The 230,686-nt window shown below is 43.2% G+C and carries 229 protein-coding genes (2 of these 229 only partly in view); 175 read left to right on the top strand and 54 right to left on the bottom strand.

Annotated features, from left to right (window positions below; translation table 11 throughout):
* The 10 genes from sat to GLV98_RS04540 all read left to right on the top strand — a co-directional run.
* A protein-coding gene (sat, locus tag GLV98_RS04585; RefSeq protein WP_160912495.1) for a sulfate adenylyltransferase crosses the window boundary here: on the top strand, positions 1 to 583 show its 3' portion. 566 nt of this gene lie to the left of the window's left edge; only the last 583 of its 1,149 coding nucleotides appear in the window; the start codon falls outside the window, past its left edge; its stop codon occupies positions 581 to 583.
* A 5-nt stretch (positions 584 to 588) separates the two neighbouring features.
* On the top strand, positions 589 to 1,185 hold the full coding sequence (cysC, locus tag GLV98_RS04580) for an adenylyl-sulfate kinase (RefSeq protein WP_160912493.1): 597 nt from the start codon (positions 589 to 591) through the stop codon (positions 1,183 to 1,185).
* Between the two features lie 13 nt (positions 1,186 to 1,198).
* Positions 1,199 to 1,975 carry a uroporphyrinogen-III C-methyltransferase gene (gene cobA, locus GLV98_RS04575; RefSeq protein ID WP_160912491.1) on the top strand — a complete coding sequence of 259 codons (777 nt, stop codon included), beginning with the start codon at positions 1,199 to 1,201 and terminating at the stop codon, positions 1,973 to 1,975.
* Positions 1,976 to 1,988: 13 nt separating this feature from the next.
* Positions 1,989 to 2,747, top strand: a complete 759-nt coding sequence (locus tag GLV98_RS04570; RefSeq protein WP_160912489.1) for a sirohydrochlorin chelatase — start codon at positions 1,989 to 1,991, stop codon at positions 2,745 to 2,747.
* Positions 2,744 to 3,370: an NAD(P)-binding protein gene (locus tag GLV98_RS04565; RefSeq protein ID WP_160912486.1), complete on the top strand. Its 627-nt coding sequence runs from the start codon at positions 2,744 to 2,746 to the stop codon at positions 3,368 to 3,370. Before GLV98_RS04570 ends, GLV98_RS04565 begins: the two co-directional genes overlap by 4 nt.
* Positions 3,358 to 4,170 carry a uroporphyrinogen-III synthase gene (locus GLV98_RS04560; RefSeq protein ID WP_160912484.1) on the top strand — a complete coding sequence of 271 codons (813 nt, stop codon included), beginning with the start codon at positions 3,358 to 3,360 and terminating at the stop codon, positions 4,168 to 4,170. Before GLV98_RS04565 ends, GLV98_RS04560 begins: the two co-directional genes overlap by 13 nt.
* Before the next feature lie 23 nt (positions 4,171 to 4,193).
* Positions 4,194 to 5,990: an assimilatory sulfite reductase (NADPH) flavoprotein subunit gene (locus tag GLV98_RS04555; protein WP_160912969.1), complete on the top strand. Its 1,797-nt coding sequence runs from the start codon at positions 4,194 to 4,196 to the stop codon at positions 5,988 to 5,990.
* 28 nt (positions 5,991 to 6,018) lie between these two features.
* The gene (gene cysI / locus GLV98_RS04550; protein WP_160912482.1) at positions 6,019 to 7,731 is read left to right on the top strand and encodes an assimilatory sulfite reductase (NADPH) hemoprotein subunit; all 1,713 of its coding nucleotides are present in this window, start codon (positions 6,019 to 6,021) and stop codon (positions 7,729 to 7,731) included.
* Positions 7,732 to 7,804: 73 nt separating this feature from the next.
* Positions 7,805 to 8,254 (top strand): Hsp20/alpha crystallin family protein, encoded by a 450-nt coding sequence (locus GLV98_RS04545; protein WP_160912480.1) that lies wholly within the window; start codon positions 7,805 to 7,807, stop codon positions 8,252 to 8,254.
* Positions 8,255 to 8,966: 712 nt separating this feature from the next.
* On the top strand, positions 8,967 to 9,353 hold the full coding sequence (locus GLV98_RS04540) for a hypothetical protein (RefSeq protein WP_160912478.1): 387 nt from the start codon (positions 8,967 to 8,969) through the stop codon (positions 9,351 to 9,353).
* Between the two features lie 78 nt (positions 9,354 to 9,431).
* Here GLV98_RS04540 and GLV98_RS04535 read toward each other — a convergent pair whose 3' ends face one another.
* Positions 9,432 to 10,700, bottom strand: a complete 1,269-nt coding sequence (locus GLV98_RS04535; RefSeq protein ID WP_160912476.1) for an NCS2 family permease — start codon at positions 10,698 to 10,700, stop codon at positions 9,432 to 9,434.
* Between the two features lie 222 nt (positions 10,701 to 10,922).
* Between GLV98_RS04535 and sdaAB the strand changes: the two genes are divergently transcribed.
* The 9 genes from sdaAB to rnc all read left to right on the top strand — a co-directional run bounded on the left by sdaAB (position 10,923) and on the right by rnc (position 19,350).
* Complete coding sequence (gene sdaAB, locus GLV98_RS04530) at positions 10,923 to 11,585, top strand: L-serine ammonia-lyase, iron-sulfur-dependent subunit beta (protein ID WP_160912474.1); 663 nt, start codon at positions 10,923 to 10,925, stop codon at positions 11,583 to 11,585.
* Positions 11,586 to 11,605: 20 nt separating this feature from the next.
* Entirely contained in the window at positions 11,606 to 12,490 is an 885-nt protein-coding gene (sdaAA, locus tag GLV98_RS04525) for an L-serine ammonia-lyase, iron-sulfur-dependent, subunit alpha (RefSeq protein ID WP_089652453.1), read from the top strand.
* Between the two features lie 5 nt (positions 12,491 to 12,495).
* On the top strand, positions 12,496 to 14,532 hold the full coding sequence (gene recG, locus GLV98_RS04520) for an ATP-dependent DNA helicase RecG (protein ID WP_160912472.1): 2,037 nt from the start codon (positions 12,496 to 12,498) through the stop codon (positions 14,530 to 14,532).
* 298 nt (positions 14,533 to 14,830) lie between these two features.
* A complete protein-coding gene (fapR, locus tag GLV98_RS04515; RefSeq protein WP_160912470.1) occupies positions 14,831 to 15,412 on the top strand; it encodes a transcription factor FapR in 582 nt (193 codons plus the stop codon).
* Entirely contained in the window at positions 15,409 to 16,413 is a 1,005-nt protein-coding gene (plsX, locus tag GLV98_RS04510) for a phosphate acyltransferase PlsX (protein ID WP_160912468.1), read from the top strand. Before fapR ends, plsX begins: the two co-directional genes overlap by 4 nt.
* Entirely contained in the window at positions 16,410 to 17,351 is a 942-nt protein-coding gene (gene fabD, locus GLV98_RS04505; RefSeq protein WP_160912466.1) for an ACP S-malonyltransferase, read from the top strand. The genes plsX and fabD overlap by 4 nt, the downstream gene beginning before the upstream one ends.
* Positions 17,351 to 18,091 (top strand): 3-oxoacyl-[acyl-carrier-protein] reductase, encoded by a 741-nt coding sequence (gene fabG, locus GLV98_RS04500; RefSeq protein ID WP_160912464.1) that lies wholly within the window; start codon positions 17,351 to 17,353, stop codon positions 18,089 to 18,091. Before fabD ends, fabG begins: the two co-directional genes overlap by 1 nt.
* A gap of 256 nt (positions 18,092 to 18,347) precedes the next feature.
* Entirely contained in the window at positions 18,348 to 18,581 is a 234-nt protein-coding gene (gene acpP / locus GLV98_RS04495; protein WP_035505393.1) for an acyl carrier protein, read from the top strand.
* A gap of 76 nt (positions 18,582 to 18,657) precedes the next feature.
* The gene (gene rnc / locus GLV98_RS04490; RefSeq protein ID WP_160912462.1) at positions 18,658 to 19,350 is read left to right on the top strand and encodes a ribonuclease III; all 693 of its coding nucleotides are present in this window, start codon (positions 18,658 to 18,660) and stop codon (positions 19,348 to 19,350) included.
* A gap of 77 nt (positions 19,351 to 19,427) precedes the next feature.
* Here the strand turns inward: rnc and GLV98_RS04485 are convergent, their stop codons facing one another.
* Entirely contained in the window at positions 19,428 to 19,649 is a 222-nt protein-coding gene (locus tag GLV98_RS04485; RefSeq protein WP_160912460.1) for a DUF1128 domain-containing protein, read from the bottom strand.
* A gap of 650 nt (positions 19,650 to 20,299) precedes the next feature.
* Between GLV98_RS04485 and smc the strand changes: the two genes are divergently transcribed.
* The 112 genes from smc (at position 20,300) to mutL (ending at position 135,321) form a co-directional block, all read left to right on the top strand.
* The gene (smc, locus tag GLV98_RS04480; protein WP_160912458.1) at positions 20,300 to 23,860 is read left to right on the top strand and encodes a chromosome segregation protein SMC; all 3,561 of its coding nucleotides are present in this window, start codon (positions 20,300 to 20,302) and stop codon (positions 23,858 to 23,860) included.
* A 13-nt stretch (positions 23,861 to 23,873) separates the two neighbouring features.
* Positions 23,874 to 25,178, top strand: a complete 1,305-nt coding sequence (ftsY, locus tag GLV98_RS04475) for a signal recognition particle-docking protein FtsY (protein WP_160912456.1) — start codon at positions 23,874 to 23,876, stop codon at positions 25,176 to 25,178.
* A 75-nt stretch (positions 25,179 to 25,253) separates the two neighbouring features.
* Positions 25,254 to 25,583: a putative DNA-binding protein gene (locus tag GLV98_RS04470; RefSeq protein ID WP_115824939.1), complete on the top strand. Its 330-nt coding sequence runs from the start codon at positions 25,254 to 25,256 to the stop codon at positions 25,581 to 25,583.
* A 13-nt stretch (positions 25,584 to 25,596) separates the two neighbouring features.
* Positions 25,597 to 26,937, top strand: a complete 1,341-nt coding sequence (ffh, locus tag GLV98_RS04465) for a signal recognition particle protein (RefSeq protein ID WP_160912454.1) — start codon at positions 25,597 to 25,599, stop codon at positions 26,935 to 26,937.
* 85 nt (positions 26,938 to 27,022) lie between these two features.
* Positions 27,023 to 27,292, top strand: coding sequence for a 30S ribosomal protein S16 (rpsP, locus tag GLV98_RS04460; protein ID WP_089652441.1), 270 nt, complete (start codon positions 27,023 to 27,025; stop codon positions 27,290 to 27,292).
* A gap of 22 nt (positions 27,293 to 27,314) precedes the next feature.
* Positions 27,315 to 27,542, top strand: a complete 228-nt coding sequence (locus GLV98_RS04455; RefSeq protein WP_160912452.1) for a KH domain-containing protein — start codon at positions 27,315 to 27,317, stop codon at positions 27,540 to 27,542.
* A gap of 90 nt (positions 27,543 to 27,632) precedes the next feature.
* Positions 27,633 to 28,019, top strand: coding sequence for a YlqD family protein (locus GLV98_RS04450; RefSeq protein ID WP_160912450.1), 387 nt, complete (start codon positions 27,633 to 27,635; stop codon positions 28,017 to 28,019).
* An 8-nt stretch (positions 28,020 to 28,027) separates the two neighbouring features.
* Positions 28,028 to 28,543 (top strand): ribosome maturation factor RimM, encoded by a 516-nt coding sequence (rimM, locus tag GLV98_RS04445; RefSeq protein WP_160912448.1) that lies wholly within the window; start codon positions 28,028 to 28,030, stop codon positions 28,541 to 28,543.
* Positions 28,543 to 29,274, top strand: a complete 732-nt coding sequence (trmD, locus tag GLV98_RS04440) for a tRNA (guanosine(37)-N1)-methyltransferase TrmD (RefSeq protein WP_160912446.1) — start codon at positions 28,543 to 28,545, stop codon at positions 29,272 to 29,274. Before rimM ends, trmD begins: the two co-directional genes overlap by 1 nt.
* A gap of 127 nt (positions 29,275 to 29,401) precedes the next feature.
* A complete protein-coding gene (rplS, locus tag GLV98_RS04435) occupies positions 29,402 to 29,746 on the top strand; it encodes a 50S ribosomal protein L19 (RefSeq protein ID WP_160912444.1) in 345 nt (114 codons plus the stop codon).
* 274 nt (positions 29,747 to 30,020) lie between these two features.
* The gene (gene lepB, locus GLV98_RS04430; protein WP_160912967.1) at positions 30,021 to 30,569 is read left to right on the top strand and encodes a signal peptidase I; all 549 of its coding nucleotides are present in this window, start codon (positions 30,021 to 30,023) and stop codon (positions 30,567 to 30,569) included.
* Positions 30,570 to 30,579: 10 nt separating this feature from the next.
* Positions 30,580 to 31,425: a ribosome biogenesis GTPase YlqF gene (gene ylqF / locus GLV98_RS04425; protein WP_160912441.1), complete on the top strand. Its 846-nt coding sequence runs from the start codon at positions 30,580 to 30,582 to the stop codon at positions 31,423 to 31,425.
* Between the two features lie 231 nt (positions 31,426 to 31,656).
* Positions 31,657 to 32,421 carry a ribonuclease HII gene (locus GLV98_RS04420; protein WP_160912439.1) on the top strand — a complete coding sequence of 255 codons (765 nt, stop codon included), beginning with the start codon at positions 31,657 to 31,659 and terminating at the stop codon, positions 32,419 to 32,421.
* A gap of 18 nt (positions 32,422 to 32,439) precedes the next feature.
* Positions 32,440 to 34,296: a hypothetical protein gene (locus GLV98_RS04415; protein WP_160912437.1), complete on the top strand. Its 1,857-nt coding sequence runs from the start codon at positions 32,440 to 32,442 to the stop codon at positions 34,294 to 34,296.
* Positions 34,293 to 34,562, top strand: coding sequence for an EscU/YscU/HrcU family type III secretion system export apparatus switch protein (locus tag GLV98_RS04410; protein ID WP_160912435.1), 270 nt, complete (start codon positions 34,293 to 34,295; stop codon positions 34,560 to 34,562). Before GLV98_RS04415 ends, GLV98_RS04410 begins: the two co-directional genes overlap by 4 nt.
* A 732-nt stretch (positions 34,563 to 35,294) precedes the next feature.
* Positions 35,295 to 36,455 carry an ADP-forming succinate--CoA ligase subunit beta gene (gene sucC, locus GLV98_RS04405; RefSeq protein WP_160912433.1) on the top strand — a complete coding sequence of 387 codons (1,161 nt, stop codon included), beginning with the start codon at positions 35,295 to 35,297 and terminating at the stop codon, positions 36,453 to 36,455.
* A gap of 17 nt (positions 36,456 to 36,472) precedes the next feature.
* Positions 36,473 to 37,375: a succinate--CoA ligase subunit alpha gene (gene sucD, locus GLV98_RS04400; protein WP_160912430.1), complete on the top strand. Its 903-nt coding sequence runs from the start codon at positions 36,473 to 36,475 to the stop codon at positions 37,373 to 37,375.
* Positions 37,376 to 37,424: 49 nt separating this feature from the next.
* Positions 37,425 to 38,324 (top strand): DNA-processing protein DprA, encoded by a 900-nt coding sequence (gene dprA, locus GLV98_RS04395; protein ID WP_337193712.1) that lies wholly within the window; start codon positions 37,425 to 37,427, stop codon positions 38,322 to 38,324.
* Between the two features lie 303 nt (positions 38,325 to 38,627).
* Complete coding sequence (topA, locus tag GLV98_RS04390; RefSeq protein WP_160912426.1) at positions 38,628 to 40,703, top strand: type I DNA topoisomerase; 2,076 nt, start codon at positions 38,628 to 38,630, stop codon at positions 40,701 to 40,703.
* Positions 40,704 to 41,415: 712 nt separating this feature from the next.
* Entirely contained in the window at positions 41,416 to 42,315 is a 900-nt protein-coding gene (gene xerC / locus GLV98_RS04385) for a tyrosine recombinase XerC (protein ID WP_160912424.1), read from the top strand.
* Positions 42,316 to 42,320: 5 nt separating this feature from the next.
* Positions 42,321 to 42,866, top strand: coding sequence for an ATP-dependent protease subunit HslV (hslV, locus tag GLV98_RS04380; RefSeq protein ID WP_160912422.1), 546 nt, complete (start codon positions 42,321 to 42,323; stop codon positions 42,864 to 42,866).
* Positions 42,867 to 42,878: 12 nt separating this feature from the next.
* Positions 42,879 to 44,276 (top strand): HslU--HslV peptidase ATPase subunit, encoded by a 1,398-nt coding sequence (hslU, locus tag GLV98_RS04375; protein ID WP_160912420.1) that lies wholly within the window; start codon positions 42,879 to 42,881, stop codon positions 44,274 to 44,276.
* A 26-nt stretch (positions 44,277 to 44,302) separates the two neighbouring features.
* The gene (gene codY, locus GLV98_RS04370) at positions 44,303 to 45,082 is read left to right on the top strand and encodes a GTP-sensing pleiotropic transcriptional regulator CodY (protein ID WP_089652423.1); all 780 of its coding nucleotides are present in this window, start codon (positions 44,303 to 44,305) and stop codon (positions 45,080 to 45,082) included.
* Between the two features lie 851 nt (positions 45,083 to 45,933).
* Complete coding sequence (gene flgB / locus GLV98_RS04365) at positions 45,934 to 46,326, top strand: flagellar basal body rod protein FlgB (protein WP_160912418.1); 393 nt, start codon at positions 45,934 to 45,936, stop codon at positions 46,324 to 46,326.
* 3 nt (positions 46,327 to 46,329) lie between these two features.
* Positions 46,330 to 46,782 carry a flagellar basal body rod protein FlgC gene (flgC, locus tag GLV98_RS04360; RefSeq protein ID WP_160912415.1) on the top strand — a complete coding sequence of 151 codons (453 nt, stop codon included), beginning with the start codon at positions 46,330 to 46,332 and terminating at the stop codon, positions 46,780 to 46,782.
* A gap of 16 nt (positions 46,783 to 46,798) precedes the next feature.
* On the top strand, positions 46,799 to 47,104 hold the full coding sequence (gene fliE, locus GLV98_RS04355) for a flagellar hook-basal body complex protein FliE (protein WP_160912413.1): 306 nt from the start codon (positions 46,799 to 46,801) through the stop codon (positions 47,102 to 47,104).
* A gap of 62 nt (positions 47,105 to 47,166) precedes the next feature.
* Positions 47,167 to 48,771, top strand: coding sequence for a flagellar basal-body MS-ring/collar protein FliF (gene fliF / locus GLV98_RS04350; RefSeq protein WP_160912411.1), 1,605 nt, complete (start codon positions 47,167 to 47,169; stop codon positions 48,769 to 48,771).
* A gap of 12 nt (positions 48,772 to 48,783) precedes the next feature.
* Positions 48,784 to 49,797, top strand: coding sequence for a flagellar motor switch protein FliG (gene fliG, locus GLV98_RS04345; RefSeq protein ID WP_089652418.1), 1,014 nt, complete (start codon positions 48,784 to 48,786; stop codon positions 49,795 to 49,797).
* The gene (fliH, locus tag GLV98_RS04340) at positions 49,790 to 50,542 is read left to right on the top strand and encodes a flagellar assembly protein FliH (RefSeq protein ID WP_160912409.1); all 753 of its coding nucleotides are present in this window, start codon (positions 49,790 to 49,792) and stop codon (positions 50,540 to 50,542) included. The genes fliG and fliH overlap by 8 nt, the downstream gene beginning before the upstream one ends.
* Positions 50,535 to 51,839, top strand: a complete 1,305-nt coding sequence (gene fliI / locus GLV98_RS04335) for a flagellar protein export ATPase FliI (RefSeq protein WP_160912407.1) — start codon at positions 50,535 to 50,537, stop codon at positions 51,837 to 51,839. The genes fliH and fliI overlap by 8 nt, the downstream gene beginning before the upstream one ends.
* Before the next feature lie 13 nt (positions 51,840 to 51,852).
* On the top strand, positions 51,853 to 52,302 hold the full coding sequence (gene fliJ, locus GLV98_RS04330) for a flagellar export protein FliJ (protein ID WP_160912404.1): 450 nt from the start codon (positions 51,853 to 51,855) through the stop codon (positions 52,300 to 52,302).
* 4 nt (positions 52,303 to 52,306) lie between these two features.
* Positions 52,307 to 52,882, top strand: a complete 576-nt coding sequence (locus tag GLV98_RS04325; protein WP_160912402.1) for a MotE family protein — start codon at positions 52,307 to 52,309, stop codon at positions 52,880 to 52,882.
* Entirely contained in the window at positions 52,824 to 54,338 is a 1,515-nt protein-coding gene (locus GLV98_RS04320; protein WP_160912400.1) for a flagellar hook-length control protein FliK, read from the top strand. Before GLV98_RS04325 ends, GLV98_RS04320 begins: the two co-directional genes overlap by 59 nt.
* A gap of 8 nt (positions 54,339 to 54,346) precedes the next feature.
* Positions 54,347 to 54,814 (top strand): flagellar hook assembly protein FlgD, encoded by a 468-nt coding sequence (gene flgD / locus GLV98_RS04315; protein WP_160912398.1) that lies wholly within the window; start codon positions 54,347 to 54,349, stop codon positions 54,812 to 54,814.
* Between the two features lies 1 nt (position 54,815).
* Complete coding sequence (locus GLV98_RS04310) at positions 54,816 to 55,181, top strand: TIGR02530 family flagellar biosynthesis protein (protein WP_160912396.1); 366 nt, start codon at positions 54,816 to 54,818, stop codon at positions 55,179 to 55,181.
* 83 nt (positions 55,182 to 55,264) lie between these two features.
* The gene (gene flgG / locus GLV98_RS04305) at positions 55,265 to 56,173 is read left to right on the top strand and encodes a flagellar basal body rod protein FlgG (RefSeq protein ID WP_160912394.1); all 909 of its coding nucleotides are present in this window, start codon (positions 55,265 to 55,267) and stop codon (positions 56,171 to 56,173) included.
* A 20-nt stretch (positions 56,174 to 56,193) separates the two neighbouring features.
* On the top strand, positions 56,194 to 56,433 hold the full coding sequence (locus GLV98_RS04300) for a flagellar FlbD family protein (protein ID WP_337193711.1): 240 nt from the start codon (positions 56,194 to 56,196) through the stop codon (positions 56,431 to 56,433).
* On the top strand, positions 56,430 to 56,846 hold the full coding sequence (fliL, locus tag GLV98_RS04295) for a flagellar basal body-associated protein FliL (protein ID WP_160912392.1): 417 nt from the start codon (positions 56,430 to 56,432) through the stop codon (positions 56,844 to 56,846). The genes GLV98_RS04300 and fliL overlap by 4 nt, the downstream gene beginning before the upstream one ends.
* 27 nt (positions 56,847 to 56,873) lie before the next feature.
* Entirely contained in the window at positions 56,874 to 57,875 is a 1,002-nt protein-coding gene (fliM, locus tag GLV98_RS04290; protein WP_160912390.1) for a flagellar motor switch protein FliM, read from the top strand.
* On the top strand, positions 57,868 to 59,088 hold the full coding sequence (fliY, locus tag GLV98_RS04285; protein ID WP_160912388.1) for a flagellar motor switch phosphatase FliY: 1,221 nt from the start codon (positions 57,868 to 57,870) through the stop codon (positions 59,086 to 59,088). Before fliM ends, fliY begins: the two co-directional genes overlap by 8 nt.
* A gap of 27 nt (positions 59,089 to 59,115) precedes the next feature.
* Positions 59,116 to 59,478: a response regulator gene (locus GLV98_RS04280; RefSeq protein WP_089652406.1), complete on the top strand. Its 363-nt coding sequence runs from the start codon at positions 59,116 to 59,118 to the stop codon at positions 59,476 to 59,478.
* A gap of 12 nt (positions 59,479 to 59,490) precedes the next feature.
* Entirely contained in the window at positions 59,491 to 60,150 is a 660-nt protein-coding gene (locus GLV98_RS04275; RefSeq protein WP_160912386.1) for a flagellar biosynthetic protein FliO, read from the top strand.
* A complete protein-coding gene (gene fliP / locus GLV98_RS04270) occupies positions 60,143 to 60,808 on the top strand; it encodes a flagellar type III secretion system pore protein FliP (protein WP_160912384.1) in 666 nt (221 codons plus the stop codon). The genes GLV98_RS04275 and fliP overlap by 8 nt, the downstream gene beginning before the upstream one ends.
* Positions 60,809 to 60,825: 17 nt before the next feature.
* Positions 60,826 to 61,095: a flagellar biosynthesis protein FliQ gene (gene fliQ / locus GLV98_RS04265; RefSeq protein ID WP_089652403.1), complete on the top strand. Its 270-nt coding sequence runs from the start codon at positions 60,826 to 60,828 to the stop codon at positions 61,093 to 61,095.
* 1 nt (position 61,096) lies between these two features.
* Positions 61,097 to 61,873 (top strand): flagellar biosynthetic protein FliR, encoded by a 777-nt coding sequence (gene fliR, locus GLV98_RS04260; protein WP_160912381.1) that lies wholly within the window; start codon positions 61,097 to 61,099, stop codon positions 61,871 to 61,873.
* Positions 61,874 to 61,879: 6 nt separating this feature from the next.
* Positions 61,880 to 62,965 carry a flagellar biosynthesis protein FlhB gene (flhB, locus tag GLV98_RS04255; protein WP_160912379.1) on the top strand — a complete coding sequence of 362 codons (1,086 nt, stop codon included), beginning with the start codon at positions 61,880 to 61,882 and terminating at the stop codon, positions 62,963 to 62,965.
* A 17-nt stretch (positions 62,966 to 62,982) separates the two neighbouring features.
* The gene (flhA, locus tag GLV98_RS04250) at positions 62,983 to 65,013 is read left to right on the top strand and encodes a flagellar biosynthesis protein FlhA (protein WP_160912377.1); all 2,031 of its coding nucleotides are present in this window, start codon (positions 62,983 to 62,985) and stop codon (positions 65,011 to 65,013) included.
* Entirely contained in the window at positions 65,010 to 66,116 is a 1,107-nt protein-coding gene (flhF, locus tag GLV98_RS04245) for a flagellar biosynthesis protein FlhF (protein WP_160912375.1), read from the top strand. The genes flhA and flhF overlap by 4 nt, the downstream gene beginning before the upstream one ends.
* On the top strand, positions 66,100 to 66,957 hold the full coding sequence (locus GLV98_RS04240) for a MinD/ParA family protein (RefSeq protein ID WP_160912373.1): 858 nt from the start codon (positions 66,100 to 66,102) through the stop codon (positions 66,955 to 66,957). The genes flhF and GLV98_RS04240 overlap by 17 nt, the downstream gene beginning before the upstream one ends.
* 4 nt (positions 66,958 to 66,961) lie before the next feature.
* A complete protein-coding gene (locus GLV98_RS04235) occupies positions 66,962 to 68,002 on the top strand; it encodes a protein-glutamate methylesterase/protein-glutamine glutaminase (protein WP_160912371.1) in 1,041 nt (346 codons plus the stop codon).
* A 14-nt stretch (positions 68,003 to 68,016) separates the two neighbouring features.
* A complete protein-coding gene (locus tag GLV98_RS04230; protein ID WP_160912369.1) occupies positions 68,017 to 70,017 on the top strand; it encodes a chemotaxis protein CheA in 2,001 nt (666 codons plus the stop codon).
* Between the two features lie 18 nt (positions 70,018 to 70,035).
* Entirely contained in the window at positions 70,036 to 70,503 is a 468-nt protein-coding gene (locus GLV98_RS04225; protein ID WP_160912367.1) for a chemotaxis protein CheW, read from the top strand.
* Positions 70,496 to 71,140 carry a chemotaxis protein CheC gene (locus GLV98_RS04220; protein ID WP_160912365.1) on the top strand — a complete coding sequence of 215 codons (645 nt, stop codon included), beginning with the start codon at positions 70,496 to 70,498 and terminating at the stop codon, positions 71,138 to 71,140. Before GLV98_RS04225 ends, GLV98_RS04220 begins: the two co-directional genes overlap by 8 nt.
* Positions 71,133 to 71,630 (top strand): chemotaxis protein CheD, encoded by a 498-nt coding sequence (locus GLV98_RS04215; RefSeq protein ID WP_160912363.1) that lies wholly within the window; start codon positions 71,133 to 71,135, stop codon positions 71,628 to 71,630. The genes GLV98_RS04220 and GLV98_RS04215 overlap by 8 nt, the downstream gene beginning before the upstream one ends.
* The gene (locus GLV98_RS04210; RefSeq protein WP_160912361.1) at positions 71,627 to 71,920 is read left to right on the top strand and encodes a hypothetical protein; all 294 of its coding nucleotides are present in this window, start codon (positions 71,627 to 71,629) and stop codon (positions 71,918 to 71,920) included. Before GLV98_RS04215 ends, GLV98_RS04210 begins: the two co-directional genes overlap by 4 nt.
* Before the next feature lie 44 nt (positions 71,921 to 71,964).
* Positions 71,965 to 72,741 (top strand): FliA/WhiG family RNA polymerase sigma factor, encoded by a 777-nt coding sequence (locus GLV98_RS04205; protein ID WP_160912359.1) that lies wholly within the window; start codon positions 71,965 to 71,967, stop codon positions 72,739 to 72,741.
* Between the two features lie 12 nt (positions 72,742 to 72,753).
* A complete protein-coding gene (locus GLV98_RS04200) occupies positions 72,754 to 72,954 on the top strand; it encodes a hypothetical protein (protein ID WP_160912356.1) in 201 nt (66 codons plus the stop codon).
* Positions 72,955 to 72,991: 37 nt separating this feature from the next.
* The gene (locus GLV98_RS04195) at positions 72,992 to 73,480 is read left to right on the top strand and encodes a DUF2802 domain-containing protein (protein WP_160912354.1); all 489 of its coding nucleotides are present in this window, start codon (positions 72,992 to 72,994) and stop codon (positions 73,478 to 73,480) included.
* 145 nt (positions 73,481 to 73,625) lie between these two features.
* Entirely contained in the window at positions 73,626 to 74,363 is a 738-nt protein-coding gene (gene rpsB, locus GLV98_RS04190; protein ID WP_160912352.1) for a 30S ribosomal protein S2, read from the top strand.
* A gap of 121 nt (positions 74,364 to 74,484) precedes the next feature.
* Positions 74,485 to 75,369 carry a translation elongation factor Ts gene (gene tsf / locus GLV98_RS04185; protein WP_089652387.1) on the top strand — a complete coding sequence of 295 codons (885 nt, stop codon included), beginning with the start codon at positions 74,485 to 74,487 and terminating at the stop codon, positions 75,367 to 75,369.
* 116 nt (positions 75,370 to 75,485) lie between these two features.
* Positions 75,486 to 76,208: a UMP kinase gene (gene pyrH / locus GLV98_RS04180; protein WP_089652386.1), complete on the top strand. Its 723-nt coding sequence runs from the start codon at positions 75,486 to 75,488 to the stop codon at positions 76,206 to 76,208.
* Between the two features lie 2 nt (positions 76,209 to 76,210).
* On the top strand, positions 76,211 to 76,768 hold the full coding sequence (frr, locus tag GLV98_RS04175) for a ribosome recycling factor (protein WP_089652385.1): 558 nt from the start codon (positions 76,211 to 76,213) through the stop codon (positions 76,766 to 76,768).
* Between the two features lie 318 nt (positions 76,769 to 77,086).
* Positions 77,087 to 77,854, top strand: a complete 768-nt coding sequence (locus GLV98_RS04170) for an isoprenyl transferase (RefSeq protein ID WP_160912350.1) — start codon at positions 77,087 to 77,089, stop codon at positions 77,852 to 77,854.
* 16 nt (positions 77,855 to 77,870) lie between these two features.
* Positions 77,871 to 78,668 (top strand): phosphatidate cytidylyltransferase, encoded by a 798-nt coding sequence (locus GLV98_RS04165; RefSeq protein WP_160912348.1) that lies wholly within the window; start codon positions 77,871 to 77,873, stop codon positions 78,666 to 78,668.
* Positions 78,669 to 78,688: 20 nt separating this feature from the next.
* Positions 78,689 to 79,834 (top strand): 1-deoxy-D-xylulose-5-phosphate reductoisomerase, encoded by a 1,146-nt coding sequence (gene dxr / locus GLV98_RS04160; protein ID WP_160912346.1) that lies wholly within the window; start codon positions 78,689 to 78,691, stop codon positions 79,832 to 79,834.
* 105 nt (positions 79,835 to 79,939) lie between these two features.
* On the top strand, positions 79,940 to 81,196 hold the full coding sequence (gene rseP / locus GLV98_RS04155) for an RIP metalloprotease RseP (RefSeq protein ID WP_160912344.1): 1,257 nt from the start codon (positions 79,940 to 79,942) through the stop codon (positions 81,194 to 81,196).
* Positions 81,197 to 81,341: 145 nt separating this feature from the next.
* A complete protein-coding gene (locus GLV98_RS04150) occupies positions 81,342 to 83,045 on the top strand; it encodes a proline--tRNA ligase (RefSeq protein WP_160912342.1) in 1,704 nt (567 codons plus the stop codon).
* A 91-nt stretch (positions 83,046 to 83,136) separates the two neighbouring features.
* Positions 83,137 to 87,429, top strand: a complete 4,293-nt coding sequence (locus GLV98_RS04145) for a PolC-type DNA polymerase III (RefSeq protein WP_160912340.1) — start codon at positions 83,137 to 83,139, stop codon at positions 87,427 to 87,429.
* 341 nt (positions 87,430 to 87,770) lie between these two features.
* Positions 87,771 to 88,244: a ribosome maturation factor RimP gene (gene rimP, locus GLV98_RS04140; RefSeq protein WP_146816390.1), complete on the top strand. Its 474-nt coding sequence runs from the start codon at positions 87,771 to 87,773 to the stop codon at positions 88,242 to 88,244.
* A gap of 14 nt (positions 88,245 to 88,258) precedes the next feature.
* Positions 88,259 to 89,368 (top strand): transcription termination factor NusA, encoded by a 1,110-nt coding sequence (gene nusA / locus GLV98_RS04135; protein ID WP_160912337.1) that lies wholly within the window; start codon positions 88,259 to 88,261, stop codon positions 89,366 to 89,368.
* Between the two features lie 15 nt (positions 89,369 to 89,383).
* Entirely contained in the window at positions 89,384 to 89,659 is a 276-nt protein-coding gene (gene rnpM / locus GLV98_RS04130; RefSeq protein WP_146816386.1) for an RNase P modulator RnpM, read from the top strand.
* On the top strand, positions 89,656 to 89,970 hold the full coding sequence (locus tag GLV98_RS04125) for a YlxQ family RNA-binding protein (RefSeq protein WP_146816384.1): 315 nt from the start codon (positions 89,656 to 89,658) through the stop codon (positions 89,968 to 89,970). Before rnpM ends, GLV98_RS04125 begins: the two co-directional genes overlap by 4 nt.
* 7 nt (positions 89,971 to 89,977) lie before the next feature.
* Positions 89,978 to 92,038 carry a translation initiation factor IF-2 gene (gene infB / locus GLV98_RS04120; protein WP_160912335.1) on the top strand — a complete coding sequence of 687 codons (2,061 nt, stop codon included), beginning with the start codon at positions 89,978 to 89,980 and terminating at the stop codon, positions 92,036 to 92,038.
* A complete protein-coding gene (locus GLV98_RS04115; RefSeq protein WP_089652373.1) occupies positions 92,035 to 92,313 on the top strand; it encodes a DUF503 domain-containing protein in 279 nt (92 codons plus the stop codon). The genes infB and GLV98_RS04115 overlap by 4 nt, the downstream gene beginning before the upstream one ends.
* 26 nt (positions 92,314 to 92,339) lie before the next feature.
* Positions 92,340 to 92,690 (top strand): 30S ribosome-binding factor RbfA, encoded by a 351-nt coding sequence (gene rbfA, locus GLV98_RS04110; protein WP_160912333.1) that lies wholly within the window; start codon positions 92,340 to 92,342, stop codon positions 92,688 to 92,690.
* Positions 92,691 to 92,756: 66 nt separating this feature from the next.
* Positions 92,757 to 93,653 (top strand): tRNA pseudouridine(55) synthase TruB, encoded by an 897-nt coding sequence (gene truB, locus GLV98_RS04105; protein ID WP_160912331.1) that lies wholly within the window; start codon positions 92,757 to 92,759, stop codon positions 93,651 to 93,653.
* Between the two features lie 202 nt (positions 93,654 to 93,855).
* Positions 93,856 to 94,125 (top strand): 30S ribosomal protein S15, encoded by a 270-nt coding sequence (rpsO, locus tag GLV98_RS04100; protein ID WP_128522718.1) that lies wholly within the window; start codon positions 93,856 to 93,858, stop codon positions 94,123 to 94,125.
* 122 nt (positions 94,126 to 94,247) lie between these two features.
* The gene (gene pnp / locus GLV98_RS04095) at positions 94,248 to 96,371 is read left to right on the top strand and encodes a polyribonucleotide nucleotidyltransferase (RefSeq protein WP_160912328.1); all 2,124 of its coding nucleotides are present in this window, start codon (positions 94,248 to 94,250) and stop codon (positions 96,369 to 96,371) included.
* Between the two features lie 169 nt (positions 96,372 to 96,540).
* Positions 96,541 to 97,461, top strand: a complete 921-nt coding sequence (locus GLV98_RS04090; protein WP_160912326.1) for a polysaccharide deacetylase family protein — start codon at positions 96,541 to 96,543, stop codon at positions 97,459 to 97,461.
* 27 nt (positions 97,462 to 97,488) lie between these two features.
* Positions 97,489 to 97,716, top strand: coding sequence for a YlmC/YmxH family sporulation protein (locus tag GLV98_RS04085; protein ID WP_202409925.1), 228 nt, complete (start codon positions 97,489 to 97,491; stop codon positions 97,714 to 97,716).
* Positions 97,717 to 97,826: 110 nt separating this feature from the next.
* A complete protein-coding gene (gene dpaA, locus GLV98_RS04080; protein WP_160912322.1) occupies positions 97,827 to 98,720 on the top strand; it encodes a dipicolinic acid synthetase subunit A in 894 nt (297 codons plus the stop codon).
* On the top strand, positions 98,720 to 99,316 hold the full coding sequence (locus GLV98_RS04075) for a dipicolinate synthase subunit B (protein WP_160912319.1): 597 nt from the start codon (positions 98,720 to 98,722) through the stop codon (positions 99,314 to 99,316). Before dpaA ends, GLV98_RS04075 begins: the two co-directional genes overlap by 1 nt.
* Before the next feature lie 104 nt (positions 99,317 to 99,420).
* Positions 99,421 to 100,467 (top strand): aspartate-semialdehyde dehydrogenase, encoded by a 1,047-nt coding sequence (gene asd / locus GLV98_RS04070; protein ID WP_160912317.1) that lies wholly within the window; start codon positions 99,421 to 99,423, stop codon positions 100,465 to 100,467.
* Between the two features lie 25 nt (positions 100,468 to 100,492).
* Positions 100,493 to 101,734 (top strand): aspartate kinase, encoded by a 1,242-nt coding sequence (gene dapG / locus GLV98_RS04065; protein ID WP_160912315.1) that lies wholly within the window; start codon positions 100,493 to 100,495, stop codon positions 101,732 to 101,734.
* Entirely contained in the window at positions 101,731 to 102,603 is an 873-nt protein-coding gene (gene dapA, locus GLV98_RS04060) for a 4-hydroxy-tetrahydrodipicolinate synthase (RefSeq protein ID WP_160912313.1), read from the top strand. Before dapG ends, dapA begins: the two co-directional genes overlap by 4 nt.
* Positions 102,604 to 102,798: 195 nt before the next feature.
* Positions 102,799 to 103,518: a ClpP family protease gene (locus GLV98_RS04055; protein WP_160912311.1), complete on the top strand. Its 720-nt coding sequence runs from the start codon at positions 102,799 to 102,801 to the stop codon at positions 103,516 to 103,518.
* Positions 103,515 to 103,721 carry a YlzJ-like family protein gene (locus tag GLV98_RS04050; protein WP_089652360.1) on the top strand — a complete coding sequence of 69 codons (207 nt, stop codon included), beginning with the start codon at positions 103,515 to 103,517 and terminating at the stop codon, positions 103,719 to 103,721. Before GLV98_RS04055 ends, GLV98_RS04050 begins: the two co-directional genes overlap by 4 nt.
* Positions 103,722 to 103,850: 129 nt before the next feature.
* On the top strand, positions 103,851 to 106,151 hold the full coding sequence (locus tag GLV98_RS04045) for a DNA translocase FtsK (protein ID WP_160912309.1): 2,301 nt from the start codon (positions 103,851 to 103,853) through the stop codon (positions 106,149 to 106,151).
* A gap of 776 nt (positions 106,152 to 106,927) precedes the next feature.
* A complete protein-coding gene (locus GLV98_RS04040; RefSeq protein WP_089652357.1) occupies positions 106,928 to 107,653 on the top strand; it encodes a GntR family transcriptional regulator in 726 nt (241 codons plus the stop codon).
* A gap of 112 nt (positions 107,654 to 107,765) precedes the next feature.
* Complete coding sequence (locus GLV98_RS04035) at positions 107,766 to 108,887, top strand: BMP family lipoprotein (protein WP_272917273.1); 1,122 nt, start codon at positions 107,766 to 107,768, stop codon at positions 108,885 to 108,887.
* A gap of 129 nt (positions 108,888 to 109,016) precedes the next feature.
* Positions 109,017 to 110,543, top strand: coding sequence for an ABC transporter ATP-binding protein (locus GLV98_RS04030; protein WP_160912307.1), 1,527 nt, complete (start codon positions 109,017 to 109,019; stop codon positions 110,541 to 110,543).
* A complete protein-coding gene (locus tag GLV98_RS04025; RefSeq protein WP_160912304.1) occupies positions 110,543 to 111,589 on the top strand; it encodes an ABC transporter permease in 1,047 nt (348 codons plus the stop codon). The genes GLV98_RS04030 and GLV98_RS04025 overlap by 1 nt, the downstream gene beginning before the upstream one ends.
* A complete protein-coding gene (locus GLV98_RS04020) occupies positions 111,590 to 112,549 on the top strand; it encodes an ABC transporter permease (protein WP_202409887.1) in 960 nt (319 codons plus the stop codon).
* Between the two features lie 140 nt (positions 112,550 to 112,689).
* On the top strand, positions 112,690 to 113,976 hold the full coding sequence (yfmF, locus tag GLV98_RS04015; protein ID WP_160912302.1) for an EF-P 5-aminopentanol modification-associated protein YfmF: 1,287 nt from the start codon (positions 112,690 to 112,692) through the stop codon (positions 113,974 to 113,976).
* The gene (yfmH, locus tag GLV98_RS04010) at positions 113,976 to 115,268 is read left to right on the top strand and encodes an EF-P 5-aminopentanol modification-associated protein YfmH (protein ID WP_160912300.1); all 1,293 of its coding nucleotides are present in this window, start codon (positions 113,976 to 113,978) and stop codon (positions 115,266 to 115,268) included. The genes yfmF and yfmH overlap by 1 nt, the downstream gene beginning before the upstream one ends.
* 7 nt (positions 115,269 to 115,275) lie before the next feature.
* Positions 115,276 to 115,980: an elongation factor P 5-aminopentanone reductase gene (gene ymfI / locus GLV98_RS04005; protein WP_337193710.1), complete on the top strand. Its 705-nt coding sequence runs from the start codon at positions 115,276 to 115,278 to the stop codon at positions 115,978 to 115,980.
* Between the two features lie 67 nt (positions 115,981 to 116,047).
* Positions 116,048 to 116,308, top strand: a complete 261-nt coding sequence (locus tag GLV98_RS04000; protein ID WP_115893179.1) for a DUF3243 domain-containing protein — start codon at positions 116,048 to 116,050, stop codon at positions 116,306 to 116,308.
* A 193-nt stretch (positions 116,309 to 116,501) separates the two neighbouring features.
* A complete protein-coding gene (locus GLV98_RS03995) occupies positions 116,502 to 117,293 on the top strand; it encodes a DUF3388 domain-containing protein (protein WP_146816339.1) in 792 nt (263 codons plus the stop codon).
* 18 nt (positions 117,294 to 117,311) lie between these two features.
* Positions 117,312 to 118,232, top strand: a complete 921-nt coding sequence (locus GLV98_RS03990; protein ID WP_160912298.1) for a helix-turn-helix domain-containing protein — start codon at positions 117,312 to 117,314, stop codon at positions 118,230 to 118,232.
* A 117-nt stretch (positions 118,233 to 118,349) separates the two neighbouring features.
* Positions 118,350 to 118,928 carry a CDP-diacylglycerol--glycerol-3-phosphate 3-phosphatidyltransferase gene (gene pgsA, locus GLV98_RS03985; protein ID WP_160912295.1) on the top strand — a complete coding sequence of 193 codons (579 nt, stop codon included), beginning with the start codon at positions 118,350 to 118,352 and terminating at the stop codon, positions 118,926 to 118,928.
* Positions 118,925 to 120,163: a competence/damage-inducible protein A gene (locus tag GLV98_RS03980; RefSeq protein WP_160912293.1), complete on the top strand. Its 1,239-nt coding sequence runs from the start codon at positions 118,925 to 118,927 to the stop codon at positions 120,161 to 120,163. The genes pgsA and GLV98_RS03980 overlap by 4 nt, the downstream gene beginning before the upstream one ends.
* Positions 120,164 to 120,327: 164 nt before the next feature.
* Positions 120,328 to 121,371 carry a recombinase RecA gene (gene recA, locus GLV98_RS03975; protein WP_160912291.1) on the top strand — a complete coding sequence of 348 codons (1,044 nt, stop codon included), beginning with the start codon at positions 120,328 to 120,330 and terminating at the stop codon, positions 121,369 to 121,371.
* Between the two features lie 345 nt (positions 121,372 to 121,716).
* On the top strand, positions 121,717 to 123,279 hold the full coding sequence (gene rny / locus GLV98_RS03970) for a ribonuclease Y (protein ID WP_089652346.1): 1,563 nt from the start codon (positions 121,717 to 121,719) through the stop codon (positions 123,277 to 123,279).
* Between the two features lie 87 nt (positions 123,280 to 123,366).
* Positions 123,367 to 124,164 carry a TIGR00282 family metallophosphoesterase gene (locus GLV98_RS03965; RefSeq protein WP_160912289.1) on the top strand — a complete coding sequence of 266 codons (798 nt, stop codon included), beginning with the start codon at positions 123,367 to 123,369 and terminating at the stop codon, positions 124,162 to 124,164.
* A 108-nt stretch (positions 124,165 to 124,272) separates the two neighbouring features.
* Positions 124,273 to 124,533: a stage V sporulation protein S gene (locus GLV98_RS03960; RefSeq protein ID WP_008640081.1), complete on the top strand. Its 261-nt coding sequence runs from the start codon at positions 124,273 to 124,275 to the stop codon at positions 124,531 to 124,533.
* Between the two features lie 467 nt (positions 124,534 to 125,000).
* A complete protein-coding gene (tdh, locus tag GLV98_RS03955) occupies positions 125,001 to 126,041 on the top strand; it encodes an L-threonine 3-dehydrogenase (RefSeq protein ID WP_337193709.1) in 1,041 nt (346 codons plus the stop codon).
* 18 nt (positions 126,042 to 126,059) lie between these two features.
* Positions 126,060 to 127,235, top strand: a complete 1,176-nt coding sequence (locus tag GLV98_RS03950) for a glycine C-acetyltransferase (protein ID WP_160912287.1) — start codon at positions 126,060 to 126,062, stop codon at positions 127,233 to 127,235.
* Positions 127,236 to 127,669: 434 nt separating this feature from the next.
* Positions 127,670 to 129,241 carry a tRNA (N6-isopentenyl adenosine(37)-C2)-methylthiotransferase MiaB gene (gene miaB, locus GLV98_RS03945; protein WP_160912285.1) on the top strand — a complete coding sequence of 524 codons (1,572 nt, stop codon included), beginning with the start codon at positions 127,670 to 127,672 and terminating at the stop codon, positions 129,239 to 129,241.
* Positions 129,242 to 129,667 (top strand): RicAFT regulatory complex protein RicA family protein, encoded by a 426-nt coding sequence (locus tag GLV98_RS03940; RefSeq protein ID WP_089652342.1) that lies wholly within the window; start codon positions 129,242 to 129,244, stop codon positions 129,665 to 129,667.
* A 169-nt stretch (positions 129,668 to 129,836) separates the two neighbouring features.
* The gene (cotE, locus tag GLV98_RS03935) at positions 129,837 to 130,412 is read left to right on the top strand and encodes an outer spore coat protein CotE (protein ID WP_115823236.1); all 576 of its coding nucleotides are present in this window, start codon (positions 129,837 to 129,839) and stop codon (positions 130,410 to 130,412) included.
* 453 nt (positions 130,413 to 130,865) lie between these two features.
* The gene (gene mutS, locus GLV98_RS03930) at positions 130,866 to 133,448 is read left to right on the top strand and encodes a DNA mismatch repair protein MutS (RefSeq protein ID WP_160912283.1); all 2,583 of its coding nucleotides are present in this window, start codon (positions 130,866 to 130,868) and stop codon (positions 133,446 to 133,448) included.
* A 13-nt stretch (positions 133,449 to 133,461) separates the two neighbouring features.
* On the top strand, positions 133,462 to 135,321 hold the full coding sequence (gene mutL / locus GLV98_RS03925; RefSeq protein ID WP_160912281.1) for a DNA mismatch repair endonuclease MutL: 1,860 nt from the start codon (positions 133,462 to 133,464) through the stop codon (positions 135,319 to 135,321).
* Positions 135,322 to 135,428: 107 nt separating this feature from the next.
* Here the strand turns inward: mutL and GLV98_RS03920 are convergent, their stop codons facing one another.
* Entirely contained in the window at positions 135,429 to 135,788 is a 360-nt protein-coding gene (locus tag GLV98_RS03920; RefSeq protein WP_160912279.1) for a helix-turn-helix domain-containing protein, read from the bottom strand.
* A gap of 185 nt (positions 135,789 to 135,973) precedes the next feature.
* Between GLV98_RS03920 and miaA the strand changes: the two genes are divergently transcribed.
* The 8 genes from miaA to GLV98_RS03880 all read left to right on the top strand — a co-directional run bounded on the left by miaA (position 135,974) and on the right by GLV98_RS03880 (position 143,113).
* Entirely contained in the window at positions 135,974 to 136,903 is a 930-nt protein-coding gene (gene miaA / locus GLV98_RS03915) for a tRNA (adenosine(37)-N6)-dimethylallyltransferase MiaA (protein WP_160912276.1), read from the top strand.
* Between the two features lie 45 nt (positions 136,904 to 136,948).
* Positions 136,949 to 137,173, top strand: coding sequence for an RNA chaperone Hfq (hfq, locus tag GLV98_RS03910; RefSeq protein ID WP_089652336.1), 225 nt, complete (start codon positions 136,949 to 136,951; stop codon positions 137,171 to 137,173).
* Positions 137,174 to 137,332: 159 nt separating this feature from the next.
* Complete coding sequence (locus GLV98_RS03905) at positions 137,333 to 138,277, top strand: AAA family ATPase (RefSeq protein ID WP_160912274.1); 945 nt, start codon at positions 137,333 to 137,335, stop codon at positions 138,275 to 138,277.
* 81 nt (positions 138,278 to 138,358) lie between these two features.
* A complete protein-coding gene (hflX, locus tag GLV98_RS03900) occupies positions 138,359 to 139,591 on the top strand; it encodes a GTPase HflX (RefSeq protein WP_160912272.1) in 1,233 nt (410 codons plus the stop codon).
* A gap of 55 nt (positions 139,592 to 139,646) precedes the next feature.
* Positions 139,647 to 140,894 (top strand): aminotransferase class I/II-fold pyridoxal phosphate-dependent enzyme, encoded by a 1,248-nt coding sequence (locus GLV98_RS03895; RefSeq protein ID WP_160912270.1) that lies wholly within the window; start codon positions 139,647 to 139,649, stop codon positions 140,892 to 140,894.
* 126 nt (positions 140,895 to 141,020) lie between these two features.
* Positions 141,021 to 141,425, top strand: coding sequence for a MerR family transcriptional regulator (locus GLV98_RS03890; RefSeq protein ID WP_160912268.1), 405 nt, complete (start codon positions 141,021 to 141,023; stop codon positions 141,423 to 141,425).
* 25 nt (positions 141,426 to 141,450) lie between these two features.
* Positions 141,451 to 142,782 (top strand): type I glutamate--ammonia ligase, encoded by a 1,332-nt coding sequence (glnA, locus tag GLV98_RS03885; protein ID WP_089652331.1) that lies wholly within the window; start codon positions 141,451 to 141,453, stop codon positions 142,780 to 142,782.
* Between the two features lie 157 nt (positions 142,783 to 142,939).
* On the top strand, positions 142,940 to 143,113 hold the full coding sequence (locus tag GLV98_RS03880; RefSeq protein WP_160912266.1) for a hypothetical protein: 174 nt from the start codon (positions 142,940 to 142,942) through the stop codon (positions 143,111 to 143,113).
* A gap of 99 nt (positions 143,114 to 143,212) precedes the next feature.
* Here the strand turns inward: GLV98_RS03880 and lexA are convergent, their stop codons facing one another.
* Complete coding sequence (lexA, locus tag GLV98_RS03875) at positions 143,213 to 143,836, bottom strand: transcriptional repressor LexA (RefSeq protein WP_146816304.1); 624 nt, start codon at positions 143,834 to 143,836, stop codon at positions 143,213 to 143,215.
* A gap of 299 nt (positions 143,837 to 144,135) precedes the next feature.
* Between lexA and GLV98_RS03870 the strand changes: the two genes are divergently transcribed.
* The 7 genes from GLV98_RS03870 (at position 144,136) to GLV98_RS03840 (ending at position 149,871) form a co-directional block, all read left to right on the top strand.
* Positions 144,136 to 144,795, top strand: coding sequence for a YneB family resolvase-like protein (locus tag GLV98_RS03870; protein ID WP_160912264.1), 660 nt, complete (start codon positions 144,136 to 144,138; stop codon positions 144,793 to 144,795).
* A gap of 85 nt (positions 144,796 to 144,880) precedes the next feature.
* Entirely contained in the window at positions 144,881 to 145,114 is a 234-nt protein-coding gene (locus tag GLV98_RS03865; protein WP_160912262.1) for a DUF896 domain-containing protein, read from the top strand.
* 178 nt (positions 145,115 to 145,292) lie between these two features.
* Positions 145,293 to 147,296, top strand: a complete 2,004-nt coding sequence (gene tkt / locus GLV98_RS03860) for a transketolase (RefSeq protein WP_160912259.1) — start codon at positions 145,293 to 145,295, stop codon at positions 147,294 to 147,296.
* 332 nt (positions 147,297 to 147,628) lie between these two features.
* Positions 147,629 to 147,853, top strand: a complete 225-nt coding sequence (locus GLV98_RS03855) for a YneF family protein (protein WP_035505139.1) — start codon at positions 147,629 to 147,631, stop codon at positions 147,851 to 147,853.
* 139 nt (positions 147,854 to 147,992) lie between these two features.
* A complete protein-coding gene (locus tag GLV98_RS03850) occupies positions 147,993 to 148,694 on the top strand; it encodes a cytochrome c biogenesis CcdA family protein (protein ID WP_160912257.1) in 702 nt (233 codons plus the stop codon).
* A gap of 65 nt (positions 148,695 to 148,759) precedes the next feature.
* Positions 148,760 to 149,188 (top strand): Na(+)/H(+) antiporter subunit B, encoded by a 429-nt coding sequence (locus GLV98_RS03845; RefSeq protein WP_160912255.1) that lies wholly within the window; start codon positions 148,760 to 148,762, stop codon positions 149,186 to 149,188.
* Positions 149,189 to 149,388: 200 nt separating this feature from the next.
* On the top strand, positions 149,389 to 149,871 hold the full coding sequence (locus GLV98_RS03840; RefSeq protein WP_160912253.1) for a CcdC family protein: 483 nt from the start codon (positions 149,389 to 149,391) through the stop codon (positions 149,869 to 149,871).
* 14 nt (positions 149,872 to 149,885) lie between these two features.
* Here the strand turns inward: GLV98_RS03840 and GLV98_RS03835 are convergent, their stop codons facing one another.
* Positions 149,886 to 150,314 carry a DUF2621 family protein gene (locus GLV98_RS03835; protein WP_160912251.1) on the bottom strand — a complete coding sequence of 143 codons (429 nt, stop codon included), beginning with the start codon at positions 150,312 to 150,314 and terminating at the stop codon, positions 149,886 to 149,888.
* 277 nt (positions 150,315 to 150,591) lie between these two features.
* Here GLV98_RS03835 and acnA point away from each other — a divergent pair, with 277 nt between their 5' ends.
* From acnA to GLV98_RS03800, 7 genes are all read left to right on the top strand, one after another.
* Positions 150,592 to 153,297: an aconitate hydratase AcnA gene (gene acnA, locus GLV98_RS03830; protein ID WP_160912249.1), complete on the top strand. Its 2,706-nt coding sequence runs from the start codon at positions 150,592 to 150,594 to the stop codon at positions 153,295 to 153,297.
* A 292-nt stretch (positions 153,298 to 153,589) separates the two neighbouring features.
* Positions 153,590 to 154,162 carry a TlpA family protein disulfide reductase gene (locus GLV98_RS03825; RefSeq protein WP_160912246.1) on the top strand — a complete coding sequence of 191 codons (573 nt, stop codon included), beginning with the start codon at positions 153,590 to 153,592 and terminating at the stop codon, positions 154,160 to 154,162.
* A gap of 51 nt (positions 154,163 to 154,213) precedes the next feature.
* On the top strand, positions 154,214 to 154,357 hold the full coding sequence (locus tag GLV98_RS03820) for an FbpB family small basic protein (protein WP_160912244.1): 144 nt from the start codon (positions 154,214 to 154,216) through the stop codon (positions 154,355 to 154,357).
* A gap of 144 nt (positions 154,358 to 154,501) precedes the next feature.
* A complete protein-coding gene (tlp, locus tag GLV98_RS03815; protein WP_423784994.1) occupies positions 154,502 to 154,747 on the top strand; it encodes a small acid-soluble spore protein Tlp in 246 nt (81 codons plus the stop codon).
* Positions 154,748 to 154,878: 131 nt separating this feature from the next.
* Positions 154,879 to 157,143, top strand: a complete 2,265-nt coding sequence (locus GLV98_RS03810) for an AAA family ATPase (protein ID WP_160912241.1) — start codon at positions 154,879 to 154,881, stop codon at positions 157,141 to 157,143.
* Positions 157,143 to 157,568 (top strand): acyl-CoA thioesterase, encoded by a 426-nt coding sequence (locus GLV98_RS03805; RefSeq protein ID WP_160912239.1) that lies wholly within the window; start codon positions 157,143 to 157,145, stop codon positions 157,566 to 157,568. The genes GLV98_RS03810 and GLV98_RS03805 overlap by 1 nt, the downstream gene beginning before the upstream one ends.
* The gene (locus GLV98_RS03800) at positions 157,568 to 157,876 is read left to right on the top strand and encodes a hypothetical protein (RefSeq protein WP_160912237.1); all 309 of its coding nucleotides are present in this window, start codon (positions 157,568 to 157,570) and stop codon (positions 157,874 to 157,876) included. Before GLV98_RS03805 ends, GLV98_RS03800 begins: the two co-directional genes overlap by 1 nt.
* A 17-nt stretch (positions 157,877 to 157,893) precedes the next feature.
* Here the strand turns inward: GLV98_RS03800 and GLV98_RS03795 are convergent, their stop codons facing one another.
* The 4 genes from GLV98_RS03795 to plsY all read right to left on the bottom strand — a co-directional run bounded on the left by GLV98_RS03795 (position 157,894) and on the right by plsY (position 160,207).
* Positions 157,894 to 158,184, bottom strand: a complete 291-nt coding sequence (locus GLV98_RS03795) for a HesB/YadR/YfhF family protein (protein WP_160912235.1) — start codon at positions 158,182 to 158,184, stop codon at positions 157,894 to 157,896.
* 64 nt (positions 158,185 to 158,248) lie between these two features.
* Positions 158,249 to 158,503 (bottom strand): membrane protein insertion efficiency factor YidD, encoded by a 255-nt coding sequence (gene yidD, locus GLV98_RS03790; RefSeq protein ID WP_160912233.1) that lies wholly within the window; start codon positions 158,501 to 158,503, stop codon positions 158,249 to 158,251.
* 8 nt (positions 158,504 to 158,511) lie between these two features.
* The gene (gene folE2, locus GLV98_RS03785) at positions 158,512 to 159,441 is read right to left on the bottom strand and encodes a GTP cyclohydrolase FolE2 (RefSeq protein WP_160912231.1); all 930 of its coding nucleotides are present in this window, start codon (positions 159,439 to 159,441) and stop codon (positions 158,512 to 158,514) included.
* Between the two features lie 184 nt (positions 159,442 to 159,625).
* A complete protein-coding gene (gene plsY / locus GLV98_RS03780) occupies positions 159,626 to 160,207 on the bottom strand; it encodes a glycerol-3-phosphate 1-O-acyltransferase PlsY (RefSeq protein ID WP_160912229.1) in 582 nt (193 codons plus the stop codon).
* 250 nt (positions 160,208 to 160,457) lie between these two features.
* Here plsY and GLV98_RS03775 point away from each other — a divergent pair, with 250 nt between their 5' ends.
* The 13 genes from GLV98_RS03775 to GLV98_RS03715 all read left to right on the top strand — a co-directional run bounded on the left by GLV98_RS03775 (position 160,458) and on the right by GLV98_RS03715 (position 177,000).
* Positions 160,458 to 161,528 (top strand): ABC transporter ATP-binding protein, encoded by a 1,071-nt coding sequence (locus GLV98_RS03775; protein ID WP_160912227.1) that lies wholly within the window; start codon positions 160,458 to 160,460, stop codon positions 161,526 to 161,528.
* Positions 161,525 to 163,051 (top strand): ABC transporter permease/substrate-binding protein, encoded by a 1,527-nt coding sequence (locus GLV98_RS03770; protein ID WP_160912225.1) that lies wholly within the window; start codon positions 161,525 to 161,527, stop codon positions 163,049 to 163,051. Before GLV98_RS03775 ends, GLV98_RS03770 begins: the two co-directional genes overlap by 4 nt.
* Before the next feature lie 11 nt (positions 163,052 to 163,062).
* Positions 163,063 to 163,476 carry a CoA-binding protein gene (locus tag GLV98_RS03765; protein ID WP_160912223.1) on the top strand — a complete coding sequence of 138 codons (414 nt, stop codon included), beginning with the start codon at positions 163,063 to 163,065 and terminating at the stop codon, positions 163,474 to 163,476.
* 460 nt (positions 163,477 to 163,936) lie between these two features.
* The gene (gene parE, locus GLV98_RS03760; RefSeq protein ID WP_160912221.1) at positions 163,937 to 165,892 is read left to right on the top strand and encodes a DNA topoisomerase IV subunit B; all 1,956 of its coding nucleotides are present in this window, start codon (positions 163,937 to 163,939) and stop codon (positions 165,890 to 165,892) included.
* Positions 165,893 to 165,907: 15 nt separating this feature from the next.
* Entirely contained in the window at positions 165,908 to 168,364 is a 2,457-nt protein-coding gene (gene parC / locus GLV98_RS03755) for a DNA topoisomerase IV subunit A (protein ID WP_160912219.1), read from the top strand.
* A 275-nt stretch (positions 168,365 to 168,639) separates the two neighbouring features.
* Positions 168,640 to 169,272: a TetR/AcrR family transcriptional regulator gene (locus tag GLV98_RS03750; RefSeq protein WP_160912217.1), complete on the top strand. Its 633-nt coding sequence runs from the start codon at positions 168,640 to 168,642 to the stop codon at positions 169,270 to 169,272.
* 69 nt (positions 169,273 to 169,341) lie between these two features.
* Complete coding sequence (locus GLV98_RS03745; RefSeq protein WP_160912215.1) at positions 169,342 to 170,484, top strand: acyl-CoA dehydrogenase; 1,143 nt, start codon at positions 169,342 to 169,344, stop codon at positions 170,482 to 170,484.
* Positions 170,485 to 170,508: 24 nt separating this feature from the next.
* A complete protein-coding gene (locus tag GLV98_RS03740; protein ID WP_160912213.1) occupies positions 170,509 to 172,149 on the top strand; it encodes an AMP-binding protein in 1,641 nt (546 codons plus the stop codon).
* Positions 172,150 to 172,166: 17 nt separating this feature from the next.
* The gene (locus GLV98_RS03735; RefSeq protein ID WP_160912211.1) at positions 172,167 to 173,522 is read left to right on the top strand and encodes an acetyl-CoA carboxylase biotin carboxylase subunit; all 1,356 of its coding nucleotides are present in this window, start codon (positions 172,167 to 172,169) and stop codon (positions 173,520 to 173,522) included.
* Positions 173,523 to 173,534: 12 nt separating this feature from the next.
* Positions 173,535 to 173,747: an acetyl-CoA carboxylase biotin carboxyl carrier protein subunit gene (locus GLV98_RS03730; RefSeq protein ID WP_146816252.1), complete on the top strand. Its 213-nt coding sequence runs from the start codon at positions 173,535 to 173,537 to the stop codon at positions 173,745 to 173,747.
* Positions 173,748 to 173,760: 13 nt separating this feature from the next.
* On the top strand, positions 173,761 to 174,669 hold the full coding sequence (locus tag GLV98_RS03725; protein ID WP_160912209.1) for a hydroxymethylglutaryl-CoA lyase: 909 nt from the start codon (positions 173,761 to 173,763) through the stop codon (positions 174,667 to 174,669).
* A 3-nt stretch (positions 174,670 to 174,672) separates the two neighbouring features.
* On the top strand, positions 174,673 to 175,455 hold the full coding sequence (locus GLV98_RS03720) for an enoyl-CoA hydratase (RefSeq protein ID WP_160912207.1): 783 nt from the start codon (positions 174,673 to 174,675) through the stop codon (positions 175,453 to 175,455).
* A gap of 15 nt (positions 175,456 to 175,470) precedes the next feature.
* Entirely contained in the window at positions 175,471 to 177,000 is a 1,530-nt protein-coding gene (locus tag GLV98_RS03715) for an acyl-CoA carboxylase subunit beta (protein WP_160912952.1), read from the top strand.
* A gap of 117 nt (positions 177,001 to 177,117) precedes the next feature.
* Here the strand turns inward: GLV98_RS03715 and GLV98_RS03710 are convergent, their stop codons facing one another.
* Positions 177,118 to 179,076, bottom strand: coding sequence for an AMP-binding protein (locus GLV98_RS03710; protein WP_160912204.1), 1,959 nt, complete (start codon positions 179,074 to 179,076; stop codon positions 177,118 to 177,120).
* 199 nt (positions 179,077 to 179,275) lie between these two features.
* Here GLV98_RS03710 and GLV98_RS03705 point away from each other — a divergent pair, with 199 nt between their 5' ends.
* The 3 genes from GLV98_RS03705 (at position 179,276) to GLV98_RS03695 (ending at position 183,389) form a co-directional block, all read left to right on the top strand.
* Positions 179,276 to 180,769 carry a flotillin family protein gene (locus tag GLV98_RS03705; RefSeq protein WP_160912202.1) on the top strand — a complete coding sequence of 498 codons (1,494 nt, stop codon included), beginning with the start codon at positions 179,276 to 179,278 and terminating at the stop codon, positions 180,767 to 180,769.
* A gap of 294 nt (positions 180,770 to 181,063) precedes the next feature.
* On the top strand, positions 181,064 to 182,212 hold the full coding sequence (locus GLV98_RS03700) for an NAD-dependent epimerase/dehydratase family protein (RefSeq protein ID WP_160912200.1): 1,149 nt from the start codon (positions 181,064 to 181,066) through the stop codon (positions 182,210 to 182,212).
* Between the two features lie 13 nt (positions 182,213 to 182,225).
* Positions 182,226 to 183,389, top strand: a complete 1,164-nt coding sequence (locus GLV98_RS03695) for a glycosyltransferase family 4 protein (protein ID WP_160912198.1) — start codon at positions 182,226 to 182,228, stop codon at positions 183,387 to 183,389.
* Positions 183,390 to 184,270: 881 nt separating this feature from the next.
* Here GLV98_RS03695 and GLV98_RS03690 read toward each other — a convergent pair.
* Positions 184,271 to 185,041: an LAGLIDADG family homing endonuclease gene (locus GLV98_RS03690; RefSeq protein WP_160912196.1), complete on the bottom strand. Its 771-nt coding sequence runs from the start codon at positions 185,039 to 185,041 to the stop codon at positions 184,271 to 184,273.
* A gap of 138 nt (positions 185,042 to 185,179) precedes the next feature.
* Between GLV98_RS03690 and GLV98_RS03685 the strand changes: the two genes are divergently transcribed.
* Complete coding sequence (locus GLV98_RS03685) at positions 185,180 to 185,719, top strand: YiiX/YebB-like N1pC/P60 family cysteine hydrolase (protein WP_160912194.1); 540 nt, start codon at positions 185,180 to 185,182, stop codon at positions 185,717 to 185,719.
* Between the two features lie 14 nt (positions 185,720 to 185,733).
* Here GLV98_RS03685 and GLV98_RS03680 read toward each other — a convergent pair whose 3' ends face one another.
* The 4 genes from GLV98_RS03680 to msrB (GLV98_RS03665) form a co-directional block, all read right to left on the bottom strand.
* Positions 185,734 to 186,669 carry an exonuclease domain-containing protein gene (locus GLV98_RS03680; protein WP_160912192.1) on the bottom strand — a complete coding sequence of 312 codons (936 nt, stop codon included), beginning with the start codon at positions 186,667 to 186,669 and terminating at the stop codon, positions 185,734 to 185,736.
* A 373-nt stretch (positions 186,670 to 187,042) separates the two neighbouring features.
* Positions 187,043 to 187,597 (bottom strand): nitroreductase family protein, encoded by a 555-nt coding sequence (locus GLV98_RS03675; protein WP_160912190.1) that lies wholly within the window; start codon positions 187,595 to 187,597, stop codon positions 187,043 to 187,045.
* Between the two features lie 152 nt (positions 187,598 to 187,749).
* Positions 187,750 to 188,721: an ABC transporter substrate-binding protein gene (locus GLV98_RS03670; protein ID WP_160912188.1), complete on the bottom strand. Its 972-nt coding sequence runs from the start codon at positions 188,719 to 188,721 to the stop codon at positions 187,750 to 187,752.
* A 117-nt stretch (positions 188,722 to 188,838) separates the two neighbouring features.
* Positions 188,839 to 189,423 carry a peptide-methionine (R)-S-oxide reductase MsrB gene (msrB, locus tag GLV98_RS03665; protein ID WP_202409886.1) on the bottom strand — a complete coding sequence of 195 codons (585 nt, stop codon included), beginning with the start codon at positions 189,421 to 189,423 and terminating at the stop codon, positions 188,839 to 188,841.
* A 152-nt stretch (positions 189,424 to 189,575) separates the two neighbouring features.
* Between msrB (GLV98_RS03665) and GLV98_RS03660 the strand changes: the two genes are divergently transcribed.
* Positions 189,576 to 190,064 carry a YusW family protein gene (locus GLV98_RS03660; RefSeq protein ID WP_160912186.1) on the top strand — a complete coding sequence of 163 codons (489 nt, stop codon included), beginning with the start codon at positions 189,576 to 189,578 and terminating at the stop codon, positions 190,062 to 190,064.
* An 88-nt stretch (positions 190,065 to 190,152) separates the two neighbouring features.
* Here the strand turns inward: GLV98_RS03660 and GLV98_RS03655 are convergent, their stop codons facing one another.
* From GLV98_RS03655 to GLV98_RS03580, 16 genes are all read right to left on the bottom strand, one after another.
* A complete protein-coding gene (locus GLV98_RS03655) occupies positions 190,153 to 191,025 on the bottom strand; it encodes a CvfB family protein (protein WP_160912184.1) in 873 nt (290 codons plus the stop codon).
* A 116-nt stretch (positions 191,026 to 191,141) separates the two neighbouring features.
* Positions 191,142 to 191,228, bottom strand: a complete 87-nt coding sequence (locus GLV98_RS03650; RefSeq protein ID WP_008640034.1) for a YjcZ family sporulation protein — start codon at positions 191,226 to 191,228, stop codon at positions 191,142 to 191,144.
* Positions 191,229 to 191,351: 123 nt separating this feature from the next.
* Complete coding sequence (locus tag GLV98_RS03645; RefSeq protein ID WP_337193707.1) at positions 191,352 to 192,344, bottom strand: LLM class flavin-dependent oxidoreductase; 993 nt, start codon at positions 192,342 to 192,344, stop codon at positions 191,352 to 191,354.
* Between the two features lie 18 nt (positions 192,345 to 192,362).
* A complete protein-coding gene (locus GLV98_RS03640; RefSeq protein WP_237417024.1) occupies positions 192,363 to 192,749 on the bottom strand; it encodes a helix-turn-helix transcriptional regulator in 387 nt (128 codons plus the stop codon).
* 144 nt (positions 192,750 to 192,893) lie between these two features.
* Positions 192,894 to 193,889: a zinc-dependent alcohol dehydrogenase family protein gene (locus GLV98_RS03635; RefSeq protein WP_160912178.1), complete on the bottom strand. Its 996-nt coding sequence runs from the start codon at positions 193,887 to 193,889 to the stop codon at positions 192,894 to 192,896.
* Between the two features lie 123 nt (positions 193,890 to 194,012).
* On the bottom strand, positions 194,013 to 194,819 hold the full coding sequence (locus tag GLV98_RS03630; RefSeq protein WP_160912176.1) for a 3D domain-containing protein: 807 nt from the start codon (positions 194,817 to 194,819) through the stop codon (positions 194,013 to 194,015).
* Between the two features lie 329 nt (positions 194,820 to 195,148).
* On the bottom strand, positions 195,149 to 196,765 hold the full coding sequence (locus GLV98_RS03625) for an ABC-F family ATP-binding cassette domain-containing protein (protein ID WP_160912174.1): 1,617 nt from the start codon (positions 196,763 to 196,765) through the stop codon (positions 195,149 to 195,151).
* A gap of 81 nt (positions 196,766 to 196,846) precedes the next feature.
* Positions 196,847 to 198,187, bottom strand: coding sequence for a DUF2252 domain-containing protein (locus GLV98_RS03620; protein ID WP_160912172.1), 1,341 nt, complete (start codon positions 198,185 to 198,187; stop codon positions 196,847 to 196,849).
* A 60-nt stretch (positions 198,188 to 198,247) separates the two neighbouring features.
* On the bottom strand, positions 198,248 to 198,460 hold the full coding sequence (locus GLV98_RS03615) for a cold-shock protein (protein WP_160912170.1): 213 nt from the start codon (positions 198,458 to 198,460) through the stop codon (positions 198,248 to 198,250).
* Positions 198,461 to 198,536: 76 nt separating this feature from the next.
* A complete protein-coding gene (locus tag GLV98_RS03610) occupies positions 198,537 to 198,737 on the bottom strand; it encodes a cold-shock protein (protein WP_027954344.1) in 201 nt (66 codons plus the stop codon).
* 250 nt (positions 198,738 to 198,987) lie between these two features.
* Positions 198,988 to 199,485, bottom strand: a complete 498-nt coding sequence (locus GLV98_RS03605; protein ID WP_337193705.1) for a superoxide dismutase family protein — start codon at positions 199,483 to 199,485, stop codon at positions 198,988 to 198,990.
* A gap of 158 nt (positions 199,486 to 199,643) precedes the next feature.
* Complete coding sequence (locus GLV98_RS03600; RefSeq protein WP_160912165.1) at positions 199,644 to 203,231, bottom strand: dynamin family protein; 3,588 nt, start codon at positions 203,229 to 203,231, stop codon at positions 199,644 to 199,646.
* Positions 203,232 to 203,306: 75 nt separating this feature from the next.
* The gene (locus GLV98_RS03595; protein ID WP_160912163.1) at positions 203,307 to 204,356 is read right to left on the bottom strand and encodes a C45 family autoproteolytic acyltransferase/hydolase; all 1,050 of its coding nucleotides are present in this window, start codon (positions 204,354 to 204,356) and stop codon (positions 203,307 to 203,309) included.
* On the bottom strand, positions 204,353 to 205,180 hold the full coding sequence (locus tag GLV98_RS03590) for an alpha/beta hydrolase (RefSeq protein ID WP_160912161.1): 828 nt from the start codon (positions 205,178 to 205,180) through the stop codon (positions 204,353 to 204,355). The genes GLV98_RS03595 and GLV98_RS03590 overlap by 4 nt, the downstream gene beginning before the upstream one ends.
* Positions 205,177 to 206,058 carry a gamma-glutamylcyclotransferase gene (locus GLV98_RS03585; RefSeq protein ID WP_160912158.1) on the bottom strand — a complete coding sequence of 294 codons (882 nt, stop codon included), beginning with the start codon at positions 206,056 to 206,058 and terminating at the stop codon, positions 205,177 to 205,179. Before GLV98_RS03585 ends, GLV98_RS03590 begins: the two co-directional genes overlap by 4 nt.
* Before the next feature lie 14 nt (positions 206,059 to 206,072).
* Positions 206,073 to 207,035, bottom strand: a complete 963-nt coding sequence (locus GLV98_RS03580; RefSeq protein WP_160912156.1) for a P1 family peptidase — start codon at positions 207,033 to 207,035, stop codon at positions 206,073 to 206,075.
* Positions 207,036 to 207,109: 74 nt separating this feature from the next.
* Here GLV98_RS03580 and GLV98_RS03575 point away from each other — a divergent pair, with 74 nt between their 5' ends.
* On the top strand, positions 207,110 to 207,385 hold the full coding sequence (locus GLV98_RS03575; RefSeq protein ID WP_160912154.1) for an acylphosphatase: 276 nt from the start codon (positions 207,110 to 207,112) through the stop codon (positions 207,383 to 207,385).
* 35 nt (positions 207,386 to 207,420) lie between these two features.
* Here the strand turns inward: GLV98_RS03575 and GLV98_RS03570 are convergent, their stop codons facing one another.
* From GLV98_RS03570 to GLV98_RS03460, 23 genes are all read right to left on the bottom strand, one after another.
* Positions 207,421 to 208,161, bottom strand: a complete 741-nt coding sequence (locus GLV98_RS03570; RefSeq protein WP_160912152.1) for an SDR family oxidoreductase — start codon at positions 208,159 to 208,161, stop codon at positions 207,421 to 207,423.
* A gap of 521 nt (positions 208,162 to 208,682) precedes the next feature.
* Entirely contained in the window at positions 208,683 to 208,922 is a 240-nt protein-coding gene (locus GLV98_RS03565; RefSeq protein ID WP_089652514.1) for an indolepyruvate ferredoxin oxidoreductase subunit alpha, read from the bottom strand.
* A 171-nt stretch (positions 208,923 to 209,093) separates the two neighbouring features.
* A complete protein-coding gene (locus GLV98_RS03560; protein ID WP_160912149.1) occupies positions 209,094 to 209,642 on the bottom strand; it encodes a histidine phosphatase family protein in 549 nt (182 codons plus the stop codon).
* A gap of 82 nt (positions 209,643 to 209,724) precedes the next feature.
* Positions 209,725 to 211,320 (bottom strand): amidohydrolase, encoded by a 1,596-nt coding sequence (locus tag GLV98_RS03555; protein WP_160912147.1) that lies wholly within the window; start codon positions 211,318 to 211,320, stop codon positions 209,725 to 209,727.
* A 162-nt stretch (positions 211,321 to 211,482) separates the two neighbouring features.
* Positions 211,483 to 211,686, bottom strand: a complete 204-nt coding sequence (locus GLV98_RS03550) for a DUF6501 family protein (protein ID WP_089652517.1) — start codon at positions 211,684 to 211,686, stop codon at positions 211,483 to 211,485.
* Between the two features lie 70 nt (positions 211,687 to 211,756).
* Positions 211,757 to 212,356: an alpha/beta hydrolase gene (locus GLV98_RS03545; protein ID WP_160912948.1), complete on the bottom strand. Its 600-nt coding sequence runs from the start codon at positions 212,354 to 212,356 to the stop codon at positions 211,757 to 211,759.
* Between the two features lie 105 nt (positions 212,357 to 212,461).
* On the bottom strand, positions 212,462 to 213,490 hold the full coding sequence (locus GLV98_RS03540) for an AbrB family transcriptional regulator (RefSeq protein WP_160912145.1): 1,029 nt from the start codon (positions 213,488 to 213,490) through the stop codon (positions 212,462 to 212,464).
* Between the two features lie 89 nt (positions 213,491 to 213,579).
* Entirely contained in the window at positions 213,580 to 214,152 is a 573-nt protein-coding gene (locus tag GLV98_RS03535) for a TetR/AcrR family transcriptional regulator (protein ID WP_160912143.1), read from the bottom strand.
* Between the two features lie 66 nt (positions 214,153 to 214,218).
* Positions 214,219 to 215,178, bottom strand: coding sequence for a peptide-methionine (R)-S-oxide reductase MsrB (gene msrB, locus GLV98_RS03530; RefSeq protein WP_160912141.1), 960 nt, complete (start codon positions 215,176 to 215,178; stop codon positions 214,219 to 214,221).
* A 95-nt stretch (positions 215,179 to 215,273) separates the two neighbouring features.
* A complete protein-coding gene (gene vrrA / locus GLV98_RS03525; protein WP_160912138.1) occupies positions 215,274 to 215,810 on the bottom strand; it encodes a VrrA/YqfQ family protein in 537 nt (178 codons plus the stop codon).
* Between the two features lie 44 nt (positions 215,811 to 215,854).
* The gene (locus GLV98_RS03520; RefSeq protein WP_160912136.1) at positions 215,855 to 216,559 is read right to left on the bottom strand and encodes a uracil-DNA glycosylase; all 705 of its coding nucleotides are present in this window, start codon (positions 216,557 to 216,559) and stop codon (positions 215,855 to 215,857) included.
* A gap of 180 nt (positions 216,560 to 216,739) precedes the next feature.
* Positions 216,740 to 219,853 (bottom strand): AAA family ATPase, encoded by a 3,114-nt coding sequence (locus tag GLV98_RS03515; protein WP_160912134.1) that lies wholly within the window; start codon positions 219,851 to 219,853, stop codon positions 216,740 to 216,742.
* 1 nt (position 219,854) lies between these two features.
* Positions 219,855 to 221,009 (bottom strand): exonuclease SbcCD subunit D, encoded by a 1,155-nt coding sequence (locus tag GLV98_RS03510; RefSeq protein ID WP_160912132.1) that lies wholly within the window; start codon positions 221,007 to 221,009, stop codon positions 219,855 to 219,857.
* Between the two features lie 15 nt (positions 221,010 to 221,024).
* The gene (locus GLV98_RS03505) at positions 221,025 to 221,243 is read right to left on the bottom strand and encodes a YozE family protein (protein ID WP_160912130.1); all 219 of its coding nucleotides are present in this window, start codon (positions 221,241 to 221,243) and stop codon (positions 221,025 to 221,027) included.
* Positions 221,244 to 221,426: 183 nt separating this feature from the next.
* A complete protein-coding gene (gene tatC, locus GLV98_RS03500) occupies positions 221,427 to 222,149 on the bottom strand; it encodes a twin-arginine translocase subunit TatC (protein ID WP_160912946.1) in 723 nt (240 codons plus the stop codon).
* Between the two features lie 111 nt (positions 222,150 to 222,260).
* Positions 222,261 to 222,449, bottom strand: coding sequence for a twin-arginine translocase TatA/TatE family subunit (tatA, locus tag GLV98_RS03495; protein WP_089652525.1), 189 nt, complete (start codon positions 222,447 to 222,449; stop codon positions 222,261 to 222,263).
* A gap of 45 nt (positions 222,450 to 222,494) precedes the next feature.
* Complete coding sequence (locus GLV98_RS03490) at positions 222,495 to 222,671, bottom strand: twin-arginine translocase TatA/TatE family subunit (RefSeq protein WP_089652603.1); 177 nt, start codon at positions 222,669 to 222,671, stop codon at positions 222,495 to 222,497.
* A gap of 132 nt (positions 222,672 to 222,803) precedes the next feature.
* On the bottom strand, positions 222,804 to 223,403 hold the full coding sequence (gene mobA, locus GLV98_RS03485; RefSeq protein WP_272917272.1) for a molybdenum cofactor guanylyltransferase: 600 nt from the start codon (positions 223,401 to 223,403) through the stop codon (positions 222,804 to 222,806).
* Entirely contained in the window at positions 223,403 to 223,897 is a 495-nt protein-coding gene (locus GLV98_RS03480; protein WP_160912126.1) for a dihydrofolate reductase, read from the bottom strand. Before GLV98_RS03480 ends, mobA begins: the two co-directional genes overlap by 1 nt.
* A 483-nt stretch (positions 223,898 to 224,380) precedes the next feature.
* On the bottom strand, positions 224,381 to 225,340 hold the full coding sequence (locus GLV98_RS03475) for a thymidylate synthase (RefSeq protein ID WP_160912124.1): 960 nt from the start codon (positions 225,338 to 225,340) through the stop codon (positions 224,381 to 224,383).
* Positions 225,327 to 225,944, bottom strand: a complete 618-nt coding sequence (locus GLV98_RS03470; RefSeq protein ID WP_160912122.1) for an HD domain-containing protein — start codon at positions 225,942 to 225,944, stop codon at positions 225,327 to 225,329. Before GLV98_RS03470 ends, GLV98_RS03475 begins: the two co-directional genes overlap by 14 nt.
* A gap of 9 nt (positions 225,945 to 225,953) precedes the next feature.
* On the bottom strand, positions 225,954 to 226,808 hold the full coding sequence (locus GLV98_RS03465) for a DUF72 domain-containing protein (RefSeq protein ID WP_160912120.1): 855 nt from the start codon (positions 226,806 to 226,808) through the stop codon (positions 225,954 to 225,956).
* A 107-nt stretch (positions 226,809 to 226,915) separates the two neighbouring features.
* A complete protein-coding gene (locus GLV98_RS03460; protein ID WP_160912118.1) occupies positions 226,916 to 228,586 on the bottom strand; it encodes a formate--tetrahydrofolate ligase in 1,671 nt (556 codons plus the stop codon).
* A gap of 301 nt (positions 228,587 to 228,887) precedes the next feature.
* Here GLV98_RS03460 and cspD point away from each other — a divergent pair, with 301 nt between their 5' ends.
* The 3 genes from cspD to GLV98_RS03445 all read left to right on the top strand — a co-directional run.
* The gene (cspD, locus tag GLV98_RS03455; RefSeq protein ID WP_160912117.1) at positions 228,888 to 229,088 is read left to right on the top strand and encodes a cold-shock protein CspD; all 201 of its coding nucleotides are present in this window, start codon (positions 228,888 to 228,890) and stop codon (positions 229,086 to 229,088) included.
* A 699-nt stretch (positions 229,089 to 229,787) separates the two neighbouring features.
* Positions 229,788 to 230,465, top strand: coding sequence for a queuosine precursor transporter (locus tag GLV98_RS03450; protein WP_160912115.1), 678 nt, complete (start codon positions 229,788 to 229,790; stop codon positions 230,463 to 230,465).
* 14 nt (positions 230,466 to 230,479) lie between these two features.
* On the top strand, positions 230,480 to 230,686 hold the 5' portion of the coding sequence (locus tag GLV98_RS03445; protein WP_160912113.1) for a ribonuclease HI family protein. It continues 201 nt past the right edge of the window; the window shows 207 of its 408 coding nt (coding positions 1–207); the start codon lies at positions 230,480 to 230,482; its stop codon lies off the right edge, out of view.

Genomic DNA, 230,686 nt, shown 5'->3' with positions numbered 1-230,686 from the left:
TGTCCATAGGGCTCACGAATACATCCAGAAAGCTGCGCTGGAGACGGTGGATGGATTGTTTTTAAATCCGCTGGTCGGCGAAACGAAAAGTGATGATATTCCCAGTGATGTCCGGATGAAGAGTTATCAAGTTCTTCTTGATCACTATTATCCAAAAGAGAGAGTCACCTTGGCTGTCTTCAATGCGGCTATGCGGTATGCAGGTCCTAGGGAGGCGATCTTTCATGCAATCGTCAGAAAGAATTTCGGGTGCTCCCACTTCATTGTAGGGCGAGATCACGCGGGTGTCGGTGATTATTATGGTACGTATGATGCACAGAAAATCTTCAGCCACTATGAAAGTGGGGAACTTGGTATCACACCACTTTTCTTTGAACACAGTTTTTATTGCAACGCTTGCGAATCGATGGCTTCTCATAAAACCTGCCCTCACGACAAAGAGCATCACATGATCTTGTCAGGAACGAAAGTAAGGGAGTTGCTGCGTAAAGGAGAAAAACCTCCAAAAACGTTCAGTCGTCCTGAAGTGGTGGACGTCTTAATCGAAGGGCTGCAGAAAGAAACAGCAGAAGTGAAAGGGTGAGGTCCATGAACAAAAATTTGACCTGGCATGAGGCATCCATTGGGAAAGAAGAGTATCGCAGAAAAAATGGGCACCAAAGTGGAGTACTCTGGTTTACAGGTCTCTCGGGCTCAGGTAAATCAAGCATTGCCAACCAATTGAACAAAGTCCTGTTCGAAAAAGGCATCCAAAGCTATTTACTTGATGGTGACAATGTGAGACATGGACTGAACTCAGACCTCGGGTTTTCGGAAGTCGACAGAGAGGAGAACATTAGACGGATCGGTGAAGTAGCGAAACTCTTTGCGGATAGTGGAACCATCGTTTTGTCAGCGTTCATTTCTCCTTATCAAAAAGACCGGGACCTTGTAAGAGCCTCTATACCGGAAGGGGATTTTATTGAAATCCATGTCGACTGTCCTGTGGAAGAGTGTGAAATCCGTGATCCGAAAGGGCTTTATAAGAAAGCCAGAAACGGAGAAATCAAGGGATTTACAGGCATTGATGCGCCTTATGAAAAACCGCTTCAACCGGAACTTGTGCTTGATTCTAAAACGTATAGTGTGGAAAGTTGCACGGAACAAGTGTGGAAGCTTTTACAAGATAAAAAATGGGTGACATGAAAGGGGCCGGAAGATGACAAACGTTTATATTGTGGGAGCAGGTCCGGGGGATTACGACCTGATCACAGTGAAAGGGTTAAAAGCGATCCAAAAAGCAGACGTCATTCTGTATGATCGCTTGATCAATCAAGAGCTTCTGGATGAGGCGAAGGAAGGTGCAGAACTTGTGTTTTGTGGGAAACGTCCGGACCATCATGCCCTTAGTCAGACGACCATCAATCATCTCTTGTGTAAATATGCGCGGAAAGGAAAAGTGGTCACCCGTTTGAAAGGGGGAGACCCATTCGTATTCGGACGCGGAGGAGAAGAGGCGGAAGAACTCGCCAAAAGAAACATTCCTTATGAAATCGTACCGGGAATCACTTCGGGAATTGCAGCGCCTGCTTATGCAGGCATTCCTGTGACCCACCGAGACTACAGTTCTTCCGTCGCTTTCATTTCAGGTGTCAATAAGCAAGGCGGCGATGAAGAGGCTTATTGGGAGCGGGTCTCTAAAAGTATGGATACCTTGTGCATTTATATGGGAGTAAAGAAATTGCCGCTCATTTGTGAACGACTTCTGAAGTACGGAAGACCTCTTCATACACCTGTAGCCCTGGTGCAATGGGGGACAACAAAGGAGCAAAAAACGGTGACAGGCACGATTGAAGATATTGTCGAAAAATCAAAGCGTATTGAGAATCCTGCAATGATCGTCGTTGGAGACGTAGTCAGGTTACGAGAACGTCTCCAATGGTTTGAGTCATCTCTGGAAGAAGATCTTAAGGAAATAGCCACAGGTGTTGTATGAAAGTAGGGGTAACATGGAAGCCGTTTTGTATGTCAGTCATGGGAGTAGAAAAAAGCAAGCGAAAGAGGAAGCCATTCACTTTTTGAACCGTGTTCAGCGGCAGGTCAACTGCGAACTCTCTCATATTTGTTTTCTCGAGTTAGCAGATCCTGATGTGTTGGAAGGCATTCGTAAACTTGTCGAAAAAGGGGCAGATAGGATTGTCATTATCCCTGTACTGCTACTGAGTGCCGGTCACTATTTCAAGGATATTCCTCATGAGATTGAGAAAGCCGAAGCCATCTATCCAGACATTTCGATTACTTATGGTCAAACGCTTGGGGTGCAGGAACGAATCACGGATGTACTGGTGGACCGGCTGAAAGAACTGCCGACCGAAATGGATGAATCAGCCAATGTTTTACTTGTGGGAAGAGGGAGCAGGCATCCGGATACAAAAACATCCATCGAATGGATTGCTGGAGAATTGAAAGAGAAGGGCCGGATCCGACATATTCAAACCTGCTACCTGGCTGCACTTTCTCCTCGATTTCCAGACGAGTTTGAAGAATCGCTAAGCAACTATTCTAAGACAATTGTGGTCCCTTACTTATGGTTTACAGGCCTCCTCTATGATTCTTTGGAAAAAAGCGTGGTGAACGCAAAAGAGAAAGGACATCATGTCTACCTCGCTTCTTATTTAAATGATCATCCAAATATGGTTCAATCCTTGGTTGACCGAGTCAATCAAGCCTTAAGCAAAGGGGAGGAAGAGGAGAGAATTGTGAAATGATATCGCTATCCGTTGATGTAGAACAAAAGAAAGTCATCATCATTGGAGGAGGCAAAACAGCAGAAAAAAGGGCGAAGGTCTTCCTACGAGAAAAGGCAAGAATTACAGTTGTCAGTCCTGCAGTCACGGAAGACTTAAAAGAGATGATCAAGAAGAAGGAGATCCATTGGTTGAATCGTCATTTTGAAAATGGTGATGTTACGAGCGCATTTCTATTAGTTATTGCGACGGATGACTGCGAGACAAATGACAACATCGCACTGCAAGCAGGTAATGTGCCCCTTGTGAACAGAGTAGATGGGGGGAAGGGTGGAAACCTTCATCTTCCTGCACAATTTACCCGGGGGAAACTAAACGTATCTGTCACCACCCAGGGAGCTAGTCCTAAGCTCGCAGGACGCTTGCGTGAAGAATGGGAAAAGCAGTTCCCTCCTGCCTATAAGGATTATATGGATTTTTTATATGAATGCAGGCAAATGCTGAAGGCTTCTCCTTTATCTAAAGTGGAAAAAGAGATGTATCTGGAAAGAATGCTTGATCCCTCTTATTTAGAACGGGAAAAACAATGGATCATCAAGGAAGAAATACATACCAAAGGAGGAGGTAGCCTTTGTCGGGACTAAAAGGAAAAAAGGTTGGCATTGCGGCAGATCGCCGTTCGGAAGCGATTCAAAAATTAATAACGAACATGGGTGGAAAGCCTTTTGTTTTTCCATTGCAAGGAGAGCAGCTGCTGGATGAAAAAGCATCCCGCGCTCATGTGAAAGACTACCTTCATCAATCGTTTAACCGGGTCATATTGACGACAGGCATAGGCGCTCGGACGCTTGGAGATGCCGCAATAAAAGAAAGGGTAGACAGGAAATTTCTTCAGAAGCTCGAAAACGAGTCTCTTGCCATCCGGGGTGCGAAAACGATGGATTGGTTAAAAGCCAATGACCTATTACCTGATGTGATTGCTGCAGATGGAACGATGGAAAATCTATTGTGTCAAATCCCTGTTGTAGATCGAACAGAGAACCAAGGAATCTTTCTACAGACATACAATGAAGATGAAGAATTTTTAGTAAGAAAATTAGAGGAGAAAGGATACAGGGTTTACAGAGCTAACCCCTACAAGTTCTTACCACCTGATCCTGTTGTCGTAGAAGACTTAGCCCTCCATATCGCAGACGCTCAACTAGATGCGGTTGTTTTCACAAGTAAAACCCAGGTGAAAAATTTATTTCATCAAAGCAAAAGGTTGGAAAATGTTGTGGAAGCTTTCCAACATCATGTCCAGGCGGTAGCTGTTGGTAAAGTAACCGCTCAGGCTCTGCATGACCGAGGAATTTCTTCGGTCATTCAACCCGAGCGACCGAAGATGGGTGCGATGATTGTGAAGCTCGATCATTATTTTCAGGGGCAATGGTTGAATCAATAGCTATCAATATGGAGGTGTCAATGTTGAATCTTGATGTCAAGAACAGTCCATTTGATCAAGAACAAACGGAACAATTGAACCGTTTGCTTCTAACAATGGATGACCGACAGAAAATATGGCTGAGCGGTTATTTGGCCGCCTTTCAGAACTCTCCTTCCCTTGCTGTAAAGAATCACCAAGGAGAAGAAAAAGCAGTGTCTGCCCGGCAGGTAACCCTTTTGTATGGATCACATACCGGAAACTGTCAGGCCCTTGCGGAAGAATATGGGGCCAAGTTAAAAGAAAAGGGCATGGTAGCCAACGTTCTGGATATGGATGAATATAAACCGAAAAACTTAAAAAGTGAACAGGATCTATTGATTTTGACGAGCACCCACGGAGACGGAGATCCTCCAGATAATGCACTGTCCTTTTATGAATTTCTCTTCAGCAAACGAGCTCCAAAATTAGACGGAATGAAGTATTCTGTCCTTGCTCTTGGTGACAGCTCTTATGAGTTCTTTTGTCAGACGGGGAAGGAAATCGATGAACGCCTGAACGAACTTGGTGCTGAGCGTATCCATCCCCGTGTCGATTGCGACCTTGATTATGAAGAAGATGCTGAATCATGGTGGAAGGGAGTGCTTCATACATTAGGTGATACTCATGAACATGTCTCTCCAACGGTTGAAAAAGTCACGTCTGTTACCGATCGTCCGATTTACTCTAAGAAAAACCCTTTTCAAGCAGAAGTGCTGGAGAATATCAACTTGAGTGGACGGGGATCGAATAAAGAGACCCGCCATTTGGAGCTCGACCTGGAGGGAGCGAACCTTGCCTATGAACCTGGGGATAGTCTGGGGATTTATCCGAAAAATGAAGATACCCTTGTAGATGAGCTGATCGAAGAAATGGGATGGGACCCGGACTTATCGGTCATCGTGAACAAAGATGGGGAAGTCCGGGCATTACGGGAAGCTTTGACCTCCCATTATGAGATTACGGCCTTGACCATACCCTTACTGGAGAAATTAGCGACTCTGACTGATCATGAAGAGTTCAAACAACTAGTGGCATCCAGGGAAAAAATGAATGCTTATATATATGGAAGGGATCTGCTTGATGTCGTGAGAGATTATGGACCATGGAAAGCAGGGGCGGAAGCGTTTGTCAGCTCCTTAAGGAAGATCCCTGCGAGACTGTATTCTATTGCGAGCAGTTTAAAAGCAAATCCTGATGAAGTACATCTGACAATCGGGACAGTAAGATACGATTCAAATGGGCGGAAACGAACAGGGGTCTGCTCAGGGCAATGTGCAGAAAGGACAGAAGTGGGAGATCAACTGTCTGTTTTTGTACAGAAGAACAACAATTTCAAACTGCCAGATGATCCATCCATCCCCATCATCATGATCGGAGCGGGAACGGGCGTGGCCCCCTACCGATCCTTCCTTGAAGAACGAGAAGAAAGCGAGAGACAGGGCAGGTCCTGGCTTTTCTTCGGTGAGCAGCACTTTGTCACGGATTTTCTATATCAAGTGGAATGGCAGCGATGGTTAAAAGAAGGCGTCCTAACAAAAATGGATGTCGCTTTCTCCAGAGATACATCAGAAAAAGTGTACGTCCAGCACCGTTTGCTTGAGAACCAGAAAGAATTTTATCAATGGTTAGCATCCGGGGCTTATGTCTATGTATGTGGGGATGAAAAATATATGGCCAAAGATGTCCACAACACAATCCTTGAAATCATAAAAGAAGAAGGAAAATACACCGAAGAAGAAGCAGAGGAATATTTGAAAGAATTGAGGAAAGCGAAGCGTTACCAAAGAGACGTTTATTAAGGAGAAGAAGGAAGGGAGAGAAAGTATAGTGGCGGAAAACAAAACCATAAGGCCTGAAGGTCCCCCGGATGATATGGAAAGAATTAAAGAGGAAAGTCGTTTTTTAAGAGGGACGCTCGTAGATAGTTTTGAAGACCGGATCAGTGCGAGTATCCCTGAGGATGATACGAAACTACTGAAATTTCACGGAAGTTACATGCAGGATGATCGTGATCTGAGGAATGAGCGGAGAAAGCAGAAGTTGGAGCCCGCTTATCAATTCATGGTCCGTGTCCGCCTCCCAGGGGGTGTGGCGACACCGGATCAGTGGCTGATAATGGATACGTTGGCTGATGATTATGGAAATGGAACGATGAAACTTACGACAAGGCAGACCTTTCAGCTCCACGGGATACTGAAGTGGAATATGAAAAATAGTATACAGGCCATGAATGAATCGTTGTTAGATTCCATTGCTGCCTGTGGGGATGTCAATCGGAATGTCATGGCTAACGTGAATCCGGATCAATCCCCATATCACGCGGAAGTCTACCAGTTTGCTAAACAAATAAGTGAACACTTACTTCCGAAGACCAGGGCTTACCATGAGATCTGGCTTGATGAAGAGAAAGTCATAGATGGCAAAGAGGAAGAAGAGCCGATCTACGGTTCCCACTACCTGCCGCGGAAGTTCAAAATCGGTGTCGCTGTTCCACCTTCCAATGATGTGGATGTCTTTTCGCAGGATCTCGGTTTCATAGCCGTTGAAGAGGAAGGAAAGCTGATTGGTTTCAATGTCGTAGTTGGCGGTGGAATGGGCATGACCCATGGGGATAAGACGACCTACCCTCAATTAGGGCGTGTCATCGGTTTCTGTCCAAAAGAAAAAGGAAAAGAGGTGGCAGAAAAAATCCTGACCATCCAGCGTGATTACGGAAACCGATCGAACCGGAAAAATGCTCGTTTCAAATACACGGTGGATCGGCTTGGAGTGGAGTGGATCTGTGAGGAACTGAACCGGAGAACAGGTTGGGAGCTGGAAGAGGAGAAACCTTATCATTTTGATCATAATGGCGATCGGTATGGATGGTTGAAAGGGGAGGATGGGGATTGGCATCATACCTTTTTCATCCAAAATGGACGCATTAAAGATGAAGACACCTATTTACTAAAAGAAGGAATGCGCAAAATGGCCGAACTGGGACTTGGAGAGTTCAGGCTGACCCCTAATCAGAATGTTACGCTTTCGAAAATCAAGAATGAGAATAAACCAGAAATTGAAGCCGTTATTGAAGAATACGGATTATCAGACGGTAAACAGAATTCTGCATTGAGAAGGAACTCGATGGCCTGTGTGGCTATGCCTACATGCGGGCTGGCCATGGCTGAATCGGAAAGGTATTTGCCTTCGCTCATTGATCAAATAGAAGAAGTCCTGGATGAAGTGGGCTTGAGAAATGAAGAAATTATAATAAGAATGTCAGGTTGTCCAAATGGATGTTCACGCCCAGCCCTTGGGGAGATTGGTTTTATCGGTAAAGCCCCTGGGAAATACAACCTTTATTTAGGAGCTGGATTCGCAGGGGACAGGTTGAATAAATTGTACCGTGAAAATATCGGAGAAAGAGAAATAGTAGAAGAGTTAAAACCGTTACTTGTCCATTATGCGAAACAGCGGGAAGATCATGAAAGATTTGGTGATTTTGTCATACGCAAAGGGTACATTCGACCGGTTACTTCAGGTCAAGACTTCCACTCATAAATGAAATGGTCACCAAACCCAGCACCGTGCATAAAGTGTAGGGCAGACTTTATGCAAAAAGAGGTGCAAAGGTATGGATGATAAACATAAACAACTGCCGGATTTGTTTGACCAGAGTTTTCGTGACATCGTCAAGGCTTTTGATTCGTTTTTCGACGAATCCATCAAGCACGTCCATGATTTCTTTCAACAAACGACGATTCCTGTGGAAGTGTTCGAAACAGATCGAGACGTCACTGTCGAAGCTTATCTTCCTAATGTAACACGTGATCAAATACGCATTGATCGATCTGGGGATCAGCTTCGAATCCGTGTGGATGAAAGGCAACTTCGTGAAGTGAAAAATGAAGATGCTCATTATTACAACCGTTCGCATTCGTTAAGTCAGAAAGAACGCGTGATCACTCTTCCTTTTGCTGTAGCGGATACAGCAAGCAGTGCATCCTTTAAGGGTAGCGTTTTAACAATTGTATTTCCTAAGCATAACTCTACCATCAAGGTCATCGATGTGGATGGTCAATAACCCAGCTCAAAAAAACGTCCAGAATCTCCTGGACGTTTTTTTGTTATTAAGCTAAATGGCAGGATTCTGGAAGACTCAGTTTCGAGACTTTTTTTGAGTGGATGGGGGCTGCGGGGAATAGCTCGCTTTCCGCGGGAGCGCGGTGAGCCTCCTCGGACTGCGTCCTGCGGGGTCTCACCTAGCACTCTCTTCCCGCAGGAGTCTCGCCATTCCCCTCCGCCCTTTGCCATGTAAGTGTCTCGAAACTATTTCTGGAAAAGCTGCTGGTGGTACTCAAGCAAAATGGATAATATCATACTCTCTTCAGTAGTCATTCAAAGCTCAAAAGCCTGATATAGAGCCCTTTATGCCTACTTCTAAGTATGGTGTAAATACCCCTCATTTTGGTATAGGGGGTCGTTTCTGTTCCACATGGAATGGGGTGGTTGGGAAGCTGCGAGACTCCCGTGGGAGAAGGAGACAGACGAGATCCCACAGGGCGAAGCCCGAGGAAGCTCGGCGCTCCCCCACAGGAAAGCGAGTAGCTTCCCAACCACCCCTTACGCTCAAAAAAATCAAACGAACCCCGGGTATCTCGAAACTGAGTCTTCAAGTAAAGGGAGCATTACAGGAAGAAGGGGGGTTTTGGTGCTTCTGATTTTTTGTGGGGTACATATATTTAATAATGGTTAAAAAAGGAGGAAATGTTTTAAAGGACCCGGGGGGTTTTTGTATGTATGTCGTGTGGGTTCCGTGCTATGTCCCTGTCATGTACCCGAATGTTTATCATCATTACCCTCAACGCCGGTTTGTTCGCTTGTATCCAGAAGTCGATGAGGACATGTTTGTCCAGTCTGCCTCAGAGATGGAAAAGTTGATGGCTGATGCTAGAAAAGTAGTAGGAAAAATCAGTAACTCTCATGATTTTGCCAATGATGTGATGGGTGCTGCACAGGAATCGGATCAATCGAAAGTGAACACTTTAATCCGAAGTTCTGGTGTTGAGTCCCCCTTTCAAGCGGAATATAATCCTGACCGGCTAAAGATCCATTTATCTGCAAGCAATCAACAAGTGGAATGCTGTCAGTTAACCATTGTTTTACGATGGAGAATACAATAAATCCCGTACATCTAAGATGTACGGGATTTATTTCTTTTTGTATTCTTTTAGATACAGCATAGTTGCGCTGCAGCTAAATTAATGACCAAGCGAGCGCATGATAAATTCAATGAGAAAGACCATGGCAATGAGTACGACAGGCGTCGATAGTTCTCTTTGTTTTCCGATGGCAAACTTTACGATCGGGTATGCGATAAAGCCAAAAGCCATTCCATCAGCGATGGAGTAGGTGAATGGAATCATCACAATGATCAGGAAGGCTGGCATCGCTTCGGATAATTGATCCAGGGGAATTTCTTTAATGTTTTGTACCATCAGCGCTCCGACAATGATGAGAATTGGCGCAATAGCAGTGGATGGTACCATGGAAATCCATGGGATCAAAAAGATGGTGCCGATGAATAAGACAGCCATTGTAAGTGCTGCTCTTCCTGACTTCCCTCCGGATGCAATGACAGCTGCACTCTCAGCTGAAGAAACCGTGGGTGATGTCCCAAGGAATCCAGTACTTAATGCTGAAAAGGCAGAGGCTTGGTAGGACCTTTTGAATTTGCTTTGTTGATCAAGCATATCCAGTTGCCCATGAATGAGACCCATATTCTCGAAAATGAGAACGATCGCAAGGGGGAAAACGGTCATCCAGAACCCGAACTCGGTCACACTTGTGAAGTCCGGCATAAAGATCCATGATTGTTCGCTGAGTGCAAGAGAATCTCCTCTTTCTCCCAATACTCCTGTAAAATGTGCGATGATGGTACCTGCAATCATCGTCACTAAGAAGTTACCGGGAACATTTTTTGTGAAAAGGAAGATCCCGATGAACAATGTGAGGATGCTTGTGATGACGATTGCGGAAGAAGGGTTGCCGAGTGTGATCAAAGAGTGTTCCCCTCTGACAACAAGGCCGCCTTTCTCTAATCCGATCAACGTCAAAAACAGTCCAAGACCAACCGTAATCGCATGTTTCAAGGAAGCTGGAATCGCGTGTTTCAGCCAGTCTCCAAGTTTGGTGAAGGCCGTGATCAAAAAGATCAAGGAAGCGATGAATACAACCGCCAGCCCTTCTTGAAATGTTAACCCCGTACCTTCAACGATGGAGTAGGCGAACAGTGCGTTGACACCCATACCTGGAATGAGAACCATAGGCGCATTGGCGTATATGGCCATGATCAAACAGCCGAGTGCACTGGCAAGAATCGTGGCGATCATTCCGCTTTCAAGCGGCAGACCTGCACTGTGAAGGATTTGGCTGTTCACGGCTACAATATAGACAGTCGTGAAATAACCGATCAATCCAGCCAAACCTTCTTTCTTCCAGCTCACTTTTTGATGATGCTGATTGAGCATTTGAATCTCCTCTATGAAATTTATCCCTCTCCCGCCCGGTTACCGAGTAACCCACAAACGTTTATTTTACTCGTAAATGAACAATCTATCAACCTGATTTGTTCGCTTTTTGTAAAAAATGAGGTGTAGAACAACAGTTTGTGTTAAGATATAAAAGGATTATAATATAGTAGAAAGCGTTTTCTTTCTTTATATATAGATGAAAAAGGGAAGGTGATTTTCATGAAATATCGTTCAGTATTCGATATTATCGGTCCCGTCATGATTGGACCATCCAGTTCGCACACCGCAGGGGCGGCTAGAATCGGGCGTGCAGCCCGCCATTTATTTGGCAGGGAACCAAAATATGCCCATATCCATTTGTATGGATCATTTGCGAAAACCTATAAAGGTCACGGCACAGATGTAGCCATCATTGGTGGATTGCTCGACTACGATACGTATGATGAACGAATCAGTCAATCACTCGTTACAGCGCGGAAAAATGGGATGAAGATAAGATTTCATGAAGAGGATGCTCATACGGATCATCCCAACACGGCAAGAGTTAAAATCGGTGATGATGATGGGGAGCTAGAGTTAGTCGGAATCTCGATCGGGGGAGGAAAAGCGGAAATTACGGAATTGAATGGTTTTGAACTCCGCTTATCTGGAAGTCACCCGGCGATCCTTCTTATTCACAATGATCGTTACGGTGCGATTGCGTCGGCAACGGCCATTTTAGCGAGAAACGAAATCAATATCGGACGCATGGAAGTGTCCCGTAAAGCACAAGGAGAGCAAGCCTTGATGGTCATTGAGGTCGATCAGAACATAGATGATTCGATCCTGGATGAGCTTGAGCGAGCGGATCACATTACACAAGTAGCTAAAATATCAGATTAAATAAAGAAAGGAGAGCTTACATGTTTCGAAATGTAGCTGAACTCGTAGAATTAGCAGAAAGTGAAAATATCCAAATCTCTGAAGTTATGATTCGTCAGGAGATGGAAGTGAAACAACTGACGAGGGAGCAAGTGTTCTCTCAAATGGAGAGAAACCTCGATGTTATGGAAAAAGCGATAGAAGATGGTTTGAAAGGTGTTAAATCCCATAGTGGATTGACTGGGGGAGATGCGGTACTCATCCAGAACTATATGAAAAACCATACCCCGTTATCCGGAAACCTTCTTATGGATGCCGTCAGTAAAGCTGTTGCAACGAATGAAGTAAACGCAGCCATGGGGACCATCTGTGCGACTCCTACTGCAGGAAGTGCTGGTTGTGTGCCGGGAACCCTTTTTGCTGTGAAAAATCAGCTGAACCCTACACGCGAACAAATGGTTCGTTATTTGTTCACTTCAGGTGCTTTTGGATTTGTGGTTGCGAATAACGCTTCTATTTCCGGGGCCGCAGGAGGCTGTCAAGCAGAAGTGGGATCAGCTGCAGGGATGGCTGCTGCTGCGATCGTTGAAATGGCAGGAGGGACACCGTCCCAATCTGCCGAAGCCATGGCGATTACTTTGAAGAATATGCTCGGCCTCATTTGTGATCCGGTCGCGGGTCTAGTAGAAGTCCCTTGTGTGAAAAGAAATGCCATGGGTTCATCCAATGCCGTTGTTGCTGCGGATATGGCACTTGCAGGTGTGACGAGTCGAATTCCTTGTGATGAGGTTATTGATGCGATGTACAAAGTCGGACAGCGCATGCCTTCAGCCTTCAGGGAAACCGCTCAGGGTGGACTTGCTGCTACTCCAACAGGGCGTGAATTAGAAGCCAAAGTGTACGGAATATCGTTGAAGAAAGAGTGAATGACGTGTTACGCCAATCGATCAGTGAAGTTAAAGGAGTAGGAGACAAACTACAATCACAATTAAATGAGCTTGGACTCTTTACAGTGGAGGATCTATTATTCTATTTTCCACACCGGTATGATTCCTATGAAGTAAAGCCTCTTACCGAACTGACGCACAATGAGAAGGCGACCATCGAAGGTGAAATCGTCTCTGAACCTGCTTTAAGTTTTTATGGCAGGAAGAAATCACGGCTGACTTTTACCCTCCAAGTCGATCAGTTTGCGGTAAAAGCGGTCATGTTCAATCGTGCTTTTGCAAAGAAACAATTGAATCAAGGGGACACGGTCACGGTGACAGGGAAATGGGATCAACAGAGACTCCAAATAACGGTCAGTCAGTTTAAAAAAGGAGAGTCCAAAAGTCAGGAACCCATCCAGCCTGTGTACACGTTGAAAGAGGGGGTCAACCTCAATACATTGAGGAAAGTGATCAAAAACGCCCTTGATGATTACAGTGCGGATATCCCTGACATTCTTCCTGAAGATCTGGCTCTTGCGTATAAGCTTCCAGACCGTCCTCAAGCCTTGAATCAAATGCATTATCCGGAAACCAGGGTCATGCTGAAGCATGCTAAACGTCGCTTTATATATGAAGAGTTTCTTCTATTTCAATTGAAAATGCAGCTGTTAAGGAAACATAACCGTGAATCAACAACAGGAATAGTCCAACCGTATGACAACGATCAGTTGACGGCATTTGTTCAATCGCTGCCATTCGAATTGACATCTGCGCAGAAACGTTCCCTGGCAGAAATTTTGAACGACATGAAAAGTCCGCACAGAATGAACCGTCTCCTGCAAGGGGATGTTGGGTCTGGAAAGACAGCTGTTGCTGCGATCGCTCTTTATGCATCGATTACAGCAGGGCATCAGGGAGCTCTTATGGTTCCGACAGAAATTCTTGCGGAGCAACATTTCCATTCCTTGAAAGAAATGTTTGAAGGACGTGCAAAGGTTGCTTTACTGACAGGATCTATAAAAGGGAAGCGTAGACGAGAAATTCTTGAAGCCGTCGAGCAAGAAGAAATCGATATTTTAGTCGGCACCCATGCCCTCATTCAGGATGAAGTCGTTTTCAAAAACCTCGGATTTGTGATCGTTGATGAGCAGCACCGATTTGGAGTTGAGCAGCGCAGGTCACTACGGGATAAAGGTCTTTCCCCTGATGTCTTATTCATGACAGCAACACCTATACCAAGGACACTTGCAATAACGGCATTCGGAGATATGGATGTAAGTGTCATTGATGAGATGCCGGCCGGAAGAAAGCCTGTAGATACGTATTGGGTCAAAGGAGAAATGACCAACCGCGTACTGAGCTTCATCCAGAAAGAGATTGACCAAGGGCACCAGGCTTACGTTATTTGTCCATTGATCGAAGAATCAGACCAACTTGATATTCAAAATGCCATTGATCTCTACGATCAGCTCAGCTCTGTTTTTGAGCCTTCCACATCGGTCGGATTGATGCATGGTCGTCTCCATAACGAAGAAAAAGAGAGCGTTATGCAGCAATTTGCTGCGAACGAGCTGAAGATTCTCGTCTCCACAACGGTCGTAGAGGTAGGGGTAAACGTACCGAATGCAACCGTCATGGTCATCTATGATGCACAGAGGTTCGGTCTTTCCCAGCTTCACCAGCTGAGAGGAAGGGTAGGGCGTGGAGCCGATCAAAGTTACTGTATTCTTCTTGGTGATCCAAAGGGAGACGTAGGAAAAGAGCGTATGAGAATTATGACCGAAACGAATGATGGCTTCGAATTATCTGAACAAGATTTGAAGCTCCGTGGTCCTGGTGACTTTTTCGGAAAAAAACAAAGCGGTCTTCCTGAATTTAAAGTCGGAGACATGGTCCACGATTACCGCGCTCTCGAAACCGCAAGGAAAGATGCCGCTGAAATGATTATGGAAAACACGCTGGATCATGACGAACGGTACAAAACTCTAAAAGAGCACGTATATAGTGATCAACACCTTCTTGGTAATGTGTTGGACTAACGAACCAAACAAACACTCGGCTCCCGAAGGCCGAGTGTTTTTATTTACTAACGAAATCCTGGATTTTCTAATCCTGACATCCAATTCCCGGAGGTGTTTAACGCTCAAGGAAAGCAAGTGATTCTTTGTGCTCCAACTCACTCATACATCATGGGGGAAAGTTTCATTATAATTATTATGGAGAAGGAAATAGGGAATCATAAGCAAATCCTTGCGTAATTGAACTTGGTATTATATATTACTATTAGTACCTAGTCATAAGGTGAAATATTATGGCTAAATGAACGGTGGCATATGTATGAAGAAGTCTAAAAAAGTACGTCAAGAAGAATTGAAAACGAAAATAGACCATACCCCCTTCATTACAGACGAAGAACTAGCAAAGACATTCGGGGTCAGCATCCAGACGATCAGGTTGGATCGAATGGAGCTCGGAATTCCGGAATTACGGGAACGGATCAAGTCGGTGGCCACCCAGGAATGGAACGAAACGGTGAAAGCTTTGCCGGTGGAAGAAATCATTGGGGAAGTGGTCGACCTGGAATTGGACGACCGTGCCATTTCGATTTTGGATATTCGCCCGGAGCATGTCTTTTCGAGAAACCACATCGCTAGAGGCCACTACTTATTTGCACAGGCCAACTCCCTGGCCGTCGCCTTAATCAATGATGAACTCGCGCTTACTGCTCAGTCCGAGATTGCATTCACACGCCCAGTTAAGCTAGGGGAACGTGTGGTGGCTAAAGCGACTGTCAAAGGGGACGATGAAAAAGGACGAACACTTGTGAATGTGCATAGTTACGTAGGTAACGAAGAAGTATTTGCGGGTACGTTTGACATGTATCGTTCGAATCAACAGAAGGAGATGGATCGAGAATGAAGATAGCCATTGATGCTATGGGCGGTGACAACGCTCCTGAAGCGATCGTAAAAGGAGCGGTACAGGCCGCAGACACAATCGACGGCTTGGAAATCACTCTTGTAGGTGATGAAGCTCAAATCAAGCCTTTTTTAACTGGACAGTCGAATGTGTCCATATTACATACAACAGAAGTCATTACGGCTGATGATGAACCGGTAAGAGCTGTTAGGAGAAAAAAGCAATCCTCTATGGTTCTGACAGCCACTGAAGTAAAGGAAGGGCGAGCGGATGGTTGTATATCCGCAGGAAACACAGGAGCCTTGATGAGCGCGGGCTTGTTTGTCGTCGGTCGTATGAAAGGTGTGGACAGGCCGGCGCTTAGTCCGACCCTTCCAACCTCAGACGGCAAAGGTTTTCTTATGCTGGATGTCGGGGCGAATGTGGATGCGAAGCCCGATCACTTGTTGCAATATGCAGTGATTGGAAGTATCTATGCTGAAAACGTACGCAAAATCGAACAGCCGAGGGTCGGTCTTTTGAATGTCGGTACGGAAGATGGCAAAGGAAGTGACTTGACCAAAAAAGCGTTTGATCTGATGAAGGAAGCTCCGATCAATTTTGTCGGAAACGTTGAGGCACGTGATTTACTTGAAGGTGTAGCAGACGTAGTCGTGACTGATGGGTTCACAGGTAATGTAACCTTGAAGACCATTGAAGGAACGGCAATGACAATGTTTTCAATGATCAAAAAAACATTTATGAGTAACTTTAAAACAAAAATTGCGGCTGGCTTAGCAAAAAATGATTTGCGGAATTTAAAAGCCCAGCTCGATTATAGTGAATATGGCGGAGCGGGGTTGTTTGGTTTGGCAGCTCCTGTCATCAAAGCGCACGGTTCTTCCAATGATCGAGCTGTTTTGAATGCGATCCGTCAGGCTTGCCATATGGTTGAGCTTGATGTAACGAATACAATTTCAACAACACTTTCTAAAATGGACAAAGAGGAGGATAAATCATGAAGCGAATCGCATGTGTTTTTCCTGGACAGGGGTCCCAGGAAGTAGGAATGGGGAAGGCGATGTATGAGGCTTATCCTGCTGTGAAACAATTGTTTGATGAAGCGGATGAAGCTCTTGGTTATTCTTTGACTCGTTTAATGTTCGAAGGGCCTGCAGAAGAATTGACGAAAACAGAAAATGCTCAACCAGCCTTGCTTCTGAATAGTATAGCCATCCAGCGTGTACTACAGCAAGAAGGAGTGGCTCCTGCTATGACGGCAGGTCACAGCCTTGGCGAGTACAGTGCATTGGTCTCGGCTGGAGCACTGGACCCTATGGAAGCTGTTCAACTTGTCCATGTCCGTGGAAAGTTGATGGAAGAAGCTTACCCGACGGGAATGGGAACAATGGCGGCTGTACTTGGTTTATCACAAGAAGAAATAGAAGAAGTTTTGCGTGATTTCGATGGAGAGTTAGCTGTGGACCTTGCGAACATCAATTGTCCAGGGCAGATTGTCATTTCTGGTACAAAGGAAGGCGTGGACAAAGCTTCTGATCAATTGTCAGAAGCAGGTGCGAAGCGCGTACTTCCTCTTAACGTTAGTGGTCCATTCCACTCTCGTCTTATGAAGTCAGCGAGTGATGATTTTGCTGACCATTTATCTGAAACGAAGATCTATGATGCGAAGGTTCCGGTGTATGCCAACGTAACGGCCTCACCGGTAACAAGTGCCGAAGAAATTGAAAAGCTTCTCGTCGAACAACTCTACTCACCTGTAAGGTTTCAGCAGATTCTTGAAGCCTTCGTAGAAGAAGATGTCGATGCTATTGTAGAAGTGGGACAAGGGAAAGTATTGAGTGGCCTTGTCCGTAAAGTGAAACGTCGAATGAAAACGTTCAGTGTGCAGGACCCAGAGTCACTGCAAGCGTTCATCGATTGGTATAAGGAGGAATCGTAATGTTACAAGACCAAGTAGCTCTTGTCACAGGAGCTTCCCGCGGAATTGGGAAGGCGATTGCGCTTGAACTTGCTCGACAAGGAGCGAAAGTAGCCGTCAATTATGCAGGAAGCGAAGACAAAGCTGAGGCAGTTGTCCGGGAAATCCAAGAACAGGGCGGTGTGGCCATCAAAATTCAGGCCAACGTTTCTAATGATGAAGATGTTAAACGTATGGTGAAAACAGTCGTTGATGAATTCGGCCGTCTGGATATTCTTGTGAACAATGCAGGGATTACGAAGGATAACCTCTTGATGAGAATGAAAGAAGAAGAGTTTGATTCCGTGATCGATACGAACTTGAAAGGCGTTTTCCTCTGTACAAAAGGGGTGACACGTCAAATGATGAAGCAGAAGTATGGACGAATCATCAACGTTGCTTCAATCGTAGGTGTTTCCGGAAACCCTGGACAAGCAAATTATGTAGCTGCTAAAGCCGGTGTCATCGGAATGACCAAATCGAACGCCAAAGAATTGGCAGCTCGAAACATCCAAGTGAACGCCGTAGCTCCGGGCTACATCGCTACAGATATGACCGATGCCCTAACAGACGAGCAACGGGAGCAAATGCTTGCCTTGATTCCGCTGAAGCGCCTAGGTGAAGGGGAAGATGTGGCACGCGTTGTCCGTTTCCTGGCTTCAAAAGATGCGGCGTACATGACGGGTCAAACATTACATGTCGATGGCGGCATGGTCATGTAAAAACGCGCCTTTCAAAAGCGCTAAGCTTTTTTTGAAATAAAGAGCTTACGATTTCTTATGGAAGTCGGGGCAAAACAGCCTCTTGCGCTTTTGGACACATCCAGCTCCAGAGGTTAGCCCCTCGAGGTCTTAAGCAAGCCCTTTGCTGTGGCAAAATACGCCACTTCAAAGGTTTGCTTAAGCTGGTCGGGGCTAAACAACCTCTTGCGCTTTTGGACACACATTACTATAATTACTGAAGGGAGGTGAGGTTCCAATGGCAGAAACATTTGATCGTGTAAAACAAATCATCGTCGATCGTCTTGATGTTGATGAGTCTAAAGTGACTATGGAAGCTTCCTTCAAAGAAGATCTAGAAGCAGACTCTCTTGATGTCGTTGAGCTTGTAATGGAGCTTGAAGACGAGTTTGATATGGAAATTTCTGATGAAGAAGCTGAAAAAATCAATACAGTAGGCGACGCTGTGAATTACATAAGCAGCCAGTCGTAATAGGATCGCTGTCCGTTTTTACGGGCAGCCTTTCCTATATTTTTCAAGAAATTCATAGCAAAGGACAAGGTGATTTATGGATGATTTTTCCAGTTTCCAGAAAAAGATAAACTTAAAATTCAATGATATCTCGTTACTGGAACAGGCTTTTACACATTCATCATATGTGAATGAGCATCGGAAAACCGATCGAGAGGATAATGAACGGCTGGAATTCTTGGGAGATGCCGTTCTTGAACTAGGAGTCTCTCAGTATTTGTACCGGGAGTTCCCGAATATGGCTGAAGGAGAGCTTACTAAGTTCAGAGCCTCGATTGTGTGTGAAGTCTCATTAGTAGAATTTGCGAATGAGCTGAATTTCCAAGACCTGATTTTACTTGGTAAAGGGGAAGAGCTGACAGGAGGGCGCAATCGACCAGCATTGCTTGCTGATGTTTTCGAAGCGTTCATCGGAGCTCTTTATTTAGACCAGGGTTATGATGCAGTCATACAGTTCTTAAGAGCGTATGTGTATCCGAAAGTGAAAAAAGGTGCTTTTTCTCATGCGATGGATTTCAAAAGTCAGCTACAAGAATTTATTCAACGGGATAAAAACAGTAAAATTGAATATGAGATTGTTGAAGAGAGAGGCCCTGCACACAGCCGGGAGTTTATCGCTCATGTACTGATCCAGGATGACATCGGCGGGATTGGTGTAGGACGTACGAAAAAAGAAGCGGAACAAAAAGCGGCTCAACAAGCATTGGAAAATCAAGGAGCCCATTTATGATCTGCTCATGAGGGTGAATAAAAAAGACCGTTTTCCGGAGTTGAACTCCGGAAAACGGTCTTTTTTAGTAGTGGTGATTATTTTCTGTATTGGCCAAGTTCCTGAACAAATGCCTGGATTTCAGAAACACTCAATTGCCCTTTCATTTCAATAATATCGTGAAGGGATTTGATTTCTTCGTATTTATTCAGATCGTAATCCTCAGGGTCCATAAGGGAACGGTTCACGACCTGCAGTTTTTCTGCCATGTCATTGATGATGACTTCTAAGTTTTCTTGGTTCGCTTCTTGTAAACTCAAAAATGAATCCTCCTTCAAGGCTCGTTATATAGACTATTACATATGATAAAGGACTTTGCCGAATTTTGAAACCCTTCATTAATATTATGACTTATTTAAGTGATTGGCAGGATTGTGTAAGACTCGATTTCGAGACTTTTGTTGGAGTTTAGAGGCTCCGGGAAAAGGTTCGCTTTCCGTGGGCGAGTGATGAGCCTCCTCGAGCTAACGCTCTGCGGGGTCTCATCTACCACGCACTTCCCACAGGAGTCTCACCGTTTCCCTCCGCCCCTTTACCAAATGAGGTTTCGAAATCCCTCTTATAGTAACCTGCCTAGTTGTGTTGTGAAATCCTGCTTAATCTGCTTCGGTATAGGATTCTTAACCATAAAAGCTCTTATTACTGGAAGGTAGTTTCGAGAATCTCTTCCAGCAAGTGGGCGGAGGGGAATGGCGAGACTCCCGCGGAAAGCGAGCTATTCCCCGCAGCCCCCATCCACTCAACAAACATCTCGAAACTGAGTCTTCAAGAATAGGGAGATTATGTTGCACAATGAGATTTACAAGGGTGTTATAAAAGTAGCCTTCGGTTCCTACCGTAGGGGCGTTCTTTATGATAAAATATATAAGTTGAGTGAATGAAAGATTTGTGAAAATACAGGAGGATGAATATGTTCCTCAAACAATTAGATACGATAGGTTTTAAATCATTTGCCGAACGAGTGACCGTTGATTTTGTTTCTGGAGTCACATCAGTTGTCGGACCGAATGGTAGTGGGAAAAGTAATATAACGGATGCGATTCGATGGGTTTTGGGTGAACAATCAGCCCGGTCGCTCCGCGGTAGTAAAATGGAAGATATCATCTTTGCTGGTAGTGAGAGCAGAGCTCCATTGAATATGGCAGAAGTGACTTTGACTCTTGATAATACAGATCAGGCACTGCCATTGGATTATCAGGAAGTCAGTGTGACAAGACGCGTTTACCGCTCCGGTGAAAGTGAGTTCTATATAAATAATCAGACGTGCCGTTTGAAAGATATTGTAGATCTATTCATGGATTCCGGGCTTGGCAGGGAAGCTTTCTCTATCATCAGCCAAGGAAAAGTAGAAGAGATTCTCAGCTCGAAAGCGGAAGATCGCCGTTCCATCTTTGAAGAAGCGGCAGGAGTATTGAAATACAAGCAGCGAAAGAAAAAAGCGGAATATAAGTTATCTGAAACACAGGAAAACCTGAACCGTGTGGAAGATATCATATGGGAGATTGATGGTCAGCTTGAACCGTTAAAAGAACAAGCGGCCGTTGCAAAAGATTACTTAGAGAAAAAAGACGAACTGAAGAATGTTGAAATCTCTTTATTGATCACTCAAATACAGCAGGTCCACAGAGAGTGGGAAAGAATTCTCAAAGAACTGGAAGAAGTCAAAAGCCAGGAAAGCGAGTTGAGTGAGAAGATCGAGGCGGATGAAGCTTCACTGAAAGATCAAAGGGATCATGTAGAAAGACTGGATGCCTCAATAGAAAATATGCAGTCGAAGTTGCTTGAATTAACGAGAAACCTCGAAAATCTTGAGGGCAAAAAGGAACTAATGAAAGAGCGTCATAAGCACTTTGAAGAAAACAAATCCAAGTTGGAAGAGGCCTATGAGGACCTCTCTGACAAACTGGTGAACTTAAAGGCGATTGCCGAAGAAGAAGCACAAAAGTTAAAACAGATCAAAGAAAAAAGAGAAAATACGAAACAAGAGTTAGACCAAACGACCCAAGCATTAAAACAGGATCTTCATCTAATCGAAGATGAGATTGAGGATTTGAAGAGTGAATATATCGAATTGCTGAATAAACAGGCAGCCAAACGAAACGAGAAACAACTTTTGGAAAAACAACTGGACCAAATTCACTCTAAAAAAGGCAGTCAGATTGATAAATTCAAAGACCTCAGAAGTGAACGTGCTAAACTTGAAGAAAAGTTGACTTTCATGACAAGTGAATTGGAAAACCTGACAACACAGCGGGAAAAGCTGGAGTCACAAGTCCGAGAGTTGAACGAGAGATACGAAAAGAATAAACAGACGTATCAGGAATGGCAGGAGAAGCTTTATAAGGGCTATCAATATTTGGAAAACATGCGGTCAAAGAAGGAAATGCTTGAAGAGATGAAAGAAGACTTCTCAGGTTATTTTCACGGCGTCCGTGAAGTTTTAAAGGCTTCTCAAAAAGGCCAGCTTCAGGGAATTCATGGAGCTGTACTTGAATTGATCGATATTCCTTCTCACCTTTTAACAGCGATTGAGACAGCGCTTGGTGCACAGGCCCAACATATTGTCGTGGAGGACGAACAAACCGGAAGACAGGCGATTCATTGGTTGAAGACGAACAATAAAGGAAGAGCTACACTTCTTCCTCTTACCTCCATTCAGCCACGTTCTGTCCATGGGAGTGCATCCCTCTCCCAACAAGAAGGGTATGTAGGAGTTGCAGCCGATCTGATCCAATATGATCAGGCTCATTCCAAACCGATCCAGCATCTTCTTGGTCATATCGTCATTGCTGAAGGGTTAGAGCATGCAAACCAAATTGCCCGCGTACTGAATCGAAAGTATAGGGTTGTGACGCTTGATGGAGACGTCGTCAATCCTGGTGGTTCAATGTCAGGAGGGGCGAAAAAACAATCCAAACAATCCTTGTTCACAAGAGAAAAGGAATTGCAGGAACTAAGTGAGAAAATCGCTGCTTATGATGCAAAGGCGTTGGATGTTGAGAGTAAAGTGAAAAAGTTGAAGACAACCTTAGCTGAGCAAGAAGAGGAAAAAGAACAATGGAATGTGAAGCTCTCTGAATTAAAGAAAGAAGAGTATGAAAAGCAGTCCGATCAAAGAGAAGTGCAGCTGAAACTTGACCATTTGAATGATCAACTTCAATTGTTCGACCAAGATCAGGCCCAGTACGATCAAGATTCTCATCACGCAGATCAGCAGTTGAACGAGCTTGACGAAACTTTGCGTACCCTTGAAGAGCAACTTGTGGCGATTAATACAAAGATCGAAGAGTTGACGACAACAAAAGAACGTCAGAAAGAAGATGAGGCGAACTTGCAGGAACGCAAGCAGAAGCTTCAAATACAACTAGCCGAACAAGAATCAGCGGTAAACAACCAAAAGGAAAAAGCGGATCGTTATCAGCAGGAGAAAGATCTAATCCAGCAAGAATTACGAGGCAACCGTGTTTCTTATCAACAGCTGATGGAGGTTAAGGAGTCTAATCAGACGGAAGATGAAATTCAGGCTCAAATAGAAAGTACGAGAACAGACAAGGAAGAAACGACTACCACCATCGAAATGAAGAGAAAAGAGCGTCAAGAGCTTGCTGCGGGCATCCAGGAAGCTGAACAGAAGCTGAAAGAATTGAAACGTAGACATCAGAACTTTATTCAAGATTTGCAGCAAAAGGAAGTCAAGTCCAACCGCCTGGACGTAGAGCTAGAGAATATGCTTCAATACTTGCAGGAAGAGTATGTGATGACGTTTGAAAAAGCGAAGAGGGATTACCCGGGTGTAGACGATATTGATGAAGCATCAACGAAGGTCAAGCTGATCAAGCGGGCCATCGAAGAGCTTGGAACTGTGAACTTGGGGGCCATTGATGAGTATGACCGGATTAAAGAACGTTATGAATTCTTGAAGGGGCAACAAGATGACTTACTTGAAGCCAAACAAACCCTTCATACAGTCATCAATGAAATGGATGGTGAAATGAAGCGGAAATTCGAAGATACTTTTACGAAAATCCGCGCTGAATTCGGCGAAGTCTTTCGCACCTTGTTCGGTGGAGGACGAGCCGATCTGCAACTGACTGACCCGAGCGATATGTTAGAAACCGGGGTCGATATTGTGGCCCAGCCTCCAGGTAAGAAACTGCAAAATATGAGTTTGTTATCGGGTGGAGAACGTGCTCTGACGGCAATCGCTCTCTTATTCTCGATTCTACGCGTACGTCCTGTGCCTTTCTGTGTCCTCGACGAGGTGGAAGCGGCATTGGATGAAGCGAACGTGGATCGTTTTGCTAAATTTTTGAAAGAATTCAGTGAGAAAACACAGTTCATAGTCATCACCCACAGGAAAGGGACAATGGAAGAATCGGACGTCCTTTATGGGGTGACCATGCAAGAGTCAGGTGTATCTAAACTCGTATCCGTCAGACTAGAAGAAACACCCGAATTATTGGAAGCATAGGAAGGATGAGTCGATGAGTTTTTTTAAGAAACTGAAAGAAAAATTCGTGAAAGGTCCAGAGTCGGAAGAAGAAAAAGAAGACCAGCAGGTCCATGAAACAGAGGATTCCGACGAACAGGAACACTCTCTCGAAACGGATCACCACGATGATCAGGACGTGGCAGAACTTCAGGGAGAAACAGAAATACCGGAAACGGAGACCCCTGCAGAGGATAGAGAAGAAGAAACTGTAGAATCAACAGAGGATGAAGAAGAGACGGCAGAAACAGCAGTGAATGAGGAATACGAGCAGGATTTTGAAGAATCCGTGGCAGAGGACGATGCTGAAGAGATCCAGGAAGAGGATGAAAAAGAGTCAATTGCCTCCAAATTTAAATTGGGACTGGCTAAAACAAGAAACTCATTCTCGACTAAAATCAATGATCTCGTCGCACGTTACCGCACCGTCGATGAAGATTTCTTTGAAGAACTCGAGGAAGTATTGATTTCTGCTGATGTCGGGGTTACAACCGTGATGGAAATGATTGAAGAGCTTGAGATGGAAGTGAAGCGCAGAAATGTTCAGGACCCTCAAAAAGTAAAAGAAATCATTTCCGAAAAACTTGTTGAAATCTACTATGGTGATGATCGTGCTGAAGAGATCGAAGGGTTGAATGAAAATCCAGACGGCTTAACGGTTTATTTGTTTGTCGGTGTGAATGGGGTCGGGAAAACAACAACGATCGGTAAACTCGCCCACCGATTGAAAAGCGAAGGGAAGAACGTCACGCTTGCTGCCGGAGATACATTCCGTGCAGGTGCCATAGAGCAATTGGAAGAGTGGGGTAAACGTGTAGGGGTGAATGTCACGAAGCATAGTGAAGGCAGCGACCCTGCTGCTGTGATTTATGATGGCATTCAGTCTGCAAAATCCAAAAATGCCGATGTCCTCATTTGTGATACGGCCGGTCGTCTTCAAAATAAAGTGAACTTGATGAATGAGCTTTCTAAGGTGAAACGGGTTATTGAACGTGAAATTCCAGGAGCTCCTCATGAAGTGCTGCTTGTCCTAGACGCTACAACAGGGCAAAATGCGATGAGCCAGGCGAAAACATTCTCCGAAGCGACGGATGTTTCTGGCATCGTCCTATCAAAACTGGACGGAACAGCGAAAGGCGGCATCGTTCTTGCCATTCGAAATGAATTGGATATCCCAGTTAAACTCGTCGGTCTTGGAGAAAAAGTGACCGACCTTGAAACATTTGATGCTCATGCTTTCGTGTATGGACTGTTTGCAGATATGATCGAAGAATATGAAGAGGAAGAAGAACTATCATAAGCCTTGACATGAAGGTACATGTTCCTTTAATATTTATGTGTAAAGGCATTTCACTTAACAAGGAGTGCTTCAAGCATGCTTGAAAAAACGACACGGATTAACTATCTATTTGATTTCTATCAATCGTTGTTGACTCCTAAGCAGAGAAACTATATGGAGTTGTACTATCTCGAAGATTACTCTCTTGGTGAAATATCGGAAACCTTTGATGTCTCACGTCAAGCCGTGTACGATAATATTCGCCGAACAGAGACGATGCTTGAAGAATATGAAAAAAAGCTTCATCTATATGGGAAGTTTGAAAAACGGCAGAAAGTGATCAAAGAAATGGAAGCTCAGTTTAAGAAAGACGAGCTGCCAGCCCCTTATGAATCATGGCTGCACGAATTACAAGAATTAGAATAGGAGGGGATCTTCGATGGCATTTGAGGGTTTATCCGACCGTTTGCAGGAAACGATCAAGAAAATCAAAGGCAAAGGGAAGGTAAACGAACAAGACGTAAAAGAGATGACCAGGGAGGTCCGTCTCGCCCTCCTTGAGGCCGATGTAAACTTTAAAGTCGTCAAAGATTTTGTGAAGCGTGTACGTGAACGCGCCGTCGGTCAGGAGGTCATGGAAAGCCTGACTCCTGGACAGCAGGTCATCAAAGTTGTTAAAGAAGAGCTCACAGAATTGATGGGTGGCGACGAAAGTAAAATTGCTGTTGCCAAGCGTCCTCCGACGGTCATCATGATGGTCGGTTTGCAGGGTGCAGGTAAAACGACGACGACCGGGAAGCTTGCGAACCTGCTGCGTAAAAGCTACAACAGGAAGCCGTTACTCGTAGGGGCTGACGTTTACCGACCAGCTGCCATCCAGCAGTTACAGACCCTCGGAAAACAGTTGGACATGCCTGTCCACGAGGAAGGTACCGAAGCAAACCCTGTCGACATCGCCAAAAATGCGATAGCCAAAGCGAAAGAAGAGCACCACGATTATGTGCTCATCGATACAGCTGGTCGTTTGCATATTGATGGCGACTTGATGGGTGAATTGCAAGAAATAAAGGAAGCTGTAAATCCTGATGAAATCTTTCTTGTTGTCGATGCCATGACAGGTCAGGATGCTGTAAACGTAGCGGAAAGCTTCGATGAGCAGCTCGACGTCACCGGAGTACTTCTCACGAAACTGGATGGAGACACCCGTGGTGGTGCCGCACTATCCATCAAAGCCGTGACAGGTAAACCGATCAAATTCGCGGGTATGGGGGAAAAGCTGGACCAGCTTGAGACTTTCCACCCCGAGCGTATGGCGTCAAGGATTCTCGGAATGGGCGATATGCTCACCTTAATTGAAAAAGCACAGACGCAGGTCGATGAAAAGCAAGCGAAAGAGCTGGAGTCGAAAATGCGTAATGCGTCCTTTACTTTCGAGGATTTCCTTGAGCAGATGGAGCAAGTGAAAAACATGGGACCACTGGATGAAATCTTGAACATGATTCCTGGTGCGAACAAAATGAAGGGCCTTCAGAATGTGTCCTTCGATGACAAGCAGATCGTTCATGTGGAGGCCATCATCCAATCGATGACTAAAAATGAAAGACAGGACCCTTCTGTGATGAATGCAAGCCGCAAGAAGCGGATTGCCAAAGGTTCCGGAACCTCTGTGTCAGAGGTCAACAGACTGTTGAAACAGTTTGAAGAAATGAAGAAAATGATGAAACAAATGAGCAATACGAAAGGGAAAAAAGGCAAAGGAATGAAATTTCCTTTTATGTAATGGAAAAAACCTTTACACACCCTTGAAGTTCTGCTAAAATCTAATTCTGTGTGAAACATTAAAGAAATTTTGGAGGTTGTTAAAAATGGCAGTAAAAATTCGCCTAAAACGTATGGGATCTAAGCGTAACCCATTTTATCGTGTAGTAGTTGCTGATTCTCGTTCTCCTCGTGATGGACGTATCATCGAGCAAATCGGAACATATAACCCAGTTGCTAACCCTGTAGAGGTTAAACTTGATGCTGAGAAAGCGATCGACTGGATGTCAAACGGCGCGAAGCCAAGCGACACTGTTCGTAACCTTTTCTCTAACGAAGGCATCATGAAGCAGTTCCACGATAAGAAAAACCAATAAATCATAAAGTAGTGGTGATCCCATGAAAACCTTGATCGAAACGATCGTAACTCCGCTTGTCGATCATCCTGATGACATCATGGTGGATGAGAAAGAGGAAAATCACAAAGTGGTTTATCACCTTACCGTCCATCCGGATGATGTAGGGAAAGTAATCGGTAAGAACGGGCGGATTGCGAAAGCGATTCGGACTGTCGTTTATGCGGCAGGATCTGATTCTGAAAAACGAATCTATTTGGATATCATGTAAGAGAACTAATTTTATTGGTGTAAGAAGGGAGAAGGGAAGCCTTTTCCCTTTTTTACTATTCTCATGGACTGGCAGAAGGGCGGGCGAAAGATGCAGATCATCCGAACAGTACCTGTCAAACAGATTTTGACAGAGACGAGTCGTGCGCAAATTAAAGAAAAGTTCGATGAAAGATATCAACGTCTGGACCGAGAATGCAGGCAGCTTTCCTTTGAGCAGAAAAAATTAGAACGCAAGCCCGGAGTGTCAAGACAGGAAGTAGAGCGCCGTTTTTCAAAGGAAATCGGGCGCAGAAAAGATCAATTGAAGTGGCTTGAATATCAGCGTAAACAATTGGATATCCTGCCTGATGGAAGTGAGCTTGAAACGGACGAAGTACAGGCGCTGATTGAAGTTGAAGAAGGCGATCAATGGGAAGAGGTCATTCAGGATCGTCAAATCGTCTTGAGAGACGGAAAAGTCATACGAGCGAGGTAATTGCACTCATGGAAAAACAGTTATTCAATGTTGGTAAAATTATAAACACACATGGCATCAAAGGAGAAGTCAAAGTTCATCGCGTCACTGATTTTGATGAACGATTCGAACCAGGTCAGCTTTTGTATTGGGTAAGTGATAACAACGAGCCGAAACCACTGGTCATTCGAACACACCGGACTCATAAAGGTTTCGACCTTGTAAGTTTCGAAGATCATCCTACGATTAATGATGTCGAAGGATACAAAAATGGAAAATTGATGGTATCAGAAGATGATCAGGAAGAGCTTGATGACCATGAATTCTATTTTTATGAAATCATCGGGTGTACCGTATTTTTGGAATCAGGTGAAGAATTAGGGGAAATCAAAGAAATTCTCACCCCTGGTGCGAATGATGTTTGGGTTGTGAAGCGGAAGAATCAGCCTGATGTTCTCATTCCGTATATCGAACCTGTCGTGAAAGAAGTGGATACGGAGCGGAAGACGATCATCATCGATCCAATAGAGGGGCTGCTAGACTAATGCATATCGATATTTTGACACTTTTTCCAGAAATGTTTGATGGTGTATTACAGAATTCCATCATGAAGCGTGCTCAGGAACAAGGCGCCTTTTCATACCAATATGTAAATTTCCGTGATTTCACCGAAAACAAACACAACAAAGTCGATGATTACCCTTACGGGGGAGGAGCGGGACTTGTTCTATCCCCGCAACCCATCTTTGACAGCATTCAGTCCATCAAAGATTCTGCGGAGAAACCCCCGCGTGTCGTGCTTCTTTGCCCGCAGGGTGAACCCTACTCCCAGCAAAAAGCAGAAGAACTCTCAGAAGAGGATCATCTTGTCTTCGTTTGTGGCCATTACGAAGGATATGATGAACGCATTAGGCAGGAAGTGGTGACCGATGAAATCTCCATCGGTGATTACGTCCTTACTGGTGGAGAACTCGGTGCGATGGTCGTCATCGATTCTGTGGTTCGTCTTCTCCCTGGAGTTCTCGGAAATGAACAGTCGGCTCCGATGGACTCATTCTCAAGCGGCTTACTTGAGCATCCTCATTATACGAGACCGGCCGATTTCCGGGGTCACAAAGTGCCGGACGTCCTATTGTCAGGAAACCACGCCAAAATTGATGAATGGCGTCACTATCAGTCGTTGAAGCGGACATTTGAAAGAAGGCCGGATCTGCTAGAAGGACGAGAATTATCCGCTAAGGAACAAACGTGGTTGGATGAGTGGAAAAATAGCTGAGTGCTGTTGAAGTTTGTCTCTAGTTATGGTATATTAAATTTTGTGCTTAAACGTACGGTTTAAGTGGAAAACGATGTTCCGCTGCCTCTTAGAAGACAAGAGCATTAGTTAAAAAGGAGTGAAAATCATGCAACAATTGATTCATGACATTACAAAAGAACAACTTCGTTCGGATCACCCAGATTTCCGTCCTGGTGATACTGTAAAAGTACACGTGAAGGTTGTCGAAGGCACACGTGAACGTATCCAGGTATTCGAAGGTGTTGTCATCAAGCGTCAGAACGGCGGAATCAGCGAAACATTCACTGTTCGTAAGATTACTTACGGTACAGGTGTTGAGCGTACATTCCCAGTTCATTCTCCACGTATCGCTAAGATTGAGCGTACTCGTCGTGGTAAAGTACGTCGTGCGAAACTTTACTACTTGCGTAACCTACGCGGTAAAGCGGCACGTATTAAAGAAATTATCTAATTTCAGTGAAAAGGAGCTTGCGATGCCAAGCTCCTTTTTTCTACTTATCAATAGATTTGAGACCCTATCCCCACCTTTAAAGTCAGGGATCTATACTGCAATAGAATCATGGGTATAGAATGTTATGATATGATTTGAAAGACAAAGATAAAAGCGAAAACAAGAGAGCGTTCAGCAGCAAATTCAACCATATTTATGAAAAGGTTGTGTCTACAGCCAGGGTACTATGGTTTTGCCGCTCCAAACTCCTTCATTCAAGGAAGAAGGGATAATGATGAAACAACAATGGTTGGACTGGTTGAAAGCATTTCTTATCGCCGGCGCATTGGCTGTGGTCGTAAGAGTGTTCTTGTTTGCACCAGTCGTCGTTGAAGGGCCTTCCATGTTGACCACTTTACATAGCGGGGATCATTTGATTGTGAGTAAACTCAATTATACGCTTGGATCACCGGATCGTTTTGATGTCGTTGTATTTCATGCCACAGAACGTAAAGACTATATCAAGCGTGTGATCGGCCTTCCTGGGGACCATATCGCTTATGAAGATGATCAACTCTATGTGAATGGAGAACCCGTAGAAGAGCCATTTCTTAATGAACGGAAACAGCAATTAAACGGAAGTCGCCCGCTGACTGATGATTTTACGATGGAAAATCTACCAGGTGAGTATGAAGTAGTGCCTGAGGGTCATTTGTTCGTACTTGGCGATAACCGCAACAACTCGACAGACAGCCGGATGCTCGGCATGATTGATCAAGACCAGATGGTAGGGGAAGCTGTCGTATCCTACTGGCCATTAAACCGCATCCAGCTTGTGAATTAGGAGGATCTACATGACCATTCAATGGTTTCCGGGCCATATGGCCAAAGCAAAAAGGGAAGTCGCTGAGAAGCTTAAGCTCGTGGATTTTGTCATTGAACTCGTTGATGCACGTGCACCACTTTCTTCTCAAAATCCTATGCTTCATAACACCTTACAAGAAAAGCCTAAAATGATGGTGTTAATGAAGAAAGATCTCGCTGACCCACAGATTACAAGTCAGTGGATTGAACACTTTAAAGAAGAAGGCATTCCAGCCGTGGCAATAGAAGCTAATCAAAAACAGGATGTGCAAAAAGTTGTCCAGCAAGCGAAAGAGTTAGGGAAAGAAAAAATGGACAAACTTAAAGCGAAAGGCATCCGCCCCAGAGCTTCACGAGCGATGATCATTGGAATCCCGAATGTAGGCAAATCTACATTAATCAATAGACTGGCTAACAAGAAAATGGCGAAAACTGGTGATAAACCAGGCGTCACAACAAAGCAGCAATGGATTAAGGTGAAAAAAGAATTCGAATTGCTTGATACTCCTGGGATTCTGTGGCCGAAATTCGAAGAAGAAGAAGTTGGATACCGTTTAGCTGCGATCGGCACAATTAAAGATCAAATCCTTCCTAAAGAAGATGTAGCTGCTTATGTCCTTCATTTCCTGCATCAACACTACCCAGATCGCCTTGAAGAGAGATTTGGTCTTGAGAATGTAGATGACATGATGGAAGCTTTTGAGGCCATCGGGAAAAAGCGAGGTTGTCTTGAAAGTGGAGGCCGCATTAACTTTGAAAAAGTCTCTGACATCATCTTACAAGACTTACGGACAGGAAAGCTTGGAATGATTACCCTAGAACATCCTGACTCATAAACAAAAGCGCAAAGAGGCTCTTGCCCCTTGCGCTTTCTTTATGAGGTCATACCTACAGTACCTCTGAGATCACTTCAATCAGGGCTGTAAGTGTCAGCAGCAGCCAACGAAGCTTTATAAGGAACGCACCCATAGAGATGAAAAATAAAAGGGATAGAAAAAAGGAATAAAAAATGATTATAGAATGATGACAAATGTCCGATATGATAAGAAATGGAGGGGTTAAGTTTCATGATCCAATTGACCGTAGCCCAGGTGAAAGAAAGACTGAATGACGATGAATTGACCGCTCATGAGTTAGCTGTGTTTAAAGAGGATTCGAGGAAAGGTGTCCAACAGCTCATGAAGCGTTATGATAAGGAGATCAAACAAAAACAAGAGCTGAAAAGACAGTATGAGAGAATGATGATGTTTGAAGAAGGCCTCTTCCAACGAGGATTTACTCACGTTGCAGGAATAGACGAAGCAGGGCGAGGCCCGATTGCAGGTCCTGTCGTAGCAGGTGCTGTCATTTTACCTCGTGATTATTACTTAGAAGGATTGAACGACTCGAAGAAACTTTCTTTAAAAAGTCGTGAGGCCTACTTTGATCGCATCAAAGCAGATGCTGATTGGGGTGTAGGGATAGTTACAAATGAAGAGATTGATAGAATCAACATTTATCAAGCAACAAAACTTGCCATGAAGAGAGCTGTCGACGATCTTTCTGGCCAACCGGAACATTTGCTAATTGATGCGATGGAATTAGGTGCGACATCAACTCCCCAAACAAAGCTTATTAAAGGAGACGAGAGGAGTGTATCGATCGCTGCTGCTAGTGTGGTTGCTAAAGTGACCAGGGACCGGATGATGGCAGCATTAGATGAACAATATCCGTTGTATGAATTTCGTAATAATCAGGGATACGGCACAAAGCCACACGTGGAAGCATTAAAGAATCACGGGCCTTCGCCGGTTCATAGAAAAACATTTGCCCCTGTCAAAGATCTGCTTTAAGAAAGGGATGAAATAGAGATGAATCATTTGATCAACAGTCTTACTCGTTTATCTACAAAGGCACTCCTACCCGTTGAACCACAATCAGGCCAACTGATAAAAGGAAAAGTCGTACAATCTCTACAAGACAATAAAATTGTAGTAAACATGGGTAAGAAAAGTGTGGAAGCCTTAGTGAATCAACCATTGATCAAAGGTTCATCTTATTTATTCCAAGTAGAACAGGTGAAACCTGATCTCATATTACGAGCCGTATCGCTTTCTGAAGCTCGTTCAGAACCGTTGAACCTCGCTTCGCTTTTAGAACAAATAGGAATAAAGGCAAACAAAGATAATCTCACATTGATAAAAGCGATTGCTGATTTGAAGGTGCCTTTACATAAAAAAGATTTAGCAAGAGCGTTCCGTTTGATTCAGTCGCCGAACGAGCACCGATTCACACGCGAAATATTACTACATATGCTTAGCCGGAAAATGCCCATTAGCCCTTCTGTGTATTCAGCACTATCAGCGAAATACACGGATGAGTATTCTCAAGTCTTATCTAATGTTGTGCAGCAATTGGGAGGGAAATCACTTTCTACCTCCGATGAAAAAGTTAAATCTATGGTCCAATCATTGCGAGCAGAACAAAATCCAAACTTTGAAAGTGCCATGCTTATTAAATTAAAATCCGAGTCAGCAAATGGATCAAGATCCACTTTTGAGCTATGGAAGACAGCGGGACTTATAGATACCAAGCATACCTATACATCTTTCAAACAAAATTGGTTTCGTCAAAATCCTAGTATGGATAAGTTACCATTCACGAAAGAACAAGCAGCAAGTTCTTTACAACAGCTGTTACAAAATCAACTTCCCTTATCCCCATCAGAAAATCAAACGATCAAACAGTGGGGGCATACATCGGAAAAACTCCTATCCCTCTGGACTCAACAACCTCCAAATCATGAATTCTCCATGTTGTCTCGGCAAACACGTAGACAATGGACAGAGAATTTCAGAAAAGTAGTTGACCAAAAAATAATGGAACGTTTAACACCAAACTTAAAGGATTCGACAAAGGTTTTTATCGATAAAGCTGTCACTCTTTTAAATGATCCTGGAGGTGAAAGAAATCCTTTTACAAGAGCTGAATTCAGGTCTTTTCTTTCTGATATTCAAAAGTTAATAAGGGTACAACTTCCCGTTGAACAACAAAAGCTCCTCGTTCAGTTGTTACAGTCATTGAGCCAGTACATACCGTTGTCTGACAAAGAAAGAATATGGCTCCAAATGAAAACAATGATGAACGGGATAGGATTCAATGATGAGCATGTTCTTGCAAGAACCTCCCAAGAGACAGATGCATCTTTACGGGCAGAACATTCATTGAAATCGTTGCTGTTAAAAGGTTTAAGTGAAGGGTCAGAGGTAAAAACAGAAACGGCATATCGTCTGATAAACTTGATCAACGGGACTCAACTCGCTTCCCTCTCGGATCATTCCCAAACCTTGCAATTAGCGCTTCAATTCCCTGGTGATTTCATCGGAGCACGTAAGGATGTACATATGAACATGGAAGGGCGAAAAAATGACGATGGGCAGATTGATTCCGACTATTGTCACGTGATGTTCTACTTGCACCTTTCTCAGCTCGAGGAAACCATCATAGACCTAAATATCGTTGAACGCCGAGTATCTGTCGTCGTATATAATGAAAACCCTGAGCTTGAAAAGCTTTTTCAGCCCTATCGAAAGAAATTAGAAGTGGGTTTAGAAAATGCTGGATATGAACTGAACTCTATAAAGGCACGGGTCACGACTGAAGTTTCAATAACCTCTGACTCTAACACCCAAGAGACGGCGGAAGAAGGGGTGGATATAAGGATATGAATGAAAAAAGAAAAGAAGCCATTGCTTTGTCCTATCAATCCGAAAAAGCAGCTGCTCCAGAGGTTGTTGCTAAAGGGAAGGGCATTATTGCTGAAAATATTTTAAAAGCCGCTGAGGAGCACCAAATACCCGTACAAGAAGACGCAACACTTGTCGAGCTGCTCTCAGAGTTGAATATCAATGAACAAATCCCAGAAGATCTTTACCACGTCGTCGCTGAAGTTTTCGCCTTCATTTATAACGTTGACCAACAACAAAAGAAATAATCCTTATTGAAGTATATGGCAGGATTCTGGAAGACTCAGTTTCGAGACTTTTTTTGAGTGGATGGGGGCTGCGGGGAATAGCTCGCTTTCCGCGGGAGCGCGGTGAGCCTCTTCGGACTGCGTCCTGTGGGGTCTCACCTAGCACTCTCTTCCCGCAGGAGTCTCGCCATTCCCCTCCGCCCTTTGCCATGTAAGTGTCTCGAAACTATTTCTGGAAAAGCTGCTGGTGGTACTCAAGCAAAATGGATAATATCATACTCTCTTCAGTAGTCATTCAAAGCTCAAAAGCCTGATATAGAGCCCTTTATGCCTACTTCTAAGTATGGTGTAAATACCCCTCATTTTGGTATAGGGGGTCGTTTCTGTTCCACATGGAATGGGGTGGTTGGGAAGCTGCGAGACTCCCGTGGGAGAAGGAGACAGACGAGATCCCACAGGGCGCAGCCCGAGGAAGCTCGGCGCTCCCCCACAGGAAAGCGAGTAGCTTCCCAACCACCCCTTACACTCAAAAAAATCAAACGAACCCCGGGTATCTCGAAGCTGAGTCTTCAAGAAAAGGGAACGTTTGTGGAGGAATGGAATACAGAAAATTCGAGACCACAAATATAGTTTACATAATAATATACCTGGTAATCTATTGAATTTTTCGACAGATATCTAGCTTAGTATGGACAATTGATAGCGTTTTTTTATACAATGTACATGCAGTGAAATTTGATGGGAGGATGAAACATGAACATTCACGAGTATCAAGGAAAAGAAATCATGCGTGATTTTGGCGTATCTGTGCCAAATGGACACGTCGCATATACCGTAGATGAAGCTGTCGAAGCAGCGAAGAAATTAGGTAGCGATGTCACAGTTGTTAAAGCGCAGATCCACGCAGGTGGCCGCGGCAAAGCAGGCGGAGTCAAAATTGCTAAGAATCTTGACGAGGTGCGTACATACGCTGACGAAATACTAGGAAAAACACTTGTAACCCATCAGACTGGACCAGAAGGCAAAGAAGTAAAGCGCTTACTCATCGAAGAAGGTTGCGATATTAAGAGCGAATACTACGTCGGTCTTGTTCTCGATCGCGCGACAAGCCGTGTGACGATGATGGCATCTGAAGAAGGTGGCACAGAGATTGAGGAGGTAGCAGAAAAGACTCCTGAGAAAATCTTCAAAGAAGTCATCGACCCAGTGACAGGTCTCACACCATTCCAGGCGCGTCGACTTGCATTCAATATTAATATTCCGAAAGAATCCTTAGGAAAAGCGGTTAAGTTTATGCTTGGCCTTTATGACGTCTTTGTACAAAAGGATTGTTCTGTTGCAGAAATCAATCCACTCGTTACAACAGGTGACGGGGAAGTAATGGCGCTTGACTCCAAGTTAAACTTTGACGATAACGCTCTTTTCCGTCAAAAAGACATTGCTGAACTTCGTGATCTTGAAGAAGAAGATCCAAAAGAAGTAGAAGCATCCAAATACGACCTTAGTTACATCGCACTTGATGGAAACATCGGCTGTATGGTTAATGGTGCAGGTCTTGCGATGGCTACCATGGATACAATCAAACACTATAGTGGAGACCCTGCCAACTTCCTAGATGTCGGAGGCGGCGCTACAACAGAAAAAGTTACCGAAGCTTTCAAAATCATCCTTTCAGATGAAAATGTCAAAGGAATCTTTGTCAACATTTTCGGAGGCATTATGAAATGTGATGTCATCGCTGAGGGTGTGGTTGAAGCGACGAAACAAATCGGACTTACATTGCCGCTCGTTGTTCGTCTGGAAGGTACGAACGTAGATGCTGGGAAGAAAATTCTTGATGAATCAGGCTTGAACATCACTTCTGCAGATTCTATGGCAGAAGGCGCACAAAAAATCGTTGAACTAGTCAAGTAAGAAAGGCGGGTAATCAGATGAGTGTATATATTGATAAGAACACAAAAGTCATTGTTCAAGGAATTACAGGATCGACAGCACTTTTCCATACAAAACAAATGGTTGAGTATGGAACACAAATTGTGGGCGGTGTAACGCCTGGTAAAGGCGGCACTGAGGTTGAAGGAATTCCAGTATTTAATACAGTTGCAGAAGCTGTAGAGAAAACAGGAGCAAATGCTTCCGTCATTTATGTCCCTGCACCGTTTGCAGCGGATGCCATCATGGAAGCGACAGATTCAGAAATGGATCTTGCTATTTGCATCACTGAACATATTCCTGTTTTGGATATGATCAAAGTTAAACGTTACATGGAAGGAAAGAAAACTCGCCTTGTGGGACCGAACTGTCCAGGTGTCATCACTCCTGATGAATGTAAGATCGGCATCATGCCTGGTTACATCCATAAAAAAGGTCATGTAGGCGTCGTTTCTCGTTCTGGTACACTGACATATGAAGCGGTCCATCAGCTTTCTGAAGCTGGCATTGGTCAATCCACAGCGGTAGGAATCGGCGGAGACCCTGTTAATGGGACCGATTTCATCGATGTCCTGAAGGCTTTCAATGAAGACCCTGATACTGAAGCGGTCATCATGATCGGTGAAATTGGCGGAACTGCCGAGGAGGAAGCAGCTGAATGGGTGAAAGCGAACATGAACAAACCTGTCGTCGGCTTCATTGGCGGTCGTACAGCCCCTCCAGGAAAACGCATGGGCCATGCTGGTGCGATCATTTCCGGTGGTAAAGGTACGGCGGATGAAAAAATCCGTGTCATGAACGAATGTGGAATCCAAGTGGCTGAAACACCATCAGTTATGGGCGAAACATTGATTCAAGTGTTGAAAGATCAGGATCTATTTGAAAAATGTAAAACACACTAATTAAATGAAGAAAGAGGCCGTATCGATGGACAGGTACGGCCTCTAAACTATGGAAACGAGGTGCCTGATGAAAGACCGTAGAACACGTTTACTCCTCCTTCATGATTCCCCTCATATGACGAGGCCTCTACTTGGAAAATTACTTCAGATTGACACTTCTTTACATTATCCCTTTTCTCGTACAGCTGCACAATTAGCTGAAACTCTTTCCATCCCCCTTTCTAGAGCTCAATCTATCCTCCGGCATATAACAGACCCTAATATAATGAAGAAACTCGACATCTATATCCACAAATATACAATCATCACCGTGTTTGACCACACATACCCCAAGTGTTTAAAAACGATTCCAGACCCTCCTTATGTCCTTTATACAGTAGGGGATGTATCTTTGTTCCATACACCTCTTTCCATCAGTGTGGTTGGCACTCGCAAGCCATCTGCTTATGCATTTCCTGCTATGAAATCTGTACTTATTCCAATTATACAGTCCGGGTTTACTATTGTTAGTGGTATGGCTCAGGGGATTGATCAGTTTGCTCACACGTTGGCTGATGATTATAATGGAAAAACGATTGCTGTTCTCGGTTCGGGATTTCAGCATATTTATCCTAAGAATAACCCTTCTCTATACTACAGATTAACTCAAAAACATTTGGTCGTAAGTGAATATCCTCCGGACTGTCCTCCGAAAAAGTATCACTTCCCTGAACGTAACCGGTTGATCTCAGGATTGACCCCAAGTACCTTTGTGATCGAAGCTCGACTGAAAAGTGGAACACTGATCACAGTAGACCAAGCCTTAGAGCAAGGAAAAGATGTTTACGCGCTACCCGGACCTGCAGGGAGGGTAACCAGTGAAGGGTGTCATAAAATGATAAATGAGGGCGCAAAATTGGTTCATACGTATCATGACATTCTGGAGGATTGGTTAGAAAAATTTGAATAATTCGTTACAAAGGTGTTACATTCAAGGGTAAGATTGGTCCAATTTGAGACTTTTTTGAAAAATATATGTTTGACAAACGGTTTCATTGTATTTAATAATAGGGAAGATTTATTTTATAAAAGCTGATTCAACCAATAACATGGAAATATAATAACGTTAGAACGACTTTTTCTATTTGGAATAAACGGTTAAGCTTCCTCTTCCATTAGATCAAGTTTTACAGCAAATGGTAAATCGAAAACTGAGAATATAAAAAGAGTGTATGAAACATAAAGAGAAAACACCTCTATGGGAGGAACATATATGGCAGATTATCTGGTAATAGTAGAATCACCTGCAAAAGCAAAAACAATCGAACGATATCTTGGAAAGAAATACAAAGTGAAAGCATCCCTTGGACACATACGTGACTTGCCAAAGAGTCAAATGGGCGTGGATGTTGAAAATGAATTCAACCCCAAATATATAACGATCCGTGGAAAAGGTCCTGTTTTGAAAGAGCTAAAAACTGCCGCCAAGAAGGCAAAGAAAGTTTATCTCGCTGCCGACCCTGACCGCGAAGGGGAAGCGATTGCCTGGCATTTGGCTCATAGTTTGGAAATTGATGATACTTCAGATTGTCGAGTTGTTTTTAATGAAATCACCAAGGAAGCGATTAAAGATTCATTTAAACAACCGAGATCGATCGATTCAGACCTGGTTGATGCCCAACAGGCTCGCCGGATTCTCGACCGACTAGTCGGATATAACATCAGCCCGATCCTTTGGAAGAAAGTGAAAAAGGGCTTGAGTGCAGGCCGTGTTCAATCGGTTGCCGTCAAAATCATTATCGATCGTGAAAATGAAATTAAAAAATTCCAGCCTGAGGAATATTGGACCATTGAAGCAGATTTCTTAAAAGATAAAGAGACATTTGAAGGTTCCTTTTACGGTGTTGAAGGCAAGAAGAAGGATTTGAAGACACAAGACGATGTCGATCAAATCCAAAAGCAGATGAAAGGGAAAGATTTCTCTGTAGATAAAGTGAACAAAAGAGAAAGAAAGAGGAACCCATCTCTTCCTTTCACCACTTCCTCACTGCAACAGGAAGCCGCACGTAAATTGAACTTCCGTGCGAAGAAAACCATGATGATTGCCCAACAGCTTTACGAAGGGATTGATCTTGGAGGGAAGCAAGGGACCACTGGTTTGATTACGTACATGCGTACGGATTCCACCAGGCTGTCGAATTCCGCCAAAGAGGATGCCAAGCAATACATTGAAGGTAACTTTGGTAAAGAGTTTCTTGGACAGAGTAAAGGGTCCAAAAAGCAAGAAGGGGCACAAGACGCCCACGAAGCCATCAGGCCGACAGGAGCAGATCGTGATCCAAAAGCTATGAAAAGCATTTTATCCCGTGATCAGTACCGTCTCTATAAGCTGATTTGGGACAGGTTCATTGCCAGTCAAATGGCTCCAGCGGTGTTGGATACGATGACCGTCCATCTTTACAACGAAGGGGTAGAATTCAGAGCAACAGGTTCTGAGGTGAAATTCAAAGGGTTTATGAAGGTGTACATTGAAGGTCGGGATGATAACAAAAAAGAGAAAGACAAACTTTTGCCTCATCTTGAAGAAGGAATGACTGTAAAAGCGGAAGAAATCAAACCGAACCAGCACTTTACACAGCCTCCACCGCGCTATACAGAAGCCCGTCTTGTTAAGACGCTTGAAGAGCTTGGGATTGGACGTCCATCGACTTACGCACCAACACTTGATACCATTCAGCGCCGTGGGTATGTCGCTCTGGATAATAAGCGTTTTATTCCAACAGAGCTTGGAGAAATTGTCCTTGAACAACTGAGAGAGTACTTTCCTGAAATTATCGATGTCGACTTTACAAAAGGCATGGAAGATGACCTGGATGCCATTGAAGATGGGAAAGAGGACTGGGTGAACATCATCAGCCATTTCTATGAGGGCTTTCAACCCCGCTTAGAGAAAGCGGAAAAAGAAATGGAAGAAATTGAAATTAAAGACGAGCCTGCTGGAATTGATTGCGAGAAGTGCGGGCATGAAATGGTATATAAGATGGGGAGGTACGGGAAGTTCCTTGCCTGCTCCAACTTCCCTGACTGTAGAAATACAAAACCGATTCTTAAAAAAGTCGGAGTCACTTGTCCGAAATGTAAAGACGGAGAAGTCGTCGAACGAAAAAGTAAGAAAAACCGCAAGTTCTTCGGGTGTGAAAACTACCCCGAGTGTGACTTCATATCTTGGGATAAGCCGATCAGCAGACCTTGTCCGAAATGTGAATCACTTCTTGTGGAGAAGAAGTCGAAGAAAGGCACACAGATTCAGTGTACCGAATGTGACTATAAAGAAGAGCCACAATCCTGATTTAGTTATAAAACAAAGAGTCTATGACTATCCTTTTAGTTGTAGACTCTTTTTCTTATTGGGTTTATTCTTTGTTGGAATGAATATCAGTAGTAATTAAAGGATATGGCAGGAGTGGATTGTGTAAGGCTCGATTTCGAGGGGGTTGTGTGAGTGGTACGGGGCGGCGGGAATGAGTCGCTTTCCGCGGGAGCCCAGTGAGCCTCCTCAGGCTGACGCAATGCGGGGTCTCACCAAGCACTCTCTCACTGCAGGAGTCTCTTCATTCCCCGCCGCCCCTTACTATATTTGCTACTAGAAATTAAACTATTCAGCTCAAGACTTGCTTATAATGGTGGGGGAAACATGTCCCAGTACTGTGGTTAGAGCATTCTCCGCCTGAAGAGCTCCCAAGGTAGTTTCGAGCACCTTCCTCCTCACTCAAAAGTCTCGAAACTGAGTCCTCAATGAAAAGGGAGCGTTTGTTATAATAGGCGATGAGTTTTAATGGAACGCTATTTTTTAATTGACAGTGGTTATGTGGGACGCTATAATTACGCTTTGGTAAGTATACATACTTGACACTAATTCACGCTAAAGGACGATTTCTTTAAATACTTGATTGATTAGAGTTGGAAACAATTCAGAATTTTGTTACATTTTTATTAAATCCATTGTTATGCCAATGAATGTTGTGATAAAATTTAGACGCCTTTGAGAGGTGGATGGACTTATGCAGTCTTACAAAGAGCTTTTTATGGAATACCTTCAAATCGAAAAGAACGCTTCGCCTCTGACATTAAAACATTACGGAAGAGATTTAGATGAGTTTGAATCCTTTCTAAAATCAGAGGGGTTGACCATTAAGGAATGTGAATACCCTGTGATCCGAATCTTTTTATCAAGACAGTATGAAGCAGAGTATTCAAGAAGGACAGTTTCCAGAAAAATATCAAGTTTGAGAAGCTATTTCCGTTTCTTAGAACGAGAGGAGATTGTCGTTCAGAATCCATTTCTGAATGTGGTCTTACCAAAGAAAGAAAGTCCCATTCCAAACTTCTTTTATGAAGAAGAGCTAGAGAAACTTTTTACAGTAAGTGATTTGCATACGCCCTTAGGACAGAGAAACCAGGCTCTTATCGAACTTCTCTACGGTACGGGCGTGCGTGTCAGTGAATGTGTGAAGATAGAACTTCCAGACCTGGATTTTTCACTGAACACAGCTTTAGTTCATGGAAAAGGAAGCAAAGATCGCTATGTTCCTTATGGGCAGTTTGCTGCAAGAGCACTTCAGACATATATAAATGATGGCAGAAAACAATTGGCTTCTAAGAAAAATGAATCGAGTAAACGGTTATTTTTGAATGCTAAAGGTGGGCCTTTGACAGCTGATGGCATCAGGCTCATATTGAAAAAGATGGTGGAAAAAGCAGCAATGACGGTGGATATTCACCCCCATAAATTGAGGCATTCGTTTGCCACCCACCTGCTGAATGAAGGAGCAGACTTGCGTTCCGTACAGGAATTGTTAGGGCATGAACGGCTCTCTTCCACTCAGATCTATACGCATGTATCGAAAGATCGCTTGAAAAATGTATATATGAACAGTCATCCCCGAGCAAATAAGAGGTGAAAATGATGGAGCAGCAATTTCATGCAACAACGATCTTTGCCGTCCAGCACAATGGAGAGTGTGCGATGAGCGGAGATGGTCAGGTAACATTAGGCAATCAAGTAGTTATGAAGCATAAGGCAAGGAAAGTTCGCCGATTATTCAATGATCAAGTATTGGCAGGCTTCGCTGGTTCTGTTGCCGACGCTTTTACTCTTTTTGAGAAGTTTGAAGGAAAACTGGAAAGCTATGACGGCAACCTTGCAAGAGCTTCCGTTGAACTTGCCAAAGAGTGGCGGAGTGATCGTGTTCTAAGGAAATTAGAAGCGATGTTGATTGTCATGGATAAAGAAAATATGTTTCTTGTATCGGGTACTGGGGAAGTAATAGAACCGGACGATGGTATTCTTGCCATTGGTTCAGGTGGAAACTTCGCTTTAAGTGCAGGGCGAGCTTTGAAACGTTATTCACCGGAACAATCTGCTTCTCAAATTGCTAGAGCAGCGCTTGAGGTTGCAGGGGAGATCTGCGTGTTTACAAATGATCAAATAATCCTGGAAGTTCTCGATTAAGGGGGACCATAAATGTCATTAAACTTGACTCCTAGACAAATTGTTGAAAAACTCGATCAATATATCATTGGGCAGGAAAGCGCTAAGCGATCTGTAGCCATTGCTCTTCGTAACAGATATCGTCGCATGCAGCTGACGGATGATTTGAAAGATGAAATCGTTCCGAAAAACATTTTGATGATGGGACCTACAGGGGTAGGGAAAACAGAAATTGCCCGCCGTTTAGCAAAATTAGTCGGGGCACCATTCGTTAAAGTGGAAGCCACAAAATTCACTGAAGTCGGTTACGTTGGTCGTGATGTTGAATCCATGGTTCGTGACTTAGTGGAAATGGCTGTCCGTATGGTGAAGGAAGAGAAAATGGAGGCTGTGAAAGAAAGAGCGGAAGAACAAGCAAACAAACGGCTTGTAAAACTGCTCGTTCCTTCTAAGAAAAAGCAGTCCAATAACTTCAAAAATCCATTTGAGATGATCTTTAATCAAGGCAATCAGCAGGAAGTGGATCCTGATGAGAAGAGTGAAGAAGCGGAAATAGAGACAAAAAGAAGCCGTATTCGTCATCAATTGGATCTTGGTGAGCTGGAAGACCGGATGGTAACCATAGAAGTGGAAGAATCTCAATCTTCCATGTTTGACATGATGCAAGGCTCCGGAATGGAACAGATGGGCATGAACATGCAGGATGCATTCAGTCAATTCATGCCGAAGAAGAAAAAGAAACGAAAGCTTCCTGTTTCAGAAGCAAGAAAAGTACTAACACAGGAAGAAGCAGGCAAATTGGTGGATATGGATGAAGTCGGTCAGGATGCTGTAGCTAAAGTGGAACAGGCGGGTATGATCTTTATTGATGAGATCGATAAAGTGGCGGCGAAGGGTGATAACCAGGCGAATGTATCCCGTGAAGGTGTACAAAGAGACATTCTTCCAATCGTCGAAGGCTCGACGGTCGTCACAAAATACGGACCTGTAGCGACTGACCATATTCTATTCGTTGCTGCTGGAGCTTTTCATATGGCGAAGCCTTCTGATTTGATTCCAGAACTGCAAGGAAGGTTTCCGATCCGTGTAGAGTTGAATAAACTCAGTGTTGCTGACTTCAAGAATATTTTAACAGAGCCTTCGAATGCTCTTTTGAAACAATATAAGGCATTACTTGAAATAGAAGGTATAAAGGTTGAATTTTCTGACGATGCTATTACTAGACTCGCAGAAATCGCTCATGAAGTAAATCAGGAAACAGACAACATCGGGGCGCGGAGATTGCATACGATTTTAGAAAAACTGCTTGAGGATTTATCTTTTGAAGCTCCTGACGTAACGATGGAAACCATTGAGATCACACCACAGTATGTAGACAGCAAACTATCATCAATTGTAAAAAACAAAGATTTGAGCCGATTTATTCTATAGGGTGAACAACAAGGAGGAAAATGAACATGAAACTACTAGACCGTGCACGTAAAATCAATGCAATGCTGCAAAAGACAACCGGAAAATCCGTGGACTTCAACGATATGTCCGCAACGATGCGAGATGTGATTGAGGCGAATACCTTCGTCTTGAGCCGTCGCGGAAAGCTGTTAGGCTTTGCCATCAATCAGGAAATTGAGAATGAGCGAATGAAGGCGATGCTTTCTGAGCGTCAATTCCCGGAAGAGTACACGCAAAACCTTTTCAATATAGAGGAAACAACACCGGATATCGATATCAATAGTGAGTACACAGCATTCCCGGTTGAAAACCGTGAGTTGTTTGAAAATGGTCTAACGACGATTGTTCCAATCATTGGTGGTGGACAGCGTCTAGGTACACTTATTCTGAGCCGTCTGAACAGCAATTTCAATGAAGATGATCTGCTACTCGCTGAATATGGTGCTACCGTCGTTGGTATGGAAATTCTTCATGAAAAAACAGAAGAAATTGAGCAGGAAGCTCGAAGCAAAGCCGTTGTACAAATGGCGATCAGCTCCCTATCCTACAGTGAACTAGAAGCCATCGAGCACATTTTCGAAGAACTGGAAGGGAACGAAGGGCTGCTTGTAGCAAGTAAAATTGCCGACCGTGTAGGAATCACGAGATCAGTGATTGTTAATGCCCTGAGAAAACTGGAGAGTGCTGGAGTCATCGAGTCCCGTTCATTAGGAATGAAGGGAACGTATATCAAAGTATTGAATAATAACTTCCTACTGGAGCTTCAAAAGCTTCGTACCAATTAATAAACCAAACCGCCACTTTGTACAAGGTGGCGGTTTTTTCATGCGCAAATTTATTTCTTTGGGATGTTTGGAATTTTATTTGTTATTCTTCCAGGTAAATTAAATGATAGCTCCCTATCGTATTGTGTGACTCGCTTTCTGCGGGAGTACACCAAGTGTCTCCGGACTGTAGTATTGCTTGAGGCTCACTAGGCACTCTATTCCTCATGGATATTCGGTTTTGCACCTACACATTTAAGTAGGAGTCTAACTCAACGTCCTTGTGATAAAAAGGGTTCTCGAAAAGATTTTCTAATAGGGTGAGGTCTTATGAAAAGACCGATAACGACATGGTTTAAAAGGATTCCCTGCCATATGCATCGGATTCCTTTGAAGGAAATTTTGAGAAGATAATAGGTTGTGGAAGCGCTGGTACCCCATAGGACGTAGTGCGAGGAGCTCTGCGCCAGGCGTGGAAAGCGAATCCGTGTTCCCGGAGCACTTAAATCAAACGAAGTCCCGTAATCGAGTCTCCCACATTCCAGCTGTGTACTTCTATAAGTTATTATCAGTGCCTTAAAGTAACAAAGTGATTTTTAACAGATTTAACCTATTTTCACTATCTTAAGTCGTGTTTTAAAAATATCCATGATAAATTCACTATTCGACAAAAAGTTATGTAATAATGTTCATTATGGGAAAGATTTCGACTGATGGAAACTAAATCCAAAAAGTAAGGAATTTGTCCCTGATTCTTTTGGGGTGTTTGTAATACTCTCGTAAAAAAGTGGTTTTTTGTATAGACAGAAGTACGTGAATTTTTTTACAATTGTGTCTGTGAGTATGGAAAAATGTCGAATAGAGGTGGAGTTATGACTCTTTTCAGTAGCACATTTACAAGTCTAGAGAATGCTTTGGACTACTCTTCAGCTAAAAACAGAGCGATTTCTAACAATATTGCCAATGTGGATACGCCGGGATATAAAGCTGAAGGTGTTGCTTTTAGGGATGTCTTGAATCAAGAACATTCGATTCTGCAAGCGAAAAAAACGAATGAACGGCATTTATCTTTTACGAATGATGCTGGTGAACCGTATCGGACGTTTACGAAAACGAATACGGTATACAATCATAATGGAAATAACGTGGACATTGATAAAGAAATGAATGAACTGGCACAAAATCAAATTCAATATCAGGCCCTGGTTGACCGTATGAGTGGGAAATTCCGAAGCCTTGAATCCGTAATCAGGGGGGGGAACTAACGAATGAGTATCTTTCATGCAATGATTAATAGCGCAAGCGCACTGACAGCACAGCGTTTACGAATGGATGTCGCTTCATCGAATATGGCGAATGCAAACACAACGAGAGCAACACTTGATGAGAATGGGGATTGGCAGCCTTATCGACGCAAAATGGTCGTTTTTGAGCCGTCTGAAAAAAACTTCAAAAGTTTCTTACATAAAGCAGCCACTGATTCAACACAAGGAAGTGGTGTGAAAGCAACAAAAATCGTAGAAGACGATGAGCCATTTAAACTCGTATATAACCCGAATCATCCCGATGCCAATGAGGATGGTTATGTAGAACTGCCTAATGTCGATCCTTTAAAGGAGATGGTCGATATGATGAGCGCCACGCGCTCCTATGAGGCGAATGTTACGGCCGTCAATGCATCGAAAAGTATGTTAATGAAAGCATTGGAAATCGGAAGATAAGTAAGGAGAATCGATAATGTCAAACCATCTAGTTAACACCATCCCCTTAAACCAACCTTCTCAAACGCAATGGAAGAAAAATGTATCTCCTGGTGAAGCTCATGCTACGTTTGCCAATCAGTTGAAAAATGCGATTGCAAGAGTGAACGAAGCACAAATCTTGTCTGATCATAAGACAAAGGCTCTTGCTAAAGGAGAAATCAATGATTTGCATGATGTGATGATTACTTCACAAAAGGCTAGCATTACTATGAAAACAGCTGTTGAAATGCAGAGTAAAGTCGTAGAAGCATACAAAGAAGTCATGCGTATGCAAGTGTGACTCTACTATATTTAATTCGCACTAAACCATTCGCTTAGGTCGTGCTTTTTTTGGGGGCAACTATGAAAGAAAAAATAAAAAAATATCAAGAAAGAATGACAACCTTTTGGAAAGAGCGTAAAAATTCACAAAAGCGGTGGATGATCGGCGGAGTGGCTGCCATCATTTTTCTTCTTGTCCTGACAAGTGTTTTCGCTTCTCGTACGAAGATGGTTCCCTTATATAGAGATTTGACTTTACAGGAAATTGGTCAAATTAAGACGGAACTTGAAACAAGAGGGGTTACATATGAACTTGATCAGGGAGGGGCTACCATCCTTGTACCAGATACACAGGCAGAAGGCTTGCTTGTAGACCTCGCAGCCGCCGGTCTACCCAATAGTGGAACGATCGATTATGGTTTTTTCAGTGGAAATACTTCTTGGGGGATGACAGATAATGAGTTTGATGTCATCAAACTGGATGCGATGCAGACAGAACTTGCCAATTTAATGAAGGGCATCACCGGCATTCAGGATGCTCAAGTTATGATCAATATGCCAGAAGAGCAGATTTTCGTTTCTGAATCTGCGCAGCCGGCCTCTGCCTCGATCGTGCTCAATGTACAGCCTGGTTATCAAATCGAAAATGGTCAAATCGAAGCTCTTTATAATCTAGCTTCAAAGTCTGTACCAAACCTGCCTAAAGATAATATCGTCATTATGGATCAAAATTTTAACTATTTTGACATAAATGATTCACCAATGGGTGGCTCTGAAAATGCTTATACATACCAGCAAAATGTAAAAAAAGACATTGAAAGAGATATTAAGCAACGATTGCAACGCATGCTCGGGATGATGATTGGTCAGCAGAAAGTGATAGCCACCGTAACCGCAGACATCGATTTTACAAAAGAGAACCGCGTAGAGGAACTGGTAGAGCCGGTAGATCCTGAAACGATGGAAGGCCTGCCTGTCAGTGTAGAGAGAATTGAAGAGACCTACGAAGGCGGTGTACCTGAAGGGGGACCTGTAGGTACGGAAGAAGGGGACATACCAGAATACCCTGCTGGTGCAGAAGGCTCTGGCGGCGATTACGAAATGAACCGTGAAACGATCAATAACGAGTTCAACAGAATTAAGAAGAATATTGAAGAAAGCCCTTATAAAGTAAGGGACTTAGGGATTCAAGTAGCGATCGATAATACCAAAGGCGTCAGTCCGGAGGGGGAAATCGAATACTTGACCGCCTCTGAGCAACAAACCGTGCAAGAAGGCGTCCAGTCTATTGTAGATTCGATGATTACAACATCGATCAATGGCGAATATGGAGAAGTGGATACACAGGACAAAGTGTCCATCGTTTTCCAGGAGTTCAACGGTGAACCTGAGTTTCCAGATTCAGGTGAGGGGATTCCTCTTTGGGCTTATATTGTTGGAGGTCTGCTCCTATTCACAATTATCGTCCTTCTCATCGTTCTTACTCGCAGGAAGAGGACGGAGCAAAATGATGAAGAGTACATGATGTTTGAAGAAGAGGCTCTAGAAGCCAAGCCTCAGGAAGTCCCTTCTATTGAAGAACGTGAAGATGATGGGACGCGTAAACGGAAACAGTTGGAAAAAATGGCCAAAGAAAAACCGGAAGATTTTGCAAAATTATTGCGATCATGGATTGCGGAAGATTAAGGAGGTCTTTATATGGCCTTGAGAAAATCGGAATTGACAGGCAAGCAGAAAGCGGCTGTCCTGTTGATTTCCCTTGGGCCAGATGTTGCTGCCCAAGTGTACAAACATTTAGATGAGGAAGAGATTGAACAATTGACGCTGGAAATCTCTTCTGTTCAAAAAGTAGATAGCAAAGAAAAGGAAGAAATTCTGGACCAATTTCACCAAATAGCTTTAGCCCAGGATTATATATCACAGGGTGGAATTGGGTATGCAAAAACAATTCTTGAAAAAGCGCTGGGTTCAGATGAAGCTTCTAATATCATCGGGCGCCTCACTTCTTCATTGCAGGTGAAGCCGTTTGATTTTGCAAGAAAAGCAGATGCTCATCAGATTCTTAACTTTATTCAAAACGAACATCCACAAACGATTGCGCTTGTACTATCCTACCTCGATCCTGAACAGTCCGGACAAATCTTGTCAGAACTTCCACAAGAGCTTCAGGCCGACGTAGCCCGGAGAATAGCCACAATGGATTCGACCTCCCCTGAAGTGATCAGTCAGGTTGAACAAATTCTCGAGAAAAAGTTATCGACAACAGTAACCCAGGATTATACAGAAACAGGTGGAATTCAAGCCGTTGTGGAAGTTTTGAATGGTGTCGACCGGAGTACAGAAAGAACGATTCTTGACTCCCTTGAAATACAGGATCCGGAACTGGCGGAAGAAATTAAGAAACGGATGTTCGTCTTTGAAGATATTGTTGCTCTTGATAACCGGGCGATTCAGAGGATCATCCGTGATGTTGAAAACGATGATCTGCGTCTGTCGCTTAAAGTGTCCAGCGAAGAAGTCAAAGACATCGTATTCAGTAACATGTCCGAACGGATGGCGACAACATTCAAAGAAGAGATGGAATTCATGGGACCCGTCAGACTTCGAGATGTGGAAGAAGCTCAAACGAGGGTGGTTTCTACGATTCGCCGTTTAGAAGATGTAGGTGAAATCGTGATAGCAAGAGGTGGAGGAGATGACATCATTGTCTAAACATGAACCTTCATCGAATGGTCGTGTCATCGGTTTAAGACCCGTACATATTCAAGGACAAGAAGTTAAGGAAAGTGAACAAGAACAAAAAAGTCTACAAATCAACCAAGAGTTGGAACAAGCCCAAAAAGATTTAGAGGCAGCAAGGAATCAAAGGGAACAGTTGATTATATCAACGGAAAAAGAAATAGAGTCGATGAAAGCGACTTGGCAAGAAGAGAAGAAAGTAATTGAAAATGAAGCCTATCAAAAAGGGATGGACGAGGGTTTCAGGCAAGGTCATAAAGAAGGCTACGATAACTTACAAGCCCGATTATCTCAGGCTAATGAAATCATCCAAAAAGCGAAAGCTTCGCATGACCTTATGGTTACAAATAGCGAGAGAACGATCGTAGAGGTGGCTATGAAAACAGCCGAGAAAATTCTCAGCACGAAACTGGAAGAAGACCCGACGTTGTTTTTGCCAATGGTAAAAAATGTGATGGAAGAGGTTAAAGGGCAACCTGAAGTCGCTTTGTATGTCCATCCAGAAAAATACGACTTTGTTCACAGACAGTCTGATGAACTAGAACGATTGATCACCCCTTCTTCACATTTAAGCATTTATGCAGAAGAAGAGTTAAACCCTGACGCCTGTATCGTGGAATCGCAGTTTGGAAGGCTTGATGGAAGTATAGATACACAGTTATCAGAACTCAGACAACACCTGCTTTCAGTTGCGAATGAGGAGATGGGAAATGGATAGTCAGCGTTATTTTGATGCGATCGCCAATGCAGAATCTATGAAAAGGTATGGGAAAATTCATAGAGTTGTCGGACTTATGATTGAATCCAAAGGGCCGGAAGCCTCTGTCGGTGATTTGTGTTATATCCATACGTCAGAACATAAAGAAAAGATCGCAGCCGAGGTTGTTGGTTTCAACAATGAAAACATCCTTTTAATGCCTTTTCGGGAAGTGAAAGAAGTGCGTCCTGGCAGCATTGTTGAAGCAACCGGTGAACCCATGCGAATCAAAGTCGGGATGGGACTTGTCGGTAAGATTCTCGATGCTACGGGGCACCCGTTAGATGGAGCGTCGATGCCACTCGGTGTAAAGGGGTATCCGACAGATCAAAACCCTCCCAACCCGCTCCAGCGTCCACCGATTCACGAACCAATTCAAGTCGGCGTGAGAGCTGTCGATACGATGTTGACCGTTGGCAAGGGACAGAGGATCGGCATTTTCGCGGGAAGCGGGGTTGGTAAAAGTACCTTGATGGGGATGATTGCTAGAAACAGCTCAGCCGATTTGAATGTGATTGCTCTCATTGGCGAACGAGGGCGTGAAGTGAGAGAGTTCATTGAAAATGATCTGGGGGAGGAAGGGTTGAAAAACTCGATCCTCGTCGTTGCCACTTCCGATCAGCCTGCCTTGATGAGAGTGAAAGGAGCTTACACGGCAACAGCCATCAGTGAATATTTTCGCGATCAAGGATATAACGTCAATTTGATGATGGACTCTGTCACACGTTTTGCTATGGCACAGCGTGAAATTGGTCTCGCTACAGGCGAGCCGCCTACAACTAAAGGTTATACCCCATCTGTATTTGCTCTTTTACCGAAATTATTAGAGCGTACAGGGTCAAGTACAAACGGAACGATTACTGCTTTTTATACGGTTTTAGTTGATGGCGATGACTTGAATGAGCCAATTTCTGATACCGTACGTGGAATTCTCGATGGTCACTTTGTTCTCGATCGTAAACTTGCAGAACAGGGGCATTTTCCAGCCATCAACATCTTAAAATCAATCAGCCGCGTCATGAAGCAAATTGCTTCTCCTGAACATAAAGAATCTGCTGAGAAGCTGCGGGCCCTTTTAGCTACTTACGAAGAGAATAGTGAGTTGATCCAAATTGGAGCTTACAAAAAAGGATCGAGTATGGAAATCGATCAAGCGATATCCTACCACTCTACCATCATTCAATTTTTAAGACAGGGGATCCATGAACCAGCAAGCTTTGAGAAGTCAGTGGAAGATTTGAGAAATCTGTTCGTATAGGAGGCCGCAGGACATGGCTGATATTCAAACATTCCAAAGAATGAGAGATCTAAGAGATCGAGAGAAGCAAAAGACTCAGAAGGTATATCAGGATGCTGTCAATGATTTCGAAAAACAGGCAGAAAAACTTTATGCATGCCTTAAGAAGAAAGAAGTAGCAGAAAACAGCTTTGAGGAAGAAATGAAAAACCATACAGTGAGAGCGGAAGCGATCGTGCGGCATCAACGATACATACAAGGTTTACAGGAGACGATCGATCACCTTCAGCCCGCTGTCCAAAAAGCAAGACTAAATATGCAACAAAAGCAAGTCAAACTTTCGGCTGCTCATATAGAGGTGAAAAAGTTTGAAAAAATTGTAGAGCATAAGCGGGATGAGCAATGGCATCTTATGAAAAGTGAAGAAAACAAACAGATGGATGAACTATCCATGCAACAATACTTAAATTTTCAGAATAGGTGATGGAATGGCAAAGAGTGGACATACGCAAAAAAACAAGAAATCTTTTTCTAAAATCTTCGCAGCCATTTTCTTTCCCCTGATTTTTCTTATTACGTTGACGTTGATTGTTCTTACGTTAAGTGGAGTTAATGTATTTGAAGAAGCTGAGAAATATACAAGTCGTATTCCAGGCATGTCCACAGAAGCTTCATCTGAAAGTGAAAATTCAGTGGCCAGCGAGGTTGACCGGTTAAAGGCAGTAATTGCCAACAAAGAAGCTGAAATGGAAGAACTGCAATCAAAATCTGATAGCAAGCAAAATCAAATCAATGAACTCGAGCAACAGGTGGTGCAGCTGGAAGCCGATTTAGAAGATGCAAGGTCAGAAGATGATAGCAACGAGAATTCAAAAACGGCGGAAATGGCACAATCATTTCAAGAAATGGATCCAGAAGCGGCTGCCCCTATTCTTGAAAGTATGAACGAAAATTTAGCGGTGCAAGTTTTGAATGATGTAGCTAGTGAGGAAAGAGGAGAAATCCTTGGTCAGATGGATGCGGAAACAGCAGCAAATATCGCAAGTATTCTTATTGAAGACTAAGGCTTCCTTGAAAGGGGGTGCAAAAGTGAATACAGCTATGATGACGGTTTTAGGGAATTCTCAAAAAATGATGATGAATCCTAATACGCAACAAAAAGGGGAAGGAGAGCCAGGAGGAGGTCTCTTTGGTTCCCTTCTCATGGATTTTCAAAGGATGACCTCATTGACGGACGCAAAAGAAGTCAAAACTGAGGAAACAACAGCGAAATTCGTAGCACTCATTGAAAAAATCGAGACTATGATTTCAAACCTGGTTCAACAAGGAGAATGGCCTGAGGGCGAAGGGTTGAACTGGAGAGAAACCCTCCAACGAGCTAAAGAAACGGCTTCTGAAGGACTTATCTCGAGTATGATTTCACCCATGAAGAAGTTGGAACAAGAGTTCATACCTGAAAATACTTTTTCTGATTTATCCGTTGGAAAACAAGACTTGGCCGCGACATTCAAGGAACTGACATCGCTGATGACAACAGTCACCTCGAGAAGTGAAAGCTCGATGTTAAACCTTTCCTTATCATCATCTACTGGTGAAAAGTTCCCATTCACTTCCAATCCTGTCAACACAGAAGAAACCTTACATAAGACATGGCAGGAGATGAGAAGTATCATTCAGACATTTGCTGGAAATGGTCCTTCACCTCATGTTTCTCATAAAGCAGGTAAAGAAATGAAAGAGTTGATGCAGAAGTTCATGCAACTCGTTGAGTCCTTACCGAACAAAGCAAAAGGACCGGGTCATGGTCTCCTGGAAAGGGTTACAAAAGATGCTTCTATTCAAGAACGACAGGTGTTCAATAAGCTTGTCCATATGTATCAAAACCGTATGGATGTCCCTAAATCCTATCATCAACAAACACCGGTGACAGGCAAGGACATCGTCAAATGGGTGAAGCAAACTCTGGGAGAGGAAGTTCAGCAAGATTCTAAACTTCAAGCATCCAAGCATCAGCTATTATCAAATGTTTCAATGATGCCCATGACAAAAGTGGAACAGTATGTCATCCAAATGAACCAGAATCAAGAGGGCTCATCTACTTCAAAGCAGTTGCTCAGCGAGATGGAGAGAATCATTCAATCCAGTCGCATGTTCACAAATCCTAAAGGCAACATGGAAATGCTGATTAAGTTGAAACCAGGAAACCTCGGGGATCTTACTGTGAAATTCACTCAAATCAATGGGGAAATGGCTGTGAAAATACTTGCCACGAGTCAAGCCGCCAAAGAGATGCTGGAAGGAAACAAAACGCAACTGAGACATATGTTCTCCCCTCAGCAGGTGGTGATAGAGAAGGTGGAAGCTTCCGCTTTGCAGCAACAGCTCCAGGAACATATGGATAGCGGCAATAAAGAAAGAGATCAACAGCAACACAATCATGATTTGGAACAAGACCACGTGGAAGATTCAGAGGACGGAGAACTCTCTTTCCACGAAATATTAATGAATGAGAAAGTATAGGTGATGGTATGACAAGTATCGATCCTTCTCTATATTTGAAAAACCAGCAGGTGCGGGGTACTGGAAGCAACGCACTAGGTAAGGACGACTTTCTGAAAATCCTTATGGCCCAGATTAAAAACCAAAATCCGTTAGACCCTATGAAAGACAAAGAGTTCATATCACAAATGACAGAGTTCTCAAGCTTGGAACAGATGACCAACATGTCACAGTCCTTTCAAAGATTCATGGACAGCCAGAATCTCCCTCCACTTATTCAATATAGTGGATTGATTGGAAAAGAAGTTTCTTATCCTGTTTATGATCAAGAAACAGGATTACTGGAGCGAACGGAATCAGATATTGTACAATCCGTCAATCAGAGTGGGACAGAAACCTACTTAGAACTCAAATCAGGGGAGAAAATCTCAGTAGAATACATGACCAAAGTGGCTGAAGTGGACAGTAAACCTGAGACCCCGGCCCAAGAGGAATAACATGGATCCACGTATTCAATCTTTTCACCGGCCGTTACCTATACCTAAGAAAAGGTCACTGAATCAGAAACCTAACGCTCCCTTCCAACAGTTTCTACAGGAAGCGAAAGAGATCAAAGTGAGTAAACATGCGATGGAACGGATGAGACACCGTAAGATTGAGATCAGTGAACAAACTTGGACAAAAATCGGAGAGAAAATGACGGAAGCCAGTAAAAAAGGGGTGGACCAATCCTTGGTCGTGCTCAACGATGTGGCACTTGTGGTCAGTTCAAAAAATCGAACGGTTGTAACAGCCATGGATCGTAACGAAACACAGTCTCAAATTTTCACGAACATTAATGGAACGATTTTTGTAAACGAATAGGCTGGACCCAAACCGGGAAGCCTTCAACATCTGCTGACCGATCGATGCGGATGAATCCACCAAAGGAAAGGAATGTCGACAATATGCTACGTTCAATGTACTCAGGGATTTCTGGCATGAAAGGTTTTCAGACAAAGCTCGATACGATTGGAAATAACATCGCAAACGTCAATACGTATGGTTACAAAAAAGGAAGGGTCACTTTTCAGGATATGATGAGCCAGACGATGTCTGCAGCTCAAGGACCTACGGCTTTGGCTGATGGAGAGAATATTAGAGGAGGTTTGAACCCTTCCCAAGTGGGACTTGGTTCTCAAGTAGGATCCATTGATACAATCCATACTCAGGGGAACAGACAAACGACAAACCGTCCATTGGATTTAGCTCTAGAAGGAGATGGGATGTTCGTTTTAGGTGAAGGAACAGAGGATCTCTCCATTTCAACGGAGGACGATGCTCTTGACCTGCAAGCTGTAAATTTATCTTTTACACGCGCAGGGAACTTTTACCTGGATAGTGATGGTGCCATTGTAAATGGGGAAGGTAAATACCTGATTGGTCAAAATGGAGAAAATGGAGGAGCAGGTGCAATCACTATTCCGACAGATGCTCAAAGTTTTAGCATCCAGACCGATGGCACAGTCAATTACATCGATAGTACAGGCAATACAGCTATTGCTGGTCAAATTCGTTTGGCGCAATTCTCTAATCCTAGTGGTCTGCAAAAAATCGGAGGAAATGCGTTTCAGAATACCAATAACGCTGGAGTTTACTCCCTTGATGGCGAAGGTTTGGCCAGCATAGATGATTTAATTGCACCTGGCCAAAATGGTACAGGGCAGACAGTATCTGGCGCCCTAGAGATGTCTAATGTCGATCTTGCCGAGTCTTTCACTGAAATGATCACTGCTCAACGTGGTTTCCAGGCAAACACAAGAATCATCACTACATCGGATGAAATCTTACAAGAGCTTGTCAACTTGAAACGATAAGAAAGGATAGAGGGGCGTGCTTGATCGCCTCTCTCTACCATACGATGATTACATTAACTAAATTAAACGGACAGCCATTTACTTTCAACGCAATCTACATAGAGCAAATCCAGTCGAACCCTGACACGACAGTGATGACTACAACGGGTCGAACATTCCTCGTGAAAGAAAGTGAAGGAGAGGTTGTTGAAAAGGTTACTAGGTATTACAAAGAAATCGGTATCGTCAGAGTGGCAGACAAGGCAGGTGAGGATAAATGAATGGATTTAAAGTGATGGTGATTACGCTAAGTACTCTGACCGTCATTGGTGTCGTAGCGCTTGTACTTGTGCTTAATTTTAACGGAGAAAGCAAGGCGAGCGGGGAAAGATCGATCGATGATATTCGTGAAGCCTCTTTTTTAACAGAGGAAATCACTACGGACTTGCAAAACGGCGACTATGTCCGGATCAGCTTTCGTGTGGTAACAGACAGCAAAGAATCTATGGAAGAATTAAAGAAGAGAGACTTTCAAATGCAGAATGTTTTGCTGAAAGAATTATCAACCATGAATTCTGAGACCTTTCAATCCGGATTATCTGACCTGGAAGCAAAGGTTAAGTTAAAACTGAATGAGTTCATGTCTGAAGGAGAAGTCACAGACGTCTACACAGTAAACAAAGTCCTTCAATAATAGAGAAGAAGAAAGGGGGGTGAGGTTTTGGCGGAAGAGGTTCTCTCGCAGAATGAGATCGATTCATTGCTTTCGGCCCTATCTACCGGGGAGATGAATGCAGAAGAGCTAAAGAAGGAAAAAAAGGAAAAGAAGGTTAGAGTTTATGATTTTAAGAGGGCGCTCCGCTTTTCTAAAGATCAGATCAGAAGTTTGACACGAATACACGAAAACTTTTCCAGGTTGTTGACCACCTATTTTTCGGCGCAGCTGAGAACTTATGTGAACATTGAAGTGGCATCGGTGGATCAGTTGCCTTATGAGGAATTTATCCGGTCGATTCCTACGATGACGATCCTGAATATTTTCAGCGTGCCTCCCCTTGAAGGACGGATCTTGTTAGAAGCAAACCCGAACGTTTCTTACGCCATGATGGACCGTGTACTTGGGGGTAAAGGAAGTAGTGTCAACAAAGTGGAGAACTTGACCGAAATTGAAACGACGATCATGTCCCATCTTTTTGAAAGGTCTTTGGAAAATTATCAAGAAGCATGGGGATCGATTGTCGACATCGACCCTTTACTGGAAGAATTCGAAGTGAATCCACAATTTTTGCAGATGGTTTCCCCGAATGAAACCGTTGTCGTCGTATCATTAAACACGACCATCGGGGAGGCAAGCGGAATGATTAATATCTGCATTCCACATGTGGTACTAGAACCGATCATTCCGAGGCTGTCTGTCCACTACTGGATGCAAAAAGAAAAGCCTAAGAATCGGGATCCTGAGGAAGTTCAAGCCATCAGCCATACGATTAAGGAAGCGGAATTGGATGTCCGGGCGGTATTGGGAGAAGCCGACATGAGCATAGAGCAATTTCTAGGCTTAGGTAAAGAAGATGTGATCCGCCTCGACCAGCCGATTGATCAACCGTTGAAAATGAAAGTGGATGATGAAGTTAAATTTTACATTCAGCCAGGTAAATCTAAGAATAAGCTGGCTGTGCAAGTATTAGAGGAATATCAAGGGGGTGCCGGAGAAAATGAGTGATGATATGTTATCCCAAGATGAAATTGATGCGCTTTTGAACGGCGGGGGTGACACGGACAACGAAGAGGACCCTTTAAATTTTGCAGGAGAAGAAACGATTTCGTCATTGGAGGAAGACGCTTTAGGTGAGATCGGCAACATTTCATTCGGAAGTTCAGCGACCGCACTATCTTCGCTATTGAACCAAAAGGTGGATATTACAACGCCACAGATTAGCGTCTTGGAACGAAAAGATCTGCCTGATGAATTTCCAAAGCCGCACGTAGCCATCGGAGTTACTTATACCCATGGTTTTTCGGGTGAAAATGTACTCGTCATCCGAACGAAGGATGCAGCAATCATTGCCGATTTGATGTTGGGCGGTGACGGAACCGATCCAGATGAACATTTGAATGAAATTGCCTTGAGTGCCGTACAGGAAGCGATGAATCAGATGATGGGATCAGCGGCTACAAGTATGTCAACAATCTTCAACAAGAAAGTAGACATATCACCGCCGGCCATCGATGTGTTGGATTTGGAGGAAGATGAAGGAACGCAAAAGATTCCTAACGAGGAAGTTCTCGTCAAAGTATCCTTCCAGCTTCAAGTAGGGAATTTAATCGATTCAAATATTATGCAGCTCATTCCGGTGAGTTTTGCGAAAGAGCTTGTGGAAGAATTAATGAATCCACAGCAGGAAGAACCCGCGGTTGAGGAGAGCTTCAAGGCTTTAGAAGAACGACCTGCAAAGAGCGAACCGGACCCCGTGCAAGAACCACCTTCTTCACATAAACAAGAAGAACAGAGACAAAGCATGCCGGGTCAAACATTCTATGAATCTTCTAACGCAAAAGAGGCTCCCCATTCTCCGCAATATGTTGGAGGACCTGTCGGGCAAACAGCTGAGGACGCAAATGTTCAAACGGCAGAGTTTCAAAGTTTCAGTCCTGTTCAGTTGAATGGGTCTGAACAAAAGAACTTGGATATGTTGATGGATATTCCATTGAAGGTAACGGTAGAGCTTGGACGTACAAAGCGGTCCGTCAGAGAAATATTGGAGTTATCATCAGGTTCTGTGTTAGAACTTGATAAATTAGCAGGAGAGCCCGTGGACATCCATGTCAATGAGAAGCTGATGGCCAAAGGAGAAGTTGTTGTCATTGATGAGAACTTCGGTGTAAGGGTGACGGATATTTTGAGTCCGAAAGAACGTTTGACAAAATTACGATAAACAATGATTGACTAGGGAGGATTTAACATGGCAGAAAGAATTTTAATCGTAGACGATGCGGCCTTTATGAGAATGATGGTGAAAGATATTTTAACGAAAAATGGGTATGAAATTGCCGGAGAAGCAGAAGACGGGAAGAAAGCCGTAGAGCTTTATAAGGAAGAGCAACCGGATTTGGTCACGATGGATATTACGATGCCTGAGATGGATGGAATCACAGCGTTGAAAGAAATCAAAGGACAATACCCGGATGCTAAAGTCATTATGTGTTCAGCTATGGGACAGCAAGCCATGGTTGTGGATGCCATTCAAGCTGGAGCGAAAGATTTTATCGTCAAACCATTCCAGGCTGATCGAGTGATCGAGGCTATCCAAAAAGCGTTGAGTTAAGAAGGAATGCACATGGTGGATACAACAAGAGTGACAGTTGCAGCTATTCTGTTGATTGTAATAATGGGGATGTTTCCTACACAAGGACTCGCGCAACCCACGGCCTTTGAATGTTTGGAGAACCCTCAGCTTGAGGGTTGTCCTTCATCTGAAGGGGGGCAGCAAGAAGATCAGCAAACATCAGATTCTCCTGTAGAAATGAATGACGGGGGTAGTCTTGTGTGGAATGTGGTTAAGCTCATCTTTGTATTGATTTTTGTCGTGGCTCTTCTATATGGATTGCTTAAATTCTTTAACCAAAAAAATAAAATGTTCAATCAAAACCGTACGATGGAGAATCTTGGTGGCATGAACCTGGGGCCGAACCGCTCGATCCAGGCCGTCCGTATTGGGGGACAGGTCTTTATCCTAGGTGTTGGGGAAACGGTACAAATCATTACAGAAATCACAGAGGAAGAGACGAAGCAGACATTAATGAATCAAGATCAGAATGGGGGTCCATCCCCACAATGGAACATAAAAAAATGGACAGACAAATGGAAAGACAAGCAGGAATCAGAAAGTCACTCTTCCATACAATTTCAACAGCTGTTTGAAAATCAATTGAATGATATGAAAGATAAAAGGAAGAAAGTCATGGATGAGAAGAGGAGGGATTCTGAGCATGAATGAATTCATTGATATCTTCTCAAGTTCCGACCCGGAGAGTGTGGCAACTTCGGTCAAATTGCTTTTATTGCTGACAGTCCTATCTTTGGCGCCGGGCATTTTAATATTAATGACAAGTTTCACAAGAATTTTGATCGTTTTGTCTTTTGTCAGGACTTCATTGGCTACTCAATCCATGCCTCCCAATCAAGTTCTCATCGGTATAGCATTATTCCTCACTTTCTTCATTATGGCCCCTACGTTTCAGGAAGTGAATGAACAAGCACTGACACCGCTCTTTAATGAGGAGATTACGTTAGATGAAGCCTATGAGGAAGCCAGTGAACCCATGAAAGAATTTATGGGGAAGCATACGAGACAAAAGGATCTGGCTTTATTTATGAATTATTCAGGCATGGAAGCACCGGAAAGCATTCAAGATGTCCCGCTGACGACTCTTGTTCCCGCCTTTGCCATCAGTGAATTGAAAACGGCTTTTCAAATGGGATTCATGATCTTTGTTCCGTTTCTAGTGATTGATATGGCTGTGGCGAGTGTCCTTATGTCCATGGGAATGATGATGCTTCCGCCCGTTATGATCTCCCTGCCATTTAAAATTCTACTCTTTGTTCTAGTGGATGGTTGGTACTTAATATCAAAATCTTTATTGGAAGGCTTTTAAGATCGGAGGTTTAAAGAATGAATAGTAATATGGTGATCTCGTTTGCGAAAGAAGGCATTTATACCGTCCTCCTCATCTCTGGCCCCTTATTGATTTTGGCCCTTGCCATCGGGTTGCTTGTCAGTATTTTTCAGGCAACGACGCAAATTCAGGAACAGACGCTTGCATTTATACCAAAAATCGTAGCGGTGATGATCGGTCTCATTGTCTTCGGGCCGTGGATGCTGACTAATATGGTAGAATTCACCGCCAATATTTTTAACAACTTGAATATCCTGGTGGGATAACATGCTGGATACAATTAATTGGGCCAATGTGCCAGCGTTTTTGCTTATATTAGTGAGGGTGACGTCTTTCTTCGTCACGTTGCCTCTCTTTTCATATCGGACAGTTCCGACGAGACATAAAGTGGCGTTCAGCTTTTTCTTAGCTGCAATCATGTACTTCACGGTCCCTGCCCCTGAATTGGTCATAGACGGGGAATATTTTCTTTTGTTGTTCAAAGAAATGGCGGTGGGAATCGGCGTCGGTCTCTTAGCTTACATCATTCTTTCCGCGATACAAATCGCTGGAGGTTTCATCGATTTTCAGATGGGCTTTGCCATTGCTAACGTGATTGACCCGCAGACCGGAGCGCAAAGTCCATTGATTGGACAGTATTTATATATCATCACCCTACTATTTATATTAGCTGTCGATGGCCATCATATGATGATTGACGGTGTGTTTTACAGTTATGAAGTGATTGCGATGGATCAATTTTTACCTTTAAGAGAAGAAGGTTGGATTATGTTCGTCATTCAATCCTTCAATCAAATGTTCGTCATTGCCTTTCTCATGGCCATTCCAATCGTAGGTTGTCTGTTTTTAGTGGATATCGCTCTCGGTATCATCGCGAGAACTGTCCCTCAGCTAAATGTCTTTGTCGTCGGTTTACCTTTGAAGATTTTTGTTGCCCTTTCTGTACTTGTCATTGCGATGACTTTTTACGTGATGCTCATAAGAAATTTATTTGAAACGATGCTGACGACGATGCGTGACCTTATGCAAGTATTGGGAGGTTGAGAATTAATGGTTTGGTTAAAGCTTGATCTCCAGTATTTTGCTGCAGATGAAAAAACAGAAAAAGCGACCCCGAAGAAACGTGAAGATACGAGGAAAAAAGGCCAGGTTCCGAAAAGTCAGGATGTGAATACCGGCTTCTTGCTGCTCCTTATATTCGGAACACTTTTCCTTCTCGGTGGTTATATGGAAGGAACACTGAGAGGCATGTACAAAGTGGCTTTTAATGAGTACATACATAAAGATCTTTCTCAAGAACAGACCCATGCCATGTTTGTTGAAATGACGATGGAAATATCGAAAATCATCGCGCCGATCATGGGGGTAGCGATTGTGGCTGGGGTTGCTTCGAATCTCCTTCAGGTGGGGGTCATGTTTACAGGAGAACCCTTGAAGATGGATTTAAAAAAATTAGATCCTATCAAGGGGGCAAAGAGGATTTTCTCAGCAAGAGCATTAGTCGAGCTACTAAAATCGCTCTTAAAAATCAGTATGGTCGGTGTAATCACATTTGCCATCATTTGGGTCAACAAAGATCAAATGATGATGATGTCACAAAAATCGGTGGAAGATGCACTAGCTTTTTTCGGAACGATTACCACTATCATGGGGTTGGCTTCTGCCTTAGCTTTGTTAATCTTATCTGTGCTTGATTACACCTATCAAAAATACGACCATGAAAAAAATATCCGCATGTCCAAAAAAGACATCAAAGATGAACATAAGAATATCGAAGGTGACCCTCAAGTTAAAGCTAAAATCAAGGAAAAGCAGCGACAGATGTCGGCTGCGAGAATGATGAGTGAGGTACCGGATGCCGATGTTGTCATTACCAACCCTACTCACTATGCCATTGCCATCAAATATGACGAAGCGAAGTCGGATGCGCCTTATGTTGTGGCGATGGGTGTGGATTTTATCGCACTTAAAATCAAGGAAGTGGCCAAATCGAATGACGTGGTCACCGTTGAAAACAGACCGCTGGCACGAGCTTTGTACCAACATTCCGAAATCGACCAGCCGATTGACGAACAATTTTATAAAGCTGTTGCTGAAGTACTGGCCTACGTCTATCAACTTGAACGAAAAATGTAAGAAAGGAGTAAACCCTTATGTCAGCAAGAGATTTATCTGTACTTATCGGCGTGATTTTAATTATTGTCATGCTTGTCATACCGTTGCCGGGGTGGCTCCTTAGCTTTTTCATACTGATTAATATTACGCTCGCCCTGATTGTTATCCTTGTGTCTATGAACATGGATGAAGCTCTGCAGTTTGCTGTCTTCCCGACATTATTATTATTACTTACTTTATTTCGATTAGGATTGAATGTATCAACCACTCGATCCATTCTCTCAGAGGCAGAAGCCGGGGGAGTCATTGCGACATTTGGAACATTCGTCATTGGCGGCAACCCACTAGTTGGGTTTGTAGTCTTTGTCATTTTGGTCATCATCCAATTCCTCGTCATCACCAAAGGTGCCGAAAGGGTGTCTGAAGTTGCGGCCCGTTTTACCTTGGACGCGATGCCAGGAAAACAGATGAGCATTGATGCAGACCTTAACGCAGGAATGATTAACGAACACCAGGCAAAAGAACGTAGGTCAAAAATTGAAAATGAAGCCGATTTCTATGGAGCGATGGACGGGGCGAGTAAATTCGTTAAAGGAGACGCCATCGCTGGAATCATTATCGTTTTGATCAACATTATCTTCGGTTTGATTATTGGTATGGTCCAGATGGGAATGTCTTTCAGCGAAGCGATTGATACATACATGCGTTTGACGGTAGGGGACGGCCTCGTCAGTCAAATTCCTGCCCTGCTCATCTCGACAGCGACTGGTATTGTCGTAACGAGAGTGGCATCTGAAGGGAATTTGAGTACAGATGTCACGAGCCAACTGCTCCGATATCCGAAGCTGCTTTACATAGCTGCAGCGACCATTTTCCTTCTCGGTTTGACTCCGATTCCAATCTTCCTGACCACGCTGATTGCTGCTGTTCTCGCTTTCGGGGGGTATTGGTTATCCCGCCAGGAAAAAGAACCGGAATTCGAAGAGCCAGATGAGATGGATGAAGCAGAAAGCGATCAAATGAAATCCCCAGAAAGCGTAGTGAACTTGATTAGCATGGATCCGATTGAGTTTGAATTCGGATATGCATTAATCCCGATTGCTGACACGAACCAGGGAGGGGACCTTTTGGACCGGATTGTCATGATCAGACGACAGTTAGCGATCGAACTTGGAATCGTCATCCCCGTAGTAAGGATCAGAGATAATATACAACTGAATCCGAATGAGTACCGTCTGAAAGTAAAAGGAAACGAAGTCGCACAAGGAGAGCTTTTATTGGATCATTACTTAGCGATGAGTCCGGGAGATGATGATGGTATCGACGGTATTGATACGCAGGAACCAGCATTTGGTCTTCCGGCAAAATGGATTACAGAAGAACAGAAAGATGAAGCGGAATTGTCCGGTTATACCGTTGTCGACCCTCCATCTGTCGTGTCGACACATATTACAGAAGTTATTAAACAGCAGGCTCATGCCCTGCTCGGAAGACAGGAAACACAGCAGTTGATCGCTCATTTGAAAGAATCTTATCCGATTCTTGTTGAAGAAGTGACGCCAGATCCGCTCCGTGTAGGAGATGTACAAAAAGTCCTTGCGAAACTATTACGAGAAAATGTCTCTGTGAAAAACTTGCCTGTTATCTTTGAAACGCTTGCTGATTTTGCCAAAATGACCAATGATACAGAGTTGCTCGCTGAATATGCTAGGCAATCCTTATCTGCACAAATAACGAACCAGTATAAAAAAGACGATCAATTAGTGAGAGTTATTACCGTTTCTGGAAGAGTAGAAAAGATCATTGCCGATCATATTCAGCAGACAGAGCATGGAAGTTATTTAGCCCTTGATCCTGAGAGTCAGCAAACCATAATTACAGCGATTGCAGAACAAGTGGAACAAATGTCCTTACAGGAAGAAACAGCCATTCTTCTGTGCTCACCAGCGGTACGGATGTATGTGAAGCAGCTTCTTGATCGTTTTTTACCACAAGTGGTTGTTTTATCTTATAACGAATTAGATCCGACAGTAGAGGTCCAGAGTGTAGGGGTGGTGAATGTAGCATGAGAGTAAAAAAATTCGAAGCTGCGACAATGCCGGAAGTCATGAAAAAAGTGAGATCCGAATTGGGGGCAGATGCTGTGATTCTGAATTCCAAAGTGAAAAAATCTGGTGGGTTTTTAGGTCTTTTCAAAAAAGATATCACAGAAGTCATTGCTGCTATTGACCCGTCTGATGAACATCCATCGACGTTTGGAACGGCGAGGGCCGTTGAGGAAAAGGAAGGACAAGCACCTACTGTTAACCCGAACCATGAAATCATGGAAGAATTGAAACACCTGAGGTCCTTGATTCAAAATCGTAAAGAAGTCTACCCTGAAAATCTAGAAATAGCCTATGAGTTCCTCTTAAATCAGGAAGTCTCTGAAGATGTCGCGGGAAAGACGATTGAACGCTTAATAGAAAAAGGGGGCAGCTTTGACGATTTATCAGAGATTGAAAACCTCCTGAGACTTGAACTGTACGAGTCTATGAAACAAAAGAGGTTTGGGAAGCCGGCTTTTGATAAGAAATTCATCCATTTAGTTGGACCAACGGGTGTGGGGAAGACGACGACCCTAGCGAAACTTGCGGCTGAAGCCGCTTTAAATCATCAGCTGGACGTAGGTTTTATTACCACAGATACTTATCGGATTGCTGCTATTGATCAGTTAAAGACGTATGCGAAAATTTTGGATATTCCCCTCGAAGTTGCGTACAGCATGGAAGATTACAAGAGGGCGAAGGAACGTTTTCAAGATTTCGACCTCGTTCTTGTCGATACGGCAGGAAGGAACTTCAGGAACCCATCCTTCATCCGTGAACTTCATAAAATGATTGATTTTGACGAAGAATCGGATAATTTCCTTGTCTTAGGATTGACGAGTAAATTCACTGATATGAGCGATATCTTTGAACAATTCAAGGATATTCCCATCCATCAGTTGATTCTCACAAAAGCGGATGAAACCGCACGAAAAGGCAATGCCGTAAACATGGTTCTTACTCATGATGTAGGGGTCGCGTATTTGACAGATGGTCAAAATGTACCGGATGACATCCAAACAGCCTCGGCTATGGGTCTTGCAAGTGAGGTTATGGAGGGGTTTTCGAATGAAAGATCAAGCTGAAACCCTCCGCCAGCGCATGCAGGATATGGATGGGAAACAACAAGCCAAAACCATAGCTATTGCCAGTGGAAAGGGTGGAGTGGGGAAGTCGAATTTCTGTATCAACTTTGCGTTGCAGCTCATGAGAAACGACAAGAAGGTCCTGGTCTTTGATTTTGATATCGGTATGGGGAACATCGATATTTTGATGGGGAAATCACCTAGAAGAACATTTATCGACTTATTTCGAGAAGGAATGTCGATTCGTGATATTATTGAACTAGGACCAGAGTCCTTGTCTTATATTGCTGGCGGTTCAGGGCTCTCTACCATTTTTGAACTGGATCAAGCAAAATTCGCCTATTTTCAAAGCGAATTCGAACAACTGTCCAAGTCTTTCGACTATATCCTCTTTGACATGGGAGCGGGGGCAACTCATGACAGCTTGCATCTCATCAGCGCAGCCCATGAGGCGATCGTTGTGACTACTCCTGAACCAACTTCAATGACAGACGGTTACGCGATGATTAAGCATCTTGTACATAAAGACAAAAATCTGCCGATTAAAATCCTTGTGAACCGTTCGCTTAACGAAATAAATGGTAAGGCTACATTCAATCGACTATCGCTTGTAGTCAAAAGGTTCTTAGAAGTGGAAGTGTCTTTATTAGGTGTTTTACCTGATGACAGGTCTGTGCTTGAAGCCGTCAATAACCAGCGACCGTTTGTGATTGACAGACCAAAAAGTAAAGTGAGTCGCTCCCTTGATGAGTTGGCACGTAAATATTTGAACGAGTACCGTCGTCAGGAGTCCACTTTTTCGTTTGTAGATAAATTAAAGAGATTTGTTTTTGAGAGGTAGAGAGATGAAGCAGATTAGGGTATTAGTCGTCGATGATTCCGCGTTCATGAGGCGTGTACTGACGGATATTTTAAAAAAAGACTATCGCATTCATGTTGTCGGTACTGCTAGGAACGGCAAAGATTGCCTGAATAAGTTGGATAGCTTACGTCCTGATGTCGTAACGATGGATATTGAAATGCCGGTGATGGACGGATTAGAGGCATTAAGGAAGATCATGAAAAGCTCTCCGCTCCCTGTAGTGATGGTTTCCAGTTTGACACAAGAGGGGGCGGCAAGCACGATGAAAGCTATGAGTCTTGGAGCAGTGGACTTTATACAAAAGCCCTCTGGATCCATTTCCCTGGATATGGAAAAGGTAGACAAAGACGTCGTCCGCAAGGTTCTTATTGCGGGGGAAGCCAAAGTGAATCTACCATCTGAAAGACCTAGTGAAAAAGTCTGTGTCCCTGACGATATGAAAGAGGAGGGCCAGTTGATTGCAATCGGCACTTCCACCGGAGGACCCAGAGCTTTGCAGGAAGTTTTGACATCCCTCCCCGCCAGCCTTCCTGCTCCGATCTTAGTCGTTCAACATATGCCGAAAGGATTTACGAAATCCTTGGCTTCACGTCTGGATCGACTGTCTGAAATTTCAGTGAAGGAAGCCGAACATATGGAGGAAATACATAATGGTGTTGCCTATATCGCACCAGGTGGCTACCACATGGAAGTTGTAAAGCGTCACCACCGCCTCTTCATTCAATTAAATGAGTCCAATCCCCTCCATGGCCATCGCCCTTCGGTGAATGTGATGTTATCTTCCATTGCAAAATTACAAGGGATCTCCACCACTTCTGTCATTATGACTGGGATGGGGGCAGATGGTTTAGAAGGCATCCTCGCCATGAAGGAGCAAGGAAGAACGGTTTTCACAATTGCAGAAGATGAAAGGACCTGCGTCGTATACGGAATGCCTAAGGCAATCATTAAGTCAGGTCTTGCCGATGATGTCCGGAAATTATATGAAATCAGTCGAAGTATTGTAGAATCTCTTCAAAAATAAAAGGAGGTAGTTCTATGGAAACCAATCAGTACTTGGAAGTTTTTATTGATGAAAGTAAAGAGCACTTACAATCCATCAACGATCAACTATTACATTTGGAAAAAAATCCTCAGGATCTTTCCATCGTCAATGAAATCTTCAGGTCTGCCCATACACTAAAAGGCATGTCAGCAACAATGGGATATCAAGACCTTTCTAATTTGACACACAAAATGGAAAATGTGCTGGATGCTGTGCGGAATGAGAAAGTGACCGTAGACGAAGGTATCTTGGATGTCGTCTTTGACTCTGTGGATGATTTGGAAGCAATGGTCATCGACATTGCAGGAGGCGGCTCTGGTGAAAGAAATGTCGAGAGGGTCGTGGATCTTTTAAGAAACATTGAGACAGGTGGTGGTCCTGCAGCCGTCGCTTCGGTGGCTGTCGCACCACAAAAGGCGGAAAACGTCCCGACGCTTTCAGTAGATGAATTTACAAAAGCAGCCTTGGAACAATCTAGTGAACTAGGAAAAAGCAATTACCAGATTGAAGTGACATTAAGAGAAGACTGTCTTTTGAAAGCCGCGCGCGTCTATATGGTTTTTGAAATCTTGGAACAAGCAGGAGATGTCATCAAGTCTTCCCCTTCTGTAGAAGAATTGGAAAACGAAGAATTCGAAACAACCTTTCACGTGTTATTAGTGACAGAAGATTCAGCAGAAGACATAGGGAGTCAAATTAAGAAAGTATCCGAAATTGAAAATGTTCGTGTCACCGCCTATCAAGTTTCTGAAGAAATGAAAGAAGAAGCGAAGCCTCCTCAGCTAGACAAGGCTGCACAAGAAAAGTCATCTATCCAAAGAGAAGAGAAAGATGGAAAGCAGGTAGGGAACAAAACGATCCGCATCAATATTGATCGATTGGATGCTCTGATGAACTTGTTTGAGGAGCTTGTGATTGACCGTGGCCGTCTTGAACAAATATCGGATGACTTGAAACATACCGAACTGCGTGAAACGGTCGAACGAATGACAAGGATTTCCGGAGATTTGCAAAGCATTATCCTGAACATGCGTATGGTACCTGTCGAACAAGTGTTCAATCGATTTCCTAGAATGGTCCGCCAACTCTCTAAAGATCTGAATAAGAAGATTGATTTGAGTGTTGTCGGGGCAGAAACAGAATTGGACCGTACCGTCATCGACGAAATCGGTGACCCACTTGTCCACCTGATCCGTAACGCAATCGATCATGGTATCGAGGGTCCAGTTGAAAGAGAGGCCAAAGGCAAGTCTGCCACAGGAAAACTAGAACTGAAAGCCTACCATAGTGGAAATCATGTTTTCATTGAAATCTCTGATGATGGGGGCGGCATAGCGCGTGACAAAGTTGTACAAAAAGCGGTAAGCAATCAAGTGGTCACAGAAGATCAGGCAGCGACAATGACTGACTCTCAAGTGTACGATCTGATCATGGAAAGCGGTTTTTCCACAGCTGATACGATTTCTGATGTGTCAGGCAGAGGGGTAGGGCTTGATGTCGTAAAAAGCACGATCGAGTCTCTTGGCGGTAACATATCTGTTGATTCGGTGCCTGATGAGGGGAGTGTATTTTCCATACAATTACCGCTCACCCTTTCGATCATTTCCGTCATGCTTGTGGAAGTACAGAAAGAAAAATACGCGGTTCCTCTATCATCAATTATAGAAACAGCCATCGTGAAAAAAGAAGAGATCATGCACGCCCACAACAAAAAAGTCATCGACTTCCGTGGGAAAGTCGTTCCTCTCGTCTTTTTGAAAGATGTTTTAAATGTACCAGAAGAATTGGAAGAAGAGGATTACCACTCTGTAGTAATCGTAAGAAAAGGAGAAAAGATGGCCGCTCTCGTCGTCAATTCATTCATTGGGCAGCAAGAGGTGGTCTTAAAGTCTCTTGGTGATTATTTATCTGGCGCATTCGCTATTTCAGGAGCGACCATTCTGGGGGATGGACAAGTGGCATTGATCCTCGATAGCAATGCTTTAATCAAGTAACGAAGGAGGAAACAGGAAGTGGCAGAAGATAACAAAAAACTGAAAGTGATCGTATTTCAAATCAATGATGAAGAATACACCGTACCGGTAGATCTCGTAGGTTCGATCGAGCGGATGATGCCGGTCACCCGCGTTCCAGGTACACAACCATTCGTGAAAGGGGTTCTGAACTTAAGGGGTGTCGTCACACCAGTCATCGACTTGAGAGAGAGGTTTGGGATCGAAGATGTAAACGATACCGATGCCACAAGGATTATTACAGTGAAAATCCATGAAATGAATGTCGGGCTGATCGTGGATGCGGCAAACGATGTTCTGGACCTTGAGGAAGAGAACATTGAACCCCCGCCAGAAGTGGTGGGTACGGTTGAAGTGGATTATATCCAAGGGGTATCCAAAATGGATCAGCGTCTGTTTATTTTGTTGAATTTAGACAAAGTTCTTGCCAAAGATGACGTTCATGAGTTGAATGAGCTTTATGTCTAATCCAAAGAATTTCACGGAAGGGTTTGGTCCAGTTCACTTGGACGTCTTGAAAGAAATCGGCAATATAGGCTCAGGTCATGCAGCGACATCTCTATCAAAATTGCTCCATAAGAAAATAGAGATGCATGTCCCGGGCGTAGAAGTGGTGGATTTTGATCAGGTGATGGATCTTGCTGGTGGAGCAGATAAAGAAGTGGTTAGCATTTTTCAAAGAATGGAAGGGGATGCTCCAGGGACTATGTTCTTTATTATGGCTCCCTCCCAAGCGCATCAATTTGTTGAACGCATGACCAACGCTTCTGAAGGTTTTAGGGATGATGCTGAAATGGCCTTGTCCGCTCTGCAGGAATTAGGGAATATTCTATCCGGTACATACCTTACTGCACTTAGTGATTTCACAGAATTGGATCTTCAATCAACGGTTCCATCGGTCTCTCAAGACATGGTGGGAGCTATTTTAAGCATGGGATTGATTGAACTCTCACAAGTGAGTGATGCAGCCATTGTCATTAAGACTTCTCTAACGGATGGAGAAGGAGGGGGGAATGATTTCTTGGAAGGTCATTTCTTCCTTTTTCCAGATCCCCCCTCCTATCAGAAAATTTTTTCTTCCTTAGGAGTGCGTGCGGATGATTAAGGAAGGCCAGATTGTGAGAATTGGTATCGGAGATATGGGAATGGTTCGCTCTCCGAATTCCATCCGTACTTCTGGGCTTGGGTCCTGTGTCGGAATCGTCCTTTATGATGAATTGAAAAAAATGGCGGGTATGGCTCATATTATGCTTCCTGCGTCTGCTCTTGCGAAAAAGCAAGGGCTGAAAAGAGCAAAGTACGCAGATACAGCCATCGAAGATCTGATCGCGGCCCTCACAGATGCTGGAGCATCTTCCTATCGTTTAAAAGCGAAAATAGCAGGCGGGGCACAAATGTTTCCATTCACTTCATCACATGACATGATGCGCATCGGGCCGAGAAATGTGGAGGCGGTAAAAGGGAACCTTCAAACTTTCCGTATCCCGATTTTGGCTGAAGATGTCGGCGGGAAGAGCGGGCGGACGATCGAATTCAATCCTGAAACGACAGACCTGCATATTAGGAAAGTAAATCAAGGAGAAAGTGTGATTTGATGAAAGGAACACTTCTGTGGAATTTATGTGCGGCTGTGTTTGCTTTTCTATTCGTATCTTCGATCAGCGCTCAAGTGACAACTTTTGATACAGCGATCTACAGGGGAACCATAGCCTTTTTTAGTTTCTTTGTACTCTCTTACGTGTTTCGATCTTTTTGGAGTTTCGTCACAGCGCAAAGTGATACATTGGAAGACAATCATGACTCGGCACCATCCGCATCATTCGCGGAAATGGATGCAAAAGAAACATCGAAAATGGTGCGAGAATTGTTGAATGAAGACTCGTAAATAGCTTAGTAATAATAACCAACTAAAGGACGGGGAGGATTGGAATGGCCAGCTGTTTATCTCCTCAAGAACAACAGTGGTGGAATCTATGGACACAAGAGCAGGATGGAGAGGCCGCAAATCAATTGGTACAGCAGTACGACTATTTAGTAAGCTACCATGTCCAGCGGATCTCCGCTCATTTACCCAAGAGCGTAAGCAAAGATGATGTGAGAAGTTTAGGTATGTTAGGGCTTTATGATGCACTGAAAAAATTTGATCGCACGAGAGATCTGAAATTTGATACGTATGCTTCCTTCCGTATCCGAGGATCGATCATGGATGGTTTACGAAAAGAAGACTGGCTTCCGAGGTCAGTGAGAGACCGATCCAAAAAAATTGAACAGGTGACAGAAAAGCTGGAGCAGGAGCGGCAACGCCCGGTGACTTCCAGTGAAATTGCTGAGGCTCTGAACATATCGCGAGAGGAAGTAGAAGAGACAGTCAAGGATTCTCTTTTCGCAAATGTGCTCTCTATGGAAGAAAAACCGAGTGATGGAAGTGAGGACCATAAAGAAGGGATCGGATATTCGATTCCGGATGATCAAACATTCACTCCGTCGGAATCGGTGATCAAACAGGAAAATTATGAAGAGTTAGCGAGAGAGATTGAGCAATTAAACGAAAAGGAACAACTCGTGATCAGTCTTTTCTATCATGAAGAGCTCACATTAACAGAGATCGGTCAGGTATTAGAACTGACAACCTCCCGGATCTCCCAAATCCATGCGAAAGCAATTTATAAGCTGAAAAGTGCTTTAAAGGAATTGGTAACCGTTTAGGGAGGACAGGGTATGAAGCAGAAGGAAGCAAAAATATCCATTTCTCCGGATAAAATGGAAGCTGTTTTATTCATCCCATCAGAAACGGAGATTCGGATAGAAGACTTAAAAAAAGGGTTAAGCAAAAAGGGTCGAGATGCAGATCCAAGTTCCCATGGACTTCATAAAGCGGGGGAAATTATAGTCCGCCGTAGTGAAAGCTATGGGGAATGAATGAAAATAGGATCAGAAATGAATGGTGTGGATAGAAATGACAGTGTTTTTATTGATTTTCAGCTTTATCATTGACGGTGTTTTGCTCTTTGCACTGTTTATCATGATGAAAAAGGTACGCAAGACCGAAGAACTTGAATTGAGACAAAAACAAGTGGCATCAGAAATCGAGGATCTTTTTACCTCATATTTAATGGAAATCAAAGAAGAAAATAAACGAATGGAAAGCCTCGTATTAAAGAATAGTGGTCACACAGACTTTGAATATTCTCTAATGGGAAGGAAAAAGGAAGAAGGAGACAGCCAGCCCGAAGAGGATATTACTGCAAACAAAGATACTTCCTCCAGCTACACCCCGCCTGACCTGAATGAAAAGGAAAGCTACCAGCCATCCTTTCATTCACAGGTGTTCGAATTGAAGGAAAAGGGGTATAGTGTTGAGGAAATTGCGAGAACACTGAATAAAGGGAAGACGGAAATCGAATTACTCTTCAAATTTCATCAAAAACCTATGAAAAAAACTTGAATGCCCCCGTGTGTTATGATATATTTACTGACGGTGTCAATACGCACGCCTTTGGATTCTCATGTGAGGTTGCTCTTTAATAGAGTTCACTAGAGAAGATGAAAAGGGCGGAGGATACTAAAAAAACCAAACAGGAGGAACTATCATGTCTGTAATTTCTATGAAACAGCTACTTGAAGCTGGTGTTCACTTTGGACACCAAACCCGTCGCTGGAATCCAAAGATGAAAAAATACATCTTCACGGAGCGTAACGGGATCTACATCATCGACCTACAAAAAACGGTCAAGAAAGTTGATGAAGCATACAACTATGTAAAAGAGGTCGCTGCTGACGGCGGTAACGTTCTTTTCGTAGGTACTAAAAAACAAGCTCAGGATACAGTTCGTGACGAGGCGACTCGTTGTGGCATGTATTACATCAACCAACGTTGGTTGGGTGGTACCCTGACAAACTTTGAAACGATCCGCAAGCGTATCAACCGTCTTAAAGACATTGAGCGCATGGAAGAAGACGGTACGTTCGATGTACTTCCTAAAAAAGAAACGGTCGATATGCTTAAAGAAAAAGATCGTCTTGTTAAATTCCTAGGCGGTATTAAAGAAATGAAGAGCCTTCCGGACGCAATGTTCGTCATTGATCCTCGTAAAGAGCGCATCGCGATTGCTGAAGCTCACAAATTGAATATTCCAGTTGTAGGTATCGTTGATACTAACTGTGACCCAGACGAAATCGATTATGTCATCCCTGCAAACGATGATGCAATCCGTGCCGTTAAATTGTTGACTTCTAAGATGGCAGACGCTGTCCTTGAAGCGAAACAAGGGGAAGAAACAGAAACAACGGAAGAAACTGAAGCTGCTGTAGAAGCTGCTCAAGAGTAAGAAGGGTCAAAAGGTGATAAGGGGGTATACCTTTATCACCTTTTTTAAAGAATCCGAAACAGCTCAAGCGTCCCAAAACGCAAGAGCTATACTTATATGCAACTAATAAGGAGGCTTTACAATGGCTGTAAACGCTAAAATGGTAAAAGAACTTCGTGAAAAAACGGGTGCTGGAATGATGGACTGTAAGAAAGCACTCACTGAAACTGATGGTGACATGGACAAAGCAATGGAATGGTTACGTGAGAAAGGAATTTCCAAGGCAGCTAAGAAAGCTGACCGTATTGCTGCAGAAGGTTCTGCTGCAATCGAAATTTCCGGGAACACGGCTGTACTTTTCGAAGTGAACTGTGAAACAGACTTCGTTACGAAGAACGACCAATTCAAAGACTTGCTTAAAGACCTTGGTCAGCACTTGCTTTCTCAGAAGCCTGCAACAGTTGAAGAAGCACTAGAGCAGAAGCTTCACGGTGATGGTGAAGTACTTAGCAGCTATATCACAGAACGCGTAGCGAAAATCGGTGAGAAGATTTCCCTTCGTCGTTTCGTCATTAAAGAAAAGACAGATAACGATGCATTCGGTGCTTACCTTCACATGGGTGGAAACATCGGTGTGTTGACTGTCCTTGAAGGCTCCACAGATGAGTCTGCAGCGAAAGACGTTGCCATGCACGTAGCCGCTGTAAACCCTCGTTACGTTTCCCGTGACGAAATCCCACAAGAAGAAGCAGATAAAGAACGTGAAATGCTTAAAACTCAAGCGATGAACGAAGGCAAGCCTGAAAACATCGTTGAGAAAATGGTCGAAGGCCGTTTGAACAAGTTCTTCGAAGAAATCTGCCTGCTTGATCAAAGCTTCGTTAAAGATCCAGACCAGAAAGTAAAACAATTCGTAGCCTCTACTGGTGGACAAATCACTGGTTTCGATCGCTTCGAAGTTGGTGAAGGTATGGAAAAACGCGAAGAAAACTTTGCGGATGAAGTTATGAACCAAGTTAAAAAATAATGAACATGAAGAATAGGGGACACTTCCGGTGTTCCCTATTTTCAAACACGCTACATAATTGCAGATCGATGTGCAAGAAAATGTAGAGGAATACAGTTAAAACACGGGAGGTAACTATGACTACTGCTCGCTATCGTCGTATCGTATTAAAACTAAGTGGAGAGGCTTTAAGTGGAGAAGCAGGGTTTGGACTAGAACCCAGCATCATTAAATCAGTCTCCCGTCAGGTCAAAGAAGTGGCTGAACTCGGTGTGGAAGTCGCTGTCGTCGTCGGAGGTGGAAACATCTGGCGCGGTAAGGTAGGAGCCGAGATGGGAATGGATCGTGCAAACGCTGATTATATGGGAATGCTGGCAACGGTTATGAACTCACTTGCCCTTCAGGATAGTCTGGAAAACTTAGGGATTCCGACCCGTGTCCAAACTTCCATTGAAATGAGACAAGTAGCGGAACCTTACATCCGCAGAAAAGCGATTCGTCATCTGGAGAAGAAACGCGTCGTCATTTTTGCGGCTGGAACAGGGAACCCATACTTCTCTACTGACACGACAGCTGCTCTAAGAGCTGCAGAAGTGGAAGCGGATGTAATCTTAATGGCGAAGAACAATGTAGACGGTGTTTATACAGATGATCCTAAAACCAATGAAGATGCTGTGAAGTACGATCAGCTCTCTTACATGGACGTTTTGAACGAAGGTCTTGGGGTCATGGATTCTACAGCTTCATCATTATGTATGGACAACGATATCGATTTATTGGTATTCTCAATAACAGAAGACGGAAACATCAAGAAAGCCGTAATGGGCGAAAATATTGGAACAATTGTGAGGGGGAAATAATCATGTCTGATGCAGTAATTAATGAAACGAAACAACAAATGGAACAAGCCACACAAGCTTTTTCTCGTCAGCTTGCAACGGTCCGTGCAGGTCGTGCGAATCCTTCAATCCTTGATAACGTGTATGTGGATTACTATGGAGCGGCGACTCCACTTAATCAACTAGCACAAGTCTCTGCACCTGAACCACGCTTACTTGTCATTACACCTTATGATAAGAGTGCAATTGCAGAAATTGAAAAAGCGATCCAGAAAGCGGACCTAGGCTTGTCTCCTTCTAGTGACGGTAATGTTGTACGAATCAACATTCCTGCACTGACAGAAGAACGTCGTAAGGACCTCGCCAAAGTTGTCGGAAAGTATTCTGAGGAAGCGAAAGTACAAATCCGTAACATCCGTCGTGATTCCAACGACCGTCTGAAGAAGCTTGAAAAAGATGGAGAGCTTACGGAAGATGATCTTCGTTCTTACCAGGATGACGTTCAAAAGGTCACAGATCAGCACGTTGAGAAAATCGATCAACTTGCAAAAACAAAAGAAGAGGAAATCATGGAAGTTTGATTCTCCAATTCTATATGCCTTAAGGTGTATCAAGCCGCGCTGTAGATGTTTGGCAGCGCGGTTTTTATTTTAGTTCAGGGATTTACCTTCGATCGAAGGACGAATAGCCTATGAGGTGACACTCGGCTTGGGTGCCAAGCCACTCGTTCCATAGCGGAAAGAAAAGCTATCCTTCTTAGAGGCCTTTTCATTATGCGCTCACTAACCCGTGCGGCACCTTGAGCCTATGTTTCGTATACCTCCTTTAGAGGATTTCGGCATTATTATTAGATTTAGTATATAATAAATAGATGGAACAATTGGACTGGAGGATTGAACATGCCTATCAAGTTTCCATTCAAAAAAGATAAAAAGCAGCCCCGCACCGAGCCATTAGGCCTTGAAGAAAACCATATCCCAAAACATGTGGCGATCATCATGGACGGAAATGGACGATGGGCGAAGAACAGAGGAATGCCTCGGATTGCCGGTCATAAAGAAGGCATGGGCGTTGTGAAGAGAATCGTTCGATATGCTTCGGATGTGGGTGTGAAGGTTCTTACCCTTTATGCTTTTTCTACGGAAAATTGGAAACGCCCGAAAAATGAGGTAGACTTCCTAATGAAGCTTCCTGTCGATTTTCTAAGTACATATTTGCCTGAACTGATCGAGCGAAATGTCCAAGTCCGGACCATCGGCGATTTTGACGTGTTGCCTGCGCATACCCAAAAGGCTGTCAAAGAAGCGATGGAAAAAACGAAGGACAATGATGGGCTGATCCTCAATTTTGCGCTAAACTATGGAAGCCGTTTTGAGATGGTGCATGCAGTCAAGCAAATTGCTTCTAGAGTACAAGAAGGAGAAGTGGATATTTCAGATATTGATGAATCCATGTTCTCTCAGGAATTGTACACGTCAGAGTTGATTGAACCTGATCTGCTTATCCGGACGAGTGGAGAACAAAGGTTGTCAAACTTCTTATTATGGCAGCTGGCCTATGCTGAATTCTGGTTTACAGAAGTATATTGGCCGGACTTTGATGAAAGTCATTTTGAAAAAGCTCTTTATGACTTCCAAAATCGTAAACGTCGTTTCGGCGGAGTATAAGGTGTGAAAAAGACTTATGAAACAAAGAACAATTACAGCCATCGTTGCAGCACTCATCTTCCTTCCGATCGTCATGTTGGGAGGATGGCCTTTTAAGGCATTTGTGTATATTATTGCAAGCATCGCCCTACTTGAATTGGTGCGTATGAAAAAAATTGCCCGTTATTCGGTAGCCTCTGGACTTGGCCTGCTTCTTATGTGGGCCCTTATGTTTCCGTATGAGGTGTTCGATGAATCCATCACTTCAGGGGATATCATTACAAAATCCGAGATTACATTACTTGCGGTACTTGTACTGTTGAGTTACACGGTGCTCGTCAAAAACCGTTTCACTTTTGATGATGCTGGATTTCTTTTATTATCAGCCATCTATATTGGAATGGGATTCAATTATCTGATCGAGACACGAGAAGAAGGGCTGGAATATATCTTCTTTGCATTATTTGTCGTTTGGGCAACAGACACAGGCGCCTACCTGTTCGGTCGTGCTTTAGGCAAACATAAGCTTTGGCCGCAAATCAGCCCGAAGAAAACGATTGAGGGATCTGTCGGAGGAATCATCCTCGCCTGTATAGTTGCAGTGATTTTCCAGTTGGTCCATCCTCTTGAGCATTCGATGATCATCGTTTTACTCGTAACTGTACTTGTATCGATTGCAGGGCAGATCGGGGACCTTGTGGAATCTGCATTTAAGCGACACTATGCGGTCAAAGATTCCGGGAAAATCTTGCCCGGGCACGGAGGTGTATTGGATCGGTTTGACAGTCTGATCTTCATTTTACCGATCCTGCATTTGATTAACTTTATTTCATAGGAGAGAGGGGCCATGGAACAATGAAGCAAGTATCCTTACTTGGGGCAACGGGTTCGATTGGGATTCAAACCCTTGATGTCCTTCGTTTGCACCCAGATCAATTTTCTTTATATGCCATGGGGTTTGGTAGAAACGTCGAAAAAGCTCTTCCTCTGATCCAAGAATTCAAACCTTCCTTGATCGTCGTTCAAGATGAAGAAACGAAGAGAAAGCTTGAAAAAGAAATGGCCCACCCACAGATTCTTTGTGGTGGAGAGGGTTTAATTGAGGCGAGTGTAGCCGAACCTGTAGATGTGGTCGTGAATGCAGTCATGGGGAGTATTGGCTTACCGGCTACTTTAAAAGCGATTCAATCGAAAAAGCAAATCGCGATTGCGAATAAGGAAACGCTTGTGACGGCAGGTCATCTAGTCATGGAAGAAGCTAAAAAACATAATGTCGACCTGCTCCCTGTTGACAGTGAGCATTCGGCTATTTTCCAAGCTCTGAACGGTGAACAGAGGAAAGACATTAATAAGCTCATCATTACCGCTTCTGGTGGTAGCTTCCGGGACCAAACAAGGGAAGAGCTTGTCGGAGTAACGGTCGATGACGCATTGAATCATCCGAATTGGAAGATGGGAGCGAAAATCACGATCGATTCTGCCTCGATGATGAATAAAGGGCTAGAAGTAATCGAGGCCCATTGGCTTTTCGATGTACCTTATGACCAGATCCATGTTATTCTTCATAGAGAAAGTGTTATCCATTCTATGGTGGAATATGTGGACCGTAATGTCATTGCTCAGCTGGGAACACCGGATATGAAAGTGCCCATTCAATACGCATTGACTTTCCCTGAACGGAAAGAACTTCCGATTACTAAAAACTTGAATTTGGAAGAGATCGCCACTTTGAATTTTCAAAAGATGGACATGGATCGATTTCCTTGTTTGAGAATGGCATTTGAAGCAGGGAAAGCAGGCGGCTCCATGCCGACTGTCTTGAATGCGGCAAACGAAGAAGCTGTCCAACAGTTCCTTGAAGGTAAAATTTCTTTTCTTGATATTGAGAAATACATCGAACAAGCATTAGAAAAGCATGACAGGATTCATAACCCTGACTTGTCTACCATAATTTCTATTGATAAGGAAACGAGGGAAAGAGTTCGTTTCCAAATAAATTAAGAGCTCTGGTTGTTGGAGAAGTTTATAAGACCGTCTAACGATGATGGTTCACTTCCGCTATACATCCTATAGGACGATTAGAGCTAAAAAAGGAAGGTGCTTCATTTGACTACAGTGGTTGCATTTATTCTTATGTTCGGACTTTTGGTGTTCGTACATGAGTGGGGGCATCTCATATTTGCCAAACGGTCGGGAATGCTGGCAAGGGAATTTGCGATAGGATTTGGACCTAAGATTTTTGCATTCACTCGGAATGAAACTCTTTATACCATCCGTCTTCTTCCCATTGGGGGCTATGTTCGAGTTGCAGGTGAAGATCCCGAAATCGTAGAATTGAAAGCGGGCCACCATATCGGGCTTGAATTCAATGAAGCAGGAAAAGTAAATAAAATCATTGTAAACAATAAAGACAAGCATCCGCATGCGCGTGTCATTGAAGTCGAACGCGCGGATTTAGATCATCGCCTTGTCATTGAAGGTTATGAAATCGATGAAGATGAAAAACTCTTCTTTGAAGTTGACCCGAAAGCGATGTTCGTCATGGATGAAAAAGAAACACAAATTGCTCCTTACAACCGTCAATTCGCATCAAAATCTGTTCCGCAACGTGCGATGCAGCTTTTCGCAGGACCAATGATGAACTTCGTCTTGGCTATTGTTTTGTTCATGATTCTTGGTTTTATCCAAGGGGTTCCTGCGAACGAAGCGAAACTTGGAGAAATCCAAGAGAACTCCCCAGCCTCACAGGCGGGCCTGCAGGCTGGTGATGAAGTTGTTGCCGTTGATGGTGAATCCGTCAATACGTGGGAAGAGTTCACGACGATTATTTATGCCCACCCGGATGAAGAGGTAACATTGACGGTAAATCGTGAAGGGGCGACTCAACAATTCGATGTCACACCTGCAGCCATAGAGAACAGAGATGTAACCATCGGCCAAATAGGTGTCACCCGAGCTTTTGAAGAGTCTTTTGCGAGAAAATTGACGTTTGGATTTACTCAGACTTATGAGTGGTCCGCATTGATTTTAACGAATCTAGGTAAATTAGTGACAGGACAATTTTCATTAGATATGCTTTCAGGACCTGTTGGAATTTATGATGCGACAGACCAGGTCGTCCGCACCGGATTTACGAATTTCGTCATGTGGACATCCATCTTAAGTATCAACCTGGGCATAGTAAACTTGCTTCCACTCCCGGCTTTAGATGGAGGACGTCTCTTATTCGTAGGGCTTGAAGGCCTCAGAGGAAAACCGATCGATCCTCAAAAAGAAGGAATCGTTCATTTCATCGGGTTTGCATTACTTATGTTATTGATGCTCGTCGTCACTTGGAACGATATCCAACGTTTATTCTTGTGATTAATTATAGCTGGAAGTCCTGAGGTGATCGGTGATTCCTAGGCTTCTGGCTTCTTTTTATTAACGTCAAAAAGAAGTGGAATCTTTGAGACTAGCGATTTCCTCCTTTTATAAACTTTGATTAAATAGAACTGAGGTGCATGTTATGAGACAAAGTCATATGTTAATCCCTACCCTGAAAGAAAATCCTGCCGATGCTGAAATTAAGAGCCACCAGCTCCTCGTTCGTGCGGGTTACATACGCCAGATTGCATCCGGCATCTATAGCTTCCTGCCGATCGGCCGCCGCGTGTTGAGCAAAGTTGAAAATATCGTTCGGGAAGAGATGGAGAAAATCGGTGCTCACGAAATGTCGATGCCTGCTCTTGAGCCGTCAGAACTTTGGAAAGAAACAGGGCGTTGGACGACGTTTGGTTCTGAACTGATGCGTTTGAATGACCGCCACAATCGTGAGTTCGCCCTCGGAGCGACCCACGAGGAAGTCATCACAAGCCTCGTACGCCATGAAGTGAAAAGTTATAAACAACTTCCTTTGACGGTTTTCCAAATTCAAAACAAATTCCGTGATGAAGCCCGTCCTCGCTTCGGTCTTTTACGCGGAAGAGAGTTTTTAATGAAAGATGCTTATTCTTTCAATGAATCCTATGAAAGCCTTGATGAAACCTATAACAAGATGTTCGAAGCCTACTCGAATGTATTTAGACGCTGCGGCTTGAACTTCCGTGCCGTCATCGCAGACTCTGGAGCCATGGGCGGGAAAGATACCCATGAGTTCATGGTTTTATCTGAAGTGGGCGAAGATGTCATTGCCTATTCCGATACTTCTCGTTATGCTGCGAACATTGAAATGGCTCCGGTCGTCGCTACGTATGAAAAGTCCTCAGCGACTCCTCAAACGTTGGAGAAAGTCGAAACACCAGGCCAAAAGACAATGAAGGATGTTGCCGAATTCCTGGGACACGATTTACAAGAGGGCATCAAGTCAATCCTTTTCCAAGTCGATGAACAATTTGTTCTAGCCCTTACCCGCGGAGATCATGAAGTGAACGATGTTAAGCTTAAGAACCTTTATGATGCAGATATGGTTGAACTGGCTTCAGAGGAAGATACGAAGCGTCTGCTAGGTTCAGGGTTTGGTTCTCTTGGACCAATTGGAGTACCTGAAGAAGTGGAAGTTGTCGCCGATCATGCGGTAGAAGCCTTGGTGAACGTATCATGTGGAGCTAATGAAGAAGGCTACCACTTTAAGAATGCAACACCTGAGAGAGACTTTGAGGTCAAGTCTTATGCCGATTTACGGTTTATCGAAGAAGGAGATCCATCACCGGATGGAGAGGGGATCATCAAGTTTGCCCGAGGCATTGAAGTGGGACATGTCTTCAAGCTGGGTGAATTTTATTCCGAGCGTATGAATGCGACTTTCCTTAATGATCAAGGAAAAGCAAAGACAATGATCATGGGATCCTACGGTATCGGCGTATCCCGTACGCTTGCAGCGATTGTAGAACAATACCATGATGAAAGAGGGATTACGTGGCCGAAGAATATCGCCCCATATCAAGTCCATCTGCTTTCATTGAATCCTAAAAAAGAGGAACAGAAAGAATTGGCAGATCAATTATATGACACACTGCTTGATGCAGGGATCGAAGTCTTATATGATGATCGTAAAGAACGTGCCGGCGTAAAATTTGCCGACAGCGACCTTTTCGGTGTACCCGTAAGGATCACGGTAGGAAAGCGTGCCGGGGAAGGCGTTGTGGAAGTGAAGGAACGTGCAACGGGCGATCAGAATGAATTAGAAACTAGTGAAGTCTTAGAATATATTAAGAACTGGTACAAAGCCTAATATCTTTTATGGAAAACTATACCCTTGCTAAAGGAAAGAGCAAGGGTTTTTCCATGTCAGGTGTTGGGTTAGGAAAGAGGAGGAATTCCGTTTGAGTGTGAGCAACAAAGAAAAAATGCACTATTTGCTGGAGCAGATTCAGTTCCCGCATGATCTAATAGAGCCTCACTTTGAAGACAGCAGTATGCAGAAGCTGGTGGTTTACCGCGAACAAAAATTATGGCATTTCCATTTTCTAATGCCGAAACCACTGCCTCCTTCTGTCTATGATTTATTTACGAGTAAACTTGTAGCGACTTTCCGTTCTATTGCAGACGTCTCATGGACGATTGAAACAACAGAAAAAGAACTATCAGCGAATGACGTCATGGAGTACTGGCAAAGTTTCATCAAAACATTAACGAACCTAACGCCCAGCTATAAAGACTTACTGATGGAGCAGCAACCTGAAGTGAATGGAAATAAGGTGATGTTAACTTGCAGGAACTTAGCTGAAAGCCATGCCATTCAAAAAAAATTAGAAGAACCATTGAAAAGCTTTTGCCTCAAATGTGGTCTTCCATCTTTTATGCTTTCTACACGAGTGAAAGAAGAGAAGGAAGAAATCAAACGTTTCCAGGAAGAACGTCAGAAAGAGGATAAAATCCTTGTTCAGCAAGCAGTGAAAGAACAAGAGGAAAGATCCAAAGATAAAGACGACTCCAAACCAAAAGGGCCGCTTGAAATTGGTTACAAAATTCAAGATGACATCATCCCGATGGAGGAAATCCAGGAGGAAGAAAAGAAGATTGCTGTCCAGGGCTATATTTTCGATGTCGAAATCAAAGAACTTCGCTCCGGACGTCATTTATTACTTTTGAAAGTGACGGATTATACGGATTCCTTTTCCATCAAAATGTTCTCACGCGGTGACGATCATGCGGAACTGTTTAAGCATGTGAAAGAAGGCATGTGGATCAAAGCGCGTGGTGGCATCCAAACAGATAATTTCACGAACGAATTGACGATGATGGCCAACGATATCAATGAAGTGAAACCGAAATTACGAGAAGATAAAGCACCTGATGGGGAGAAGAGGATCGAATTGCACGCCCATACCACCATGAGTGCGATGGATGCACCTGTTTCCCCCTCCCGTCTGATCAAGCAAGCAGCAGATTGGGGACACGAAGCGATTGCCATTACAGACCATGCGGTCGTTCAAGCTTATCCGGATGCTCATGCTGCAGGTCAGAAAAATGGTGTGAAAATCATTTATGGGGTGGAAGCGAACTTAGTAGATGACGGAGTCCCGATTGCGTATGAGGAACAGGACCGGGACCTTGAGGATGCCGTGTACGTCGTTTTTGACGTCGAGACTACAGGACTATCCGCGGTTTACGATAAGATCATAGAACTAGCTGCCGTCAAAATACAGGGTGGAGAAATCATCGATCGATTTGAATCTTTCGCCAACCCGCATCAAGCTTTGTCTCAGACAACGATTGACCTTACGGGAATCACGGATGACATGGTCAAGGATGCCCCGGAAATTGAACAGGTACTCAAGGACTTCCATGAATGGACGGGAGAAGACATCCTTGTCGCTCACAACGCCAGTTTCGATATGGGGTTTTTGAATGCCGGTTATCAGAAAATCGGACTGGAGAAGTCTACGAATCCAGTGATTGACACGTTAGAGCTCGCTCGTTTTCTCGTTCCGGAATTAAAAAACCACCGTTTAAATACGCTTTGTAAGAAATTCGATATTGAGTTGACCCAGCACCACCGGGCGATTTATGATGCCGAAGCAACAGGTTATTTACTATGGAAACTCGTGAAACGAGCCATGGAAAAAGAGATTACGAACCATAAAAACCTGAACGATTATATGGGTGAGGGGAAAGCGTATCAACGTTCACGACCTTCCCATTGTACATTGCTTGCCACTAACAGCACGGGACTAAAAAACATCTATCGTCTCGTATCAGAAGCGCATGTCAATTACTTCTATCGTGTGCCCCGCGTCCCACGCTCCCTTCTCGCGAAGAACCGTGAGGGAATCCTTGTCGGTTCTGGCTGTGATAAAGGCGAAGTTTTTGAAACGATGATGCAGAAATCTGAGGAAGAGGCAGAGAAAGTGGCTGAATTCTATGATTACATCGAAATTCAGCCGCCAGGGAACTATTATCACTTAGTGGAAAAAGATCTAGTTCAGACCGAAGCGCAAATTCTCGATATTTTGAAAAGGCTTGTCGCTATGGCGGAGCGAATGGGAAAAACAGTGGTGGCTACAGGAAACACTCACTACGTAGAGCCTCATGAAAAGCAGTACCGTCAAATTCTTATTTCATCCCAAAACGGGAACCCGCTGAACAGGCAGACATTGCCGGAGGTTCACTTTAAAACGACGAATGAAATGATTGATGAGCTTGGTTTCTTAGGAAAAGACAAAGCCACAGAGTTAGTCGTAACGAACACCCATAAAATTTCTGAACAGATCGGTGAAGTTTCTCCGGTGAAGGATGATTTATACACGCCCAACATCGAAGGGGCGGACCAGGAGATCCGTGAAATGTCCTACAACAAAGCACGGAGCATTTACGGAGAGCCTATTCCTGACTTGATCGTCAAGCGTTTGGAAAAAGAACTCGACAGTATCATCGGAAACGGATTCGCGGTTATCTATCTTATTTCACAGAAACTTGTAACCAAGTCTCTGGAAGATGGTTATCTCGTTGGTTCACGTGGTTCTGTCGGATCGTCCTTCGTTGCCACGATGACAGACATTACAGAAGTGAACCCTCTGCCACCGCATTACGTGTGTCCATCATGTCAATATAATGAATTCTTTACAGACGGATCGGTCGGAAGCGGATTTGACCTTGAGGAAAAAGACTGTCCGGAATGTGGTACCTCTCTAACGAAAGACGGTCAGGACATTCCATTTGAAACGTTCCTCGGTTTTAAAGGGGATAAAGTTCCGGATATCGACTTGAACTTCTCTGGAGAGTATCAGCCACATGCGCACAACTATACGAAAGAATTGTTCGGGGAAGATAGTGTATTCCGTGCCGGAACGATTGGTACGATTGCTGAAAAGACTGCGTACGGGTATGTAAAAGGATACGCGGGAGATCATCAGCTGCTATATAAAAATGCTGAAATTGACCGTCTCGTTCACGGATGTACTGGTGTAAAAAGGACAAGCGGACAGCACCCTGGCGGAATTATCGTAGTACCTGATGATATGGAGATCTATGATTTCTCACCGATCCAGTTTCCAGCGGATGATACGAAATCAGAGTGGAAGACGACGCACTTCGATTTCCACTCCATTCACGACAACCTTTTAAAACTGGATATACTTGGACACGATGACCCGACCGTCATTCGTATGCTGCAGGACCTCAGTGGGATCAATCAGAAGGAAATCCCTGTCGATGACCCTGAAGTAATGAAGATTTTCAGCGGTCCCGAAGCACTCGGAGTGACGGCGGATCAGATTATGTGTAAAACCGGGACTCTCGGGGTACCGGAGTTTGGTACAAGGTTTGTTCGGCAGATGCTTGAAGATACGAAGCCGAAGACATTTGCAGAACTCGTCATCATTTCCGGCCTCTCACACGGAACGGACGTATGGCTTGGAAATGCCGAACAGCTGATTAATGACGGCATATGTACACTACCCGAGGTAATCGGGTGTCGTGACGATATCATGGTGTACCTCATGCATAAAGGTCTCGATCCTTCCCTTGCCTTTAAGATCATGGAATTCGTTCGTAAGGGCCGAGGACTTCAAGATGAGTGGATCGAAGAAATGAAAAAACACGGCGTACCGGACTGGTACATTGATTCTTGTAAGAAAATCAAGTACATGTTCCCGAAAGCACACGCAGCGGCCTATGTATTGATGGCTGTAAGAATTGCGTATTTCAAAGTCCACTATCCGATTTATTTCTATGCGGCTTATTTCACCGTCAGGGCGAGCGATTTCGAATTGGAAACAATGATGAAAGGCTCCGAAGCCATCCGTAAGCGTATGAAAGAGATTCAGGAAAAAGGCTTTGATGCTACTCCGAAGGAAAAGAGTTTAATGACCGTGCTGGAGCTTTCCCTTGAAATGTGTGAAAGAGGATATGGGTTTAAAAACGTAGACCTGTACCGCTCCAGTGCTACGGACTTTCTTGTAGAAGGCAATGAGCTTATTCCACCGTTTAATGCGGTCGATGGCTTAGGCACGAACGCAGCCATCAACATCGTCAATGCAAGAAAAGAAGGCGAATTCCTATCTAAGCAGGACTTGAGGGAGCGAAGCCGTATTTCCAAAACCGTTCTCGAGTACCTGGATAACTTCGGATGCTTAGAAGGAATGCCAGATGAAAACCAACTGTCTCTTTTCTAATTTCCCAGCACTACTCAGAGTAGGGTGTAGGAAAAGCTGTTGATTTCTTCCTTTGTTGCATAGAAAACGCATCTATGATATATTTTTTATGGTGAGAAGAGTGATACGAACGACGAAAGAGTGGGGCAACCCACTCTTTCGTCATATTCTAGCCTCTTGCTTGTGGAGAAACTTCGATGCATGAGGGGTTTTAGTACCCGCGAGACGAACCGCTATGATCTATGTCATAGCGGTTTCTCATGGTACTTGTAATTCAAAACCCTGTTACTTAATGAAATAAGCGAATACATCCCATAATAATAAGTACTAACCATTATATTGTGTTCGAAGGAGGGAAGAGCATGAGCAATCATGTTACATCCGTTACAGAACGTCTTGTCCAGCCGATCCTTGAGGATATGAACCTTGAACTTGTGGATATTGAGTACAAGAAAGAAGGTCAGAACTGGTACCTTCGCGTCTTCATTGATAAAGAAGGCGGTGTGGACATAGAAGAATGCGGACAAGTGTCTGAACAATTGAGTGAAAAATTAGATGAAGAAGATCCTATTGAAATTCCGTACTTTCTGGAAGTTGCATCACCTGGAGCGGAACGTCCTTTAAAGACAGAAGCAGACTTTGAAAAGTTCGTCGGTGAATATGTGTACATGAAACTATATGAACCGATTGATGGGGAAAAGGAGTTTGAAGGGACACTGAAGTCCTTTGAAAATTCCGTAGCAACCGTTGAAATTCGTATTAAGACACGTAAGAAACAACTGGAAGTACCATATCAAAAAATAGCGAAAGCGAATTTAGCTGTTACGTTTAATTAAGGGGGAGAAAACTGTTGAGTAGTGAACTATTTGATGCCATGAATTATTTAGAGAAGGAAAAAGGCATCGACAAAAATCTTTTATTGGAAGCTCTTGAAGCAGCATTGATTTCTGCTTATAAGAAAAACTTCAATTCCGCAACGAACGTACGCGTGGATATTAATGAAGAAGAAAGTGCCATGAAAGTCCTTGCGCGAAAAGAAATTGTTGAAGAAGTCATGGATCCGCAGCAGGAGATTTCTTTAGAAGAAGCGAATGACATCGATCCGAACTATGAGATTGAAGATGTCATCGAGGTGGAAGTGACACCTATGGACTTCGGCCGTATCGCAGCCCAAGCGGCTAAGCAAGTTGTTACGCAGCGTGTCCGTGAAGCAGAGCGAGGCATCATTTACGGTGAGTATGTCGATCGTGAAGAGGATGTCATGACAGGAATCATCCAAAGGAAAGATCCCCGCTTCGTCTATGTGAATCTAGGTAAAATTGAAGCTCGTCTTCCAGAAGGGGAGCAAATGCCGACGGAAACCTATGAAGTGCATGACCGTCTCAAAGTATTTGTGACGAAGGTAGAGAACAGCAACAAAGGTCCACACATTTATGTTTCCCGTACACACCCGGGGCTCTTGAAGCGCTTGTTTGAGATGGAAGTACCTGAAATTTATGACGGTACTGTCGAAGTCATGTCTGTAGCCCGTGAAGCAGGGGACCGTTCAAAGATTTCCGTTTATGCTGAAGATCAAGAGATCGATCCAGTCGGCTCTTGTGTAGGTCAAAGAGGTCAGCGTGTGCAGGCCATCGTCAACGAACTGAAGGGTGAAAAAATCGATATCGTTCAATGGTCTGAAGACCCTGTTGAATATGTGTCGAATGCCTTGAGCCCTTCTAAGGTCGTAGAAGTCCTTGTAGATGAAGAAGATAAGGCGACAACGGTGATCGTTCCTGATTACCAACTATCACTGGCCATTGGTAAACGTGGTCAAAACGCTCGTCTTGCGGCTAAATTGACAGGATGGAAGATCGATATTAAGAGTGAAAGTGAAGCACGTGAACAAGGTCTTCTATCTACAGAAGAAGCCGATATGGAAGATGAAGACGTTTTTGACGAAGAACTGTCTGAAGATTAAGGAGGGGGAAGAACGATGACCCGTTCCAAAAAACAACCATTAAGAAAATGTGTCGTCACTCAAGAGATGGTTCCTAAACAGCAATTGATCCGTGTAGTTCGCAATAAAGAGGGAGAGGTTTTTGTGGACGACACAGGAAAAAAGAATGGGCGAGGAGCCTATCTCATGAAAGATCTCCAAGTTATTGAGCAGGCGGAAAAGCAGCAGGTGTTAAACCGTCACCTTAAAACGAAGGTGGATGACAACATCTATGAAGAATTGAGAGCAAAAGTGGAGGCTGACCCATCATGAGTGGCAGCTATTTGAATCTGTTAGGACTGGCAGTAAGAGCCGGTAAATGTACGCTCGGTGAGGAATCGATCGTACGCGACATTCAAAAAAGAAAAGCTAAGCTTGTTCTCATTGCCAATGACACAGGGAAACAAACAAAGAAGAAGCTGACAGATAAATGCAGCTTCTATGAAATACCTTGCTATGAAGTCGATGATCGAGATACATTATCTCAGGCTATCGGAAAGGCAGGGAGAGTCGCGATCGCAGTTCTTGACCAAGGATTTGCGAAAAAGTTGCAATCGCTACTCGATGAATCTATTCGGGGGTGAAGATTTTATGAGTAAAATGCGCGTATACGAATATGCAAAGAAAAATGAACTATCTAGTAAACAAGTCATTCAAAAACTGCAAAATCTGAATATTGAAGTGAACAACCATATGTCCACTTTGGAGGAGGATGCAGCGAAGAAGCTGGATCAGGCATTTGGGAAAGGGCAAGCTTCCAAAGGTCAAAACCAGAATAAAGCGAAGTCCCAAAAACCTAATAATAACAAGAAGCAGGCAAACAAAAAGCAGAGAAACAACAACCAGAAGAACAACAAACCTGCAGCGCAGCAAGCACCTAAAAAGTCTAAAAAGCAGACACCTGAAAAAATCACTTATTCAGGCAGCCTCACGGTTGGAGAGCTTGCAGAAAAACTGAACAAGGACTCTTCAGAAATCATCAAAAAGCTTATGTTCCTAGGCACAATGGCTACCATTAACCAGGAACTTGATGGAGATTCCATTGAATTAATCTGTGAGGAATTCGGTGTAGAAGTCGAAGAAGAGGTCATTGTGGACGAGACGGACATTGAGAACATGGTGTTCGACGACGAACCTGAAGATCTGCAGGACCGCCCTGCTGTCGTTACCATCATGGGTCACGTAGACCACGGAAAAACGACGCTTCTTGACCAGATCCGTAACACGAAAGTGACGGAAGGCGAAGCGGGTGGAATCACCCAGCATATTGGTGCTTACCAAATCGAAGACAATGGCAAGAAAATTACGTTCCTTGATACACCAGGTCACGCTGCATTTACAAGCATGCGTTCCCGTGGTGCTCAAGTGACTGATATCGCCATCCTTGTTGTTGCTGCGGATGATGGAGTTATGCCCCAGACAAAAGAAGCCATCAGTCACGCGAAAGCGGCAGAAGTACCAATTATCGTTGCGGTCAATAAGATGGATAAAGAAGGCGCGAATCCTGACCGTGTGATGCAGGAGCTTATGGAATATGAGCTGATTGCTGAAGACTTTGGTGGAGAAACGATCTTTGTGAAAATGTCCGCCGTTAACGGAGAAGGTATCGACGATCTAGTTGAAATGATCGGTCTTGTATCCGAGATGGAAGAATTGAAAGCTAACCCTGAGCGAGCTGCTTATGGTACGGTTATTGAAGCAGAATTGGATAAAGGACGCGGTCCTGTAGCCACATTGCTGGTTCAGAACGGTACCTTAAATGTCAGTGACGCCATTGTAGTGGGGAATACTTGGGGGCGCGTACGTGCTATGGTGAACGATATCGGCCGTCGCGTAAAAGTTGCCGGGCCTTCCACACCAGTAGAAATCACAGGGTTAAACAATGTTCCTCAGGCAGGCGACCGCTTCCTAGTCTTTGATGATGAAAAGAAAGCGCGCTCTGTAGGGGAAGCACGTGCTCAAAAACAATTGGAAGAAAACCGTGGCTCTAACGCAAAAGTAAGCTTAGACGACTTGTTTGATCAAATTAAACAAGGCGAGGTTAAAGAAATCAACCTGATTGTTAAAGGCGATGTGCAGGGATCAGTAGAAGCTCTTGCTGGATCTCTTGAGAAGATTGAAGTGGAAGGTGTGAAAGTTAAGATTATTCACACAGGTGTCGGTGCCATAACAGAATCTGACATTACACTTGCTTCTGCTTCTAATGCGATCGTTATTGGTTTTAACGTCCGTCCAGACGGGAATGCTAGAAAAGCAGCTGAAGCGGAAGATGTAGAAATCCGTCTTCACAACATCATCTACAAGGTTATGGAAGAGATCGAAGCGGCTATGAAAGGGATGCTCGATCCAGAATATGAAGAGAAAATCATCGGTCAGGTGGAAGTCCGTGAAATCTTCAAAGTATCTAAAATTGGTACAATTGCCGGATCTTACGTTACAGATGGTAAAATCGGTCGAAATTCCGGTATCCGTGTCATCCGCGATGGTGTCGTCATTTACGAAGGTGAAATCGATGCGCTGAAACGCTATAAAGATGATGCAAAAGAAGTACAACAAGGATACGAATGTGGAATTACAATTAAGAATTTCAATGACATTAAAGTGGGCGACATCATTGAACCATTTGAGATGCAGGAAATCGAACGTAAATGATCGTAAGCGCAGAAGTGGATGGTATCATTTATGATGCGCAATCACTGAAGAACAAGCGTGCGGTTTTAAAACGCATCATGACAAGGCTCAGGAACGAGTTCAACATAGCTGTAAGTGAACTTGAATATCAGGACTTATGGCAGAGAACTCGGATTGGTCTTGTCACGATTGCTAGTGATAAAGTGATTGCGGAACAAACGATGCAGCAAGCTTTGGCTTTCATCGATTCCTTTCCTGAATTTGAACGTACAGAAACCCATCAGGAATGGCTATGATGTCTGGTTAGAAGAGGTGAGAATACATGAACGATTTAAGAGCGAACCGCGTTGGAGAACAAATGAAAAAAGAGATGAGTGACATCATCAGTAAGAAAATCAAGGATCCACGTGTAGGGTTCGTCACCGTCACAGAAGTGAAAGTGACGGGTGATTTACAACAAGCGAAAGTTTATATTTCTGTATTGGGTGATGATAAACAAAAACATGATACACTCATAGGTCTTGCAAAAGCGAAAGGGTTCATCCGATCCGAGATCGGCCAACGAATCCGTCTTCGTAAGACTCCGGAAATCATGTTTGAGTTTGACGAAGCGATCGAAAGAGGAAATCGTATTGAAACGATTCTTCGCGATTTAAACGATACGGAAGATTGATAAGAAAATCCGTGCTGTTTCAGCACGGATTTTATATAGGATAAAAAGTTTTGAGGTGAGAGGTAAATGGACGGAATTCTTCCATTATGGAAGCCAAAAGGCTTTACATCCCATGACTGTGTCAGTAAGGCCCGTGGCATGTTGAAAACAAAAAAGGTCGGTCATACGGGAACCCTTGACCCAGAAGTAGAAGGGGTGCTGCCCCTTTGTATAGGAAAGGCTACGAAAATCGTTCCTTTTTTGACAGACACCGATAAAGTTTATGAAGCTTCTGTAACGCTTGGCTATGCAACAGACACCGAGGATGCAACAGGTGCGACAGTTGAAAAGACCCCAGTAAATGAGCGCATTTCCAAAGAAACGATCAACGAGGTACTTGGAACTTTTCAAGGTTGGATTACTCAGACACCACCAATGTACTCTGCTGTAAAAGTCAACGGGAAGAAGCTTTATGAATATGCCAGGGAAGGGATGGAGGTGGAGAGACCTTCAAGGGAAGTACACATCAAGGACATCAAATTGATGCAGCCTGAACCCAAACAAGACGGGGACACCTTTACTTTTTCTTTCCGGGTGATTTGTTCAAAGGGCACCTATGTGAGGACGCTTTGTGTAGATATTGGAAGGGCTCTTGGATATGCCGCTCACATGTCAACATTGGTACGGACCCAGACCGCGGACATTACAAAGGAAGACTGCTATACTTTCGATGAGATCCAACAGGTTGTCGATGAAAGCTCTGGAGAACAATTGCTCCTTCCATTATCGAGGGGACTCGCCCATATGGTCTCCTTGGAGGTGGATGATGAACAAGTCGAAAAGATTAAACACGGCCAAGTATTCGAAAAACCACCTCACATTCATGAAGAGCAATTTACAGTGATGAACGCCGGTGAGGTCTTAGCTATTTACCAGCAGCATCCACGAAAAACTGGTCTCATAAAACCGGTACGTGTATTTTAACGTTTCTACTTTTAGATGCATGAATGAAATGGAACTCATTGGAGGACATAGACATAGTTTTTTATCAGAGTTTGTGGGTTTTCCTTGCATTTCATTCGAAAAAAATGTACTCTTTAATATGGAACCTTCGCTTGGCGGAACGTAACTCCGACGTCCGCTCGGGGAAAGGGAATTCTAAATTTTACCAGGAGGTGTAGCTATCATGGCTATCACACAAGAACGTAAACAAGAACTAATCAATGAGTACAAAACTCATGACAACGACACAGGATCTCCAGAAGTACAAATCGCTGTACTAACTGAGCAGATCACTACTTTGAACGAGCACCTTCGTGCTCATAAGCAAGACCACCACTCTCGTCGTGGATTGCTTAAAATGGTAGGTAAGCGTCGTAACCTATTGAACTACCTTCGTAATAAGGACATTACACGTTACCGCGAGCTAATCAAGAGCCTTGGCTTGCGTCGCTAATGTATGGGAAAAAGCGGGAGTTATTCCCGCTTTTTCTGTATGTTTACATACAGAAGGGTGTAAACTGACAATAAACCCTTATAATGAAATAAGAAGAGTTATCGAGAGGAGTTAAGTTCTTTATGGCAGAAGAAAAACAAGTGTTTTCCATTGACGTTGCCGGTCGTACTTTTTCTGTAGAAATTGGCGAGTTGGCGAAACAAGCGAATGGTGCAGCACTCATTCATTACGGAGATACGACTGTCCTATCCACAGCTACCGGTAGTAAAGAGCCGAAGGACCTGCCGTTTTTCCCACTGACAGTAAATTATGAAGAGCGTCTTTACGCAGTAGGTAAAATCCCGGGAGGATTCATCAAACGGGAAGGTCGTCCAAGTGACAAAGCTGTCCTTGCTTCCCGTCTGATTGACCGTCCGATCCGTCCATTGTTCCCTGATGGATACCGTAATGATGTGCAAGTGATCAGCTCCGTTATGAGTGTGGATCAGGATTGTTCTTCAGAAATGGCTGCAATGTTAGGGTCATCCATATCTTTGGGTGTATCTGATATTCCATTCGAAGGGCCGATTGCAGGCGTTATCGTTGGACGTGTAGATGGTGAATTCGTCATCAACCCTACCGTTGAACAACAGGAGAAAAGTGATATCGACCTTACAGTAGCAGGTACGAAGGATGCCATCAATATGGTTGAAGCTGGTGCCAACGAGGTTTCTGAAGAGGACATGCTCGAAGCCATCATGTTTGGACATGAAGAAATCAAGCGTTTAGTGGCCTTCCAAGAAGAAATCGTTGAAGCCGTAGGTCGTGAGAAGATGGAAGTGCAGTTGTTCGACCTGGATGCTGAACTGAAAGAAAAAGTCGAAGCAGAGGCGACAGATGCAATTGTTCAAGCCATTAAAACAGAAGAAAAGAAAGCTCGTGAAGAAGCCATTTCACAAGTGAAAGCTGATGTTGTAGCTTCCTACGAAGAGCAGGAAGCAGACGAAGAGACCCTCAAACAAGTTGGATCGATATTAGAAGATATGGTGAAAACGGAAGTGCGTCGGCTGATTACGAAAGATAAAATTCGCCCAGATGGCCGTGGTGTTGACGAAATCCGTTCACTTACATCACGTGTAGGATTGCTTCCTCGTACACACGGTTCTGGACTGTTCACACGTGGTCAAACGCAAGCGCTGAGTGTTTGTACTCTTGGAGCTCTTGGAGATGTTCAAATCCTCGATGGTCTTGATCTTGAAGAGTCCAAGCGTTTCATGCACCATTACAACTTCCCTAAATTCTCTGTCGGAGAAACTGGTCCGATCCGTGGACCTGGTCGTCGTGAAATTGGGCACGGTGCACTTGGTGAACGTGCGCTTGAAGTGGTCATTCCTTCTGAGAATGAATTCCCTTACACCATCCGACTAGTTTCTGAAGTTCTAGAATCGAACGGTTCTACCTCTCAAGCGAGTATTTGTGCAAGTACGCTTGCTATGATGGATGCTGGTGTTCCAATTAAAGCACCTGTAGCTGGAATTGCGATGGGTCTTGTGAAATCAGGCGATGATTATACCATTCTTACAGATATTCAAGGGATGGAAGATGCTCTTGGAGACATGGACTTCAAAGTTGCCGGTACTGAAAAAGGTGTAACGGCCCTTCAAATGGATATCAAGATTGAAGGTCTCTCCAGAGAAATTCTTGAAGAAGCATTATCTCAAGCGAAAAAAGGACGCATGGAAATCCTTGGACATATGCTTGAGACGATGCCTGAAACACGCCAAGAACTTTCAGCACATGCCCCGAAGATCATGACGATGAAGATCAACCCAGACAAGATCCGTGATGTCATTGGACCGAGCGGAAAACAAATCAACCAAATTATTGATGATACGGGTGTGAAGATCGATATTGAACAGGATGGTACCGTGTTCATTTCTTCTACAGATGCCAGCATGAATGCATCAGCTCAGAAAATTATCGAGGATATCGTTCGTGAAGTAGAAGTCGGAGAAGTTTACGATGGTAAAGTGAAGCGTATCGAGAAGTTCGGTGCTTTCGTTGAGCTATTCAAAGGAAAAGAAGGTCTTGTGCATATTTCTGAAATGGCTGAAGAGCGCATTGGAAAAGTGGAAGACATTGTTTCCCTTGGTGATACGATTAAAGTGAAGGTCAAAGAAATCGATAACCAGGGAAGAATCAACCTTTCTAGAAAAGCGATCCTTCTCGATGAGAAGAAGAAGCAAGAAAACGTTGAACAATCCTAATATGGTTACGTAAAGAAGAGATACTGGCTTGCCAGTCTCTTTTTTTTATGCCTAAATTTGGTTTTGATGCTGTTGTGAGGAAAACGGTGCAGCGAGCAATGGTTAATGGCCCGTAATGTTGGTCTAGAAGAAGGACATGCCCCATAGAATAAAATAGGGGTGATGGTCCATGAGCTTCAGATTAATTGTATTATTCAGCGTCAATCTCTGTTTTTTTATAGGATTTGGCATGGCTTTTTTGACTGCGGATCATGTCGTGACTGTTAACAAAGAAGATACCATCTACCAGAAAATCCAAGCTGAAAAAGAAGAATTTGAATGGGAAGCACAGGATGCGAAAATCGATTCTGTATGGAAAAAGACACCCGGGATTGTTGGCCGTAAAGTAGATGTTGAAGCCTCCTATAAGAAAATGCAAAAATACGGCAAGTACAATCCTGAGTTGTATGTCTATAAATTAATTAAGCCTGAGGTTTCTTTAGAGGATTTGCCCGCTTCTCCAATCTATAGAGGTCATCCCGATAAAGAAGCCGTTGCTTTTCTGATCAATGTCTCCTGGGGCGAGGAATACATTCCAGATATGGTGGAGATTTTAAATGAGCAACAGGTGAAAGCGACATTTTTCATTGATGGAGCTTTTGCGAATGATTTTACACACCTCGTGCAGATGATTGAAGAAGAAGGGCATACGATTGGGAGTCATGGCTACAGACATAAGGACATGGGAAGAATGACGAAGGAGCAAGCCAAGGCGAATTTAGAACAAGCAGATGAACTATTATTTGCCTTAACGAAGGAAAAAGTGAAGTATTTCGCTCCTCCATCTGGAAGCTTTAATACGGCTACCGTTGAAGCGGCAGATGAAATGAATATGGAAACCATATTGTGGACCGTGGATACGATCGATTGGAAAAAGCCGACATCGGATGTGCTGATCACAAGGGTCATGGGCAAGGTCCATAATGGTGCAACCATCCTTATGCATCCGACTGAGGTGACAGTAGAAAGCCTCCCAAAATTAATTGAACAAATTAAAGATAAAGGGTATAAACTGGCTTCACTGCAAAAATTATTGAGTGAAGAGAGATAGAGAAGAAGGAGAGTAGCCTAAGTGAGAATGAAGTCTCTAGCCCAAAAACAAGTGATTGATATTGAGAACGGGGAAAAATTAGGAATTCTCGGAAAAGCGGACTTGATCATTGATCCCGATTCTGGAGTGATCAAGTCATTGGTCATTATGAATCACGGATTTATCGGTTTTGGATCATACAAAAAAGAAATGACGATCGATTGGAGTCAAATTGAGACCATTGGTGAGGAAACGATCCTGTTAAAAAAACGATGAACACTGCAGCCTGTGCTGCAGTGTTTTTTGTTTGCTAATCGAAATCACTAACTCTGCATTCCGGCATAGGATACAAGGAGATAAGATACTAGATAAAGGAGACATCCGGGATGCTAACAGGATATCATGTAGCAGTCATAGGGGGCGATGCCCGACAGATCGAACTTATTCGAAGGTTGAATGAGTGGGATGCCACCGTCTATTTGGCTGGGTTCGACCAACTGAATGAAAGCTTTAGAGAAGCCATTGACCTTGACTTTGAAAGTGAACAGGTGGAAAAATTGGATGCCATCATCCTTCCTGTACCGGGGACGGATGCGGAGGGAAAGATTGAAGGGATCTTCTCCAACCAGCTGATCCATTTGTCAGAAGAATGGTTGAAAAGAACACCCGACCATTGCCAAGTGTTTTCTGGAATCGCTAATGATCATTTAAAAGATTTAGCTGCAAAAACCAATCGTACACTCATCCCTTTAATGGACCGGGATGATGTTGCCATTTATAATTCTATTCCTACCGTAGAAGGAACGCTCATGTTGATCATTCAACATACCGATTTTACGATTCATGGATCTAAAATTATTGTCCTCGGTCTTGGTAGGGTAGGAATGAGTCTTGCACGCACGTTTGACCACCTTGGTGCCAAAGTATCTGTTGGAGTACGTTCGTCAAAAGCAGCAGCAAGGGTTTATGAAATGGGCCTGGAACCGATTGATATGAATGACATCGAGAACGCAGATATGTCATGTGACATCTTGCTGAATACCGTTCCACATCTTGTCGTAGATGCCTCGGTTATTAAACAGCTGCCATCTCATGCAATGATTTTGGATCTTGCATCCAAACCGGGAGGAACCGATTTCCGTTATGCAGATAAACGTGGGATTAAAGCATTACTCGCACCAGGTCTGCCGGGAATCGTAGCTCCAAAAACGGCTGGGAGAATCATAGCAGATGTCGTGTCACGAATTGTTCAGGAAGGTTCACGAAAGGAGAATGATTGATGTCTAAGTTAAAAGGGAAAGTGATTGGGTTCGGGTTAACGGGGTCCCATTGTACGTACCATGAGGTTTTTCCTGTTATGCAGGAACTTGTCGACCTCGGCGCCACTGTGGTTCCTGTTTTATCATACACGGTACAAAAAACGGATACGCGCTTCGGTGATGCTTCCGATCATTTAGAAAAAATAAAGGAAATTACAGGGGAAGAACCGATTTTGACGATTCCTGATGCAGAACCCCTCGGACCTAAAAGGCCATTGGACTGCATGCTCATTGCCCCTCTTACGGGCAATTCGACAAGTAAATTCGCAAATGCGCTGACGGATTCGCCTGTATTAATGGCAGCTAAGGCGACCTTGAGGAATGAGAGTCCTGTTGTCATTGCCGTTTCAACAAATGATGCTCTTGGATTGAATGGTGTGAACATCATGCGTCTCATGGCAACGAAAAACATTTACTTTGTGCCTCTAGGTCAGGATCACCCTTTCAAAAAGCCGAACTCATTAGTAGCGGATATGACGTTGATCCCAGAAACGATTGAAGCAGCTCTTGAAGGAAAGCAGCGTCAACCGGTGTTAATTGAAAGGTATCCGAATTAATTCTTTTTTTTCATACCAGGTGTTCTTGTAAATATGATAAAATAACAAAAATAGTGACATGTCTTACTATTCTTACAAATGATATACAAGAGAGGATGCCGAATATGAGTGAAATGAAAAAATATAATGTAGCTGTCGTCGGGGCGACTGGGGCCGTGGGACAAAAGATGTTGGAGACGTTGGAAGATCGGAAGTTTCCTGTTGAAAACTTAAAGCTTCTCTCATCAAGTCGATCAGCAGGATTGAAAATGATGTTCAATGGGAAAGAATACACGTTGGAAGAAGCGACACCTGAAAGCTTCAAAGGTGTGGACATTGCTTTGTTTTCTGCAGGAGGTTCTGTATCTAAGAAACTGGCTCCAGAAGCTGTGAAACATGGTGCCGTCGTCATCGATAATACGAGTGCTTATCGTATGACAGAAGGTGTACCTCTTGTGGTGCCTGAAGTGAATGAAGCAGACATCAAGGAACATAAAGGAATCATTGCGAATCCGAACTGTTCGACCATCCAAATGGTAGCTGCTCTTGAACCGGTTCGTAAAGCTTTCGGCATGAACAGAGTGATCGTATCTACGTACCAAGCTGTTTCGGGAGCGGGGAATGAAGCAGCTGATGAACTTAGAGAACAGTCTCAATCCTTCTTGAATGGGGAAGAGCTGGAAGCTAATCTTCTTCCTGTCAAAGGAGATAAAAAGCACTATCCGATTGCATTTAACGCCTTGCCTCAGATTGATGTCTTTCAGGATAATGGTTATACATTCGAGGAAATGAAAATGATCAATGAAACGAAAAAAATCATGCATGCCCCTGATCTTTCTGTCGCAGCTACTTGTGTGCGCCTCCCATTTTTCACATCTCACGCAGAGAGTGTATATATTGAAGTGGAAAAAGAAGGAGTTACGGTTGAAGAAGTAAAACAGTTGATGAACGAAGCGCCTGGAATCGTTCTCGAAGACGATCCTTCTACTCAAACATACCCAACACCATTAAGTGCGGCTGAAAAGCGAGACATTTTTGTCGGTAGAATCAGAAAAGATCTTGATGATGACAAAGGATTCCATTTATGGGTTGTATCAGATAACTTGTTAAAAGGTGCAGCATGGAATTCCGTGCAAATTGCAGAGCGCTTGATTGCGAATGAGTGGCTGTAAACTTTTATTGAGTTGAGGTGGCCAAATGAAGCTACTTGTACAAAAGTTCGGTGGAACGTCCGTCCGGGACCAGGAGAGTCGGTCCCGGGCGATCCACCATGTGAAAAACGGCTTGAAAGAAGGATTTAAAGTTGTCGTTACCGTGTCAGCTATGGGGAGAAAAGGTAGTCCATATGCAACAGATACATTACTCGGGCTAATTGACTTTCCTAAAACAAACGTTTCGCCAAGAGAGCAGGATTTGATGATGTCATGCGGGGAGACGATTTCTTCGATCGTTTTTGCCCATGAGCTGAATCTCGCTGGTGTTAAAGCCGTCTCGTTAACAGGAGCACAAGCAGGGATTAAGACCAACGGAGATTTTACAAAAGCTAAAATTACTCAAGTAAACCCTGGCAGGATATTAGAAGAACTGAAGAAACATGAAGTCGTTGTCGTTGCAGGATTCCAAGGTCAAACCATTCATGGAGAAGTTACAACGATTGGCCGTGGGGGCAGTGACACAACGGCGGCTGCTTTAGGAGCGGCTTTACATTCCGACTTCATCGATATTTTCACAGATGTAGAGGGCATCATGACCGCCGATCCAAGACTGGTACAGGAAGCGAGACCACTGAACACCATCACATACAATGAGATATGCAACTTGGCCTACCAAGGAGCGAAAGTCATCCATCCAAGGGCTGTAGAAATTGCCATGTATGCGAAGGTCCCCATCCGTGTCCGCTCCACATACTCTGACCTTCCCGGGACGCTTGTCACAGGAACGAAAGAAGATCGAACAGGAAGAGACATATCAGAACGCACTGTAACTGGAATTGCTCATATGGATGGCCTCACGCAAATCAAAGTTCAATCGAAAGAAGACCCTTCCAAACTACAATCCGATGTATTCAAATCCATGGCTTCGGCCAACATTTCCGTAGACTTCATCAATATATCTCCTAGCGGTGTCCTTTACACCATCAACCACATCTTTACAGAAAAAGCGATCCAGATTCTTGAGGATCTCGGTTATGAACCAGAAGTTAGAGAAGGCTGTGCAAAAGTTTCCACAGTCGGAGCTGGAATCACAGGAATCCCCGGGGTAACTGCAGAAATCGTGCAAACACTGACCGACAGGGGAATTCAGATTCTCCAATCCGCCGATTCCCATACGACGATCTGGGTACTGGTCAAGGAAGAAGATCTTATAGAAGCGGTGAATGCACTCCATAAAACTTTCCGATTGAGCAAAGCACCTAAGAAAGGGGAAAAACTGTCATGAATTTCGGAAAGGTTTTGACAGCCATGGTGACACCGTTCGATCGCCATGGTGAGATTGATTTCGGCAAAACAACAGAGCTGGTCGAATATTTATTGAAAAATGGAAGCGACGGACTTGTCATTGCTGGAACGACGGGGGAATCTCCGACATTGACGGCGGATGAAAAAGTAAGCTTATGGAGCCATGTCGTGAAAACAGTCGCTGGGCGTGTGCCAGTCATAGCAGGAACTGGAAGCAATAGCACAGAATCATCTATAAAATTATCCAAAAGAGCTGAAGCCACAGGCGTAGATGCGATCATGCTAGTCGCACCTTACTATAATAAACCGAACCAAGACGGTCTCTATCAACATTTTAAAACCATTGCGGGTTCCGTGAAACTTCCTGTCATGATTTATAATGTTCCAGGAAGGTCGGTCGTACGAATCCAACCCGAAACCATTATGGAACTTTCTAAGATCGAAAACATCGTTTCTTTAAAAGAAGCCACCGGAGATTTAGAAGGAATGGCAAAAATTCGTGCATTCACGGATGATCAATTTTCCATTTACAGTGGAGATGATCATTTGACCCTTCCAGCCTACGCTGTCGGGGCAAACGGCATTATATCGGTTTCCTCTCATGTCGTAGGAAATCAAATGCAAACGATGCTCTCTCTTTTTGAAGAAGGAAAATGGAAAGAAGCAGGAAACCTCCATCGAAAACTGTTGCCCGTGTTCAATGGAATGTTCAGCGCCCCTTCCCCAGCTCCTGTGAAAGCAGCTTTAAAAATCCAAGGTCTTGAAACTGGTGGAGTCAGACTCCCGCTGGTTCCCTTAACAAAAAAAGAAGAAGCAGCCGTTGCAAACTGTCTGAAGTTTCTTACCTAAACCAGGGTGATCCACCCTGGTTTTTTGTATTGGTTATTTTACATTCATATGGACTTGAATAATCCTTCCGGAAAGTCGAACCTCCAGAGCGGTGGGCAGACTTTAAGGATGTCACCGGGAGCGGAATTTATATTGAAAGTATGTTTCACATGGTTTGAGTCATACTACGGGAAAAGAGCGAAAGGAGATCGATCCATGAAAGACGATTCCAAAGAAAAAGATCAATCCAAATCGCAATCCTCTCTCGTTGACAAGATTCAGCAGCTCGGACAAAGCAATGTCCCTCAGCCAGCTGATTCCAATATCCATGTGCTGCCGATCATCGGGCAAGTAGAAGGGCATGTTCAGTTGCCATCACAAAATAAGACAACGAAGTATGAACATTTAATCCCTCAATTGATTGCGATTGAACAAAACCCTAAAATTGAAGGCTTGGTCGTCCTGTTAAATACAGTTGGCGGAGACGTTGAGGCTGGTCTTGCCATCTCTGAAATGATTTCTTCCCTCTCCAAACCGACGGTATCCATCGTATTAGGAGGTGGACACTCCATTGGTGTTCCAATCGCTGTCTCTGCGGATTATTCGTTTATCGTTGAAACGGCGACGATGACGATACATCCGATCCGTATGACCGGTCTTGTCATCGGTGTTCCTCAAACGTTTGAATACATGGATAAAATGCAGGATCGCGTCATCAGCTTTGTAACGAGGCATTCCAATGTGGCAGAAGATAAATTCAAGGAGCTTATGTTTGATAAAGGGAATTTAACCCGCGATATTGGAACAAATGTGGTCGGTCAGCAGGCGGTGGATCATGGTCTTATTGACGCCGTGGGTGGTGTTAAAGAAGCCATGTCTAAATTGAATGAGCTTATTGAGCACAATAAAGGTTCTGATCAGCAGGTGGTTCAATGACCATTCTATACACGCCCTTAAGTGAACATGACATTTTTCCAATGGAAGAAGAAATGTCTGTGGTGTATCATGAACATAACAATTGTCCGCTAATGTGTCGGAAGTCGGAAGATGGAAAAAAGCAGATTATGCAAGTCCTTTCGACAGACCCCTCTCACTACATGGATCCAGATCTTCAACCAGGACAATGGTTGGACTCGTAACATTGTAGATGGCTATGGTATAATAGAATAAATGAGTGACTGGATGCCGGTGTTGTATTTCTTCATGAATATTGAAGGAACCATCGGCATTTTTCTCGTTTTAGTTTTACATATGGGGGAGGAAAGACCATGGCTAGGAAAAGAAAAAAGAAGAAAAAGCAATCGAATATGAAAAGCCATCTGAAGTTTGAACTTATTGGACTGTTCTTCCTCTTCATTGCTGTGATAGGGAGCGGGGCTTCTGCTATTAGTGATGGAGCGGTTCCAGGAGGTTTGGAGAGGTTCTGGCAGTTCTTGTTTGGTGTATGGTACTTTATCGCCTCCCTGTTCTTTTTAATTGTTGGTGTGTATTTGATGGTAAAGAGAAAATGGCCTACGTTCTTACATAAACGTCTGATGGGCGTCTACACCATAGTTACGGCTTTACTTTTGTTCACACACTTGGAAACACTTTCTGCTGAACTTGGTACTGGCGAAGGTTCAATTTTTGCCATGACCTGGGACAGAATCACCGGAATGATGAGGGGAGAACTTCCGTTTTACAGCATTGGCGGAGGATTAACGGGTGCCATCCTTCTTTCCATCAGCTATTACCTTTTCGCAAAAGCTGGAGCAGCGATTTTATCTTTTTTCTTATTTATTATCGGTGTGATTTTCGTCAGTGAAAAATCCATAGGTGAGCTCTTTGCTAAGCTTGGTAAAAAAGTAAAAGAAATGAGCGCGGAACAAGTGAAAAAGATGAAGGATCAGAAAGAGCAAAAAGCAGAAAAGAAAAAGCAGGCATTGGAAGAGAATGAAGAAGATACAGTGGTTTATGAACTGAATGATACGTCTCATGATCAGGAAGAAGAACAGGATCCAGAGCCGATCATACAAGACTTTACAGATACCGCTTATGCTTCTGGAAAAACAAATAAGCCGGAAGAAAGCGGATCGTCAGAGCAACAGGATGTCGACGAGGTGAATATTGAAAAATCGATGCCGACAGCTGAACTTGAGAACATGGATTATCAGTTACCAAGCTTGGAATTGTTGGATGAACCTACATCAACTCCGCAAAGTCAGGGACGTTCTCACATCCAGGCAACCGTTAGGAAGCTTGAAAAGACTTTCCAAAGTTTTGGTGTAAAAGCGAAAGTAACAAAAGTCCATGTTGGTCCGTCTGTAACGAAGTATGAAGTGTACCCTGATGTAGGGGTGAAAGTCAGCAAAATCGTTAACTTGAATGATGATCTTGCCTTAGCCTTGGCGGCGAAAGATATCCGTATTGAAGCGCCTATTCCAGGGAAATCAGCGGTCGGAATCGAAGTGCCGAACCAAGAAGTTTCTATGGTCTCTTTACGTGAAGTATTGGAAACGGGTAAATCAAAACCGGATGCAAAATTAAGCTTTGCCCTGGGAAGAGACATCTCTGGTGAGGCCGTCATGTCAGAATTAAATAAAATGCCTCACTTACTTGTCGCAGGTGCGACCGGAAGTGGTAAAAGTGTTTGTATTAACGGGATCATTACAAGTATTTTAATGAGAGCAAAGCCACATGAAGTGAAAATGATGATGATTGATCCAAAGAAAGTTGAATTGAATGTCTATAATGGAATTCCACACCTTTTAGCTCCGGTTGTCACAGATCCTAAGAAAGCTTCACGTGCATTGAAGAAAGTAGTATCTGAAATGGAACGGAGATACGACCTCTTTTCAGATACAGGCACGAGAAATATCGAAAGCTACAATGAATATATCAAAAAACATAACCAGGAAAATGAAGACGAGCAACCCCAGCTTCCTTACATCGTTGTCCTTGTCGATGAACTTGCAGACTTGATGATGGTCGCTTCAAACGAAGTGGAAGATGCTATAACCCGACTTGCACAAATGGCCCGGGCAGCCGGCATCCATTTGATTATCGCCACCCAGCGTCCTTCTGTGGATGTCATCACAGGTGTCATCAAGGCAAATATTCCTTCAAGAATTGCTTTCAGTGTATCTTCTCAAACCGATTCGAGAACAATCTTGGACTCTGGAGGCGCAGAAAAGCTATTGGGAAGAGGGGACATGCTGTTTACACCAGTCGGATCCAACAAGCCGACAAGGGTGCAAGGCGCATTTTTATCCGATGAGGAAGTGGAAAGGATCGTCAACTTCTGTGTGGAGCAGCAAAAAGCGCAGTACCAAGAAGAGATGATTCCGGAAGAGGAAAGTGAAGTGAAGCAAGAAGTGGATGATGACCTCTATCCTGAAGCTGTCCAAATGGTCATCGAAATGCAAAGTGCCAGTGTTTCTATGATTCAACGACGTTTTCGCGTCGGATATACCCGAGCAGCCCGCTTGATCGATGCCATGGAAGACAACGGCATCGTCGGACCTTATGAAGGTAGTAAACCACGAGCTGTTCTTGTTTCACAGCAAGCAGAAGAACAACATACTTCATAAATCTTAAAAGATCCACCTAATTAGGTGGATCCTTTTTTTGTGTGCTTCAATAAAGACATGATCAAAGCTTTCCCATTTAATTATTAAACAAACTGGCAGGATTGTTGAAGACTCGATTTCGAGACTTTTGTTGAGTGGGTGGGGCTGCGGTGAATGACTCGCTTTCCGCGGGAGCGCGGTGAGCCTCCTCACTCTCAGGCTAAGCATTAAGGGGTCTCACCAAGCACTCTTTTCCTTTATGATATCCGGTTCCGGCGCCTAGCGGCTAGTGAGACTTCCCTCGCTTCTGTACGATAAGTCAACATCGAATCACTTCGTTCTTCGTGTTTCCTTTATCTCCGCCAGCTCAGTCAAGTCCATACGCTCCCTTACATGGAATAGGGTTGTTGGGAAGCTGCGAGACTCCAGTGGGAGAAGGAGATAGGCGAGATCACGCAGGACGCAGTCCGAGGAAGCTCGGCGCTCCCCCACAGGAAAGCGAGTGGCTTCCCAGCCACCCCTGACGCTCAACCAGGCAACGAACCACGGAAACATCTCGAAACTGAGTCTTCCACAATCGGGAGCTTTTCTATTATAAATGTAGATATTTTACATTCATGGAATGCTGATCTAAATCTATCAAGCGTTTACATGGAAATGAGTCAAAATTCATAAAAATGTCCTAATTCTATTTATTTATTTATCGAATAGTGTTATATTATTGTCAAAATGTGATGTGTCGAACGTCAGAGGTCAGATCTCTAGACATATAGTTCAATAGACTTGGGGTGAAAGTGATGTCCATCAGACAAGATACTCGACATCTTTATTTACAGGTGATCGAGCAGATTAAACGTGATATTGAAAACGGTATCTTTTTAGAAAAACAAAAGCTACCATCCGAATTCCAACTTTCCAAATCTCTTGGGGTTTCCAGGGCGACGCTGAGGGAAGCGTTGAGAATTTTAGAAGAAGAAGGTGTGGTTACTCGCAGGCATGGGGTGGGTACATTTGTCAATCCAAAACCTCTGTTTACATCAGGGATCGAGGAATTAGACAGTGTCACAGGAATGATTGCGAAATCAGGAATGACCCCTGGATCACAGTATCTTTCTGCAGAGCTGATTGAACCGACAGAAGAAGACCGAAAACGATTCTCTCCACTGGAGGTACATAGCATTGCGAAGGTCGAACGTGTCCGAACAGCCGACGACCAGCCAGTGGTTTATTGCACAGACAAAATCCCAGAAGGTTTACTTCCGATCGATCAAATTAGAGAAGCAGATTCTTTGTTTAATGTTTTAGAGCGCTATACAGGGAAAACGATCGGGTATGCAGTGACTCATATTGAACCGATCGGCTTTCATGAAAGGATTTCTCCTATCCTGAATTGTGAACCCGACCAGGCCCTCTTACTATTGAGACAAATGCATTACTCTCAGGATGATGTTCCGATGTTACTTTCCTCCAATTACTTTCGAGCTGACAAGTTCAGCTTCCATGTTTTAAGAAAAAGAGTGTAAGGGCTTACAAAAGTGTGACAGATTCATTTTAGGGAGGTGAGGCTGGTCATAAATACTTGAAATCTGCTGGATTTTGATTAACGTCATACTAAACAATTAGGGGGTAATCGTTTTGTTGAAAAGTCGTTTTCTTATGGTTCTAGTATTTCTATTAACTTTTGGTGTGTTTTTAGCTGCTTGTGGTTCTTCTGGAGGAGAGGAAGAAACGAGTGGAAGCAGCAATGATGATTCTGGCAGTGAGGAATCTTCAGGAGAAGAAAGCAGCGATTTCTCTGTAGCCATGGTTACAGATGTGGGTGGGGTTGATGATAAGTCTTTCAACCAATCCGCTTGGGAAGGCTTGCAGGCTTTCGGTGAAGAAAATGGCATGAGCAAAGGTGAAGGAATCGATTACGCTCAATCTGAGAGTGATGCCGATTACGCAACAAACCTGAATCGTCTTGTTCGTCAGGATTATGATTTGATTTATGGAATCGGATACCTTCTTCAACCGGCCATCGCTGAAGTTTCTGAACAATATCCAGATACGAACTTTGCTCTTGTTGACGCCGTTCAAGAAGGAGATAACGTAGTAAGCATCATGTTTAAAGAGCACCAAGGTTCTTTCCTTGCAGGTGTAGCTGCTGCTAACAAGACAAACACGGATAAAGTCGGTTTCATCGGTGGGGTAGATGGAAGCTTGATCAACAAGTTCGAAGCAGGATTCGTCGCTGGTGTTAAATCTGTGAACCCTGAGATTGAAGTAGAAGTAGAGTATGCAGAAAGCTTCAACGATTCACAAAAAGGACAAGCGATTGCATCTAACATGTACTCCAAGGATATTGATGTCATTTACCATGCTTCTGGTGGTACAGGTAACGGTGTATTCGCTCAGGCGAAAGACATCAAGAACAGCAATCCTGATGAAGAAGTTTGGGTTATTGGTGTCGACCGTGACCAGCACGAAGAAGGTCAAATCGGTGATTCTAACGTTACGCTAACTTCTATGGTTAAACGTGTAGACATCGCTGTTCAGAATGTAGCAAACCAAGCGATGAACGGAGAGTTCCCTGGTGGGGAAGTCCTTGAGTTTGGCCTTGCTGATGACGCGATCAGCATTGCCCGCACAAACGAGGAAGCGATGACAGAAGAGATCGTTTCTGCTGTTGAAGAGTGGAAAGAGAAAATCATCAACGGCGAAGTTGAAGTGCCAAGCACACGTGAAGATCTTCAAACATTCTTAGATTCTATGTAACAACTGTCAGAAAGGGGCTGGTGAGAGCCGGCCTTTTCTTCTGTAAAAGAAAATCATCAAATGAAAAGATTGTTCCGGCCCTTTTCCTTTGGTGATTTTTTAAGGTGAACGGGGGAGGGAGAGAGACGAATGGACTATGTAATTGAAATGTTGAAAATTAGAAAAGAATTCCCGGGTATTGTAGCGAATGACAATATCAATTTGCAAGTGAAGAAAGGTGAAATCCACGCTCTTCTTGGGGAGAACGGAGCGGGTAAATCTACACTGATGAACGTTCTGTTCGGCCTCTATCAGCCGGAAAGAGGAGAAATCAGGGTGCGTGGAGAGAAAGTCAACATCACAGATCCTAACGTCGCAAACGCACAGGGGATCGGGATGGTTCACCAGCACTTTATGCTCGTAGACACGTTTACGGTTACTGAAAATATTGTTTTAGGAAGCGAACCGAAGAAGGCAGGAACGGTGAACTTGAAACACGCGGAAGAGCAGGTGAGGGAGCTTTCGGAAAGGTACGGTCTAAATGTCGATCCAAAAGCGAAAATCCGCGATATATCCGTCGGAATGCAACAGCGTGTCGAAATATTGAAAACGCTTTATAGAGGAGCGGAAATCTTAATTTTTGATGAACCTACAGCGGTTCTTACTCCTCAGGAAATCAAAGAGTTGATTGATATCATGCAGAGCCTTGTAAAAGAAGGAAAATCTATCATCCTGATCACGCATAAATTGAAGGAAATTATGGAAGTTTGTGACCGATGCACCGTTATACGGAAAGGTCAAGGAATCGGGACGGTAGATGTCTCTAAAACGAACCCTACAGAGCTTGCTTCTTTGATGGTGGGTCGTGATGTCAGCTTTTCGACGGAGAAAACAAAGGCAGATCCAAAAGAAGCTTACCTTTCTATCAGAGATTTACGCGTGAAAGATGTCCGCGGGGTAGAAATGGTCAAGGGACTGAACTTGGAAGTCCGTGCAGGAGAGATTGTCGGAATTGCTGGTGTTGATGGCAATGGCCAATCCGAATTAATTGAAGCGATCACAGGATTAAGAAGAACTGAATCCGGGAATATCCGCCTTCATGATAAGGAAATAACCAATATGACACCTCGTAAAGTGACCCAATCCGGTGTTTCCCACATCCCGCAGGATCGTCATAAATTCGGTCTTGTACTCGATTTTCCCATTGGTGAGAATATGGTGTTGCAAAGTTACCACCAGAAACCTTATTCGAAAAAAGGGGTCATGAACTTTAAAAACATTTACCAAAAAGCAAAAGATTTGATAGCTGAGTATGATGTCCGCACGCCAGATGCTTATACGCCGGCAAGGGCGCTTTCAGGTGGAAACCAGCAAAAAGCGATCATCGGCCGTGAAGTGGACAGGTCCCCGGATTTGATTATTGCTGCTCAGCCCACGCGTGGCTTGGATGTAGGAGCCATTGAATTTATCCATAAAAAATTAATTGAAGAGAGAGACAAAGGCCGCGCCGTTCTCCTTCTATCCTTTGAACTAGATGAAATCATGAACTTGAGTGATCGGATTGCCGTCATGTTCGATGGACAGATCATTGCTGATGTCCAACCGGAAAAAACGAACGAGCAGGAACTTGGGTTGCTCATGGCTGGTAATTCAACCGAGAAAGCAGGTGGGCAATAATGTTTTCTAATCGATTATTTAATATATTAGTACCAATCATTTCTGTATTGCTCGGCCTGGTTTCCGGTGCCATCATCATGCTGATCTTCGGTTATAATCCAATTGCTGGCTTTTCTGCGCTATGGAATGGGGCCTTTGGTGATGCTTACTTCTTTGGAGAGACGATCAGGCAGGTGACTCCATATATTCTTTCAGGTCTTGCTGTTGCCTTTGCTCTTCGCTCAGGGCTATTGAACATTGGAGTTGAAGGCCAGGTATTTATGGGGTGGCTTGCTTCGGTTTGGATTGGTATTTCTTTTGACCTGCCAATGATCCTTCACTTGCCTTTAGCCATATTAGCTGCGGCTATTGCAGGTGCATTCTGGGGCTTTATTCCAGGTCTTCTAAAAGCGAAATTAGGCGTCCATGAAGTTATCGTTACCATCATGATGAACTATATTGCCTTGTATTTGAGTAATTCCATCGTCCGAAACCTATTGAGCGACGGTGCGGATCGAACAGAAAACGTGGCAGAAACTGCATCCTTGCAATCGACCTGGCTTGCAGAAATGACATTTTACTCAAGGATCCATTATGGGTTTATTGTCGCTTTGCTGATGGCGCTCGTTATGTGGTTCATTATTAACCGTACAACGACTGGATTTGAATTGAGGTCTGTAGGATTCAACCAGCACGCCTCAAAATATGCAGGAATGAATGTAAGCAAAAACATTATCCTTGCGATGGTCATTTCCGGTGCTTTCGCAGGTCTTGCAGGTGCGATGGAAGGCCTGGGTACATTTGGTTTCATGTCTATCAAATCTGGCTTTACCAATATCGGCTTTGACGGAATCGCCGTCGCTCTACTCGGTGCGAATACAGCTTTTGGTGTCATTTTAGCTGCTTTCCTTTTTGGTATCTTGAAAATCGGAGCGTTGAATATGCCTACAGCTGCGGGTGTACCGACTGAGCTTGTAGAAATCATTATTGCCTTGATCATATTCTTCGTAGCTTCAAGCTACATGATCCGTTGGGTTATTCTTCGGTTTAAAAAGGAGGGGAAATAAATGGAGATTATTGAACTGATCAGCCGTATTCTCGGTGCATCTGTTGTATTCGCAACCCCTCTTATTTTCACCGCTTTAGGGGGAGTGTTCAGTGAACGGTCCGGAGTCATCAACATTGGTCTTGAAGGATTAATGATCATGGGGGCATTCGTAGCGATCGTCTCCAACTTGACTTTCCATAGTGTTTTCGGCGCAGCGACCCCTGTCGTATCCCTGATCATTGCTATGATTGTGTCCGCTATTTTTGCACTTGTTCACGCCGTCGCGTCGATTACTTTCCGTGCGGATCAAGTCGTGAGTGGGGTCGCTATAAACTTCCTGGCTTTAGGAATAGGGTTGTTCCTTACCAAACAGTGGTATGATAAAGGGCAAACGGACTTCATTGAAAGTCCAATCTATTCTTCTAATGTTCCTATACTTAATAAGATTCCCATTATCGGTGACATGTTTTTCACCGGATGGTACTGGACTTCTTACTTAGCGATTGCCATGGCATTCCTTGTATGGTTCATCATTTTCAAAACACCATTTGGACTTCGTTTACGCTCAGTAGGTGAACATCCGATGGCTGCCGATACAAACGGAATCAACGTCTACAAGATGAGATATATCGGAGTTATGCTTTCTGGTGCATTTGGTGGTCTTGGTGGTGCTGTATACGCCTTGACAGTAACTCATAACTTCTCTCATGGTACAATCGTAGGGCAAGGGTTTATCGCACTTGCTGCCGTCATTTTCGGGAAATGGCATCCGCTTGGAGCACTAGGCGCCGCTATTTTCTTCGGATTTGCTCAAAGTTTAAGTATTGTTTCATCAGACATTGCCTTTTTAGAAAATGTCCCTTCTGTCTTTATGCTCATCGCTCCATATGTACTGACAATCCTTGCGCTGGCAGGGTTTATCGGAAGAGCGGAAGCACCAAAGTCATTGGGAGAAGCTTATGTAAAAGGAAATCGATAAAGGTTTTCAAGTCCGGTACGCAAGTGCCGGACTTAATTTTTTTACTTTTTCCCACATATACCTTAGCATAAGACTTAGTTAGAATGGATGAATATGGACATGTAGGTCTATAATAGAAGAGACTGATAAGGAGGATGAATATGAAAATAACTGAAGAAACGCTACTCGAAAAAGAAGGGTATCGTCTACATATTTTACCAAGCAAAAAATACAAAACCATTACGATTGTTGCAAAATTCAAAGCCCCTTTAAAAAGGGAAGGGATTACTGAACGTGCGCTTTTACCACATGTCCTGCAAAAAGCGACGAACAATCACCCGAATGTACGATCACTCCAGTCTGCGTTTGAAAACCTTTATGGAACCGCTCTTTCAAGTGATGGCTCTAAGAAGGGTGAGAACCATGTCATCAGCTTCCGCATGGAAGTTGTCAATGAAGCATACTTGAACGACCAAGAGCCGATTCTGGAGGAAGCGGTTCAATTGTTTCATGAAGTACTTTTTGATCCGAAGACGGAAGGGGAAGGGTTTGATTCCTCCATCGTCAATCGTGAAAAGCAGACCCTTGAGCAAAAAATCACCAGCATCAAAGATGACAAAATGAGTTATGCCAATATGAGGCTCATGGATCATATGTGCAAAGACGAACCTTATGCTTTACATGTGCATGGATATTTGGAAGATCTCGAAACAATTACATCTGAAAAACTTTACGCTTATTATAAAGACATGATCGCAAAAGACATGCTTGACGTGTATGTGATTGGTGACATGGATCAAAAAGCGATTGAAAAACTGACAGATCAGTATTTCTCTAGAAAAGGAAGCACCAATGCGGATGACGATCAAGCATCTGTTACAAAAGAGGTGAAAGAAGCAAGGGAAGTTGTCGAGAGGGAAGAAGTAAACCAGGGCAAACTTCATCTTGGTTACAGGACTTATACGAAGTTCGGTGATGATGATTATTATGCCTTGCAAATCTTCAATGGCATATTCGGAGGTTTCCCAAGTTCCAAGCTGTTCATGAACGTTCGTGAGAAACACAGCTTAGCCTATTATGCCGCTTCAAGGTTTGAGAGTCATAAAGGCCTCCTGCTTGTTTTTAGTGGCGTAGACCCTAAAGACTTTGATCAGGCAAAATCAATCATTCTAGAGCAAATGGATGCAATGAAGAACGGAGACTTCACAGAGGAACAAGTTGAAGAGACGAAAGAACAAGTCATTCATCAACTTCAAGAAACGATGGATAATGCGAACGGGATGATCGAAGTGCTTTATCATCAAATGTTATCAGGTGCGGAAATGCCTGCGAATGAGTTAATCGATAATATCCGGAAAGTAACGAAAGAACAAGTCGTCCAGATGGCCAAAAAGATCGAATTGGACACGATTTACTTTTTGACGAGCAAAGAAGGAGGGGAATCTTAATGGAAGAACTGGTCTATACTCAGCTGAACGAAACGGTTTATCAGGAAACATTGGATAATGGATTGAAGGTGTTTTTACTTTCTAAGCCCGAAATGGCCAAAACATTTGGGATCTTCACGACGAATTATGGATCAATCGATCAAACATTCACACCGATCGGAAAAAATGAAAAGGTAACGGTGCCAGAAGGGATTGCACACTTTCTTGAGCATAAATTGTTTGAAAAAGAAGACCGGGATGTGTTCCAGGATTTCACGAGGCTCGGGGCATCAGCGAATGCTTTTACTTCCTTTACAAAAACGGCTTATTTGTTTTCTGCAACCAGTCAAATCGATAAAAATGTTCAGACACTGCTTGATTTCGTGCAGGACCCTTATTTCTCAGAGGAATCTGTAGAAAAAGAAAAAGGGATCATCGCTCAGGAAATCCGCATGTACGACGATCAGCCTGATTGGCGTTCCTTTTTCGGAACCATTCAGAGTTTATATCATGACCACCCTGTGAAGGTGGACATCGCAGGGACCGTTGACAGCATACAGAAAATCACGAAAGATGACCTCTACACCTGTTACGAGACATTTTATCATCCTTCGAATATGGTCTTATTCGTTGCTGGAAATATCGACCCTGAGTCCATGATGACATTGATTAGGGATAATCAAGCGAAAAAAGAATTCCCTGATGCGCCGGAAATCAACCGTTCCTATCCTGAAGAACCAGCTTCTGCTGCTAAAAAAGAACATTCAATCACGATGCCCGTGACAACAGCGAAAGCGATGGTCGGGGTCAAGGAAAACGTCGATGGCTTAACAGGCGAAGAATTGGTTCGTGGAGAACTTCTATCAGGGATGATTCTTGATTATTATTTCTCAAGAAGCGGCGTTTTCTATGAGGAGCTGTATAAAAACGATCTTATTGATGACAGCTTCCAATTTGAAACGGAACTTGATCGTCAATTCGGTTTCACAATTCTTGGAGGAGACTCTAGAAAGCCTGATGAAATGGCATCTCGTATTAAGGAAATGTTGCATGAGTTAAAAGAGCAACGGATATCCGATGAAGACTTTACGAGGATGAAGAGGAAGAAAATCGGTCAATTTATGAGAGCGATGAACTCCTTGGAATTCATCGCCAACCAATTTACCCATTACCATACACTTGGTACAGACTTATTTGAAGTGCTGCCGATCATTGAATCCTTGACCGCTGATGATGCGGAAGAATACTTGCAACACTGGTTGAAAGAAGATGCAATCACTGTCTTCCAAATCAAACCTCAAACCAATGCATAAGAGGTGTTTGATCATAGGGGCCAGCGGAGGAATTGGTCAGGCAATCGTTCAACGTGTTGTCGATCAAGGCTTTTCCGTTGGCCTGCATTACAACCAAAGTGAGCAAATCATCCAAGAATTAAGTGAAGAGATCCCTGATACCCAATGGGGTGGGAAATATCAAGCGGATCTTTCCACTTTAGATGGCATCCATTCACTTTTAGTTCACATTGATGAAGAATGGGATGCCGTGATCTTTGCTGGCGGGCATATGTATCGGGGTTTATTCCAGGATATGAAACCGGATGAGATGGACGAACTGTATTTGGTCCACGTCAAATCTCTGTGGATGATCACACAGAAGGTGCTTCCGTATATGATTCGAAAAAAAAGTGGCAATATTCTAGTCATCAGTTCTATTTTTGGACTTGAAGGTGCAAGTATGGAGGTTGTGTACAGCTCTGTGAAAGGCGCACAAAACAGCTTTGTCAAAGGACTTGCGAAAGAAGTCGCGCCAAGTGGAATCAGAGTCAACGGTATTGCACCTGGCTTGATTGCGACTAAGATGAACGCCCACCTCGCCCAAGAAGAATTGGACTTTCTTGAAAACGATATACCTCTTGGACGGTCGGGGACGCCTGAGGAAGTCGCACAAACGGCCGGCTTTTTGATGAGTGACAAATCAAGCTACATAACGGGACAAGTGATTCAAGTCGATGGCGGTTGGTCTTAATTCTGTTGCATAAGATCCGTGTTTCCTTCTCATACTAAGCATGAAAAAATTCAGAGGAGGTTACATCATGTCTGTTCTCGATAATTTCGATTCTTGGAAAGATTTCTTGGGTGATCGCTTACATCAGGCGAAAGGTCAAGGCATGCAAGAACAAGCCGTTTCTGAGCTTGCTTATGAAATTGGTGGTTATTTAGCAAACTCCGTGGATGCGAAGAACGAGCAGGAAGCTGTCTTGCGTGATCTTTGGAATGTAGCAGATGAAAAAGAACAACACGCCATTGCTAATATGATGGTGAAAATGGTTCAAAACGAAGGAAATCAAGGTTAACCTCGTCATCAATCCGCACAGACGTCTGTGCGGATTTTTTCTGATAATACCAAGCTTTTTCAATTTTTGTATGTTTATGTAGGATCGAACCTTTCCTATTTAGAAAAAATCCTTTATGATAGATAGAGAGTGAAAAATTCCATAAATCACTCGACTTTGACAAATAACGACAATTTTTCAGAGGAGTTGTATTATGGAAAAAAAAGAATGGTACTTAGAATATGAAATCCAATATAACCGCCCAGGATTGCTTGGGGACATCTCCTCACTGCTCGGGATGATGGCGATTAACATCGTCACCATCAATGGTGTAGAAAATTCACACCGGGGAATGTTGCTTTTATGTAAAGATGAAGAACAAATCACTCGGTTGAGATCGATTTTAAATACAATGGATACTATAAAAGTGACTAAACTGCGCCGGCCAAAATTGAGAGATCGTTTGGCAGTAAGGCATGGACGATATATACATAGCGATGTGGATGATCGTAAAACTTTCCGTTTCAATCGGGAGGACTTGGGATTACTAGTTGATTTTATGGCTGAGCTCTTCATGAAGGATGGGCATAAATTGATTGGGATTCGTGGGATGCCCCGAGTAGGAAAAACAGAGTCTGTCGTAGCAGCGAGTGTATGTGCAAACAAGAGATGGCTATTTGTATCCAGTACACTTTTAAAGCAGACGGTACGCAATCAGCTGATCGATGAAGAGTACAGTGAAGACAATCTTTACATCATCGATGGGATTGTGTCTGCTAAACGAGCAAATGAAAAGCACTGGCAGCTTGTACGTGAGATCATGAGACTCCCTGCAACGAAAGTCATTGAACACCCTGACATTTTCGTGCAGGAAACGGAATATACAATGGATGACTTTGATTACATTATTGAACTTCGCAATAACGAAGATGAAGAAATTACTTATGAACCTGTGGAAAAACAAGAGATGTCAATGAACGAAGGTTTTTCCATGTTCGATTTTTAGAAATTGGATGGTGTTAACATGGAGATTGGTGAAAGACTGAGGGAAGCCCGGGAATCGAAAGGCCTTTCTTTAGAATCGTTGCAAGAGACGACAAAAATACAAAAACGCTACCTTCAGGCGATTGAAAAGAATGAGTTTCAAGTGCTGCCTGGAAAATTCTATACCCGTGCGTTTATTAGGGAATATGCCTCTGCTGTAGGATTGGACCCAGAAGTCGTCATGGAAGAACATAAAGGGGAGCTTCCGACCTTCGATGAAGAGAGCACGGTACAGTACAGCCGTGTCCAGAGGACGAAAAAGGAAGTGACACAGAAAAGCGGCCCATCTTCCGGGGTTCTGCCCACGATTATAACCGTTGGATTGATTATTGGCTTAATATTTGTCGTGTGGCTCGTGTGGCAGAATATGAGCGGGGCTGAGGATGGCAATACAGCAACAGACAATGGTTCCAACAATGAAATTAGTGTGCCTGAGAATTCTCAAAGTAAAACTTCCGACGAACAGGAAGAAGCGGAAGGTAATGAAGATGGAAGTGAATCGGAGGAGTCAGCTTCAGAGGACGAAGCAGCGCAGGAGGAAGAAGATGAACCAGCTGCGGAGGAAGAAGCAGAGGTGGACATTCAAATGGTTCAGGAAGGGACAGGTTCTTTTCCAGAGCACACCTATAATGTCAGCGGGATGACTGAACGTTCCGTTACCATCGAGTTAACAGGCAGAGCCTACATGGAAGTACAAGCGCCTAAGAGTGGTGAAGACCTTGTGACAGCGAAGGAATACACTGCAGAAGATTCGCCGATCTCCCTGGATTTAGGTGACAAAGCTGAATTGTACATTAAGACTGGGAATGCACCGGGAACAACCGTTACGATTGGCGGAAAGGAAGTTCCTTATCCTAACCCGGAAGTATCCACCCAGAAGTTATTGTTGCAATTCAACTAAGAAACTGAATATAATCATGACTAGGCTGCCCCGGCGTTTCATTGGAAGAGTGCAAAGCCACTCTCCGTGGACGGGCAGCCTTTCATGTATTGAAATGACTGTTAGGAGAGTGAGCTTATGAACTTACCAAATAAAATTACATTATCCAGAATATTCCTTATTCCGATATTCATCATCCTTATGAGTGTTCCATTTGATTGGGGAACTTTTCAAATGGAAGACCGTGAATTACCCGTTGCCCATCTAGCAGGTGCGCTTCTGTTTATTTTAGCTTCTACAACGGACTGGATCGACGGATATATTGCAAGGAAATACAACCTTGTCACGAACTTAGGGAAGTTTCTCGATCCTTTGGCTGATAAGCTGTTAGTTAGTGCAGCCCTCATCTTATTGGTCGAGATTGGACTCGCGCCTGCATGGATCGTCATATTGATTATCAGTCGTGAATTCGCAGTGACGGGACTTCGATTAGTGGCCGCTGGAGAAGGAAGTGTTCTTGCAGCAAGCCAAATGGGGAAACTGAAGACATGGATCCAAATCATCGCCATTTCCCTTCTTCTCTTGCATAATTGGCCATTTGCATTTGTAGGATTCCCTCTTGGGATGATTGCTCTTTATCTGGCTCTATTCATTACCGTGTACTCGGGTTATGATTACTTTAAGAAAAATTGGCATGTGATGAGGGATTCCAAATGAGAGCAGAAATCATAGGTGTCGGAACAGAGTTACTTTTAGGTCAAATTGCGAATACAAATGCTCAGTGGATTTCAAGTCGGCTTGCGACCCTTGGACATTCCGTTTATCATCACACCGTGGTTGGAGATAATCTGAAAAGGGTGACAGATTCTTTTGCATTGGCCGAAACAAGGGCTGACCTTGTAATTGTCACAGGTGGACTCGGTCCTACAGAAGATGACTTGACACTGGATGCCGCTCAACTGGTTTTTGATGAGGAATTGGTCGAACACGAAGATTCCATGGAAAAGATCAAGGGCTATTATCAAAGAAATCAAAAGTTTATGTCAGAGAACAATCGTAAACAGGCCCGTGTGTTTGAGAGTGCCTCCGTCTTTCCAAATTTAGAAGGTATGGCGCCTGGTCAATTGGTTAAGCATGACGACACCCTGTGGGTCTTCCTTCCAGGAGTACCTAGAGAAATGAAGTATATAATGGATGAATATGTCATTCCGTATTTGCAGAATAACTACCACATTGAATCCCAAATCGTCTCAGAAATGATGCGTTTTATCGGGATTGGCGAATCGGATTTGGAAACAAAGCTGCAGTCCTTTATTACATCCCAGACCAATCCGACCATTGCCCCGCTCGCTTCTGAGGGTGAAGTTGGCTTAAGGTTAACAGCTACAGGGGAATCAACAGAAAAGGCGAAAGAAAAAATCCTCACACTCAAAACAGAAATCCTCGCCCAAGTCGGAAAATATTATTACGGCAGTGATGCGATTACCATTGAAGAGAAGGTCAGAGATCTTCTTAAAGAAAAAGGATTCAAAATCGGTTCAGCAGAAAGCTTTACCGGCGGGAGGTTTTTGGAGCGTCTCATAGCATTGCCGGGTGCTTCGTCCGTCTGTCAAGGCGGATATACCGTCTATACTGTGGATATGAAAGAAAGAGTGCTTCAAATCCCTAAATTCCTAATAAAAAAATGCGGTACCATCAGCCATGAATGTGCGGAGATGATGGCTTTAAACGCTCAAGCTAACTTAAACGTCGATGTTGCTGTCAGTTTCACAGGAGTGGCCGGTCCGGATGCCAGCGAAGGGCATGAACCAGGTACTGTCTTTATAGGGCTTCAAATAGGAGAGAGAAAACCAGAAGTTCATAAATTTCATTTCGACGGTGGACGGGAACAGGTGCGAGTAAGAGCTGTGAAAAAAGCGTACGAAATGATTTTCCATAGACTGAAAAAATGATTTTTATTGCTAAAAAGGTGCAATTTTGATAATTTCACGTAGAGGAAATAAAAAAATTGCACCTTTTTTCTTTATAAAAAAAGGGAACATTTATTCGCTTTTTAGTTGGCAAACGGTCAAAAACAAGTTATGATAGGGATAGAAATATTGAAAGGCGGTATATAATGAGCGATCGTAAACAAGCATTAGATATGGCATTGCGTCAAATAGAAAAGCAATTCGGTAAAGGCTCCATTATGAAGCTAGGAGAAAGCGCTGAGCAGAAAGTAAATACGGTTCCTAGTGGATCACTTGCTCTTGACGTGGCACTTGGAGTCGGCGGCTACCCGCGTGGTAGAATTGTAGAAATTTATGGACCAGAATCATCTGGTAAGACAACAGTCGCGCTTCACGCGATTGCAGAAGCTCAAAGAAAAGGTGGTCAGGCGGCCTTCATCGATGCGGAGCATGCCTTAGATCCTGTCTATGCAAGAGCGTTGGGTGTAGACATTGAAGAACTGCTACTTTCTCAACCGGATACGGGGGAGCAAGCACTTGAAATTGCGGAAGCTCTTGTCCGTAGTGGTGCAGTCGATATGGTTGTCATCGACTCCGTAGCAGCACTTGTTCCAAAAGCTGAGATTGAAGGGGAAATGGGTGACGCACACGTTGGTTTGCAAGCCCGTTTGATGTCCCAGGCCCTTCGTAAGCTCTCTGGAGCCATCAACAAATCCAAAACGACAGCCATCTTCATCAACCAGATTCGTGAAAAAGTAGGAGTTATGTTCGGTAACCCAGAAACAACACCTGGTGGACGTGCGTTGAAATTCTATTCTTCTGTTCGTCTTGAAGTCCGTCGTGCGGAAACTTTGAAACAAGGAAACGAAATGGTCGGGAACAAAACCCGTTTGAAAGTGGTCAAAAACAAAGTAGCCCCTCCTTTCAGACAGGCAGAAGTAGATATTATGTACGGAGAAGGAATTTCTCGGGAAGGGGAACTGCTTGATATCGGAACAGACCTCGACCTCATCCAGAAGAGTGGTTCCTGGTATTCGTATAAAGATGATAGGCTTGGCCAAGGTCGTGAAAATGCAAAGCAATTCCTTAAAGAAAATGTAGAGGTCTACGAAGAAGTTAAAAAATTGATTCGAGATCATTATGGCATGGAAGCAGATGAAGAAGCTGCAGACGCCAAAAATAAGGAAAGCCAGGAAACGCTGGACGTTTAATTGTACTAGTAGAAAATCGAGTATGAAACAGTGGTTTCATACTCGATTTTTACATATGTTTGATTTTTTTGAAGTCAATATCAAGAACCAGATCAAAGTTTACATATGGTCTTTTTCGAGGCGGTCGGGTGTGGAAATGTAATATTAATAGACTGACATTTTTAAATATTTGAATATGTTAGCAGATACATAGGGCGTTTCCTTGACATTCCGTATAGTCAAGCATAAAATGAATGTGTATCATTTTCATCTTTATACCCTTATCTTAAACAAAATGAAACTGAAAATGAAACGTTTGTAATTGCCGACAAACGGACCAAGTTCATAGCAAGAGGAGGTGAAATTATGGATATAATATCCTCGCTCATCTTCATTTTGCTTGCCCTTATCATCGGTTCTGTTGTTGGTTATCTTATTCGGAAATCGATTGCGGAAGCGAAAATTTCCAGTGCTGAGGACCTTGCGAAACAGATTGTGGAAGAAGGTCATCGCAATGCTGAATCAGCCAAGAAGGAAGCTCTTCTGGAAGCGAAAGAAGAGAACCAGAAATTTCGCCAGGAAGCGGAGAACGAAATCCGTGAGCGCCGCATGGAACTGCAGAAAACTGAAAATCGTTTAACTCAGAAAGAAGAGAATCTTGATCGTAAGAGTGGAACGCTTGACCAACGTGATCTTTCACTCGAAAAGAAAGAAGGGACTCTTGCCGAGAGACAACAACAAATTGAAGAAATGGAAAGCAAAGTGAAAGCTATGCTTCAAGAACAACAAACAGAGCTTGAACGTATTTCAAGCCTAACATCAGACCAGGCGAAGCAGATGATCTTAGAACGCGTCGAACAAGAGGTATCGCATGAGTCAGCACTTATGATTAAAGAAGCGGAAAACCGCGCGAAAGAAGAAGCGGATAAGAAGGCGAAAAGCATTCTTTCCCTTGCCCTTCAGCGTTGTGCAGCCGATCATGTGGCTGAAACGACCGTTTCCGTTGTCAACCTTCCTAATGACGAAATGAAAGGGCGTATCATCGGACGTGAAGGCCGGAACATTCGTACGTTAGAAACACTGACAGGCATAGACTTGATCATTGACGATACACCTGAGGCTGTCATCCTTTCAGGGTTTGATCCAATTCGACGAGAAACAGCAAGAATGGCCCTTGAGAAGTTAGTGCAGGATGGACGAATTCACCCCGCTCGTATTGAAGAGATGGTGGACAAGTCTAGACGAGAAGTTGATGATTACATCAGAGAAGTTGGAGAACAAACGACTTTTGAAGTAGGTGTTCATGGTCTCCATCCCGATCTAATTAAGATTTTAGGACGTCTGAAATACCGTACAAGTTATGGACAAAACGTCTTGAAACACTCAATGGAAGTCGCCTACCTTTCCGGTTTGTTAGCTGCCGAACTTGGAGAAGATGAAACCCTGGCCCGTCGTGCAGGACTGCTTCATGATATTGGTAAAGCCATTGACCATGAAGTAGAAGGAAGTCACGTGGAAATCGGTAAAGAATTGGCGATGAAGTACAAAGAGAATGAAACGGTCATTAATGCTGTGGCTTCCCACCATGGTGATGAAGAGCCGACATCAATCATTTCTGTACTTGTTGCTGCTGCCGATGCTCTATCCGCGGCACGTCCTGGAGCCAGAAGTGAAACCTTAGAGAATTACATCAAACGTCTTGAAAAACTGGAAGAGATTTCAGAGTCTTACGATGGCGTAGAGAAATCTTTCGCGATCCAAGCTGGACGCGAAGTTCGCATCATGGTTCGTCCTGATGAAATTGATGATCTTGAAGCAACAAGATTAGCACGAGATATTCGAAATCGAATCGAGGGAGAACTCGATTATCCAGGTCATATTAAAGTTACCGTTATTCGTGAAACACGCTCTGTGGAGTATGCGAAATAAAATGAATGAAGCGGCCTTCTTGGTCGCTTCATTTCTGTTTTTACGGGTACAATAAAGAAACAATTGCGGAAGGAAGGGTTTTGTTTTATGAGAATTTTATTTATTGGTGATGTCGTGGGTTCGCCAGGACGGGAAATGGTTGACGAATACTTACCGAAACTCAAGCAGAAATATCAGCCTGCTGTGACGATTGTGAACGGTGAAAATGCAGCGTCAGGGAAAGGCATTACCGAAAAAATCTACCGTCGCTTCCTTGAAAAAGGAGCCCAAGCTGTAACCCTTGGCAACCATGCGTGGGATAAAAAGGAAATCTTTGACTTTATCGATGCTGCGGAATATCTCGTCCGGCCTGCCAATTATCCCGAAGGCACTCCAGGGAAAGGAATGACTTTTGTCAAGACTCCTAAGGGTGAAGTCGCTGTCATTAACTTGCAAGGACGTACGTTTTTGTCTCCGAATGATGATCCATTCAGAAAAATTGATGAGATGATAACAGAAGCGAAAAAACGCACGTCTATTATTTTTCTGGATTTTCATGCAGAAGCAACTAGTGAAAAACAGGCGATGGGCTGGTATGTAGATGGCAGAGTGAGTGTGAATGTAGGGACACACACCCATATACAGACAGCAGATGAAAGAATCCTGCCAGGAGGCACCGGTTATATTTCCGACGTAGGTATGACAGGACCTTACGACGGAATTCTAGGAATGGAACGGGAAGCGGTTTTAAAGCGTTTTCTTACAAACTTACCTGTACGTTTTGAAGTTCCAAAAAAGGGAAGAGCACAACTAAGTGCCTTCTTGGTGGATGTGGATGATAAAACAGGAAAATCTACAAAAGTGCAGCGTATTTTAATTAACGATGACCATCCATTCTTCGAGTGATTATTTGAATTTTGCGACAAATTCATTCATAATGAAAAGGTAATATCCTACATCTCCAAGAATATAGTAGTTATGGAACAACTATAGTGATTGAAGGAGGAGCTAGTAATGGAAGTCTTAAAAGTATCAGCCAAATCCGTACCTAATTCAGTAGCAGGAGCCTTGGCCAATGTAGTACGAGAGCGCGGGACGGCCGAAATCCAAGCGATCGGAGCTGGAGCATTGAATCAGGCAGTTAAAGCCGTTGCCATCGCAAGAGGGTTTGTTGCCCCGAGCGGCATGGACCTGATTTGCATTCCAGCATTTACAGATATCATGATCGATGAGGAGGAGCGAACAGCGATCAAGTTGATCGTCGAACCTCGATGAACTTATAATTCCAGGCTTTTTTATAAGTTTCGTGTACTTACGATGTTTGCTAGCGAATACCTTATCGTTGTGAATGAATGAAAAATAGAATGGAGCAAAAAAGGCGTACTCTTAATCGAGTACGTCTTTTTTTATAAATTTTAATAGACATTGTTTTTTTAAAGTAGGATGGACCTTTCTCAAGATCACACGTGTTGATTACTATATTAAGAGGCAGTGGAGGTGGAAAGCGGGCTATCCTCTGCCGTCTAAGTTGATCCACTCATACAGATTATAATCAGGTCTTCGAGAATAGGGAGAATCAATGCAATAAATGTGGAGATTTTATAGAGGCGAAAAGACTGTAGAATAATATGAGCGATTGTGTTTTCCCAGTGGACATACAGGTTTGCGTTTTCCTTAATCCATGTTAATATTGTTTTTATAAGAGGTTTAATAATGATTTATTAAGGTTGGGAGTGTTCACTGTGAATGGAACGATGAAAGCGATCGTTAAGCATCACCGGGGCCCAGGAGCGCAAATGCAAGAAGTTGCGATTCCGGAAATCCGTGATGATGAAGTATTGATTCGTGTGAAAGCGACATCGATTTGTGGGACGGATGTCCATATATATAATTGGGATGAGTGGTCTGAAAGCCGCGTCAAACCACCTTACGTTTTCGGTCATGAATTTTCAGGAGAGATTGTGGAAGTAGGGAGTAAGGTCCATAATTTCCAAACAGGAGATTATGTGAGTGCAGAGACTCACCTTATTTGTGGGCACTGTCCGCAATGCTTGACGGGTAAATTCCATATTTGTGAAAACACTAAAATTATTGGTGTAGATACGCAAGGGTGTTTTGCGGAATATGTAGCTCTTCCAGCAGATAACCTATGGAAGAATCCTGATGAGATGCCAACAGACATCGCTTCCATTCAAGAGCCGATGGGGAATGCTGTACATACGGTTCTTAATGGCGATGTAGCAGGGAAATCAGTAGCCATCATCGGTTGTGGACCTATTGGTTTAATGGCTGTAGGCGTAGCTAAGGCAGCTGGAGCATCTCAAGTGCTTGCTTTTGATTTGAATCCATACCGCCTGGAACTTGCTGAGAAAATGGGAGCGACAACCGTGATCCATTCTGGTGAAATCGATCCTGTTGAAAAAGCAAAAGAGTTAACAGATGGCCATGGGGTAGACGTCGTTTGTGAAATGAGTGGACATCCTGTAGCGATGGACCAAGGATTTAAAATGATTACGAATGGCGGCCGTGTTTCCATTCTAAGTCTACCTACGAAGAGAGTGAGCCTCGATGTGACGAATGACATCGTATTCAAAGGCGTAGAGGTTCAAGGGATTACGGGAAGAAAGATGTACGAAACGTGGCAGCAGGTTTCCCGTCTTCTTCAATCTCAACAGGTGGATGTCACTCCACTGATTACTCACCATTTAAAGCTTGAAGAATTTGAGAAGGGCTTTGACTTGATGAATCAGGGTCAATGTGGAAAAGTAGTTTTACACCCATAATTGTAAGGAGGATGTTTTATGAAAGGCTTTGAATACTTGCAAAAAGAACTAAACGAGATGCAGGAAGAAGGGACGTTCCGTACGTTGATCCCTCTGGAATCTGCACAAGGTTCCAAAGTGACAATCAAAGGAAAAGAAGTGATTCAACTTTCTTCCAATAACTATCTGGGGCTTACCTCACATCCGAAGATGAAAGAAGCAGCGGAAAAAGCTAATGAAGTGTATGGCGTCGGAACAGGTTCTGTCCGTACGATTGCAGGTACATTGAAAATGCATGAAGACTTTGAAGAGAAATTAGCGAAGTTCAAACACACAGAAGCTGCACTTGTATTCCAATCCGGCTTCACTACAAACCAAGGTGTCTTGTCTTCCATTCTCGGTAAAGAAGATGTAGTCATCTCCGATGAGTTGAATCACGCATCTATCATCGACGGAATTCGTTTGACAAAAGCGGATCGTAAAATTTATAAACACGTCGATATGGAGTCTTTAGAGTCTGCGTTAAAAGAAAGTGGCGATTATCGTACACGATTAATCGTAACCGATGGCGTATTTTCGATGGATGGCAATATCGCTCCTCTACCGAAAATCGTAGAACTTGCTGAAAAGTATGATGCTCTCGTCATGGTGGATGATGCTCATGCGAGTGGGGTACTTGGTGCCAACGGTCGTGGAACGGTCAACCATTTCAATTTGGATGGCCGCGTCCACATTCAAGTCGGAACTCTAAGTAAAGCGATTGGAGTCCTTGGAGGGTATGTGGCGAGTACAAAAACCCTTCGAGATTACTTGATTCATAAAGGTCGTCCGTTCTTGTTCAGTACCTCCCACCCGCCAGCAGTAACGGCTGCGAATGATGCAGCGATTGATGTATTGTTAGAAGAACCAGAACTGATTGAAAAGCTTTGGGACAATACAAAATTCTTTAAAGATGGCTTAAACGCTCTTGGATTTGACACAGGAATCAGTGAAACGCCGGTAACTCCTGTCATGGTAGGGGATGACGCCCTGACACACAAATTCTCTGATGAATTGTTCGAAGAAGGAGTGTTCGCTCAAGGAATCGTCTTCCCGACAGTCCAGCGAGGTAAGGGACGTGTCCGTACAATTGTTACAGCAGAACATTCAAAAGAAGAACTACAAGAAGCTCTTGATGCCTTTGAAAAAGTCGGTAAAAAATTAGGGATCTTGTAATAGTAAAGAAGCCAGCTATGAAATTCCGTAGCTGGCTTCTTTTAATTTAAAAACCAGTACCCCCTCTATCAAACAAACGCTCCCGATTGTGGAAGACTTAGTTTCGGAATGTTTAGGTAGGTGTTGTCTGGTTGAGCGTTAGGGTGCGCTAGGTAGCCACTCGCTTTCCTATGGGGGAGCGCCGAGCTTCCTTGGAGCGGGCTGAAGTACTAACTAAGGGATTCTCCGCCTTTCTCCTTCTACCACAGGAGTCTCGCAGCTCCACCCACTCAACAAAAGTCTCGAAACTGAGTCTTCCATAATCCTGCCAAATTGTTGAATATAATGTTTCGAAAATGGATGAAAAAAGGTGGAATTCATGTTTACGCTTAATTTATCATGAAAAACTTGATATAATGGTACAGTTAGAAGGTTCGGCTTGAAAGGAGATCATTATGAACGAACAGCAACGAAAGGAAATGTCACAAATTCGCAAGCCTTCCACGGCGGATGATAAAGCAGAGCAAGATAACTTAAATCGACTCAAACAAAAAACAAGTGAAGATTTTGTTAAATATTTTGAAACGACATATCAACCTCCGAACATGAGGGATGCACAGCGCCGGAAACGGAAAGAAACCGATGTGCATTATGATTTTGAAATTCCTGAAGATATGGATCAAGCAGGCAAAGGTAAAAAATATTTGATCCGTACATACGGATGTCAGATGAACGAACATGATACTGAAGTCATGGCAGGAATTTTTGAAGAGATGGGTTATGAACCTACAAAAGATACGAAAGAAGCAGATATCATTTTATTGAATACCTGTGCCATTCGTGAAAATGCAGAAAATAAGGTGTTCGGTGAAATTGGACACTTAAAGCCTTTGAAAATGGAAAACCCGAATTTGATCATTGGAATCTGTGGGTGTATGTCACAGGAAGAGTCTGTCGTAAACCGGATTCTTAAAAAACACCCATTTATCGACCTTATTTTCGGTACACACAATATTCATAGAATCCCACAGCTCGTAAAAGAAGCGATGTTCGGGAAAGAAATGGTGATCGATGTATGGTCGAAAGAAGGGGACATTATTGAAAACCTTCCAAGGTCACGAAAAGGTAAAATTAAAGCTTGGGTGAACATCATGTATGGCTGTGACAAATTCTGCACCTACTGTATTGTTCCATATACAAGAGGAAAAGAAAGAAGCCGTTTACCACAGGACATCATCCAAGAAGTAAGGCATTTAGCGGCTCAAGGGTATAAAGAAATCACTCTTCTTGGACAGAACGTCAATGCGTATGGAAAAGACTTGGATATGGCCTATGGGCTTGGCGATTTGATGGATGAGCTACGCAGTATCGATATTCCCCGGGTCCGCTTTACAACATCTCACCCAAGAGACTTTGACGATCGCTTGATTGAAGTACTTGCGAAAGGCGGTAATATGCTCGACCATATCCATCTACCCGTCCAGTCAGGGAATAGCGATATTTTGAAAATCATGGGTCGTAAATACTCCAGGGAAGAGTATCTTGAACTTGTTCGCAAAATTCGTGTAGCGATGCCAGACGCAACCCTGACGACGGATATTATCGTCGGGTTTCCTAATGAAACGGAAGAGCAGTTCCAGGATACGTTATCCCTTGTGGAGGAAGTCGGCTTTGAAGCTGCCTATACATTTATCTATTCTCCAAGAGATAATACGCCCGCAGCTAAAATGAAAGATAACGTTTCAATGGAAGAGAAGAAGGAGCGTTTGCAGCGGTTGAATAAAATCGTCAACCAGCAATCTGCGGACGCTATGAAAGCATACGAAGGTGAAATTGTAGATGTCCTTGTAGAAGGAGAAAGTAAGAATAATCCGGATGTGTTAGCCGGGTACACGAAGCGGAACAAGTTGGTAAACTTCCGTGCACCTGAGTCTACAATCGGGCAAATTGTACCTGTAAGAGTGACCAAAGCGAAAACTTGGTCCCTTGATGGTGAGTTATTAGAAATCAACGCAGAGGTGAAATAAATGGCACAGTATACGAGACAACAAGTTGTAGAAGAAGCAAAAAAATTAGCGAAAATGATGGCTGATATCGAAGAAATCGATCGTTTCAAGCAATTAGAAGCGAAATTGAATGACAATCAAAAGGTTCAATCTCATATTAAGAAAATCAAAGCTTTGCAAAAGCAGGCGGTGAACTTTCAAGCTTACGGGAAAACGGAAGCTCTTCAGAAGATTGAAAAAGAAATCGATCGTCTCCAAGATGAGCTGGATGAGATTCCTGTCGTTGCAGAATTTAAAGATTCTCAAACCATTATTAATGATATCCTTCAAATGGTTTCAAACACGATCTCACGTGAAGTTACCAATGAAGTCATTCGTTCTACGGGCGGGGATATCCTGCAAGGCGAAACAGGTTCAAATAAATCAAGTCATGGTTGCAGCCATTGATGCATACACTTCCGTCAGAGGGTTTTCCCCCTCTGGCGGTTTTTTTTGTACAATTTTATAGGCTATTGCATAGAATGAATTAAACACGTCCTTAGGCCATTTTCCCGTTAGTCACCATTCGCCCAACCAAACATAGGATGGGTGGTAGAATAAGGAGGAGTGAAACCCTATGTCTTTTTTTGAACGAGATTACAGAGAGATCATTACAAAAGCTGTAATCGCTAAAGGTAAAAAGTTTACAGAATCCACACACACCATCAGCCCTTCGCACCGTCCGACAAGTATCCTAGGTTGTTGGGTCATCAATCACATCTACAATGCCAAAAAGAAAGGAGATCACGTTGAAATCTCTGGCAGTTACGATGTGAACGTCTGGTATTCGTATAACGACAATACAAAAACAGAAGTCGTTACAGAGCGTGTCAGCTATTGTGATCACGTCAAGTTGGCAGTGAAAGATGATAATTGTGTACATGATGACTTTGAGGTAATCGCTAAGGTCGTACAGCAACCGAACTGTTTGGAAGCAAACATTTCAGGCAACGGACAAAAGATTGTTGTAGAAGTAGAGAGAGAGTTTGTGGTAGATGTCATAGGTGAAACGAAATTGTGTGTGAAAGTGGATCCTCATGGATGCGGCCATGATGATGATTACGATTATGATTTGTCTTCCGATGATTTTTCAGCCATCGAAACGGACTTCCTTCCATCCTCTTCAGACAAAGATCACGATAGTCACGATTAATGATGAATTCCTTGCTGCTTCAGCGAGGATTTCTTTTTTTTGCTTTATAAATGATACAACAATTATATAATAGCTCCCGATTGTAGAGGACTGAGTTTCAAGAGAACCCGGGTTCGTTGAAGTCAGGGGTGGTTCGGAAGCTACTCGTCTAGCTCCATCGCTCAGACACTCGCGTCATAAGCAGAACAGCAAAGGAATGAAAGGATACATCATGTTACTGTTCTGCTTTTGCTGGTCGTGTCTACCAGGGAGATTCCGCATTTGAACAATTTCCTGTGGGGATGACGGCAAGCCTCCTCGAACTTCGCTCTTTGGTCTCTGTGCCAGCCAATCCATTCCCAGGGGAGATTCTGCTATATACTTTAATAATGTCATGTCCTTTCATGTAAGAACATTTGCCTCGTATGCTATAATGGATGGAGAATCTTATGCACGTTTTGGAGGTTTAACCTTATGGCACAATACACACCCATGATGCAGCAGTATTTAAAAATTAAAGCAGACCAAAAAGATGCCTTCCTGTTTTTCCGGTTAGGCGATTTTTATGAATTGTTCTTTGAGGATGCAACGAAGGCATCCCAAGAGCTTGAAATTACATTGACCAGCAGGGACGGAGGTTCTAACGGACGGATCCCCATGTGCGGAGTTCCATATCACTCCGCAGACAATTACATAAAGCAGTTGATTGAAAAAGGGTACAAAGTTGCTATTTGTGAGCAGGTCGAGGATCCAAAAACGACCAAAGGGGTCGTGAAACGGGAAGTCGTCCAACTGATCACGCCAGGTACGGTCATGGAAGGCAGCATGCTTGATGAAAAGGAAAACAACTACTTGGCCTCACTGAGCGCTTTTGAAGATGGCTCGTACGTTGTGAGTTACAATGATCTCACAACTGGAGAAAACAGTGTAGCTCTTATTCCAGGTGGCTTTGATGCTGCAATGAGTGAATTGTACAGCCGGCCGGTCAAAGAAGTGGTTGTATCCAATGATTTTGATGTCGAGTATAAACAGATGTTGATCGACCGTTTGGATTACACTGTTTCTCATCAGGAAGAGACGGAAATTTCGCCTGAATTTCAACCTCTTGTCGAGGGCGTTCATCAGGACAAGCTGATTATTGGTTTTGGTAGACTCCTGAATTATATCCAGCATACGCAAAAAAGGTCACTCGATCATCTTCAACCTGTGAAAGTGATTGAATTGAAACAATTTATGACGCTTGATATGTATTCCAAAAGAAACTTAGAATTGTTGGAAACCATAAGAAAAAAAGGAAAAGCGGGGAGCCTTCTTTCTGTCATTGATAAAACTGTCACTTCGATGGGTGCCCGTATGCTCAAAAAATGGATGGAGCGCCCGTTGTTGTCAGCGGATGCCATTGCGATGAGACATGACCAGGTGGAAGGGTTTCTTGATCAGTTTTTTGAACGAGAGACTTTGAGAGATGAGCTATCCAATGTATATGACTTGGAACGTTTAGCTGGAAGAGTAGCCTTTGGCAATGTGAATGCCAGGGATATGATCCAGTTGAGGAATTCACTAAGTCGTATTCCGGATATCTTGACGACGCTCTCTAAATTCGACCACCCTTCCATAGAAAAGCTATATGACACGGTCGACCCGCTTCATGATTTGCAGGATCTTCTCCAGGAAAGCATTGCCGAGGACCCTCCAATCTCTGTAAAAGAGGGGGGCTTGATTCGGGATGGCTTCCACGAACAGCTGGATGACTATCGATATGCTTCCAAGAACGGAAAGCAGTGGATTGCAGAGCTTGAACAAAGGGAACGAACGGAAACAGGAATCAAATCTTTGAAAATCGGCTATAATCGTGTGTTCGGCTATTATATCGAAGTGACAAAAGCGAACTTGAGGCATTTACCTGAAGGAAGGTATGAGCGTAAGCAGACGCTGACAAATGCCGAGCGTTTCATTACTCCAGAACTGAAAGAGAGAGAAACAATGATCCTCGAAGCCCAGGAGAAAAGTGTGGAGCTTGAGTATGAACTGTTTCTCGAAGTCCGTGAAAAGGTAAAGGCCTATGTGAAAAGGCTTCAACAGCTCGCAGACCAAATCAGCCACATTGATGTTCTGCAAGGTTTTGCTCAAGTAGCAGAATCATACCAATATGTGCGACCAGAATATCGGAAACAACGTGTAGTGGACATCCGGCAGGGTCGTCACCCTGTCGTAGAGAAGGTAATGCAGGAAGGAACGTTCGTCCCAAATGATATTTACATGAACGAAGAGACGGATGTGTTACTAATTACAGGACCAAACATGTCGGGTAAAAGTACGTACATGCGTCAGCTCGCATTGACGGCCATTCTTGGTCAAATGGGCTCTTTTGTTCCTTGCCAGTCTGCAAGTTTACCAGTCTTTGATCAAATATTTACAAGAATCGGTGCGGCTGATGATCTCGTTTCCGGTCATAGTACATTCATGGTCGAAATGCTGGAAGCAAACCATGCTTTGACGCATGCGACGGAAAACAGCTTGATCCTTCTTGATGAGATAGGGAGAGGGACAAGTACGTATGATGGTATGGCTTTGGCTCAGGCCATTGTAGAATATATTCACGGGGAGATTAAAGCGAAAACGTTATTCTCTACTCACTATCATGAATTGACCTCATTAGATGAACAGCTTGAGCGTTTAAAGAATGTCCATGTCCGTGCTGAAGAATATGAAGGCAATGTTGTGTTCCTTCATCAGATCAAAGAGGGACCTGCGGATGAAAGTTACGGCATCCACGTGGCGAAGCTTGCGCACTTGCCTGATCCACTGATTAATAGAGCAACAGCCCTTTTGGATCAACTGGAAAATGGGCCTGTAAAAAAAGAAGCCTCCACTTCTGCCGCAGAAGAGGAGCAGCTAAGCTTGTTTGTAGAAGAATCAAAACCTGAGAAAAAAGGGGCAACGAAGCCGCAAGCTTCTCATATAGAAAAGCGTCTGCAGTCATTAGATCTAATGGAGATGACACCGATGGACGCTATGAATGAATTGTACCAATTGCAAAAACGTTTAAAATCATAAAGGAGGAACAGAGATGGCGCGGATTCGACTGATGCCAGACCACCTAGCCAACAAAATAGCGGCCGGAGAAGTTGTAGAACGCCCAGCCTCTGTCGTCAAAGAACTGGTAGAAAACAGTATTGATGCAGGTGCCACATGGGTGAAGGTTGATTTAATGGAGGCCGGTTTGCAACGGATCCGGATTACCGATGATGGCGCGGGAATGGATGAAGAGGATTGCGAAATCGCTTTTTATCGCCATGCAACGAGTAAAATTCTTGATGAAAACGACCTCTTCCATGTCCGGTCCCTTGGTTTTCGTGGGGAAGCATTAGCAAGTATCGCTGCAGTCAGCCGCTTGAGTATCCAGACCTCCACGGGGGACAGTGCTGGGACGAAAATGAATCTCGAAGGAGGGCATTTCGTCTCCAGAGGAAAAAGTGATGCGAGAAAAGGAACGGACATTACGGTTGAGGAATTGTTTTTCAATACACCGGCCCGTTTAAAGTATATGAAAACCATTCATACAGAGCTCGGGCATGTGACGGACGTATTGAATCGTATGGCCTTAGCTCATCCAGAAGTGCAATTCATTTGTACACATAATGAAAAGCAGATCTTCAAGACGAATGGACGTGGAGATCTCCTCCAAGTTATCGCGAATATTTACGGTATGAATGTCGCTAAAAAAATGATCCCGATCGAAGTGGAAACGGCGGATTTTAAAGTGGATGGATATATTGCAAAACCTGAAGTTTACCGTGCTTCGAGAAATTATATGTCTACGATCATCAATGGTCGTTTCATTCGGAGCATCCCTTTGAATAAAGCTGTTTTGCAAGGCTATCATACCTTGCTGCCAATCGGTAAAAGTCCGATTGTCGTTTTAAATATAAACATGGATCCGATCCTTGTCGACGTCAACGTTCATCCATCTAAGATGGAGGTTCGTTTTAGTAAGGAGAAGGAATTGTATGATTTGTTAGAAGAGACCGTTCGGCAGGCCTTTCGTAAACAAACCCTCATTCCTGATGTGTCACAGCCCTCAGCAAAGCCTGCGAAAGAGAAATCTACTCAGGAATCTTTCAATCTGTATCTTTCGAGGGAAGAGGATGCCCATCGCGAGCGGGAATCCACCGTGGATCATTTAGTAAAAAAAGAGCAAGGACTTCCAAAAGAGAATGATTTTCAAAAGAATCAGGACGAATTAGTCAAAGAGATGATCCCCTCATTTGATACGGATGCGGTTGTTTCAAAAGAAAGCTTACCGTCTGAAGATAAAGTAGAAGAAGAGCCTTCTCTTGAACAGAAACGAGTCCCGACCATGCATCCGATTGGTCAGCTGCATGGAACATATATCCTTGCTCAAAATGAGGAAGGCATGTATATCGTCGATCAGCATGCGGCTCAAGAAAGGATCAAATACGAATTTTTCAGAGACAAACTGTCTGAAGTAGATCACGAAGTACAGGAACTGCTTGTACCGATGACTTTTGAATTTTCTAAGGCTGAATCGTTAAGGATCGAAGAGTACAAAAATGAACTTGAAAAAGTGGGGTTGTTTTTTGAACCATTCGGAGACACGACCTACATCGTGCGCAGTCACCCTCAGTGGTTCCCGAAAGGGTTTGAAGAAGAGGTGATTGATGAAATGATCCAGCAGCTGATGGAGGAAGACCGGATTGACATTCTTAAACTAAGAGAAGAAGCGGCAATTCTCATGTCGTGTAAACGATCCATCAAAGCGAACCATTATTTGAACCAGACGGATATGTTTCATCTCTTAGAAGATTTAAGGAAGTCGACGGATCCTTTCACTTGTCCTCATGGACGACCGATCATTGTTTTCTTTTCCGAGTATGAGATGGAAAAAATGTTCAAACGTGTGATGTAATAAAAAAGAGACTCCAATTCGGAGTCTCTTTTTTTTTATTTATTGGTTTGTTTACATAATATTTTTATAATCAACTTATTTATAAGTACGAATGGCAGAGTAGAGGATTAGGAGATATTCTTCTGCTGGAGAAGAAAACGAAAATAGTTATCGATTTGTTTAATGTCCTCCGGCTGAATGCCAAACCATGCTTTCTTGTCGAAAAATACAGGTTTGGTGTATCCCTTCGTTTCCAGGAGCTGCTTAATTTCTCGCATTTCATCTTCTAGTTCATCACTTAAACCGAGGAGATAATCTGCGGTGGTATGGAGAGCGTGAGCAATCTTCGTGAGATCTTCAAGATCCGGAGAAGTGTAACTCCGTTCCCAATTCGATACAACTTGTGGTGACACACCGACTTTTTCAGCCAACATCGATTGTGTTAAACGTCTTTCTTTTCTAAGTGAACGAATTCTTTCATGGACCACTTTAAGACGCCTCCTTTTCTATACTATAACACATACTAACGAAATGCGATAGTACAACTAACGAATATTTTGAATATTTATAACGGAACTCGTTAGTTGTAGTAACGGATTGCGTTAGTTTAGTTGCTGAGGTATGATTGTAGAGCCATTCATGTATAATAGAGACGTGTGAAGGAGGTGGGCTTGTGAAACCATTGGTGATCTCAGTGGTCGGTCCTACAGCAGTCGGAAAATCGAATTTGGGGATCCGGATCGCTCAGCGTTTTGGTGGGGAAGTAATCAGTGGAGATTCCATGCAAATTTACCGGACGATGGATATCGGAACAGCGAAGGTGACCAAAGAGGAGATGCAGGGCATCCCGCACCATATGATTGATTTTAAAGATCCCGCTGAACAGTTTTCAGTCGCTGAGTTCCAGCAGAATGTACAAGCGTTAATCAGGGATATCCATGAGCGGGGGAAGCTTCCGGTTTTGGTAGGGGGGACAGGCTTATACATACAAGCAACACTTTTTGATTTCCATTTCTCAGAACAAAAAAAGGATCCTTCCATCATGGAGAAGCTTGAAAAAGAATGGAAAGAAAATGGCAGAGATTATATGTACAAACGCCTTGTTGAAATTGATCCCGAACAAGCGGAAAAAATTCATCCCAATAATGAAAGGCGAGTACTAAGGGCGCTTGAAGTTTATGAAACGACAGGCCAGGTGATGAGTGACCGCCATCATCAGCAGCAAAAGGAATCGCCCTTTAGCCCATTATTAATCGGGCTGGAGATGGACCGGGAGTTACTGTACGATCGTATCAATCACAGGGTCGATCAGATGATTGAACAGGGCCTGGTAAAAGAAGTTCAGCATCTCTATGAACAAGGGCTGAAGGACGCTCAATCGATGCAGGCGATCGGTTATAAGGAATTGATTCCTTACTTCGAAGGTTCATGTACCCTGGCAGAAGCCGTTGAGTTGCTGAAACGCAATTCCAGACGCTATGCGAAACGCCAGTACACGTATTTTAAGAACAAAATGGATATCAACTGGTATGAAGTATCTCCTTCAAACTACGAGGAGAAATTTGAAACAATTTTAGGCGATTTAGCAGGAAAGATAGACTAATGCGTAGAATCGTAATATTACAGATAGAAAAGAGGAGGAAGATCCATGGCCCAATCGGTTAATATCCAAGACAATTATTTGAATCAATTAAGGAAAGAACGCATGCAGGTGACCGTCTTTCTGCTCAATGGCTTTCAATTGAGAGGCATCGTTAAAGCCTTTGACAATTTTACTGTTTTGTTAGAGACGGAAGGTAAGCAACAATTGATTTTCAAACATGCAATTTCAACATTTGCTCCTGTCAAAAATGTTTCATTGGATAAAGAGTAGTGTGAATGGTCCAGAAAAACGCAAGAAGCGGGTGCCTTTAATGGCATCCGCTTCTTTTAATGGGGTGTAAGAGAAATGTTTTGGCACCTTCAACCTTGGGCGTTTGTCACAGGAATCCCTACGTACGCGTATGATGAAGAAGAATGAGGAGGGATCGATGTGCAACCCCAAGCGAAAACGGTGAAACCAAGCAGCACAATCAATATTGTGTTGAATGATTCTAAAGAAAAAGCGATTCCTGATCGGAAAGCAGCTGCCCTCAAACAAACCGGCGCTCCTTTCCTCAAAATCGAGGAATTTTTCAATTCCATCATTGGTATGGAGGATTTAAAGACCAGGGTAAAAGAAATTTATGCACAGGTGCTCGTTTCTAAGAAAAGAGAAGAAGCAGGACTAAAGTCGAATGCGCAAGTTCTCCACATGGTTTTTCACGGAAACCCCGGTACGGGAAAAACGACCATCGCGCGTATGGTTGCTGCTTTATTCCGCGATGTCGGGGTGCTTGATAAAGGCCAATTTATTGAAGCAGATCGGAGTGACCTTGTAGGTGAGTATATCGGTCATACAGCGCAAAAAACGAAGGATTTGATCCATAAAGCATTGGGAGGAGTCCTTTTTATTGATGAAGCCTATTCATTGGCGAGAGGAGGAGAAAAGGATTTCGGAAAAGAAGCGATTGATACATTGGTGAAATGCATGGAAGATCATCATAATGAATGCATTATCATCCTTGCTGGATATCCGGATGAGATGGAAGATTTTCTCACCCTTAACCCCGGCCTTGCTTCCCGGTTCCCTATTCAGTTATCTTTCAAAGATTACTCTGCGAAAGAACTTACGCAGATTGCTTTTGGAATGATTGAAGAAAGGGAATATTGTTTAACAAAAGAGGCGGAACGTAAACTTTTTCAACACTTGGCCCTCGTTTATGCCAGGCGCGAGGAAAATTTTTCAAATGCCCGCTATGTAAGAAACCTCATTGAAGAAGCGATTCGAAAGCATGCCTGGCGAGTGATCAGCACCCCAAATCCGAAGAAAAAAACACTGATGACCCTTCAGGCAGAAGATTTTGATGTTCCTTTACAAGAAACCGCCTTGAACTAAACCGGTTGTACATTCATAGGAAACGTTTTTCTGTTATGATGAAACAGATACAGGTAGACGGAAGAGTAGGTGAACAGACAGATGTCAAAAGAATTGGTCGTATTAGTTGCAAGAAAAGATCCATTTGAACAAGAAGAACGATTTCAGTCCTCTATGGAAGAACTTCAGTCACTGACGGAAACCGCTAACGGAGAAGTATGCAAAATTATTACTCAGAAGCGTGACCGGGTTCACCCGGCTACATATTTAGGTGAGGGTAAACTGGAAGAAATAAAAGAAGCAGCAGAGGAATCTGAAGCTGAACTCGTGATATTCAATGATGAATTATCACCCGGTCAGCTTAGAAATATAGCAGACAGGGTCGGCGTGCGCGTGATCGACAGAAGTCAGCTGATCCTGGACATTTTCGCAGGACGGGCGCGTACAAAGGAAGGGAAATTGCAGGTAGAACTTGCTCAACTGCAATATTTACTTCCACGGCTATCGGGACAAGGGACCGCGTTATCCCGATTGGGTGGAGGAATTGGTACACGTGGCCCTGGTGAAACAAAACTGGAAACCGACCGTCGTCATATCCAGCGAAGAATTGATGATATCAAGAAACGGTTGGATACGGTCGTAAAACAACGAGAGCAGTACCGGAAACGGAGAAAAGAAAACCGTGCTTTTCAAGTGGCGATCGTCGGTTATACAAATGCTGGTAAATCGACTTTCTTCAATAGAGTAACCGATAGCCAGTCCTTCGAAGAGGATTTGTTGTTTGCTACACTCGATCCATTGACGAGGCAAATGAGCCTTCCTTCGGGCTTTTTGGCTCTGCTTTCCGATACGGTAGGATTTATTCAGGACTTGCCAACGACACTCATTGCAGCATTCCGATCTACATTAGAGGAAGTGACGGAAGCAGACTTTATTGTTCATATGGTCGATGCGTCACACCCCGATCATATGCAGCAGGAAAAGACCGTATTGAAATTGTTGGACGAACTTGGAGCCGGTCAACTGCCGGTCCTTACCGTTTACAATAAAAAAGATCTGCTAAAGGAAGATTTTATTCCACATTCCTTCCCGTCGTTGACGGTGAGCGTACATGATCCGATTGACCGTAAACGTGTCCTTCATAAAATCGAAGAGGTTTTAAAAGAGGAGTGGGATGAGTATGACGTTTTCGTGCCGGCTTCTGAAGGGAAACGATTGCAGCAATTCAAAGCCTACAGTATGATAACGAGCATCCATTTTTATGAGGAAAAAGAAGGGTATGCCCTTCATGGTTTCATCCATCCTGAGCACCCATTGAAACACCAAATATTATAAATCTGAACAAAACGTTGAATCAACGAAATTCTGCAAGATAGGAAGAGGACTCATCATGAACATTCAAGAATTGAAACACCGTGTAGAAAAAGAGATTAAGAGCCAACATCATAGGGTTGATGAGATTGTTGAGTACAATCAAGAAAAAGTTTTAAAGGCTTTCCATAAACTGAGGGTCAGCGATTCTCACTTTAATCCGACGACAGGTTATGGCTATGATGACTTTGGGCGAGACACACTTGAAGCGTTGTATGCTGAAATATTTAAAGCGGAAGATGCACTTGTCAGACCTCAGCTCATCTCCGGAACACATGCGATTACAACGGCCTTATTCGGGGTCCTGCGACCGGGAGATGAACTGTTATACATATCTGGAGAGCCTTATGACACCCTAAGAGATGTCATTGGTTCTGAAGACAATAAGGATACAGGTTCATTACGAGATTTTGGTATTAGCTATCAAACCGTTCCTTTAGAAGAAAACGGGGCTTTTTTCCATGATGGAATCCGTGAAGCTATGCATGAAAAAACGAAGGTCGTAGCCATCCAAAGGTCTAAAGGATACGAGGATCGTCCATCGTTCATCATTGACGAGTTACAATCAATCATTCAGTTCGTTCGTGACATCAAAGATGATGTGATTATTTTTGTCGACAATTGTTATGGTGAATTCGTAGAAATGAAGGAACCGCTTGAAGTTGGGGCTGACATGATTGCTGGGTCGTTAATAAAAAACCCCGGGGGCGGGATTGCCAGGGTCGGTGGTTATATCGCGGGGCGAAAATCCTTGATTGAAAGGTGCAGCTACCGTTTGACTGCACCTGGATTAGGAAAAGAGACGGGGCCGAGTTTGAACAGCCTGCAAGAGATGTATCAAGGGATTTTCCTCGCCCCTCATGTCGTAGGAGAAGCTTTAAAAGGTGCGATCTTCACATCGAAATATTTAAGTGAATGTGGTTTCGATACAAATCCTTCCTATGATGTGAAGCGGACCGACCTAATTCAATCCGTCAACTTCAACACAGCTGAACAAATGATCAGATTCTGTCAGTCCATTCAGCAGGCATCTCCTGTGAATTCCCATTTCAAACCAGAACCGAGCGCAATGCCTGGTTATGAGGATGAGGTGATCATGGCCGCGGGTACTTTCATACAAGGAGCGAGTCTCGAATTGACCGCCGATGGTCCTGTTCGTCCTCCATATACAGCCTTCGTGCAAGGTGGTTTGACCTATGCACATGTGAAGATCGCTGTCATACAAGCGGTGGAGCAGTTGATCGAAGAGGGGATGGTCAAAGCTTGAAGCTGAGGGAATGATAACCCTTTCAAAAAATGACTTTAAATTGTGTGAACATTCCTCACATATGTTGACATATCCCTTACGTGACGTATAATTAAAGTATCATTCTTATGGGGAGGTGGCACATCGATGAGTGATGAAATTCGTCGTTCTATGCCGTTATTCCCGATGGGGATTGTTCAATCATTGACAGACCTTACTGCACGGCAGATCCGGTATTACGAACAGCACGAGCTGGTCCATCCGGCCCGTTCAGAAGGGAACCGCCGCATGTTTTCATTCAATGATGTTGATCGTTTGCTTGAAATCAAAGACTTGATCGATCAAGGTGTGAACATGGCCGGAATCAAGAAAGTTCTGAAGCTGAACGATCAGCCAGATAATGAAGTATATGATGAGGATCAAGTGAAGGAAGTGCATAATGAACTTACCGAAAAAGAGCTTCGTCGTATGCTGCAGCGAGAACTATTCACAGCGGGAAGACAAGGTAAATTAGCAATCAGACAGGGAGAAATGTCAAGGTTCTTCCATTAATTTTTGTGTTGAGAGGAGAAATTCAATGGGTTTAACAAAAGAAGAAATCTACAAGAAAATCGATGAGGAAAACGTCAAGTTTATCCGCCTTCAGTTCACGGATATGCTTGGTACAATCAAAAACGTGGAAATTCCACTAAGCCAGTTGGATAAAGCTATTGATGGCATGATGATGTTTGATGGGTCCTCCATTGAAGGATTCGTTCGTATCGAGGAGTCTGACATGTACTTGGTTCCAGACTTGGATACATTCGTCGTTTTTCCTTGGACTTCAGAAAAAGGGAAAGTCGCACGATTCATCTGTGACATCTACAATCCAGACCAAACTCCTTTTGAAGGGTGCCCACGCTATAACTTAAAGCGTAACATCAAAAAAATGGAGAAACTCGGCTTTTCTGCTTTCAACATTGGTACAGAACCTGAATTTTTCCTATTTAAATTAGATGAAAAAGGCGAACCGACAATGGAACTAAACGATAAGGGTGGCTATTTCGACTTGGCGCCGACCGATCTTGGTGAAAATTGCCGGCGTGACATTGTCCTTGAGCTTGAGGAAATGGGCTTTGAAATTGAAGCCTCTCACCACGAAGTAGCTCCAGGTCAGCACGAAATTGATTTCAAATATGCGGATGCCGTCAAGCACTGTGATGATATCCAAACATTTAAACTCGTCGTCAAAACCATTGCACGTCAACATGGTTTGCATGCAACCTTCATGCCTAAACCATTGTTTGGTGTGAACGGATCTGGTATGCACGCGAACATGTCTCTTTTCAATGAAAAAGGAAATGCTTTCTTTGATGAAAAAGGGAAGGAACAACTATCGGAAGTGGCTTACCAGTTCACAGCAGGCATTATTAAGCATGCAACGAACTTCACAGCCGTAACGAACCCTACGGTCAATTCTTATAAGCGTCTTGTGCCAGGATATGAGGCTCCATGTTATGTCGCATGGTCCGGCCAAAACCGTAGTCCGCTCGTGCGTGTTCCGACATCCCGTGGTTTGAGCACAAGAATCGAAGTGCGTAGTGTAGATCCATCAGCGAACCCATACATGGCGATGGCTGTACTTCTTGCTGCTGGACTTGATGGTGTGGAAAATAAATTGGAAGCACCTGCTCCTGTCGACCGAAACATTTACGTGATGGATAAGAAAGAGCGTGAAGCGCACGGAGTTAAAGACCTTCCTGCTACTTTGTATGATGCATTGGAAGAGCTGCATCAAGATCCGATCATGGTAGAAGCTCTTGGAGAGCACCTATTTGAACACTTCATTGAAGCGAAGGAAATCGAATGGGATATGTTTCGCACCCAGGTTCACCCGTGGGAACGTGAACAATATCTACAGACGTATTAAAATACAAAACCTTGAAGCTAATGGCTTCAAGGTTTTTTTTATGTATCGTGAAACAGTTTGAATGGAGGGGAGAAGATTACAAGATAGTGGTCGTATACTTTGGGGAAGGTATTATAAATAATAATAACAACATATGTTCCGTTGTGGGGGGGTCACAATGGAAGCATTATTCCAATGTTCAAAACGGAAAAAAATGAAGTTGCATTTAATCTACATCAATCACAATGGTCAATTGTCTCAACGAGTGGTTAGAGTGGTCGACATTCAGGATGAACATGTAACGGCTTACTGTTATAAGCGAAAAACAGGTGAGAACGTTCCTGAAAAATAATATATTGTCTGTATTTCCTTTAACCTCTATAAGAAAAAGTTATGGGGCATGACATAAAATAAAGAAAGAGACGAGTTCAATAGAACTCGCCTCTTTCTTTTAATGTACCGTCCTGTAAAGACCCACGACTTTCCCTAAAATGGATACATCCTGTAATAGGATCGGTTCCATTGTTGCGTTTTCCGGCTGCAGACGAACGTGGTTTCTTTCCTTGAAGAACCGTTTTACCGTGGCTTCTTCGTCTTCTGTCATCGCCACAACGATGTCGCCGTTCTGCGCCGTCTGTTGCTGTCTGACGATAACCATATCTCCATCAAGAATTCCTGCCTCAATCATACTTTCTCCTTGTACGATTAGAACGAACGTGTTGTCATCTGACCCTGCAAGTGTATCAGGAAGCGGGACATACTCTTCAATGTTCTCTACAGCTGTAATCGGTGAACCGGCCGTGACTTTACCGATGACTGGAGCGTAGGAAGCTTCGCTTCTCGGAATGCTGTGATCTTCTTCTAATTCAATCACTTCAATGGCACGAGGTTTTGTCGGGTCACGTCTAATGTATCCTTTTTTCTCCAATCTGGATAAGTGACCATGCACAGTCGAACTTGAAGCGAGACCAACGGATTGACCAATCTCCCTTACGGATGGCGGATATCCTTTTGATAGAACCTGTTCTTTAATAAAATCTAGTATTTCCTGCTGCCGCTTTGAAAGTTTACTCATAGATTAGCACCTCGTACATAGGATTATAGTAACCACATTGTACCACTTATATTTAAAAAATACAAACACGCGTTCGAAAAAACCATTGACAAGAACCTGTGTTCGTATATAATAGAGGTAACAAACACGAACACAGGTTCTTAAGAACGTTCGTTCTAGGAAAGCGGAGGGGTTATCAATGTTTAACAAATTATCTAAGCTCGATTACACCTACATTATTCTTTTTATTGTTAGTTTCATCATTCTCTATTATTCTATGGTCACAGCTGTTTAATAGAGAAAGAGAGAGGAACATCCAAGTGAAAGTGATTTTATATTGCAGGGTAAGTACGGAAAAAGAAGCTCAAGTGACTTCATTAAAGCGGCAAAGATCTGAGTTGACATCGATGGCGGAGAGCCACGGATTCGAAGTGATTGAATGTATTGAAGAACAAGCAAGTGGTTATGAAATTGAACGTGAAGGGATTTTCCGCATGCTGGAATGTTTTTCTTCCGGGCGTGCGGAAGCCTTATTAATTCAAGATGAAACACGATTAGGGCGTGGAAATACGAAAATCGCTTTGTTTCATCAATTGAACCGGTTAAAGACCAAGGTGTACTCACTATCCAATCAGGGAGAGTTACAGTTATCAGAATCCGATTCTATGGTTTTACAGATTGTGGGCATCGTAGAAGAATACCAAAGAAAAATACATAATATGAAAATACGCAGGGGAATGAGAAAAGCTGTAGAGGGTGGTTATGATCCATCAACAAATTTATCCAATCGGGATCAGGCACCGGGACGTGAAAGGATCGATTTTCCTATTGAAGAAGTTGTGCGGTTAAGGAAAAATGATTTGACATTCAAAGATATTGCAGCAACACTACGAGGTCTGGGTTATGATGTATCAAAAGCTACAGTGCATCGCAGATACAAGGAGTATCTATCGCTTGAAAAAGAAGAAGAATCAAGATAATATATGAGATGTGGACAAGGATCTTTGGATTTCTTGTCTTTTTCATGTTTTTACGATCCAGACTAAGTGTAAAGGAGAAGGATCTATGTTATCTAAAGAAAAAATCAATCGTATAAATGAACTAGCAAATAAATCCAAGAAGGAAGACCTATCGAAGGAAGAAAAAGCGGAACAGCAGAAGCTCCGTCAGGAATACTTGAAAAATGCTCGTCAATCTTTCAAGAATCAGCTGAAAGGCGTTACCGTCATCGATCCGAATGGAGATGACGTGACCCCTAAAAAGCTTCGTCAGATGCAGGAAAATGAAAAAAAGAACTAATCTTAAAAATCCGTGTTCGATAATTTTCGAATACGGATTTTTTTGTTTAAAACCGTTAATAAGGGGGAAATTAGGTGGGAGGTTGTGCAAAGATTGCGCACAACGCTTGTTTCGAAATGAATTTCATTATAGGATAATACATGGTACATATACCTGAAAAGAAAGGGGAATGTTGAACATGGCAAACAGCCTTGAACAAACATCAATCAATACGATTAGAACTTTAACAATCGATGCAGTAGAAAAAGCAAACTCCGGACACCCGGGGATGCCGATGGGTGCAGCACCGATGGCATATACGCTATGGACTCAGTTCATGGACCACAATCCTAAAAACTCGAACTGGTTCGACCGTGACCGTTTCGTCCTATCTGCTGGACACGGATCTATGCTTCTTTACAGCTTGCTCCACTTATCCGGTTATAACGTGACGATGGACGACCTTAAGTCCTTCCGTCAATGGGATTCCAAAACCCCTGGTCACCCAGAGTTTGGTCACACAGACGGTGTAGAAGCAACTACAGGTCCCCTTGGACAAGGTATTGCAATGGCGACCGGAATGGCGATGGCTGAAGCTCATCTTGCCGCAAAATATAATCGCGAAGGTTATAACGTCGTAGATCATTACACGTACACGATTTGTGGCGATGGAGACTTGATGGAGGGAGTATCGCAGGAATCTGCTTCTCTTGCCGGTCACCTTGGTCTAGGTAAATTGATCGTTCTTTACGATTCCAATGATATTTCTCTTGACGGCGATCTTGATCGTTCCTTCAGCGAAAGTGTTGAAAAGCGCTACGAAGCCTATGGATGGCAGGTCATTCGCGTAGAGGACGGCACAAACACTGAGGATATTGCTCAGGCAATTGAAAAAGCAAAAGCGAATACAGATCAACCAACAATGATCGAAGTGAAAACGGTTATTGGTTATGGATCTCCTAATAAATCTGGTAAGTCAGCCTCTCATGGTGCTCCTCTAGGAGAAGAGGAAGGAACGGCAACTAAACAGTTCTACAAGTGGGAACATGAGCCGTTCCACGTACCTGAGGAAGTCTATCAGGACTTTAAAGAAAAGGTTCAGCAAAATGGTCAGGATAAAGAAGAATCCTGGAATAACCTAATGGCACAATACAAAGAAGCACATCCTGAGCTTGCGGAAGAATTTGAGCGTGCGATGCGCGGAGAGCTTCCTGAAGGCTGGGATCAAAGCCTTCCAACTTATCAAGTAGGCGAAGACAGTCCTGCGACACGCGCAGCTTCTGGAGATGCGATCAATGCGCTTTCTCAAGCTATTCCTAATTTCTTTGGTGGGAGTGCCGACCTTGCAGGTTCAAACAAAACGGCCGTTAAAGATGAAGAAGACTTTTCACGCAAGAACTACGCAGGTCGTAACATCTGGTTTGGAGTACGTGAATTTGCCATGGCTGCTGCTTTAAACGGAATGGGACTTCATGGTGGACTTAAAGTATATGCAGGTACATTCTTTGTCTTCAGTGACTACCTGCGTCCAGCTGTCCGTTTATCTGCCCTGCAGAACTTGCCGGTGAACTACGTCTTCACTCATGACTCTGTTGCCGTTGGAGAAGACGGTCCTACGCACGAACCAGTGGAACAATTGGCTTCTCTTCGCGCGATGCCTAACCTTTCTGTGCTTCGTCCTGCGGATGGGAACGAAACCAATGCGGCATGGAGACTTGCTCTAGAGTCTGAATCAACTCCAACAGCACTTGTACTTACTCGTCAAGGGTTACCGACCCTTCAAGGTACAGGGGAACTTGCATATGAAGGAATGAAGAAAGGGGCATACATCCTTAGCGATTCAGATAAAGAAGAGCCGGATGCGATCCTACTTGCTTCAGGTTCTGAAGTTCAATTGATTGTTGAAGCTCAAGCGGAATTGAAAAAGAATGGTTACGATGTACGTGTCGTCAGTGTACCTTCTTTTGATCGTTTTGAAGCTCAGCCTAAAGAATATAAAGAACAAGTCCTACCTTCTTCTGTTCGCAAACGTCTGGCAGTTGAAATGGGCGCATCCTTCGGTTGGGACCGTTATGTAGGTTTAGATGGCTCGGTCATCGGAATCGACAAGTTCGGTGCTTCTGCTCCAGGAAATACGGTAATTGAGAACTATGGTTTCACAGTAGAAAACGTAGTGAAGCATGCGGAAAACTTGATGAAATAAACAAGGAAGAAGCTGCCTGTTCCTAAGGCAGCTTCTTTTTATACTGAGCGTTTAAATCTCAGCTCAAAAATGGGGAATAAAAGTAGGGACAACCATTTTCGGTTTCCCTGCTCTATGTGATATAATAAGCATAAGAATGATTGTTGTCTCTGGTACGGTCATCGTTCCTAGCAAACGGGGTCCTCTTTCATGTGGAGCGCTTTTGCATACTAATTGACGGTTAATTCTTTTAGTAGCTTCTGGATTACGGTCATATTGAAACGACTATTGTATTCTAGGGGACGTTTTACTATACTGTTATGGGAGACAACACGAAGGAGGAAGACGAAGTCATGACATTGGGGATCGTATGGGTCATCATCATTGCTTTATTGACTCTTGTCGGTGGTGCAGCTCTAGGCTTCTTCATCGCAAGAAAGTACATGATGAATTATTTGAAAAAGAACCCGCCAATCAACGAACAAATGTTACGTACACTGATGATGCAGATGGGCCAAAAGCCTTCACAGAAGAAAATCAATCAGATGATGCGTTCAATGAACAATCAAATGAAATAATGACACAAAGCCTTCTTTCTAGAATGAAAGAGGGCTTTCTCTATGAGAACTTCTTTAGATGTTCACAAGATAAACATCGTGTTAGGCCTGAAGCTCTGATACAATAGGAGGCGACTATGAATGAAGGTGTGATGAATGAATGGATGTGAATCTTTTCCTTGCTTTCGGAGCAGGTTTTTTATCGTTTATATCCCCATGTGTTTTTCCTTTGTACCCCGCATTCCTTTCCTATATTACAGGGATGAGTGTACATGAATTAAAAGAAGACAATGGGATGCTGAAAAGAGCAAGTTTGATCCATACCATTTTGTTCTTATTAGGATTTACGACGATTTTTCTGATTTTAGGGTTTTCAGGTTCGTTTTTTGCTCAGTTTTTTATACAATATGATTCCGTGATTCGTCGTCTAGGATCCATTTTGATTATTTTCTTCGGATTTGTCATTATCGGCGTATTTAATTTTAATTTTTTGATGAAAGACCGGAAGATAACTTTCAAGAATAGACCTTCTGGTTACATAGGCACATTTCTCATCGGACTTACATTTTCACTCGGTTGGACACCTTGCACAGGTCCTATACTAGCATCTGTCCTTTCGTTAGCCGCTGATTCTCCAGAACTTTTCTTAGTCATGATGGTGTCTTATTCTCTTGGATTTTCCGTTCCATTCTTAGCCCTGTCCTTCTTCATTGGCAAATTCAGTTGGATTAAAAGACACAGCGCGGGTATTGTAAAGGTAGGTGGGTATATCATGATCGTTGTGGGAATCGCCCTCTATTTCGACTGGATGACCATGCTTACTTCCTACCTTGCCGGACTCTTTGATTTTCAAGGGTTCTAAGACGTGGATTTTAATGAGCATTTATATTAAGATGATACTAGAGAAAAAATAAAGGAGCTTTTTTTATGACCCAGACCAACGATATTATATTAAGAACAACAACCACACTTATAGCTTTTATCCTACTAGGGTTTTCCGTTTATTTATTTTTTGCTGGCCATAATGCTCCAGGTGGAGGATTTATCGGTGGTTTAATGACTGCTGCAGCAATCATCCTCATGTATATGGCTTATGGAAGTAAGGCGATGGAGAAGATCTTGCCCGTCAATTTCCGTTTTCTAATTCCTGTTGGATTGATGGTAGCAACGGCAACCGGGATTGGTGGCATGGTGTTTGACGCGCCTTTCCTTACCCAAACGTTCGCATACTTTCAACTGCCGATTCTAGGCAAGACAGAACTTGCTACTGCCCTTTTGTTCGACCTCGGTGTTTACCTTGCTGTAGTAGGGGTAACAATGACGATTATTTTGACCATTGCCTACGACCGGGAATAAAGAAAAGAGGTTCGGTAGGTTTCTGGTGAAGCAGATCTCATCATGTGTTCATTTATGGGCCGACAGAAAACGTCCACAAAGGCTTTGGAATATGGAGCAAAAGACTTCATGGTTTAATCCTTTGTTTGAACTCAGGGCCTGGATGCCATTGATCTTGTGTTGAACTGATATTAAGGACAGAGTAGAAAGAGTGAATCATTATGTTTTGGTTAATTGCGAGTACCATTGTCGCTGCTGGTATGGCTACAGCGATGATTTTCGTCCGGTTGCGAGCGGCAAAAAAACCGGCAAGTGTAAAAAAGATCATTCTGCCACCATTCATGATGAGCACAGGAGCTCTCATGTTTGTATTTCCGGTGTTCAGAGTCGAATGGAACCAGGTATTTGAAGCTATGCTCATTGGTGTGATTTTTTCTGTTTTTCTCATTCGTACTTCCAAATTTGAGGTGAGGGATGGAGATATTTACTTGAAGCCATCAAGGGCCTTTATCTTCATTCTTTTTGGTCTCCTAATTTTGAGAGTCGTTTTCAAGCTCATTATAGGACAGCATGTTTCCTTCGGAGAGACTAGTGGAATGTTCTTTCTGCTTGCATTCGGGATGATCATGACCTGGCGGATTGCCATGTTGAAACAATACTTACAGTTGGAGAAAAAGTTGGAACTAAAAAAGGACCTGGCTTAAGCCGGGTCCTTTTTTTAACGTTCGATCAGTGGATCGTAAGGGCTCATATCTATTTTTTTCTCTTCTAACTTTTTGACGAGAAACTTATGGTCCCGCTTCGGGGTGGCACGTATGTAGCCCTCGATTAAAATTTCCTGTGTGATTTTCTTTTTCTTTTTCTGAAGGGCTAATTCTCCGATGCGTCCAGCAATTTTCTGTCTTGCTACATCGCGGAAAAGCTCAGGAACGGGGGAGATCAACTCTTCCAACAAGTCTTTTTGCTCTGCGGACCACATGTGTTTTGTCTTGTCCACATAATATTCTTCCCAATCAATAATTGATTTTCCGTCCTCTTTAGGAAGGCGCTTCAGGAATTTGCGGAACATAAAGAAACCGCCAATGCTCATCAGACCAACCATGATGACAATCCACCCGACGATAAATAGGGCAAATCCACCTGACATACTATCACCTGTTTCATTGTCTTAGACTTCTCTGATTTCATTATAAAAGGTTGATCCTTTAAATACAAGCATGCGTTTTTGTAGATATTTGTATAAAATTTATCGAATTCAGAAAAATTTGTGGTCATTCATTTTACTTATAAATCGTTTTCATTTACAATAAGGATTGCAGATTTGTGAACTTGTTTTATACAAAGGGAACAAATGTAAGAAATTGGGGAATGGTGAAACCTAAAAAAGGTTCACTATTGAATATTGATGAGGGGGTAAAAGGAATATGGCTAGCAATGCTTTTAATGCTCGCAAACAATTTGAACTCAATGGCCAAACGTACAACTATTACGATTTGAAAGCCTTAGAAGATGCGGGACATGGTAAGATTTCCCGTCTACCTTTCTCCATCCGAATCCTACTAGAATCTCTTTTACGTCAACACGACGGACGCGTCATCAACGATGATCATGTCGAGAGTCTAGCAAACTGGGGAACTGAGAAATCCAAAGGGGAAGATGTTCCATTTAAGCCTTCCCGCGTTATTTTGCAGGACTTCACCGGCGTACCGGCCGTGGTCGATCTGGCATCTCTTCGAAAAGCAATGGTGGATATGGGAGGAAGCCCTGACAAAATCAATCCGGAAGTTCCAGTTGATCTTGTTATTGACCACTCTGTACAAGTAGACAAGTATGGGACACCAGATGCTCTTAATGTGAATATGGAGCTTGAATTTGAACGAAATGAAGAGCGTTATGAGTTCTTACACTGGGCTCAAAAAGCGTTCGATAACTACCGTGCTGTACCACCTGCAACAGGTATTGTTCACCAGGTAAACCTTGAATACATTGCAAACGTCGTTCACGCAAAAGAAAATGAGAACGGCTCTTATGATACTTATCCTGATACACTTGTCGGAACCGACTCACATACAACGATGATCAATGGTCTTGGTGTGCTTGGATGGGGTGTTGGCGGTATCGAAGCAGAAGCTGGTATGCTTGGCCAACCGTCTTACTTCCCGGCTCCAGAGGTCATCGGAGTGAAACTGAACGGAAGTTTCCCACAAGGGACAACAGCTACCGACCTTGCGCTTAAAGTCACACAAAAACTTCGTGAGCAAAATGTAGTTGGTAAATTCGTTGAATTCTTCGGCCCAGGATTGCAGGAAATGCCTTTGGCTGATCGTGCGACGATCTCCAACATGGCTCCTGAATATGGTGCGACATGTGGTTTCTTCCCGGTTGATGGGGAGTCTCTTGAGTACCTTCGTCTTACTGGACGCAGCGAAGAGCAAATTAAGCTTGTAGAAGAATACTGCAAGAAAAACAGCCTGTGGTATGATCCATCCTTTGAGGATCCAGAATTTACGTCACTGGTTGAAATCGATCTCGGTGAATTGGAGCCGAACTTGTCCGGACCAAAACGTCCTCAAGACTTGATCCCTCTTTCTCAAATGAAAGAATCATTTGAAAAGGCGATCACAGGTCCAGCAGGTAACCATGGTTTTGGCTTGGATAAAACTGAATTCGACAAAGAAGTTGAAGTGAAGTTCAATAATGGAGACAAGTCCGTCATGAAGACAGGTGCTCTTGCGATTGCTGCCATTACTTCTTGTACGAACACATCCAACCCTCACGTTATGCTCGGGGCTGGCCTTGTCGCTAAAAAAGCGATTGAAAAAGGGTTGCAAGTTCCTGATTACGTGAAAACTTCATTGGCACCAGGATCCAAGGTCGTTACTCGCTATCTTGAAGATTCAGGTCTAATGACTTATTTGAACGATCTAGGATTCAACCTTGTTGGGTATGGATGTACGACATGTATCGGTAACTCCGGTCCGTTACTGCCGGAAATTGAAAAAGCGATTGCTGACAGTGATTTGACAGCTTCATCTGTCTTATCTGGTAACCGTAACTTCGAAGGCCGTATCCACCCTCTAGTTAAAGCCAACTACCTGGCTTCTCCGCCATTAGTGGTTGCTTATGCACTTGCAGGTACGGTGGATATTGACCTTAAAAATGATCCGATCGGAAAAGATACTGAAGGAAACGACGTTTATTTCGATGATATTTGGCCTTCTCAAGAAGAGATCAAATCAGAAATTTCCCGTGTTGTTACTCCTGAAATCTTCCGTAAAGAGTATGAAAATGTATTCAACTCAAATGAAAAATGGAATGAAATCGAAACAACGGATGAACCATTGTATGATTGGAACGACCAATCCACATACATTCAAAACCCACCGTTCTTCGAAGGGCTTTCCAGTGAGCCGGAAACGGTTAAGCCATTAGAAGGCATGCGTGTGATCGGTAAATTCGGTGATTCCGTAACAACAGATCACATTTCTCCAGCAGGTGCAATTCCAAAAGATATGCCTGCAGGTGAGTACTTGCAAGAAAATGGTGTGAGCCCTCGTAACTTCAACTCTTACGGCTCCCGTCGTGGTAACCATGAAGTTATGATGCGCGGTACGTTTGCGAATATTCGTATCCGTAACCAGTTAGCTCCGGGTACAGAAGGTGGTTTCACCACTTACTGGCCGACAGAAGAAGTAATGCCGATCTATACAGCGGCTATGAAATATCAACAAGACCAGACACCATTGATGGTCATTGCAGGTAATGATTACGGGATGGGAAGCTCTCGTGACTGGGCTGCCAAGGGTACAGACCTTCTTGGAATTAAGACGGTCATCGCTGAAAGCTTCGAGCGTATCCACCGTTCAAACCTTGTCATGATGGGTGTTCTTCCATTACAGTTCAAGCCTGAAGACAGCATCGAGTCTCTTGGTTTGACAGGCCGTGAAACATTTGATGTCGAAGTCGGTGAAGATGTTAAACCGCGTGACCTAGTCAAAGTGACATCTACAGATGAAGAAGGCAATAAGAAAGAATTTGAAGTGATCGCGCGCTTCGACAGTGAAGTGGAAGTTGATTACTACCGCCACGGTGGTATTCTACAAATGGTTCTACGTAACAAATTGAACTAAATTTCTTTCTGAGGATCGCCCTTTTAAAGGGCGATCTTTTTATTCTCCTTAAAAGAAGTGTTCGATAATCGTAAATGTGCACAGATCACTGCTGAAAAGAGAAGTTTTAAGTTTATATACTTCCTTAATGCTCTCTCTTAAAACTTAGTAGCAACTCCGAAATATATAAAAAAATAAAAACATCAATAACGATTCTCTTACATTTTCCGTTGAAGCTTTACAAGCATAAATGGTTTTCATTATTCTTATACATAAAGCAGAAACGTTTGGATCATGGATGGAGGCTATCAACATGAAACAATGGTTGGCAACGGCTTTCCTCGTCATACTTTTAGGGCTCATTATATTTACAACCTTTTCTGAAAAGGATGAGGGGGAACAACAAGAATCTTCCGCCACTCAGGAAACAGGGATGGTTGCACCTAATGCACCCGATGGATTAAAAGTAGGTGAGAAGGCTCCGGATTTCAGCTTAGAGACGTTGAGCGGAGAGACCGTTAAGCTTTCTGATTATCGCGGGAAAAAAATTTTCCTCAATTATTGGGCCACATGGTGTCCACCTTGCCGCGACGAAATGCCTGAAATGCAGGACTTTCATGAAAAATATGGAGATGAAGTGGTTATTCTGGCTGTTAACGGGACCGGAACAGAGAAGAAAAAGGAGAATATTACTCAGTTTGTCAAAGACGGAGGTTATACATTTCCTATCCTGCTTGACACGGAACTCGAGATCAATCAGACCTACCAAATCTTATCCATCCCTACTACTTATTTCATCGGTACAGATGGCATTATACAAGAACCAAGAATTGTTGGACCGATGACTTACGAAATGATGGAAAAGAAGAAAGATGCGCTGAATTAGGAATATTTTTATCAAATCATGGAAATCCTACCTATAAAAGGAGAGATATCCATGAGAAAACACAAAAGCATATCTTTTGAAGAACGTGTGAAAGAAAATATCCGCTCCATCAAAGCTGATCAAAAGTTGTTGGATCAAATCGATGAACGGATTGAAAAGCGTCACAATGAGCGTATGAAGCAAATCCCATCGTAAAGAGGGGTTTGTTTTTTACATAGTGCAAATCATGAGGGAAGGTGCACAGTCCTTCCTTTTTCTTTTCATAATTCGTCTCCTTCCTGGGAAAAGTAAGAGATGACTCATCAAGGGTCCATTGAAATTTACAGGAGGGGTACGAACATGTCCCATAAACAACAGCACATGGCGAACCAAAAACCAAATCCTGACAATCGCGCAGATAACGTCGATCGTCTTCAAGAAAAAGTGACTAACACGATTGAAAACATTGAAGAATCTCATGATGCTATGAGGTTTGCTACAGAAGAAGAAAAGAGAAATATCGAAAAGAAAAACAAGCGAAGAAATCAATCGTTAGAAGCTATGCGTGATGAAATTAAGGACGAAGCCCGTCATCAACAATATTAAAAGTTCTGATCAACCGCTTCTCTTTAGAGGAGCGGTTTTTGGCTTATACAATGAGCGTAAGGCATCTTCATCTACATTAAATCTCGACTATGATAAAATGGATATCGGCGATAGAAAAGGAAGTGATGAAGATGTTAGAACAACTGAAACAATGGGACAGTTTAGAACAACAGCCTTCCATATCAGAGGTAGAGGCTTTACGATATATGGATCAAACAGATGAGGAGCAGGAGAAAGAAGTAAAAGCTTTGCTTTATGTCACACTTGCCTACCACCGGATTAAGAGACACCCGGGGAATGATCCTCTAGCTGAGCAATTCATCGATGAGGCACGAGTGCTCCATCCATCGCATCCCTTAGTGGCGGAATTGTATGAGTCTCAACAGTTGATGCAGGCTTATACAATATTGAAAAAAACGCCCCTTGATCAATGGATTCTTCATGAAACAGATCATGATTCAGCGAAAGCTAAAAAAGCGAAAGCCATTTATTCTGATGTTTGTGATTTGAAGGAGCAGTGGGACGAAGATCTTGCAAAGAAAACAATCATCGACGCCTCCAGCCGTTTGACCTTGTATCAGGACGTCTATGAGGAATTGTCTGACCTTGAACAGATGTTGGAAGAAGCCATTAATTCCATTGAAAATAGACGAATTCGTGTTCCTGTGAAAGAAATCAACGAGCGTACCAGACGTCTTTCGGATAATCAGGATGAGATTTATAAACGATTGCCAAGCTTTTTGACAGATCAATCGTTTCAAAATCCGTTGGAAGCTTTCGATCAAATGGTAGGATTGCATGATGTAAAAACGTATATTCGGCGTTATTATCACTTTTTAAGATACCAGCAGCAAAGAAAGAACTTCGGTTTTTCCATGGTCGATGAACCTGGATTACATATGATTATTACCGGGAATCCCGGGACAGGAAAAACAACGATTGCCCGTCTGCTCGCTAATATTTATCATGAGCTTGGAATTTTAGATACGAAAGAAGTCGTGGAAGTGAATCGGTCTCACCTAGTCGGGTCTTATGTCGGACAGAGTGAAGAGAATACGATGAACTACGTCAAACAGGCCATCGGTGGGGTTTTGTTCATCGACGAAGCTTACAGCCTAAAAAGGGAAGGTCAAACAGGAAATGATTATGGACAAGCAGTCATTGACACTCTTGTTTCTGCAATGACGAGCAAAGAATATGGAGGGAAATTCGCCGTGATTCTTGCTGGTTATCCGGAAGAAATGCGCCAATTCTTATGGTCAAATCCTGGTCTCCGCAGTCGTTTCCCTGAACAAAATCACATCGAACTTCCTGATTATCACATGGATGAACTGTTGACAATTGCTGAGCAGACGGCGACCGACAATGATTTCTTTTTCACAACACCTGCCTTAAATGAATTCACCTCGCTCATTGATCGAGAACGTGTGGATGATTCTTTCGGCAATGCCCGTACGGTCAAAAACTTAGTGCTAAAAACCGTTTTCCAAAAAGGGGCGAAAGAAGCAGAACAGGATAAACACCATTGGCTGGATCACATGAGGATATCCGTCGAAGACCTTGCATGGGATAGGGAAGCGGATGAGGACGAACGTTCTCCTATGCAACGTCTGGATGAACTAATCGGATTATCGAATGTTAAAGAAGAAGTGAAAAAATTGTCGTCGTTTGTACAAGCACAACAAAAACGGAAAGAAAAAGGATATCCTGTCGTCCCTATCCAATTGCACTCTGTATTCTCAGGGAACCCAGGGACCGGAAAAACAACGGTTGCAGAAATCTATGCAGACGTCTTGAAAGAATGCGGGTTGTTAAAGAGAGGTCATACGGTGGTCGTCTCAAGAAGCGACCTTGTTGCGGGGTATGTCGGGCAGACAGCCATTAAAACAAAGCGGAAAATCCGGGAAGCTCTCGGCGGTGTTTTGTTCATTGATGAAGCCTATTCGCTATATAACGGAGGCAGAGATGACTTTGGCAAAGAAGCCATTGAAACACTTGTCGACGAAATGACCAAGCATAATGAAAACCTTGTCGTTGTCCTTGCTGGTTATCAACGCGAAATGGAACAGTTGGTGGAAAGCAATCCAGGTTTGTCTTCAAGGTTCAAAAAGTATTTCCACTTCCCAGATTATACAGAGGAAGAGCTGATTGCTATGACCCACTACCAGGCCCAACAATACGGCTATCACTTCAATGAATGGGCCGAGTCATTCCTCTTAGAAAAGTACACGGATCACCAAGTCCGCGGGAATGGACGCTTTATCAATAATCTCGTGAACGAAGCGATCCAATTCCAGGCGATTCGAATCATGGAAAATCAAGCGGAAGATATGAATGAACTAGAACTTGTCGATTTAGAAAAAGCATGGCATACGGTACGAAGGGAGTCTTCATAATGAAAGTGATCGAAACACCGATTCAAGTAAGATATCAGGAAACAGATATGATGGGGGTCGTTTACCATGCCAACTATTTAGTCTGGTTTGAGATCGGACGAACATCTTTCATTGAAAGCCTGGGATTTATGTATTCTGAAATTGAAAAGCAAGGCGTTGTTTCACCTGTCATTGATGCTCAAGTGAGTTTTAAAAAGCCTGTGAAATATGGAGATGAGGTCCATGTACGGACATGGGTGGAGAGCTATGATGGTCTTCGTGTTTCCTACGGATACGAAGTGGCGTTTGAAAACGGAGATATAGCGGTCACAGGTGTTACGAAGCACGTCATCGTCAAAAAAGATAACTTTAGACCGGTATCGATCCGTCGCAGTTTTCCTGATTGGCATGCCTCTTATTTATCTGCCATGGAGACTGAATCCTAATGGCTTTCGGTGTGAAAAAGTCGGAGCTGATGGATTGGAAAGCCAAAGTTAAGCAAGGAGAGATCGCATTTTTAACTCATTTTTGGTTAGATGATCGCTTTCCTGGGTGCGACACAGTCACAAAAGTTGGTTGCAGTGATCTCGACAAATTGAAGACATGGGGGAAACAATATGGTTTAGAACCAGAGTGGATACATAAGGATCCGCGCTTTCCTCATTTTGATTTATTTGGTGATCGTCAGCTGCGTATATTGAAGGAAGAAGGATACTGGGAACACATCCATCGTTTCCAATTACACAAAAAATAAGACGCCATAACGGCGTCTTATTTTTTGTATTCAAATGATGGCTCATTCCATTTCTCATCTAAAGTAACTTCCAAAGAATGATCATCGAAGTACCACTCATCATCCGCTTCAATAAAGAAATGAATGGGGCCGGTCGTCGTTTCAGCAATCGGTTCTGCAGGATCCTCCAGTTTGATGGCTAGGGAAAAACCAGGCTGTAGGCCGCCGACGCCACCATAGCGGACGTAAAATCTTAAATCGACGTTCCCGTCGATATCAAGTTCCTCTTCATACCATTTCGCTGCTTCTTCTGTTACTGTTAAGTTCATTAGATCAACTCCTGTAATAGGGGGTCATGTGTTTGTTTCTTTCCTCTGTCGTCGCTTTGTAAACCTATTTTTTTGGTGAAGACGATTCAGAGCTATGATTCGATTGCTTCATGGGTACAGGGTCGAATCCTCCAGGATGGAAAGGGTGGCACTTGAGAATTCTTTTGACAGTCAAATAGCTGCCTTTGAAAAAACCGAAACGGCGAAAAGCCTCCAGGCCGTATTCTGAACACGTCGGCTGGAACCTGCACGATGGTGGAAAAAAAGGACTGATGCCTTTACGGTAAAATTGAATCAAGGCGATCATGATTTGCTTCATCAGGTCTTTTACTCTTCCTTTTTCTTGTCATAACTGAGGGTTGCCACTGCATCATGAAGGTGAATGGACTCTTCGTTGCGGCATTTCACTGTGAATGCTTCTACGAATGAATACTCATAAAGATCGGCAGCGACAAGTCGTACGATATCCTCGACAAATCGAGGGTTTTCGTAAGCTTGTTCTGTGACCATCTTTTCATCCGGACGCTTCAATACCGGGTGGATGCGGGCACTTGCATTGCTTTCTGCTGCTTCTAAAAGCGCCGCTTTCCAGTCGATTTCCTGCTCATTGAAGTCATCCGTTAATTTCACACTCATGGTGACGTTTCCACGTTGGTTGTGTGCACTATATTCACTGATTTCCTTGGAACAAGGGCAGAGGGTCGTAATTTTACCGGTGAGAGTAACGGTCACATCATGCCCCGTTTCCTTATCATACTCCACGCGGATGGTCGCATCAGCATGGTTCATCCCTGCAAGACCAGAGTATGGGCCTTTTCGTTCAAAGAACCACGGAAAGGTCACTTCTACTTCCGCATCCGATTGCTTGAGGCGGCCGGCAAGCTCCTCTGTGAATTGTTTTAGTGTGACGATATCAACGGCGAACCCTTCATTGTGGTACTTATCGAGCTGCTCTGTGAAGCGGCTCATGTTCGTCCCTTTACTCCCTTGAGCGATCGAGGATCCGAATGAAAAGTTTCCGATTGTTGTCTGAATTTCAGGGGTCATTGTACTAGGAATACGAATCGGATGCTTGACACTGGAAACCCCAACCATATCAATATTGAATAAAAAGTCTTTCTTAGAGTTTTGAAGATCAGCCATTTGGTCTTTTTCCATTGGCTTTGTACGAGGACCCGGCTCCACTGAGCCGAATAATTTATGACGTTCTTTTTTTGATGGTAATTGTTTGTTCTGGTTCAATTCAGTCTTATTCATAACAAAGACTCCTTTCAAGCCTGCTTTCTATGTCAAAGTATACAATATGTATTTCTGAATATACAATGGATTGCTTAATGAGTGTGCACTTATAGAATACACCATAAAAGAAAGCCTATCCTTTTATGGGATAGACTATCTTCGCAAGCGTTAGCCTTTTTTAAGCTTTTAGCATGGATAGTATCTACATCCAAGTGATTTTTGGCTCTGTCTTGTTGATGATCCTCTTAATGTTGGCCCGGTGCCGGTAGATCACAAAGATGGTAAACAACGATATGATGATGGTCAAACCGTAATCCTGCACGACTAAAGTCGCGATAATGCCAACAATCCCACTGATCATCGAAGACAAAGAGACGTATTTGCTTAAATAAAGGACAATGAAAAAGGATAATAAGAGCACAGCAAATATGATCGGGTTGACACCCAGGATCACGCCGCCAGATGTAGCAACGGCTTTTCCACCTTTAAAGCCAGCAAATATAGGATACATGTGACCTACCACCGCAAATATTCCAATAACGAGAGGAATGACATCAGCCCCCATAAAGTAAGGGATAGCTGCGGCTGCCGTTCCTTTCAGAATATCAGCGATCGTAACGATTAAACCTGCTTTAATCCCTAACACTCGGAATGTGTTCGTGCCACCAAGGTTTCCGCTTCCGTGTTCGCGTATATCCGTACCATAGCCTATTTTACCTACAATTAACCCTGAAGGGATGGACCCAAGGAGATAGGCGATGAGGATATAGAGTACATATTCCAATAAGTTCAACTCCTTCTGCGCTTTCTACTATTTTATCATGGGGTTCATAGATAAAGAACTCTAATTTCATAAGGCAGCTCCTCTATTATATCAATTTAGTACCAGGTATCAAGTTGTTTTGTCATACCTTCCGGGAAGCCGCTTTGTGATATTGGACATGAATAGAATGCAGGATCGTTGCAAAATGTTTCAGATTGTGGAAATCTGGTTATAGAAATAGGTCTTTTATATTTTGTTTAGGGGGAAAACGATGATCACGTTCACTGATGTAACGAAAACTTACCCGGATGGTACGACAGCGTTGAAAAACATCAACCTGGAAGTGCAAGAAGGAGAATTGCTTGCGTTGATCGGGCCAAGTGGCTGCGGAAAAACAACGACGATGAAAATGATTAACCGTCTGATTCATCCGACGGAAGGAACCATTACCATACATAACAAAGATATTAGAGAATACAACATTCACGAACTACGGTGGAATATCGGCTATGTGTTACAGGAAATTGCTCTCTTTCCACACATGACAGTAGAAGAAAACATTTCGGTCGTACCGGAAATGAAAAAATGGAAGAAAAAAGATTTATCGAAACGTATTGATGAATTGATGAATATGGTTGGGCTCGATCCCGAAAAGCACCGCAAAAGAAAACCGAGTGAACTCTCCGGCGGGCAACAGCAACGGGTAGGAGTCATACGAGCATTAGCCGCAGATCCTGATATCATCTTGATGGATGAACCATTCAGTGCCCTCGACCCGATCAGCAGGGAACAGTTGCAAACAGACATCCGTCAATTGCAGAAAGAAATCAAGAAAACCATTGTCTTTGTTACTCATGATATGGACGAAGCTCTCGCACTTGGCGATCGCGTCTGCCTCATGAAGGCAGGAGAAATCGTCCAGTTGGACACACCACAGAATCTCATATTGAATCCATCCAATGAATTTGTTGAAGATTTCATTGGAGGTAGAAAAACGCCGTGGCAGACAGCTGTTGATGTCATCATGAATCATGCAGAAAAACGTGTCGTATCAGAAAAAGAATTCAAGGAGGGGCATGTCGTCCTAGATGGGCTTTTCGCCCTTAAAAGTAACGACGGAACATATCGAGGGATGATCGAGGATGGGAATCAGGTGCAGGCGCCCCCGTTATCCAATGATATGATCCTTAGAGACGCAGTTCGGATCTTTGAAGAAAGCCACTCTTCTATTCTGCCAGTTGTGAAGGGTGACCAACTGATCGGCACCTTATCCTACAGGGATATTGTCCTCTACCTTAAAGAACAGTCACGTAAAAAGGAAGAGGAGGTAGAAAGTAAATGAGTGAGTTTTTAGAAGTTTTTAATCAACGACAGGGCATTCTATTAGAGAAGATATGGGAACACCTTCAAATATCCATCATTGCATTAGTAATCGCTACGCTGATTTCCGTTCCTCTGGGTTTATGGCTGACGAGAAAGCAGAAAGTCGCGGAACCGATTATCGGCGTGACGGCCGTTTTGCAGACGATTCCAAGTCTTGCTGTGCTGGCTTTCCTCATTCCATTTTTCGGTATTGGACAAACACCAGCCATCATCGCCCTTGCTGCCTACGGGCTCCTTCCTATTCTTAGGAACACGTACACAGGAATCAAGGAAGTTGATCCGGCTTTGAAGGAAGCGGCGACGGGTATGGGCATGAAATCATTCAGACGTCTTTCAAAGATTGAATTACCGATCGCCATGCCTGTCATTATGGCTGGGATACGGACATCCATGGTACTGATCGTCGGAACGACAACCATTGCCGCCCTAATTGGTGCAGGGGGTCTTGGGGATTTAATCCTTCTCGGTTTGGATAGAGGGGGAGATGCCAATCTTATCTTGCTGGGAGCTATTCCGGCTGCTTTACTAGCCATCATTTTAGATCTTATTCTTCGTCTATTTGAACGGACTTCAGCTAAATCCGGATTTCGTTCACTCGTCAGCTTATTAGTGATTGCAGCATTGATTGCTGTTGGTCCACTAGCGTTCGGTGGAAATGTAAAGAATGACTTGACACTTGGAGCTAAGCTTGGATCAGAGCCTGCCATTCTCATTAATATGTATAAGCTTTTAATAGAAGAAGAAACGGACTTGAGTGTAGGTCTTGAACCGAACTTAGGGAAAACGGACTTGGTTTTTAGTGCCTTGGAAGAAGGAAGTATCGATATTTATCCAGAGTTCACAGGAACCGCTATCGTTTCTCTTTTAGGGGAGGAAGCGAACAGCAATGATCCACAGGAAGTATACGAACAGGCCAAACAAGGCATGGCAGAAACCTATGATATGGCCTTTTTACAACCCATGCAATTCAACAACACCTACGCTGTCGCGACTACCCAGGAGCTTGCCGAACAATATGATCTTGAGACAATCGGGGATTTGAAGCCTGTGGAGGATCAAATTACAGCAGGGTTTACACTCGAATTCAACGATCGCCAAGATGGGTATCAAGGAATGAAAGAAGTGTATAACTTGGACCTTGGTGAAGTCCGTACGATGGACCCTGGCTTAAGACAGGGAGCTATTGAAAGTGGAGAAGTGGACATCATCGACGCTTACGCGACAGATAGTTACATGGTTGACCTTAATTTGAAAGTGTTAGAGGATCCTGAAAATCTATTCCCACCATACCAGGGCGCACCATTAATGAGACAGGAAACCTTAGACCAATATCCAGAACTGGAGGATATCCTGAATCAATTGGGAGGAAAGATTACTGGTGATCAAATGAGGGAAATGAATTACCAGGTTGATTTTGAAGACCGTGATCCTGAAGAAGTGGCAAGAGAGTATTTGGTCAACGAAGGATTAATCGAAGAATAGGAGGTTTGAAGATGCCTTTTGAAAATCCGTCTAATGAAGAAATCAGGGATTTATTGGCACAATCGAAGACAATCGCTGTCGTAGGCCTTTCGGATAAGCCACACCGCACATCTTATCAAGTGAGTGAAGCGATGCAGAATGCTGGGTATAAGATCATCCCGGTGAACCCACAAATTACGGAGTCGCTTGGGGAAAAAGCAGTGGCAAGCCTTCGAGACGTGCAAGAACCTATAGATATTATTAATGTTTTCCGGCGATCTGAACATTTGCCTCAAATTGCAAAGGAATCGAAAAATATTGAGGCTAAAGCCTTTTGGGCTCAACAAGGAGTGTATTCCGAAGAAGCGGATCGAATTCTAAAAGACGATTCAAAGCTTGTCATCATGGACTCTTGCATTAAAGTTGCCCATGCGATTTACCGGTGAAATGATAGAGATGAAAATGAAAAAATCCCTGTTCATCAGGGGTTTTTTCATGTTTTTTGGAAGAATTATGTTTGCGAAACCTTATAAAATCGCTACAATATAACAAGCGGCGTTTTTTGTTAAGAATATGGATAAGCTCTATAATACAGAAAAGGGCTCTTTTCTAGAAAGACTTTTCTCGATTGGAGAGCTATGGTTTAACAGAACGGTTGTCGTATGAATGAAAATGATATGTAAGCGAAATCAGAAGGGGTGTTACTCTTCATCCCGACATTTGTGCAGAGGTCTCCAGCTTTTTCTAGATCATAAGCCAATCAATGGAGTGGAAGATTCTCCACACCGTTGATTGACTTATGTCATGAGTGCGGAGGTACCTGAAGTTGCACTCATCGTTTACATAATCGAACGTTTGTTCTATTATTGATGTAGCAGTGTGTTAGAGAAAGGAGCCGATGGTAAATTGTCGAGTCAAAATCAAACGTATTCAGATGATTCTATTCAAGTGCTGGAGGGATTGGAGGCCGTTCGGAAAAGACCCGGGATGTATATTGGATCCACGGATCATAGAGGTCTGCACCATCTCGTTCACGAAATTGTAGATAACGCGATCGATGAGGCGTTATCTGGATTCGGCGAAAAAATGACTGTCACGCTCCATAAAGATGGTAGTGTATCGGTTCAGGACGAAGCACGTGGGATGCCTACAGGAATGCATAAAACAGGAAAGCCGACCCCTGAGGTGATTTTGACCGTCCTTCACGCAGGAGGAAAGTTCGGACAAGGAGGCTATAAATCCTCAGGTGGCCTGCATGGTGTTGGTGCTTCTGTAGTGAATGCTTTATCCGAATGGTTGGAAGTGCACATCTGTAGAGATGGCGAGAAATTTTATCAAAGATTTGAAAACGGGGGCGTCCCTGTCACTTCTTTAGAAAATAAAGGCGCCACCAGAAAAACAGGAACCACGATCCGTTTCAAACCGGATCCTTCGATCTTTTCAATAACAAAGTTTAATTTTGAAACTTTATCCGAGCGTTTACGAGAAGCGGCCTTTCTGTTGAAAGGATTCCGCATTGTCCTTGTGGATGAACGAAAAGAAACGGTCAAAGAAGAATATCAATATGATGACGGACTCGTCTCTTTCGTCGAATATTTAAATGAAGAAAAAGATACGCTGCATTCGGTCGTTTCTTTCGAGGGCAGTCACAGTGGGATTGAAGCGGACTTCGCTTTTCAATTTAATGACGGGTTTGCAGAAAACATCTTATCCTTTGTCAATAATGTGCGCACGAAAGATGGAGGAACCCATGAATCCGGCGCTAAAACAGCCATCACAAGGGTGTTCAATGATTATGCCAGACGCGCACAACTTCTGAAGGATAAAGATAAGAATTTAGAAGGAAACGATATCAGGGAAGGATTTACGGCGGTTATATCGGTGCGAATTCCCGAGGAACTTCTGCAATTTGAAGGACAAACCAAGAGTAAACTCGGTACATCGGAAGCCCGTTCCGCCGTTGATGGGATCGTCGCCGAACAGTTATCCTATTTCCTCGAAGAGAATCCCGATGTTGCTTCTATGCTCATCAAAAAAGCGATCAAAGCAAAAGAAGCGAGAGAAGCCGCCAGGAAAGCAAGAGAAGATGCTCGTTCAGGGAAGAAGAAAAAACGGAAAGATACCCTTTTAAGCGGGAAGCTCACTCCTGCCCAATCCAAAAATGCTAAAAGGAATGAGTTGTACCTCGTAGAGGGCGACTCCGCCGGCGGCTCAGCAAAGCAGGGGCGAGATCGTAAATTCCAGGCCGTACTTCCTTTGCGAGGAAAAGTAATCAATACAGAGAAAGCAAAAATTGCGGATATCTTCAAAAACGAAGAGATTTCTACGATCATTCATACCATCGGTGCAGGAGTCGGTGGAGACTTCACACTCGAAGATTGTAACTATGACAAAATCGTCATCATGACCGATGCCGATACGGATGGGGCGCACATTCAAGTACTGTTATTAACCTTCTTTTATCGATATATGCGACCGCTTGTAGAAGCAGGAAAAGTCTTCATCGCCCTTCCTCCCCTTTATAAAGTTTCTAAAGGAAAAGGGAAAAAGGAAAAAGTTGAATATGCCTGGGATGAAGAAGGCATGCAGAAAATATTGAAGGAATTCAAAAACGGATATTCGATCCAACGATACAAGGGTTTAGGTGAAATGAATGCCGATCAGCTTTGGGAAACAACAATGAACCCGGAATCACGCACACTGATACGTGTTACGATTGACGATATCGCCCGTGCCGAACGCAGGGTGACGACGTTGATGGGAGATAAGGTTGAACCTCGCCGTAAATGGATTGAATCCCACGTCGCTTTTGGTCTTGAAGATGAAGCGAGCATACTAGAAAACGATAAAATACAGACGTAAAAGGGGGACCTTCTGTTGGCAGAGGCAGAGAAGTTTTTAGATTTACCATTAGAAGAAGTTCTCGGAGATCGCTTCGGGAGATATAGTAAATACATCATCCAGGAACGTGCCCTCCCTGATGCAAGGGACGGGCTGAAGCCTGTTCAGCGGCGTATCCTTTATGCGATGCACCAGGAAAAGAACACTCACGACAAAGCTTACCGGAAATCCGCGAAAACGGTCGGTACCGTTATCGGTAATTATCACCCCCACGGGGATACCTCCGTTTACGATGCAATGGTCCGCTTAAGCCAAACGTGGAAAGTGAGAAAACCCTTAGTGGAAATGCACGGAAACAACGGAAGTGTCGATGGTGATCCGCCTGCGGCCATGCGTTATACGGAAGCAAGACTTTCCGCCATTTCATCCGAACTGCTCAGGGATATTGAAAAGCAGACCGTGGAATTTATCCCGAACTTTGACGATACGATTGATGAACCGACCGTTCTTCCCGCTAAGTTTCCGAATCTACTCGTCAACGGCTCTACGGGGATCTCCGCAGGTTATGCAACAGAAATCCCTTCCCACAATATCGGTGAAGTGATTGATGCGGTGATCATGAAGATTGATAAACCTGGGGCGACTGTACCTGAACTGATGACTAAGTTAAAAGGTCCGGATTTCCCAACAGGTGGGATCATCCAAGGGATTGACGGTATCCAGAAAGCCTATGAAACGGGGAGAGGAAAAATCGTCTTGCGCGGACGTGCAGAAATTCAAGAGCAGCGCGGAGGACGGGAGCAGATCGTCATTGATGAAATTCCTTTTGAAGTCAATAAGGCAAGTATGGTTAAACGGATGGATGAACTGAGAATTGATAAAAAAGTCGAAGGAATCGCTGAAGTCCGTGATGAAACGGATCGTACCGGCCTTCGTGTCGTGATTGATCTGAAGAAGGATGCGAACAGTGAAGGAGTTCTCAATTACCTTTATAAACATACAGACCTTCAGATCTCCTACAACTTCAATATGGTCGCCATTCACGAACGTACACCTAGCCTTATGAGTCTTCCGATGATGCTTGATGCCTATATCAAGCACCAGAAAGAAGTGGTCACAAGACAATCCATTTATGACTTGAATAAAGCAAAGTCTCGTGCTCACATTGTAGAAGGTCTGATCAAAGCGATTTCCATTTTGGATGATGTCATCGCAACGATCCGCAGCTCCAAAGACAAAGCAGATGCAAAGAAACAGCTCATCGCAAGCTATGATTTCACAGAAGAACAATCAGAAGCGATCGTGACCTTGCAGCTGTATCGTTTAACGAATACAGACATTACTGCCCTGCAAAAAGAAGCAGATGAACTGAAAAAGCAAATCGAGTACTTAGAAAAACTGTTATCCAGTGAAAACGAAATGATGAAGGTCATTAAATCGGACCTTCGTTCCATGAAAAAACAATACAACGACGATCGTATGACAAAGATTGAGGAAAAAGTGGAAGAGTTAAAAGTAGACCTTGAAGTGACCGTTGCGAGCGAAGATGTGCTCGTGTCTGTGACGAAAGATGGGTATATCAAGCGGACAAGCTTGCGTTCTTATGCGGCTTCAAACGGGGAAGATTTCGCTCTGAAAGACGGCGATCACCTGTTAGGTCTATTTGAAATCAATACGACGGATACCATCTTACTCTTCACGAACCTCGGAAAATATTTATTCTTACCTGTTCACAAATTGCCTGACATCCGCTGGAAAGACCTTGGACAGTACATTTCCAACATCGTTCAGGTGGACAAGGGCGAATATCTCGTCGAGGCCATCCCTGTTCGTGACTTTTCATCAGAGGAATATCTCATCTTCTTCACGAAGAACGGAATGGTGAAAAAGAGTGATTTGCAGCTTTATAAGGCACAACGTCATTCCAAAGCCCTCGTTGCAATCAATCTGAAAAATGATGATGAAGTAGTGGATGTCCATAAAACGGATGGCCAGTCGGATTTGTTTATTGCTACGAAGAAAGCTTATGGTCTTTGGTATCATGAAGATGAAGTGAACACCGTCGGTCAACGAGCGTCAGGTGTGAAAGCGATCAACTTGAAAGAAGACGATGAAGTCGTGTCTGGACAATTGTTCAGATCATCAGAAGACCCATCCATCCTTCTGACCACTCACCGGGCTGCGGTGAAGCGGATGCGCTTGAAAGAGTTTGAACGCACCACCCGTGCTAAGCGCGGTGTGCTCATGTTAAGAGAATTGAAAAAGAATCCACATCAATTGGTGGATGTACATCTTGTGAACAGAGATGATCAAGTGATGATTATGACAGAAAAACAAAAGACCATCGTCGTCAATACGATGGACTTTAAAGCAAATGATCGATACAGCAACGGTTCGTATGTTCTGGATACGGAAGAAAAAGGAGAAGCGGAAGAAGCGTGGATCAAGCCGGTCTACCGTGTTCCGTTTGAAACAGAACCGGATCAACAGTGATGAAAAAAGCCCTCTGAATTCAGAGGGCTTTTTTGTGCTTAAAAGTCATTGAGGGTTTAAGCTGCACCCCATCAACCCTTTTCCTATCAATAAACCATCCGTGTGCAATTAGTATGAAGTGAGTCGGAACAGAGGTGGGATTTGCATAAGACCTCTACCGTTAACAGGAGGAGTTTGTAATGGTGTGAAGCTCTCTCGATGTCATTCTTTAGACCGTTGTATTTTCAGAAAAATGTGATAAAATGAGTGTATATTCAGCAGATGGGAGTTGATGTATGAGCGATTTGAGAGAAAAGATTATCCAGACGTCTTTAGAGCTGTTCGACCGACATGGGTTTCATGGAGTCACAGTAAAACAAATTGTCCAGCAAACAAATACATCGAAAGGCGGCTTCTATCACCACTTTCAGTCGAAGGATGAACTTCTATTCGTCATTCATGATACGTTTATTACATATGTATTGAAAGAAGCCCAGGCCGCTAACGTTATCCATTCTTCCCCAATACCGAAAGTCCAGGCGATCATACAATCTTTTGTTCAAGTGTTCGACTTGTATAAACCACATATTTCGGTTTTTTATCAAGAAAGCCTGTATTTAAAACCAGCGTATGAAGAAGAAATCAAAGGAAAGCGTGATGAATTCAAACGCATGGTGTTCAATGTCATTGAGGAAGGTCAAAAATCGGGCCACTTCCGCAGAGAACTGCCGCTGGAAATCACAGGCATGGCGATTTTAGGTATGGTCAACTGGATCTATAAATGGTACCGGAGAGATGGAACCTACACCATCGATCAAATTGCAGAGGTTTTTACTGACCTGGTGCTACACTTTTTGCTGCCAGGGAAAGAAGATAGTGAATACTTTGGTCATATGTTAAAAGTTCCTTTTTTTTACGAAAGCAAGTAAACGCTTTCATATTTTTTATCATTACAACAGACCAACCAGTCGGTCTTTATTTCCTTAAGGAGGAATCATATGAACTTCGAATTATCGAAAGAGCAGGAAATGACAAGAAAGATGGTCCGTGATTTTGCAGAGGATGTAATTGCACCGAGAGCCGTCGATATCGACATCAACAGTGAATTCCCGAAAGATATCTTTGATGAAATGGGTAATCTTGGACTTCTTGGCATCCCATTTCCTGAAGAGTATGGGGGATCAGGTGGAGATACGATCAGTTATGCGCTTGCTGTTGAAGAGATTGGCCGTGTTTGTGGCTCCACGGGTCTAAGTTACGCAGCTGCCGTTTCTCTAGGAGCGAGCCCTATCTATTATTTTGGGACAGAAGAACAAAAACAAGAGTTCTTAACACCACTCGCTAAAGGAGAAGGATTAGCTTCCTTTGGATTGACAGAACCAAATGCGGGCTCAGATGCAGGAGGAACGAAGACACGTGCCGAATTGAAAGGTGACCACTATGTCATTAATGGTGAAAAGTGCTGGATAACAAATGCTGAATATGCGAGGTCCATCACGGTCACTGCTGTTTCAGGGAAACGTGACGACGGAAAAAACATCATATCCGCTTTTATCGTTCCGAAAGATACACCCGGCATGACGATTACGAGCCCCTACGACAAGATGGGCGTCCGAGGATCGAACACGTCTGAAATTATTTTAGAGGATGTAAAAGTACCAAAAGAAAATATTCTCGGGGATCCGGAAAAGGGGTTCAAGCAATTCCTTTATACACTTGATGGCGGAAGAATTTCCATTGCTGCCCTTGCTGTAGGGATTGCACAGGCTTCTTTGGACCGCGCCCTCGCCTATGCCAAGGAACGGAAGCAGTTCGGTCAGCCGATTACAAAATTCCAGGCGATTCAGTTTAAGTTGGCTGACATGGCTATGGAGGTGGAACTTGCGCGGAACATGGTGCTAAAAGCCGCCTGGTTGAAAGATCAAGGAAAGAATTTTACGAAAGAGTCTGCGTATGCGAAACTCTTTGCTTCAGAGACAGCGTTCCGCTCTGCCAATCAGGCCATCCAAATCCATGGCGGTTACGGTTATATGAGAGAGTACGAAGTCGAGCGTTTTCTGCGTGATGCGAAACTTCTTGAAATCGGTGAAGGTACATCGGAAATCCAGCGCTTGGTCATTGCCCGTCAGTTAGGCTGTTAAAATTTTTAAAAAGGAGGAAATATTATGTCCCTATTAGAGCAGACGGTTGGTGAATTGTTAGAACAGCAGGCAGAAGCTTACCCGGATCATGAGGCGTTCGTTTATCCTGAGCAAGGTCTTAGAAAAACCTATGCGGAATTCAATGATATGACGGATGAAGTAGCCAAGGGTTTCATGGCTCTCGGAATCGATAAAGGGGAGCATGTCGCTATTTGGTCTGATAACAAGCCGGAATGGCTTCAATCTCAATTCGCTTCTGGAAAAATGGGTGGCGTACTCGTCACCGTCAACACAAACTATCGTGCACAGGAACTTGATTATCTATTAAAACAATCCGATGCGTCCACATTGATTCTTGCTGAGGATTTCAAAGGAACATCTTATATTGATATTTTGAAAGAAATCTGTCCGGAGCTTGAAACCTCTGAAAAAGGAGATCTTCAAAGTGATCGCCTTCCATTTCTAAAGAACGTCGTCGTCTTGAGTGACAAGTCTTATCGCGGCTGTTATTCGTGGCAGGATATTCTTGATATGGCGATGACCGTGACTGACGATGAATTGAAAGAACGAAAAGAAACCCTTCATCATCGCGATGTCATCAACATGCAGTACACGTCTGGAACGACAGGGTTTCCAAAAGGAGTCATGTTAAGTCACTACAATATCGTAAACAATGGAAACCAGGTTGCGGATTGCATGCGTCTCACCGAAGAAGACCGCCTCTGTATCCCCGTGCCATTTTTCCATTGTTTCGGATGTGTGTTAGGAACGATGGCTGCCGTTTCCAAAGGGACAACGATGGTGATTCTGGAACAGTTCGATCCGAAGAAAGTGCTGCAGGCTGTGAAAGAGGAAAACTGTACAGCGCTTCATGGAGTGCCTACGATGTTTATTGCCGAATTGAACCATCCAGAGTATGAAGACTTAAAGCCGACGACTTTACGCACAGGAATCATGGCGGGATCCACATGTCCGATGGAAGTCATGAAGAGTGTAATTGAAGATATGGGAGCGGAGGAAATCACGATCGCCTATGGCCAGACAGAATCGTCTCCTGTCATAACCCAGACAAAAGCGGATGATCCCATTGATTTAAGAGTGAGCAGTGTCGGCCAAGCCCATCCGAATGTAGAAGTGAAAATCATTGAACCGGCAACAGGGGAAGAAGTAGAGACAGGGGTTCCTGGTGAACTTTGTACCCGTGGATACCTCGTCATGGAAGGTTACTACAAAAACGAGGAAGCGACGATGACTGCGATCGATCCGGATGGCTGGCTCCATACGGGGGACATTGCTGTTATGGATGAGAACGGATACGTCGAAATTACCGGTAGAATTAAAGATATGATCATTCGCGGAGGCGAAAATGTCTATCCGAGAGAAATTGAAGAATTTTTGTATCAGCATCCAGATGTTCTCGATGTACAGGTGGTCGGAGTTCCGGATGAGAAGTACGGAGAAGAGATCATGGCATGGATCATCCCCAAAGAAGGCAAACAATTAAATGAAAGCGATATCAGGGAGTTTAGTGAAGGGAAAATATCGAAGCATAAAATCCCTCGATATATAAGCTTCACGGACGAATACCCGATGACGGCGAGCGGAAAAATTCAGAAGTTCAGACTGAGAGAACATGCGCTTGAAATGATGAACTTAAAATCCTAACAAAGAGGTGATCACTGTTGTTCAAAAAAATTCTAATTGCTAACCGTGGAGAAATTGCCTCCCGTATTATTCGGACGTGTCAAAGGCTGAACATCCAAACGGTCGCTGTCTATTCGGAAGCGGATCAATCTGCCCCCTACGTACAAATGGCGGATGAAAGTCATCTGATCGGTAAGCCACGCGTGAATGAATCATACCTGAACATCGATAAGATTTTACAAGTAGCCAAGGATTCCGGAGCAGAAGCGATTCATCCAGGGTATGGCCTTTTGAGTGAAAACGCAGAGTTCGCGAAAAGAACGGAAGAAGCTGGCCTTACGTTTATCGGACCGAATGCGGATGTCATTGCCAAAATGGGAGATAAAATTGCGGCAAGAGCAGAAATGAAAGCGGCCGGTGTTCCAATCATCCCTGGAACGGAAGATGCGGTTGCGAACACAGATGATGCAAAAAGAATTGCTGCTGAATTCGGATATCCGGTCATGCTGAAAGCAGCCGCTGGTGGCGGTGGCATCGGCATGCAGGCGGTCTATAACGATGAAGAGCTTGAAAAAGCGTTCGAAGGCAACTCCAAACGGGCGCAGGCCTTTTTCGGGGACGGGAAGATGTTCATCGAAAAATTGATCGAGCATCCACGTCACATCGAAATCCAAGTGCTTGCTGACCAACGAGGTAATGCCGTTCATTTGTTTGAAAGAGAATGCTCCATTCAACGCAGGCACCAAAAGGTCGTCGAAGAGGCTCCATCCCCGGTCCTTTCTGAAAAAACGCGAGAGAAAATGGGTGAAAGTGCGCTCAAGGCTGTGTCCTCGCTAGGATATTCCAATGCCGGCACGATTGAGTTTCTAGTCGATGATGAAGAGAACTTTTATTTTCTTGAAATGAATACTCGATTACAAGTTGAGCATCCCGTCACCGAACAAATCACAGGAATCGACCTTGTGGAACAACAGCTGAGGGTTGCCGATGGGGAACACTTATCGATCCAACAAAAGGATTTGATTATTGACGGACACGCCATTGAAGTCAGAATTTATGCAGAAGATCCGAACACTTTCTATCCTTCTCCAGGAAAATTGACGAAAATGGTGCTGCCCGAAGGCCCAGGCGTACGCCATGAATTAGCAGTAGAAGGAGATTCACAAGTCACTCCTTTCTATGATCCTATGATTGCCAAACTCGTCATTCATGGAGAAAATCGTGAAGATGCGATTGAACGATTGACAAAAGCTCTTCATGAATACGAAATTGAAGGCATCAAATGCAACCTGACGATGCTGAAGCGCGTCGTCACCCATGAGAAGTTCAAAGAAGGCGAAACAAAAACCACATTTGTAGAAAACTATTACCTACCAACATTGACGAATCATTAAGGAGGAACAATCATGACAGAAATCAAAGCATCCATGGCAGGAAGTGTATGGAAAATCGTTGCAAACCAAGGAGATCAAGTTAACGACGGGGAGGACATTGCGATCCTGGAATCTATGAAAATGGAGATTCCAATCCCTGCAGAAACGTCCGGGACAGTTAAAGAGTTGAAAGTGAGTGAAGGGGATTTCGTCAACGAAGGGGACGTCATCGCAATCATCGAATAAACAGGAGGTTCTTATGATGGAATGGCCTGAAAAAGTCACAATTAAAGAAGTCGGTCCGCGTGATGGCCTGCAGAATGAACCTGTAGAAGTGCCGCTTCATGATAAAGTTGCCTGGATCGACCTTTTGTCTGAAGCGGGATACTCGTACATCGAATTCAGTTCATTCGTCCATCCGAAGTGGATCCCACAGTTGAAAGATGCCAAAGAAGTGGCAGCTATGATCTCACGAAAAAAAGGGACCACCTATGCCGCCCTTGTTCCAAACCGGCGTGGGCTTGAAGCTGCGATCGACACGGACGTGGATGAAGTTTCTGTATTCATGTCCGCTTCCGATACGCATAACAAAAAAAACATCAACAAGTCCATCGAAGAGACATATCCGGTTCTAAAAGAAGTCGTTCAAGAAGCCAAATTAGAAGGAAAGAGTGTAAGAGGCTATGTATCTACGGTTTTCGGATGCCCTTATGAAGGAACCATTGCTACAGACCAGGTCGCAAGAGTCAGTGAACGTTTACTAGAAATGGGCATTGATGAACTATCACTGGGAGACACGATCGGTGTTGCCAATCCGAGACAAGTCGATCAAGCCCTTCACGAATGGAAGCAATGGCTGCCTTTCGATAAGCTTGCTATGCATTTTCATAATACGAGAGGGATGGCCTTATCCAACGTCCTTGTCTCCATGCAGCATAACATTACCACTTTTGATGCAGCGCTTGGAGGGTTAGGTGGCTGTCCATATGCTAAAGGAGCTTCCGGAAACTTAGCAACAGACGATCTTGTGCACATGCTTCATCAAATGGGCATTGAAACAGGGATCGATGAAGAAAAACTGAAGGAAGCGGCAGTCTATATCCAGGGCGTCCTGAATAAGTCGTTGCCGAGTCATCAAATGCAAGTGGTAAACAAAGAAAGGGTGTAACGGATGGAGGAACTAGTCACATTAGAAGAGCTTTCCCCTCACGTGTATGTACTGAAATTAAACCGGCCCGATGCAGCGAATGCATTGTCATCAGAGTTGCTGGACCAACTGCAGGAAAAAGCACATGAAATCAACCGGCGTCAGGAGATCAGGGTTGTTCTTGTGACTGGGGAAGGAAACAAAGCGTTTTGTGCAGGTGCTGACTTGAAAGAACGAAGGGGAATGAGTGACGAGGAAGTCGTCCAGACCGTAACCAAAATCGGAGATACCGTTCGAATGATAGAGGACATACATGTACCGACGATTGCTGTCATGAACGGGGTCGCTTTTGGTGGCGGATTGGAACTTGCCCTTGCCTGCGATTTACGTATGATGAGTACATCGACGAAAGTGGGACTGACGGAAACATCGCTTGCGATCATCCCAGGCGCTGGTGGAACGCAGCGGCTGTCAAGGCTGATTGGAATTGGTCAGGCTAAAGCGATGATTTACTCTGCGAAGCCTGTGGAAGCAAAGCGTGCTTATACCCTTGGTCTTGTTGAGTATATCCATGAACCACAGTTCCTTATGGAAGAAGCGAAGGACCTGGCGGCATGCATCGCGCGAAACGGTCCGGTCGCTATGAAACAGGCGAAAAAAGCGATTAATCAAGGGTACGATACAGATTTGTCCTCAGGTCTTGAGATCGAACGTGCCTGTTATGAAAAGACGATTCCAACGGATGATCGGGTGGAAGGCCTTCAAGCGTTTAAAGAGAAAAGGAAACCGGAATATAAAGGAGAATAAAAGGTGGAAAAAACGATGCCTACAAATGAAACGTTAGAAGAACGAGCGAAGAAAATTGCTTCTGGTGGTGCGGAAAAGTATCATAGCAAGAACGCGGAAAAAGGGAAAATGTTCGTCCGTGAGCGACTTCAGCTTTTGTTTGATGACAACATCGATATTGAAGATGCTTTTTTCGCGAATTGCCAGGATGATTCCCTCCCTGCTGATGGTGTCGTCACAGGGATCGGACGAATCAACGGGGAAAAAGTATGCATCATGGCCAACGATTCCACAGTAAAAGCAGGCTCCTGGGGTGCACGAACCGTTGAGAAGATTATTCGGATTCAGGAAACCGCATTAAAATTGAATATCCCAATGCTTTACCTCGTTGACTCTGCGGGTGCAAGGATTACCGATCAGGTTGAAATGTTCCCTAATCGTCGCGGGGCGGGACGTATTTTCCATAATCAGATTAAATTATCCGGTCGTGTGCCACAAATCTGCTTGCTATTCGGACCATCCGCAGCGGGCGGGGCTTACATACCTGCCTTTTGCGATATCGTCGTCATGGTCGATGGCAATGCTTCAATGTATTTAGGTTCTCCGCGCATGGCAGAGAAAGTCATCGGTGAAAAAGTGACGCTTGAGGAAATGGGCGGTGCGAATATGCATTGTTCGGTCTCTGGATGTGGGGATGTACTCGCGAAGGATGAAAGTGATGCCATTGCATTTGCCCGAAAATATTTAAGCTATTTCCCGCAATCCTACCGGGAACTTCCGAAAAAGGCGGATTCGAGAGAACCTGCACCTTTTGAGAAGAGTGTGGAAGAACTGATTCCTAAAAACCAAAATGCGCCGTTTGATATGTATCAGTTGATCGATCGTCTTATTGATGATCATTCGTTCTGTGAAATCAAGAAAAAGTTTGCGCCAGAGCTCATTACTGGTTTGTCCAGAATTGAAGGACGGCCGGTCGGGATCATTGCCAACCAGCCGAGAGCAAAAGGAGGCGTTCTTTTCCCTGACTCCGCAGACAAAGCGGCGAAATTCATCCAGCTCTGTGATGCTTTTAATATTCCGCTCCTTTTCCTTGCCGATATTCCAGGATTTATGATCGGAACAAAAGTCGAACGCGCAGGGATTATCCGTCACGGAGCGAAGATGCTTTCTGCGATGAGTGAAGCGACGGTTCCGAAAATTTCTGTAGTGGTGCGCAAAGCTTACGGAGCAGGGCTCTATGCGATGGCAGGACCTGCATTTGAGCCGGATGCATGTCTCGCATTGCCTACCGCTCAAATTGCTGTCATGGGGCCGGAAGCGGCTGTGAACGCGGTGTATGCGAATAAGATTGCTGCGCTGCCTGAAGAAGAGCGACCGGCATTCATCAAAGAAAAACATGAAGAATACAAAGAAAACATTGATATTTATCGTTTGGCTTCTGAGATGGTCATCGATGACATCGTTCAGCCGAATAAGCTGCGCGAAGAGCTTTCCACTCGATATGATGCCTATGAAACGAAAGATGTGTTGTTTACAGAAAGAAAGCATGGCGTTTATCCAGTATAATAAAAAGGTTCCTGGACGTTTGAAGTCCAGGAACCTTTTTGATTGTAGAGATTTTTTAAAATCCTGTTTTTTGTAGCTATGGTTCATAACAGTGATCTGTGCTTCAGCTTGTGATGCTTATGATGTTGACGAAACATTTTGACCAATGCTGCGGATCTGGTTCACGCTTTCCGGGTTGACGAGTGCGCTTAAGTCACCAGCAGGCTTATTCAAGTAAGCGGCCTTGATGGCACGTCTCATCACTTTGGCATTTCTTGTTTTTGGCAGGTCATCGACAACGAAGACCTTTTTTGGTGCGAGGGCTTTGCCTAATTTATGATTCAGGTACATCGTTAATTCTTCAATAAGATCATCGGAATCCAGGGGGTCTTGGAGGACAACAAAAGCAACAGGTTCTTCTCCTTTCACCTCATGAGGGATCCCAATTACTCCTGCCTCAATCACCGCCGTATGCGCAACGAGAACAGATTCGACTTCAGCAGGTCCTAAACGTTTTCCTGCTATGTTTAAGACATCATCGGATCGTCCAGTGATCGTATAGAAACCATCTTGATTTTTCATCACCCAATCGCCATGAACCCACGTATCTTTGAAGCGGCTCCAATACGTCTTTTCATAACGATCATCGTCTTCAAAAAAGCTCTTCGTCATCCCGACCCATGGGGATTTGATAACCAGTTCGCCAACTTCATTGACGAGGGACTGCCCTTTTTTACTATAAACATCAACATCCATACCAGGAAGAGCAGCATTGAAGGTTACCGGTTGAATGGGTTTAACGAGTACATTTCCGAGAATACCACCGGAAATTTCTGTTCCACCTGAATAGTTAAAAATCGGAACTCGTGAATCTCCCGCATGTTTGAAAAGCCAATGCCAAGGCTCAAGATTCCAAGGTTCTCCTGTAGATCCGATAAGTTTTAAAGACTGGAGATCATGTTTTCGGATCCAAGCTTCCCCATGCTTCATCATGGAGCGGACAAGGGTGGGAGAGATTCCTAAATGGGTGACATGATACTTCTCCACAAGGTCCCATAAACGGTCGGGTTCTGGATAATCAGGAGTACCTTCAAACATGACGATGGATGCTCCATTGACAAGCCCTCCGTATACGAGGAAAGGACCCATCATCCATCCCATATCCGTGTACCAGAATAACGTATCTTCTTTCGTGACATCCATGCATAGCCCAGCATCAAAGGCAGCCTTTATCGGGAAGCCTGCGTGCGTATGGACAGCTCCCTTTGGAGTTCCCGTCGTACCTGAAGTGTAAATGAGCATAAAAGAATCATTCGCTTTTTTTACTTTGGTGTTGTAATCGGTGGCTTTTTTTCTTAAATCCGCCCAGCGAACGTCACGAGGTTCTTTCAAGCTTATTTTCGCACCGGTCCGTTCAACGACGAAAACGTGCTCTAAAGAAGGGCAGTGATTAGCAACAAGGTCTGCTTCCTGTTTCATAGGAATCGTTTTTCCTCTTCGGTAAAAGCCATTAGCTGTAATCAACGCTTTCGATTTACTGGCTTGGATTCTTGTAGTGACCGCATCAGCTTTATAACCAGAGAAGGCAGGTGAGAAGATCGCCCCCACTTTGGAGATGGCCAGCATAGCGATGAGCGTTTCAGGGAGCATAGGCAGATACAATGTAACGATATCGCCTTCTGATATTCCATAGCTCTCGAGACCATAAGCGACCGCGTCTACTTCCTTTTGCAAATCTTTATAGGAGTAGGAAGCCGTTTGACCGTTATCTCCCTCCCAATAAAGGGCGGTGTCATTCTTTTTAGACGGGTGTTCTGCCCAGCGATCAAGGGCTAGGTGAACGACATTCAGCTCCCCGCCTTCAAACCAGCGAGGGTACATAGGTCCTCGGGATGTGTCCAATACCTGTTTGTAAAGGGTGTACCACTCAATGCCAAGCTCTTTGACGGCTTCTTTCCAAAACCATTCAAGATCATTAATGGATTTAGAGTGAAAATCATCATAATTGCTGTAGCCAAGCTTCTTCATCCACTGGAATAATCGTGTCGATTCTTTATTTTCTGCTGTAGGGGTCCATGCATTGGTGTAGGTACTCATGAATGTTCCTCCTTTATCAGAATGTTCTTATTTCTATTATAACTGAATCTTTTGCTTGATTGAATTCAAGCCTATCGTTTCCTTACAGATTGATTGTCGAACATTGCAAATTTCCTGAAACTTTAATAGGGTTGTAATCGTTATGTAATATAACCCCTTTTGTTACATAAATAGGGAGAAAGAAAAGAGGAGTGATCATTTGTTTGAAGGTGCGTTATTTTTGTTGATTCTAGGAGTGATTGGAGCGGTTGTGCTTATAGGAGGAATCATAACTTTTATCGTCTTCCGGATGCGTTATAAGACGGCCAGTTCGAATGAAGCGTTGATTGTTACGGGTCCAAAACTTGGGGATCCGGAAAAAGAAAAAAATGTATTTGAAGACGATAATGGACGTTCAGTGAAAATCATTCGTGGTGGAGGCTACCGCTTGCGGATGTTTCAGACGGCAACACCGATTGATTTGACATCTTTCCAACTGCAGGTCAATTCTGACAAAGCTTATACGAAGGAAGGCATACCTGTAAGAGTTGCAAGTACTGCCGTGATCAGTATTGGCAGTGAGCTTGAGATTATGGCCAATTTTGCTGAGAAATTCCTTGGTAAAAAGCAAAAAGAAAGAGAGTCGGAGTTGAAAGATGTGCTCAATGGCCATTTACGTTCTATCATCGCATCGCTTCCGATTGAAAAAATCTATAATGATTTCAAAGAAGTCAACACACAAGTGAAAAAAATCGCTGAATCCGATTTGAAAGGCATGGGCTTTGAAATCACATCGTTTGCATTGAATGATGTGGAGGACGTGGATGTCGAGAATGGATACATCGATGCGTTAGGTCGGCCTCATATTGCTGAGGTGCAGAAGAAAGCGAACATGGCAGAGTCCGATGCAACGAAAGAGACGCGCATTTACCAGGCAAAAAACGATCAGGAAGCGCAAGATGAAGAAAACCGACGTTTAACTGCGGTTGCAGCATCCACGAAGGAAAAAGATATCAAAGAAGCGGAATTCCAGAAAGAGACGAACCGAGCAAAAGCGAATGCAGATCAGGCAGGGGAATTGGAAAGACAAAAACTTGCACAGCAAATTAAGGAAGAAGAGTTGAAAGTACAGTATATTGAGAAACAAAGAGCGGTCGAATTGGAAGAAGAAGAGAACAAACGACGCCGCTCAATTGCTGATGCTGAAGCTTATGAAGTGACAAAACGGGCACAGGCTGAAGCCGATAATGAACGAATCAAAGGGGAATCGGAAGCGGAAGTCATTCGTCAACGAGGAATCGCTGAAGCGGAATCCAAAGAACGTATGGCGAAAGCGATGGAACATTACGGCGAAGCGGCGATTATGGAAATGCTCATTAACGTCTTGCCGGAGTATGCTGAAAAAGTATCTGCACCAATCAGTCAAATTAAAGATATGAAGGTCATAGATATGGGAGGAAACGATTCACGCGGAGGTTCTGCGAAAGTAGCGAACAGTGTGACTTCTACCATGCTTGGCATTCAGGAATCCTTGAAAGAAACGACAGGCATGGATTTGAAAGCGATGCTTGAAAGCTATGTATCTCGCGGAGCTGTCCACGAATTTGGAGGGGCGGCTGATGATGAACTGAAGGAAGCGGCTGCTACGAAAGAAAGGCTTGAGGAGGAGGAAGAAGAACCCTTTTTAACAGAAGGACAGGAAGAAGAGAAATGACTGCTCGGCCTGCAGAACTTGTTGTTCTGCAGGCTTTTATTGTAAAGTAGGTTTGAAGCGTTCTTTGTTTGGGGTAAATAGGTTTCAGGTCTCACATGCATATCTCTACATAGAATCGACAGTTTAACAAAGAATTAATTGTTTCAAAATTAAATTAATGGTAAAGTCAAAAACGTAGAGACCTTGACTTTTGTCCGTCTTCGAACAAAGGACTACTGATAAGAAGATAGAATAGTCATAAGAGTCATTCTATAATGGAATACGAGTATGCAAGACGTAACTAGGAGGTAGATTATGAGAATTATTGTAGCAGGGGGAGACGGTTTTTGCGGTTGGCCAACGGCACTGTACCTATCCAAACAAGGACATGATGTAACCATCGTAGATAATTTGGTACGCAGAAAGTATGATGATGAACTACGTTCGAATTCAGTTACACCGATTGCATCACTAGAAGACCGGGTAGCTAAATGGAAAGAAGTTTCAGGAAAAGAAATCAAAACATTCATTGGTGATTTGAACCATTATGATTTCCTTAGCGAAGTTTTCCGTCAAACGGAACCTGAAGCATTCGTTCACTTCGCTGAACAACGTTCAGCTCCATATTCAATGATCGACCGTGAACATGCGGTTTATACACAAACAAACAATGTCATGGGGAACTTGAACGTTCTTTATGCCATTAAAGAATTCGCTCCTGAATGTCACCTCATCAAATTGGGAACAATGGGCGAATATGGTACTCCTAACATTGATATTGAAGAAGGATATATTGAAATTGAACATAAAGGACGGAAGGATACCCTTCCATATCCAAAACAACCGGGTTCCTTCTATCACCTGTCTAAAGTACATGACAGCCATAATATTATGTTTGCATGTAAAATCTGGGGCATCCGCGCCACTGACTTGAATCAGGGAATCGTATACGGTTTACATACAGCCGAAACGCAGCTCGATCCGATGCTCGTAAACCGTGTAGACTACGATGGCGTATTCGGGACGGCTCTGAACCGTTTCGTCAACCAGGCAGCCATCGGCCATGACATCACGGTTTATGGTTCAGGAGGGCAGACACGTGCGTTCCTAAACATTGAAGACACAGTAAGATGTGTAGAGATCGCGGCTGAGAACCCGGCAGACAAAGGTGAATTCCGCGTATTCAACCAATTTACGGAATGGTTCTCTGTTCAGGATCTTGCTGAACGCGTTCAAAAAATCGCCAAAGAAGAAGGCTTGGATACACAAGTGAAGAAGATCGAGAATCCTCGTATCGAGAATGAAGACCATTATTACAACGCTGTAAATACAAAACTACGTGACCTTGGTCTAGAACCTCACTTGTTGACAGACGATGTCATCCGCGACATTTTGCGCACAGCCGTCGAAAATAAAAACCGCATCATTAAAGAGAACGTATTGCCGTCAATCACTTGGAAGTAAGGAGTTTTCCGCTTTGAAAATCGCCATCATTACAGAAACATTCCTACCATCAACAGATGGAGTCGTCACACGATTAAAAGAGTCCATCAAATACTTGCGAAACCAAGATCATGAGGTCGTCGTCATTGCTCCAGACTTTGGTGTGACGGAATATGAAGGGGCGATCGTCGAAGGGGTTAAAACGACAAGAATGCCTTTCTACAGGTATCGAGAATTCAGTTTACCACAGCGACGAGTGAAGGATTTGCTGCAAAAACATGATCCTGACCTCGTCCATGTGGTCAATCCTGCTCTTGTAGGGGTCTCAGGTGTCTACTATGCCGATAAACTGAACTATCCGTTAATTGCTTCCTATCATACTCACGTTCCTAAATACTTGGATTATTACCGGTTATATCCGTTCAAGCCTCTTGTCTGGTGGTATTTCAGAAAGTTACACAACTATGCAGATGTGAATTTGTGTACTTCAAGAGCCATTAAGAAAGAACTGGACGAGAAGAACTTCCATAATGTGAGTGTATGGGACCGAGGGGTTGCTGTTGATCACTACCACCCACGGCATAAAAACGAAGAAATGAGGGACCGGTTATCTGCCGGCAGGAAAAAGAACAAGCTTCTTGTTTTTGTCGGTCGCCTGGCTCCTGAAAAAGAGATTCATAAAATTAAACCCTTATTGGAACAGAGGGAGGATATCTCTCTTGCCATTGTTGGAGATGGTCCTGTGAAAGGCGAATTAGAAGAAACTTTCAAAGATACCAATACGGTGTTTACAGGGCTTATGCACGGAGAAGAGCTTGCTCAAGCTTTCGCTTCTTCTGATGCTCTGATTTTCCCATCAGTTACAGAAACGCTTGGCCTCGTCATCCTGGAATCTATGGCTTCCGGTCTGCCTGTCATTGCAGCAAAAAGCGGTCCAACCATGGAGCAAGTAGAAGATGGCAAAACGGGTCTATTGTTTGAAAATGAAAACACAGATAGTATGATTCAAGCGATCCAAAGGCTGGAAGATGAGGAGTTATATCAGAGACTTTGCAAAAATGCACGGCAAGAAGCTGAAAAGTATAGCTGGCAAAAACCTTCAGAGCAGATCCTTGAGTACTATTACAAGACGTTAAAGGTGTATGAAGAGCAAGCAGCAACAACGTCAAAAAAATCAAAGGTTAAAGTCACAGAGTAAGCGCTCTGTGGCTTTTCTTTTGATTTATTCATAACAAAAACTTAGTAGTAACTCCTAATATTAAAAAACATAATCAATAACAGAACATATGTTCCGACCCTCGTAAAATGAGCACCTTCTTAGTAAATTTTTTTATTCATACTTAGTAGCAACTCCGAAAATATTCAGAAAAAACAATCAATAATCCAAATTCCATGTATTCAAGTAAAAGTCCAACAAAAGATGGATAACAATTAACACGATATTTTTAGAGAAGAAAAGTAGGGAGGAACGCGTATTTTCAATCATTCTAATAAAGAGGAGAGCAGCATGCGCCATTATTTAAGTTCACGTATGAGTAGATGTGATGGATCTTAAACTAAGTGCTAATCTTATAGCTTTGAGAGCATAAACAGTAAAAGCGTGTGTAACAAATACAAAAATTAATGTAATTACAAACTATATGTGAACGGATATATATCCAATCAGCGTAAGGAAGTTGCGTGGAATTAAATCCAGTATGATTATGACGAAATGTAAAATGACATGTGTAGAAATGATTTAACAGTTAGTTGGAATGTTAAGGCAAACTTGATGAGATAGAAATGGATGGATGATATAAGATCAATTCAAGCTAATCGTATCTGGACAATATTTAGTCAGATTTTTTTGTAAAGCTCAAAAGCTCAAAATGCCGAATAGCAGAAGATATTCGAATACAAATAACTCATAAACAAAAGTAATGATTGATGTAAAACCTGCTGATTTTTTTATTTCGTCTCAATATCATGAGTATACTTTTGCAATGAGACAAAATAAACTTATTTAAAATGAGTAAGTATAATAAATATTATGTCGACTAGAATAATAAAAAAAGAAAGAGAGTTTTCCCTCCTTCTTTTTCACTTTAATAACTTTAAAAACGTTGAATATTTTCTTTCTAAATATATTCCCTTTTGGTCGTATATCCAATAGAAGAAATTTTCAACATCTTCTTTACCGCTAACATAAACTCTTACTATTAAGTCATCGTGGTTCGTATTTAATCTCGATTCTATATCATTTGCTCTAAGTACATTTATTAATCCCATCATAAATGATTTGGATCCACCTACAATATTGATAAAGTGTTTATCTCTGTAAATACACCCATCACCATCAAAATACCCTCTTACAAAATGTGATTGATATTCCCTTGGAACATTTGGATATTTTAAAGTCAATGATTTCTTAGGTATTATGCCATGTATGTGAATGAGATCCTCTTTGAGAATTTTACTTCCGATATTAAGCATGTGTACAGCTGTCCGTTCGTTTTTTGTTATCGGATGGCTGGATTCCATTTCACGCTTAATATCCAGCAGTATTTCTTTTTCTTTTTGTGCGATGCTAATTAACTGCGCATGCCCTGAAATCATTCCATCTGCTGCAATAAATCCTAAGATATATGCCATGTTGTTGGACCAAGTTTTAAAATAGTCTTCATTGACCTTAAACTTTCTCTTCCAGCTGCCTCTTGGTCTTAATGGAACTCCTAATTCCTTTAATACGATACGGATATAATCCGGTGAAACATTCGCTTTTTCAGCTATAACAGTTGTACTCTCGCCGGCCTTATACAGTTGAGCAATATCTACTTTGGACATTGTTCTTTTTCTTAATGGTCTACTCATTTATGATCCCTCCTAAGTGTTCGTTCTTTTTAATTATAGCGAACATATGTTCTGGAGGGTAATTTTTAGCACTTCCCCTTTGTTATTTCGCATTTGTTCAGCTAGGATAATGATATAAGAAGACTAAGGAAGGTGTTTATGAAAAAGCTGCTCCTCTTCGTAAGTACTGTATTTTTAGCATTGATTATAAAGCCGAAGAAAGTTACTGCACTAGTAACTCAAGAACATGAACATCTGTATCCTGGTACAAACCTCTCCATTGCCCCTGGGGATTTGCTGTTTTCTCCAATCGGTAAAAAAGAATCGCGTTATATAGGTCATGTAGGGATTGTAACGAAAGATAATAAAGTTGTTCATTCCATTCCTTCAGGAGTCGTGCAAGATCAAATGGAGTCTTATTTTAACAAATTCAGCAAGATACGCATCTATTCAGCCCAGGATAGGAAATCAGGAGACGCGGCTGCTGATTATGCGGTAAAACTGCAAAGAGAACATCCTCATGCCAACTATAAGATATGGACGCCTATAAGCAGGGTCAACGAGGAACAGTATTGCACAAAAATTGTGTGGCAATCTTATTATTTTGGTGGAGGTGTCAATTTAGGCAACCTTTCTTTTCATGCTAAATCCGTCCACCCAGAGCGGTTAAAAGATCGGAGGTATCTATCCAGGAAATAAAAAAACGCTCATCCTTATTTATTGGATGAGCGTTTTAAATATTGATGAAAGTCCGATTCTGAAATTATTTCAATGGGATATCCCTGACTTAGCAGCGTCTCTGCTCTTTCGAGTTTGCTCGTTTTTTTGCCATTTTTATACCCTTCGAACGTTTGTTCGCCAACGACTACAAAGCTTGTATTGGATTCAATTGTGGTGTGAAGTTCTCCACCTAAATCAACAACTTTTTGACTGGCTTCATCCCTTTTCATTTCTTTTAACTTTCCGGTAAATACTACAGCTGCATTATAAAAAGGGTGTGATGAATCAAACTGATTGGTTGCGGCTACGTAGGAAGATGGATGTGCTTTTTTCGCCCGTTTCTTTTTGTTTATTCTTGCTGGCTCATAGCCTCCATCAAACATCATTCCGTTCGTTGTGCCTGTTTTATCTACAAGGTCCTTAGCATCCGTAGCTCCAAGCTCTTCTTTTGCTGACATAAGGATATGAGCAGAAGCTTTCGCATCTTCTAATGCATGGTGGTGACTGAATGTAAAACCAAGATGATTGGAAACGATATTTAACTTGTATCTTGGCAGTTGCCACGTTTTCTTAGATATATTGACGGTGCAGTTGTAAGCAAGCATCGGGTAGCTGAGATTGTATTGATCCAATACAGCACGCAAAACCCCCATATCAAACTGGGCATTATGAGCAACGACAAACTTTCCTTCCAGCCATGACCTGATCTCTCGCTCCCATAACACATCAAATTCCTCGGCATCCTCAACATCACCTTTGGTAATTCCATGCACACGAATATTGATGGGGGAAAAATAGTTTTTCTGTGGTTTCACTAACTTGTAGTATTCCCTTTTTATAGAGCCCTGTTCATATTCCACCATACCAATGGAACAAACAGAACCTCTTGAAGAATTAGCTGTTTCGAAATCAAGAGCTACAAAATTCATGTCGATCTCCTTTATTTATAGTCTTATCATAATAATAAATGGCGGACCATAGGTTCGTCTATAGTAAAGGCTTGCCATTCATGAGATAAGGCGTTATGTATTTCAGGGAATATTCCTCTTCTGATCAACAAAGGATAAAACGAAGGAGGCGTTGGAGATGGCTTTCGATTATGCTGAATTACCAAAAGAACAGCTGCAGCGTTTAAAAGAGCTAGAAGATCAACTGAATGTCGTTTTAATCGCCTATGACATGAAGTATAAAGATTGATGAAAAGACGCCAATCATGGCGTCTTTTGCTATCTCCGTTCATGTACTTTCGAAGATTCATTAGAAAAGCACACCTTCCACATGATGCAGAAGATGTGCTTTTTCTTACTTTTTATAAATCGTTAATTTTTCTTCAATGGGTGTGCGTGTTTTCTGCTTCGGTTGTTGCTCAAAGAAACCCATATGAATAAAACCTACAATTTTTTCACCGGGTTGAACGCCTAAAAGTTCACGTACTTTCGGTTCGTGAATTTGCGGGTTTGTTTTCCAACATACACCTAGTTCACGTTCCCAGGCCAGCAATTGGAAATTTTGAAGCATGCTGCTGATTGCACCGAAGTTTTCCTCCCACTGCTTTTGACGAGGATCTTCATTCATAATCGCTATTAGAAGAGCGGCTGGCTGGCTGAAGTAGTTTCTGCGGTTTTCCTGCATGTCACGAGGAAATGTTTGCACAAGGGACTCCACGAATTCTTCTTTTTCGTGAGAAGGAATGAAAATGAATCTCCAAGGTTCACGTAAACCGTGAGTTGGTGCCCATCTCGCGTCATCTAAAAGTTCAGTAACAAGTTCTGTCGGTACCTCTTTATCTAAATATCCACTCTTTACAGAGCGACGTTCACGAATGATTCTTGCTAATTCTGTTTTTGTTTGTTCCATACCTCTCACCTACGTATCTAAAGTTTTATTTACGGTAATGATAATCGTTCTCAGTGATTTTGTCAAGGTTTATTCCTTTAAATACGCGATGATAAGAACCCTTGGTCTATTACAAAAAAAGCTACCTTAAAGCAGGTAGCTTTTTGCATCTCTTATTCTAAATGTCCAGCGATTTCTTCAGCAAATCGTTCTGCTGACAGAGGACCAGCAAAAGTACCCATATCACCGGGAAGCTTATACGTGTGGTTTTCTTCTACAAAATCTAAATTCGTCCAAGCTGGATTGTCGGCCAAGTTATCAAAAATAGGATCGTCGTCCTGCACCAGATAGAAGAAATGAGAATCTTGATAATTTTGCAGGGACTCAACATCTGAATTTACAAACCCGTAAATTTCAGGTTGTTCCGTTTCGACTGCATTGTTGATCCCCATTTGGTTCAAAACTCCAGCTATTACGGAATTATCTGTAAACAACCTCATGGTAGGTGTGTTTTGAGAGGTGAAGGCTTGCGTTACAACGGCATCCATTTGACTAGCATCTCCAATTCCTTCACCTAAATCGGAAATTCTTTGTTCCATTTCGGTTAGATATTTTTCAGCTTCTTCTTCTTTTTTGAAGATCTTACCCATCGTTTTAAACTCATCTTTCAAGTGCTGGTACTGATCGCTTGCACCTTCCTCAGAATACGGCGCAAACATAATGGTTGGAGCGATATCGTTTAATTGATCTTCAAACCCTTCGTGTCTGTACTTCGCACCTATGATCAAATCAGGATTCAGGCGTGAAATAGCTTCAAAGTTTGGTTCGGATCGCGTACCGACATCTTCTACCTTATCTGATAGGGGCTCACCTACATTGACCCATTTGTTATACCCCTCTTTATCTGCTACTCCAACGGGTTGAATATGTAAGGGAAGCATATGTTCAACATAGGACCACTCTAAAACGACAACTCTCTCTGGTGTACCTTCAATCTCCACTTCCCCTGTGCTGCTTTCAATCGTTCTCCCTACTTCTGAGGTTGAGGATTCAGAAGAAGCAGCTTCCTCACTCGATCCCTCTTCTCCACAAGCGGCTAAGAAAAGTACAAGCAATAAAAATGATAGCATCTGCCATATTTTCATAAAAAACTTCCTTTCATCTAAATAATTGATAAAGATTATCATTATCAATATTATTGTAAAGGAAGGATCGGGGGCCCGTCAATGAGATTCATTATCAATAAAAAGAAGAGGGTGAATTCACCCCTCTTCTTTAAACAAATGTAAAAATTCACCGTATCCACGCTTTTTCATTTCCTGCTTAGGAATAAACTCCATGGCTGCACTATTCATGCAGTATCTCAACCCTGTCGGTTCTGGTCCGTCTTCAAATACGTGACCAAGATGATTATCCCCTTGCTCGCTTCTTACTTCTGTCCTCATTCCGAAAATTCCCGGATCATCTTTTGTCGTGATGTATTTCTCCTTAATCGGTTTCGTGAAGCTTGGCCATCCGGTACCTGATTTGTATTTATCTGTAGAACTGAATAATGGCTCTCCTGAGAGAAGGTCTACATAAATGCCCTCTTTCTTATTGTCCCAGTATGCATTATCAAAAGCTTTTTCTGTACCGTCCTCCTGTGTTACTTCATATTGGATTTCCGTTAGTTTACTTTTCAAGTCCTGCTGAGAATATTCGACAATTTCACCATTATAAAACTCTACTCTCTTCCCACCTTCAGAATCGCTGGTTGTAGAAGCTCCAGAATTTTTATTGAAAAAAAATAGGACGCCGACAGTTAATAGTAAAAGAAGGCTGATCGCTATGGCTGTCATTTTTTTCATTCCTTCTCCTCCCTTAATAAAAGAAATCCTATCATCATCTTACCATGGGAGCTTAGGTTCAAAAAATTCCAGTGCTCATCCCAAAGAAACGAAGTTATGAAATCAGGAATTTTCGTCCATCCTAAGAAAGGATATGAATGGAGGGATCATGAATGAAAACTATCATCTCAATACTGGCCATAGGACTCATTGTCATGAGTGGATGCACGGCTGATAACGATGGAGAGCAAATGGTGAATTATGAACAACAACAACTATCTACTTCCCCCACCACGGATTCACTCAATGATATGAATTATGAGACGAATGAGAAGGTGGATAAGGCAAGAAAAGCTCTTCCGTTTCAACAATTTGATCTGGAAATTGATTATGTAGATACACTCTCTTATGAAATTCAATACGTAGCGAACGAATCTCAAACCCGGGCAGTGATCCACGAAATTGGCGAAGAAAAGATCTCAGGAGAAAAGGCGCTTGATCAACTGACACCCCATTTCATGGAACTCAGTTTTGATGAAGATTCATCTGAACAAGAAGTGATTGAAGATGTTTTACAGGTTTTTGGACTTGATGAAACGTATAAGGAATTCAAGTTGAGGGTTGTTTATAGCAACGGGTTAGAAGAAGAATACGAAGATTAAAATAATTAAAAGAAAACAAGCACCTTGGTTCAATGACCTAGATGCTTGTTTTTATTTTTTTATATTGTTTCGGAGTTGCTACTAAGTTTTAAGTGCGATTATGATTGATCACTGTTTTACCATTCTCTTGAATGATTTTTCGTTCTTTCATTAGTTGTCCAAGGGCGCGCTTAAATGCTGCCTTACTGATTTTAAAGGTTTTCCGAATGTCTTCTGGATCACTCTTATCATGAAGGAACATCACACCGTCGTTTTCTTGTAAATATTCATAGATCATCTCTGCATCTTCCTTCATTCCTTCTTGTTTTAAAGGGCGAAGAGATAAGTTGATTGTTCCATCATCTTTCACATCAATGATTCTAGCTGTAATCGTCTCTCCAAGTCTTGGTTCTGCTTTTCTTTCACTTGGATGGACAAAGCCTCGGTACCCTTCTCCAGTCAAGACCGTTGAGCCTGCTTTTGTTGCTCGGTAGACACGTGCAGTGACTTCTTGTCCAAGAGCTTCTTTGGGCGCAGGTTCCAGATCATCCATGACTTCTTGTTCAGAAATAGGTTCTGCCAAAAGGCGGCCTTTTTTATCCAGTTCTAGACTGACAAATAAATGATCCCCTTCTTTAGGCCAGACGGATTTTAGAAGAGGGAGGTGATCGGAGGAAACGAGAATATCCTTATTATTTAAACCAATATCAACGAATACCCCCATATTCGGAACAACTTCTACGACATCAGCCCATCCATAAGTATCTTTTGTAACTTCCGGAAGCTCCATCGTAGCGGAAGCTTGTCCTTTCTTGTTTTCATAAATAAACATGTCTTTGCTTTCATCCAATTCAATCTCTTCTGTTACATCTTCGTCCAAAAGTACAAATTCTTCATTTTGAATTTGAACAATAAAGCCTTCTGTGATTTTCTTTTTAATCTTTGCTTGTTGGATTGTTCCCAATATATTGACATCTTTCATGTAATTTCATCCTTTTTCGTGACGTAATGGTACTTATTATAGCTTACATCGTTCCATTTTAAAACGATGATTTATGATAATTGAAAAAGCGTGGCAAATGCCACGCTTTGTAGTGATTAATACCACCAAGAAGCTCCTACAATAATTAGGAGAATAAACAAAACTACGATTAGCGCAAAGCCTCCACCATATCCTTTACTCATTCCAATTCCCCCCTTTACTTCTATATATGAGGTTGGATAAGAATCGGTATGGGTGAAAGGCTGAGCTACCTAATGATTAGGCAGATGTCCACCTTAAATATCTTACACTATAAAAAGGTTTGGTTAATTCTGGAACGAGTGAGCGATTCGATGATAGGATTTTTTCTTTTCTTCAAAGTCAAATATATTTGTAATGATCAAAAATTCATCCGTCCCGTAGTATTCAGACAGTTCTTCCAATTGGGTTTTTACTTGATCTGGGTTTCCGATAATGCAGCGTCTTCGATTTTTCCTGATTTTATCCTTCTCTTCTTTTGTATATGGGTAATTTTTGGCCACTTCTGGAGAGGGCACCCGGGTGTCTAAGCCTTTTTCTACCCGAAGCAACCAGAGATCTTGGCTTATAGCTAGCTCTTCTGCCTCTTCTTCTGTTTCTCCGCAAACAACGAATATACAGACATTCACGCATGGTTCTTTTTTATCAGGGTCTTTATATCGCTCCCTATAGGTGGCAATGGGTGCCTTCCCATGGTCAGGATTGATGAAATGACCAAAAGTGAAGCCTGTCCCATTCAGTGCTGCATGTTTAGCTCCACGCTCGGTCAAACCGAGAACCCATAGTTCTGGCTGATGTTCGGTTTCCGGCCGTGCCTTTACACCATAGAATCGGTCTTCTTTAGGAGTGGATCCTTGCAAGAACTGTTTCAGCTCTTTCACTTGCCTTGAAAAAGAACTGAGCGGCTTCTCCATTCCATCCGTAAGAGCCAGCCTCGTCTTTGGACCACCACCTGGGGAACGGCCCAGGCCCAGGTCTACTCTTCCAGGAAAAAAAGCCTCAAGCATGCGGAAGTTTTCGGCTACTTTTAATGGGCTGTACTGGGGTAGCAGTACACCACCCGATCCGACCCTAATCGTTGTTGTGGATTGGGCAATCATGGATATTAATAGTTCAGGAGATGTACTGGCAAGGCCGTTCGTATTGTGATGTTCCGCAACCCAATACCTGTGAAATCCTAATTCCTCTGTGTATTTAGCTAATTCTACGGATTGTTGTAACGCTTGTTGAGCAGAGTACCCTTCAGATATCGGGCTTTGATCAAGCACACTTAGTTTCAATGCAAGCTCACCTTTCATTTATTTGTACACATCGTCCATAATTTGTTTCAATATTTGTATCTGTTCTTCAAATAACAGCTTATAACGTTTCTTTAATACATCGAATTCTTCTTTGCCTTCATCCGTCAGGTAATACCAGTAAACCTTTTGTCTTTTCTTATCATGTGATTTGTAATCATCCTTACGATATAATAATCCTTGCTCTGTCATTTCATGTAGGGTATCAAGTAATGTGGAAGGTGCAGGGATCCAATTCTTCGTAAGTTTTTTGAACTCTGTTTTGAAATGTTCACTGATCATCGGCTGATGAACTTGTAACAGGTGCATGATATAAAACTTCGTAAATTGCGCGGCACTCATGTTTAAAGCAAATCGTTTCGGATTGTTTTTATGAGACAAAATCATCCACCCCTTGTCATAAAATGGTCTTTCTATCATTCTACAACAAAAGATGGATGAATTGTCCAATTATGCGCACATTCGTTCGCTTAACTGTGTTTTTTTTGTATTATCATTTCGGAGTTGCTACTAAGTTTTAAGTAGAACTTATTAACATACGCGAAAAGCAATTTTACCGAAATTTTTTGAGTCTTGAATGTATTCGAATGCTTCTTTATACTCTTCCATCGGAAAAACCTTATCCAGTTGAGGTTTTATTTTGTGTTCACTAATAAAACGGAGCATCTCCCGCAATTCCTCTGCACTTCCCATCGTTGAGCCTAGTAAGTTGTACTGCCCGTAAAAGAATTGACGGATATTGATGGTCACTTCATCTTCCGTCGTTGAACCGAACGTAACAATCGTTCCTCCCTTCCGTACAATATCCAATGATTTATTGAAAGTAGCGTTTCCGATCGTTTCAATAAGCAGGTCCACCTGTTCAGAAGCCAGTGCTTCCTGCCAATTTTCTTCTGTAGAAATGGCTACATCTGCTCCAAGGCTCAATGCTTCCTTTTGTTTACTTTCTGATCGGGAGGTTACAATGACTCTTGCCCCGATTGCTTTCGCAAACTTCAGGCAAAAGGTGAGGACACCGCTGCCAATCCCCGGCAACATAACCGTATGCCCCGCTTCAAGATTCCCTCTTGTAAACAACGCGCGATAGGCAGTCAGTGCTGCTAATGGAAGAACGCCCGCTTCTTCGAAAGACAAATGCTCAGGTTTTCGTTCCAGGTGGTCCTCTGTACATGTATAATATTCTGCGAAGGTTCCGTGATCGGGAAGCCCGACAATTTCAAATCCTTCCGGAGGAGCATCGCTGTTTTTCTGCCATCCGAGTCCAGGATTGACAATGACTTCATCACCAGGTTGAAACTTTGTAACACTTTTCCCTATGGTTTCTACAACGCCAGAAGCATCTGAACCTGGAATTAAGGCCGGATCATCCGCCTTATGCCGCTTCGTGACTACAGCCAGATCCCTCCGGTTCATTCCTGCTGTATGTACCTTTACTTTCACTTCGTTGTCACTGATTTGACGCTCTGACATTTCTTTTACTTTCAATCCCTCTAGACCTTCTTTGCCTTCATGTACAATCGCTCTCATCCATAACTTCTCCCTTCTTGTTACAATGTCTTTAGTCTATCAATAAGTGCTTGGAACTCAAAATAAACCGCATAAAAAAACTCCCTTCTGCACTTACAGAAAGGAGTTTTTAATATTATAAGATTAGTCAGCTAGTACTTGAACTTTAACCGATTTTCTACCAAAGTCTAGTGCATCTTCACGGGAAGGCATGAAAATATCGATACGGTTGCCGTTGATAGCACCGCCGGTATCTCCAGCAATCGCTGTTCCGTACCCTTCGACATACACTTTAGATCCAAGTGGAATGACGCTTGGGTCAACGGCAATCACTTTTTGATCCGGGTTTGCACGCAGGTCAATTCCAGTTGCTGTTACACCGCTGCACCCTGTGCAATAAGCCGTATAAGCCGTAGCTTCAGCCGTAAACTCTTTAATTACATCGTTGCTTGTGTCTTGACTTGTGCTTGTTTGTGTAGCTGTTGATGTGCTGTTGCTGGAACTATTGCTTGAGCTGCTGTTTGTGCTTGGAGCAGACGTTTGTACAGCCTGTCCATCAACTTTGAACTGGTCGCCAGGATGAATGAGGGTGGAAGTCAGGTTGTTCCACGCCATCAATTGATCGACTGAAATATTGAATTTTTGAGAAATGGCGAACAACGTGTCTCCAGACTTCACTGTGTAAGTGGATGTATTGGAAGACGTAGTAGATGAAGGTGTGCTGGATTTTGAATCATGAGCTACTTTCAAAGTTTGGTTTGGATAGATCAGGTTTGAATTCAAATCATTCCATGTCTTCAAATTTTGAACGCTGACGTCATATTTTTGAGAGATTCCCCAGAGAGTATCCCCTTTATTGATTTTATATTCCGTTTCGTGGGCACTTACCGTCGTGGCGAATGCTCCTGTTAATGCGACAGTTGCTACAACAGAAAATACAGTTTTTTTCATGAAATTCTGCCTCCTCTTGATTGGTCGATCCCTATGTATTTAGGTGATCCATTCACAATTACAAGATTAACAGAATCTCAGGATAAATTAAGAACAAACAAGCAACAGTTTGTTTGCAAACATAACATCCATATTTCACAACCATTACAAAAGGAGCATTTGCACTGCGGAACGGTCAAAAATGCCCTCGTTCTACTAGATTTCGTCATCTTTCAACAAAGCAGTATATTGCCTACTCATAGATTTTTTTACCCGAAAATGATAGAAAAAAACATATTCTAGCGAAAAAAAGCACAAATCCTCAGAGGATCTGTGCTTTTATTTCATCCTTATTTAGCTGCTACTTGCTTTTGAACTTCTGGATCGTTCAAGAACTCATCATACGTCATTTCTTTATTGACAATCTTACCATTAGGCGTAATTTCAATAATACGGTTAGCAATGGTTTGTATGAACTCATGGTCGTGGGAGGCAAAAATGACGGAACCTTTGAAATTGATCAATCCCTTGTTCAAGGAAGTGATGGATTCTAGATCAAGGTGGTTCGTCGGTTCATCCAAAAGAAGAACGTTTGCTTGAGAAAGCATCATTTTAGAAAGCATGCAACGCACTTTCTCACCACCTGAAAGGACATTCGCTTTCTTAAGCGCCTCTTCTCCAGAGAACAGCATACGTCCAAGGAAACTGCGTAGGAACGTTTCTGTTTCATCTTCTGGTGAATACTGACGCAACCACTCGACAAGGTTCAAATTCGACCCTTCGAAGAATTCCGAGTTATCTTTAGGGAAGTAACTTTGAGAAGTCGTTACCCCCCATTTATAGGTTCCTTCATCCGGCTCAACCTCACCCATAAGGATTTGGAAAAGAGTCGTTTTGGCAACTTCGTTTGATCCCACAAGGGCCACTTTGTCATCCTTATTAAGAGTGAAGCTAACATTATCCAATACTTTCTCGCCATCCACCGTTTTCGAAAGGTTTTCAACTGTCAGCAAGTCATTTCCAATTTCACGTTCAGCATTGAATGCGATGTAAGGATATTTTCTGGAAGAAGGTTGAATATCATCCAGTGTGATTTTATCCAGTAGTTTTTTACGTGAAGTCGCTTGTTTAGATTTGGAAGCATTGGCACTGAAACGTGCAATGAACTCTTTCAAGTCCTTAATCTTCTCTTCTTTTTTCTTATTCTGTTCGGAAGCCATTTTCTGAGCTAATTGACTGGACTCATACCAGAAGTCATAATTTCCGACATAAACCTGGATTTTTCCAAAGTCAAGGTCTGCGATATGTGTACAGACATTATTCAGGAAGTGACGGTCGTGGGATACGACAATGACTGTATTCTCGAAATCGATTAAAAAGTCTTCCAGCCATTGAATCGCTTTAATGTCCAAGTGGTTGGTCGGCTCATCGAGCAGAAGAACATCCGGATTACCGAATAGCGCTTGCGCAAGAAGAACCTTTACTTTTTCCGATCCTTGCAGTTCACTCATCTTCTTATCATGAAGATTTTCACCAATGCCTAAGCCTTTCAATAGACGGGCCGCATCAGACTCCGCTTCCCAACCATTCATTTCAGCGAATTCTCCTTCAAGTTCCGCTGCGCGCATACCGTCTTCTTCTGAAAAGTCGCCTTTCATATAGATGGCATCTTTTTCTTTCATCACTTCATACAGACGTGTATGACCCATAATGACGGTCTCAAGCACTTGATATTCGTCATATTCGAAATGGTTCTGTTTCAAAACGGCCAGACGTTGATCCTTCTTCAAGCTTACGTCACCCGTTTGAGCTTCGATCTCCCCACTCAAAATCTTTAAGAACGTAGATTTCCCTGCACCGTTCGCACCGATCAGACCATAGCAATTGCCGGGGGTGAATTTTATATTTACGTCTTCAAACAACTTTTGATCGCCGAATCGAAGACTTACATTGTTTACTGTTAACATGTGATAATCCTCCAGTACTCTCGTTTCTATAACATAGAAATTATATCATTCTTGAGCGTTGTATGATAGCCGTCGCCGACATTAAAAATATCCACGCTCCGCTCCCCACTCAAGAAACAATTCATAATCTTCATATACCTTTTTTTCATAATGGTCGGCCCATACACTGAGTTGCTGCCGGAACCTCTTTTTCTCCGTTCCGACCGCTTCCATGATGCTATCTTCACTATGATACCCGAGGATTCCCTCGTCAATATCCACATCCGCCCGGGCATGGATTTTCGCACTCACTTTTGCCATCGTCTTTACCGTTTGTTTGACAGACTTCAGATCACTTAAGTGCTTTTCTTTCACATCCTTGGAAAAAGGCGATCGTTCCCGCACATAAAAATCTTTCCCGTCCATCGTGAAATAGCCAAGAAATGGATCGGAGAGGTGGTGCATCGCCTGCTGTGTGTGAATGACCCTTCTTCCCTGGTGTTTATGATCGTTCCAGAAGGCCTCATCATAAGGGAAGAAGTACGCAGGTACAGGTGTGCGCGCTTCTTTCGCTTCAAGGATGATATCATCTTCATGATCTTCATGACATGCGCCTTCAATGAGAATGTAAAACCTTTTCAAACCTGTCGATCCGATTCCCGCTCCTGTCTTTTTGACCACGTCTTTGATCCGGTAATAGTCCTTCGCCTTCTTTTTCTTAGCGTCCAGAGAATGATAATAGTCCTCCCACGCTTTTTCTAACAACTGTTTTTCGTGTTTAGGAACAGAAGACAGCTTGTCCTTTCCGATATCGAAAGACCGGATAGAGTCGTGGTTAATGATGGTCTGCTTTTCAAGTTCATGTGACAAACTTCTTTGCTCCGCTTTCTTTATTGCCTTTTTAACAGGACCTTTGGTGGACTCTTTCGTGAATTGGACTTGTTCCGGGCTTAATTCCCGATCATGGTAGGCTTTGATTAGTTTCACGTACGTTTTCAAGTATTGATGAACCATCTCTTCCTTCGCCTCATCATCATAGGAAAGAGATTGCATCATTAAACGTATACTAACGACCATGCGTAAGACGTCGTAAAGATAGGACCCGAGGTACCCTTCATCGAAGTCATCCACATCGAAGACAATCTCTTTGTTTTCGTTTTGAAAGACACTGAAATTGTTGAAATGCAAATCTCCCATAATCCACGTCGGTCTGTCTTTGGAGGTGTGGAAGGTAAAGGGCAGATCTGTCGTATCATGAAAGAACAAATAAGCACTTCCTCTAAAAAAGCTGTAAGGATCTGCTTTCATTTTGTTATACTTCTTCTTTCGCTCTTTCTCAGACAGGTTCATTAAATCCCCATCAAATTTGTCTAAAACCGTAGCGAGCGAATTCTTTCTTAATAGCTGTTTTGTTTCACGCATCTGTTTAACTTTTTGGTCCATGGTCTCCCCTCCCTGGAATATAAGAAAAAGCGATTGCCTGAGAAGCAACCGCTTTTTTCATTAAGATTGTGATTTATAGTATAAACTATTGTTTTCTACAACTTGAAGCACTTTGTTTTCTTCTTCCATATCACTTCCGCACATTGGACACTTCTTGTTATCATTGGTTCTGAAGTTGTCTCTCATCCAACAGTTGCAGTCTTCAGATGTACAAACCCATATCTTCGTATCTTCTTCTTTGATCTCAGCCTGGTTTTTCTTTCCGAAAGCCATCGGCGTAGCCCCCCCTTTGGAATGTCATGATATAAAAGAGACTGACCTTCAAAAGCCAGTCTCTTTCTATTTTTTATTATAGTTTCGTGACGTTTGCAGCTTGTGGTCCGCGATTGCCTTCTGTCACTTCAAACTCTACAGCTTGACCTTCCTCTAGAGACTTGAAGCCTTCTTCGTTGATCGCGCTGAAGTGTACAAATACATCATCTTCACCTTCAACTTCGATAAAACCAAAACCTTTTTCCGCGTTAAACCACTTCACTGTACCTGTTTTCATAGGGATGGATCCTCCAATGTTTCAAAAATTAATATGCGTTTTGCAATAAAGAAAAAATCACATATTATAAAAAGTACCAATAAGGATTGATCACTCTTTATAATAGGTGATTGGAAGTGCGAACTTCAAATATTGGTAAATTTTATCCTTTTATACACTATACTATGACTCACCGGTGAAGTCAAGCAGAGCGTGCTATTAACGTTACACGACTAGTATATACAGTGAGAAGGCGAATTATTCCATTCCGTCATGATCTTTCTATGATGGCACAAGCGATTCTTTTTCCTGAGTCTCCGCTTGGCTGGGACTGAAAGTCATCAGGCCCTTCATGAATAATCACCGATTTACCGATGATGGCACTCACTTTGAAGCGGTCCGTGAAAAAGATCATCCGTGCTCTTCCTTGATTGGAAAACAACACAGGGAAGTCTCCTGCGTGATTCCCGTGCGGTTGGTCGTCTGGATTCCAGTGTCCTCCGGCAGAGGAGAAGGGATCTTTACCATCCCCGATTTCGCAAACCCCTTTTTCATGGATGTGAAACCCATGAGGTCCGATCTGTTTGCCGTTTTTTGGCTTTTTGAAATCAGGCAGCCCTTCGACCTGAACAAAAACTTCGACACCATAAGGCATTTGATAAAATTGGATGGTTCCTTTCAAATTAGGAGCAAGTGGACTACTTAAAAATTTCGCCTGGGCGGTTTCAGAAGCATACGTTTGTCTATATGGACCGTTTTGGATATACACTGAACAACATCCTCCTTTCAGTCTATGCATATGACCCCCGCTTCCCCCTTAGACCTATGTGAGTTTCTGCATAACAAATCCCCCTTTTCCGAGGAGGAGGAAGAAATCCTTAGAAGAGGGGGATGCTGATGTATTACCTTATGTGCGGATTCAGATCATTAGAACTTTGGAATTCGAGAAAGGATGCGTTCAAGATCCTGCGTATTTTCTGGTCGCTCAAGATGAGACTGAAGCTGGGTAAAATGATCCGATACATCTTCTTTCCAGATGTTCATACATTCGCTGTACCTTCTATGCCACAACTCTGTATAATGATCGATGACCAATGATTCAATCACTTCCAGTTGAGCTTTCAATTCTGGAGAAACGATGGCAGACATGGAATCCTTCATCCCTTCTTTCTCATTTTTTTCAAAGAAAGCTTTAGGGTTTCTGAACAATTTCCGCAAGCTTGCTTTTTCTTTTTCACCGATATCAACCTTTCCATTGAGGTGCGGAAGAGGAAAGGTTCCTTCTTCGATCATCGACAGTTGAAGCGTGGGCCGGATTATATATAGATCACTTTGGATCCTTTCTTTCGTCTGGTTCACCAACTGATCCATGAACCGCTCCATACGAACACATACAGCTTTGACCTCCTGCAACATATCAAAACTCAATTCATCTAGAAGCTGTTTCTGAGCAACCTTCAATGATTCTTTTGTATCCCCATGGTTTTGAATGGTAGCTGGATTGAAATGTCGCTTGAACAAATCACTGAAATTAAGCATCATTCGTTCATGAACGAAATGAATTTGTTTATCGGCTTTGTTATGAATGGCGTCTTCTGCTCCCTGGTCAAAGTTTTTCTCAAGGATTTCAGATATGTGATCGTGTTCCTCTTTACTCTTTTCTATTTCTTCACGTCGCTCTTGTTCACTAAGCTGACTTGCAGCAATGAAGTTCTCAAGGACTTGCCTTATACTCTTAATGTCTTCATCAATCGCATGAATCATTATCTGTGCGAGATCTTCTTCAAGGAAAAAGCGGAAGTTTTCTTCAAAAGCTTGAATACCAGAATTCATATCCTTATCTTCCAGCTTCTCTTCAAGTGCTTGTAAACTTGAGATAGAGAAGAGTTTCGGGTGACGAATTTGGAATTCATTCAATTGTCCTCTCACATAGCTTTCCACCTGTTTCCGTTCCTCGTCAGATGATGCCAAATCAGCTGCATTGATGAGGAAGAACATTTTATCAAGGCTGAAGCTATCCTTCACACGGCCCAGCTGCTTGAGGAATGTTTGATCCGCATGGGAAAATGGATGATTATAATAAGTGACAAATAAAACAGCATCCGAATCCTTGATGTATTCAAAGCTCACATCTGTATGACGCGCGTTGACAGAATCCGCTCCAGGTGTATCGACGAGAGTGACTCCCGCTTCCGTCCATGGGCAGTCATAGAAAAGTTCCATAGACTCGATGAAGCAGGATTTTTCTTCTTTAGAAACATACGAAGAAAAGTCATCCCATGAAACATCTATAAGTTTGCCTAGATTCTGTTTCATCGTTGGATAACCGTCTATGAAGGCACGTAAAAAGGAATGTTTCTTATGATCAAGCGGCTGCCAATCCTTTTCTTTCAAGTTGTTAGTCTTCGTGTGTACATCTTCCAAAGTGAGTGCGCTGAGTTCAAGATCTTCAAGAATAGGAGATAAATCCTCAAGCATCTCCGCTTCTGTCTTCACATAAGCATCAATCGAGCGGTCCGGTTTTCCCTCATGGGATGGAGAAATTTTATTAATTGTCGCCGTGGTCGGATTGGGAGAAACAGGGAGCACCAGGTCTCCAAGCAATGCATTAGCAAAACTGGATTTCCCCGCACTGAATGCTCCGAACAGGGCAATCGTATAATGTCTGTCATCCAGACGGTTCCGTTTCTTCTCTAATTGAGCATAGAGACGTTTTGTACCTTCTAGTGAATGGATGTTTTCCAATGTTTCATCTGCCCGGAGGAGCGCCTGTTCGATGGAAGAACCACTCTTTTTGGTAGGCTCAGGACGAAGATCAGGTTCTTCTTCTTCAACGATCGAGTTTTCAGCAACTATTTCATCTGCACTTTTACGGATCATCTTTTCTTTTCGTTTCTTCCAAGCTTCACGGATCCATAATGCATCTTCTTCTGAGCTTTCTTTTTCCAGGTATTCTTCAAGGTTGTGACGGTAGTCTTTGATTCTTTCATTCAAATCCTCTAGTGCTCTTTCTATTTCCTGTTTTTTATCAGCCGCTTCGAAAACTTCTTTATGCTGTTCGATCATTTCTTGTTGATTGGCTGCAATTGCTTCAAGGAATAAATGCTTCCATTCTTGAATGAAACGCCGCGCTTCCTTTTGGATATCTTTGGATACATCATCGGTGTAGCGTAAAACATAAGAACCATTGACAGACGCCCCTCTTTCGACAAGAGCGTATAACCGTTCCTTTGGATAATGGAAGGTTTTCTTTTGCACGTGTTCAAGCAGCTTTTCGTTACTGATCGAATAGTGTTCCATCAACTGAAGCATTCGTTCACGAAGCGGCCAATACAGGTTTTTCTCCACGGACTCTGCGAGCTTCGTGTAAAAGGCATGTTCCCTTGCCTCACGTTCTTCTTCTGTTTTCTTTTGCGTAAAAAGAATGCCTACTTTAAAGTCCGGCTGAACAGACTCTAGATAAGCCTCCGCATATTCTCGAAGGGCACTCGGCATGAGGTATGCATTTGAGATAAATTGACTGACCCTCACCTGAAAGTCTGCTTCTGCTCTCTCATAGAGCGCTTGTTGGTTTTCGAGTTCCTTAGAATGGAAAGGACTTTGTTTGATTTTTTCCTCCCATTTTTCCTTTTCTTCTCGTAGTTGCGCCATCTCGTCCTCGAGAAGGTCTGAATACTCCATCACCGCTTCTTCGGCAATCCATTTCACCTGTGTTTCCGCCTGTCGTTCAAGTTTGTCTGTTGAAAAGAGGGCACGGAAGTCTTCCTTTAATGCTTGGAACTCATTGAAAGGTAGGGAATAATCTCTCAAGGATGTGAAGTAGATTTCTTCAGGGGATATGCCCCATTTTTCAAAAGCGTTTGTCACCGTTTTTTTATAGGTTTCAAAAGAGAGTTCTCTTTCTACGTGTTTATCCACCTGATTGATGACTACTGAAAAAGGTGTCTTTCGACGCTGCATTTCCAAAAGAAACAGAAGATTCACTTCAGACTGGACATGGTTGTAATCCATCACATAATACATGTAATCCATTAAATGAAGGGATGATTCGGTGATCAATCGGTCGGCGTCATTCGTTGAATCTACTCCCGGTGTATCGACGATCGATACATGAGGAGGCAAAGACTGTCCTGGTTGTGAGATCTCAAGTCCTGTAATCTTCTCCCCATCTTTACAGAGAGCTTTAATTGTATCCAGATCGATATCTGCATCATAACGGACGACCGCTCCATCCTGAAATTGAACAAGCGTATAGGGATCGCCTGTCTTCAATCGGACGATATTCGCACTAGTGGGAATGGGACTTGAAGGAAGAAGGTCATTTTCTAATAACGTATTGATCAATGTGGACTTCCCCGCTGAAAAATGACCAGCAAAGCCAATGTTCATTTCTTCATGATTTAACTTTTCATATAAATCCAATACTTTCTCTTTTTGCGATTCATTTCCTTGATCTTTTAAAAAAGCGTATAAATTCTGAATTTTATTGAGGCTTATATCTGTCAAATGGCTCATGTCTCGTCTCCTTTACCGTACAATGTCCTCCCTCATTCTACTCTTAAGAGCTGTGTTTCCTCAAGGGGGAGATATTTAAAACGATGGATCATCCATAAAGGGAATTGCTTGATCCGTGTCCAATTCTCCATAAATCCTACTTGGAAGAGACGGTTTTCCATTTAGCCAATGACCGAATGAAATTTCGGAAGGTACCGTATCTCCACCGAGGCCGAAATGAAGAGTTAATGATTCAGGACTGTAGCAGACTGTATGAATCGTCCCGGTCCATTGTTTATACCCATGAGAAAAGATCGGACCAAAGGAGTCATTCAATAAATGAAAAGCCTCTAAACCATGAAGGATGTAGGCTTGACGACTTTTAAGGTCATCCAGTCTTTCCTGTGAATCAGACAGATGCCTCCGATTTTCCTTGTCAATGTCTGTGAAGTGATTGGTACACGCCACCCCCTCTTTTTCGATGACCCTGCGAGGAGAGCCCTCAATGATTTTCGAGGTGCCTTCTGCATCAAAAACAACATAGTTAAACGAATGTCTATGAGGGAGTTGTTTCAATAGGAGAACCGCTTCGCTTGCTGTTTTGCATGTTTCCAAGACCATCCTTGTGAGTAAACAACAAATAAACCCGTCTTCCGGGTGGATTCTATTTACGAAATTATACCCGATGCAAAGTCCATGCTCATTCATGCCATCTGTGCGTCCTATGATACGCTGGGATGGGCCAATGCTCGCATAACCATCTTCGGGCTGAAACAAAACCAAACGACCCTCATACGTTTTGGGATGATAATCGTAATTTCTTGCAAAGTACCCCTTACCCGTTAAAATGGAACAGCCTGAACCTTCCCAATCCTGCTGATACCCGCTGTATTCATGAATGACTTCTTCCAAAGACCATTGCAACCCTTCAGCAAGCCCCTTGAGTTCATCGAAGAGACCTTTGGAATAATGGTCCATTAGTTCTTTTACAACTTGAACGTCAACATCGTATCGCAGCCTCGATCGTTTCCGTCTTTGTTCATGATGTTTATATAACAGCGTACGTTTTAAACGTTCTCCTTGTTCGTACCCGAAGTCATCATAACGACCGCGAAACGCGATCAACTGGGAATAGAAAGGTTTCATTGACCGGCCCATTCCTTGTGTAGCTGAGGATGGTGGAGGATGTGGTTGTGATCGGTTCCTTGAATGATGGTGACGTCAACATTCCAATGGTCTTTCACATAACGCTGGAACTCATCATGTAATAAAACTTCATCCTCACTTCCGACATAAATGGACACTTTATCCTTTATATCCTTCAGCAATTCTGGGGGGATTTTTTCTAGAAACCTTGAAGCAAGGAGGCGGAAGCTCAAGGTTAACTTTTCACTTTTGTTGAACTCATCCGGAATTTCCGCAACGGTCCTGTCGTTGAATTGATGAAAATTCATCTTATACAAAGTCATGAGAAGCATGACTTTTTTGTCGAAAACGGTATAGTCCACATCGGTTCGATCGGAGGACTTTTCAGTCGCCTCCTCACGGTACACCGGTAAAGTAGGGTGAAAAAAGGGAGCAATAAACAAATATTCACTTGCAGCGCTCTTGTTTTTTTGAATCAACCTCAACAGGTTGGCACAGCCCATGGAGTGTCCAGCCAGGGTAACTTTTTCATATCCTTTCTTTTCAATGAAATGGATGAAGTCAAATAAATCGTCATCATATTGACCAATATAATCGATGTCCCCTCTCTTAGGACTTTGATCGTAGCCTCTCAACACAGGAAAATAAATATCAGATTCACGTAAACATTCATCAGCAAACGCTTCATGATGATGAAACTCGGCTGTAATTCCGTGGATGATAATAATGGCTTCCTTGGCAGATGATGCGCTCTTTTTAAGAACCGCATATTGCAAACGAGTAAAATCTCTGGCTATATGACTGGACCAATGGGGCTCTGTCATTCTCTCCATCCCTTTCTATGCAAATACGCTCTGAATTCAGGCACTTTCCATTCTTCCAAAAATTTATGTTCAATCGATTTCATATAATTTTCCGAGAGATATTTCAAACCTCCGCGATGAATTTCTTCTGCATAATGAAAAGGGGGGGCGATTTCAGCTCTTTTTTCTATGACCGTAAATGAAAGAGCCTGGAAGTTGTTCCCATCATCTGATGTCACATTCACAATTGTCGGTCTGTAGACTTTCGTTTCTACCCCTTCCCTTTGGTATAAATACTCACGTGCCTCTTTTCCGACTTCATAGACAACCCCTTCCACGTAAGCTCCAGACTTTTCGGTAATGTCGGCTCTCGAACCGTCCTCAAAATGAGTGGAGAAAGCAAGCCTGTAATCGTTGAGCTTTCCCTTTCCTTTGATCGTAGTAAACAAATGGTCAACTCCATGGTCACATAGTCTGGAATTGTCCATACATGACCCATACGCAAAATAGTGGAGTTGGTCCCTTTGAATGTACCGATGGACTTTCCAATCATGATTGTGGACCAATTCACCGTGAGCTTGGCGCGGCCAATAATAGACAAACGCTTCCTTTACTCCATTCGGTGTAGACACTTCGCACGTCTCTCGTACGAAATAAGGGTCCTCCGCTTCTTTGGAGTAGCCTTCTAATTCATCCAATTCTTCTAGTAAAGACGATGAAATGTCGTACAATTCACCATAAGTGACCTTCTGTTCATCCTTTAGAAGAAGAGGATAGTAAGAGTGGCCCGTATATAGCGTACCTTTCACAAAAGCCTGTTCAGATAGACAGGTCGCTTCTTTCAAATAATGATGATTCTCCTGATTCTTACAAAGAGAACCGTAAACAAAAACGTTCATCTCAAATGTTCCTCCTACTGTAGATCTTTAGCTGATAAAAAACTCTTTGTTGATTCTGCATGAGCCACTGCCTGTTGAACTGCTTTTTCAACCGCCCTAACAGCCATGACCCCAAGGCTATTATAGTCACAAAAAATGTTACCTGCTCCTGCAAAAAACATCGTATCACCATCCACGAACGTATGGGAAGGACGGATTGTACGTGAGAGGCCGTCGTGGGTCATGCCCGCAAGTTTATTTGCTGCTGGTTTATCTACCTTGGCATTAGTAACGACGGCCCCGATCGTTGTATTTCCACGAAAGCGATTGGTACGACCTTCCATGATTTCATTCATCAACATCTCTTCAGTATTCAGGAACTTTCCATCTTTCTGCAGGCCGGCGATAATTTGGCCAGTTTCAGGGTTGATGACATCCCCAAAAGAATTAACGGCGACGACAGCTCCCACCTTCACGTCTCCGATCTGAATGGCATAGTGTCCCAACCCGCCTTTCATACTAAAAGAGGGTCCTTTTCCTTTTCCAACCGTAGCCCCTGCACCAGCACCATAATTCCCCTGTTTCAAGTAGGAATGCTTAAAGGCAGATGCTGCAGCTTTATACCCCATTGTAGCATCCGGACGCATCGCTTGGTCGTTTTCTCTCAAGTCAAATAAAATCGCCCCGGGGACGACCGGAACACGAGTCACCCCTACATCAAAACCAATCCCTTCCTCTTCCAAAAATCTCATCACTCCTGATCCGACCTCCAATCCAAAGGCACTGCCTCCAGATAAAAAAAGGCCATGAATTTGCTGAACAAGATTTTCGGATTTTAACGCATCGGTTTCTCTTGTACCAGGTGCCCCGCCCCGGACATCTACACCTGCCGTTGCGCCCGCTTGGCACAGAATAACTGTACACCCTGTGTGATGATCTTCACTTTCTTTTTGACCAAAATCGAATTCCTCAATTTCCGTGATATCGATCTCTTTCATATACGTCCACTCCTTTTCAAGGTTTGCCGAATTCTATTTATGGGGAAACAAGGGATAGATGAGGAGGTGGAAGAATGGAAAACAATCAAATTACTGTTCACGGCCATGTTCAAGGGGTCGGTTTCCGTGCTGCTACCAAACAGATCGCTGAACAGATCGGTGTTTCAGGATGGGTGAAAAACCAGCCCGATGGTACCGTTCTTATTGAAGCGGAAGGAGAGCATAGGAAATTACAGGATTTTATTAAAAAAATCGATGAGGGGCCGACACCATTCAGTAAAGTGGAAGCTCTTGACGTTAAAAATAAGGATGAAATCCACCATTATAAAAAATTTAAAGTCGTACAATGAAGATGACCGCATTCCTGCGGTCATCTTTTTTTCATTTACTTTTGATGCATCGGACGAACGATGACTTCATTCACATTCACGTATGATGGCTGGGTTACGGCATAGGCAACGGCACGGGCGATATCATCGGCTTCTAAAGGTTCCATACTACGGTTTTTGAACATTTCAATGACATCTCCGTCCGTAATGTGATCGGTAAGCTCTGTATCCACCGCCCCTGGTGAAACGTTCGTCACTCGGACGCCCGATTTAGAAAGTTCTTTTTCCATTCCCATGGAAAGAGCTTTTACCGCATATTTAGTCGCACTGTAAACGGTACTGGATGGAAAAACTTCATGCCCGGCAACAGAAGAAACATTGACGATGTGACCGGACTCCTGTTCAATCATTGTAGGTAAGCTTGCGTGGATCCCGTATAAAACCCCTTTAATATTGACATCAACCATCTGTTCCCATTCATCCACGTGGTCATTTTTTAAGAAGGAGAGCAACATGACTCCTGCATTATTAATGAAAAGATCCACCGTGTTGAACGATGCTTTCGTTTCGGAAACGAGCTTCTCTACATCTTCTCGCTTCGTCACATCTGTTTCTATCACTTTCGCTTCCACATTGTATTGTTCAGTAATTTCTTCTGCCAGTTCATTCAGCTTTTCTGCTCGTCTAGCTGCTAGTACGACATTCGCACCTTCATTTGCTAAATGATGGGCAATCGCTTTGCCGATTCCACTGCTCGCACCAGTTATGATCGCTGTCTGGTTTTTTAGATTTGTCATGATCGATGTCCTCCCTTGTAATCATTCCTTTTCTATCTACCCTGCACAAAGAAGAATTATTCACCCAAGAACCAACTGGCTCAAAAGGCCGCTTGATTTTTCGATAACATGGGAGAATGGTGTAAGACTCGATTTCAACATGTGTCCGTGAGGTGCATAAGGGCGGAGGGGGATAACTCTCTTTCAGAGGAAGCGCGGTTAGCCTCCTCGGAAAGAGAGTCCTGTAGGGTCTTACCGAGCACTTTTTTCCCAACAGGAGTCTCCTCATTCCCCTCCGCCCTTTTGCCTTATCAGTGTCTCGAAATCACTTCTGGAAATCGCACCTTTCCATTGGGTGGACGAGAATAGTTCTCTGCACCGCGGGTCAGGAATTTGAGTTCCTAATGTTGGCTATAGAGCACTTCCTGCGTACAGCGCAAAGGTAGAGGAAGACGGCCCTTCCCGGTATAAGGAAGACGAGAATTTAAAGGGGATATGAAAAAGACCGTCTCTATGGAAAAGAGACGGTCTGGTTATGATACTTATTGTTCTTCAAAGAACTTACGGTTAATCTCGATGTATGGAGTTTCTTCTTCTGGTACCTCGTCCTCGATATAAATCGCTTCAACTGGACACACCGCTTCACACGCACCACAATCTATGCAAATCGCAGGGTCGATATAAAACATATCTTTCCCTTCTTCGATACAATCAACTGGGCACACATCCACGCATTCTCCAGCTTTTTCATCTTTACAAGGGGATGTAATTACAAAGGCCATATCTATTTCTCCTCCTTCTATAGAATTTCGTGTGCTTATAAAATACTATTCACGCTTAGTGGCTAAGATAAACACCACAATATACTATAACGATTTTGATAAAAAATCGCAATTCTCTTAGTCGTTCGACCATTTTCGCATCTAACGGAAAAAGAAATGGAAAGAGTGAACTCAGTCTTCCCAAATGCGTTCGACTGTATATTCTCCCCCTTGTTTTTGTACAAGAAAAACATCTGGACGGGAGAGCCGCTTCCATTCATAAAAACCGATTTCACGGTTATATTTTTGCAGTAATAAGGCGAGCAAGTTCCCATGAGTAACAAGGAGAACATTCCCACAATCTTCATTTTCAAGTTCGTCAATCAGGGAAAGGACACGTTTCTTCGCTTCTGTAGAGGATTCCCCTCCCGTTAATTTCAGCTCAGGATCGACGAACGTATCATGAAGGACTTCTTCCCAGTCATCCAGAGGTTCATGGCTGAGGACACGTTCCTCTAATCGTTCATCCATTTCGATGGTCACATGATTTTTTCTGGCAAAAGGCTTAATCGTTTCGATCGCACGCAAATATGGACTTGATAGGATACGGTCGATGCTATGACCGTAATTCTCTAAAAAAGTCGCGAGCATTTGGGCCTGCCTGATGCCCGTCTTTGTTAGTGGGGAATCTTCGTGCTGACCTTCTGTTTCACTGTGACGCACTAAAAATAATTTCTCCATTGCTACCCATCCTCCCCTTTCCATCACTTATGTCCATTATGGCTGATGGAGCGAGTGTTGACAAGGAAAGTTGTGGAAGACATCACTTCCGATAAACACACTTTCCTCTATGCCACGTTTCCAATACTTTAATATCCTTCAACTTTTCAGGTTCTATTTCCTCGGGATGCTTGTCCAGGAATAGAAAATCAGCTTGATAACCAGGTTCTATTTTACCCTTTTCTTCTTCTCTATATTCGAGCTCCGCTGGGGTTTTTGTAAAACTTAGGAAGGAACCCTTTACACTTATTCTTTCCTGTGGCATCCAACCGCCTTCAGGGTTTCCATTTAGGTCTGTACGATTGACAGCCGTGAATATGGTCGTGAATGGATTCAGAGCACCGATGGGTAGGTCAGAGCTCAACGTTATTGGAATATGCTCTTTCAAAAGACTTTCATAGGCATCACAGTAGGGCAAAAGGCTTTCGGGTGTCCATTTCCCTTTTTCACTCCACTCATCCAGAAGGAAAGACGGTTGTGTTTCAATGTAAGGTTTCAACTCTCTCAACCTGGCGATCAGATCGGGTGCAAGCGTCTGTGCATGGATGATCCGGTGTCTTAAGCGTTTCGTAGCCTCTTTGGATTTCTCAAGAGCTGTAACTGCCTGCTCAACAGCGCGATCTCCGATGGCATGCATAGCGACCTGCATATCATTGTCGCTTGCAAATTTGACCATATCATCCAGCTGCTCTTGCGTATAAATCAACCGACCGTCTGCACTGGGCTCCACAGGATAAGGGTTCCTCATGGCCGCTGTATAAAGGCGCTGGGTACCATCCAAGAAGATTTTGAAAGACCCTACCGTTACTTGAGGGGTTCCTTGTCCTGTGCGAAAATCATTTTCTGTTATATATTTTTTCATGTCATTGATATTGAATACATAATGGTGAAGCTGAGCATCGATCGGCAATGCTTCTTCTTGTTCCAGCTCTGTATAGGCTTGCCACAACCGCTCATAAGAGCCGATGAAGTTAATATCATCCGTATGGACAGATGTGATGCCGTGCTCACTAAGATGGGGCAACGCTTTTTTTAATGCCTCTTTTGCATCTTCAGCAGAACGTCCCCAAAAGTGATGTTTGATGTAGTGGACCGCCGTGTCTTTGAAGCGGCCATTCCAATTGCCATGTTCATCTTTTTCTTTGAATTCATCCGGTTCTTTCTTAAAGTCCTCTTCTTCTTTCAACAATTCCATCGCTTGTTCACTGATGACACATTCATGGCCATCTTGGTGCATGAAATACATATAGGCATTCACTTGAATTTCATTTAAATCTTTAGCTGTTAAAAGGTGGTCTATATCGTCAAAGTTTCCATCATTGAAACCCTTCCCAAAGATCCAATCGTACTGTTGGAGTTCATCATAATGGTTCTCAACAACAGCTTTCATTTCTTCCCAGCTCGTCACTTGGGTAAGGTCTAATTCTTTTTTTAACAGCCCGTAACGGAGCAGATGCATATGACTATCACTGAAGGAGGGAGAAAGGACTCGCCCTCTTCCATCTACGACATCTTCCTCACCATTGTAAGGGGAGTCATAAATGGCCTCAATCTTCTCTCCTTCCACTTTAATCGCATAAGTGCGGTCCCTCTCATAGGTTTGATTAGGCTGATAAATTCTAACGTTATCCAAAATCATGGCATACTCTTCCTTTCAAGTACTTTTATTTAAACTTACCCCACTTAATCTTTTGTATAAACATGGGAAGAAATCCCTATTGAGAAATTTTTTTGAGAGGATGGATAGGAGATTTGCAGACATACAAAAAGCCAGGGAACGAGTCCCTGGCTTATCATTCATTCAAACTTCTTTGAAATACTCCTTATAAAAACCGCCCATACGGCCGGAATTATCAATGACAAAGTAAAACTCTTCACTTTCGTTTTTCACATCATACACTTTGCCTGGAGTAAGTACATTGTTCACGACGAATTTTTTTGCATCGTTATGAACACATTCAATTTGCTTAATGGTTTCGTTGTTTTCCCAATTTTTATGAATCATAGAACATCCTCCTTGTTCTTCGTGTTCCTATCATACAACGAACAAAGGGATGACTCAATATAACAGCTGATTAAAATTGACCTTTATACCATTCAGCCGCTGTTTTCACTTCATTTTCTGTTAATTGATGTCCCATCCGCTCCCAATGGACGGTTACATTCGCGCCGGCCTCCGTCAATAGCTCTTCTAAATCTTTTGTTTCTTGAGCTGGACAGATCGGGTCATTTTCACCAGCTCCGATAAATACGGGAAGACCTGGTTGTTCAGGGAGTTCAATCCCTCTCCGCGGTACCATCGGATGAAACAGCAATGCCCCACGCAAGCTTTCTTTATAATGAAATAGAAGACTTCCTGCGATATTCGCTCCATTAGAATATCCGGCAGCAATGACATGGTTTCGATCGAACCCGTATTCTTCACTCGCCTCCTGGAGGAATTCATTTAATTCATCGGTTCTGGCAATCAAATCCTCTTCATCGAAGACTCCTTCTCTTAGACGCTTGAAAAAACGTGGCATCCCGTTTTCCGATACATTCCCTCTTACAGATAGAACCGATGCATCCGGGTCAATCATCTCTGCGATCGGCAGCAAATCTTGTTCTGTCCCTCCTGTACCATGAAGAAGCAGCAAAGTACGTTCTGAATTACCTTTTCGGAAAATATGTTTCATATTCATTGTCCGTCATCCCTTCTGGGTTAATTTACATAATATTTTTATGGGAATCTAATCTTATTCTAAATTTATTTTATCTTTAATTCGAGATAATGTCAAAACTCATGTTCTTAGTTTTTTGAACAACCAAGGAAGTAGAAGTACGATCATCAATAAACGAATCGTCTGCAAAGAGCTGACAATGGCGGGTTCGCCTCCCGTTTGTTCCGCAGTGATAGCCATTTCAACAAGACCACCAGGCGCGAGAGCCAAAACAGCTGTTTTTACGTCCATGGTTGTCCACCAGCTCAATACAAAAGCCATCCCAATTCCTATTCCGATCATAGAAACAGCCAAAACGAAAAAAGCAATGCAAGTTTTTCCAGCTGAAATAACCTCTCTTAAAGATACCGTATGCCCCAAGTATGTGCCTAAAAGGAATTGCGCAAGCGTGAAAAGCACATCAGGTAAAGGATAGAATGGGACACCTGATGTCTGTAGTGAACCTATAAAAAGCATGGGTAGGATGACGAGCGAAGCAGGAATCCAGTCTCTCAACTTCCAACCTATGAAAGCAGCTACCACGTATAAAGGAAGGGTATAATAAGAGCCTTGATTCACCCCTCCCTTTACACTGGCAACGACAGTTGATGAACCATCAAACGTTCCATGGGTAACGTAAAAAGGAATGATAAAAAGCACGCTGATTAAACGTAACGTATGGAAAATCGTCACAAGTGCACTATTTCCTTTCATCGATTCGCTAACGGCAATCATGGCAGACAGACCGCCTGGAGAACTACCCACAAGCGCAGTCGTTTTGTCTACCGTCCCAAACGTGGCAATGTACAGACCCGCTAGTAAGCTGAGGGCAATCATCGCTGATGTCAGAATGGTATAAGGGAACAGGTAGGGTCCGATGGAACGAAACGTTTCTGCACTGAATGTAAGACCAATCTGGACCCCGAGTAGAACAAAAGCGATGTTTTTTGCTACTGGTACCGTGTCAGATTCCAATGTCGTGAAGTATTTAGCGAATACAACGAACACAACCGGGCCCAGGATCCATGGGATCGGAATGTTCAGGAAATCGAACAAAAGACCTCCTGGCAATGCGATCAAATAAGTCTTCCATATGTTCGAAGCTTTCATGGAGCCACCGCTCCTTTCAGGAAATCTATAAGATCAACGAGGATTCAGAGAAATACAAGAAACCGCTTCCTGCTGGGGAAGCGGTTTATCTATTCGTTTTTCACACCATATTCGATCATTCTGAACAGTTGATCCGTCATTTCTTTCACCCCAAATTTATGCCTGGTAGGAAATAATATGGAATGGAAAATGAGATCAGCCACCATCTCGCTTTCTATATCCTTTTTCCAAATGCCTGTATTCTTCGCATCATCGATCCAGTTCAACATTTGGTCATACGTTCCCATAAGGTCCTCATGGATTTTTGTACGATAGAATAAGGCCAGGGTATGATCACTGCTTTGCAACTCTCGGATCATCTGATCGATATGATGGGTTTCTGCATGATCAAGAAAAATGAACAAAAGACGGTAAAGCTTTTTATTTGGCGGATCTGTTTCCGGAATCGATTCGATTTGTTGGGTCATCTCTTCCATCATATTTCTCATGTAGGAGAGAATGAGATCTTCTTTATTTTTAAAATATTCGTAGAGGGTACTTCTGCTCACCTGGAGCTCTGTCGAGAGTTTTTTAAAATGAACCCCGTGGATCCCCTCTTTCCTGAGCAAAACGCCTGTCTCTTTTAAAATTTCTTCTTTTGTAAGAATTCGTTTTCTTCCCAATTCGGTACCTCCTCAAGCTTCCTTCATTATATCATCATCAAAGGTGAGAGGGGTATCCGTAGAATTTCATTGAAAAAGGTACGTCAAATATCCATATCCTCTTTCTTCCATCTCTTCTTTAGGAATGAACTGCAAAGCAGCTGAATTGATGCAATAACGTAATCCTCCGTGATCTTTAGGTCCATCTTCAAATACATGGCCGAGATGGGAGTCCGCCCGGTCACTTCGGATTTCCGTACGAAACATTCCGTGAGACCGATCGACTTCTTCTTTCACCTGCTGCTTTTCAATAGGCTTCGTAAAGCTTGGCCAACCACAGCCTGCATCATACTTATCTTTGGAACTGAACAAAGGTTCACCTGAAACAATGTCAACATAGATGCCTTCATCTTCATGATCATGAAATTCATTTTGAAAAGGACGTTCTGTCGCATTTTCCTGTGTGACTTTATACTGGATATCCGTTAAGCGTTGCTTTAGTTCTTCCTGATCCTTTTCATAACTCCAACGATCTTTAATGAAATCCGCCCTTCCAGAACCTTTCTTATACCGTTTGTAATGAAAACGATTTTTCTTATAATAATCTTGGTGCTTATCTTCCGCAGGATAAAACGTCTCAGCCGGCAAAATTTCCGTTACGATCGGGTCCTTGAATTTCCTAGAGGCTACAAGCTCTTCTTTACTCTCTTCAGCCACTTGCCTTTGTTTTTCGTTGTGATAGTAGATGGCTGTCGTATAAGAGTGGCCTCGATCGGCGAATTGACCACCGGCATCGGTGGGATCGATTTGCTGCCAGAAAAGCTCAACAAGCCGTTGATAAGGAAAAATGGCCGGATCGAACGTGATCTGGACCGCTTCTCTGTGACCCGTGGTTTCTGTGACGACTTGCATGTACGTCGGGTTCTCTGTATGCCCCCCTGTATACCCTGAAACGATGGATTCGATTCCAGGACGTTCATCGAACGGTTCGACCATACACCAGAAGCATCCCCCTGCAAATGTCGCTTTTTCTAATTGTCTACTCAATATATAACCTCCTAAAGGGATAGGTTTCATTTCTATATGTGGATATGTTCTTATTCTTGCTAACTCTACAAAAAAAATCAAGCTACACGCACAGCCTAAATGTATAATTTAGGCTGTGATGCACCTTGAGATCGTTTTTTCTCTTTTTTATCAAGAATACTCGTTGATTCCCATTCCTGAGAAACAGACGGTTTCTTACTGCTTTCGTCCAATGGTACCAGACTCTCATCGTCATCATCATCTGGTTCATTCATGATTTTCATCATATTGATCATAGCAGGAATGTTTTTCAGCATCGGTCCGTATTGCTGCATCATAGGTGCTGCCGATTGCATGGCTTTCAGGGCCGTCTGCATGTGGCCAAGCCATCCAGCGCCGCCTGTTTTTGCAGCTGTTCCTGCAGCACCAAGAGCTTGTGCACCAAAACCAGTACCTCCACCTCCACCGAGAACTCCTGGGAGTCCAGAGCCGAAACCTGTATTTCCTAAAAAGCCTGGAGCTCCAAAGCCGCCAAAACCCCGGCTACCCGCATTTAGATACGGAGCCATCGAGCGCATCATTTGAGGTGCCGCTTGCTGAAACCCTTGGAACTGGCCCATAGGAGGGTAAGGCGGTTGACCTGTCGGAAACATAAAAACCCCTCCGAAACGTTAGAATACTCTAGCATATGCCTTTATTATAAACTGGTTTGGGCTCCTGTCTCTGTGCGGGCAGGTGGTAACGACCAATCCACGGGAGCCAACCCGTTATTGGATAAAAACGTATTCGCCTGAGAAAAGGGCCGACTTCCGAAAAAGCTCCTATGTGCGGCAAATGGACTGGGGTGAGAAGAAGTCAGTACTAAATGTTTTTCTCGATTAATGAAAGAGCCTTTCTTTTGTGCCTGTTTCCCCCACAAAAAGAATACAACCGGCTTCTTTCTTTCATTCAATGATTGAATGACTGCATCTGTGAATGCTTCCCATCCTAACCCTCTATGAGAGTTCGCTTCCCCTTCTCTCACTGTTAAGACATCGTTTAAAAGAAGCACCCCTTGTTCTGCCCAAGAATGAAGGGAGCCATGATCTGGAGGTTGAACACCCAGATCTTCCTTTAGTTCTTTGTAAATATTGCGAAGAGATGGTGGGATGCGGTTGCCCGGTCGGACTGAAAAACTGAGCCCATGCGCCTGGTTCTTTCCATGATAAGGATCTTGGCCAAGAATCACGACTTTGGTTGACGCATATGGTGTGTAGTCCAGGGCTGCAAACACATCCTCACAGGCAGGATGAATAGAGTTAGTCTCGTATTCTACCTCAATCATACGCTTCAATTCTTTAAAATAGTCTTTGGTAAACTCTTCGTTCAAGTGATCCGCCCAATCATTGGATAGTTGAGTCATCTGATCACCTCCTACATGAGTATTTCCCGTTGGTAATTTTCAGATATTTCCCGGGCAAGCGCAAAATATGACAAGTAACTATCTTATTTCCCTTAACATGAGCAAATAATTTGGTGACTACTGGTGAGCGATGGCACTTTTCAAACGATGGAGTCCAGAGAGCAGGAAATATTCCTATCTTTATTGAAAGATAAATTCAACTTTCGATCCTTCCTGGCCTGCATCAATCTGCAATTTCGCAGGAATTTCTTCTTTCAATTGCTGTACGTGAGAAATAATTCCGAGCATCCGGTTGCCGTCCTGTAAACTTCTGAGGCAGCCAATTGCTTGTTCCAACGAAAGATCATCCAGGGTTCCAAAGCCTTCATCAATGAACAAAGTGTCCAACTGAACACCACCCGCGTATGCCTGAACGACATCAGCCATTCCGAGAGCTAAGCTTAAAGATGTTTTGAAGCCTTCTCCACCAGATAGGGTTCTTACAGAACGCTGCTGCCCTGTGTGATGATCAATCACCTCAAGGTCTAGGCCACTTTGAGCTCCTCGCTTAGCTATAGCATCGCTCCGGATGAGTTGATAACGGTGATCTGTCATCTGATCGAGGCGCAAATTGGCTTGTATGAGAATTTCATCCAAATAAGAGGCCAATACATACCTCTCCAAAGAGAGGCGTAAATGATTGTCCCCGTTTGCAATATGGGCTAACTCCGCAATATCATAATATTTTGCAGCTAGTTCCCCTTGTTCTTCAACAAGCGTTGCGATGTTTTCTCTTATCGATTCATTTTGTTGCAGTGATACGTTTAGATGATTGACCATTTCCCGCTGCTCGTTAAGCTTTCCTTGCATTTCTTCCAATTTCTCTTGAACAGAGGATAATTGTGGTCTTTCTTTTTCTTTGAGCTTTTCATTCAACTCTTCCAGCCGCTCTTTGACAACATGTACTCGTTGACGGTACTGCTGGATTTCGTTGATCATTTGTTCCATTTTTTGTGACGTTCTAATGGCCGATTGATATTCCTCGACCGAACTAAATGAAAATTGAACAAGCGTTTGATCAAATTCGGTTTTCCGTTGTTTTAAAGCCTTTTCCCCTTGCTCCAAGTAGTTTTTTCCTTCTTCGACAGCGGTTTGGATTTTCTGCCATTCGTCCCGTTTTCTTTGATATAAGCTTTGGATATCTTTCCATTTCTTATCTGCATCTTTATATAAGGTTTCAAGTTTTTCCGCTTCTTCTACTAATTCATGAGGAAGATCGGTTGTAGAAGGCAGATTTTCTTTCAATGATTCCAGCTCTGTATTTCGTTTGGTTTGCTCCTGCTGTTGGTCATTGATTGTGTGTTGGAGCGTGTCTTTTTCTTTTTTTAGTGATTCCAATTGTTGATCCATCTGCTCCATTTTCTTCTCAGTGGATTGAATGGCTTCTATTTTTTCTTTAATCCCGTTATATTCTTTATGGATTTTTCCCATCTCATCGGAGCAGGACTGCCTTTCTTTTTCGATCGAATCTTCAGTGAGATCATGTTCCACTTTTAAATCTCTCCAGATGCTTTCGGTCAAGTGACGCTGTGCTTCACCCTCAGATTTCACTTGGATCAATTCATCCTGCGCCTTGTCGAAGGATCGTTCCGCTTCTTTATAACGTTCCCTGAGCTGGTCCACCTGTTCTTCACTCATCACCTCATCCGGCTTCCCTGCCAGATGAGGATGTTCAGAGGAGCCACACACAGGGCAAGGTGCACCCTCACTTAAATGTAAGGAAAGGGTGTACGCATGGTGGTTTCTAATGTCATCCAACGCTTTTTCATAGGACTCTTTTGATGACTGTAATGTTTGCTTTCTTTCCTGATAACGTTTAGAAACAGACTGATATTGTGTGCGCAGTTTGGCCAACTGGAACCACTCTTTGGATAAGCGTTCAAGGGTTTCCTTTCTAGTTTTCAAGGTCTGATAGGACTGCTTTTTCTCATAAGCCGATTCTCTTAAAGACCTCTCGCCTTTTATTTTTTCTTTCATCGATTTTATGTCTTCGTAAATCTTTTGTTCCGTTTCTTTTAAATCTGAGAGGGAACGACGATTATTGTCTATCTCCTTTTCGAGATATTTTAGTCCTCGATCCTTCTTCAAAAACTCTTCCAAAAGATCTTTTTCCCTTAATTTTTGCTGCCAGGCTTCTTTTAACCTGTCACGTTCTTCTTGTTGATCCGCTTCCTTTACATACTCATCCTGAACCTTATCAAACTCTGATTGCACACGATTGTATGTGTCTTCTCTCTCCTTTTGAGTCTTAAGGAGTTGGTCAAGCTCTCTTTTTCGTTCTTCATACTGCTTCTCATACGGTCGGACCTCCGCAGCCTGTTTTGCATGGGCATGTTCGTTCTCCAAATCTTTGATGGCATCCGAATTTTCTTCGAGTTTTTGATGCTCAATGGACAACCTGTCCCTTTCTTCAAAAAGATCCAGGAGCTGCTTTGATTCGTAGTACTGGTTTTGCAAGTGATCTGTGGTTTGCTGAAGCTGATGCACATAAACTTTTTCATTAGTAATCAATTGTTTCTGATGATCGATTCGTTGATTCAATCGTTCCCGGATTTTTGAAAGTTCCTCGTTTTCCATTTCATCGTCTGCTTCTTCGCCCCACACGATTCTCTCTTTCTCCTGAGAAATTTTCCATTCAAATTGATTGATTTCTGACTCCAGTTCCTTCGACTGTTTCTTAAAGTAGTCGGTCACTTCTGCGTAAAACTCTGTCTTGAAAATACGCTGTAAGATTTCCTCTCTCTCTTTACTGTTCTCAGAGATTAACTTACGGAATTCACCCTGAGGAATCATGATCATTTTCCGGAATTGTTCATAATCAAGCCCGAGGATATCTTCAATGTATTCGTTCACTTCTTTGATTTTCGATGCAACCAGTTTCTCTTCTTCACCTTGATGGATATAAAAATCAGCACGGGCAGGCTCTTCTTTCCACCCCTCCCCACGCTCCTTTTTTTTCATTTGTTTTGGCATCCGCACAATGCGATACGTTTTGCCTCGCAATTCGAAAGTGAATTCTACATAGGTTGGCTCTTCTGAATTGGCGAAATGACTACGCATCGAGTCCTGGTCCCGATCGCTGCCACTTGCACGGCCATAAAGGGCAAAACACATGGCATCAAAGATCGTTGTCTTTCCTGCACCTGTAGGACCGGTGATAAGGAAAATCGATTCTTCTCCTAAAGTCGTAAAATCGACCACCTGCTTATCCCGATAAGGACCAAAAGCCGCCATCGTAAGAGTGAGTGCTTTCATCTTATTTCCCCCTCTCTTCTTTTCGTAGCTTATCTATGGCTTGTTCGATCAACTCTTTCCGTTCTAGCGGAATGGATTCCCCTTTAATGTCTTCATAAAAAGAAGCGAAAAGATCCGCATGTGAAAGTTTCTGACGTTTTTTAACTTCCTGCAGTTCTTCCATTTGCAGGTTCGTCTTTGACCTTCGTCTCTCTAAGTGAAGAATATTCGGATACACCTTTCTTAATTTGCCCATAGGATCCACGAGCTGTCCATCATCTAAAAGGCGTACGTGTAAGTAGTTTTCGGTATTTTTAGTGGCTTCTCCAGTAAGAAGGTCTTCAAAATAACCTTCAATGACTTGGAAGTCTCTGATCGGCGTCAGTGGGATTTTTTCTAATTCACACGTACCTTCTCGATTCATATCAATCAGCGTCACAGATTTCGCGTGATTGACTTCAGAAAATGAATATTTCAGTATCGACCCGCTGTACCTTATATAATCTTCTGTCACTCTTTGAGGCTGATGTAGGTGACCGAGGGCGACATAAGAAAAGGCTTTGAATAAACGGGCATCCACATAAGGACTTCCACCGATCATAGAGAGACGCTCTTCAGATTCTGACTCCATTCCCCCAGCTAAAAAGGAGTGGCCGATCCACACATGACGATCTTCCATGTTAAAGCGCTCTTCGATATCCCGTATCAGAACCTCTGCTGCCTGTTGATGTGTTTTAATTTGTTCATCTTCAAACGCATACGCTACTTCAGCAGGCTCTACATAAGGGATAAGATGAAAATGGACAGGGCCGTCTTGATCGTACAATGTCACAGGTTCTCTATTTTTTTGTAATTTCGTATCTAAGAAGAGCCCTTGTCTTCTGAACATCTGACTTCCGAAGTTCAAACGATCGGGACTGTCATGGTTACCCGAAATCGCAAGAACTGGAACCTGGTAGTCATTTATGAGCGTCGTTAACGTTTCATTCAGTAATTCCACCGCTTGTTTTGGTGGGATGGAACGATCGTAGAGGTCCCCTGCTATGATAATGACATCCGGCTCTTCTCTTTTCACAATTTCAACGAATTGTTGAAGAATATAGCGCTGGTCTTCTGTCATATGTACATAATTCACGATTTTCCCCAAATGCCAATCACCTGTGTGTAAAATTTTCATGGATTCACCTCTCTTTTATTCTTCTTCTATTTTGTATTGATCATATAATTGATCGAAAACGGATAAAGCAGAAGGAAATGGTGCATTCCACTCTAAATAAGAACTGATTTCGTCATAAGATTTCGCCTGTTTCGGGAAGCTGTGGTCATCGAACATCCATTCAGCGAGTTGTTTCTCTTCATTATTTTTCTTGTTCCCTCTGTATCTCATCATGTAATGGTAAAAAGATCTCATCGGTTTCGCTCCTCCTCGCATATTCCTACATTATTTTTATCATGTTCCGGCTTTTACAGCAAAAGATATTATTGTAAAACGGAAAACTGGATCTTTTTCTTAAATAGAAGAAAAAGATCAAATAAAAAGCCCAGAGATGTGTATCTCTGGGCCACTTCAAGTGCCTCGTTATTCATCGACTATCTAATCTTCAGATTCCATGAATTCTTGATGATTCTTAAGCTTCTTACGGTAAACGATCCTCGACAGGATGATGCTTACCTCATATAAGAGAATCAAAGGAACGGCAACAACCAATTGCAGGATGAAATCTGGTGGTGAAATGATGGTTCCGATAATGATCAAGATAAAATACGCATATTTCCGTACTTTTACTAAAAAGACGGGATTGACGATACCGAGGCTCGTCAAGAACATGATGAGAATCGGTATCTCAAATAATACAGCAAAAGGAATCGTTACCCTGAAAAGGAATCGGAAATATCGCTCCACCGTATAAATTTCATTGAACATTCCATTATTGAGGGACAATAGAAACGGCAGAATCAACTGAACAAAAACGATGTAGCCAAATGTTAGACCCGCAAGGAACAATAAAAAGATCGCAGGAACGTAGGAAAGCGAAACCCTCCGCTCTTTAGGTGTTAAAGCGGGTTTGACGAATAACCATATTTGCAGGGATAAAATGGGCAAAGTTCCTACGATGGCTACAAGGCTTGCAATCGTGAATATAATCCATATGATTTCACCTGGACTCGTCATATTCAGTTCAAAAGGTAAATCTTTAATAAAGAACATCTGTATTTTTTCTACATAGATAAAGCCAACAATGAAGAAAGTGATAAAAAAAGCTAACGTCCATAAAACGCGTTTTCTCAACTCACTCAAGTGATCGGTCACGTTCATTTCGATATCCTGAGTTATTTTTTGTTCTGACACTACACTCACCTCCAGGCTGATAGGAGCCTGACAAAAAGAAGATGTAAGGGAAAGTCCCTTACACCTTCTTTATTCATTTTATTCTTTGGTTTTCTTTTCCGTCTTACTGCTTTCATCATCAGACATAATGTCGCCTGTAGCTTTCTTGAATTCCTTAAGGGAGCTTCCAAACGCTTTCCCAATCTCAGGAAGTTTTGAAGGGCCAAAAACGACAAGTGCGATGATTAAGATCAGAATGAGACCTGGTACGCCAATACTTGATAACATGGTCAATCACTCCATTAGTTATGTCTTTAACAATTATTGCTTATGTTATTTATTCGTTTTTTCTTCACTAGAGTCACTTGTAAGGTCGCGAGCAGAATTTTTAAACTCTTTTAACGTTTCTCCAGCAGCCTTCCCGATTTCAGGCAATTTTTTAGGGCCGAAAATGACTAACGCAATCGTCAAAATCAAAATCAGACCTGGTATTCCGATACTTGACAGCATGTCCATTCACCGCCTTCAACACGTACTTTATATCCATTTTACAAGAGTAGAGAAAGAAAAGAAACAACTTCACCAAAAATTTCTTCCCATCTTTATCTTTCCTATCATATCATGCTCTGTATTCTATTGTCTCTACCTCGACCACTTTTTAAACAAATCTCTTGCCAAGGCGTATTCTTCTGGAGTGTTCATATTAAAAAAGTGCATGGAAAGTTTCTCCTGATCGATGTCAGGATAAGTGGACAGTTCTTTTATCTTTATATGTTCAAAGAGCCCCCGGACTTTCCTGCCGCCTTGAGATAGATAAAAATCAAGTTTGTCTAGAATGCGTATATGGTATATTCCGGAGATGGGCTGAAATCGTCCCTCATAGACAGGAATCACCGCATCCACGGATTCATCTGCCTCTTGAACCAAACGATGATAAACTTCTTCACTGACAAAAGGTGTATCACAGGCAGACATGACAAACCAGGTGGCCGGCTTTACTCTCATGACCGCATGTAATCCAGCTAGGGGGCCAGCATCTTCGTAAATGTCCTCGACAACTGGATAGGAAACGTTTTTTTGTTCATTCTGGTTCACTATAATGGTTTCGGTCACTTTTGAAAGAGTCGAAGCAATCAATTCCAATGAGGTCATCGAACCGAACGTCAAAGAAGACTTAGCGGTCCCCATTCTTGTCGATCCTCCCCCATTGAGGATCACTCCACACAAATCCTTATGCTGCATCAGGAGCTTTTCCGGTCGTAGGTACGGAAATAATAGTCATACGGGTTCTTTTCATCTTTCAGACCCTTCGTTTCAGAAACAAGTGTCCACTCGGCTTCGTCATACTCTGGAAAATAAGTATCCCCTTCAAAACTTGCATCAATATAAGTCAAATACATGCGGTCCGCATAAGGAAGCATCTTTTCGAAAAGTACACTCCCACCGATCACGAACCATTCTTTATCCGGATTACTCTTCTCCATTTGAAGAATTTCATCGATGGAATGAATGACTGTACATCCTTCCCGGTCGTAATTTTCATTGCTTGTGATCACGATGTGCTCACGCTCAGGAAGCGGCTGAGGAAAGGACTCAAATGTCTTCCTTCCCATAATGATTGTTTTTCCCCATGTGGTGTCCTTGAAGAATTTAAAGTCGTTCGGAATATGCCATGGTAAATCATTGTCTTTGCCGATCAAACGGTTTTTATCCATTGCAAATATGAAAGAAATCATCCTTAACACCCCTTTTTTAATTTATAGTTATTAAAGTATATGGCAGGATTCTTAAAGACTCCGTTTCGAGATGTTTATTGAGCTTATAGGGCTGCGGGGAGTAGCTCCCCTCCGGCCCTTTACCATAAAGAGTCTCGAAACCACTATTTCCAACTTGATGGAGGCGAGTGGTTTAAGCACCCGGATAGGTATTTGAAATACAAATTGTAGTTATAGAGCGCTTTCTGCGTGTAACTCAGGGACAGTGGAAGACAGTCCTTCTTAGTTCATTTCTCACCTGTGTGAACGGGGTGGATGGGAAGCTGAGAGATTCCCATGGGAGAAAGAAGATAGACGAGATCCCTTGGTGCTTCAGGTCGCCCATGGAAGCTCGTCACTCCCACACAGGAAAGCGAGTAGCTTCCCAACCACTCTTACGCTCAACTAGTGAGTCTTCCGCAATCAGGAGTTTATAGGAAGTTCACTATAAAAATTTTCTTCGAGTTAAACAGCTACTGGAGCTTTAATGCTAGGATGAGGATCGTATCCTTCGATGGTGATATCCTCCATATCGAAATTAAATATACTTTCTTTTTCCTTATTCAAAGACAAAGACGGCAAGGATCTAGGTTCTCTCGATAATTGTTCATCGATCTGTTTCATATGATTGCTGTAGATATGAGCATCACCCAGTGTATGAATGAATTCACCGACTTCCAAACCACATTCGTGTGCGATCAAGTGGGTAAGCAGTGCGTAGCTGGCAATATTGAACGGCACTCCCAAGAAGATGTCCCCGCTCCTTTGGTACAACTGACAGGATAATTTTCCATCCGCGGCATAAAACTGAAAAAGAAGATGGCACGGTGGCAGAGCCATGTTTGAGGGAACATCCTCTGGGTTCCATGCGGTTACGATATGTCTTCTGGAGTCAGGGTTATTCTTTATGCTTTCGACCACATTTTGAAGCTGATCAATGGTTTCGCCTCTGCTTGTTTTCCATTCCCTCCATTGTTTTCCGTAAACCGCACCGAGGTCACCGAACTCTTTTGCGAAGGCATCGTCATGTAGGATTTTCTCTTTGAACGTATCCATCTGCTCTTTGTATTGTTTCTTGAATTCCTCATCCTTCTGGCTGCGCCGCCCAAAATCAGTCATATCCGGGCCTTGATAGTCTTCACTCTCCACCCATTTTTGAAAAGCCCACTCGTTCCAAATGTTATTGTTATGTTCCAGTAAATAGCGGATATTCGTATCCCCTTTCATGAACCACAACAGCTCACTAGCAATCAGCTTGAAAGGAACACGCTTTGTTGTCATAAGGGGAAAACCTTCTTGAAGATCAAAGCGCATCTGATGTCCAAAAACAGAAAGGGTACCGGTTCCTGTACGGTCTCCTTTTGAGTTTCCTTCTTTTAATACGTGTTCACACATCTTTAAATAAGCCTGTTCATTCTGTGACATGACTGGTCTCCTCTCTGCATTCTTGTTCACGGTAGAACTCTTCTAAGTATTGAAGCATGAATTGATGACGTCTTTCAGCTTCCTGCTTTCCACATTCGGTATGCATCAATTCTCTTAGTTTCAGTAGTTTTTCATAAAAATGGCTGATGGCATCCTTCTCATCTTCCTTATATATCGGTTGATTAATGGACCCGCCAAAAGCGAAAGCTCGTGCAATGCCGACCGCTCCGATCGCATCTAGTCTGTCAGCATCCTGAATGATTTCTCCAATTCTCGAATTCGGAACAGCGCCTCTTGAAAAAGATACCGTCCGAATCGCATCATCGATCGTATCGACCTCATTTTCTGTGAAACCGACATCCATAAGGAGTTTATCCCTTTGTTGAATCGCCTGTGCCGGATCGGAGAACAATTTATGATCTCCCACATCATGCAGAAGGGCTGCCACTTCACATAAAAATGGATTTTCGCCCTCCTTGATTGCGATGTATTTCGCCCATGAAGCTACCCGTTTCATGTGGACGTCATCGTGCCCACTTGTATCATCTGTGAAGAAATCATTCACAAAATGTCTTATTCTTTCCAGTGCGTCCCTTTTGTCCATGATTTCCTCCTAAAAGTTGAAAAGGTCCATTTGTCGTGGATTAAGGTCTTCATACTTAATATCCAGAAGCTCCTGCATTTCCTTCGCATTATCTGCGGCATCGCCACCTGAATTGTTATTAAACAGAAGAGTGACTTCAGGTGTCATTTTTTCGAGCTTCAACGCTTGTTCTTTCCACTCCTGCAATTCTTCCTCATTGTACCTATACAAAAAGCGGACGCTTCGCCAGTCTTTACGGCCATTTTTGTTCCAACCGTGAATATTTCGGCCATGAAAACGGACCAATGTCTTTTCAGGATGGGTAGGTACAAGTACACGTGGCACAGAACCTTCTCCTGCTTGCGGTTCGTCACAAATGCTGTGGATCCATTGCTGATTTTTCATGAAAGATAGCGTTTGTTCATAATACGAAGGATCGAACCATGAACGGTTTCTGAACTCCAGGGCCAGTGGATAATCTTCCATCCATTCCCGGATATAACGCAGTTTTCTTATATTCTCTTTCCGCACATCAAACCACGGTGGAAATTGAAATAGAAGTGCGTTCACTTGTCCGTTTTCCCAAACGGGCTGGATCGATTCTTCATAACGCTTCATCAAATCCTTTGCTTCCTGAACCGTCCTTGATTCCCTATCATGACCTGTTAACTGTTGAAATGCTTTAATAACAAATGAAAAGGACTCAGGCGTTTCCTTCAGCCATTTTTCATAACGGGTAACGGGTTGGATGGCATAAAAGGCCGTATCTACTTCAACCACAGGAAAGTGAGAAGCATAAGCGGATAATTTCTCCTCTGACCTTGTCCGGTCCGAATAAAGGGCGGGATGGTCTCCCCATCCAGTCAAACCAATGCGAATTGTCACCTTAAGTCCCCCTTACCTTCAATTAACCGTTTCTTCTGTTTCATACTCAACACCATAAATAAATGCGCGACTTGAATGATTATAGCAGATCATTGTCCAACCTTGCATCAGAATAAACCATGGATGACACCCTTGTCATCTACATCCATCCGCAAAGCAGCAGGTTGTTTAGGCAATCCTGGCATGGTCATAACGTCTCCCGTTAAAGCGACAAGGAAACCGGCACCTACCGATGGATATATCTCTCTGACGGTTACCCTGAAGTTTTGCGGACGCCCAAGCTTTTTAGGATCATCGGATAAGGAATATTGAGTTTTAGCCATACAAACAGGGAGCTCTCCAAATCCGAGTTCTATCAGTTGACGAATCTGCTTCTCAGCTTTCGATGAAAAATCAACACCTTCAGCTCCATAAACGTTCGTCACAATTTTACCGATCTTTTCTTCAATAGAGTCTTCCATTTCGTAAATATATTTCATAGGCGTGGTTTTCTTTTCACAAACACTCATCACTTTTTCTGCCAGATCGATGCCACCTTTACCCCCTTCGGCAAAGACGTTTGTAAGGGATACCTCCACCCCTTGTTCTTCACACCATTGAGTGAGATACTCAATTTCCTGCTCTGTATCTGAAGGGAACTGGTTGATCGCCACAACAAAAGGAAGTCCATACTGCTGGATGGTTTCCATGTGCTTTTTCAAATTTCCGACCCCATCCTTTAATGCTTCCACGTTTTCACTTTCCAGCAAACCTTTCTCCAAACCACCATGCATTTTTAATGCCCTGATCGTAGCTACAATAACGACGGCATCAGGTTCAAGGTCGCCTGCTCTCGTTTTAATATCCAAAAACTTCTCTGCTCCAAGATCGGCTCCGAAACCAGCTTCTGTTACCACATAGTCTCCAAGTTTTGCAGCTAAGTTTGTGGCCATCACACTGTTACATCCGTGAGCAATATTCGCAAATGGTCCGCCATGAATAATCGCTGGAGTATTCTCAAGAGTCTGGACAAGGTTTGGTTTGATCGCATCCTTCAAAAGGAGTGTCAAAGCCCCTTCCACTCCTAGTTGTTTCACTTGAACTGGTTTTTTGTCATAGGTGTATCCAATGACAATCTCAGCTAGTCTCTGTTTCATATCCGTGAGGTCTTTCGCTAAACAAAGAATGGCCATCACTTCTGATGCAACCGTGATGTTGAAACCATCTTCTCTCGGAACTCCTTTCACAGGACCACCAAGACCGACGATCACTTCCCTCAAAGCTCTGTCATTTAAATCCATCACACGCTTCCATGAAATTCTTCGCGGATCGATGTTGAGTTCATTTCCTTGATGAATATGATTGTCGATAAAAGCAGAAAGTGCGTTGTTCGCTGATGTAATGGCATGGATATCCCCGGTGAAATGCAGATTGATTTCCTGCATCGGGACCACTTGGGAGTATCCTCCGCCCGCTGCCCCCCCTTTAATACCCATCGTGGGTCCTAGGGAAGGCTCTCTGAGTGCAATCACAGCACGTTGATTCAGCCTGTTCAAGGCTTGTCCCAAACCAACCGTTACTGTGGACTTCCCTTCGCCTGCAGGTGTCGGGTTGATCGATGTCGTTAAGATGATCTTTCCTTTTTTGCGATCAGAAAGTTTATTCAACAGTTGGTCCGACAACTTAGCCTTATAATGTCCATAAGGTTCCCAGTCTTCCTCTGATATGTTCAACTGTTCAGCTATCTGATGGATAGGTTTCATATTAGCTTCCAATGCAATTTCTATATCGGATTTCATTGAGAATCTTTCCTTTCCTTATGTATCTTCTCTCATTGTACCTGACTCTCGTTATGAGTTATAGTATTCCATCCCGGGAAGCGGTTTCAAGTTGTTGTAATTTATTAGAGTCAGAATGTTGACGCTTCTTTTTTCATGCGATATATTTGGGGTAAGCAAATAACACGATCGGAAACATAAATGACAGGTAACTCCTCATAGAAGTGCTTCGGAATTTATTGTTCCGGCCTTCTATGAGGTTTTTTCGGTCTGATATTTGTAATTTCCACGTTTTACGTGCAAGATTTAGGAGGAACAAATCATGCAAAATGGTACAGTCAAATGGTTCAACGCAGAAAAAGGTTACGGTTTCATTCAAGTTGAGGGTGGAAACGACGTATTCGTACACTTCTCTGCTATCGAGGAAGAAGGCTTCAAATCTCTAGAAGAAGGTCAAGCTGTTACTTTCGAAATCGTAGAAGGCGACCGCGGCCCACAAGCTGCGAACGTTGTGAAAGAATAGATGTATCATCAAAAAGCAATCTCCCCGGAGATTGCTTTTTCTTTTCCTCTAACGACTAACAAGCCTCATAACTCTCCCAATCAATATTCAAGATTAGCTCCCTATTCTTGAAGACTCAGTTTCAAGACTTTTGTTGAGTGGATGGGGGCTACGGGGAATGGCTCGCTTTCCGCGGGAGCGCGGTGAGCCTCCTCGGACTACGTCCTGTGGGGTCTCACCATGCACTTTTTTCCCGCAGGAGTCTCGCCATTCCCCTCCGCCCACTTGCCGGAAGAGATTCTCGAAACTACCTTCCAGTAAAAAGAGCTTTTATGGTTGAGAATCCTATATCGACGCAGATTTAGCAGGATTTCACAACACAACTAGGCTGGTTACTATAAGAGGGATTTCGAGAACCTCATTTGGTAAACGGGCGGAGGGAAACGGTGAGACTCCTTTGGGAAGGCGTAGTAGATGAGACACCGCAGAGCGTTAGCTCGAGGAGGCTCATCACTCGCCTACGGAAAGCGAACCTTTTCCCGGAGCCCCTAAACTCCAACAAAAGTTTCGAAACTGAGTTTTCCACAATCCTGCCATAATATTGAATAAGAGAAATGGTTCTTGTCAAATGGGTCGTACCATCGTATAATGGATCGCTGTTGGTTCTATTTACCCGCGGTTCGGGAACTCCCGCGATACCAAAACTAAGGAGGAAAAACGATGAGTAACGAAATCCTATGGGTATTATTTGCACTAATCAATTTCGCATTATTAATTGGCGTTTATCGGTTCTTCGGAAAATCCGGTTTATTTGTATGGATCGGAATGTCCACTGTCCTTGCCAATATCCAAGTAGTCAAGACCGTAGAGATGTTCGGCTTGAATGCGACTCTTGGAAATATTGTATATGGAACAGCCTTCCTAGCCACAGATATCCTTAACGAGAAATATGGAAAAAAAGAAGCCAGAAAAGCTGTTTGGATGGGCTTTTCCACATTGATCATTATGACGATCATCATGCAGTTCGCCATTCTTTTCAATCCTGGTCAAAACGACATCGCTCAACCAGCGTTGCAGGCTTTATTTGGTCTTGTTCCAAGAATCGCACTCGGAAGCATGCTAGCTTATATCGTCAGCCAGTATTTTGATGTATGGCTATATGCTAAACTAAAAAAGCTCTTCCCGTCTGATCGTGCGCTATGGATCAGGAACAATGGGAGTACAATGATCAGTCAATTGTTAGATACGAGCATTTTTTGTTTCATTGCATTTTTCGGTTTGTATCCTTTCGAAATTTGGCTTGAGATTTTCATAACCACGTATATCATTAAATTCATCGTGGCAGCTTTGGATACACCATTCTTTTATATGGCAAAAAAAATGCCGCATTCTGAATGAGGAGGTCATGAGCCATGTTAGAAGTGTACACAGACGCTGCTTGCAGTGGAGACCCGGGGGCTAGTGCTGCAGGAGTGGTCATAAAGCAAAACCAAAAAACAGAAGAATATCAATTCTATTTAGGGACATGGACGAATCATGAGGCGGAGTTCTTAGCTATCATCCATGCTTTGCAAATTTGCAAGGAGAAGTATTCAGGAGAAATCATTTCGATCCGGTCA

The organism is Halobacillus litoralis (assembly GCF_009856415.1).
In the GTDB taxonomy this organism is placed as follows: domain Bacteria; phylum Bacillota; class Bacilli; order Bacillales; family Halobacillaceae; genus Halobacillus; species Halobacillus litoralis_C.
The sequence above is the reverse complement of the archived record's forward strand: the minus strand, read 5'-3'. Positions and strand labels throughout refer to the sequence as shown.

What these genes read in the sequence shown, in the direction of transcription:
- cobA (WP_160912491.1), top strand. Translation starts at nt 1,199, where the DNA reads ATGACAAACGTTTATATTGTGGGAGCAGGTCCGGGGGATTACGACCTG.
- GLV98_RS04115 (WP_089652373.1), top strand. Translation starts at nt 92,035, where the DNA reads ATGATCGTAAGCGCAGAAGTGGATGGTATCATTTATGATGCGCAATCA.
- hfq (WP_089652336.1), top strand. Translation starts at nt 136,949, where the DNA reads ATGGCCCAATCGGTTAATATCCAAGACAATTATTTGAATCAATTAAGG.
- GLV98_RS03765 (WP_160912223.1), top strand. Translation starts at nt 163,063, where the DNA reads ATGCCTTTTGAAAATCCGTCTAATGAAGAAATCAGGGATTTATTGGCA.
- ffh (WP_160912454.1), top strand. Translation starts at nt 25,597, where the DNA reads ATGGCATTTGAGGGTTTATCCGACCGTTTGCAGGAAACGATCAAGAAA.
- acpP (WP_035505393.1), top strand. Translation starts at nt 18,348, where the DNA reads ATGGCAGAAACATTTGATCGTGTAAAACAAATCATCGTCGATCGTCTT.
- fliQ (WP_089652403.1), top strand. Translation starts at nt 60,826, where the DNA reads ATGAATAGTAATATGGTGATCTCGTTTGCGAAAGAAGGCATTTATACC.
- GLV98_RS03560 (WP_160912149.1), bottom strand. Translation starts at nt 209,642, where the DNA reads ATGGAGAAATTATTTTTAGTGCGTCACAGTGAAACAGAAGGTCAGCAC.
- GLV98_RS04415 (WP_160912437.1), top strand. Translation starts at nt 32,440, where the DNA reads ATGAATCATTTGATCAACAGTCTTACTCGTTTATCTACAAAGGCACTC.
- frr (WP_089652385.1), top strand. Translation starts at nt 76,211, where the DNA reads ATGTCTGATGCAGTAATTAATGAAACGAAACAACAAATGGAACAAGCC.
- truB (WP_160912331.1), top strand. Translation starts at nt 92,757, where the DNA reads ATGGACGGAATTCTTCCATTATGGAAGCCAAAAGGCTTTACATCCCAT.
- glnA (WP_089652331.1), top strand. Translation starts at nt 141,451, where the DNA reads ATGGGTTTAACAAAAGAAGAAATCTACAAGAAAATCGATGAGGAAAAC.
- fliJ (WP_160912404.1), top strand. Translation starts at nt 51,853, where the DNA reads ATGGCTGATATTCAAACATTCCAAAGAATGAGAGATCTAAGAGATCGA.
- GLV98_RS03710 (WP_160912204.1), bottom strand. Translation starts at nt 179,076, where the DNA reads ATGAGTACCTACACCAATGCATGGACCCCTACAGCAGAAAATAAAGAA.
- sdaAB (WP_160912474.1), top strand. Translation starts at nt 10,923, where the DNA reads ATGAAATATCGTTCAGTATTCGATATTATCGGTCCCGTCATGATTGGA.
- sdaAA (WP_089652453.1), top strand. Translation starts at nt 11,606, where the DNA reads ATGTTTCGAAATGTAGCTGAACTCGTAGAATTAGCAGAAAGTGAAAAT.
- xerC (WP_160912424.1), top strand. Translation starts at nt 41,416, where the DNA reads ATGCAGTCTTACAAAGAGCTTTTTATGGAATACCTTCAAATCGAAAAG.
- GLV98_RS03630 (WP_160912176.1), bottom strand. Translation starts at nt 194,819, where the DNA reads ATGAAAAAAACTGTATTTTCTGTTGTAGCAACTGTCGCATTAACAGGA.
- GLV98_RS04090 (WP_160912326.1), top strand. Translation starts at nt 96,541, where the DNA reads ATGAGCTTCAGATTAATTGTATTATTCAGCGTCAATCTCTGTTTTTTT.
- GLV98_RS03640 (WP_237417024.1), bottom strand. Translation starts at nt 192,749, where the DNA reads ATGATTTTGTCTCATAAAAACAATCCGAAACGATTTGCTTTAAACATG.
- GLV98_RS03690 (WP_160912196.1), bottom strand. Translation starts at nt 185,041, where the DNA reads ATGAGTAGACCATTAAGAAAAAGAACAATGTCCAAAGTAGATATTGCT.
- GLV98_RS03950 (WP_160912287.1), top strand. Translation starts at nt 126,060, where the DNA reads ATGAAAGGCTTTGAATACTTGCAAAAAGAACTAAACGAGATGCAGGAA.
- flgB (WP_160912418.1), top strand. Translation starts at nt 45,934, where the DNA reads ATGACTCTTTTCAGTAGCACATTTACAAGTCTAGAGAATGCTTTGGAC.
- GLV98_RS04540 (WP_160912478.1), top strand. Translation starts at nt 8,967, where the DNA reads ATGTATGTCGTGTGGGTTCCGTGCTATGTCCCTGTCATGTACCCGAAT.
- plsX (WP_160912468.1), top strand. Translation starts at nt 15,409, where the DNA reads ATGAAGATAGCCATTGATGCTATGGGCGGTGACAACGCTCCTGAAGCG.
- GLV98_RS03675 (WP_160912190.1), bottom strand. Translation starts at nt 187,597, where the DNA reads ATGGAACAAACAAAAACAGAATTAGCAAGAATCATTCGTGAACGTCGC.
- dpaA (WP_160912322.1), top strand. Translation starts at nt 97,827, where the DNA reads ATGCTAACAGGATATCATGTAGCAGTCATAGGGGGCGATGCCCGACAG.
- codY (WP_089652423.1), top strand. Translation starts at nt 44,303, where the DNA reads ATGAAACTACTAGACCGTGCACGTAAAATCAATGCAATGCTGCAAAAG.
- GLV98_RS04545 (WP_160912480.1), top strand. Translation starts at nt 7,805, where the DNA reads ATGGATGATAAACATAAACAACTGCCGGATTTGTTTGACCAGAGTTTT.
- GLV98_RS04040 (WP_089652357.1), top strand. Translation starts at nt 106,928, where the DNA reads ATGTCCATCAGACAAGATACTCGACATCTTTATTTACAGGTGATCGAG.
- pgsA (WP_160912295.1), top strand. Translation starts at nt 118,350, where the DNA reads ATGAACTTACCAAATAAAATTACATTATCCAGAATATTCCTTATTCCG.
- fliF (WP_160912411.1), top strand. Translation starts at nt 47,167, where the DNA reads ATGAAAGAAAAAATAAAAAAATATCAAGAAAGAATGACAACCTTTTGG.
- GLV98_RS04170 (WP_160912350.1), top strand. Translation starts at nt 77,087, where the DNA reads ATGCCTATCAAGTTTCCATTCAAAAAAGATAAAAAGCAGCCCCGCACC.
- GLV98_RS03820 (WP_160912244.1), top strand. Translation starts at nt 154,214, where the DNA reads ATGAGAAAACACAAAAGCATATCTTTTGAAGAACGTGTGAAAGAAAAT.
- asd (WP_160912317.1), top strand. Translation starts at nt 99,421, where the DNA reads ATGAGTGAAATGAAAAAATATAATGTAGCTGTCGTCGGGGCGACTGGG.
- mobA (WP_272917272.1), bottom strand. Translation starts at nt 223,403, where the DNA reads ATGCAGCATAAGGATTTGTGTGGAGTGATCCTCAATGGGGGAGGATCG.
- GLV98_RS03850 (WP_160912257.1), top strand. Translation starts at nt 147,993, where the DNA reads ATGGATGTGAATCTTTTCCTTGCTTTCGGAGCAGGTTTTTTATCGTTT.
- rimP (WP_146816390.1), top strand. Translation starts at nt 87,771, where the DNA reads ATGAGCAATCATGTTACATCCGTTACAGAACGTCTTGTCCAGCCGATC.
- GLV98_RS03960 (WP_008640081.1), top strand. Translation starts at nt 124,273, where the DNA reads ATGGAAGTCTTAAAAGTATCAGCCAAATCCGTACCTAATTCAGTAGCA.
- GLV98_RS04410 (WP_160912435.1), top strand. Translation starts at nt 34,293, where the DNA reads ATGAATGAAAAAAGAAAAGAAGCCATTGCTTTGTCCTATCAATCCGAA.
- GLV98_RS04200 (WP_160912356.1), top strand. Translation starts at nt 72,754, where the DNA reads ATGAAGCAGAAGGAAGCAAAAATATCCATTTCTCCGGATAAAATGGAA.
- trmD (WP_160912446.1), top strand. Translation starts at nt 28,543, where the DNA reads ATGCATATCGATATTTTGACACTTTTTCCAGAAATGTTTGATGGTGTA.
- GLV98_RS03520 (WP_160912136.1), bottom strand. Translation starts at nt 216,559, where the DNA reads ATGACTCAACTATCCAATGATTGGGCGGATCACTTGAACGAAGAGTTT.
- infB (WP_160912335.1), top strand. Translation starts at nt 89,978, where the DNA reads ATGAGTAAAATGCGCGTATACGAATATGCAAAGAAAAATGAACTATCT.
- dxr (WP_160912346.1), top strand. Translation starts at nt 78,689, where the DNA reads ATGAAGCAAGTATCCTTACTTGGGGCAACGGGTTCGATTGGGATTCAA.
- fliP (WP_160912384.1), top strand. Translation starts at nt 60,143, where the DNA reads ATGAATGAATTCATTGATATCTTCTCAAGTTCCGACCCGGAGAGTGTG.
- GLV98_RS04030 (WP_160912307.1), top strand. Translation starts at nt 109,017, where the DNA reads ATGGACTATGTAATTGAAATGTTGAAAATTAGAAAAGAATTCCCGGGT.
- GLV98_RS04280 (WP_089652406.1), top strand. Translation starts at nt 59,116, where the DNA reads ATGGCAGAAAGAATTTTAATCGTAGACGATGCGGCCTTTATGAGAATG.
- tkt (WP_160912259.1), top strand. Translation starts at nt 145,293, where the DNA reads ATGGCAAACAGCCTTGAACAAACATCAATCAATACGATTAGAACTTTA.
- pyrH (WP_089652386.1), top strand. Translation starts at nt 75,486, where the DNA reads ATGACTACTGCTCGCTATCGTCGTATCGTATTAAAACTAAGTGGAGAG.
- GLV98_RS03855 (WP_035505139.1), top strand. Translation starts at nt 147,629, where the DNA reads ATGACATTGGGGATCGTATGGGTCATCATCATTGCTTTATTGACTCTT.
- GLV98_RS03480 (WP_160912126.1), bottom strand. Translation starts at nt 223,897, where the DNA reads ATGATTTCTTTCATATTTGCAATGGATAAAAACCGTTTGATCGGCAAA.
- miaB (WP_160912285.1), top strand. Translation starts at nt 127,670, where the DNA reads ATGAACGAACAGCAACGAAAGGAAATGTCACAAATTCGCAAGCCTTCC.
- GLV98_RS03725 (WP_160912209.1), top strand. Translation starts at nt 173,761, where the DNA reads ATGATGGAATGGCCTGAAAAAGTCACAATTAAAGAAGTCGGTCCGCGT.
- GLV98_RS03450 (WP_160912115.1), top strand. Translation starts at nt 229,788, where the DNA reads ATGAGTAACGAAATCCTATGGGTATTATTTGCACTAATCAATTTCGCA.
- GLV98_RS04235 (WP_160912371.1), top strand. Translation starts at nt 66,962, where the DNA reads ATGAAGCAGATTAGGGTATTAGTCGTCGATGATTCCGCGTTCATGAGG.
- GLV98_RS04020 (WP_202409887.1), top strand. Translation starts at nt 111,590, where the DNA reads ATGGAGATTATTGAACTGATCAGCCGTATTCTCGGTGCATCTGTTGTA.
- GLV98_RS04150 (WP_160912342.1), top strand. Translation starts at nt 81,342, where the DNA reads ATGAGACAAAGTCATATGTTAATCCCTACCCTGAAAGAAAATCCTGCC.
- GLV98_RS03835 (WP_160912251.1), bottom strand. Translation starts at nt 150,314, where the DNA reads ATGTCAGGTGGATTTGCCCTATTTATCGTCGGGTGGATTGTCATCATG.
- flhF (WP_160912375.1), top strand. Translation starts at nt 65,010, where the DNA reads ATGAGAGTAAAAAAATTCGAAGCTGCGACAATGCCGGAAGTCATGAAA.
- GLV98_RS03550 (WP_089652517.1), bottom strand. Translation starts at nt 211,686, where the DNA reads ATGATTCATAAAAATTGGGAAAACAACGAAACCATTAAGCAAATTGAA.
- GLV98_RS03800 (WP_160912237.1), top strand. Translation starts at nt 157,568, where the DNA reads ATGGCTTTCGGTGTGAAAAAGTCGGAGCTGATGGATTGGAAAGCCAAA.
- GLV98_RS03715 (WP_160912952.1), top strand. Translation starts at nt 175,471, where the DNA reads ATGCCTACAAATGAAACGTTAGAAGAACGAGCGAAGAAAATTGCTTCT.
- GLV98_RS03575 (WP_160912154.1), top strand. Translation starts at nt 207,110, where the DNA reads ATGGAAAACAATCAAATTACTGTTCACGGCCATGTTCAAGGGGTCGGT.
- cspD (WP_160912117.1), top strand. Translation starts at nt 228,888, where the DNA reads ATGCAAAATGGTACAGTCAAATGGTTCAACGCAGAAAAAGGTTACGGT.
- GLV98_RS03810 (WP_160912241.1), top strand. Translation starts at nt 154,879, where the DNA reads ATGTTAGAACAACTGAAACAATGGGACAGTTTAGAACAACAGCCTTCC.
- GLV98_RS03825 (WP_160912246.1), top strand. Translation starts at nt 153,590, where the DNA reads ATGAAACAATGGTTGGCAACGGCTTTCCTCGTCATACTTTTAGGGCTC.
- pnp (WP_160912328.1), top strand. Translation starts at nt 94,248, where the DNA reads ATGGCAGAAGAAAAACAAGTGTTTTCCATTGACGTTGCCGGTCGTACT.
- GLV98_RS03625 (WP_160912174.1), bottom strand. Translation starts at nt 196,765, where the DNA reads ATGTTAACAGTAAACAATGTAAGTCTTCGATTCGGCGATCAAAAGTTG.
- tatC (WP_160912946.1), bottom strand. Translation starts at nt 222,149, where the DNA reads ATGAACGTGACCGATCACTTGAGTGAGTTGAGAAAACGCGTTTTATGG.
- GLV98_RS03540 (WP_160912145.1), bottom strand. Translation starts at nt 213,490, where the DNA reads ATGAAAGCTTCGAACATATGGAAGACTTATTTGATCGCATTGCCAGGA.
- GLV98_RS03990 (WP_160912298.1), top strand. Translation starts at nt 117,312, where the DNA reads ATGGAGATTGGTGAAAGACTGAGGGAAGCCCGGGAATCGAAAGGCCTT.
- GLV98_RS03660 (WP_160912186.1), top strand. Translation starts at nt 189,576, where the DNA reads ATGAAAACTATCATCTCAATACTGGCCATAGGACTCATTGTCATGAGT.
- fabG (WP_160912464.1), top strand. Translation starts at nt 17,351, where the DNA reads ATGTTACAAGACCAAGTAGCTCTTGTCACAGGAGCTTCCCGCGGAATT.
- lepB (WP_160912967.1), top strand. Translation starts at nt 30,021, where the DNA reads ATGAAACAACAATGGTTGGACTGGTTGAAAGCATTTCTTATCGCCGGC.
- GLV98_RS04230 (WP_160912369.1), top strand. Translation starts at nt 68,017, where the DNA reads ATGGAAACCAATCAGTACTTGGAAGTTTTTATTGATGAAAGTAAAGAG.
- GLV98_RS03490 (WP_089652603.1), bottom strand. Translation starts at nt 222,671, where the DNA reads ATGCTGTCAAGTATCGGAATACCAGGTCTGATTTTGATTTTGACGATT.
- vrrA (WP_160912138.1), bottom strand. Translation starts at nt 215,810, where the DNA reads ATGTTTCCGACAGGTCAACCGCCTTACCCTCCTATGGGCCAGTTCCAA.
- GLV98_RS04535 (WP_160912476.1), bottom strand. Translation starts at nt 10,700, where the DNA reads ATGCTCAATCAGCATCATCAAAAAGTGAGCTGGAAGAAAGAAGGTTTG.
- hslU (WP_160912420.1), top strand. Translation starts at nt 42,879, where the DNA reads ATGTCATTAAACTTGACTCCTAGACAAATTGTTGAAAAACTCGATCAA.
- sucD (WP_160912430.1), top strand. Translation starts at nt 36,473, where the DNA reads ATGAGTGTATATATTGATAAGAACACAAAAGTCATTGTTCAAGGAATT.
- GLV98_RS03940 (WP_089652342.1), top strand. Translation starts at nt 129,242, where the DNA reads ATGGCACAGTATACGAGACAACAAGTTGTAGAAGAAGCAAAAAAATTA.
- GLV98_RS03545 (WP_160912948.1), bottom strand. Translation starts at nt 212,356, where the DNA reads ATGAAACATATTTTCCGAAAAGGTAATTCAGAACGTACTTTGCTGCTT.
- rpsO (WP_128522718.1), top strand. Translation starts at nt 93,856, where the DNA reads ATGGCTATCACACAAGAACGTAAACAAGAACTAATCAATGAGTACAAA.
- GLV98_RS03965 (WP_160912289.1), top strand. Translation starts at nt 123,367, where the DNA reads ATGAGAATTTTATTTATTGGTGATGTCGTGGGTTCGCCAGGACGGGAA.
- mutL (WP_160912281.1), top strand. Translation starts at nt 133,462, where the DNA reads ATGGCGCGGATTCGACTGATGCCAGACCACCTAGCCAACAAAATAGCG.
- folE2 (WP_160912231.1), bottom strand. Translation starts at nt 159,441, where the DNA reads ATGAATAAGACTGAATTGAACCAGAACAAACAATTACCATCAAAAAAA.
- GLV98_RS03610 (WP_027954344.1), bottom strand. Translation starts at nt 198,737, where the DNA reads ATGAAAACAGGTACAGTGAAGTGGTTTAACGCGGAAAAAGGTTTTGGT.
- dapG (WP_160912315.1), top strand. Translation starts at nt 100,493, where the DNA reads ATGAAGCTACTTGTACAAAAGTTCGGTGGAACGTCCGTCCGGGACCAG.
- flhA (WP_160912377.1), top strand. Translation starts at nt 62,983, where the DNA reads ATGTCAGCAAGAGATTTATCTGTACTTATCGGCGTGATTTTAATTATT.
- GLV98_RS04420 (WP_160912439.1), top strand. Translation starts at nt 31,657, where the DNA reads ATGATCCAATTGACCGTAGCCCAGGTGAAAGAAAGACTGAATGACGAT.
- GLV98_RS03650 (WP_008640034.1), bottom strand. Translation starts at nt 191,228, where the DNA reads ATGAGTAAAGGATATGGTGGAGGCTTTGCGCTAATCGTAGTTTTGTTT.
- yidD (WP_160912233.1), bottom strand. Translation starts at nt 158,503, where the DNA reads ATGAAGCAAATCATGATCGCCTTGATTCAATTTTACCGTAAAGGCATC.
- GLV98_RS04085 (WP_202409925.1), top strand. Translation starts at nt 97,489, where the DNA reads ATGAAGTCTCTAGCCCAAAAACAAGTGATTGATATTGAGAACGGGGAA.
- GLV98_RS03655 (WP_160912184.1), bottom strand. Translation starts at nt 191,025, where the DNA reads ATGAAAGATGTCAATATATTGGGAACAATCCAACAAGCAAAGATTAAA.
- GLV98_RS03700 (WP_160912200.1), top strand. Translation starts at nt 181,064, where the DNA reads ATGAGAATTATTGTAGCAGGGGGAGACGGTTTTTGCGGTTGGCCAACG.
- GLV98_RS03750 (WP_160912217.1), top strand. Translation starts at nt 168,640, where the DNA reads ATGAGCGATTTGAGAGAAAAGATTATCCAGACGTCTTTAGAGCTGTTC.
- GLV98_RS03880 (WP_160912266.1), top strand. Translation starts at nt 142,940, where the DNA reads ATGGAAGCATTATTCCAATGTTCAAAACGGAAAAAAATGAAGTTGCAT.
- hslV (WP_160912422.1), top strand. Translation starts at nt 42,321, where the DNA reads ATGGAGCAGCAATTTCATGCAACAACGATCTTTGCCGTCCAGCACAAT.
- flgG (WP_160912394.1), top strand. Translation starts at nt 55,265, where the DNA reads ATGCTACGTTCAATGTACTCAGGGATTTCTGGCATGAAAGGTTTTCAG.
- GLV98_RS04325 (WP_160912402.1), top strand. Translation starts at nt 52,307, where the DNA reads ATGGCAAAGAGTGGACATACGCAAAAAAACAAGAAATCTTTTTCTAAA.
- msrB (WP_202409886.1), bottom strand. Translation starts at nt 189,423, where the DNA reads ATGAAAAAAATGACAGCCATAGCGATCAGCCTTCTTTTACTATTAACT.
- GLV98_RS04050 (WP_089652360.1), top strand. Translation starts at nt 103,515, where the DNA reads ATGACCATTCTATACACGCCCTTAAGTGAACATGACATTTTTCCAATG.
- GLV98_RS03510 (WP_160912132.1), bottom strand. Translation starts at nt 221,009, where the DNA reads ATGAAAATTTTACACACAGGTGATTGGCATTTGGGGAAAATCGTGAAT.
- sucC (WP_160912433.1), top strand. Translation starts at nt 35,295, where the DNA reads ATGAACATTCACGAGTATCAAGGAAAAGAAATCATGCGTGATTTTGGC.
- GLV98_RS03730 (WP_146816252.1), top strand. Translation starts at nt 173,535, where the DNA reads ATGACAGAAATCAAAGCATCCATGGCAGGAAGTGTATGGAAAATCGTT.
- GLV98_RS03995 (WP_146816339.1), top strand. Translation starts at nt 116,502, where the DNA reads ATGGAAAAAAAAGAATGGTACTTAGAATATGAAATCCAATATAACCGC.
- GLV98_RS04470 (WP_115824939.1), top strand. Translation starts at nt 25,254, where the DNA reads ATGCTTGAAAAAACGACACGGATTAACTATCTATTTGATTTCTATCAA.
- flgC (WP_160912415.1), top strand. Translation starts at nt 46,330, where the DNA reads ATGAGTATCTTTCATGCAATGATTAATAGCGCAAGCGCACTGACAGCA.
- ftsY (WP_160912456.1), top strand. Translation starts at nt 23,874, where the DNA reads ATGAGTTTTTTTAAGAAACTGAAAGAAAAATTCGTGAAAGGTCCAGAG.
- GLV98_RS03770 (WP_160912225.1), top strand. Translation starts at nt 161,525, where the DNA reads ATGAGTGAGTTTTTAGAAGTTTTTAATCAACGACAGGGCATTCTATTA.
- GLV98_RS04275 (WP_160912386.1), top strand. Translation starts at nt 59,491, where the DNA reads ATGGTGGATACAACAAGAGTGACAGTTGCAGCTATTCTGTTGATTGTA.
- GLV98_RS04220 (WP_160912365.1), top strand. Translation starts at nt 70,496, where the DNA reads ATGTCTAATCCAAAGAATTTCACGGAAGGGTTTGGTCCAGTTCACTTG.
- tsf (WP_089652387.1), top strand. Translation starts at nt 74,485, where the DNA reads ATGGCTGTAAACGCTAAAATGGTAAAAGAACTTCGTGAAAAAACGGGT.
- rny (WP_089652346.1), top strand. Translation starts at nt 121,717, where the DNA reads ATGGATATAATATCCTCGCTCATCTTCATTTTGCTTGCCCTTATCATC.
- GLV98_RS04165 (WP_160912348.1), top strand. Translation starts at nt 77,871, where the DNA reads ATGAAACAAAGAACAATTACAGCCATCGTTGCAGCACTCATCTTCCTT.
- topA (WP_160912426.1), top strand. Translation starts at nt 38,628, where the DNA reads ATGGCAGATTATCTGGTAATAGTAGAATCACCTGCAAAAGCAAAAACA.
- GLV98_RS04075 (WP_160912319.1), top strand. Translation starts at nt 98,720, where the DNA reads ATGTCTAAGTTAAAAGGGAAAGTGATTGGGTTCGGGTTAACGGGGTCC.
- GLV98_RS03775 (WP_160912227.1), top strand. Translation starts at nt 160,458, where the DNA reads ATGATCACGTTCACTGATGTAACGAAAACTTACCCGGATGGTACGACA.
- GLV98_RS04205 (WP_160912359.1), top strand. Translation starts at nt 71,965, where the DNA reads ATGGCCAGCTGTTTATCTCCTCAAGAACAACAGTGGTGGAATCTATGG.
- GLV98_RS04045 (WP_160912309.1), top strand. Translation starts at nt 103,851, where the DNA reads ATGGCTAGGAAAAGAAAAAAGAAGAAAAAGCAATCGAATATGAAAAGC.
- GLV98_RS04195 (WP_160912354.1), top strand. Translation starts at nt 72,992, where the DNA reads ATGACAGTGTTTTTATTGATTTTCAGCTTTATCATTGACGGTGTTTTG.
- GLV98_RS03460 (WP_160912118.1), bottom strand. Translation starts at nt 228,586, where the DNA reads ATGAAATCCGATATAGAAATTGCATTGGAAGCTAATATGAAACCTATC.
- GLV98_RS03475 (WP_160912124.1), bottom strand. Translation starts at nt 225,340, where the DNA reads ATGTCACAGAATGAACAGGCTTATTTAAAGATGTGTGAACACGTATTA.
- GLV98_RS03740 (WP_160912213.1), top strand. Translation starts at nt 170,509, where the DNA reads ATGTCCCTATTAGAGCAGACGGTTGGTGAATTGTTAGAACAGCAGGCA.
- fabD (WP_160912466.1), top strand. Translation starts at nt 16,410, where the DNA reads ATGAAGCGAATCGCATGTGTTTTTCCTGGACAGGGGTCCCAGGAAGTA.
- fliE (WP_160912413.1), top strand. Translation starts at nt 46,799, where the DNA reads ATGTCAAACCATCTAGTTAACACCATCCCCTTAAACCAACCTTCTCAA.
- cysC (WP_160912493.1), top strand. Translation starts at nt 589, where the DNA reads ATGAACAAAAATTTGACCTGGCATGAGGCATCCATTGGGAAAGAAGAG.
- GLV98_RS04055 (WP_160912311.1), top strand. Translation starts at nt 102,799, where the DNA reads ATGAAAGACGATTCCAAAGAAAAAGATCAATCCAAATCGCAATCCTCT.
- GLV98_RS03570 (WP_160912152.1), bottom strand. Translation starts at nt 208,161, where the DNA reads ATGACAAATCTAAAAAACCAGACAGCGATCATAACTGGTGCGAGCAGT.
- GLV98_RS03470 (WP_160912122.1), bottom strand. Translation starts at nt 225,944, where the DNA reads ATGGACAAAAGGGACGCACTGGAAAGAATAAGACATTTTGTGAATGAT.
- flgD (WP_160912398.1), top strand. Translation starts at nt 54,347, where the DNA reads ATGACAAGTATCGATCCTTCTCTATATTTGAAAAACCAGCAGGTGCGG.
- GLV98_RS03555 (WP_160912147.1), bottom strand. Translation starts at nt 211,320, where the DNA reads ATGATTTTGGATAACGTTAGAATTTATCAGCCTAATCAAACCTATGAG.
- GLV98_RS04450 (WP_160912450.1), top strand. Translation starts at nt 27,633, where the DNA reads ATGCAGATCATCCGAACAGTACCTGTCAAACAGATTTTGACAGAGACG.
- GLV98_RS03890 (WP_160912268.1), top strand. Translation starts at nt 141,021, where the DNA reads ATGAGTGATGAAATTCGTCGTTCTATGCCGTTATTCCCGATGGGGATT.
- GLV98_RS04000 (WP_115893179.1), top strand. Translation starts at nt 116,048, where the DNA reads ATGTCTGTTCTCGATAATTTCGATTCTTGGAAAGATTTCTTGGGTGAT.
- fliR (WP_160912381.1), top strand. Translation starts at nt 61,097, where the DNA reads ATGCTGGATACAATTAATTGGGCCAATGTGCCAGCGTTTTTGCTTATA.
- rnc (WP_160912462.1), top strand. Translation starts at nt 18,658, where the DNA reads ATGGATGATTTTTCCAGTTTCCAGAAAAAGATAAACTTAAAATTCAAT.
- ylqF (WP_160912441.1), top strand. Translation starts at nt 30,580, where the DNA reads ATGACCATTCAATGGTTTCCGGGCCATATGGCCAAAGCAAAAAGGGAA.
- GLV98_RS04215 (WP_160912363.1), top strand. Translation starts at nt 71,133, where the DNA reads ATGATTAAGGAAGGCCAGATTGTGAGAATTGGTATCGGAGATATGGGA.
- GLV98_RS03670 (WP_160912188.1), bottom strand. Translation starts at nt 188,721, where the DNA reads ATGAAAATATGGCAGATGCTATCATTTTTATTGCTTGTACTTTTCTTA.
- yfmF (WP_160912302.1), top strand. Translation starts at nt 112,690, where the DNA reads ATGAAAATAACTGAAGAAACGCTACTCGAAAAAGAAGGGTATCGTCTA.
- fliG (WP_089652418.1), top strand. Translation starts at nt 48,784, where the DNA reads ATGGCCTTGAGAAAATCGGAATTGACAGGCAAGCAGAAAGCGGCTGTC.
- GLV98_RS03680 (WP_160912192.1), bottom strand. Translation starts at nt 186,669, where the DNA reads ATGAATTTTGTAGCTCTTGATTTCGAAACAGCTAATTCTTCAAGAGGT.
- GLV98_RS03745 (WP_160912215.1), top strand. Translation starts at nt 169,342, where the DNA reads ATGAACTTCGAATTATCGAAAGAGCAGGAAATGACAAGAAAGATGGTC.
- dapA (WP_160912313.1), top strand. Translation starts at nt 101,731, where the DNA reads ATGAATTTCGGAAAGGTTTTGACAGCCATGGTGACACCGTTCGATCGC.
- cotE (WP_115823236.1), top strand. Translation starts at nt 129,837, where the DNA reads ATGTCTTTTTTTGAACGAGATTACAGAGAGATCATTACAAAAGCTGTA.
- lexA (WP_146816304.1), bottom strand. Translation starts at nt 143,836, where the DNA reads ATGAGTAAACTTTCAAAGCGGCAGCAGGAAATACTAGATTTTATTAAA.
- GLV98_RS04240 (WP_160912373.1), top strand. Translation starts at nt 66,100, where the DNA reads ATGAAAGATCAAGCTGAAACCCTCCGCCAGCGCATGCAGGATATGGAT.
- tatA (WP_089652525.1), bottom strand. Translation starts at nt 222,449, where the DNA reads ATGTTATCAAGTATTGGCGTACCAGGTCTCATTCTGATCTTAATCATC.
- GLV98_RS03980 (WP_160912293.1), top strand. Translation starts at nt 118,925, where the DNA reads ATGAGAGCAGAAATCATAGGTGTCGGAACAGAGTTACTTTTAGGTCAA.
- GLV98_RS04455 (WP_160912452.1), top strand. Translation starts at nt 27,315, where the DNA reads ATGAAAACCTTGATCGAAACGATCGTAACTCCGCTTGTCGATCATCCT.
- GLV98_RS03845 (WP_160912255.1), top strand. Translation starts at nt 148,760, where the DNA reads ATGACCCAGACCAACGATATTATATTAAGAACAACAACCACACTTATA.
- fliL (WP_160912392.1), top strand. Translation starts at nt 56,430, where the DNA reads ATGAATGGATTTAAAGTGATGGTGATTACGCTAAGTACTCTGACCGTC.
- GLV98_RS03565 (WP_089652514.1), bottom strand. Translation starts at nt 208,922, where the DNA reads ATGGCCTTTGTAATTACATCCCCTTGTAAAGATGAAAAAGCTGGAGAA.
- acnA (WP_160912249.1), top strand. Translation starts at nt 150,592, where the DNA reads ATGGCTAGCAATGCTTTTAATGCTCGCAAACAATTTGAACTCAATGGC.
- GLV98_RS03840 (WP_160912253.1), top strand. Translation starts at nt 149,389, where the DNA reads ATGTTTTGGTTAATTGCGAGTACCATTGTCGCTGCTGGTATGGCTACA.
- rpsP (WP_089652441.1), top strand. Translation starts at nt 27,023, where the DNA reads ATGGCAGTAAAAATTCGCCTAAAACGTATGGGATCTAAGCGTAACCCA.
- GLV98_RS03580 (WP_160912156.1), bottom strand. Translation starts at nt 207,035, where the DNA reads ATGAAAGAGATCGATATCACGGAAATTGAGGAATTCGATTTTGGTCAA.
- hflX (WP_160912272.1), top strand. Translation starts at nt 138,359, where the DNA reads ATGTCAAAAGAATTGGTCGTATTAGTTGCAAGAAAAGATCCATTTGAA.
- GLV98_RS03795 (WP_160912235.1), bottom strand. Translation starts at nt 158,184, where the DNA reads ATGAACTTAACAGTAACAGAAGAAGCAGCGAAATGGTATGAAGAGGAA.
- smc (WP_160912458.1), top strand. Translation starts at nt 20,300, where the DNA reads ATGTTCCTCAAACAATTAGATACGATAGGTTTTAAATCATTTGCCGAA.
- GLV98_RS03590 (WP_160912161.1), bottom strand. Translation starts at nt 205,180, where the DNA reads ATGACAGAGCCCCATTGGTCCAGTCATATAGCCAGAGATTTTACTCGT.
- GLV98_RS03585 (WP_160912158.1), bottom strand. Translation starts at nt 206,058, where the DNA reads ATGAACGTTTTTGTTTACGGTTCTCTTTGTAAGAATCAGGAGAATCAT.
- GLV98_RS04125 (WP_146816384.1), top strand. Translation starts at nt 89,656, where the DNA reads ATGAGTGGCAGCTATTTGAATCTGTTAGGACTGGCAGTAAGAGCCGGT.
- GLV98_RS03620 (WP_160912172.1), bottom strand. Translation starts at nt 198,187, where the DNA reads ATGGACCAAAAAGTTAAACAGATGCGTGAAACAAAACAGCTATTAAGA.
- GLV98_RS03615 (WP_160912170.1), bottom strand. Translation starts at nt 198,460, where the DNA reads ATGGCTTTCGGAAAGAAAAACCAGGCTGAGATCAAAGAAGAAGATACG.
- GLV98_RS03600 (WP_160912165.1), bottom strand. Translation starts at nt 203,231, where the DNA reads ATGAGCCATTTGACAGATATAAGCCTCAATAAAATTCAGAATTTATAC.
- rimM (WP_160912448.1), top strand. Translation starts at nt 28,028, where the DNA reads ATGGAAAAACAGTTATTCAATGTTGGTAAAATTATAAACACACATGGC.
- fliI (WP_160912407.1), top strand. Translation starts at nt 50,535, where the DNA reads ATGGATAGTCAGCGTTATTTTGATGCGATCGCCAATGCAGAATCTATG.
- flhB (WP_160912379.1), top strand. Translation starts at nt 61,880, where the DNA reads ATGGTTTGGTTAAAGCTTGATCTCCAGTATTTTGCTGCAGATGAAAAA.
- rpsB (WP_160912352.1), top strand. Translation starts at nt 73,626, where the DNA reads ATGTCTGTAATTTCTATGAAACAGCTACTTGAAGCTGGTGTTCACTTT.
- yfmH (WP_160912300.1), top strand. Translation starts at nt 113,976, where the DNA reads ATGGAAGAACTGGTCTATACTCAGCTGAACGAAACGGTTTATCAGGAA.
- GLV98_RS03505 (WP_160912130.1), bottom strand. Translation starts at nt 221,243, where the DNA reads ATGAGATCTTTTTACCATTACATGATGAGATACAGAGGGAACAAGAAA.
- GLV98_RS03595 (WP_160912163.1), bottom strand. Translation starts at nt 204,356, where the DNA reads ATGAAACCTTTCTATTCCCAGTTGATCGCGTTTCGCGGTCGTTATGAT.
- rplS (WP_160912444.1), top strand. Translation starts at nt 29,402, where the DNA reads ATGCAACAATTGATTCATGACATTACAAAAGAACAACTTCGTTCGGAT.
- dprA (WP_337193712.1), top strand. Translation starts at nt 37,425, where the DNA reads ATGGAAACGAGGTGCCTGATGAAAGACCGTAGAACACGTTTACTCCTC.
- fapR (WP_160912470.1), top strand. Translation starts at nt 14,831, where the DNA reads ATGAAGAAGTCTAAAAAAGTACGTCAAGAAGAATTGAAAACGAAAATA.
- rnpM (WP_146816386.1), top strand. Translation starts at nt 89,384, where the DNA reads ATGACCCGTTCCAAAAAACAACCATTAAGAAAATGTGTCGTCACTCAA.
- GLV98_RS04025 (WP_160912304.1), top strand. Translation starts at nt 110,543, where the DNA reads ATGTTTTCTAATCGATTATTTAATATATTAGTACCAATCATTTCTGTA.
- GLV98_RS03720 (WP_160912207.1), top strand. Translation starts at nt 174,673, where the DNA reads ATGGAGGAACTAGTCACATTAGAAGAGCTTTCCCCTCACGTGTATGTA.
- GLV98_RS03635 (WP_160912178.1), bottom strand. Translation starts at nt 193,889, where the DNA reads ATGAGAGCGATTGTACATGAAGGCAAAGAAGGTCTAGAGGGATTGAAA.
- fliY (WP_160912388.1), top strand. Translation starts at nt 57,868, where the DNA reads ATGAGTGATGATATGTTATCCCAAGATGAAATTGATGCGCTTTTGAAC.
- tlp (WP_423784994.1), top strand. Translation starts at nt 154,502, where the DNA reads ATGTCCCATAAACAACAGCACATGGCGAACCAAAAACCAAATCCTGAC.
- GLV98_RS03685 (WP_160912194.1), top strand. Translation starts at nt 185,180, where the DNA reads ATGAAAAAGCTGCTCCTCTTCGTAAGTACTGTATTTTTAGCATTGATT.
- GLV98_RS03895 (WP_160912270.1), top strand. Translation starts at nt 139,647, where the DNA reads ATGAACATTCAAGAATTGAAACACCGTGTAGAAAAAGAGATTAAGAGC.
- GLV98_RS04570 (WP_160912489.1), top strand. Translation starts at nt 1,989, where the DNA reads ATGGAAGCCGTTTTGTATGTCAGTCATGGGAGTAGAAAAAAGCAAGCG.
- GLV98_RS04565 (WP_160912486.1), top strand. Translation starts at nt 2,744, where the DNA reads ATGATATCGCTATCCGTTGATGTAGAACAAAAGAAAGTCATCATCATT.
- GLV98_RS04310 (WP_160912396.1), top strand. Translation starts at nt 54,816, where the DNA reads ATGGATCCACGTATTCAATCTTTTCACCGGCCGTTACCTATACCTAAG.
- GLV98_RS03865 (WP_160912262.1), top strand. Translation starts at nt 144,881, where the DNA reads ATGTTATCTAAAGAAAAAATCAATCGTATAAATGAACTAGCAAATAAA.
- GLV98_RS03805 (WP_160912239.1), top strand. Translation starts at nt 157,143, where the DNA reads ATGAAAGTGATCGAAACACCGATTCAAGTAAGATATCAGGAAACAGAT.
- GLV98_RS03515 (WP_160912134.1), bottom strand. Translation starts at nt 219,853, where the DNA reads ATGAAAGCACTCACTCTTACGATGGCGGCTTTTGGTCCTTATCGGGAT.
- mutS (WP_160912283.1), top strand. Translation starts at nt 130,866, where the DNA reads ATGGCACAATACACACCCATGATGCAGCAGTATTTAAAAATTAAAGCA.
- recA (WP_160912291.1), top strand. Translation starts at nt 120,328, where the DNA reads ATGAGCGATCGTAAACAAGCATTAGATATGGCATTGCGTCAAATAGAA.
- rbfA (WP_160912333.1), top strand. Translation starts at nt 92,340, where the DNA reads ATGAACGATTTAAGAGCGAACCGCGTTGGAGAACAAATGAAAAAAGAG.